The sequence below is a fragment of the Pseudomonas brassicacearum genome, from assembly GCF_000585995.1.
Classification (GTDB): domain Bacteria; phylum Pseudomonadota; class Gammaproteobacteria; order Pseudomonadales; family Pseudomonadaceae; genus Aquipseudomonas; species Aquipseudomonas brassicacearum_A.
In genome coordinates, this window is record NZ_CP007410.1 from 6,322,533 (window position 1) to 6,553,218 (window position 230,686).

Here is a 230,686-nt window from a genome sequence, read left to right on the forward strand (position 1 = left end):
CGGTGCTCGGGGTCATGGCCCAGCGCCTGGTGCGCACGCTCTGCCCGCACTGCAAGGCGCCCCTGACCCTGGACGAAGACGACTGGCAAACCCTGACCCGGCCCTGGCAGGCGCCGCTGCCAGGCAATGCCCAACAGGCCGTCGGCTGCCTGGAGTGCCGCGACACCGGCTATCGCGGCCGGGCCGGGGTCTACGAAATCATGCAGCTGACCGACAGCGTCAAGGCATTGATCCATCCCGACACTGACCTGCTGGCGGTGCGCCGCCAGGCGTTCAAGGAAGGCATGCGCAGCCTGCGGCTTTCGGGGGCACAAAAGGTGGCGGCGGGCTTGACCACCGTTGAGGAAGTCCTGCGCGTGACACCGCAAAGCGAACAGAAGTAGCAGTCTGGAGGCCGGAAAACTCCCACAAATAAACCGGAAAGGTCCATAGGGAAGATAACGACCGCTTGCCCTACACTCAGGGCTCGCCAATCATTTCAATCGAACAGGGAACAGTCATGCAGATCGGTAGCGTACTTTTACTTTTTGTCGGCCTCGTGGTCGCCATCCTGTTCATGGGTTTCAAGGTCGTGCCCCAGGGCTACCAATGGACCGTCGAGCGGTTCGGTCGCTACACCAACACGCTCAAGCCGGGCCTGAACATCATCATCCCGGTGATGGATCGTATCGGTCGCAAGATCAACGTCATGGAAAGCGTGCTGGACATCCCGCCCCAGGAAGTCATCACCGCCGACAATGCCACGGTGCAGATCGACGCCGTGTGCTTCTTCCAAGTGGTCAATACGGCCCAGGCGGCCTACGAGGTCAACAACCTCGAACACGCCATCCGCAACCTGCTGCAAACCAACATCCGCACCGTACTGGGATCCATGGAGCTGGACGCGATGCTGAGCCAACGCGACGGTATCAATGAAAAGCTGCTGCGCACGGTCGATGAAGCCACAGCACCGTGGGGCATCAAGATCACCCGGATCGAGATCAAGGACATCAGCCCGCCGGCCGACCTGATGGCCGCCATGTCGGGGCAGATGAAAGCCGAACGCATCAAGCGCGCCCAGATCCTGGAAGCCGAGGGCCTGCGAGCGTCGGCGATTCTCACCGCCGAAGGCAAGAAGCAGGCGCAAATCCTTGAGGCCGAGGGCAGCCGCCAGGCCGCATTCCTTGAGTCCGAAGCCCGTGAGCGCCAGGCAGAAGCCGAGGCCCTGGCCACCAAGGTGGTGTCCCAGGCGATTGCCGACGGTAACGTCCAGGCCGTGAACTACTTCGTTGCGCAAAAATACATCGATGCCTTGGGCCGCCTGGCCTCGGCCAACAACAGCAAGGTGATCCTCATGCCGCTGGAAGCCAGCCAGGTCATCGGTGCCGTCGGCGGCATCGGGGAGATCGTCAAGGCCACTTTCGACAGCAAGAAAGCCTGAGGCGCCTGTATGTGGATGTTCCTGCAACACATGTCCTACTGGGACTGGCTGGCGTTGGGCGTCATCCTGCTGATCCTGGAGGTGTTCGGCGCCGGCGGCTACTTGCTGTGGATCGGCATGGCCGCTGCTGCGGTGGGCGTCTTGACCTTCATCCTGCCGCAGATGTCGTGGGAGATGCAGTTCCTGTTGTTCGGTCTGTTTGCCATCGCGACAGCGCTGTACTGGTGGCGACGCCAGCGCAGCGCCGTTCGCGAAAGCGATCAGCCGCACCTGAACCTGCGCGGGCAGGAGCTGATCGGCAAGGTGTTCCAGGTTCATGAAGCAATTATCGATGGACGTGGCAAGATCAAGGTTGCCGACGGTGTGTGGTTGGCCAAAGGGCCCGAGTCGGCGGTTGGCACACGGGTCAGGGTGGTGGCGCAGGAAGGTGCGGTGCTGCAGGTGGAACGGGCTGACTGATCAGTCATGGAACTGAATCGAGGCGCAGGCTATCCAACGTTATAGTTAACCCAGTGGAGTCACCTATCATGCGTCTCAAACTTGCTGTCGCTACCCTAGCCTTGCTGTCTCTTCCTGTTGGCTCGGCAATGGCCGACACGTTTTGGCGTAACGTCATCTCATCCGGTGCGACCACCGGTTCCACCTACCTGACCTTCAAGGATCATAAGCTGATCGTCGCCGCCCAGGACGACGCCGGCAGCTTCGTCGCCAGTGATGGCGGTATCCGTGGCCCTTACCTGGAAGCAGCGATGCAGAAAGTGCGCGCCGACAACCCAGGCCTGCAGGCCACCGACATGGAGCTGGCCAACGCGATCCTGGCGAAAAACGCCGTCGCCCAGGACTGATTCCAGGCTACGAAAAATGCCGCTCGATTGAGCGGCATTTTTTTGCCCGGTGAAAATCCCAAGGCTATCCCCACCCCTGTGGGAGCGAGCTTGCTCGCGATAGCGGAGTGTCAGCCTACATCAATGCTGCTGATCTAACGCTATCGCGAGCAAGCTCGCTCCCACAGGTGCAGTCGTCCTTATTCGCCGATGGCAGCCTTGTAACCCGCAGCGTCCAGCAACTTGTCCAGTTCAGACTTGTCGCTTGGCTTGAGCTTGAAGATCCAGGCGCCGTACGGATCGGAGTTCAGCGACTCAGGCGAACCGCTCAGCTCTTCATTGACCGCAATCACTTCACCCGCAATCGGGGAGTAGATGTCGGAAGCAGCTTTGACCGACTCCACCACACCGGCTTGGTCACCTGCGGCAAAACTCTTACCGACCTCAGTCAGTTCGACAAATACCACATCACCCAAAGCTTCCTGCGCGTGGTCACTGATGCCCACGGTGACGGTACCGTCGGCTTCCAGACGCGCCCACTCATGGCTTTCGGCAAAACGCAGTTCGGCAGGGATATCACTCATATTCTGTGTCCTCAAGAGAAAGTGTCAGCGGCCAGCGGCCTGCCGCAAAAGGTTAGATCAGGGTTTTGCCATGGCGGACGAAGGTCGGTTTGACCACCCGTACCGGGTACCACTTACCACGAATTTCTACCTCGGCACGGTCGGCGGTCGCCATCGGAACACGTGCCAAGGCAATCGACTTGCTAAGCGTAGGAGAAAAACTACCACTGGTGATCTCCCCTTCGCCAACATTGGCGATGCGAACCACCTGATGGGCGCGCAAAACGCCGCGCTCCTCCAACACCAGGCCCACCAGTTTTTGCTGCACGCCACCCGCAAGCTCGGCTTCCAGCGCACTGCGACCGATGAACTGGCGGCTCGCCGGGTCCCAGGCGATGCTCCAGGCCATGTTGGAGGCCAGCGGGGAAACATCCTGGTGGATGTCCTGACCATAGAGGTTCATGCCGGCCTCCAGGCGCAAGGTATCGCGGGCGCCGAGGCCGATGGGAGAAATGCCGGCCCCCACCAGGTCGTTGAAAAAGCTCGGGGCTTCGTGGGCGGGCAGGACAATTTCCAGCCCGTCTTCACCGGTGTAACCGGTACGGGCGATGAACCAGTCACCGTCGGCACGGCCTTCGAAGGGTTTAAGCTGCTGGATCAACTGGCCGCGCGCTTGCGTGACCAGCTCGGCGATCTTGTGCCGGGCCTGGGGGCCCTGGATTGCCAGCATCGCCAGTTCGGGACGTTCGCGCAGTTGCACATCGTACTCACCCAACTGCGCCTGCATCCAGGCCAGGTCCTGATCGCGGGTCGAGGCATTGAAGACCAGGCGATAACCGTCTTCGACCCGGTAGATGATCATGTCGTCGACGATGCCGCCGCGCTCGTTAAGCATGGTGCTGTACAAGGCACGTCCTGTGTCCTGCAAGCGATCGACGTCATTGGCCAGCAAACGCTGTAGCCAGGCCTTGGCCTGGGGACCGGCGACATCGATCACGGTCATGTGGGATACATCAAACACCCCGCAGTCACGACGCACCTGATGGTGCTCCTCGACCTGCGAACCATAATGCAAAGGCATATCCCAACCGCCAAAATCGACCATCTTCGCGCCAAGGGCGAGATGAAGGTCATACAGAGGCGTACGCTGTCCCATGGGTTTCTCCTTCCGGGCTTGGCGAAGGTGCGGACGGGCACTGCACAGCGTAAACACCTTGGAAAAAGGAGTTTTCAGCCGCTCTCAGCTACCCGGTCCGACAGACGGACCGCACCGAATGCCGCGCATTGTAGCCGCATGATGTAGGACTGACACCTAGCTGTTTCGATGGGCCGAACGCCGTATCAATCCGATGACCGGCAATAGGCCCACCAGCACCAGGGTCAGCGCCGGTAATGCGGCCCGTGCCCACTCCCCTTCGCTGGTCATTTCGAAGATTCGCACCGCCAGCGTGTCCCAGCCGAACGGGCGCATCAGCAAGGTCGCGGGCATTTCCTTGAGCACATCGACGAACACCAGCAACGCCGCACTCAAGGTGCCGGGCAGCAGCAACGGCAGATACACTTTGAAAAACAGTCGTGGCCCACTGACGCCAAGACTGCGTGCTGCTTCGGGTAACGACGGGCGGATTCGCGCCAGACTGCTTTCCAACGGACCGTACGCCACGGCCAGAAAGCGCACCAGATACGCCAGCAACAGCGCCGACAGGCTACCCAGCAGCAACGGCTTGCCGGCACTGCCGAGTGCGGTTGACAGCGGGATGACCAGCTCGCGGTCCAGATAGCTGAACGCGAGCATGATCGACACCGCCAACACCGAACCGGGCAAGGCATAGCCAAGATTCGCCAGGCCGACACCGGCGCGAATGGTACGGGTGGGTGCCAGTCGTCGGGCGAACGCCAGCAGTAAAGCAACGCAAACGGTGACCAGCGCCGCCAGGCCGCCCAAATAGAGGGTGTGGACGATCAGCCCGGCATAACGCTCGTCCAGATCAAAACGCCCGCGCTGCCAGAACCACACCAGCAACTGCAGCATCGGAATGACAAACGCGCAGGCGAACACCAAAAAGCACCAGCCGCTGGCCGCCATCGCCTTGAAGCCGCGCAACCGGTACAAAGCCTTGACTCGAGGTCGCTCGTTGCCGGTCCGCTGGGCGCCTCGGGCGCGGCGTTCGCCGTAGAGCACCAGCATTACCGCCAGCAAGAGCAGGCTGGCCAGTTGGGCGGCACTGGAGAGGCTGAAGAAGCCATACCAGGTCTTGTAGATCGCCGTGGTGAACGTGTCGAAGTTGAACACCGACACCGCGCCGAAATCCGCCAGGGTTTCCATCAGCGCCAGCGCTACGCCCGCACCGACGGCTGGCCGGGCCATCGGCAGCGCCACTCGCCAGAATGCCTGCCACGGCGATTGCCCGAGCACCCGGGCCGCCTCCATCAAGCCTTTGCCCTGGGCCAGGAAAGCACTTCGCGCCAGCAGATAAACGTAAGGGTAAAAGACCAGGACCAGGACCAGGATCACCCCGCCGGTGGAACGGACCCGAGGCAGGCGCAGGCCGCTGCCGAACCATTCACGCATCAACGTTTGCACCGGCCCGGCAAAATCCAGCAGGCCAACGAAAACAAACGCCAATACGTAAGCGGGAATCGCAAACGGCAGCATCAACGCCCAGTCGAGCCAACGCCGACCGGGGAACTCACAAAGACTGGTGAGCCAGGCCAGGCTGACCCCCAACAACGTCACCCCCACCCCCACACCCAGGATCAGCGTCAGGGTGTTACCCAGCAGACGCGGCATCTGGGTGTCCCACAGATGGGACCAGATCTGCTGGTCGATGCTCTGCCAGGACAACAGCATGACACTCAAGGGCAACAAGACCAGCGCGGCGACGGCGAAGACCAGGGGGTACCAGCGGCGTTGGACGGGGTGGGTCAAGAGGAGCTCTCGTTCAAGTGATGGTGCCCACGCTACATGTGACAGGTGTCATTGCTGACAGATAACAGCCCCTGTGGCGAGGGAGCTTGCTCCCGCTGGGCTACGAAGTAGCCCTGATTTTGGATCATGGCCCTTCAGGTAAATCCTGCAGATGTTCTGGGAGGGCTTCGCCCTCCAGCGGGAGCAAGCTCCCTCGCCACAAAAGCCTTGGCCAACGCTTAGTTCCAGCCAGCCCGATCCATCAAGCGAATCGCTTCAGCCTGGCGTTTACCCGCCACTTCCACCGGCAAGGTGTCGGCCTTGAACTTGCCCCAGGCCGCCACTTCCTTGGAGGGTTCCACTTTCGGATTGGCCGGGAACTCCTGGTTCACGTCGGCGAAAATACTCTGGGCTTCAGGCGTGGTCATCCACTCCACCAGTTTCTTCGCAGCCTCTGGATGCGGCGCGTGCTTGGTCAGGCCGATGCCCGAGAGATTGATGTGCACGCCACGGTCGGCCTGGTTCGGCCAGAACAGCTTGACCCTCAGGTCCGGCTTCTGCTGGTGCAGGCGGCCGTAGTAGTAAGTGTTGACGATGCCGACGTCACACTGCCCGGCGTTGATCGCCTCAAGCAACGCGGTGTCGTCGGAGAACACATCGGTGGACAGGTTCCTGACCCAGCCCTTGACGATTTCCTCGGTTTTTTCCGCGCCGTGGGTCTCGATCAAGGTAGCGGTCAGGGACTGGTTATAGACCTTCTTGGAAGTACGCAGGCACAGGCGGCCTTCCCATTCATTGCCCGCCAGGGCTTCGTAGGTGGTCAGTTCGCCAGGTTTGACCCGATCGGTGGAGTAGGCAATGGTCCGCGCCCGCAGGCTCAAGCCCGTCCAGGCGTGGGAAGCGGCACGGTATTGAGGCGGGATGTTGGCATCGATCACCGGGGAAGTGAACGGCTGGAGAATGCCCATCTGCTCGGCCTGCCAGAGGTTGCCGGCGTCGACGGTGAGCAGCAGGTCAGCGGTGGCGTTTTCGCCTTCGGCCTTGATCCGCTGCATCAGCGGCGCCTCCTTGTCGGTGATGAACTTCACCGACACGCCGGTTTTCTTGGTATAGGCATCGAAGACCGGTTTGATCAACTCATCGATACGTGAGGAGTAGACCACCACCTCATCGGCGGCCTGGGCGGCGGTAGCGCCGATCAGGGTCAAGGCGAGGGCGGACAGCAAGCGCTTGGAAGCCAACATGGGAGCGGTCTCTCGATGTTTGAACGAGCGCAAATGATAAGGACTCACATTTGGCATCACAATCGAACAGTTGCCAGACACATTTCCAAATGTTGCACAAAAAGAAATCAGGCCTTGGCCAACGCCGGCAAATCCCCAATCAACCCCAGCGCCTCGCGCACGAACAGCGCCTTGGCCTCGGGTAGGCTGTCCACCAGTTTCAGCCCGGTATTACGCAACCAACGCACCGGCAATGGATCGGCTTGGAACAACCGTTCGAAACCTTCCATCGCCGCCATCAACGCCAGGTTATGGGGCATGCGTCGCCGCTCATAACGGCTCAACACCTTCACGTCCGCCAGGCGCTCGCCGCGCCCGGCCGCCTGCAACAGCACTTCGGCCAGCACGGCGGCGTCGAGGAAACCCAGGTTGACTCCCTGCCCGGCCAACGGATGAATGGTATGGGCTGCATCGCCGATCAGCGCCAGCCCTTCGGCCACGTAGCGCTTGGCGTGACGTTGGCGCAGCGGTACGCACAGGCGTGGATCGACGCTGAGCACCGTGCCGAGCTGGCCTTCGAATGCTCGTTCCAGTTCGCTGCAGAACTCACTGTCATCGAGCGCCATCAAGCGCTGCGCCTCGCCCGGCGTGGTGGACCAGACGATCGAACACCAGTCGTGCTGGCCGTCGCGTTCCAGCGGCAGGAACGCCAGCGGACCGTTATCGGTGAAGCGCTGCCATGCCGTCATTCGGTGCGGGCGGGCGCTGCGCACGCTGGTGACGATGGCGTGATGCAGGTAATCCCATTCTCGCGTGGCGACGCCCGTCAGGCGGCGCACGGCGGAATTCGCGCCGTCGGCGGCGATGACCAGGGGCGCTCGCAACGTGCGGCCATCGGCCAGGGTCAGCAGCCAGTCATCGCCAGAGCGGCGCATCTGTTCCAGTCGAGCGTTGGCCAACAAACCGAGGTCGCAGTCATGCAGTCGGTCCAGCAAGGCGTCCTGCACGACGCGATTCTCAACGATGTGCCCGAGCACCTCGGCATGCAGGCTGGCGGCCGAGAAATGGATCTGCCCGGTGCCGCTGCCGTCCCAGACGTGCATGTCAGCATAGGGACTGGCGCGCCGGGCGGTAATACCGTCCCAGACACCCAGGCGATCGAGGATCCGCTGGCTGGCCGTCGACAAGGCACTGACCCGCGGCTCGAACGCGGCCTGGGGATCGAAGGGTTTGACGCTCATCGGGCTGCCGTCGAGCAACAGCACTTGCAGGCCACTGCCCTGCAACGCCAGCGCCAGGGCGCTGCCGACCATTCCGGCGCCGACAATCAGCAGATCTGCACGCAATTCCATGCTTTAAGCCTGTTTTGCTGGCGACATGAGCCGCCCATGAAAAGATTGACCCGCCCCAGACCGCACCCGGACCTTACACATCGGGACGCGTCCCCAGGCCCATGGCCTGGCGGGCGAACCAGCGCTTGGCCGGCGGCAACAGGTCGAGGCCCAGCAGGCCGAGGTTGCGGCCCAGGGACACCAGCGGCAGGTTGCTGCTGAACAGGCGCGTGACCTGGTCGGAAAACCCCACGGTCAGGGCCTGATCCATTCGCTGACGCTCGCGATAGGCTTGCAGCACGGCAAAATCGCCAGGCTCACCCTCACTGTCGAGCAAGGCATCGGCCAGGGCCTGGGCGTCGCGCAGGGACAGGTTGAACCCCTGCCCGGCAATCGGATGCAGGCTGTGGGCGGCGTTGCCCAGGATCGCCAGGTGCGGGCGTACCTGTTCTTCGGCCTCTATCAGCGCCAACGGATACAGATGCCGCGCCCCCACCTGTTTCAGGGTACCCAGGCGATAACCGAACACGCCCTGCAACTCATTGAGGAAACTGCGCTCGTCGAGGGCCGCCAGCCGTTGCGCGTCCATGCCCTGTCGGGTCCAGACCAGCGCGCAGCGATTCTCCGGCAGTGGCAACAAGGCCATCGGGCCGTCATCGGTAAAGCGCTCGAAGGCCACGCCATTGTGGGCTTCGCTGGGCGTGACGTTGGCGATCAACGCGCTCTGGTCATAAGGTCGATTGCGCACACCGATGCCTAGTTGCTCGCGCAGGCCGGAGCGGCCCCCATCAGCCAGTACGGCAAGGTCGCATTCCAGGAGGGTTTCATCGTCGAGGGTCAGGCGATAACCGTCGACCAGTGGTTCCATTCGGGTGACTTGCGCCGGGCAGCGCCAACTGACCACTTCTTTGTCCAGGCCTTGCCACAGGCACTGGCCGAGCCAGGCGTTTTCCACCACGTAGCCCAGGGCCGGAACCCCCTCTTCCATGGCCGACAAGCGTGCCGTGGAAAACCGCCCGCGATCAGACACGTGAATCTGCTTGATCGGTTCGGCGCGACGGGAAATTTCCTGCCAGACACCCAAGCGTTGATAAATCTGCCGGGCACCGTAGGACAACGCCGAGGATCGGGCATCGTAGCTTGGCTGCCAGGCGTCGCCGGGAGCGAAGGGCTCGATCAGCATGATCTTCCAGCCCCGGGCCTTGGCGCCAGCTTGCAAGGCCAGCGCCAGGCTGGCGCCGACCAGGCCGCCGCCGATGATCGCCAGGTTGACCCGGCTCATGCCGCTTGAGTCCGTGCGGCGGCCATCAGGGCCTCGATGTCGGCGACCGTTTTCGGCACGCCGTGGCTCAAGATTTCACAACCGGTTTTGGTCACTACCACGTCATCCTCGATGCGCACGCCAATGCCGCGCCATTTTTTCGCGACGCTGCGGTCGTTCGGGCTGATGTAGATGCCCGGCTCCACCGTCAGCGTCATGCCGACCTCCAGGACCCGCCACTCGCCGCCGACCCGGTATTCGCCCACGTCATGCACATCCATGCCCAGCCAGTGGCCGGCGCGGTGCATGTAAAAGGCCCGGTAGGCTTCGCTGGCGATCAGCGCGTCTACCTCGCCTTGCAGCAAGCCCAGGCGCACCAGGCCTTCGGTAATGACCCGGACCGTCGCTTCATGGGCCTGGTTCCAGTGTTTGTCCGGCGCAATCTCGGCAAAAGCGGCTTCCTGGGCCGCCAGCACCACTTCGTAGATCGCTTTCTGTTCCGGCGAATACTTACCGCTGACCGGCCAGGTACGGGTGATGTCACTGGCGTAGCAGTCGATTTCACAACCGGCGTCGATCAACACCAGGTCGCCGTCCTTGAGCAGCGCGTCGTTCTGCTGGTAGTGCAGGATGCAGCTGTTGCGCCCCGCCGCGACGATTGAGCCATAGGCCGGCATTTTCGCTCCGCCCTTGCGGAACTCATAATCCAGCTCGGCTTCCAGGCTGAACTCATGCAGCCCCGGACGCGCAGCCTGCATCGCTCGGATATGGGCCTGGGCGGATATCCGTGCCGCTTCGCGCATCACTTTCACCTCTGCCGCCGATTTATACAGGCGCATATCGTGCAGCAAGTGATCCAGGGCAACGAATTCGTTCGGCGGCTGGGCGCCAAGGTGGGCCTTGGAGCGAATCACGTTGATCCACTCCATCAAGTGCCGATCGAATTCCGGGTTGCTGCCCATGGCCGAATACACCCGGTCACGGCCCTCGATCAGGCCCGGCAGGATGTCGTCGATGTCGGTGATGGGGAATGCGTCGTCGGCGCCGTAGTCACGAATCGCCCCTTCCTGGCCGGCCCGCAGGCCGTCCCACAGTTCGCGCTCGGCGTTGCGCTCGCGACAGAACAGGATGTATTCGCCGTGGGCCCGGCCGGGCATCAGCACCAGCACCGCTTGCGGCTCGGGGAAGCCGCTGAGGTATTGGAAGTCGCTGTCCTGGCGGTACACATGCTCGACGTCGCGGTTGCGGATCGCAACGGCGGCGGCGGGCAGGATTGCGATGCTGTTGGGTTCCATCTGCGCCATCAAGGCCTTGCGGCGACGGCTGTATTCCGATTTCGGGATATGAATCATAGGCAGACGGTGTTCCCTTTCAAGCGATCAGTGCAAAGACGGCTTGGTGGCCGCTGCATCGGTTTTCTTGGTCTCGGTGAACAGCAGCAATGGTGCGACCCGCAGGTACTCCATCACTTCCATATAGTCGCTTTCGCCGTCATCGGATTCTTCCAGGGCATCCTGGACCTGAGAGATCGCAGCCAAGTCTTGCAACACTTCCTTGGCCTCGTCGCTCAACGCATATTCACGGCGGGTCAGGCCAAAGCCGGCGAGGAAGCCCTGGCACCACTGGCCCAGCGCGGCGGCGCGGTCGGCCAACGGTGCATCATCGGTGGGCAACAGCAGAACGACGGTCATGTCGTCGCTGGTCAACTCGCCCTTGACCATTTCCTGCAGCCCGATCAGGGCATTGCGAACATTGTCCGCCGGCTCGCCTTCAAGCAGCTCGGCGGCGTCGGCCAACCAGCCGTCGGCCTCGAAACCGGCACCGGCGCAACTGCGGCCGAGCAACAGGCCATGCAGTTCAGCAGGCGAGACAGGATGGCCACTGGTGCTCAGCAGGGTGGCGAAAGCTTGATACGGAGAATTCTGAATGGGCATGGGCAGCTAGGCGCCAGACGGCGCTATGTCTAGAATGGAGGCCTTGTATCCTACATCGACAGACTCGCCAAGACCATTAAAGGCTGTGCGACCCCCGATCCCCCATCAGACACAATCTTCAGTGGACACAATGGAAGACAACGACCTGCAAGCGCTGATGGCCAGACTCGAATTGCTAATTGACCGGGTCGAGCAACTTAAGAGCCAAAACGGACTCCTATTAGCTCAGGAAAAAACCTGGCGCGAGGAACGCGCGCACCTCATTGAAAAAAACGAAATCGCCCGGCGTAAGGTCGAATCGATGATTTCGCGCCTCAAGGCCCTGGAGCAAGACTCATGAGTTCAAGCAATAGCGTTACCGTGCAGATCCTCGATAAAGAATATTCGATCATCTGCCCCCAGGAAGAGCGGAGCAACCTGGTGAGCGCCGCCCGCTACCTGGACGGCAAGATGCGCGAGATCCGCAGCAGCGGCAAAGTCATCGGCGCCGACCGCATCGCCGTGATGGCTGCCTTGAACATTACCCACGATCTGCTGCATCGCCAGGATACGCCTGACCTGCAGGTCAGCGGCTCGACCCGTGAACAGGTGCGCGACCTGCTCGATCGGGTGGATCTGGTGCTGGCCACCGATCCAGACGTCAGCAAGGGCTGATTCGCGAAGCTGCCTGGGGTATACTCGCCTCACTCCCTGGGGTGCTTGCCAGTTGGTGATGTCCCTGAGCCGATACGCACAACCATGGGGGTTGCACGTTGGGGCCGGTGTGCATGTCCGCTTGACGGAAAGCCTTAACGCCCCCTGCAACTTCCACCTTGAACTTTCGGGTTCAAGGGCTAAGCCGACAGCGGTTCATCCGGGGAGCCTGATTTCAAACAATGCCAGTCCAGGTGGACTGGCATTGTTGTTTGTGGCGCCGGCATTTCTGAGCGCCCGGTTTTGCGGTTACGCTGTGCTGCCATCGCCACTGCGTGAAACCTCGACATGACCGAACCTGCGCTGCTGCCTCGCCCGCAACTTCGACGCCTGCTGCGCCAGGCCCGTCGCGCCCTGACACCCGCCCAGCAACGGCAAGCCGCCCACGGGCTCTACAAGCAATTGGCCCAGCACCCGCTGTTTCGCCGCGCCCGACACATCGCCCTGTACCTGCCCAACGATGGCGAGATCGACCCACGCCTGTTGCTGCGCGCCGCCCAGCGCCGAGGCAAGGCCACTTATCTGCCGGTGCTCAGCCCGTGGCCGCAGACCAAGATGGTTTTTCAACGCATCCACCCAGGCGAAAAAATGCAGCCCAACCGCTTTCGTATTCCTGAACCGCGCCAGAACATCGCCCGGCAACGCAAGGTCTGGACACTGGACCTGGTGTTGTTGCCGTTGGTCGGGTTCGATGATGCCGGAGGCCGGCTGGGCATGGGGGGTGGCTTCTATGACCGCAGCCTGGCGTACCTGGGACGACGCAAGCAATGGCGCAAGCCAACGCTGCTGGGTCTGGCCCATGAATGTCAGAAAGTCGAACGATTGGCGCAGGCCAGCTGGGATGTACCGCTACAGGGAACGGTCAGCGACAGGCATTGGTATTTGGCGCAATAGACAGACGCCGCGAAAATCAGCGGCGTCAGGAGGACAGGCTCAGCGTTTGATCGATGGCGCAGGTTGAGTGATGTCCACCGGCGCGTCGGTCTTGTTGGACCATAAACTCTGGGCATAACCGGTGGTCACGACCCCCAGGCCGAACAGAATGACTAAGATCCACAACAAATCCGGTTTGCGTTTCATCGATTGCCCCCCTCAAGGCAGATCACACACGATGACAGCAGCGGTTTTCTTATTGGCCGTGCAGCAGCGTCAAGCTTGGAAGGCCGGCATTTTGCGGCAACCTGACCCGACACGCAAACTCTGGCGTCAACCGACTGTCGGTTTGTCATAAAATCGCTGAACTATTTTTATCCATACTGCCCAGGAGTAGAAATCATGGCCTATTGGCTGATGAAATCCGAGCCCGACGAATTGTCCATCCAAGGCTTGGAAAAACTCGGCCAGGCGCGCTGGGACGGGGTACGCAATTACCAGGCGCGCAATTTCCTGCGAGCCATGGCGGTGGGCGACGCGTTCTTTTTCTACCATTCCAGTTGCCCGGAGCCAGGCATTGCCGGAATCGGCAAAATCATCAAGACCGCCTACCCCGATCCAACGGCGCTGGCGCCTGAAAGCCATTACTTCGATCCCAAGGCCAGCCCGGATAAAAACCCCTGGACTGCAATCGACGTGGCCCATGCCGAAACCTTCCCCCGGGTACTGAAGCTCGACTATCTCAAGCAACAGACCGCCCTGGCCGAAATGCCGCTGGTGCAAAAAGGCTCGCGACTGTCGGTGATGCCAGTGACGGCCGAGCAGTGGGCGACGGTGATGGCCTTGCGCTGATCATCCATGTGTTGATGAATATCAAGCCGGGGCGGTCGCCGAACCAGCAGACTGTGATGCTACAGCCGCAGGATGCCGGACATGTCGACAAACCTTCGTACCTCTCGCTTTTTTGCCCTTGCCTTGATGGCTGTTTTGCTCGCCGCCGGCGGGTTCGGCTATTGGAAGTCGCGGCATGATCGCCTGCCAGAAGGCCTGAGCATGGGCAACGGTCGCCTGGAGGCCACCGAAGTCCAGATCGCCAGCAAAACGCCCGGACGCCTGGCCGAGGTTCATGTCGATGAAGGCGACAACGTCCTCAAGGGTCAATTGCTGGCGCGCATGGACACCCGCACCCTGGAGGCCCAGCGCAACCAGGCTGAAGCCGAGGTCGTGCGCGCCCGGGAAAACCTTGCCGCCACCGAGGCCAATGTACAGTTGCGCCAGAGCGAACAACTGCTCGCGCACCAAGAGCTCAAACGGACTCAGGAGCTGTTCAAGCGCGGTTACGCCAGCGCCCAGGTCATCGACCAACAGCAAGCCCGCGTCGACACCGCCAACGCTGCGGTCAATGCGGCCCGGGCCCAAGTGTCTGCGGCGACCGCCGCCATCGGCGCGACCCAGGCCCAAGTCGCGCAACTGACCAGCGAAATAGACGACAGCAGCTTGCGCGCGCCCATCGACGGCGTGATCCAACTGCGCCTGGCCGAGCCGGGCGAAGTGCTGGGCGCTGGCGGACGGGTACTGCTGATGATCGATCCGAACGACCAGTACATGAACCTCTACCTACCAGCGTCCGTAGCCGGGAAACTGGCGATAGGCGACGAAGCACGAGTGCTGCTTGACGCCCTGCCCGAGCGACCGTTGCCGGCAAGCGTCAGCTTCGTCGCGGCCAAATCCCAATTCACCCCCAAGGAAGTCGAAACCCGTGATGAACGCCAGAAGCTGGTGTTCCGCGTCAAAGTGCGCCTGACCTCTCCCGGGGAAGTCCCCCAGGCCAAACCCGGCATGCCCGGCGCCGGTTACGTGCGCACCGGCCCCATCGACTGGCCGGCCAACTTGCAATGAGCGCCACCCTCAGCGCACCGGCACTGCGGGCTTCGGGCCTCGAGCATCGCTACGGCCAGCATGTTGCCCTGAGCGATATCGCCTTCAGTCTGCCGGCGGGCACTCGTTGCGGCCTGATCGGCCCGGACGGGGCAGGCAAATCAAGCCTGCTGGGGCTGATTGCCGGAGTGAAGAAGCTTCAACACGGCCAACTGGACGTACTCGGCGCCTCGATCGAGGACCGAAACCATCGCAACACCCTCTATCGACGTATCGCCTTTATGCCTCAAGGGCTGGGAGGCAACCTTTATCCTGACTTGTCGATACGCGAGAACATCCGGTTTTTTGGCACGCTGTTCGGGTTATCGCGCTCAGAATGTGAACAACGCATGGGCCAGCTGCTGCTGGCGACCGATCTGCAGCGTTTTGCCGACCGTCCGGCGGGCAAACTCTCCGGCGGCATGAAACAAAAGCTCGGCCTGTGTTGCGCCTTGATTCACGAACCAGACCTGCTGATCCTCGACGAACCCACCACCGGTGTGGACCCGTTGTCCCGGCGACGCTTCTGGGAATTGATAGCCGACGTACGCCGACAACGGCCGCAACTGACCCTGCTGGTCGCCACGGCTTATATGGAAGAGGCCGAACAATTCGAGCATTGCCTGATGCTCGATAACGGTCGCTTGATCGCCCAGGGGTTGAGCGTCGAACTGGCCGCTGCCACGCCCGATGGCAAGCTCGACTCGGCGTTCACCCATTTCCAGGGTGACAACGGCCACAACGCCGAGCCACTGACGATCCCGCCCAGGTCCCACGACACCACCGACATCGCCATTGAAGCCCACGACCTGACCCTGCGCTTCGGTGACTTCACCGCCGTCGACAAGGTCAGCTTTGCGATTGGTCGCGGTGAGATCTTTGGCTTCCTGGGCTCCAACGGTTGCGGCAAGACCACCACAATGAAAGTGCTGACCGGGCTGATGCCCGCCAGCGAAGGCAGCGCCCGACTGCTGGGCAATCCAGTCAACGCCAAGGACCTCGCCACCCGCAAACGCGTGGGGTTCATGTCCCAGAGCTTTTCGCTGTATGGCGAATTGAGCGTGCGCCAGAACCTGGCCCTGCACGCGAGACTGTTCGACCTGCCCAAGGCCGAAAGCAGCAGCCGTATCGAAGAACTGATCCAGCGCTTCAACCTCCAGGGCCTCGCCGACCAACCTTGCGGCGCCCTCCCTCTGGGCCTGCGCCAGCGTTTGTCCCTGGCAGTGGCGGTGCTGCATCGCCCGGAAGTGCTGATTCTCGACGAACCGACGTCCGGGGTTGATCCGGCAGCGCGGGATGACTTCTGGCGGTTGCTGATCGAGTTGTCTCGCGAACAAGGCGTGACGATTTTTCTCTCCACGCACTTCATGAACGAAGCCCAACGCTGCGACCGCATTTCGCTGATGCACGCCGGCAAGGTCCTGGCCTGCGACACCCCTGCGGCCTTGCAGGCGCAGTTCAACGGCCAGACCCTGGAAGCGGCGTTCGTCACCTGCCTGGAACAGGCCCAGGGTGAGGCGCAGCAAGACACCGCCCCGGTGACCCTCGACAATGCCAAGACCCCGCAGGACCGCCAGGGCCTCAGCCTCGGCCGCCTGTTGGCCGTTGCCAGCCGGGAAGGCAAGGAACTGTTGCGTGACAAAGTGCGCATGGCGTTCGCCCTACTCGGCGCCCTGTTCATGATGGTGATCTTTGGCTACGGCATTTCCCTGGACGTGGAAAAACTCGCGTTCGCCGTGTTCGACCAGGATCAGAGCCCGCAAAGTCGCGCCTACCTGGAAGCGTTTCGCAGCTCGCGCTATTTCGAGGAGCAGCCGGGCATTCAAGACGCGAAAGCGCTGCATCGGCGCCTGCAACGCTCGGAAATCAAGCTGGCCCTGGAAATACCACCCGGTTTCGGTCGCGACCTGTACGCCGGCCGACAACCCACCGTCGGTGCCTGGCTGGACGGCGGCATGCCGTTTCGCGCCGAGACCAGTCGCAACTACGTGCAGGCGGTGCATCAGGCCAATCTCGAACAACTGGTCGAACAGGGCAGCCCGGCGCGTAACCCGCAAACCGCGGCCAAGCTGGAAACGCGGTTTCGCTACAACCAGGACGTGGTCAGCGTGAACGCCATCGGCCCAGGGGTAATGGCGCTGATCCTCGCATTCATTCCGGCCATGTTGACGGCCCTGGGCATCGTGCGGGAAAAGGAACTGGGCTCGATCACCAATTTCTACGCCACGCCACTGACCCGCCTGGAGTTCCTGCTGGGCAAACAAGCGCCCTACCTGGCCGTCAGCCTGATCAACCTGGCCCTGCTGACAGCGATGAATCGCTGGCTGTTCGGCGTGCCGTTCAAGGGCAGCGGCCTGACGCTGGCATTGGGCGGCCTGCTCTACGTGCTGGCGACCACCAGCATGGGCTTGCTGATCTCGGCGTTCACCCGCACCCAGATCGCGGCGATCCTCGGCACCATGATCATCACCAGCCTGCCGACTATCCAGTTCTCGGGGCTGATCGTGCCGCGTTCGTCCCTGGAGGGCGCCGCTTCGGTGATGGGCCAGTTATTTCCCGCCGGTTACTTCCTGGACATCGCCGTCGGCACCTTCACCAAGGCCCTGGATCTGCGCCAGTTATGGCCGCAATGCCTGGCGTTGTTCGGGTTTTTCCTGGGGTTCACCGGGCTCAGCCTGGTCATGCTGAAGAAACAGGAGGCCTGATGCACACGCTTTCACATATCTGGCGCCTGGGGCTCAAGGAGTTGACCAGCCTGCGGTACGACTCTGTCCTGCTGCTGTTTTTGGCTTACGCCTTCACCGTGGCGATCTATATGCCGGCTGCCGGCTCGGTGATTGGCGTTCACAACGCCAGCGTGGCAGTGGTGGATGAAGACCAGAGCCATCTCTCGCGCCAGCTGGCTCAGGTGCTGCAACCACCGGAATTTCAAACCCCGGTCGCGCTGCCCTATGCCGAACTGGACAAGGTCATGGACAGTGGGCGCTACACCTTTGTCATCAACGTGCCCGCCAACTTCCAGGCCGACCTGCTTGCCGGACGCCAACCGGCGTTGCAGCTCAACGTCGATGCCACGGCGATGAGCCAGGCATTCATGGGCGCCGGCTACATCGGGCGGATTTTCCAACAGGAACTGGCGACCTACAGCGGCCAGGCGCAAGCGAGCGAACAAACGCCCGTGAAACTGACCACCCGCGCGCTGTTCAACACCAACCTTGAGGGCGGGTGGTTTCTGGCGGTGATCCAGATCGTCAACAACATTACGATCCTGGCCATCATCCTGACGGGGACTGCACTGCTGCGCGAGCGCGAGCACGGCACCCTCGATCACTTGTTGGTGCTACCACTGACGGCGCTGGAAATCATGCTGGCAAAAATCTGGAGCAACATGCTGGTGGTCGTGCTGTGCACCTGGGCCTCGCTGGAAATCATCGTCAAGTTCGCACTGGGCGTGCCGCTGGCCGGCTCCATGTTGCTGTTTCTGCTGGTGACCGCGCTCTACCTGTTCGCCAGTACCGCCCTGGGTATCTTTCTCGCCACCCTGGCCCGTTCGACACCACAGTTCGGCTTGCTGTCGATCCCGGTCATCATCCCGATGCTGCTGTTGTCGGGTGGCAGCACGCCGCTGGACAGCATGCCGCAATGGCTGCAATGGGTAATGCAAGGCTCGCCATCGACCCATTTCGTCAGTCTCAGCGCGGCGATCCTGTTCCGTGACGCAGGCGTTGAGGTGGTCTGGCCGGACATGCTGGCGCTGGTGGCCATCGGGCTTTTGTTCTTTGCCATCGCCCTGGGACGGTTTCGTAAAAGCCTGGCATCTTGACGAAAAAAAAGCAGCCTTAGGCAGCGCCTCCGAAATCGTGGCGCTGCCTAAGGCTGCGATGTTGGCGGTTTATTGAATGATCAGGTTGTTGAACAACAGATCATCCACCATCGGCTTGCCGGTTTCGTCGTTCATCACTTGCTGGGTCTGCTTCAGCGCTTCCTGACGCAGCTTTTCCTTGGCCTCCAGATTATTCATGGCCTCGGTGGTCTGTTGGGCGAACAGCGCCACCAACTGGTTACGAATCAGCGGCTCGTTGGCCTTCACCGCCGCAGCGGCGGCATCGCCGGTCACGCGCAGGGCCACGTCGGCCTTGTAGACCTTCAGCTTCGCTGTGCCGTCCAAGCCATAATTGCCCACGAACGGCGGGCTGAGGGTGATGTAACTGACCTTCGGCGCCTCGCCTTCCTTCGCTTCCTTGGCCTCTTCAGCCATCGCCGCCACAGGCAACGACAGAGCCAGCATCAACATGATCCGCGCTTTCACAATTGACTCCTCATCCGGTTTGCGGCCCAGCATACCGCCCCGCCGTTCAAGCACAAGCTTATGGCCGGCTATCAGGACAGGGCATGCTCGTTGACCCATTGACTCTCACACCTACACTTATCGGCCATCACTCCCAAAGGAATAGCCCTGATGAAAGCCGTGCTGTGCAAAGAATTCGGCCCCGCCGAATCGCTGGTGCTGGAAGACGTCGCCAGCCCCGTCGCGAAGAAGAACGAAGTGCTGCTGGACGTGCACGCCGCCGGGGTGAATTTCCCTGACACGCTGATCATCGAGGGCAAATATCAATTCAAGCCACCGTTCCCGTTTTCCCCCGGTGGCGAAGCGGCGGGCGTGATCAGCGAGGTGGGTGAGAAAGTCAGCCACTTGAAGGTCGGCGACCGGGTCATGGCATTGACCGGCTGGGGCAGCTTTGCCGAACAGGTGGCGGTGCCGGGCTACAACGTGTTGCCGATCCCGGCGTCCATGGACTTCAACACCGCTGCCGCCTTCAGCATGACCTACGGCACTTCGATGCATGCCCTCAAGCAACGGGCCAACCTGCAACCTGGCGAAACCCTGCTGGTGCTCGGCGCATCCGGTGGGGTCGGCCTGGCGGCGGTGGAGATTGGCAAGGCCATGGGCGCCCGGGTGATCGCCGCCGCCAGCAGCGCGGAAAAACTCGCCGTGGCCAAGGCAGCCGGCGCCGATGAATTGATCAACTACAGCGAAACCAGCCTCAAGGATGAAATCAAGCGCCTCACCGACGGCCAGGGCGCCGATGTGATCTACGACCCGGTGGGTGGCGACCTGTTCGACCAGGCCATCCGCGCCATCGCCTGGAACGGCCGATTGCTGGTGGTCGGCTTCGCCAGCGGGCGCATCCCTGAACTGCCGGTGAACCTGGCCCTGCTCAAGGGCGCCGCCGTGGTGGGCGTATTCTGGGGCTCCTTCGCCCAGCGCCAGCCCCAGGACAACGCCGCCAACTTTCAGCAATTGTTCGGCTGGTTCGCCGAGGGCAAGCTCAAGCCGCTGGTGTCGCAGGTGTACCCGCTGAGCAACGCGGCACAAGCCATCAATGATCTTGGCCAACGCAAGGCGGTCGGAAAAGTGGTGGTTCAGGTTCGCTGATTGCTTACCCAAACTGTCTTATACCGGGCCGTAACCCTACGGCCCGGTTTCGCCATCCCCACACCGCCCTTCATTTATATCTGAGCGACGTGTTCATAAAAGAACACGTTATCTCCAACATTCCTGCTTTTTGTTGATGCGAACCGATGCTATTTTCGGTAACGAAACTGTAACATTCGCATCCGCAGTCAAAACAAGAAATTTGGAGCTCTTGAATGTTTGCTTTCTTTCGCCCTGCCGCCCATCAGGCTCCATTGCCTGAAGAAAAAATAGACAGCACTTATCGACGCCTTCGCTGGCAGATCTTCGCCGGGATTTTCATTGGGTATGCAGGTTACTACCTGCTGCGCAAGAACTTCACCCTGGCATTTCCGGATCTGATTGCCCAAGGCTATACAAAAGGCCAACTGGGGGTGGCGATGTCGGCGATCGCGATCGCCTACGGCCTTTCCAAGTTTCTGATGGGCATCGTGTCCGACCGCTCCAACCCTCGTTACTTCCTGCCCTTTGGCCTGATCGTGTCCGCCGGTGTCATGTTCGTTTTCGGTTTCGCACCGTGGGCAACCTCCAGCGTGACCATGATGTTCATCCTGTTGTTCATCAACGGCTGGGCCCAAGGCATGGGTTGGCCACCAAGCGGGCGCACCATGGTGCACTGGTGGTCGCAGAAAGAACGCGGCGGTGTAGTTTCGGTATGGAACACCGCCCACAACGTCGGCGGCGGCCTGATCGGTCCACTGGCAATACTTGGCATGGGCTGGTTCAACGACTGGCACAGCAAGTTCTACGTACCGGCAGCGGTGGCGCTGCTGGTCGCTGTATTTGCCTTCATTGTCATGCGCGACACGCCGCAATCGACAGGCTTGCCGCCCATCGAGAAGTACAAGAACGATTACCCGGAAGGCTACGATGCCAGCCACGAAGAAGAATTCAGCGCCAAGGATATCTTCGTCAAATACGTGCTGCGCAACAAAATGCTCTGGTTCATCGCCCTGGCCAACGTCTTCGTCTACTTGTTGCGCTACGGCATCCTGGATTGGGCGCCGACCTACCTTAAAGAGGTCAAGCACTTCAATTTCGACAAGACGTCCTGGGCTTACTTTCTGTACGAGTGGGCCGGCATTCCCGGCACGCTGCTGTGCGGGTGGATGTCGGACAAGATTTTCCGGGGCAACCGTGGCCTGACGGGCATGGTATTCATGGCATTAGTGACCGTTGCGACGATCATTTACTGGCTTAATCCGCCGGGCAATCCGATGGTCGACATGATCTCGCTGTTTGCGATCGGCTTTCTGATCTACGGCCCGGTCATGCTGGTGGGTCTGCAGGCGCTGGAACTGGTGCCCAAGAAAGCGGCGGGCACGGCTGCCGGCTTTACCGGTCTGTTTGGTTATCTGGGTGGTTCGGTCGCGGCCAGCGCCATGATGGGCTACACGGTGGACTATTTCGGCTGGGATGGCGGTTTCATCCTGCTGGTCGTCGCCTGCCTGCTGGCCATGGCGTTCCTTGCGCCGACCCTATGGCACAAGCAAATCGCCAGTCAGAGCCGCGAAGCGGTCGCCTGATCCAGCGCTGATTGGCAGCGCTTGAGCCGCGCCTCCAGATTCCGGTCTGGCATGGCGTGGCTGCGCAGGGCGTGGACGGTCTGCTCGACATAATCGCGAGTGGTGCCGTAACGTCCACAGGCGCTTTCGAACACCTGGCTCAGCACATGGTCCGGCAAATTCCCGGCATAGCTGGGCAGGTGCCGTTCCAGCACAAAACCCAAGGCTTGCACCTGGCTGCCATCCTCGAGACGGCAACTGAGCCAGTGTGGGCGATAGGACGGGAACGGCATCTCGCGTTGCCACAAGGCGAATAGCGAGTCCTCGAGATTCTCTTGCGGCAAACGATAAGCGAAACCGCTGCAGGAGCCGCCGCGATCCAGCCCGAATACCAATCCCGGCAACTCCGGGGTACCACGGTGTTCGTGGGACCACAAATACAACCCACGATGATAACCATGGACCCGGCCACGCATCCGCTCCACCGCCGTGCATTCCGGCCGCCAGATCAAGGAGCCGTAGGCGAACAGCCAGACCGGACCGCCCAGGTGAAGACTCATGGTCGATTGCATCGAGGCGAGCAATTGCTCACGGGTCAGCTGTGGCCCCAAGTCAAGACGTGGAGGGTACGGCGCACAGGTAATGGCGGATTCGATAACGGTCATGGCCGGTAGCGTAGGGCTCCTCGCAATTCATGAAGCTGGATGGTGCGCCGTCATGACACTGACGCTTGCAGAACCCAGGCAAATTGGATGCCATGAAGGGTGGGGGCGCTGGCATATACCTTAACGGCATCTGGCCCAGGAGCTAAATATCGAATAGGCATATGTGCAGATCTATACATTTGTGGCGAGGGGATTTATCCCCGCTGGGGCGCGAAGCAGCCCAAAAATCCGAGCACTCGGTGTGTCAGATCAATTGATTTCTGATTTCGAGGGCCGCTTCGCAGCCCAACGGGGATAAATCCCCTCGCCACAAAAGCACCCTTAGCCTGGGCTAAATGAGTGCTACTCAAGCCCGAGGCGCATAGGCAAACACATCGGCGCGCATCTGGTGGGCGTCCATTCCGGCTTCGACCAGTGCATCGAGCGTGGCGTAGATCATGGCCGGCGAACCGCTGGCGTAGACATGCACACCGGAGAGATCGTCGATGTCCTGGCACACCGCTTCGTGGAGCATCCCGCAGCGCCCTTCCCAGCCACACACGTCACTGACGACTTTGTGCAGGAACAGATTCGGCAGCTTTTTCCATTCGTCCCAATGCTCGATCTCATAGAAATCTTCGGGACGGCGCACGCCCCAATACAGATGCACCGGATGCTTGAACCCCGCTGCGCGGCAATGTTCGATCAGGCTGTGCATCTGCGCCATGCCGGTACCTGCGGCGATCAGCACCAATGGGCCGTCCGGTAGCTCGGACAGGTGGGTGTCGCCGAAGGGCATTTCGACGCGCACGTTGGGGTTGCGCCGCAGTTGCTCCAGCAGCGCCTGCGCACTGTTTTCGCGCACTAATACGTGCAATTGCAGGTCGCGCCCCGAATGCGGCGCCGAGGCCAGGGAGAACGCCGATTTTTCGCCGCTCTCCCGTTCGATCATCAGGTACTGCCCTGCGTGATAACGCGGCGGCTTGCCCGCCGGCGCACGCAGACGCACTCGCCAGACATCGCCACCCACGTCGGCGCACTCGATGACCTGGCAGGCCAGGTTGCGTACCGGCAACTCGCCCGGTGACAGCACGCCATCCCACAACACCACGCAATCCTCCAGAGGTTCGGCGATGCAGGTGAAAATCTCACCGTGATCACGCACTTCGCCAGCCTGCTCGACGCGGCCCTCCACTAACAACGCGCCACACACATGGCAGTTGCCGTTGCGGCAGCTTTGCGGGCATTCATAGCCCAGGCGCCGCGCACCATCGAGAATCCGCTCAGCGGGCCGGATGTCCAGCACCGCCCCGGAAGGCTGCAAGGTTACACGCATCAATCTATTCCTAACTGATTCCAGATGGCATCGATCCGTTGGGTAACGGCTTCATCCTTGACGATAACCCGGCCCCACTCACGGGTGGTTTCACCGGGCCATTTATGCGTGGCGTCGAGCCCCATCTTCGACCCCAGCCCGGACACTGGCGAGGCGAAGTCGAGGTAGTCGATCGGCGTATTCTCGATCATCACCGTATCGCGCTTGGGATCCATGCGCGTGGTGATGGCCCAGATCACGTCGTTCCAGTCCCGTGCGTTGATATCGTCATCAGTGACGATAACGAACTTGGTATACATGAACTGTCGCAAAAACGACCAGACACCGAGCATGACCCGCTTGGCGTGCCCCGGATACGACTTCTTCATGGTCACCACGGCCATTCGATACGAACAGCCTTCCGGCGGCAGGTAGAAGTCGGTGATTTCCGGAAACTGCTTCTGCAGGATCGGCACGAACACTTCGTTCAGCGCCACCCCGAGAATGGCCGGCTCGTCCGGTGGACGGCCGGTGTAGGTGCTGTGGTAGATCGGCTTGATCCGATGGGTGATGCGCTCGACGGTGAACACCGGGAAGCTGTCGACTTCGTTGTAGTAACCGGTGTGGTCGCCATACGGCCCTTCATCGGCCATTTCACCGGGATGGATCACACCCTCAAGGATGATCTCGGCGGTGGCCGGCACTTGCAGGTCATTGCCACGGCATTTCACCAGCTCGGTACGGTTGCCACGCAACAGGCCGGCGAAGGCATATTCGGAGAGGCTGTCAGGCACAGGCGTGACGGCGCCGAGGATGGTCGCAGGGTCCGCGCCCAGGGCAACCGATACCGGGAACGGTTGGCCGGGGTGTTTTTCACACCACTCGCGGTAGTCCAGCGCGCCGCCTCGGTGGCTTAGCCAGCGCATGATCACCTTGTTGCGGCCAATTACTTGCTGTCGATAGATGCCGAGGTTCTGGCGATCCTTGTTCGGGCCTTTGGTGACGGTCAGGCCCCAGGTAATCAGCGGCCCTACGTCGCCCGGCCAGCAGGTCTGCACCGGTAGCATCGCCAGGTCGACATCGTCACCCTCGATCACCACTTCCTGGCAAATGGCGTCCTTGACGACTTTCGGCGCCATGGAAATGATCTTGCGGAAAATCGGCAGCTTGGACCACGCATCCTTCAGACCTTTCGGCGGCTCGGGCTCTTTGAGAAACGCCAGTAGCTTGCCGATCTCGCGCAGTTCGCTAACCGCTTCGGCGCCCATGCCCAGGGCCACGCGTTCTGGCGTGCCAAACAGGTTGCCCAGCACCGGAATATCGTAGCCCGTAGGATTCTCGAACAATAACGCCGGGCCTTTGGCCCGAAGCGTGCGGTCGCAGATTTCCGTCATCTCCAGCACCGGAGAGATGGGAATCTGGATGCGTTTCAACTCGCCGCGCTGCTCCAGTTGCTGCACGAAATCCCGAAGATCCTTGAATTTCATTGAGATGCCACCCCGAAAATAGGCGTACATCCTACCTGCTCTAACGCCCAAACAGCAGCCCGCGCGTGTGCGGCAATGATCAATTGTCGGCTGTACCCAACAGCACCGGAGCAAACAGTGGGCTTAGCCGGGTGCTGCCGAGGTCAGACAGATGATCCTCGTCCTTGTACTGCGAATGACCATTGACCTCAATGCTGCAGATCTGGCCCGCACACATCAGCGGGGTCGGGTCGATGACATGCACGCCAGGGTCGGCGGCGCTCATCGAGTCGAACAAGTCACTCAGGAAACGCTGGCGGGCCAGGTGTTCCTGGAGCGGGCGACCCAGTCCCTCGGCCGACCGACCGACTCGGGCCAGGCTCGTCAATCGGCTGATAGCCCCCTTGCGCTGCAGCGGCACCTCCTTGAGCAACCAGACTTGCGCCCCCGCTGCCCTAATTGCCGCCACCCGCGCCTTGAGCGCTGCGGCCATACGCGCCTCGGCCTCGGCGGTATTGTCGCGGGGGTTGAGCAACACCTTCTTATCACCGTCCTCACGACCGTAGACGTAAAGGCTCCAGTTGGACGCCAGCACCACGCGCCTGATCTGCAGGCGGCGAACCTGTTCCATGGTCCGTTCGTTAAAGTCCCGGCACCGCTGGCGCGGTTCGTCGCTCAGGATCGGCGGACAGGCGCTCATGCTGTAAAGCCATACCGGGCGACCCTCGCGGGCGGCACCTTCTTCAATCGCCGGCAACAATGCGGCGGCATGACTGTCGCCCCAAAACAGTTGAGTCGCCGGCACCTCTTTGTTCCTGCCAATCAGGCACGCCTTGTCCAGATTCTTGTCCGAGGTCACCAACATGCATTTCATCTGCCCGGCCCGCCACTCGCGCGCCTGAGCATATTCCAGGGCCTTGCCCGTTAGACGCTGGGGAAAACCATCGGCCGAGCGCACCACTGAACCCGTCACCGCCAGGGCAACCATCGCCAGCAAACCGGCGGCCAGCACCGGCTTGCGTGCGGCCAGCACACGCTTTTCCCGAAACGGCAGCTCGACGAAACGCCAGCTCAACCAGGCCAGGCCCAGCGCCAGCAGAATCCAGCCCGCCGCCTCCCAGGCCTGGATACCGTCGATCGAAATGGCATTGGCATAGACGTAGACCGGCCAATGCCACAGATAAAAGGAATAGGACAGCAGGCCAATCCAGACCAGTGCCCTGGCACTCAGCACCTGAGCGACCCAGGTCGAACCCTGGGCACCGGACCAGATCAGCGCGGTGGCGCCAAGGACAGGCAGCAAGGCAGCCCAACCCGGAAAAACCGTGGCCTCGTCAAAGGTGAAAACCGCCACCAGGACAGCGGTCAAGCCGACCACGCCTGCAAACTGATAGAACCATGGCCTCACGACGTATTTCGACGCCGGCAACACCGCGAGCATTGCACCGCACAACAACTCCCACGCCCGTGTCGGCAGCGAAAAGAAAACGAAGTCAGGCTTGCGGTCGATATAGGCGACATTCAGTCCGAAAGAAACCAGCAGCACGGCAAACAGCATCCAGCGCCAATGGCGAACATGGCGCATCAACAACACCATCAGCAGTGGAAAGAAGATGTAGTACTGCTCCTCCACCGCCAAGGACCAGGTATGGAGCAAGGGCTTGAGGTCCGACGCGGGCGCGAAGTAGCCGTCTTCACGCATGAACAAGATGTTTGAAATGAACAGCGCCTGATAACGAACCGTCCTGCCCAACTCCGAGAAGTCCTTGGCTGTGAGCAGCAACCAGCCCAGGGCCAACGTCACCACCAACACCACGCTCAAGGCCGGAATAATGCGCCGCGCACGTCGCGCCCAGAAATCGACGAAGCTGAAACGCTGCGCACTGATCTCGCGAAACAGGATGCTGGTTATCAAAAAACCGGAAATGACGAAAAAAACGTCAACACCGACAAAGCCACCACTGAACGTGCTGAAACCGAAGTGAAACAGCACCACAGGAATAACGGCCAGAGCCCTCAAGCCGTCGATGTCACGGCGGTTGCCGAATGTGTGCATAACGATCCTTGTCGTTTTACGAGATGATGCAAGCACGGACATTACCGGCTTGGGAAAGTTGTCTATTTTGATACAAACGCCACGAAAAAAAAGAGCGCCCCTGTTCGGGGCGCCCTTTCTTGAAGCGTGCTTCGTATTACTTGCGTTTCATCGACAGGAAGAACTCATCGTTGGTCTTGGTCTGCTTCAGCTTGTCGACCAGGAACTCGATGGCAGCGACTTCGTCCATCGGATGCAGCAGCTTGCGCAGGATCCACATGCGCTGCAGCTCGTCGTCGGCGGTCAGCAACTCTTCGCGGCGGGTGCCGGAACGGTTGATGTTGATGGCCGGGAAGACGCGCTTTTCGGCGATCTTGCGATCCAGAGGCAGTTCCATGTTGCCGGTGCCCTTGAATTCCTCGTAGATCACTTCATCCATCTTCGAGCCGGTTTCAACCAGCGCGGTGGCGATGATGGTCAGCGAACCGCCTTCTTCGATGTTGCGCGCGGCGCCGAAGAAACGCTTGGGCTTTTCCAGGGCGTGGGCATCGACACCACCGGTCAGCACCTTGCCGGAGCTCGGGATCACGGTGTTGTAGGCACGGGCCAGACGGGTGATGGAATCCAGCAGGATCACCACGTCTTTCTTGTGTTCGACCAGGCGCTTGGCCTTCTCGATCACCATTTCGGCAACCTGCACGTGGCGGGTCGGCGGTTCGTCGAACGTCGAGGCGACCACTTCGCCGCGCACGGTGCGCTGCATCTCGGTCACTTCTTCCGGACGCTCGTCGATCAGCAGCACGATCAGATGAACTTCAGGGTTGTTACGGGCGATGTTGGCCGCGATGTTCTGCAGCATGATCGTCTTGCCCGCCTTCGGCGGCGCCACGATCAGACCGCGCTGGCCTTTGCCGATGGGTGCGCACAGGTCGATGACACGACCGGTGAGGTCTTCGGTGGAACCGTTGCCGGCTTCCATCTTCATGCGCACGGTCGGGAACAGCGGGGTCAGGTTCTCGAAGAGAATCTTGTTTTTCGCGTTTTCCGGACGGTCGAAGTTGATGGTGTCGACCTTGAGCAGCGCGAAGTAACGCTCGCCTTCCTTCGGAGGGCGGATCTTGCCAACGATGGTGTCACCGGTGCGCAAGTTGAAGCGACGGATCTGGCTCGGCGAAACGTAGATATCGTCTGGGCCGGCGAGATAGGAAGCGTCTGCAGAGCGGAGAAAGCCGAAGCCGTCCTGGAGAATCTCCAGCACGCCATCACCGGAGATTTCCTCGCCGCTTTTCGCGTGCTTCTTGAGCAGGGAGAAAATCACGTCCTGCTTGCGCGAACGGGCCATATTTTCTATGCCCATCTGTTCGGCCAATTCGAGCAGTTCGGTAATCGGCTTTTGCTTGAGTTCAGTCAGATTCATATAGGAATGACGTAATCATTTATGGAGGGGGGAAATTAAGCTTTTGGCTTAATGAGGCCGCGCCGCGGAGAAGGCGACAGGATCGCGTACTTATTCGAAAGGAGAGCGTCGGCGACGGCTTGCAGGGGGCAATGGAGAAACCAGTGCGGGGCCGAATGTAACACCTGAGTTTGCAAGCGTCTAGCCCCGAATAACGAAAAAGCCCCGCGATTTGCGGGGCTTTTTCAGTGGCATTCGGCGCTTAGATGTTGGCGTCGAGGAAAGCTGCCAGTTGCGACTTCGACAGCGCACCTACCTTGGTGGCTTCGACGTTGCCGTTCTTGAACAGCATCAGGGTCGGAATACCACGCACGCCGTGCTTGGCCGGAGTCTCCTGGTTTTCGTCGATGTTCAGCTTGGCAACGGTCAGCTTGCCCTTGTAGGTCTCGGCAATCTCGTCCAGGACCGGCGCGATCATTTTGCACGGACCGCACCACTCAGCCCAATAGTCGACCAGTACCGCGCCTTCGGCCTTGAGTACGTCAGCCTCGAAGCTAGCGTCGCTAACGTGTTTGATCAGATCGCTGCTCATGGAAATCTCCGGGGTTGTCAGCAAAAAAACGTGGCCCATCATAGCGGCCCTTCCCGGGTTCAGGAAGCCGCAGTTGATTGAGTCTCGCTATGACGAAAGACGTATTTGGGTATAGCTCAACTCACGAAGCGGCGGGAGCGACGAAGGAAATCCCGGTACGCAACGCCGCGTTACGTACATGTTCCTGCATGGCTTTTTGCGCGGCACCCGAAGCGCGGCGAGCCAAGGCGCGCAGGATCTTGCGATGTTCCTGCCACGTTTCCATCGCCCGTTCCGCCCTGATGAACGGTAGTTTCTGGCTTTCCAGAAAGATGTCGGCGCTGGCGGTGAGAATACTCAGCATCGCCTGATTGCCGCTGGCCAGCAGGATTCGCCGATGAAATTCGAAATCCAGGCGCGCCGCGGCGTCGAAATCCCCGAGCTTCAACTCCCGACGCATGGCCTCGACGTTGTCTTGCAGCGTGTCGAGCTCATCGGCGCTCAGCGTCACCGCCGCCAACCCGGCAGCGAAACCTTCCAGGGCATAACGCAACTGAAAAATATCCACTGGCGAGACCTGGGCCGCGAACGGCCAGCCCGGCGCCGAGTCGTTGCGCAAAACCTCCGTCACCGCTTGTACGAACACCCCTTTGCCCGGCTGCACGCTGATCATGCCCAAGGCGCTCAACGATGAAAGCGCCTCGCGCAACGACGCCCGGCTCACCCCCAGTTGCAGCGCCAGGTCCCGTTGCGACGGCAACGCATCCCCGGGACCGAAACCCTCATCGGCGATCAGTTTGCGGATGGCTTGCAGGGCCACTTCAGGAACGGCGCGAGCGATGGAATTCATGATTTTTTCAGACGAACCGGGCCAGTGAGCGGCTAGTTGTAAAGCTATTCGCCGCGCCCGGCAAGTCGTGCCCCAGCAGGGTTCGGCGGCCCTTGCCGGCGCCCGATAACGGTGCGAAATACAGTTCAACTGTTCAGACCAGTAAGACCACACGCCGCCAGTAAAACCGTGGCTTTGGCAGATGAAAACCCGCCTTGGCATGGCCTGTGCTCTGTCCGAACGCAGAAATCACATCACCGACTGCGGAGATTCGCCATGATTCAGCGTTGCAGCGCCCTGCTCACTGCCCTGTTTGCCAGCCTGATGCTCTGTCAGCTACCCGCCCACGCCGATGGCCTGGAAGACGTGGTCAAGCGTGGCACGCTCAAGGTCGCAGTGCCCCAGGACTTCCCTCCGTTCGGCTCGGTGGGCCCAGACATGAAGCCCCGCGGCCTGGACATCGACACCGCAAAACTGCTGGCCGACCAGCTCAAGGTCAAGCTTGAACTGACGCCGGTCAACAGCACCAACCGCATCCCATTCCTGACCACCGGCAAGGTCGACCTGGTCATCTCCAGCCTGGGCAAGAACCCGGAGCGTGAAAAAGTCATCGACTTCTCCAGTGCCTACGCGCCGTTCTACCTGGCGGTGTTCGGCCCGCCCGACGCGGCCATCAATAGCCTGGATGACCTCAAGGGCAAGACCATCAGCGTCACCCGCGGCGCCATCGAAGACATCGAGCTGACCAAGGTCGCGCCCGAAGGCGTCACCATCAAGCGCTTCGAAGACAACAACTCGACCATTGCCGCCTACCTGGCCGGCCAGGTGGACCTGATCGCCAGCGGCAACGTGGTGATGGTCGCCATCAGCGAGCGCAACCCCAAGCGTGTCCCGGCCCTGAAAGTGAAACTCAAGGATTCGCCGGTGTACGTGGGCGTGAACAAGAACGAGCCAGCCTTGCTGGATAAGGTCAACCAGATCCTGGCGACCGCCAAGACCGATGGCAGCCTGGAGAAAAACTCCCAGACCTGGCTCAAGCAGCCACTGCCAGCCGACCTCTGATCGTAGCGTGAGAGGCTGAGCATGGCTTACCAGTTCGATTTTCTGCCGGTGGTACAAAACACCGAGCTACTGCTGCGCGGCGCCTTGTTCACCTTGGAACTCACCGCCATCGGCGCGTTGCTCGGGGTCAGCCTGGGCATCGTCGGGGCCGTGGTGCGGGCGTGGAATATTCGTCCGTTCGCGGCGATCTTCGGCGTGTACGTGGAGCTGATCCGCAACACACCGTTCCTGGTGCAGCTGTTTTTCATCTTCTTCGGTTTGCCGTCCCTGGGCCTGCAGATTTCCGAATGGCAGGCGGCGGTGCTGGCGATGGTGATCAACCTCGGCGCCTATTCCACCGAGATCATTCGCGCGGGCATCCAGGCCATCCCAAGAGGGCAACTGGAAGCCGCCGCGGCCCTGGCGATGAGCCGCTTCGAAGCCTTCCGCCACGTGGTGCTGCTGCCGGCGCTAGGCAAGGTCTGGCCGGCCCTGAGCAGCCAGATCATCATCGTGATGCTCGGTTCGGCGGTCTGTTCGCAGATCGCCACCGAAGAGTTGAGCTTCGCCGCCAACTTCATTCAGTCGCGCAACTTCCGCGCCTTTGAAACCTACGCGCTGACCACGCTGATCTACTTGTGCATGGCGCTGTTGATCCGTCAGTTCTTGAACTGGGTGGGTCGCCGTTACATTGCCAGGAGCCGCCCATGAGCGATTTCACTTTCTGGGACGTGGTGCGCAACCTGCTCACGGGCCTGCAATGGACCCTGGCATTGTCGCTGGTGGCGTTTATCGGCGGCGGCCTGATCGGTTTGCTGGTGATGGTGTTGCGCATCTCCAAAAACGCCCTGCCGCGCAACGTCGCCCGCACCTACATCGAGTTGTTCCAGGGCACGCCACTGTTGATGCAGTTGTTCCTGGTGTTCTTCGGCGTGGCCCTGGCCGGGGTGGAGATTTCGCCGTGGATGGCCGCGGCGATTGCCCTGACGCTGTTTACCAGCGCTTACCTGGCGGAGATCTGGCGCGGTTGCGTCGAGGCAATCTCCAATGGCCAGTGGGAAGCCTCCGCGAGCCTGGCCCTCAACCCATTGGAGCAGTTGCGCTACGTCATCCTGCCCCAGGCCTTGCGCATCGCCGTGGCGCCGACCGTGGGCTTTTCCGTGCAGGTGGTCAAAGGCACCGCGGTGACATCGATCATTGGCTTCACCGAACTGACCAAGACCGGCGGCATGCTCGCCAACGCCACGTTCGAGCCGTTCATGGTGTATGGCCTGGTGGCCCTCGGTTATTTCCTGCTCTGCTACCCCTTGTCCCTCAGTGCGCGCTACCTGGAAAGGAGACTGCATGCCTCTGCTTAGAATTTCCGCCCTGCATAAATACTACGGCGATCACCATGTGCTCAAAGGCATCGACCTGACCGTCGAGGAAGGTCAGGTGGTGGCGATCATCGGCCGCAGCGGCTCGGGCAAATCCACGTTGCTGCGCACCCTCAACGGCCTGGAGTCGATCAACGACGGCGTGATCGAAGTGGATGGCGAATACCTCGACGCCGCCCGCGCCGACCTGCGCAGCCTGCGGCAGAAAGTCGGGATGGTGTTCCAGCAGTTCAACCTGTTCCCGCACCTGACGGTCGGCGAGAACGTGATGCTCGCGCCGCAGGTTGTACAGAAAGTAACCAAGGCCAAGGCGACCGAACTGGCGCGGCAGATGCTGGAACGGGTCGGCCTCGGCGAGAAATTCGATGCGTTTCCCGACCGTTTGTCCGGTGGCCAGCAGCAACGGGTCGCTATTGCCCGGGCCCTGGCGATGTCGCCGAAAGTGCTGCTGTGCGACGAAATCACCTCGGCCCTGGACCCGGAGCTGGTCAATGAAGTGCTCAGCGTGGTGCGGCAACTGGCCAAGGAAGGCATGACCCTGATCATGGTCACCCACGAAATGCGCTTCGCCCGGGAAGTCGGGGATAAATTGGTGTTCATGCACCAGGGCAAGGTGCATGAAGTGGGGGATCCCAAGGTGTTGTTCGCCGATCCACAGACGGTGGAGCTGGCGAATTTTATCGGGACCGTCGAGCCAGCCTGATTTTCTCAGCCAAGGAACACTCTGTGGCGAGGGGATTTATCCCCGTTGGGCTGCGAAGCGGCCCCCAAACCAGGCAACTCGGCGTGCCAGGATGATTGAGTTCACAGCTTTAGGGCTGCTGCGCAGCCCAGCGGGGATAAATCCCCTCGCCACAAGAGCACCCTGCAAGCTGCTCTGGCTCAAGGGTTTGGTTCAGGTGCGTTGGCGTAAGCGGTTGATCGTGGCAGGATGGCGAGGTTATCGACCGAGACTTTTTGACCATGCCGCCATCCCAAGCCAAGAATCTGTCCCTGATCGCTGCCATAGACCTGGGCTCCAACAGCTTCCACATGGTCGTCGCCAAGGCCCAGAACGGGGAAATCCGCATTCTTGAGCGGCTCGGCGAGAAGGTCCAACTGGCCGCCGGGATCGACGAAGAGCGCAAGCTCAGCGAGGAATCCATCCAGCGCGGGCTCGATTGCCTCAAGCGCTTTGCCCAACTGATCAACGGCATGCCCCTGGGCGCGGTGCGGATCGTAGGTACCAATGCCCTGCGCGAGGCGCGCAACCGGGGTGAATTCATCCGCCGCGCCGAAGAGATCCTCGGCCATCCGGTGGAAGTCATCTCTGGCCGTGAAGAAGCCCGCCTGATCTACCTCGGCGTCTCCCACACCCTGGCCGATACGCCGGGCAAGCGCCTGGTGGCGGACATCGGCGGCGGCAGTACCGAGTTCATCATTGGCCAGCGTTTCGAGCCGCTGCTGCGCGAAAGCCTGCAGATGGGCTGCGTCAGCTATACCCAGCGCTATTTCCGCGACGGCAAGATTACCCCGGCCCGCTATGCCCAGGCCTATACGGCGGCGCGCCTGGAAATCATGAGCATCGAACACGCCCTGCATCGCCTGACCTGGGATGAAGCCATCGGCTCCTCGGGCACCATTCGCGCCATTGGCCTGGCACTCAAGGCCGGCGGGCATGGCACCGGCGAGGTCAATGCCGAGGGTTTGGCCTGGCTCAAGCGTCGGGTGTTCAAGCTCGGCGATGCCGACAAGATCGATTTCGAAGGCATCAAGCCCGACCGCCGGGCAATTTTCCCGGCGGGGCTGGCGATTCTGGAAGCCATTTTCGACGCCCTCGAATTGCAGCGCATGGACCACTGTGAGGGCGCCCTGCGCGAAGGCGTGCTGTATGACCTACTGGGGCGTCATCATCACGAAGACGTCCGGGAACGCACCCTGGGCTCGCTCATGGAGCGTTATCACGTCGATCAGGAACAAGCCGCTCGGGTCGAGCGCAAGGCGCTGCATGCCTTCGACCAGGTGGCCGATGACTGGGACCTGAACGACGGCGTCTGGCGCGAACTGCTGGGCTGGGCCGCCAAGGTGCATGAGGTGGGCCTGGACATCGCCCACTATCACTACCACAAGCACGGCGCCTACCTGATCGAGCACTCGGACCTGGCGGGTTTCTCCCGGGAAGACCAACAGATGCTCGCGCTTCTGGTGCGCGGACACCGTCGCAACATTCCCAAGGATAAATTTGCCGAATTCGGCGATGACGGCATCAAGCTGATTCGCCTGTGCGTGCTGCTGCGCTTTGCGATTCTGTTCCACCACATCCGCGGCACCCAGGAAATGCCCCAGGTGGTCCTGCGCGCCGATGGCGATCATCTGGATGTGTTGTTTCCTGAAAATTGGCTGGAAGAGAACCAACTGACCCAGGCCGACTTCGCCCAGGAAGCCGACTGGCTGACCCGGGTCGGGATTGTGTTGAACATCCACTGAGCCCTGCCACAACACAATCTCTGTGGCGAGGGAGCTTGCTCCCGGTGGAGGGCGAAGCCCTCCCAAGAGTGGCTGCGATGATCTGACTGACAGATCACGACCTCAGATTTGGGGACTGCTTCGCAGCCCAGCGGGAGCAAGCTCCCTCGCCACAAAAGCCAAGCCTGCCTCCCCCGCCGATTTTTTAACGAACCGCCAACACCGGACTGCTCAAGCGCTCCAGCAACGTCGCCTGGGCACTGCGCGGGTTCTGGTTGCCGGTCGGCGTGTTGCGGATGTAACGGCCATCCGACTGCAGGCTCCAGCTGTGGGTGTTGTCGGTGAGGTAGCTTTCCAGCTCCTTCTTGACCCGCAGGATCAACTTCTTGCCTTCCACCGGGAAGCAAGTCTCGACCCGCTTGTCGAGGTTGCGCTCCATCCAGTCGGCACTGGACAGGAACATCTGCTCCTCGCCACCATTGAGGAAGTAGAACACCCGGGTATGTTCCAGGAAGCGTCCGATGATCGAGCGTACGTGGATGTTATGGGACACCCCCGGAATGCCCGGCCGCAGGCAGCACATGCCACGTACCACCAGGTCGATGCGCACGCCCGACTGGCTGGCCTTGTACAACGCGCGGATGATTTTCGGATCGGTCAGCGAGTTGAATTTGGCGATGATGTGCGCCGGCTTGCCTTCCAGGGCGAACTGGGTTTCCCGGGCGATCATGTCGAGCATGCCCTTTTTCAGGGTAAATGGCGCATGCAGCAGTTTTTTCATGCGCAGGGTCTTGCCCATGCCGATCAATTGGCTGAACAGCTTGCCGACGTCTTCGCACAAGGCATCGTCAGAGGTCAGCAGGCTGTAGTCGGTGTAGAGACGGGCGTTGGCGGCGTGATAGTTGCCGGTGCCCAAGTGGGCATAACGCACGATTTCACCGGCTTCGCGCCGCAGGATGAGCATCATCTTGGCGTGGGTCTTGAAGCCGACCACGCCGTAGATCACCACCGCACCGGCCGCTTGCAGACGGCTGGCCAGTTGCAGGTTGGATTCCTCATCGAAGCGCGCGCGCAATTCGATCACCGCCGTGACCTCCTTGCCGTTTCGCGCCGCGTCCACCAGGGCGTCGACGATTTCCGAGTTGGCGCCGCTGCGATACAGGGTCTGTCGCACCGCCAATACGTGAGGATCCTTGGCGGCCTGGCGCAGCAGGTCGACCACAGGGGTGAACGACTCGAACGGGTGCAACAGCAGGATGTCCTGCTTGCTGATCACGCTGAAAATGTTCTCGCTGTTCTGCAGCAGTTTCGGGATCTGCGGCGTGAACGGCAAATATTGCAGCTCAGGGTGACTGTCCAGGCCGGTGATGCTGAACAGCCGGGTCAGGTTGACCGGACCGTTGACCTGATACAGCTCGGTCTCATGCAGGTTGAATTGCTTGAGCAGGTAATCGGACAGGTGTTTGGGGCAAGTGTCGGCCACTTCCAGGCGCACCGCATCGCCGTAGCGGCGCGAGAACAGCTCGCCGCGCAGGGCGCGGGCCAGGTCTTCGACATCTTCGGTGTCTACCGACAGGTCGGCGTTGCGGGTCAGGCGGAACTGGTAGCAGCCCTTGACCTTCATGCCCTGGAACAGGTCATCGGCGTGGGCATGGATCATCGACGACAGGAACACATAGTTGTCGCCAGCGCCGCCCACATCTTCCGGTACGCGGATGACGCGTGGCAGCAGGCGCGGTGCCGGGATGATCGCCAGGCCGGAATCGCGACCAAAGGCGTCGATGCCTTCCAGTTCGACGATGAAGTTCAGGCTCTTGTTGACCAGCAGCGGGAACGGGTGTGTCGGGTCGAGGCCGATCGGCGTAATGATCGGCGCGATCTCATCGCGGAAATAGCGACGCACCCAGGTCTTGATCTTGGTGTTCCAGTTGCGGCGACGGATGAAGCGGACCTGATGTTTTTCCAGCTCCGGCAACAGGATGTCATTGAGGATCGCGTACTGGCGGTCAACGTGGCCGTGGACCAGTTCACTGATGCGCGCCAGGGCCTGATGCGGTTGCAGCCCGTCGGCACCGGCCTGTTCCCGGGCGAAGGTGATCTGTTTCTTCAACCCGGCGACGCGGATTTCGAAGAACTCATCCAGGTTGCTGGAAAAGATCAGCAGGAACTTCAACCGCTCGAGTAACGGATAGGACTCGTCCAGCGCCTGCTCCAGCACGCGGATGTTGAACTGCAGTTGCGACAGCTCCCGATGGATGTACAGGCTGCTGTCATCCAGGTTGGGAACGGCAATCACCGGGGCCGGGGCAGGCTCGATGACAGCCGGGGGAGCGGGCTCCAGCTCCGGCGGTGTCTCAGCGACTTGCTCGACCACGGGTTGAGCATCTTTTACAGCAACTTCAGAGAGTCCTTCGGTATTCATCGCAAGTTCCTGGGAGGCTATTTCTGCTCTCGTAACAATTGGGCAGCGCGCACGGCAAAGTAAGTCAGGATGCCATCAGCTCCTGCACGTTTAAAAGCGGTCAAGGACTCGAGGATCACTGCTTCGCTCAACCAACCGTTCTGGATTGCGGCCATGTGCATGGCGTACTCGCCGCTGACCTGATAAACAAAGGTCGGCACTTTGAACTCATCCTTGACCCGGCAAAGAATGTCGAGGTAAGGCATGCCCGGCTTGACCATGACCATATCTGCCCCTTCTGACAAGTCAGCCGCGACTTCGTGCAAGGCTTCGTGGCTGTTGGCCGGGTCCATCTGATAAGAGGCCTTGTTGGCCTTGCCCAGGTTCAGGGCCGAGCCGACCGCGTCGCGGAACGGGCCGTAATAGGCACTGGCGTACTTGGCCGAGTAGGCCATGATCCGCACGTTGACGTGGCCGGCCACTTCCAGGGCTTCGCGGATCGCCTGGATGCGGCCGTCCATCATGTCCGACGGTGCCACCACCTGGGCGCCGGCCTCGGCGTGGGAAAGGGCCTGCCTCACCAGTGCATCGACGGTAATGTCGTTCTGCACATAGCCTTCTTCATCAAGAATGCCGTCCTGGCCATGGGTGGTGAACGGGTCCAGCGCCACGTCAGTGATCACCCCCAGCTCCGGGAAGCGCGCGCGCAGGGCGCGGGTGGCACGCTGGGCGATGCCCTCCGGGTTCCAGGCCTCGGCAGCGTCCAGGGACTTGAGGGTCGATGGGGTCACCGGGAACAGCGCCAGCGCCGGAATGCCCAGCTCGACCCACTGGGCAGCTTCTTCGAGCAACAGATCGATGGTCAGGCGCTCCACGCCAGGCATCGACGCCACCGCTTCGCGACGGTTCTCACCGTCCAGCACAAACACCGGCAAGATCAGGTCGTTGGTGGTCAGTACGTTTTCACGTACCAGCCGACGCGAGAACTCATCACGGCGATTGCGACGCAGGCGGGTAGAAGGGAACAGACGATTGGCGGGGGTAAAGCTCACGGCAGACTCCTGAGCCCGTGCTGACGGGCGAGCGTGACAGTTATAAGCGGCCATTATGACCAAAGCATTACAGTTGTGCGCACCTGTGACCTGTCGTCGCAGTTATTGTCATTGTAGGAATTGTTCACGTCGAGACACATTTCGATACTTTCCTGAATGTGCTCGAAGGGTTAGGCTGCGCGTTCATTTCGCCAGCACCCAGACAATGCTCCAACAATTTCTGCATGACTTCGGCTACTTGGCCCTGTTTATCGGCACGTTCTTCGAAGGCGAAACCATCCTCGTGCTCGCAGGCTTCCTGGCGTTCCGCGGCTATATGGATATCAATCTCGTGGTGGTCGTGGCGTTCTGCGGCAGCTATGCGGGCGATCAGCTGTGGTATTTCCTGGGCCGCAAGCATGGGCGCAAGCTGCTGGCGCGCAAGCCACGCTGGCAATTGATGGGGGATCGCGCGCTGGAGCATATCCGCAAGCATCCGGACATCTGGGTCCTGAGCTTTCGCTTCGTCTATGGCCTGCGTACGGTGATGCCGGTGGCTATCGGCCTGTCAGGCTACCCGCCGGGCCGTTACCTGTTGCTCAACGGCATCGGTGCGGCAATCTGGGCCACGGCACTGGCCGCCGCTGCCTACCACTTCGGCGCAGTGCTCGAAGGCATGCTGGGCAGCATCAAGAAATACGAGCTGTGGGTGCTCGGCGCCCTGTTGTTGCTGGGCCTGTGCCTGTGGCTGCGTCGGCGCTTCAAGACCGCGCGGCAGGCCAGGAAGGTCCTCGAAGCCGAGCGCCTGGCACAAGCCAAGGCCGGCGAACCTACGACGCCAACCGAGTAAACCGGTTGCGGCAGCAATACAGGCCAATACCACTGAGCAAGCTGTAGCTGAGCAACCCGACCCAAGCCACTGGGCCGGTCGGCCACAAGCCGACCAGCGGCGCCAGCCACACCAGCGGCAGGTTCGAGGCCAGCCGCAACAGCTCCAGCCTCAGCGCCCACGGGCGATTCTCCAGGGCCACGCCCAGCACGAACAACCCCCATGCCACCGCTCCCCAACCGAGCACCAGGGCGGCGACCGGCAGGCTGTTCTCCAGGTTCATCAAGTAACTGCCCAGCGCAATGTAGACGCAGAACTGCAGCGCCACATACCCCTGCTGGCGCCCGTCCAGCGGCACCTCGAACTTGCGGAACTGGCTCAGCTGCGGCTTGTTCAGCGGGTACCTGGCGGCAACGTCCGCCGGCCGCCAACCGGTGGGCATGAACCAGATCCGCAACTTGTCCCACCCGCGCTCGGCTCGACGGGCATCCGCCCATAGTTGTGCATAGAACTGCAGGTTGGCCCACAACGGATTCCAGCTGGCCAGCGGCGTGGTTACACCAAAAATCACCGGATCGTTGTCGTCTTCTTCCTGGAAGGTGCCAAACAGACGGTCCCAAATAATGAACACCCCGCCGTAGTTGCGATCCATGTAGAGAGGGTTCTGTGCATGGTGGGCACGATGATTGGACGGCGTAACGAAGCACCACTCCAGCCAGCCGAGCTTGGGAATGTGTTGGGTGTGGACCCAAAACTGGTACAGCAGATTCAACGCCGCAACGCTGACGAACACCACCAGCGGCACGCCCAGCACGGCCAGCGGCAGGTAGAAGATCCAGCTCAACACAAATCCGGTGCTGGTCTGGCGCAACGCGGTGGACAGGTTGTAGTCCTCGCTCTGGTGATGCACCGAATGGGCCGCCCAGAGGATATTGCGTTCATGGCCCATGCGGTGCAGCCAGTAATAGCAAAAGTCGTAGAACACAAAGGCAAACACCCAGACCCAGGCCCGGTCGTCAGGCAGTTGAGTGACGGCCAGATGCTTCAATGCAAAGGCGTAGGTCACCAGCCCCACGCCCTTGGTCAGCAAACCGGTGGTGGTCGACAGCACACCGGTGCTCAAGCTGTTGATCGCGTCCGCCACACGGTAGTGACTCACACCACGCCAGCGATCAGCCAGCAACTCGACGGCGATCAACACGAAGAAGAACGGTACGGCATACAGAATGAAATTCATGACGCGACCCGAGCTTGTAGGTAACCGGCAGATTAGGTGTAGCCGCTGGAGAACCCTATGGCAACGAGTGACAAATTAGTGGACATTTAACGCCATGAATCTGGAGAAAAAACCATGAGCAAAAAAATTGCAGTGATCCTTTCCGGCTGTGGCGTGTACGACGGCGCCGAGATCCACGAAAGCGTGATCACCTTGCTGCGTCTCGATCAGCGCGGCGCACAGGTGCAATGTTTCGCCCCCAACATCGCCCAACTGCATGTGATCAATCACCTGACCGGAGAAGAAATGCCCGAGAGCCGCAATGTGCTGGTGGAGTCGGCGCGGATCGCTCGGGGCAACGTGAAAGACTTGCGCGAAGCCAGGGCCGAGGATTTCGACGCCTTGATCGTACCCGGTGGTTTTGGCTCGGCGAAAAACCTCTCCAACTTTGCCGTCGAAGGCCCGGGTTGCACCGTGCAGCCAGAGGTCCTGGCGCTGACCGAAGCCTTTGCCGAGGCCGGTAAACCGGTGGGGCTGATCTGCATTTCCCCGGCCCTGGCGGCCAAGATCTACGGCCCTGGCGTGGTCTGCACCATCGGCAACGACGTCGACACCGCCGCCGCCGTGGTCAAGATGGGCGGCACACACGAAGACTGCACCGTCACCGATATCGTCGAAGACACCGCGCGCAAACTGGTCAGCACCCCGGCCTACATGCTGGCGCAGAACATCAGCGAAGCGGCCTCGGGCATCAATAAGCTGGTGGACCGGGTGCTGGAATTGACGCACGAGAACGACGCCTGACACCGCCGCCATCCTTGTGGGAGCGGGCTTGCTCGCGAAGGCGGTGTGTCAGCCGATAGAGATGCCAGCTGATCCGACGCTATCGCGAGCAAGCTCGCTCCCACAGGGGGGTTACACAGAACTCAAGCCATTCGGGCCAAGCGCGTCAATATCCGATCCAAGGCATTGGCAAACCCCTGCTTGTCCCGCTCGCTGTACGCCGCCGGGCCACCGCCCATGTGGCCCTGTTCACGCAAATCGGTGAACAGGTTGCGCACCGCCAGCCGATCCCCCATGTTTTGGGCATCGAATTCCTTGCCCCGAGGGTCCAGGGCGGCGACACCCTTCTTCACCAACCGGTCCGCCAAGGGCACATCGCTGCAGATCACCAGCTCGCCCGGCACGGCGTGTTCCACCAGGTAATCGTCCGCCGCATCGGGGCCGCTGGGTACCACGATCAATTTCACACAGGCCAGGCCCGGCTTGATCTGCGGCTGGCCAGCCACCAGCACCACTTCGAACTGGCGCTTCAAGGCAAACTTGACCACCAGTTCCTTCGCGGCCTTGGGACAGGCATCGGCGTCGATCCATACGCGCATTGGGGTTGTTCCTCTTTTTAAATGCATCGCGAGCAAGCTCGCTCCCACATAGGGCAGCCTACATCTTGTGGGAGCGAGCTTGCTCGCGATCATGGGCGCAGCGAATGCCGCTGTTCAGGAAACCTGGACCCGACGCTTCTCCGCCACCCAACTGCGCCCATACAGCACCACGATCGCCAGGATCGCCACCACCTGGGCCGTCAGCGAATAGGCATCGGCATGGATGCCCAACCAGTCGAAGTCAAAGAACGCCACCGGATGGGTGCCGAAGATCCCGGCTTCCTGCAACGCCTTCACGCCATGGCCGGCGAACACCACTGACAGCGCACACAGCAACGCGGCGTTGATGCTGAAAAACAGCGCCAGCGGCAGTTTCGCCGAGCCGCGCAGGATCACCCAGGCCAGGCCGACCAGCAGCACCAGCGCTGTCGCGCCACCCGCCAACACCGCGTTGTGCCCGGCGGGGCCGGCCTGCAACCACAGGGTTTCGTAGAACAGGATCACTTCGAACAGCTCGCGATAGACCGAGAAGAACGCCAGGATCGCGAAACCAAAACGGCCACCGCCGCCCACCAGGCTGCTCTTGATGTAGTCCTGCCAGGCCGCCGCATGGCGCCGGTCATGCATCCACACCCCCAGCCACAGCACCATCACACTGGCGAACAACGCCGTCGCGCCTTCGAGCAATTCGCGCTGGGCGCCACTGACGTCGATCACATACGCGGCCAGCCCCCAGGTCGCCAGGCCGGCCAACAGCGCCAGGCCCCAACCCACGTTGACGCTGCGCACCGCCGACTGCTGGCCGGTGTTGCGCAGGAACGCCAGGATCGCCGCCAGCACCAGGATCGCCTCCAGCCCTTCACGCAGCAGAATCAGCAACCCGGAGACGTAGCTCAGCGACCAGTTCAAACCGTCGCCGCCCAACAGGCCGGCGGATTCCTTCAATTTAGCTTTGGCGGCGTCCAGACGCTGCGCGGCCTGCTCGACCGGCAAACCGTCCTGCAGCGATTGACGGTAGGCCATCAAGGCCTTTTCAGTGTCTTTGCGCACGTTGGCATCGACATTGTCCAGCGAGCTTTCCACCAGCTCGAACCCTTCCAGATAAGCCGCTACCGACAAGTCATAGGCTTGGTCGTGGTCACCGGCGCGATACGCCGCGATGCTTTTATCCAGGGTGGCGGCGGTGTAGTCGAGCAACTGCGCCGGGCCGCGCTGTACTTGCGGCGGCTGGGCACGCTGGGCGCGGAAGGTGGCCGCTGCTTCGGGACCTTGCGCGGCGAGCACTTCGGCCGGCGTCTGACGCGCGAGGTCGGCAAGGTTGTAGGTTCGTTCACTTTTGGCGGCAGCCGGGTCGGCACTGAAGCTGGCGATGTAGGTTGCCAGGTCCCAACGCTGACGGTCGTCGAGCTGATCGGCGAAGGCCGGCATGTCGGTGCCCTCGACGCCCATGCCGAGGGTGTTGTAGATCGCGTAGAGACTCAGGCGGTCCAGGCGCTGGCCGTCGCGCAGATTGGAAGGCGCAGGTTCGAGGCCGACACCGGCGGGGCCGTCGCCGGCACCGCTGTCACCGTGGCACACCGAACAGTGTTGGGCGTACAACGGCGCACCGCGTGTAGGGTCCGGGGTGATGATTGGCGCCTGGCTCACTTCGTAAGCCACCGCCAACCTGGCCCCCAGTTGCCGGGCCAGGCGCGCGACTTCGCCGCCGTCCTGGCGCTGGGTGATGGCGCCGCGCAATGCGGCGATGCCTTGGGTCAGTTCCGCCTTTTCCGGCTTGGCCGGCAGGGCGGCGATCAACCCTTCCAACACTTGGATGAACTCCAACTGCTCCCGGTATTCCGACGCCTCGACAACCTTGCCCGCTTCGACCGTCACTGGGTAATCCGCCCCAATGTAATCCAGCAAATGCAGTGCTTGTGGGGCGCCTTCAACGGTGTCGGCCAGCAGATGAGTGCTGCACAGCGCAAGCAACGGCAGTGCCAGCCAGGCCAGGATACGAAACGGGGCAGTCATGAATGACTCTCAGTTGGTAATAAGAAGTAACACATTGTTCACTTCCAATGACTTTGGCTCAAGGGGCGATGTGCTCTGGAAGCAGATTTTCATCGGATTTTCATGGTTTGGAGGTGATGTCACAAAAACAGCAGATAGACATTGAAAAGCCATTACATAGCCAACGGCCATGTTTATAATCCTGCCGCCCTCTTATTGTCAGATGGCATAAAAGCTCCTCTTTTTATGAGGAACTGACAGCGTTCCGACGCCTGTCCGTGGGATCGCCCCAGCCCGACCCGCACACCCCGGCTGATACCTCAGGGAAGATGTAGTCATGGCCTCCCGTGCCGCTTTTTCGCTCGCCCTCGGTGCGATCACCTTGTTGTCCGGCTGTTCGGCCTTTCGCAACTACGACAGTGAATTGGCCCAGACCAACCAGCAGCTGGCTTCCGGCAACGTCGATGCGGCGTTGACCCTGCTGGAAAAGAACAACAGCAGCCAGGACAAAGACCTGCTGTATTTCTTCGAAAAAGGCGAATTGCTGCGCGCCAAGGGTGATCTGTCCGGCAGCCAGTCTGCCTGGACCAGCGCCGACCAGCAGGTCGGCCAGTGGGAAGACGCCGTCAAGCTCGACACGGCCAAGTACCTGGCGCAGTTCGGCAGTTTCCTGGTCAACGATAAAGTCCGGCGCTACGAGGGCTATGACTACGAAAAGGTCATGCTGACCACCCAGATGGCCCTGAATCTGCTGGCAGTGAACGACTTCGACGGTGCGCGGACGCAGATCAAGAAAACCCACGAACGCGAAGCAGTGATCGCCGACCTGCGGGACAAGGAATACCTCAAGCGCGAAGAGGATGCCGAGAAGCAAGGGGTCAAGACCGAGTACAAGGACCTCCAGGGCTATCCGGTGGCCAGCCTCGACGCGCCGGAAGTGGTCAGCCTGAAAAACAGTTACCAGAGTGCGTTCAGCCATTACCTGGCCGGTTTCGTCTACGAAGCCCTGGGAGAAAAGGACCTGGCCGCGCCAGGCTATCGCAAGGCCGCTGAACTGCGCCCGAACACCCCGTTGCTGGAACAGGCGCTGCTCAACCTCGACAAACCAGCCACCAAGAACGACGACAGCGACATCCTGATCGTCGTCCAGAGCGGCCTGGCGCCGTCCCGGGATTCGATTCGCATTCCCCTGCCCTTGCCCATCAGCGGCAACCTGGTCATCACGCCACTGTCGTTCCCGCTGATCAAGCCTGACACCTCCACCGCCACCTTCGCCCAGATCGGCGTCGACGGCCGTCAGCTCGACCTGACCCAGCTCAACAGCACCACCGCCATGTCCCGCCGGGCCCTGCGCGATGACATGCCGGGCATCATCCTGCGCACGACCGTGCGGGCAATCACCCGTGGCGTGGCACAAAAGCAGATCAATGATACCAATCCCCTGGCCGGCCTGGCCGTGGGCATCACCTCGGCCGTGCTCGAAGGCGCCGACACCCGGACCTGGCGCACCTTGCCGGACTACACCCAGGTGGTACGCCTGCGCCTGAAGAAAGGCGAGCACCAAGTCACCTTGCCAAGCGCCGTGGGCGGCTCGGTGGTCAAGGTCACCGTCGACCAGCGTTACCAAGTCATCAGCCTGCGGGCGGTGGGCAACCAGGTGTTCGCCGGCGGCCTGGCTGCCCAGGTGATGCCCAGCGCCAACCCGACCGCCATTGCCCTTAAGCAACCTTAAGAACGGAGTCTTGTTCACATGCGTTTAAAACTGATCGCCGTCGGCGCCCTGGCCTTGCTGGCCGGTTGCGCCACCCCGCCGCCACCGGAGCCGGGCAGTGCCGCCAGCAAGGTCGTGGCAATGGGCAAGACGAAAAACATCGTGGTGGGCGCCATGCGCGTCGCCCGGGAAAACGGCTACCTGACCGTCAACGTGCAGCTGAGCAACACCAGCTTCAACAACAAGACTATGTATTACCGCTTTGCCTGGCTGGGGCCGGAAGGCTTTCCGATCGCCGAGGAAGAAACCTGGAAAACCCTGAGCCTGTACGGCGAACAGACCAGCTTCCTGCCGGCCATCGCGCCGACGCCCAAGGCTGTGGATTTCCGTTTGGAAATCAATACCCCTTGAGCTGCACAACCTGTGGGAGCGAGCTTGCTCGCGATGGCATTGGATCCGCCAGCAATGATGCTGACTGACACACCGCTATCGCGAGCAAGCTCGCTCCCACAGAAAGCGACCGAGTGACAGGTATTACGCGTTATCCCTTTTTCAGTTTTCGAGAGCATCCCCATGTTTGTACGCATTTCCTCCATCGCCCTCGCCGCCCTGCTGGTCAGCGGCTGCGCCAACAACTCCCCGGTCCTGGGCAACAAGAACATCAGCTACGGTGACACCAAGGCCGTGGAAACCGTGACCAACGAGTTCGGCTCCACCGACTTGCAAATGATCGCCGAATCCATGACCCGCTCCCTGGCCCAATCCGGCGTTTTGCAGGGCCGTCCGGTGGTTCAGGTCTATGACGTGAAGAACAAGACCAGCGAGTACATCGACACCCGCGAAATCACCACCAGCATCAAGACCCAACTGATGAAGACCGGTGCCGCGCGCTTTGCCAGCGACAACACCGCCATGGACAGCCAGGTCGACCAGCTCAAGCTGCAGAACCAGAGCGGCCTGTACAAGAAAAGCACCGTGGCCAAGACCGGCAACATGATCGCTGCCAAATACCGCATCGAGGGTTCCATCAGCTCGATCGTCAAGCGCAGCAGCGACTACAAGGACGTCTTCTATAAATTCAGCCTGCAGTTGATCGACGTCGAAAGCGGTCTGGCCGAGTGGATGGACGAAAAAGAAATCCGCAAGACCACGGAGCGTTAAGCCATGCGCACATGGATCGGCATCATGGCCCTGGCCTGCGCGTTCGGCGCGCAGGCGGCCCCAAAAGTCGCGGTCACGGACCTCGCGTATCAGGAGCGGGTGGAAGAGTACATCCACACCGTTTCCGCCCAGAGCAACTTCCAGGCGAATGGCTACAGCGCCAGCGCGTCGTCGAGCTACGACGAAATGGAAGCCACCAGCAGCTATATCGAGCAAGGTGAACTGCGCAAGTTCACCGGTGACATCAAAGGCGAGATCCTGCGCAGCGGGATGTTCCAGCTGGTGCAGGGAACACCGCACACCGCGTCTTCCAAAGGCGACGTCTATGACGTCATCAAGCGCATCAAGGGCGGGCAGTTCAAAGGTGCCGATTACGTGCTGTTCGGCACCGTTTCCGACATCGACTTCACTCGCGACATCAACGAACTGGCCAACACCAACAGCTACTCGGCAGTGCTTGCACTGACGCTGGTGGCGGACTTCAGCCTGATCAACACCAAGACCTTCGAAATCACCTCGGCCTTCACCGCCATGGGTGAAGGCCAGGACACCAAGCTGTTGAACCACCGGGATGTCCACATCAGCCTCAACCGTCCGCGAGTAGTACGCGACGTGTCCAAGGCTCTGGGTGAAGACGTGGCGCGGCAAATGAGCGAACAACTCGGTGGCCCGCGTTACGAACAGCCTGGCGAACCCGTGCAGCGCAATAATCTGCCCCGGGATACCGCGCCGGTGATCCTGCGCTGAGCCACACCGCTGGAGAGATGCTTTTGTGGCGAGGGAGCTTGCTCCCGCTCGGTTGCGCAGCGACCGCAAAATCTTGGGGCTGCTTCGCAGCCCAGCGGGAGCAAGCTCCCTCGCCACAGGGTAGTGTGAAAGTCGGTTACACCGCAGCCTTGCGAATCGTCGCGAGCAAGCCCGCCGCCCCGATGAACAGGCCAGCAAACGTGCGGTTCATCCGCCGTTGCTGCTTCGGTGTGCGCAACAGGCGCAGGACTTTGGACGCCAGCCCGGTGTACCCGGCCATGACGATGAGGTCGACGCAGATCATGGTCACGCCCAGGATCAGGTACTGCTTGAGCAAGGGGGCATGGGGGTCGATGAATTGCGGCAGCACCGCCAGCATGAACACCAGCGCCTTGGGGTTGCTGATGTTGACCAGAAAGCCGCGAAACACCAGAGCCAAAGGGTTGCCGATAGGACGCACAACGGACTCATCACTGATATCGCCGGGGATGGCTCGCCACTGTTTGATACCCAGGTAAACCAGATAGGCCACACCGAACCATTTGATCGCGTAGAACGCGGTAGCTGATGCGGTGAGGATCGCGCCAACACCGGCGGCGACGATCACGATTTGCAACGCCAGGCCCAGCTGCAGGCCCAGGGCATTCCAGTAACCGCGCCAGAAACCATAGCGCAGGCCACTGGACATCGATGCAATGGCACCGGCGCCTGGGGAAAGACTGATCACCCAACAGGCAGCGAAAAACGCCAGCCATGTTTCCAGCAACATTGCACACCTCGGCTCAGATTCGTCGGAAACGACTAAGCTAATGCGCCACCGCACGATTGACCATCGCTTTTTTGCAAACAACAGCCCATCTGCACGGCCGGATTATTCGACGAAACCGCCGACCGGAAACGTCTCGCTGCCACGCCAGCGCCGAACCGAACGCTGGAAAAACAGGCTGTTGGGCACTTGCACCATGGCGCTGCCGGTGCCGAGCTCCTCGGGTTCGATCAGCGTGGTGTACAGCAGGTTGATCGCCACCACGCGGCCCTTGATGCCAGGCTTGTCGGTGGTGTCCACCAGCTCGACCACATCCCCCAGGCGAAACGGCCCGACGGTGTAGATCAAAACGGCGCACAGCAGGTTCGATAACACACTCCAGATGGCGAAAAACGCCACCGCGGCCACCGCGACGAAACCCGACAGCGCGGTCCACAGCACCGTGGCCGAGACGCCCAGGCGCTCGAGCACCACCAGCACAGCGCTGCCCATGATCAGCCAGCGCAGCACGCCTCGCAGGATGATCACCAATTGCGGTGGGAAGGGGTAACGCTCACCCAGGCCTGTAAGGGTCCGTGCCACGACACGCTGCGCGACATAGCCAGCCAGCAGGATCAGCAGGATTTGCACACCGAGCCAGATCGGCTCGATCCACATGACAGGGATAGGCAACGCCAACGCTTCCATCAGGACAACGCCTCCAGCTCCGCTTGCAAGTTTTCCAGCAGCTCCAAGGCTTGCATCCACGCCTCCTCAAGCTCCGCTTCCCGAACCTTCAGCCTGGCCTGTTCGGCCAGCAGATCACGCAGCTCATCCTTGCGCGCCGCTTCGTAAAGACCGCTGTCGCCGAGGCTGGTTTCGATTTTCTGCAGCTTTTCATGGAGCTTGCCCAGTTCGACTTCGAGCTTATCGGCTTCGCGCTTATGGGGCGCCAACTGCTGACGCAGAGCCGCTGCGGCCTGGCGCTGGGCTTTCTTGTCGGTCTTGTCCGGGTTGACGGGCGTGGTGCTGACCGGGGCATTGCGCTGACGGTACTCCACCAGCCAGCGCGCGTAGTCTTCCAGATCGCCGTCGAACTCCTCGACCTTGCCGTCGGCCACCAGAAAGAAATTATCCGTGGTGCTTTTGAGCAAATGCCGATCGTGGGACACCACCAGCACGGCCCCACTGAATTCCTGCAAGGCCATGGTCAGGGCCAGGCGCATTTCCAGGTCGAGGTGGTTGGTCGGTTCGTCGAGCAGCAATAGGTTCGGCCTACCCCAGGCGATCAACGCCAGCGCCAGGCGAGCCTTTTCGCCACCGGAGAAATTCAGCACCGGTTCGTCGATACGCGCGCCGCGGAAATCGAAACCACCGAGGAAGTCGCGCAGGACCTGCTCGCGCTCGGTCGGCGCCAGGCGTTGCAAATGCAACAGCGGGCTGGCCTTGGAATCCAGGGAGTCGAGCTGATGCTGGGCGAAGTAGCCAACCACGGTGTTCTCGCCCCGGGTCAGGCGCCCGGCAAGAGGTTCGAGTTCACCGGAAAGGTTTTTGATCAGGGTCGACTTACCGGCACCGTTGGGCCCCAGCAGACCGATCCGCGCACCCGGGGTCAGTTGCAGCTTGACCTTCTCCAGCACGGTCTTGTCGCCATAGCCCAGGCGCGCGTCGGACAGGTCGATCAGCGGGCTGGAAATCTTGGTCGACTCGCGAAAGACGAAATCAAACGGTGAATCGACGTGGGCCGCGGACAGCTCCTCCATCCGCTCCAGCGCCTTGATCCGGCTCTGGGCCTGGCGGGCCTTGGTGGCCTGGGCCTTGAAGCGGGCGATGTAGCTTTCCATGTGCGCACGCTGTGCCTGCTGCTTCTCGTAGGCCTGCTGTTGCTGGGCCAGGCGTTCGGCACGGGCTCGCTCGAAAGCACTGTAGCCGCCGCGGTACAAGGTGAGCTTGCGTTGATCGACATGGGCTACGTGATCGACCACGGCGTCGAGGAAGTCCCGGTCGTGGGAAATCAGCAACAGCGTGCCGGGGTAGTTCTTGAGCCAATCTTCGAGCCAGATGATGGCGTCGAGATCCAAGTGGTTGGTGGGCTCATCGAGCAACAGCAAGTCCGAGGGGCACATCAAGGCCTGCGCCAGGTTCAGGCGCATCCGCCAGCCGCCGGAGAAATCCCCGACCTGACGGTCCATCTGCTCATTGGTAAAACCCAGGCCTGCCAGCAATTTGCGCGCGCGGGCATCGGCGGTGTAGCCGTCGGCGCTGTCGAGCTCCGAATGCAAACGGGCCTGGGCAGCGCCGTCGTGGGCCGCCTCTGCCGCCGCCAGGTCGCGTTGAACCTGGCGCAGGCGCAGGTCCCCGTCGAGCACGTAGTCCACTGCCAGGCGCTCGAGGGTGTCGACCTCCTGGCGCATGTGGGCGATACGCCAATCGGCCGGCAGCAAGCAGTCGCCCGAGTCCGGGTGCAGCTCACCCCTCAGCAAGGCGAACAGGCTCGATTTGCCGGCACCGTTGGCACCGATGAGGCCGGCTTTGTGGCCGGCGTGCAGGGTCAGCTCGGCGTCTTCTAGCAGACGTTGCGGGCCACGCTGTAAAGTCAGGTTCTGAAGTCGGATCATAATGGCGGCGGAGTCTACCAGCTTCGCTCACAACTGGCGCGAGTAGCACGATGTCCCCTGACCTGTGGAGCTTTTCCCTCGACCTCTATGCCAAGCCTGGCGTAGAGCCGGCCTGCCTGGCGCTACAGAACGCTGGCGCGAATGTGTGCCTGCTGCTTTGCGGACTTTGGCTGGAACGGCGCGGCGTAACCTGCAATGAACAACGGCTGCAACAGCTTCGGCAATTGACCGAGCCTTGGGATGCAGAAGTGGTAAGGCCCTTGCGCTTGCTGCGCAGCCAATGGAAAACCAGTGCCCTGCAAGACACAGCACTCAATAGCCTGCGCGAACAGCTCAAGGGACTGGAGTTGGAAGCCGAACGGCGATTGCTGGAGCGATTGCAGGCAACGACCGAGGATTGGCCTGAGGGACAACAGAACGATTCAGCGCAATGGCTGCAAGGGCTGGCGGCGAGTGCCGACCCAGCGAACCGCGACGCGCTGCATCAGCTGCGCGTCGCGGTGTCCGGCACTTAGGAAGCGCTGGTTGGGTTGCTGGAGCTCGGCGCTACGGCGGCGGATGGGCTGATCGCCGGGGCCGGAGTGCTGGCGGTTGGAGCAGGTGTCGTGGTCGAAGCAGCCGGTGCCGATGTCGCAGGCTTGGCTGCTGGCGCAGTCGAGGCTTTTGCGGTGGCTGGCTTTTTCACGGCGGGTTTCGCCGCTGGCTTGGCGGCAGGTTTTGCAGCGACCGGTTTCGCGGCAGCTGGCTTGGCTGCAGGCTTTGCAGCGGCCGGTTTCGCGGCAGCTGGCTTGGCTGCAGGCTTTGCAGCGGCCGGTTTCGCGGCGGCTGGCTTGGCCGCAGGTTTTGCCGCAGCGGGTTTGGCAGCGGGTTTAGCCGTCGCTTTGGCAGGTGCTTTGGCAACAGCTGGCTTGGCAGCCGGTTTCACAGCAGGCTTGGCCGCAGCAGTTTTTGTTGCCGCAGGCTTGGCAGCGGGTTTCGCAGCGGCAGGTTTGGCAGCAGCTTTTGCAACCGGTTTGGCGGCGGCGGTTTTAGCGGCAGGCTTGGCCGCAGGTTTAGCGACAGCTTTTGCAGCAGGCTTAGCGGCAACAGGCTTAGCGGCGGCCGTCTTTGCAGCGGGTTTGGCGGCAGCTTTCGCAGCTGGTTTTTTTGCCGCTGGTTTTGCAGCGCTGGCAGCGACCGATTTGGCAGCCGGCTTGCTTGCTGCTTTGGCCGGTGCTTTCGCAGCTGGCTTGGCAGCCACTTTAGCGGGTGCTTTTGCCGCGACGGGTTTAGCTGCCGGCTTCTTGGCCGATACAGCAGCAGGCTTGGCAGCACGAAGCGACAGCGCCTTGCCCGCAGCCTCTTGCACGCGACCAACGCCCTGGGCCAGTTTCAGGCTTTCCTGGGCATCACGCTTGAGTTGCAGAATGTAGGTGCGGGTTTCGGACTGACGATCCTTCAAGGCATCGAGCAGGTCTTCGAGTTCTTTCACAACGTCCTTGGCCTTGGCTTGTGCCTTGGCCTTGCCAGCGGTGGCTGCGTCTTGCAACTTGGTGCGCGACTTGTGCAGTTTCTCCTGGGCTTTGCCACGTTGTTTTTCCAGTTTGGCGAGCAGTTTTTCAGCATCAGCCAGGGCTTGGGAGCAGGCATTTTCCAGATGCTCGAGCAAGCTGCCCGAAAGTTGTTGGAGCAGGTGCAACGGAGTGTTTACTGGCTTCTTGGTGGCCGACATGGTTTACCTCCTGACTGACGTGAGTGCGGCTCATACTAGACCTCTGCTGCAACCGCCGCTAGGGCATGTTGACAGTACACAAGACGTTGCGTTGCAAGAGACGAAAAATCTTCTACATCCGTGCCTGGGCAATCCACCGCTACAGATATCGACACTGGCATAATTCCTCGATTCGAGGCCGGAGAGCACACATGTCGCGTCACCTGTTTTTAAGCCTGTGCATGGTTTGCTCCATGACTCAGGCCGTTGAAAAAACCAACGCAAACGAGGCTCGCGATCTGGCGTACAGCTTGGGTGCGAGCCTGGGTGAACGCCTGCGTCAGGACGTACCCGACCTGCAGATCCAGGCCCTGGTGGAAGGTCTGCAACAGGCCTATCTGGGCAAGCCTCTGGCTCTCAAGGATGAACGCATCGAACAGATCCTGGCCGCGCATCAGGCGCAACTGACGGCGCAATCCACGACACCGCAGATCGAAGTCGCACTGAAGACCGAACAGAAATTTCTCGATGAAGAAAAAAACCGCCCCGGGGTCCAACAGCTGGCAGACGGCATCCTGCTGACCGAACTCAAGCCAGGCCACGGCGCGAAAGCCGGCCCCCACGGCAAGGTCCAAGTGTTGTACATCGGCCGGTTGCCGGACGGCACCGTATTCGACTCCAACCGGCAAGCCCAGTGGTTCAGCCTCGACAGCGTGATTGACGGTTGGCGCAGTGCATTGCCGCAGATGCCGGTTGGCGCGAAGTGGCGGCTGGTGATTCCTTCGACCCAGGCCTATGGCGCCGAAGGTGCCGGGGATGTGATCCCGCCATTCACGCCTCTGGTGTTTGAAATCGAGTTGCTGGGCGCGACAACCTGACACTGCCCCAAACGAAAAACGGTGCGCAATGCGCACCGTTTTTTTATTACCGCGAGCCCTTCAGGCCTGGACCGGAGCCTCTTCCTTGTGGGCGTTGTGCAGCACTTCGATCAGGCAGTCTTCCAGTTCGAAGCGCTCGTGCAGCAAGCCGCCCAGCTCTTTGAATTTTTCCGCTACGCACTTGCCTTCATCACAAAGGTCGTTGAACGCCAGCAGTTTTTCGGTGATGACGTCGATGCGCGGATAGATCTGCTCGGCGAGCTCCAGGCCACGCTTGTCGTTGAAGGCCTTGGCCTCGCCCGTCAGTTGTTCGTAGATCTCGAAATGACCGGCAGACACATAGTCGACCAGCACACCGCAGAACTCCTGCAACGGTTTGCGGCTTTCGCTCAGCGCTTCAGGCTTGTCGCCGAGAGCATCATAGGCCCGAACCAGTTCGTGACGCTCCTGCAACCAGCGGTCGATCAGCAGATGCACCCCACCCCAGCGTTCCTGAGCATTCTGACAACTTTCGAGCATGGTGATTTCTTCCCTTGTGAGTCATGCCCCCTCGCAGTCTGCACACGCCTGAATGATCAGGGACAAGCCAGACAAACATGATCGAGCGGCACAATTCCAATAACACGTGCGGGCCAGATTATGCCCGCACGACAACCGCTTCAAGGTACGCAGGAGATAAAGTTCATACAAGTGTTTAATCCAACACCCGGACCAGGTGCGACGTATCGCCGCTGAGCGGTCGTACCAGAGCACTCCAGACAAGGCGCAACAGCAAATAGCTCATCGCGCTGGACACCGCGAGAAAAAACAACAGGCTCCACTCGGGGATGCTCAGGTCGAACAGCGTCCAAGTGATGTTCGCGCAGTCGACCGCACCGTCGAGGACGCGATGCAAGGCACACCACCAGGAATCCGACCTATGCATCTGCACAATACAATCGGGCAACTGCTCGAACGAAACGCTTTGCATCAGGACTTGACGCCACGCGAGGATCATTCCCGCCGACGCAAAAACCAACCCCATCGCCCCATAGAAAATGCTGCCCTTTTCACCCGGACCGTGTACGCAGGCCACGAGGCCATTCACCAGAAACAGCATCAGGCACAACCGCTGCAAAACACATAGGCTGCAAGGCGTCAGGCCGACCGCATATTCCAGATAACTGGCGATGCCCAAAGCCAGGGCAGCGGCAATGGAAGCCATGAGAAACAAGAAGCGTGAGCTGGCCAAAGACATGGCGGTTCCGTAACAAAAGAGACAAGCAGTTACGGTAGAGGAAAGCCCTCGGGCCTTTCAAGGCAGGTCCGTGCAGACACTTCACCAGGGGTGTAGGGAATTCCCGACAAGCACGAGTGGATTCAGCGCAATCCTTTGTAGGACTTTCCCGAGGTCATGACTAAAGCCCCTGTATTCGCGGCGAGGGAGCACGCTCCCTCGCCAAAACGACTCAAACAGAGATCAAGTGGACAGGACCTGAGCCGGGACCGGCAAAGGCGCGGCCAGCAGACGCTCATCCAACAGCCCCAACCCTTCCTGGAACAACTGATTGCTGCGCTCGGCATCCCCCAGCTGCGCCAACAACCGTGCCAGTTCAGCGCAGGCTTCGGGATTGCGCTGAACCCGCAAACTGCTTTCCAGATAGTCCCGCGCCTTGCCCCACAAGCTGCCCTGCAGACATAGGCGCCCGAGTGTCAGCAGCAGGCTTGGATCGGCCGGATGATCCTTGAGCCAGCCTTCGGCCGTTTGCAGCTGGCGAATCGGATCATTGCCCCGAACCAACCCGTACAGGCGCGCCAAGTGACTGTCATAGTGACGCTTGAGCGCAACTCGCAACACTTCTTCGGCCTCGACCTGGGCCCCCAGTTGCCGCAGCTGCTCGGCATAGGCCAGCACCAGCGCCGACTCCTGACGCTGCGCGGAGGTCAGTTGCTGCCAGGCGCGGTTGAGCGATTGCAAACCGACGCTACCGTCCTCTTCGCGATGGGCCGCCAGGGTGAGATTCTCGCCCCACGCCCGGCGCTCAAGCTCAGCCAGTTCACTGGGCGGCAGGACTTTGTCCTTGCGCAGCTCCGGCAACAGCCGAATCACCGCCGACCAGTCACCCCGTTGCTGATGCAGTCGCTGCAACTGGCGCAAGGTCTGGGCGTTATGAGGATGACGTTCATGCATGGCTTGCAGCGTGCTCAACGCACCGTCGGTGTCACCTCGGTCGGTCTGCAATTGCGCATGAGTCAGGGCGATGGCCAATTCCGCCTGGGGCTGACGTTCCAGGGCACGCTCCAGCAAACTGTCGCTCTGCTCGTAGAGCCCCTGCTCATTGGCCGCGCGGGCGGCTCCGAGGTAATAGAGCAACGGTTGGCGCTCGGCTTCGGCGGCACGGTGCAGGTGACGTTGGGCGCTGGCCCAACGACCTTCGGCCAGATCCAGTTGGCCGTGCTCGATTGCCACCTGCACACGGCGACTGCGGTTACGCCGCGACCATGGGTTGACCACGCCACTAGACGTGGTCACCAGCCCGATCAAGGCCCACACGCCCCGCCACAACAGCCAGAGCACCGCCACCAGCGCCAGGGTGACCCACAGGCCGGCTTCGTAACGAAAGTTCTTGTACGCCACCAGCACGTAACCTGAATGCTCGGCGATCGCCACACCCAGCAACGCAGCGGCAGCGATGACCACGAACAGAATCACGTAGAGGCGCTTCATGGCGCAGTCTCCTGCTCGCCAGGCTTGGGCAGCGGCTTGACCGAATCCTCGGCGTTCAGGTTGCGACGTTCGAGGTAAGCCTGGACGCTGCTCAGGGTGCCCGTCAGGTCCGGCGTGACCACCGTCACCGGCTCTTTGGACAGCTCGACTACGCGCTCAAGCATGACTTTGCTTTGCGGATTGTCCTGGTTGAAGTTGCTCTTCAGCACGTCCCGCGCTTCGGTCAGCGCCTGGGTATACACCGGCGCCTGACCGTTGAGGGCAGCCCATTGCGCCTGCTCCAGCGCCAGGCTCAAGGCCAGGCGCACCTGCACCAGGCTCTGCCCGGCCAGGAGTGGACGAACGTTCTCATCCGCGTTGAAATCGATGCGGATGTAGCGCGAGATCTGGTCCCACCACTGTGCCCAGCGGCTGGCGCCATCGCCATCGGCGGTCAGGCCCAGCAGGGATTCACCACGGTCCTTGTATTCGGGCGCCAGCTCGGTGAGTTGCAACACCTGGTCACGCAGGGCCCCAGTTGCAGGAAGAGCCCGGTGCGATCCGGTTGTTCGGTGCTGCGCAACGCCGCAAGCGTCTTGGCCAGTTGCTCGCGAGCGGCGAACGAGCCAGGGTCGTTCTGCTCGCGCAGGATCTCGTCAGCCCCCTGGACCAATGCCTGGGCACTGCTGATGTCTTGCAAGGCGGAAAGACGCAGGCTGGCCAGGCGCAACAGATGCTCGGCTTCAGCCAGGCGCCAGTCCTTGCGGCTGGCACCGAGCACGGTTTCCAGGCGCTGGTTCAGGCGCTGCTGATCGCCTTGCAGTTGGGCAACCTGACGCCGTCGCTCCTCCAGCTCTTCAGCCGGTGGCAACTGCGCCAGACGCTCACTGAGGCGCTGCTCATTGAGCTTGAGGGACTGGGCCTGGTCATTCAGCGCCTGGACCTGGGTAGACTGCTGCTGGTTATTGGCTTGCAGATGACGCACCTGCCACACGCCCCAGCCGCCAACGGCCACACCGGCAGCCCCCAATAACAACGCGACAATGGCCAGTCCGTTGCCGCGACGCGGCGCCATCGGGGCCGGGGTTTCAACCGGCGCATCGATCGCTGGCTGAACTTGATCTTTTGGCAAGGCTGTTTCGTTCACGTATCCATCCTTTGCAATAGAAAACGGCACGGACTGTTCCCGTAACGCCGCCAGCAAAGCCGCGGCGCTGGCGCCACGGCAATCCACAACTGTTCGGGCCCCGGCGGCACGCGCCATCTCGGCAACCCTCGGGCTTGGAACAAACAGCGGTAACCGCGCCAGGGCGGGCCACGCGTCGCCAGCGAGCCGCTGCAGATGCTCGAAGCTCTGCCCACTGCTGACCACCAGTGCGTTCAAGCGTTCCGCTTCAACCTTCGCTGGCAACTCACCTTCGCGGTAGTGCGGCAGGCCGCGCCGGTACAATTCAAGATAATCGACCCTAGCACCTTGCTCGCGCAAACGCTCTGCCAGCAAACCGCGCCCGCCCTCGCCACGCACGATCAGAACCTTGGGATCGGGACGGGTGATAGCCTGGCGTAACACCAGATGCTCCAGCAAGGCTTCGCTGTCGTCGCCGTTATCGGGATAAAACACGGTGAGGCCAGCGTCGGCAAGAATCTGCCCGGTGGCCGCCCCCACGCTGAACCATGGCTGGTCTGGCGGCTGGGGCCAGTATTGACGCAGCAGCTCCATGCACAAACGAGCGGCAGGTTTGCTGACCACAATCACGGCACAGTACTGGTCCAGCCTTTGAAGGATCGCCTGCCCGGCATCGGACACGGCGATCGGCTCGATATCCAGCAACGGCAGGCTGCTGCTGAATACACCCGCTTCGGCCAGGGCAGCCGCCAGCGCCGACGACTCGTCTGCCGGCCGGGTGAGCAGCAGGCGCCAGCCTGTCACGCGTGGCCTGCCTCGCCGTAGACTGCCTTGAGGATGTCATCGGCGCCCTGACTGAGCAGGTCTTCAGCCACTCGCACACCCAACGCCTCGGCATCGTGGCGCGGCGCCCGAGCCTCGGCGCTGATCAGCCGACCACCGTTCGGATCCCCCACCAGGCCACGCAACCAGACCTGTTCGCCTTCCAACACGGCGTAACAGGCGATGGGCACTTGGCAACCGCCATTGAGGTGTTTGTTGAGGGCTCGCTCGGCGAAAACCCGTGTGGCCGTGTCTTCATGGTGCAGCGATGCCAGCAGGGCGTGAATGTCACTGTCGGCGCTGCGGCATTCGATGCCCACCGCCCCCTGCCCACCGGCCGGCAGGCTGTCGTCGACGCTGATGGCCGAGGTGATGCGATCTTCAAAACCCAGGCGGATCAGGCCCGCGGCGGCGAGGATGATCGCGTCGTACTCACCGGCGTCGAGCTTGGCCAGGCGAGTGTTGACGTTACCTCGAAGGAAACGGATTTGCAGATCAGGGCGGCGAGTCAGCAACTGCGCCTGGCGACGCAGGCTGGAGGTGCCCACCACGCTCCCGGCAGGCAGCGCATCAAGGCTGGAGAAGGTGTTGGAGACAAAGGCATCGCGCGGATCTTCCCGCTCGCAGATGCAAAACAGGCCCAGGCCTTCGGGGAAGTCCATGGGCACGTCTTTCATCGAATGCACGGCGATGTCGGCTTCGTTGTCCAGCAGCGCGGTTTCCAGCTCCTTGACGAACAGGCCCTTGCCGCCGATTTTCGACAGCGGCGAGTCCAGCAGCTTGTCGCCGCGGCTGACCATGGGCACCAGCGTCACGTTAAGGCCGGGGTGGGCGGCTTCCAGACGGGCTTTAACGTATTCGGCCTGCCAGAGAGCCAGGGCACTTTTACGGGTGGCGATGCGAATCTCGCGAGGGGACATGGATCAATCCGTACTGAAAAGATACGGCGGATAATAACAGCTCAGCCAAAACCGCTTTGATTTGAATCACGACCCCAAAGCCTCCCTGGCCGTCAATGTCCTGGAAATGGAATGTCTTGCCGCGCGGCCCTAGAGCTGTTGCATCATCTTGCGGACACCGGCCACATGTCGCCGACTGACAATCAACGCATCACCATTGAGGCCTTTGAGAAACAGCTGGAAGTGTCCCAGCGGGGTGCGTTGCAAACGCTCGATTCGTTCACGGGCCACGAGGGCATTGCGGTGGATGCGCACAAACCGTTCGCCGAACTCGTCTTCAAGGGCCTTGAGCGGCTCGTCCAGCAGCACCTCGCCACTCTCATGGCGCAAGGTCACGTATTTATGGTCGGCAATGAAGTAGACCACCTGGTTCAACGGGATCAGCTCGATCCCCTTGCGGGTGCGGGCACTGATGTGGCTGCGTGGGCCGCTGCCACTTTCGGCGGCCGGCCGGGTCAGCGCCGCCAGTTGCACCCGGTTGGGCCGTTCAGCCTTGCGCAAGGCCTCAACCAGCGCCTCGGCGGAGATCGGCTTGATCAGATAGCCCACGGCGCCGGCCTGCAACACCTCCGGCGGGAAGTCGTCCCGCGTGGTGCAAAACACCACCGCGGGCGGAGACTCTCGCTCGCACAGCTTCGCCGCGACCTGCAAGCCATCCAGGCCAGGCATGCGAATGTCGAGCAGCACGATATCCGGCTTGTGGCTTTCAATAAGGGCCAACGCCTCTTCGCCATTGGTGGCGCTCGGCTCCAGGACACTGTAACCCTCGAGTTCGCCAACCATTCGGCTCAGGCGCTCACGGGCCAGTGGTTCGTCATCAACGATCAGGACATTCATATTGCGCTGGATTCCTGCGTGAGTCTCGCACAAGGATAGCGTAGACAGGGGAAGTGACATCCGTCACCGCGATCCACGCTAAGACTCGCTCGAGGGCCAAAAAGTGCCGCGAGGCAGTTGCCTATCTTTACCAACGCTTGCCGATAGATGCTCGAGGCCTGTTGTCGCACGGCGTCGCCATAGGGATTGTTAACACTCGATCTGATCAATATGAGCTCCCCCTTTTTCTATTCGTCCGTTGCGCCATGGATGGAAAAAGCAAAAGTCCTACCGTCCACTGTAGACGGTTGCCACGACGATATTGCTCAATCGGAAAATATCGTTGCGCAAAAAGCCTCATTAAATGCTTAGGTTGTGCGCAAAAAACCTGCCGACCAGTGCCAGCGCCAGCCCCGGCAACCCTGCTATCATCGGCCGCAGCCTTTAACCGCTATTTTTTCTTCAGCCGATCACGAGCGAATTCATGAGCACTGACAAGACCAATCAGTCCTGGGGCGGCCGCTTCAGTGAACCCGTCGACGCCTTCGTCGCCCGCTTCACCGCCTCCGTCAACTTCGACCAGCGCCTGTATCGCCACGACATCATGGGTTCGATCGCCCACGCCACCATGCTGGCCAAGGTCGGCGTGCTGACCGATGCCGAGCGCGACAGCATCATCGATGGCCTGAAGACCATCCAGGGTGAAATCGAGGCCGGCCAGTTCGACTGGCGCGTCGATCTTGAAGACGTGCACATGAACATCGAAGCGCGCCTGACCGATCGCATCGGCGTGACCGGCAAGAAGCTGCACACCGGTCGCAGCCGCAACGACCAGGTGGCCACGGACATCCGCTTGTGGCTGCGCGATGAAATCGACCTGATCCTGGCCGAGATCACCCGCCTGCAAAAAGGCCTGCTGGAACAGGCCGAGCGTGAGGCCGAGAGCATCATGCCGGGCTTCACCCACCTGCAAACCGCCCAACCTGTAACGTTCGGGCATCACATGCTGGCCTGGTTCGAAATGCTCAGCCGCGACTACGAGCGCCTGGTCGATTGCCGCAAACGCACCAACCGCATGCCCCTGGGCAGCGCGGCGCTGGCCGGTACCACCTACCCGATCGATCGCGAATATACCGCGCAACTGCTGGGTTTCGACGCCGTGGGCGGCAACTCGCTGGATAACGTTTCTGACCGCGATTTCGCCATCGAATTCTGCGCCGCCGCGAGCATTGCGATGATGCACCTGTCGCGTTTCTCCGAAGAGCTGGTGTTGTGGACCAGCGCGCAATTCCAATTCATTGACCTGCCCGACCGCTTCTGCACCGGCAGCTCGATCATGCCGCAAAAGAAAAACCCCGACGTGCCGGAACTGGTGCGGGGCAAGAGTGGCCGCGTGTTCGGTGCGCTGATGGGCCTGTTGACCCTGATGAAAGGCCAGCCGCTGGCCTACAACAAGGACAACCAGGAAGACAAGGAGCCGCTGTTCGACGCCGCCGACACCCTGCGCGATTCACTGCGGGCCTTTGCCGACATGATCCCGGCCATCAAGCCCAAGCATGCCGTGATGCGCGAGGCCGCCCTGCGCGGTTTCTCCACCGCCACTGACCTGGCCGACTACCTGGTACGCCGTGGCCTGCCGTTCCGTGACTGCCACGAAATCGTCGGGCACGCCGTGAAGTATGGCGTGGACAGCGGCAAAGACCTGGCGGAGATGAGCCTGGATGAACTGCGCAAATTCAGCGACCAGATCGAGCAGGACGTGTTCGCGGTGTTGACCTTGGAAGGCTCGGTCAATGCCCGTGATCACATCGGCGGTACCGCACCGGCGCAGGTCAAGGCGGCCGTGGTGCGCGGCCAGGCGTTGCTCGCCAGCCGCTAAAAGCCAAAAGCATCGCGAGCAAGCTCGCTCCCACAGTCAATCTCCCGTGAACACACCTGTTGTGAACATTCAGAGATTCAAATGTGGGAGCGAGCTTGCTCGCGATAGCTGACTTTAAATCACCGAAAAACTCACTTCTTGGCAGCAATCATCGCCAAAAATGCCGGCATCGCAGCTTCTCTATCCGCCGCGATCCGTTGCACATGCGGGTTCTGCTCCAAGCGCTCCATCAGCGCCTTGGCCGCTGGCATCTCTGCCAGCAAGTCGAGATCGAACAACTTCCTGCCCACCTGCAAGGCCAGGGATAAGCTGTAGAAGAAATACAGATCGGCCAGGCTCATGCTATCGCCCGCCACATAGGGCGAGAATTTGCCGTGCCTGCCGAGCGAGGCGAACCCCAGCAGCAATTCGGCCTTGGTTTTTTCCTTGATGGCATCGGGCACCGACGCGCCGAAAAACGCCTCGCCGTAGCAGGCTCGCCCCGGCAGCTCGATGTACAACTCGATCTCCCTGCACAAGGCCAATACCTGGGCACGCTCGAACGGGTCACTGGGCAGCAGGGCCTTCCCTGGCTGGGTTTGCTCGATGTATTCGAGGATCACGCTGGTTTCGTTGATAAACCCTTGTTCGGTCTTCAGCACCGGGACCTTGCCGCGCGGGCTGACGGCCAGCGCTTCGGCGGTCTGGCTGGGGTAGAACGGCACTTCTTCGAAAGGCAGGCCCTTCTCCAGCAGCGCCAGCTTGACCATGTTGTAATAATTACTGACAGAGAAACCATAAAGCTTGAGCATTACAAAGCCTCCAGGCCGTGTGGGGTTGGCAGCCTTGCGTTATAGACTGCCAAGGCGCATTCCGCCAGGCGCATCACCGCGCTGAATGCAGGTAAACTGGCGACCTTTCTCCAAGGAGCCTGCCATGAGCGAGCCAACCGACATCGACAACGACGAAGAAGAATTCGTCGAGAACACGCTGATCGAAGCCATCGAAAACCAGATCGAAAGCGACAACCCGCCAGCGGCCAAGGCCACCTTCAACAAGCTGACCCTGGTCGGTTACGAGCGCGAAGAAATCCTCAACCTCATGGCTCATGTACTGGCCTATGAGATCGACGCCATTCTCGAAGAAGACCGCCCGTTCGACACCCAATGGTACGAAACGGCGCTGCGCGCCCTTCCCGAGTTGCCGCCGGAAAAGAAATAAACTCCGTGGCGAGGGAGCTTGCTCCCGCTCGGCTGCGCAGCAGCCGTACAGCTTTTGGGACCGCTTCGCGATCCAGCGGGAGCAAGCTCCCTTGCCGCAACAAATGGCTCGTCTGCTTACCCGAAACAAAAAAAGCATGACGCTGACACTGGACAGCCCGGCCGACTACGCTCACCTTAGTGACGCTGTCGTCCAAATTCCTAGAAAGTCTGGAGTCCTTATGTCGCTTACCCCTGAGCTGGTTGCCGAACTGGAAATCCTTGCACTCTTCAACCTGGACAGTTCCCAGGAAGGCCTGAAAATCCATCAGACCGCTGCCCCCTCTGCCATCGCTGCTGCCAAACGCCTGTACGAAAAAGACCTGATCACCCTGTCCGATGGCGGTTATCTGACCAGCCTGGGCCGAGATGCCGCCGAGCATGTGCAAAGCCTGTTGACCATCCTTAACGTTGTTCAAGAAGCCGCCTGACTCCCCCTGCCGCCCACGGGAATCTCCTTCAGCGAGATTTCCGCAGGCGCACTGGCGCTCCGTGTAAAAAATCTGACGTCAAAAGCCCACTTTCAGCTTAAGAATTCCCAAGGTCGGGCGCTAAACTGCCATTAGCTGTGATCTCCCACGTTCGACGCCGCGAGCCGGTTTGAGCCGACATGACCCGCAATCACGAAATACGCCCCGATCTGGACGAGGGAATCGACCGCAAGGTCCTGAGCCAGTTGCGCGCACGTTTTCTCAAGCTCAACAGCGTCCGGATGGAGCGCGCCCTGGAAGGTCTGTCGACCCGCCAGCAAGGTGTGTTGACGCTGCTGCCGCTGTTTTTCCACGTCAACCATCCACTGCTGCCCGGCTACGTCTCGGGCAGCACGCCGGCCGGGCTGTCGAACTATGAGCCCGACGCCAGCGTCCTGACCGAGGCCCAGCGGCTGACGCGTTCGTTTTCCTACAAGCCGCGCCACGGCAGCAATCCACCGCGCCCGATTCTTGGCCTGTTTTTAATGGGCAGCCTGGGCACGTTGGCCCAGGCCGATCAGAGCGACATGGATGTGTGGGTCTGCCACGGGCCGGACCTGAGCGACGACGAACTGGCCGAGCTGCGCAAGAAATGCCAGCTGCTCGAGGCATGGGCCGCGACCCAGGGCGCCGAAGCCCACTTTTTCCTGATCGACCCAGCGCGTTTCGTGCGAGGCGACCGGGACAATCAGCTCAGTTCCGACGATTGCGGCACGACCCAGCACTACCTGCTGCTGGACGAGTTCTACCGCACCGCGATCTGGCTGGCCGGGCGCACACCGATCTGGTGGCTGGTGCCGGTCTATGAAGAAGACAATTATGAGCAGTACACCCATACGCTGATTTCCAAGCGCTTCATCCGCGCGGATGAAACGCTGGACCTCGGGCATCTGGCCTACATACCCGCGGGAGAATTCATCGGCGCCGGGCTCTGGCAATTGTTCAAAGGCATCGAATCGCCGTACAAGTCCGTGCTCAAGCTGCTGCTGACCGAGGTTTATGCCAGCGAGCACCCGAACGTGCGCTGCCTGAGCCTGCGCTTCAAACAGGCCGTGTTTGCCAATCGCCTGGACCTGGAAGAGCTGGATCCTTACATGGTGGTCTACCGCCGCCTGGAGGAATACCTCAATGCCCGTGGCGAACCCGAACGCCTGGAATTGATCCGACGGGCGCTGTACCTGAAGGTCAATCGCAAGCTCACCGGCCAGGGGCGCAGCAGCGGCTGGCAACGGGTGCTGCTCGAACGACTGGCCCGGGAATGGGGCTGGGACCCACGTCAACTGGCGCTGCTGGACAGCCGCAGCCAATGGAAGGTGCGCCAGGTCAGCAACGAGCGGCGAGCGCTGGTCAACGAGCTCACCCACAGCTACCGTTTCCTGACCCAGTTCGCCCGCACCGAGAAAACCGTCAGCCTGATCAATAGGCGCGACCTCAACGTCCTTGGCAGGCGGCTGTACGCAGCCTTCGAACGCAAGGCCGACAAGGTCGAGTTCATCAACCCTGGCATTGCCCCGGACTTGGCCGAAGACACCCTGACGCTGGTCCAGTCACCCAACAAGAAAGAACCAGGACAGAATCAGTGGGGCCTGTACAACGGCAGCCTCAATGCCCTGGAGTGGGAGAACTTCGCGCCGATCAAACGCAGTCGCGAGTTGCTGGAACTGCTGACCTGGTGTCATCGCAACGGCGTGATCGACAGCAGCACGCGCCTGGCGCTGCACCCTGGGGACAGCGACCTGAGCGAGTTCGAACTGTTCAACCTGCTGGGCAGCCTGCAACAGTCCATCGCCCTGCCCCTGACCACCGTGGATGAAGAGCAATTGCTGCGCGCCAGCGTGCCCAGCGAAGTGCTGATTCTGGTGAACGTCGGCGTCGACCCGCTCAAGCATCACCGCGACCTGAATATCCTGATGACCACCGAGCGCACCGACTCCCTGAGCTACGCTGGGGTGCGGGAGAACCTGGTGTTGACCCTCGACCAGGTCACGCTCAACAGCTGGAACGAAGTGCTGGTCAACCGCTTCGACGGCGAGCACGCCCTGCTCGACTGCCTGCGCGACTACCTCAACGACCTGCCCGTCACGCAGCGCCAGCCGCGTTTGCAGGTACGGTGCTTCTGCCACAACCGCGCACAGTTCATTGCACGACGGGTCGAGGACGTCATCGAAACCGCCCAGACCCTGCTGTTGAGCCGGCTCAATCACCGCTATCTGCTTCAGGTCCAGCAGCACTATCACGTACTGGAGCTGGTGCCCGGCCATGTCAACCATGTGGCCCTGGGCAGCCTCTCGGCACTGATGGACTACCTGGGCGAGGAACTGACGGCCTACAGCCCGCTGCATCTGGACTCGATGGCCCTGGAAGACCACGACCTGGCGCTGGTCCTGCCCATGGGTCAGCCCGAGTGCATTCAGGTGTTCTACCGGGTCAACGAGGACGACGCCGAGCTGTACGTGCTCGATGAGTTCAACGCCTTGTGGCAACAGCGCCTGCCGTATCACGACGAGCACAGCCTGCTGGTGCCACTGCAACGCTTCTTGCAATCGGTGCTGTACCGCCGCGACGCCCTGCTGCCGATGGATGCCGCCCAGCCGTTGACCCTGGAAACCCTGTATTACCAACTCCTGCCCTCAGGCCCCGGGCGAGCACGGCGGATCGAGGCGCGACAGACGCCGCAGACGCCAGAAAACAAGCCGTTCTACGACGTGCAAGCCATCATCGGCAAAGCCGCGCACGGACAGGTGCACGTCACCCTGTACTGTGATCAGCAGGAGTTTTCGGAGTTGGAGCATGGCGACCAGTTGTTCAGTGTGGTCGCCAGGGAGATCGTCGAGCAGCGCCGCGAGGCCAAACGCTACCGTTGCTACATCACCGACCTGGACCTCTCGGGCCTGGTGGGCGATGGTGCCTGCTCAAGTAATTTGTACCTGCGCTACAAGGCCGACCTGGAACGCGCGCTGAACGAGGCGCTGGCCTCGGTCTGAGGCGCTCAGAGGTGGAAATCGCCGCCCGCTTCAGGCTGATATTCCACATCCAGCAACGTCAGCTTCAGCGTCTTGCCGCCCGGGGCCGGCCAGTCGATGTGCTGGCCAACCTTCAGCCCCAGCAATGCGCTGCCCACCGGGGCGAGGATCGAAATCTTGCCTTCATCGGCATTCGCGTCCTGGGGGTAAACCAGGGTCAGGTGATAGTCCTTGCCACTGCTTTCTTCGCGGCAGTGCACGCGTGAGTTCATGGTCACGACATCGGCGGGCACTTCATCGTGGCCCACCAGGTTATCGGCGCGATCCAGTTCGGTTTGCAACGCAATCACGCCCGGCAGCGTTTCATCAAGGCTGTCGATCAGGCGTTCCAGACGCTGTACGTCCAGACGGGTAAGGGTGATGGAAGGTGCGGTCATGATCCTGGCAGACTCCTTTCTTCTGCACAAAAAAAGCAAAACCCCGCCACAAGAAGGCGGGGTTTTCACGGGCCTCGATGAGTTGAGGCGTAGCCGGACACTATCACAGCTCAATAAATAAACAACCCGGGCGGGGTACAGCGGTACCCATGGGTAGCTCACAGACAACCGAATGGGCGACGCCGAACCCTTGTGGCGAGGGAGCTTGCTCCCGCTCGGCTGCGCAGCAGTCGCAAGACTTTGGGGTCGCTTCGCACCCCAGCGGGAGCAAGCTCCTTCGCCACAGAAGCTTCCAAGACCAACGGTTACCTTAGAAACTTGCGCTCAAGCGCCTCGGCACAGATAACCCGGCGGCGCTCATCGTCGGCCGAGCGCCATTCGCGGATGTGTTCCACATGACGGAAACAGCCGAGGCAGACCTTCTGTTCATCCAGTTTGCACACGCTGGTACACGGTGACGGCACGACGGAACTGACGTTGCTGTAGAGCGGCTTGGGCGGCCGCGCCGGGGCGGTCTGGCTCACGCGGTCACAGACCTTCGAAATCAAGTTTTGCATCCGCCTGCTCTTCGACGATGCGCTCGAGCATCTCGCCCAACTGCTCTTCGCTCTTGTCGCACATCCAGCGATCGCTTTCCTCGTCGTAGTCGAAGTGGAACCCGCCGGACACCGCCGCCAGCCATAACTGCCGCAACGGCTCCTGGCGACTGAAGATCAACTGGGTGCCGTTCTCGAACTTGACGGTCAGCACACCGGCGGAGCTTTCCAGGTCGACATCCAGGCCACTGTCGTCAAACACATCCTCCAGCGTATGCTGGGTGGTATCGACCAGATCGTGGAAACGGGCTTCAGTCAAACTCATTGCGGCAACCTCGAAAATGTCTGCTCATGCTCAAGCGCCGCAAAGATACGGACGCTTCCCGGCGATTGCAAAGGATATACCGACCGGCGACAGCCCGCGCCGGGAAATGCCCGGTGGCCTGTCGGACGGGAGCCCCGTTGCATAGGCAAGCCGCCGGGTGGCCGGTATACTCCGGCGCAATTAACGCATTTTCAAGGATTTCGCCATGAAGCGCCTGATCTCTTCCCTTGCTGCGCTCGTCGCGGTTGCCTGCCTTGTGACGGCCTGTGGTCAAAAAGGTCCGCTGTACCTGCCTGACGACAGCAAGTCCCCTGAAGAGCAGGCCAAGTCGTCGCAAGCCAAACCCCACGCGCACGACACCCACACCACTTACTAAGGGAACGCCATGGACGCTTTTAACTACCGTGGCGGGGAGCTGTTCGCGGAAGGGGTTGCCCTGTCCGCCATCGCCGAACGTTTCGGCACGCCGACCTACGTCTATTCCCGCGCCCACATCGAAGCCCAATACCTGGCCTTTGCCGATGCCCTCGCCGGCATGCCGCACCTGGTGTGTTTCGCCGTAAAAGCCAACTCCAACCTGGGTGTGCTCAATGTCCTGGCGCGCCTGGGCGCCGGTTTCGACATCGTCTCCGGCGGTGAGCTCGAACGCGTCCTGGCGGCCGGCGGCAGCGCCGACAAAATCGTGTTCTCCGGTGTCGGCAAGACCCGTGAAGACATGCGCCGCGCGCTGGAAGTCGGCGTGCACTGCTTCAACATCGAATCCACCGATGAGCTCGAACGCCTGCAAATCGTCGCCGCCGAGCTGGGCGTCCGCGCCCCGATCTCCCTGCGCGTGAACCCGGACGTCGACGCCGGCACCCACCCGTACATTTCCACCGGCCTCAAGGAAAACAAGTTCGGCATCGCCATTGCCGACGCCGAAGACGTGTACGTGCGGGCAGCCCAACTGCCGAACCTGGAAGTGCTGGGCGTCGATTGCCACATCGGCTCGCAGCTGACCACCCTCGAACCCTTCATCGACGCCCTCGACCGCCTGCTGGCGCTGGTCGACCGCCTCGGCGACTGCGGCATCTACCTGCGTCACATCGACCTGGGGGGCGGTGTTGGCGTGCGCTATCGCGATGAAGAGCCGCCGCTGGTGGCCGACTACATCAAGGCTGTGCGTGAACGCCTCGAAGGGCGTGACCTGGCGCTGATGTTCGAGCCGGGCCGCTACATCGTGGCCAACGCTGGCGTACTGCTGACCCAGGTCGAATACCTCAAGCACACCGAGCACAAGGATTTCGCCATCGTTGACGCGGCCATGAACGACCTGATCCGCCCGGCGCTGTACCAGGCGTGGATGGACGTGACCGCGGTGCGCCCTCGCGATACAGCCGCCCGCCCCTACGACATCGTCGGACCGATCTGCGAAACCGGCGACTTCCTGGCCAAGGGCCGGGAACTGGCGCTGGAAGAAGGCGATTTGCTGGCCGTGCATTCGGCTGGGGCCTACGGGTTTGTCATGAGTTCCAACTACAACACCCGCGGCCGTTGCGCCGAGGTGCTGGTGGACGGTGATCAGGCATTCGAAGTGCGTCGCCGCGAGACGGTAGCCGAGTTGTATGCCGGCGAAAGCCTGCTGCCGGAGTAAAACCATGCTGCTGCGTTTTACCAAGATGCACGGCCTGGGCAATGACTTCATGGTCCTCGACCTGGTCAGCCAGCACGCGCACATCCTGCCCAAGCACGCCAAGCAATGGGGGGATCGGCACACCGGTATCGGTTTCGACCAATTGCTGATCGTCGAGGCGCCCAACAACCCCGACGTGGATTTCCGCTACCGTATCTTCAATGCCGACGGTTCGGAAGTGGAGCAGTGCGGCAACGGCGCGCGCTGCTTCGCCCGCTTCGTGCTGGACAAACGCCTGACCGCCAAGCGGCAGATCCGTGTCGAGACCAAAAGCGGCATCATCGAACTGGATGTGCGCAGTGATGGCCAGATCGGCGTCAACATGGGCCCCCCGCGCCTGGTACCGGCGGACATTCCGTTCGAAGCGCCGGCCCAGGCCTTGAGCTATCAGGTGGACGTCGACGGCACTACGGTAGAACTGGCGGCGGTGTCCATGGGCAACCCCCATGCCGTGCTGCGAGTGGCCGATATCAACAGCGCCGCGGTGCATGAGCTGGGGCCGAAGATCGAGCACCATCCGCGCTTCCCGGCACGGGTGAACGTCGGTTTCCTGCAAGTCATCGACCGTCACCGCGCGCAATTGCGCGTCTGGGAACGCGGCGCCGGGGAAACCCAAGCCTGCGGCACCGGCGCTTGTGCGGCGGCAGTCGCGGCGATCAGCCAGGGGTGGATGGATTCGCCATTGTTGATCGACCTGCCGGGCGGGCGCCTGTCCATCGAGTGGGCAGGCCCTGGCCAACCGGTGATGATGACCGGTCCGGCGGTACGCGTATACGAAGGACAAGTTCGTCTTTGAGTGAGCCAAACCCATGACCGACCAGCCACAGGTTCCAGCCCCACAGCCCGACGAATCCCCGAGCCTGCTTCCGGAAACCGCAGCCGTGGCCGCGTACCTTGAGGCTCATCCGGACTTCTTCGTCGAGCATGAAGAATTGCTTTCGACCTTGCGCATCCCCCACCGACGCGGCGACACCGTCTCGCTGGTGGAGCATCAGATGAAGATCCTGCGCGAGCGCAACATCGAGATGCGCCATCGTCTTTCGCACCTGATGGATGTCGCCCGTGACAACGACCGGCTTTTCGACAAGACCCGTCGCTTGATCCTGGCCCTGATGGACGCCAGCACCCTCGAAGACCTGGTGATGAGCGTCGAAGACAGCCTGCGCCAGGATTTCCAGGTGCCCTTTGTCAGCCTGATCCTGTTCGGCGACAGCGCCATGCCGGTGGGCCGCTGGGTGACCCACGCCGATGCACAAACCGCCATCGGCGGCCTGCTGACGGAAAACAAAAGCGTCAGTGGCAGCCTGCGCGAGCATGAGCTGGACTTCCTGTTCGGCGAAGAACAGCGCAAGCAAATCGGCTCCACTGCCGTCGTCGCCATCGCCCATCAAGGCGTGCACGGCGTGCTGGCCATCGCCAGCCGCGATCCGCAGCACTACAAGAGCTCGGTGGGCACGCTGTTCCTGAGCTACATTGCCGAAGTTACCGGCCGGGTACTGCCACGGGTTGCCGGTTCGCTGCGCTCGGTACGCTGATGATGGAACGGCAACTGGACGCCTACTGCGAACACCTGCGCAGTGAGCGCCAGGTGTCGCCCCATACGTTGTCGGCTTATCGCCGCGACCTGGAAAAAGTGCTGGGCTGGTGCCAGAAACAGAACATCGGCAGTTGGACAGCCCTGGACATCCAGCGTTTGCGCAGCCTGATCGCGCGCTTGCACCAACAGGGGCAATCCTCCCGCAGCCTGGCGCGCCTGTTGTCGGCTGTGCGCGGCTTGTACCACTACCTCAATCGCGAAGGCCTGTGCGATCACGACCCGGCCACCGGCCTGGCGCCGCCCAAGGGCGAACGCCGGCTGCCGAAAACCCTCGACACCGATCGCGCCCTGCAACTGCTTGAAGGCGCCGTTGAGGATGACTTCCTGGCGCGACGGGACCAGGCGATTCTCGAGCTGTTCTATTCTTCCGGCCTGCGGCTTTCGGAGCTGACAGGGCTGAACCTGGATCAATTGGACCTGGCCGACGGCATGGTCCAAGTGCTCGGCAAAGGCAGCAAGACACGCTTGCTACCCATCGGCCGCAAGGCCCGCGAAGCCCTGGCTCTGTGGCTGCCGCTGCGGGCGCTGACCAACCCCGCCGACGACGCGGTGTTCGTCAGCCAACAGGGCCGACGCCTCGGCCCGCGAGCGATCCAGGTGCGGGTCAAGGCGGCCGGCGAACGTGAGTTGGGACAGAACCTGCACCCGCACATGCTCAGGCATTCCTTCGCCAGCCATTTGCTGGAGTCCTCCCAGGACCTGCGCGCCGTCCAGGAGCTACTCGGCCACTCGGACATCAAGACCACACAGATCTATACCCACCTGGACTTCCAGCACCTGGCGACGGTCTATGACAGTGCCCACCCCAGGGCCAAACGCATCAAGGGCGACGAATCATGACCATCGAGCTCATCACTTTCGACCTCGACGACACCCTGTGGGACACCGCCCCGGTGATCGCCAGCGCCGAAGCCGTATTACGCCAGTGGCTGACCGACAACGCACCGAATCTGGGTGGCTTGCCGGTGGAGCACCTTTGGACGATTCGCGAGCAAGTATTGCGCGAAGAGCCAGGCCTGAAGCATCGCATCAGTGCGTTGCGCCGGCGGGTGCTGTTTCGGGCCTTGCAGGAGGCCGGCTATGACCAGTGGCAAGCGTCCGAGCTGGCGGACCAGGCGTTCGAGACGTTCCTGCACGCCCGTCATCAACTGGAGATTTTCCCCGAGGTGCAGCCCACCCTGGAAATCCTGGCCAATCATTTCGCCCTCGGCGTGGTCACCAATGGCAACGCCGATGTGCGTCGCCTGGGGTTGGCGGATTATTTCAAATTCGCCCTGTGCGCCGAAGACATCGGCATCGCCAAGCCAGACGCGCGGCTGTTCCACGAGGCCTTGCAACGCGGCGGCGCCACGGCGCAGACCGCCGTGCACATTGGCGATCATCCGGGCGATGACATCGCCGGCGCCCAACAGGCCGGCCTGCGCGCGGTGTGGTTCAACCCGGCGGGCAAGGCCTGGGACGCCGATCATGCGCCAGATGCGGAGATTCGCAGCCTGACTGAATTGCCGGGGCTGCTGGCGGGGTGGCATAGCCAGCCCTGAACTCCTGCTCTGTAGCCGCCAAAGCCCCTTTGTGGGAGCGAGCTTGCTCGCGATGACGGCGGCACATCCAGCATTGATGTGACAGGTAAACCGCTATCGCGAGCAAGCTCGCTCCCACAGGGACGGTGCTTAGCCTGAGAACTTTATCCAGCCCATGAAAAAGCCCGCAGCGACGGCGGGCTTTTTCAGCAAGCAAGCAAGAAGCAGAAGCTCAGATAGGGCGGCTGCCGTACTTGTTGTCAGGCTTTTTGGGCGGATCAGCGACCACGTTGGCCTCCACTTCCTGCACCTTTCCACCCCTGGCCAGGAATTCCTCCATGGCCTTGGCGAGCGCATCACGCTCCTTGTTCTTGGCCTCGACGCTCGGCAACTCGTCGACCGATACTGCCGCCTTGGCCTTGCCTTTGGCGGTCGGTGCCGGTACATCGGCCCCCTCATCGTCGGCAACGTCTTCAGCCGCTGCTTCCAGGCCTTCTTCAGCCTCGTCTTCGTCACCTACTTCGAGGTCGTCGTTTTCCAGATCATCGTCGCTCATGTTCTACCTCATGACTTGCGAAAAGCAGATTAGTTATAGCCCAGCTTCGCCATCTGTCGAAGGCTGCCAGAAAAAATTCAACATCCGCCAGCAAACAGCGGTTATGCCCCGTCACCGTACAAGGTGGCGAGGACTTTACGAGCACCACCATGATCACGGTGCTCGCCCAGATAGACACCTTGCCAGGTACCCAGCGCCAACCGTCCTGCCGTGACCGGCAGACTGAGCTGGCAACCCAGCACGCTGGCCTTGAAGTGCGCCGGGAGGTCGTCCAGGCCTTCGTCGTTGTGCTCATAATCGGCGGTTCCTTGTGGGATCAGCCGATTGAAAAATCGTTCGAAGTCTCGACGTACCGCCGGATCGGCGTTCTCGTTGATGGTCAACGAGGCCGAGGTATGCTGCAGCCACAGATGCAACAGACCGACACGACACGCCTGGAGTTCAGGCAGGCCGGCGAGCAACTCGTCCGTTACCAGATGAAACCCCCGAGGCCTTGCCCGCAGGGTTATCAGCGTCTGTTGCCACATACAGATCTCCGCACGTTCGGCGCGCATTCTAGCGCGCTCTGGGAAAAAACAAAGGGCCTAATGCGCCTGCCTCCATGTAAGCCTTTGGCCGGAGAAAAACCGATGTCGCCTACACAACAAAAGGCGTCGGGAAAACGGGCACTCTCTGTGAGCACTGACAAATCCCAGACAAAAAAATGCCCGGCGAACCGGGCATTTTTTATCGCGCGTGTTTACAGGTTGTAACCACGCTCGTTGTGCTGGGCCAGGTCCAGGCCCACGGCTTCTTCTTCCTCGGAGACACGCAGACCCATGACGGCGTCCAGCACCTTGAGGATGATGAAGGTGACGATCGCGGTGTAGACCACCGTGAAAGCCACACCCTTGAATTGAATCCACACTTGCGCACCGATATCGGTCACGGTGCCGAAGCCACCCAGGGCCGGTGCTGCGAACACACCGGTCAGGATCGCGCCGAGGATACCGCCAATGCCATGCACGCCGAAGGCGTCCAGGGAATCGTCATAGCCGAGTTTGCGCTTGAGGGTGGTGGCGCAGAAGAAGCACACCACGCCTGCTGCCAGGCCGATGACCAGGGCGCCCATCGGGCCCACGGTGCCGGCAGCCGGGGTAATCGCGACCAGACCCGCCACTACGCCCGAGGCAATGCCCAGTGCGCTTGGCTTGCCATGGGTGATCCACTCGGCAAACATCCAGCCCAGCGCGGCAGCGGCGGTGGCAATCTGGGTGACCAGCATCGCCATGCCGGCGGTGCCGTTGGCGGCAACGGCGGAACCGGCGTTGAAGCCGAACCAGCCGACCCACAGCATGGCGGCACCCATCAGGGTGTAACCCAGGTTATGCGGTGCCATTGGCGTGGTCGGGAAGCCTTTGCGCTTGCCCAGCACCAGGCACGCCACCAGGCCGGCGATACCGGCGTTGATGTGCACCACGGTGCCGCCAGCAAAGTCCAGCACGCCCCAGTCCCACAGCAGGCCGCCGTTACCGGACCAGACCATGTGTGCAATCGGTGCATACACCAGGGTGAACCACACGCCCATGAAGACCAGCATGGCGGAGAACTTCATCCGCTCGGCAAACGCACCGACAATCAGCGCCGGGGTAATGATGGCGAATGTCATTTGGAAGGTGATGAACACCGCTTCAGGGAACAGCGCCGCCGGACCGGTCAGGCTGGACGGGGTAACGCCCGCCAGGAACGCTTTGCCCAGGCCACCCACGAAGGAATTGAAATTGACGACGCCCTGCTCCATGCCCGTGGTATCGAACGCGATGCTGTAGCCATAAATGACCCACAGGACGCTGATAAGACCGGTAATGGCGAAGCACTGCATCATCACGGAAAGAAGGTTTTTCGACCGAACCATGCCGCCGTAGAACAGCGCCAGGCCGGGAATGGTCATGAACAGTACAAGAATCGTGGCAGTCAGCATCCAGGCGGTGTCGCCGGAGTTCAGGACTGGGGCCGCCGCTTCTTCTGCCATGGCCAGGCCAGGCATTGCGAAGGACAACAGGGCTCCTAGCCCTGCGAATTTACGCAGAGTCATATTGTTTTCTCCTGGGGCGTTGGGTTTGGCGGCTTAGATAGCGTCGGTATCGGTTTCGCCGGTACGGATGCGAATAGCCTGTTCCAGATTGACCACAAAGATCTTTCCGTCACCAATCTTGCCGGTGTTGGCGGCCTTGGTGATTGCCTCGATCACCCGGTCAAGATCCTTGTCGTCAATGGCGACATCGATCTTCACCTTCGGCAGGAAATCGACCACGTATTCCGCGCCGCGATACAGCTCGGTATGACCTTTTTGCCGACCGAAGCCTTTGACCTCAGTAACGGTAATGCCCTGCACGCCGATCTCGGACAACGACTCGCGCACGTCGTCCAACTTGAACGGCTTGATGATGGCAGTGACTAGCTTCATGAAACTTTCTCCCGAATTGGTGGACTTGCCCCAGGAAAACAAACCCGACTCAAGTCTAAGCGCAGTGCCTGGCTTTGTAACGCGTCGTCGGCCCAAGTTGCCCGACCGATGCCAGCTAACCGCTCCTGACGAAACTCCCCGCTCCGCCTGCTGCACTGCATTCGTCACAACGACTGCATCAGTGCATGGGTCATCAGCCTCTAAGCAGAAAGCTTGCCATCTGTGCCCAAACCCCCTGATTTCAATCCTTTCAAGACTCTGCCGGCTTGCGCCACGCCACGAACCGCAGCGTTACGCACAACAACAGTGCGACGACGCCCGACCTTGTGCGCGAAAAGCGTGCATCCCTTGCTTGCGAATTGACTATAGACACTGCGTGATACACTGCCCGTCATTGTTTTCAGGACACCTGCCATGCTTGCGCCCAAAGACCTCCTCGACGCCCTGAGCGGCCATGCTTCCCGCCTCTTGAGCGGCGACACCCCACTGCCCAAAAGCGAAATCGAAAGCCAGTTCAAGGCCCTGCTGCAAAGCGGATTCAGCAAGCTGGACCTGGTGAGTCGGGAAGAATTCGATAGCCAGATGGTCGTGCTGGCCCGAACCCGGGCACGGCTCGAGAGTTTGGAAACCAAGGTCGCGGAGCTGGAAGCGCGACTGGCTCCAGCACAGGAATAAGCCGCCCACCCGGCGACTCAACCACTCGCTGCCCCCAGGGGTTGGCTCGGTGCCGACGCGAGCGGCAGCTCCAGGGTAAAGAGCGCCCCCTTACCCGGCCCCGCGCTCTGCGCCGTCAGATCGCCGCCCATCTCGTGCGCGGCCAAAATGCAGCTGTGCAGGCCGAAACCGTGGCCGTTGGCGCGCGTGGTGAAGCCGTGCTCGAACACCCGCGCAAGATTGTCCGTCGAAATCCCCTCGCCGTTATCCTCGACCTCAATCCGCACACGCTTATCGTCAATGGCTTTCAGGCGCAGGGTAATTCGCGACGGTCGATCCGCGACCGAACCCAACGCCTGCTTGGCGTTGTTGATCAGATTGACCAGGATCTGCAGCACTTTGTGCTTATCCAGCGGCATCGTCGCAATATCGCTGAACTCCTTGACCAGCGTGACCTGGTGGCGCGCCAGGGACACGTCGCAGATGCGCACCACATCCTCGAGCAACTCTCGCAGCGAGCCCGGCTCCAGCACGCTGGAGTTGCCGGCATAGGACTGCTGGGTGGCGACGATTTCCTTGATATGGTCGATGCTCCTGGTCAACTTCGCCAACTCGCTGATCATGCTCTGCTGCTCGGCTGCCAGCGCCTCGGCCAGCTTGTCCAGATAGTCCGGCAGGACGCGGCCTTTCGGGTCGCTGCTGATGAAATCACCGAGGTCATCGGGGTGCTCCTTCATCAGCTGGACGACCTTGGCGACCCCCGGCCTTTTGGATGTGTGCACCTTCTCGTACAGAACCTGGGCTGAGACATTGACGCTATTGAGCACATTGCCCACGTTATGCAGCACGTTGGTGGCAATTTCCGCCATGCCCGCCCGGCGCGCGGTGGTGACCAGCTCGGCCTGCGCCTCTCGCAGCTCGTCGTTGACCTTGGCCAGTTGCTGCGGGCTGGGGATTTTCAGGGCCGCCGGCACCAGCCGGACCAGCAGGATGGCGGTAATCACCGACGCTATCGCCGTGATCACCTTGACCAGCGCCGACAGCCAGTAATAGGGCTGCCAGATGGTCAGGATCTCCATCACATGACTGGTTCCGCAGGCCAGGATAAACACGCCAAAGGCTGCCAGCATCCAGTCAAAAGGCACGTCCTTGCGCTTGTGGATAAAGTAGATAAGGGTAAAGGGAATGGTGACGTAGGAGAGGGTGATCAAGCCATCGGCAATGACATTAGTCCACAGCAGATCAGGGCGCCACATGTAGCAATGCCCGTGGGGCATGAATCGGTTATCGGTTAACAGAGCCAGCAGATCGCTCATGGCCACGTCCTCCCTGCGCCATTGATGCCGCCAAGTGCCGATGGGGCAAATCGCAGTCTAGCAGAGGCCGTCGTGCTCATTTGCGGGCGGTACATGAAGGCCAATCCCTATGCCACAGCAGCAACATTTGATCCCCTGCCTTCACACCCTCATGAAAAGGCGACAAACCGTTAGCCCGACCAATCGATATTATGCATTTATGCTTGAGTGCATAACTGTTTCTTGTACAGTGTCCTCGTCGAACAGGCCTAATCGACTTACGAACAAACGATGACCTCTTCATGACGAGCGAGAGGACGGGAAACACCAAAGCAATCATATCCCCTCACGGAACATGTTCATTCGAAACAGTGTCCAGCCCAGTATCGATGACGAGTCGTTGTTTATACATAGCATGTAAGACCAGATGTAATAGCAGACTATTAATATCATGGATTATCATAAACAAATGGAGCTTTAAATGAGCAACGGAATAACTTTACCGCCTATTATTATCACCCCTGATTACCTCTTACCCAAGCCACCTGTGTTGCCTCCTACCTATACTGGAAAACCGCTACCGTGGAATGGGAAAATTATCGCGCTCACCAGCCTGGACAATTTTTTCAGCCAAAAAAACATCAGGAGTGACCGTTACACAATGACAGTGGTTACCATAGTTTCGGCCCACCGAAGCGTTGAGCAATCTTATCTGGCCTACCATCAGAACACGTCGGCGGCAAAGTGAAGTTTGAACTCCACCATGTTACTTTCCTAAAAAACAATGGTGCCCTTTACGACATTGACAGTATTCGCGTAGTTACGCCAAAACAACATACTGCTCTGCACAAATAAATCCTGGAGAATAAAATTAATTTGAAGAACAAGTTTGAAGAATACACCGAAACCGAATTCCTTGAGATTCTCAATAAAATTTGGGCTGGAGACGTGTCTACAGAGGAAGAGCACGACAAGCTTATTGAGCACTTTTCAAAAATCACGGAGCATCCTCAGGGTAATGGATTGATTTTCTATCCAGAAGCCGGCGTCGAGGATAGTCCGGAAGGCATTTTGAAGGTCGTCAAGGAATGGCGAGCTGCCAACGGCAGAACGGGCTTTAAGCAGTCCTGACAGTAAGAACCCCTCAGCCACCAAATTATAGGGTGGCTGATTTTATTTCCCTGAGTGCGCCCCGCTCTCAGCGAGTAGTAACGTGGCCGATGTGATGCATCGACGATCACTAACAAAAAACGCCACCCCGATAGCCAACAGATTAAAAAGGAGGATGTGACACGCCAAGTGAACAATTATGTTGTGCAAACTATCCGAAACATCCTGCCAAAATTCCCTTCTCAATCTTCGCGCCTTAACCCTTTTCCCACGACTAACCTTCAAGAACCGCAGGATGCGGCTCCCTATTCACTCAAGGAACGATGCATGTCGCTTGCCATTATCCATAGCCGCGCCCAGGTGGGGGTGGAGGCTCCTGCCGTTACTGTTGAAGTCCACCTGGCCAATGGCTTGCCGTCGCTGACGATGGTCGGCTTGCCGGAGGCGGCAGTGAAGGAAAGCAAGGATCGGGTGCGCAGCGCGATCATCAATTCGGGGCTGAATTTCCCGGCCAGGCGCATCACCTTGAACCTGGCGCCGGCGGATCTGCCGAAGGACGGCGGGCGGTTTGACCTGGCCATTGCGTTGGGGATCCTGGCCGCCAGCGTCCAGGTGCCCACCTTGACCCTGGACGATGTGGAGTGCCTCGGCGAGTTGGCGCTATCCGGCGCCGTGCGACCGGTACGCGGGGTATTACCCGCCGCGCTGGCGGCGCGCAAGGCCGGGCGCACGCTGGTGGTGCCCTGGGCAAATGCCGAGGAAGCCTGCCTGGCGTCGGGACTGAAGGTGATTGCCGTGAATCATCTGCTCGAAGCAGTGGCTCATTTGAATGGCCACACCCCGATCGACGCTTTTGTTTCCAATGGGCTGCTTTCGGCCAGCAAGCCCTACCCCGACCTGAGTGAAGTACAGGGCCAGACTGGGGCCAAGCGCGCACTGCTGATCGCCGCTGCGGGGGCGCATAACCTGTTATTCAGCGGACCACCGGGCACCGGCAAGACATTGCTGGCGAGCCGTTTGCCAGGACTGCTGCCGCCGTTGGCGGAAAATGAGGCGCTGGAGGTGGCGGCCATTCAGTCAGTCGCCAGTTGTGTACCGTTGAGCCATTGGCCGCAACGTCCGTTTCGCCAGCCACACCACTCGGCTTCCGGCCCGGCACTGGTGGGTGGTGGATCAAAACCGCAACCCGGGGAAATCACCCTCGCCCACCATGGCGTGCTGTTTCTGGATGAACTGCCGGAGTTTGACCGCAAGGTACTGGAGGTCCTGAGGGAGCCGTTGGAGTCGGGTCACATCGTGGTTTCTCGCGCCCGTGACCGTGTACGCTTTCCGGCACGCTTCCAATTGGTGGCGGCGATGAATCCCTGTCCCTGTGGATATCTTGGCGAGCCCAGCGGCCGTTGCTCGTGTACACCCGACATGGTGCAGCGCTACCGCAATAAACTCTCCGGCCCCCTGCTAGACCGCATCGACCTGCACCTGACCGTCGCCCGGGAGGCCACGGCGTTGAATCCCAGGAGCGAACCCGGTGACAACACGGCCACCGTCGCCGAGCAGGTGGCCGAAGCCCGGGAACGCCAGCAAAAACGCCAGGGCTGTGCCAACGCTTTCCTGGAGCTGCCGGGTTTGCGTCGGTACTGCAAGTTATCCACAACCGATGAAACGTGGCTGGAAACTGCTTGCGAACGGCTCACCTTGTCACTGCGAGCGGCCCACCGCCTGCTCAAGGTTGCCCGTACGCTGGCGGACCTTGAGCGGGCAGATCGAATCAGTCGGGACCACCTGGCCGAAGCGCTGCAGTATCGGCCCGCCACGTCTTGAACTGCGTCATGGCTTGCTCAGGTCAACCAGCGGCGTTTCCCGCACCTCGGTTTTTTGACCGTTCTGGATGGCGTCGATGCGCTTGAGCGCTTTATCCACAGCGCCTTTGTCCGCCAACAGGCTGTAGTGAATCTGGAATTGCTTGTGCTCTTTCGGTCCGATCGTGGGCACCAAGCCCAGTGGCCGCTGATACCGGCGGTTATAGGAAAAACTGGTGCCTGGTTCCAACCCGGTCACGTAGCCCTGGCCTTGCGTATCGGTGTTTTTCCACAGGGAGAACACTGGAAGCGTACCGGTGTTGAAACCTACCGACACACCAAGGCTACCGGCCTTGTTGTGCAGGACCGTGAGCGTATCGCCCTTGGCGTCAGCGTAGGGCACGACGTTATAAACGGTTTCGTCGTAATCCTTGGTCGGGGCCCGGTAAGTTTGCCAATCCGGCAAATCGCCCTTGGCCTTGTCGTTGAACGGCGAGACCTGCTTGACCGGCGCCACGAAACGCGCGCCCTGCTCCAGGAAAGGTGTGCTGAAGTTGCTGTGATAGAGCGCCTGGTATTCCTTCGGATAATCGCCGTTGTTGGTCAACGTGTCGCTGAGGGCGAACGTCACGCTACCCGGCTCGGTAACCAGTTCGGTCTGCACCGAGAAGTCGACCTTCTTGAAGGCCTGTTCCTTCAACTCGCCTTTCAGGGTGATGGCGTATGGAGGCTTTTCATCGATGTGCACGGTGACCTTGTTGGCCGGGATGTTGGCCGCACGACCATGCAGGGTCAGCAGTTCACCGTTGTCCATGCCGGGATGGCCGACCCATTCGTAACCACAGCGGGTCACCAATTCATTGAAACCTTCAAGCCAACCCAACCCACCGCGGCCATTGAGTTCGATGAACGCCGGATTGACCACTTCCTTGACCGGCGAATCCCAGCCCATGCGCACATTCCCGACCGACGCCTGCAGCACATTCATGCCACGGGTCGGGACGACCGAAAGCTTCATGGCGCCGTTGTCGATATCAACGATGCTGACGCCTTCTTGCCGGCCACCGTGCAGGGTGCGCAACGTCACGGAAAAGGGTTTGTCGGTTTTCACGCCGAGCTGCTGACTGGTGATTTGCCACGGCTGAGCCGCTTTATCGGTATCGAGCAGGACATAATCCCAAGCCATGGCATGGGAGGCAGCGCCCAGGGCGCTAAGGGCAACGAGGAGTTTGAGCGAAGTCATGGACATGGCCTTTTATTGGAGTTGTGCGGTTTTTATAGACTTGAAGAAACGTTTCAGCAAGCCTAAAAACAGCAATTTCCGTAAAAAAGGAAGAATCGTAGGCAGGGACTTTGCGAGAGCGGGCTCGTGAAAGCGATGGGTCAGTGGGTGAAGAAGTTGGCCGTGCCGGCGCCTTCGCGAGCAAGCTCGCTCCCACAGGGATTTTGAGTGACCGCCGAATGCGCGAATACCCGGGGGCAAGCACTGTGGGAGCGGGCTTGCTCGCGAAAGCACCGGATCAGTTGCGATGAGGTTGGCAGTAAGATTGCCTTCGCGGGCAAGCCCGCTCCCACAGGGTTATCCGGTGGTTGCGAGCTTGATGTTCACCGCCAAACTGGGTGCAGTGCCTCAGCGGAACCGATCAACCTCTTGGCGCAGGTCCTGGGCCAATTTTTCCAGTTCCTTGGCGGTGACCGCCAAGTTCGAGACCACCTGGCGCTGTTCGCTGTTGGCCATGGCGATGCTTTGCAGGTTGCTGCTGAGCAAGGTCGCGGTGCTGCTTTGCTCTTGGGTCGCGGTGGTGATTGCCGCGAATTGCTGGCCGGCGGAGCGGCTCTGTTCGTCGATACGCTCCAAGGCCGAGGCCACATTGGCGTTGCGCGACAAGCCTTCCTGCATCAACACCTTGCCTTGCTCCATCGTGCTGATGGCGTTACCAGTTTCCTGCTGGATGCTGCTGATCATGCCGGAAATTTCGTCAGTGGCCTGACGGGTACGGGACGCCAGGCTGCGAACTTCGTCAGCCACCACGGCGAAACCGCGACCCTGCTCACCCGCACGCGCGGCTTCGATGGCGGCGTTCAAGGCCAGCAGGTTGGTCTGTTCGGCGATCGAGGTGATGACCCCGACGATGCCACCGATTTCCTGGGAACGCTGGCCCAAGGTGTTGATGACCGTAGCGGTGCTGTTCAACGCGCTGGAAATTTGCTCCAGGGACGACGACGCTTCACCCATCGAGGTACGACCGATCTGAGTTTGCTGTGCGTTTTCCTGGGCCAGGCGCTGGGTGTTGCCCATGTTATCGGCGATATCCAGCGAGGTAGCGCTGAACTCTTCCACCGCGCCAGCCATGCTGGTGATTTCCCCAGACTGCTGCTCCATCCCTTCGTATGCGCCGTTGGACAACCCGGACAGGGCCTGCGCCCGGCTGTTGACCTCTTGCGAGGCTTTGCGGATGTGCTCGACCATGGTCGACAGAGCCTGGCTCATCTGGTTGAAAGCACGGGCTAGTTGGCCGATCTCATCGTGGCTCGACACGTTCAGGCGCACGCTCAGGTCGCCGGCGCCCAACGCTTCGGCCTGACGCACCAGGTCCCCCAACGGCGCCAGCTTGCTGCGCAGCAGCCACATGGCCGCGCCGACCGCCAGCAACATCGCCAACAGGCTGCCAATGGCCAGTTGCGTACCGACGCTCCAGGTCACGGCGCGAATTTCAGTTTTCGGCATGCTTGCCACGACAGCCCACGGCCCATCTGCAAATGGCACGGCAACGCTGTAGAAGTCCTCGGCGGTGTCGCTCCAGAACGCACCCTTACCCGGCTTTTTGACCAAGCCATTGATGGTCGTGACCGCCTGCTCCAGCGCTTGCACGCCCGCCGGCGGCACCAGCCATTTGTTTTGTTCGTCCAGCAAGGCCAGCGAACCGGTCTGGCCGATGCGGAAGCGCTTGAGGTTCTCGAACTGCGCGTTCTGCGCGTCGGTGTAATCGAATCCCACATACAACACGGCAATGATCTTGCCGCTGCTGTCGCGTACGGGCGTGTACTGCGACATGTAGAAACGCCCGAAAAGCAGAGCCCGACCGATGTAGCTCTGCCCGCTGATCACCGGGCCGTAGGCTGGCCCGGCACGGTCGAGCATGGTACCGATGGCCCGGGTACCGTCCTGTTTGCTGACTGAGGTACTGACACGAATGAAATCATCGCCGCTTCGCACGAATACTGTGGCAACCCCGGCGGTCATCGCTTTGAAGTCATCGACTTCCTTGAAGTTGTTGTTCAACACTTCACCACCCAGGCTCAAGCCAGGGGTCTGTACACCCGCCACGGTTACTGGCTGGTCCGGATGCACGCTCAGGCCCGCGCTGAAGCGCTTTTCGAACAAGCCTGCCAATCGTTGAGTGCTCTCGCGCAAGGTGCTGTGGAACGTATTGAGCTGGTCGGCCATCAGGCGTGCTTCGCTGGCCAGGTGTTCTTCACGGGTGGCAAGGTTGGCGGAATCCAGCGAACGCAAAGCAAAGACGGTACTGCCGGAGATCACGACCGCCAGTATCACGGCAAGGGCAAGGCCTAGCTGTGAGGCGATTCGGGCACGGGGTTGAGACATGACGGCTCCTGGCCGAGAGACCGGATCATCCTGATCACGTCGCACGCTCGGCATTTTATTCAAGGATAAGGTGTGTTTAGCCCTTTCTGAACGAGGGTTCCATGTTCACGGATTCGGCAGCAACGCCGAATACTTGAGCGGTTTGGGAGGAATAATGCCAAGTGGCTAGCACGGACACTGCAACGTTTCAGCCGAGACGTTCCACGGCGGGTAATTGCATGGCCTTCACTTCGCCCTGGAGAAAATCGCTGAGCCGACGCAAACGTTCACCGCCGGGCCGGGTCTTCGGCCAGACGAGGTAATAGTGCTCACCGCTGGCTACGGCGGTCGGCCACGGCAAGCTCAAGCGCCCCTGGGCGACATCCTCGGCCACCATCAGCAGGTCACCCATGGAGACGCCGTAACCCCGTGCCGCGGCGATCATGCCCAGCTCCAGCGTATCGAACACCTGCCCGCCCTTGAGCGAGACCTTGTCCGACAACCCCATGCGTTGCAGCCAGTTGCGCCAGTCTCGGCGATCCGGCGTGGGGTGCAGCAATTCAGCGCTGGCCAACCGCGCCACATCCCAGGGTTGATCGTTCAACAGATTGGGCGCGCCCACCGGGATCAGTTCCTCGGGGAATAGCAAACTGGCCTCCCAGTCCGCGGGAAAATGCCCGTTGCCCAGCAGTACAGCGCAATCGAAGGGCTCGGTGTTGAAGTCCACTGCGTCGATGTCCATCCAGGCGCTGGTCAGTTGCACCTCGTTGCCGGGTTGCAGATGCCGGAACCGACTCAGGCGCGCCAGCAGCCAGCGCATGGTCAGGGTCGAGGGCGCTTTCATGCGCAGGATGTCGTCTTCACCATGCAAGGTATGACAGGCCCGCTCCAGGGCCATGAACCCTTCACGCACGCCCGGCAGCAGCAACCGCGCCGCCTCGGTCAGCTGCAGATTGCGACCACTGCGCTGAAACAACCGACAGGCAAAGTGCTCTTCAAGCGTACGAATATGCCGGCTGACCGCACTTTGCGTAATCGACAGCTCTTCAGCGGCCCGGGTGAATGAGCTGTATCGCGCCGCCGCTTCAAAGGCTCGCAACGCATAAAGAGGAGGGAGACGACGAGACATTGGCAAAGCTCCTATAGCCTTTGACGACCCTACCAGAAAGTTCCTTAGTATGAGTTTTAATCATGCCAGCGATCTTTTTTATCCTTTTGTGCAAACCGCCACAAGCGCCGAGAATCATCGCTTTACTGCCTTGTCTGGACATGGAGTGTGATGATCATGCGGCATCCGGTGCGTACCGAACTCTGGGCCATCCTGCGGCTGGCGGGGCCGTTGATTGCCTCGCAGTTGGCACACATGCTGATGGTGCTCACTGACACCGTGATGATGGCGCGCCTGAGCCCCGAAGCCCTGGCCGGCGGTGGGCTCGGGGCGGCCACCTACTCGTTCGTGTCGATTTTCTGCATCGGCGTGATCGCAGCGGTGGGCACGCTGGTGGCGATCCGTCAGGGCGCCGGCGACGTCGAAGGGGCCACTCGACTGACCCAGGCCGGATTGTGGCTGGCGTGGCTGATGGCGTTGATGGCCGGGCTGCTGTTGTGGAACCTCAAGCCTGTGTTGCTGCTGTTTGGCCAGACCGAAACCAACGTGCTGTCCGCCGGCCAGTTCCTGCTGGCATTGCCGTTCGCCCTCCCCGGCTACCTGAGCTTCATGGCCCTGCGCGGCTTCACCAGCGCCATCGGCCGGGCTACGCCAGTCATGGTGATCAGCCTCGGCGGCACGGTGGCCAACTTTCTGCTCAACTACGCGCTCATCACCGGCCTGTTCGGCCTACCGAAACTCGGCTTGATGGGGATTGGCCTGGTCACCGCCATCGTCGCCAACTGTATGGCCCTGGCGCTGGCCTGGCATATCCATCGGCATCCGGCCTACCGTGCCTATCCGCTGCTTGAAGGGTTGTCGCGGCCGAATCGCCAATACCTCAAGGAACTGTGGCGCCTGGGCCTGCCGATTGGCGGCACTTATGCGGTGGAGGTCGGGTTGTTCGCGTTCGCCGCGCTGTGCATAGGCACCATGGGCAGCACTCCACTGGCGGCACACCAGATCGCCCTGCAAATCGTCTCGGTGGCGTTCATGGTCCCAGCGGGGATGTCGTATGCAATCACCATGCGCATCGGCCAGCACTACGGCGCCGGGCAACTGCTGATGGCGCGACTGGCCGGGCGGGTCGGTATTGGTTTTGGCGCGGCAGTGATGCTGGCGTTCGCCATGGTCTTCTGGCTATTGCCGAACCAACTGATCGGCTTGTTCCTGGACCACAACGACCCGGCCTTCCGCCCGGTAATCGACTTGGCCGTGAGCCTGCTGGCCGTGGCCGCGTGGTTCGAACTCTTCGACGGCGCGCAAACCATCGCGATGGGCTGCATTCGCGGGCTCAAGGATGCCAAGACCACCTTCCTGGTCGGCCTGGGCTGCTATTGGCTGATCGGCGCACCGGCAGCATGGTGGATGGCCTTCCACTTAAACTGGGGCCGACCGGCGTCTGGTGGGGCCTGGCCCTGGGGCTGGCCTGCGCGGCGGTGAGCCTGACGGCGGCGTTTGAGTGGAAGATGAAACGGATGATTCGCAGTGAGCCCGGGTTGCGGCGTTTCGAGAGCATCCAAGCCAAGTGAGGCCCCTGTGGGAGCGAGCTTGCTCGCGATAGCGGTGTATCCGTTACAGATAGGTTGGCTGACACGCCGTCATCGCGAGCAAGCTCGCTCCCACAAGGTTTGTGTCAGACCACGACTTCCTGCGTCGATTGGTTGCCATCAAACGTCAGGTATTCAACCAATTCAGGCAGCGGCAACGGTTTGCTGATCAAGAAGCCCTGCACCTGATCGCAACCAAAGCCACGCAGCAGGTCCAACTGCTCCCGGGTCTCCACACCTTCGGCCACCACCTCCAGATTGAGGTTGTGCGCGAGGTTGATCATCGCATGCACCAGTTTGCGGTTTTCTTCGCGCTGCTCCATGCCGCCGACGAAGCTCTTGTCGATCTTGAGCAGGGCGATGGGCAGGCTGTTGAGGTGCACGAACGAGGAGAAGCCGGTGCCGAAGTCGTCCAGGGAGAAACGCACCCCCAGGCGGCCCAAGGCATCCATGGTCTGCTTGACCAGTTCACTGCGGCGCATGACCGCGGTTTCGGTGAGTTCGAACTCCAGCCACTGGGCCTCGACGCCCCGCTCGGTAATCAGCCGGCTCAGGGTCGGCAGCAACTGGCTGTCCTGGAACTGCCGGAAAGACAGGTTGACCGCCATGTGCAAGGGCGCCAGCCCGCGTTCGCGCAGGGCCTGCATGTCGCGCAGTGCTCGGGAAATTACCCAGTAGCCCAGCGGCACGATCAGGCCACTCTGTTCGGCCAGCGGCACGAATTCACTCGGCGGCAGCAGCCCGCGCTCGCCGTGACGCCAGCGCACCAGGGCTTCGAGGCCAACGATGTTGCCGTCCTCAAGGTTCAGCCGGGGTTGATAATGCAGCTCCAACTCGTCGCGACGCAGCGCCCGGCGCAGTTCGCTTTCCAGGTCGGCGAGGCTGCGGGCGTTGCGGTTGATGCGCTCATTGAAGATATGAAAAGTGCAGCCTTGAGTGCTCTTGGCCTGCTGCATGGCGATGTGGGCGTGCCACATCAGCGGATCCGCGCCGGCCTGGGCGCGGGCGTGAGCGATGCCCAGGCTGCAACCGATCAGCAGGCTTTCGCCGTCCACCCAGTAGGGTTCAGCCATGGCTTCGGTGATGCGCTCGGCCATCCACTCGGCCCGCTCCGGCGCACGGCGGGTGTCGATCAGCAAGGCAAATTCGTCGCTGCCCAGCCGCGCCAGTTGGTCGCCGGCCTCGAGTGCCCCCTTGAGCCGCGACACCACTTGCAAAATCAAGCGGTCACCGGCCTGGTGACCCAGGGCATCGTTGGCGTGGCGGAAGTTGTCCAGGTCGAGGTGACCAAGCGCCAGGCCGCGACCTTCGTTTTCAGCCAGGCGCGCCGTCAGCAAAGTCTGGAACCCCTGGCGATTGGCGATGCCGGTCAGCGGGTCCTGTTCGGCGAGGCGCTGCAGAGTGTTTTCCAGCACGCCGCGCTCACGCACATGGCGCAGGCAACGGCGCAGGGTCGCCCTATCGAGTACATCGCGCACCAGCCAGTCACTGACGCCATCGGGTGCAGTCGCGGGTTCATGCTCAAGCAGCAGAACCGTCGGCAAGCGGCAACGGCCCGGCGTCGGTTGCAACGCCGCTATGGTCAGCAATACCGCGTTACGGTTGTCTTCGAACAGGCTGCTGACCGAGTCCCAGTTTGGGGCGCTGATCAGCACGACCGACGGTCCCATGGGCACCAGGCACTCGCGTAATATCACTGACCACTCAGGCGTTTCGGCCAGTAACAGCAAACGCAAGGGTTCGACAGGCGTAGACAAGCTGACTCCCTAGACTCTGCAAGGTGGTAGGCGCTGGGCATTATGACCTGCCGATCAGCAATGACCAATGGAAACGGTTCTCAAACACCTGCTTTCGGTGGTTTTTTCCCCACGCGAAGTCGACGTTAGACGCCAGTCCGCCCGACATCCTGCGTGAAAGTAGCAAAAGCGGCAAATGACAATGATGTGTTGCGTCACAAGTCGGACAGGGCAGCACAATTCTCAGAGCCTGTTAAAATGCCGGCCCATTTCGCAAACGACTCCCTGATCCTGTCATGTCCCGACTCAATCCCCGGCAGCAAGAAGCCGTGAACTATGTCGGCGGCCCTCTTTTGGTGCTCGCCGGTGCAGGCTCCGGCAAGACCAGCGTGATCACCCGCAAGATCGCGCACCTGATCCAGAACTGTGGCATCCGCGCCCAGTACATCGTCGCCATGACCTTTACCAACAAAGCCGCCCGGGAAATGAAGGAGCGGGTCGGCGGTCTGCTGCGCGCCGGTGAAGGTCGCGGCCTGACGGTCTGCACCTTCCACAACCTGGGCCTGAACATCATCCGCAAGGAACACGCGCGGCTGGGCTACAAGCCGGGCTTCTCGATTTTCGACGAGACCGACGTCAAGGCCTTGATGACCGACATCATGCAGAAGGAGTACTCGGGCGACGACGGCGTGGACGAGATCAAGAACATGATCGGCTCGTGGAAAAACGACCTGATCCTGCCCGCCGAAGCCCTGGAAAACGCCCGCAATCCCAAGGAGCAGACCGCCGCCATCGTCTACACCCACTACCAGCGCACCCTCAAGGCGTTCAATGCGGTGGACTTCGACGACCTGATCCTGCTGCCGGTCAAGCTGTTCCAGGACCACGCCGACATTCTCGAAAAATGGCAGAACAAGGTCCGCTACCTGCTGGTGGACGAATACCAGGACACCAACGCCAGCCAGTATCTGCTGGTGAAGCTGCTGATCGGCAAACGCAACCAGTTCACCGTGGTGGGCGACGACGACCAGTCGATCTACGCCTGGCGCGGCGCGCGGCCGGAAAACCTGATGCTGCTCAAGGACGACTATCCGTCGCTCAAGGTGGTGATGCTGGAGCAGAACTACCGCTCCACCAGCCGCATTCTGCGCTGCGCCAACGTGCTGATTTCCAACAACCCCCACGAGTTCGAAAAGCAGCTGTGGAGCGAGATGGGCCACGGCGACGAGATCCGCGTGATCCGTTGCCGCAACGAAGACGCCGAAGCCGAGCGCGTGGCCATGGAAATCCTCAGCCTGCACCTGCGCACCGACCGGCCGTACAGCGACTTTGCGATCCTGTATCGCGGTAACTATCAGGCCAAGCTGATCGAGCTGAAATTGCAGCATCACCAGATCCCCTATCGTCTGTCGGGGGGCAACAGCTTTTTCGGCCGCCAGGAAGTGAAGGACCTGATGGCCTACTTCCGCCTGATCGTGAACCCGGACGACGACAACGCCTTCCTGCGGGTGATCAACGTCCCGCGCCGGGAAATCGGTTCGACGACCTTGGAAAAACTCGGTAACTACGCCACCGAGCGCAAAATCTCGATGTACGCCGCCACGGACGAAATCGGCCTGGGCGAGCACCTGGACAGCCGCTTCACCGATCGCCTGGCGCGCTTCAAGCGTTTCATGGACAAGGTCCGCGAGCAGTGCGCCGGCGAAGATCCGATTTCGGCGTTGCGCAGCATGGTCATGGACATCGACTACGAGAACTGGCTGCGCACCAACAGTTCCAGCGACAAGGCCGCCGATTACCGCATGGGTAACGTCTGGTTCCTGATCGAGGCGTTGAAAAACACCCTGGAAAAGGACGAAGACGGCGACATGACCGTCGAGGACGCCATCGGCAAACTCGTGCTGCGGGACATGCTCGAACGCCAGCAGGAAGAGGAAGACGGCGCCGAAGGCGTGCAGATGATGACGCTTCACGCCTCAAAGGGCCTGGAATTCCCTTACGTGTTCATCATGGGCATGGAAGAAGAAATCCTGCCGCATCGCTCCAGCATCGAGGCCGACACCATCGAAGAAGAGCGGCGCCTGGCCTACGTCGGTATTACCCGGGCACGCCAGACACTGGCCTTCACCTTCGCCGCCAAGCGCAAGCAATACGGCGAAGTGATCGACTGCGCGCCGAGTCGCTTTCTCGATGAGCTGCCGCCGGACGACCTGGCCTGGGAAGGCAACGACGACACACCGACCGAAGTCAAAGTCGTCCGGGGAAACAGCGCCTTGGCTGACATACGCGCGATGTTAAAGCGCTAGAATCGACTACTTTTTTCACCGACTTCAGGCGCTGAAGGCGTCATTAGAGGAGGCTTCATGGAAGCCCTGCACCAGAAAATCCGCGAGCAAGGCATCGTGCTTTCCGACCAGGTTCTGAAAGTCGACGCGTTTCTCAACCACCAGATCGACCCGCAGTTGATGAAGCTGATCGGTGACGAATTCGCCGCGCTGTTCAAGGACTCAGGCATCACCAAGATCGTCACCATCGAGGCTTCGGGCATTGCCCCCGCGATCATGACCGGCCTGATCCTTGGCGTACCGGTGATTTTCGCCCGCAAGCAACAGTCCCTGACCCTGACGGAAAACCTGCTGTCGGCGACCGTGTATTCGTTCACCAAAAAGACCGAAAGCACCGTGGCCATCAGCCCGCGCCACCTGACCAGCAGCGACCGGGTACTGATCATCGATGACTTCCTGGCCAACGGTAAAGCGTCCCAGGCGCTGATCTCCATCATCAAGCAGGCTGGCGCCACGGTGGCAGGCTTGGGGATCGTGATCGAGAAGTCGTTCCAGGGTGGTCGCGCCGAACTGGATGCCCAGGGCTATCGTGTTGAATCGTTGGCCCGGGTGAAGTCCCTGGCCGGTGGGGTCGTGACCTTTATCGATTGACTGACCACCGCCAATCTTCCCTGTGGGAGCGGGCTTGCTCGCGAATGCGGTGTGTCAGTCGATAGATTTCTGGCTGATCCACCGCATTCGCGAGCAAGCCCGCTCCCACAATGGATCTATGTCGGTCGCTAAATAGTCGTGGCCTTGAGACCGGCCAGCAACAAGCGCTGAAACAACTCGTCCTTCAGCCCCTCAGGGCTGGTCAGCTGCATCCGCTCCAGATGCCCGGCGAACTCCCATGGCTCCGGGGCGTCGAGGGCGGCTTTGCCCAGTTCCAGGATCTCGGTGAGCTTGAACTTGCTCTTGAGCCAGTTCAGCGCCCGCAACAGGTCTCGCTCTACGTCGTCAAAATCGCAGCCCAGCGGGTACTCCGGAAACAGGTTCGGGTGCCGCGCCTGGATCGCCTGCAAACGCTCCGAGGTGTTGTCGGCGAACCGCGGATCGAGACGAAAATCCTTCGGCAACTTACCGGCTTTTTGCGCCTGCTCGATCAGCCCCGGCTGGAAGCGTGAATCGCTGATGTTGAGCAACGCCTCGATCACCGCGGCATCGTTCTTGCCCCGCAGGTCGGCGATGCCGTACTCGGTTACCACGATGTCCCGCAGGTGCCGGGGAATCGTGCAATGGCCGTACTGCCAGACGATGTTCGAGCTGATCTCGCCGCCCGCCTCACGCCAGCTGCGCAAGAGCAGGATCGAACGCCCGCCTTCCAGCGCATGGCCCTGGGCAACGAAGTTGTACTGCCCGCCTACGCCGCTGAGTACCCGCCCATCTTCCAACTGATCAGCCACCCCGGCCCCCATCAGGGTCATGGTGAAGACCGTGTTGATGAAACGGGCATCGAGTCGCTGCAACCGTTTGAGTTGTTCCTGGCCGTACAGTTCGTTGATGTAACTGATGCGGGTCATGTTGAATTCGAGGCGCCGGTTCTGCGGCAGTTCGCGCAGACGCTCGTAAAAACTGCACGGGCCGAGGAAAAAGCCGCCATGTACGCAGATGCCGTCGGGTTGCGCCGCCTCGTCGAGGGTTCCGGCGTTGGCCTGCTCCTGGGTCGGAACATCGGGGTAGACCTTGCGTCGGATGATCCCCGCGTCCGCCAGTACCAACAGGCCGTTGACGAACATCTCACTGCAACCGTACAGCCCCTTGGCAAACGGTTCGACCCCGCCTTCGCGCTCGATCAATTGTGCCCACTGACTGAGATTCAGGTCGGCCAGCAAGGCCTGGTAGCCGGCGTTATCGGCCTGGCGCGCCAGCAGCGCCGCCGTCAACGCGTCGCCCATGGCGCCGATGCCGATCTGCAGCGTCCCACCGTCGCGCACCAGGGTACTGGCGTGCAGGCCGATCAGATGATCCTGGAACCCCACCGGCATGTTCGGTGTGGAAAACAACGTGTGGTTGTCCTTCTCATCGATCAACAGGTCGAAACCGTCGATGCCGATCTCCGCGTCCCCCGGCATATAAGGCAAATCGCTGTGAACCTGGCCCACCATCAGGATGGTCTCCCCGGCCGCGCGACGCTTGGCGATCATCGGCAACAGGTCGAGGGTAATGTCCGGGTTGCAGCTCAGGCTCAGGCGATCCGGATGCTCGGGGTCACTGGCCACCAGTTGCGCCACCAGGTTCAAGCCGGCCGCGTTGATGTCCCGGGCAGCGTGGCTGTAGTTGCTGCTGACATAGCTCTGCTGGGCCGATGTACTGTGCAGCAGGCTGCCGGGCTGCATGAAGAATTGCTCGACCCGGATGTTGGTCGGCAGGCTGTCCTGATGCAGGTCGGCAAGGTAATCCAGTTCGGGGTAGTCACCGAAGACGCGCTCGACGAAGGGCTCGAGAAAGCGCTTCTGCAACCCATCGCCCAGCTTCGGCCGGCCCAGGCTCAAGGCCGTATAAATGGTCAGTTGGCGTTCAGGCAATTGTGCGATACGCCGGTACAGCGCGTTGGCAAACAAGTTGGGTTTGCCCAATCCCAGGGGCATGCCGAGGTGAATATGCGCGGGCAGGCGCTCGAGTACGTCGTCCACCGCCTGTTCGATTGAACACAACTGCACCATCCGACCCTCCAGGAATTCCATGAATGTGGGTTGGACCGAGCTTGCCGGGTCTTGGTTGCGATGAACAGCCTTGAAAAACCCCAGGCGCAAAAAAGCCGCTCGTAAGCGGCTGTTTTGTGGAAGAGGCTGGCGTATTACAGGCCAGACATTTCCTTGATGGCGCCCTTGAGGTCGTCATCCGAGCAATCAGCGCAGGTGCCTTTAGGCGGCATGGCGTTGATGCCTGTAATGGCCTTGGCCAGGATGCCGTCAAGGCCGCCCTGGTGGTCGGCGCGTTCTTTCCAGGCAGCCTTGTCACCGATTTTCGGTGCGCCCAGCAGGCCGGTGCCGTGGCAAGCATTGCAATGTTTGGCAATGACATCTTTCGGCGTCTTGGCCGCACCGCCGCCAGCCGAGGCCACGACTTCCATGCCCTTGCATTCCTTCCCCTGAACGCAAACCTGGCCGACGGGTTCTAGGCGCTTGGCGATTTCGTCGTTGGGCGCCGCTTGAGCGCTCGCAGCCCATAGGGCCAATACGGTTGCTGGTGCAGCCAGCATTTTCATAATTAGGTTCACGCGTACACCCTCAATGGTGGCTAGTCACGCCTGCGGCCACGGTTTGCAGGCGGGCGCAAGTATAGCGGTAAGCCCGTCACACTGAAACAACCCCAAAGTCGCAAGGGTCTTGTTTGCAATGACGGCTCATTCCTTGGGCGCCTTTGCCGCACGGCTCGGCGCCTCTTTTTCTAGAAATTGGCCGGTGTAGCTGCGCTGATCAGTCGCGCCGGCACATCGAACGGATTACGGAAACGGTGTGGCTTGGTGCTCTCGAAATAGTAGCTGTCGCCCGCCTCGAGCACGAAAGTTTCGACGCCGACCACCAGTTCCAGCCGCCCCTCCACCAGAATCCCAGTTTCCTCGCCCTCATGGGTGAGCATCTCTTCACCGGTGTCGGCGCCAGGCGGATAGATTTCGTTCAGGAAGGCGATCGCCCGGCTCGGGTGTGCCCTGCCCACCAGTTTCATGGTCACGGCGCCGTCGGAGATGTCGATCAGTTCGTTGGCTTTGTAGACGATCTGAGTCGGTTTCTCCTGAAGGATTTCCTCGGAGAAAAACTCGACCATGGACATGGGAATCCCGCCAAGGACCTTACGCAGCGAGCTGATCGAGGGGCTGACGCTGTTCTTCTCGATCATCGAAATAGTGCTGTTGGTGACGCCCGCGCGCTTGGCGAGTTCACGCTGGGAAAGGCCTTTGAGTTTACGGATGGATTGCAGTCGTTCACCGACGTCCAATGCTGGAGCCTCCAGGGAATCAGGTTGTGTGGAAAGTGAGCGTTATCATGGCGACAGCGTTCAGTATTTACAACACTTTGGCCCGAATCCTGTGCGGTGAAGCGACTTTCGGTAGCTTGCGCGTTGCCTCAACGCCCGGAATAGAGCCGTGGCACCCGGCGCAGGTTGCAGAAAATCTGGTAAGGAATCGTGTCGGCAGCCTTCGCGACATCGCTGGCGAGGATGTTCTTGCCCCATAACTCCACGGTCGAACCGAGCCCGGCCTGGGGAATAGGGGTCAAGTCGACACACAGCATGTCCATCGACACCCGCCCGACCAGTTGACTGCGCTGCCCGTCCACCAGCACCGGCGTACCGCTGGGGGCTTGGCGCGGGTAGCCGTCGGCATAACCCATGGCAACCACCCCGACCCGGGTCGGTTGCGTGGTCACAAAGCGGGCACCGTAGCCCACCGGCTCGCCGGCGGGCAATTCACGCACGCAGATGATCTTCGATTCCAGGGTCATCACCGGTTGCAGGCGCGAGGCGACGGTGTTGGGTTCGTCGAACGGGGTTGCACCGTAGAGCATGATGCCCGGTCGCACCCAGTCGCTTGGCATCTGCGGCCAGCCCAGCACGGCCGGGGAGTTGCGCAGGCTGATCTCTGCCGCCAGCCCCTGGCGGGCCGCCTCGAACACGGCCAGTTGCTCGGTGCTGCAAGGGTCGTGCAGTTCATCGGCGCGGGCGAAGTGGCTCATCAGCACAATCTTCGCCACTTTGCCGCTGGCCAGCAGTCGACGATAGGCGGCCTGATAGTCCGCCGGGTGCAACCCGACTCGGTGCATCCCCGAATCGAGCTTGAGCCAGACCGTGATCGGCTTGCTCAGCGGCGCGTTTTCAATCGCTTCGAGCTGCCACAACGAATGCACCACGCACCAGAAATCATGCTCGACGATCAACGGCAGCTCATCGGCCTCGAAGAAACCTTCCAGCAGCAGGACCGGCCCACGAATCCCGCCGGCCCGCAGTTCCAGGGCCTCTTCGATACAGGCCACGGCGAATCCATCGGCCGCGTCCTGCAAAGCCTCGGCGCAGCGCACCGCACCGTGTCCATAAGCATCGGCCTTAATCACCGCAAGGGCCTTGGCCCCTGTGACATCGCGGGCCAATTGGTAGTTGTGACGCAAGGCTTGAAGGTCGATCAGAGCACGGGCAGGACGCATGGCGGCAGGCTTCTAGACGGTCATGGGATAAAAAACCGGCGCTGGCTGATGGTCTTGACCACCAACAGCGCCGGGAGAGGGATCTTTTTGCCGGGTATTAAGGCAGCGCGGCCACAACGGACAGCTCTACCAGAATCTCCGGTTCGCATAGCTTGGCTTCCACTGTGGCACGGGCCGGGGCAACGCCTTTGGGCAGCCATTGGTCCCAGACCGAATTCATGCCTTCGAAATGGGCCTCGATGTCCTTCAGGTAAATCGTCACCGACAGCAGACGGTGCTTGTCAGTCCCAGCCAGGTCCAGCAAACGCTCGATATTGGCCAGGCTTTCGCGGGTCTGCTGCTCGATACCGGCGCTCATGTCGTCGCCGACCTGCCCCGCCAGGTAAACGGTGCCGTTGTGCACGACAACCTGGCTCATGCGGTCATTGGTGAGCTGGCGCTGGATTGACATGTTTTGCAGACTCCTGGGGTTTACTGCCATAACGGGAAATATCGAGGCCTTCGGCGCTGATCTGCGGCTTTTTCTTCGCCATCAGGTCCGCCAACAAGCGACCGGAACCACAGGCCATGGTCCATCCGAGGGTGCCGTGGCCGGTGTTCAGGAACAGGTTCTTGAAAGGTGTGGCACCCACGATTGGCGTGCCGTCCGGGGTGGTCGGGCGCAAGCCGGTCCAAAAACTGGCCTCGGCCAGATCGCCGCCCTGAGGATAAAGGTCGTTGACGATCATCTCCAGGGTTTCGCGTCGCCGCGGATTGAGGGACAGGTCAAAACCGGCGATTTCCGCCATGCCGCCCACGCGAATACGGTTGTCGAACCGGGTGATCGCAACCTTGTAGGTTTCGTCGAGAATGGTCGAGGTCGGCGCCATCGCCGGGTTGGTGATCGGCACAGTCAGGGAATAGCCCTTGAGTGGATAGACCGGTGCGCGGATTCCAAGGGGCTTGAGCAACTGCGGCGAATAGCTGCCCAGGGCCAGGACGTAACGGTCGGCGGTTTCCAGCTTGCCGTCGATCCAGACGCCGTTGATGCGGTCACCGGCGAAGTCCAGGCGTTGGATATCCTGGTTAAAGCGGAACTGCACACCGAGCTTCACGGCCATTTCCGCCAGGCGCGTGGTAAACATCTGACAGTCACCGGTCTGGTCGTTAGGCAGGCGCAAGGCACCGGCCAGAATGTCGGTGACATTGGCCAAGGCCGGTTCGACCCGGGCAATGCCCGCGCGGTCGAGCACTTCGAACGGCACACCGGACTCTTTCAGCACCGCGATGTCCTTTGCGGCGCCGTCGAGCTGTGCCTGGGTGCGGAACAGTTGGGTCGTCCCCAGGCTGCGGCCTTCGTAGGCGATGCCGGTTTCAGCGCGCAGCTCGTCGAGGCAGTCGCGGCTGTACTCGGACAAGCGCACCATGCGCTCCTTGTTGATGGCATAGCGGCTGGCGGTGCAGTTGCGCAGCATCTGCGCCATCCACAGGTACTGGTCGATGTCGGCGGTGGCCTTGATTGCCAGCGGTGCGTGGCGCTGCAGCAGCCACTTGATGGCCTTGAGCGGCACACCCGGCGCGGCCCACGGCGAGGCATAACCCGGCGACACCTGGCCAGCGTTGGCGAAGCTGGTTTCCATGGCAGGCGCCGGTTGACGGTCGACCACGACGACTTCAAACCCGGCCCGGGCCAGGTAATAAGCACTGACGGTACCGATGACGCCGCTACCCAAGACCAGAACGCGCATGTTGATGCCCTCATCGCGGATAACCGCTGACGTTTGTTATACAAAGCTTTGATGGGCGCAGTGTAAAAAAGATTAGCCAGTGCTTTTCACTATATAACTGCCTATATTTGGCGAGAATTCTCGGCAAAAACCCTTTTCACGGAGGCGCATCACCTGTGCGTACCAATACCCAGACCAAACGCGAGCTGGATAAGATCGACCGCAATATCCTGCGCATCCTCCAGGCGGACGGGCGGATTTCCTTTACCGAGCTAGGGGAAAAGGTCGGCCTCTCTACAACGCCCTGCACAGAGCGGGTACGGCGCCTGGAGCGTGAAGGGATCATCATGGGCTACAACGCCCGGCTCAACCCGCAACACTTGAAGGGCAGCCTGCTGGTGTTCGTCGAGATCAGCCTCGACTACAAGTCCGGCGACACTTTCGAAGAATTCCGACGCGCAGTGCTGAAATTGCCCCACGTCCTGGAATGTCACTTGGTCTCGGGGGATTTTGACTACTTGGTGAAAGCGCGGATTTCCGAGATGGCTTCGTACCGCAAGCTGCTGGGCGACATCCTGCTCAAGCTGCCCCATGTGCGCGAATCCAAGAGCTACATCGTGATGGAAGAAGTGAAGGAGAGCTTGAACCTGCCGATTCCCGATTGAGCCCGGCATCGATCGTTTCCCCCTTTGCGTGGGAACGGTCCCTAAACCAGGACCTGGCGATTGGCAGCCATGTATTCATGGATTTGCTGCTCGACCCGCGGATGGATCAGCTCTACCGGCCGCCGTCCGTTGGGGCACGGCAGCGTCGCAGTGGTGCCGAATAGCCGGCAGATCAGCGGCCGCTCGTCATACACCGTGCAGCCGTTCGGCCCCAGGTGCACGCAATCGAGCGCCTCCATGGCCGCGTCCTGTTCGGCGCGACTTTTTCGCGGCAAGCGGGCCATTTCTTCGGGCGAAGTGGTCACCGGACCACAGCAGTCATGGCAACCCGGTACGCACTCGAACGAGGGAATCTGTTGGCGCAGCGTACGAATTTTTTGACTGTTGCAGCTCATCGAGGCGGTTACCGAGGTGGGACAGTTCACGATTCTGCCCTAAAAGCCTTAGCCCAGACAGCGCCAGCCGACCGGTGTTGCCCGCCCATGAGGCCACGGCTTATGCTCCGTAAAATTTCTCAAACACAATAATCAGGATTACGCACATGAACGCCCGTGTTCAGCAACCTGTCCCGAACCACGCGCACGCCGCCTCTTATTACGCTGCCAGCAGCCTGCCGCAACCGGACCATCCGGCGCTGCAAGGTGATCTGGTAGCGGATGTCTGCGTGGTCGGCGGCGGGTTTTCCGGGCTGAACACGGCGATTGAACTGGCCGAGCGCGGCATGAGCGTGGTGCTGCTCGAAGCGCACAAGATCGGCTGGGGCGCCAGCGGGCGTAACGGCGGCCAGTTGATTCGCGGCGTCGGCCATGGCCTCGATCAGTTCACCCCGGTCATCGGTGTCGACGGCGTACGCCAGATGAAACTCATGGGGCTGGAAGCCGTGGAAATCGTCCGACAACGCGTCGAGCGCTTTCAGATCCCCTGCGACCTCACCTGGGGTTACTGCGACCTCGCCAACAAGCCCGGCGACCTGGAAGGCTTCGCGCAAGAGGCCGAAGAGCTGCGCAGCCTGGGTTATCGCCATCAGACCCGGCTGCTGCAAGCCCATGAAATGCACAGCGTCGTGGGTTCGGATCGCTACGTTGGCGGCCTGGTCGACATGGGTTCGGGCCATCTGCATCCACTGAACCTGGCCCTGGGGGAAGCCGCCGCCGCGCAGCAACTGGGCGTCAGGCTGTTCGAGCAATCGGCGGTCACACGCATCGATCACGGCCCCGAAGTGAAAGTGCATACCCAACAGGGTTCCGTCCGCGCCAAGACCCTGGTGCTGGGCTGCAACGCCTACCTCAATGGGCTCAATGCGCAACTCAGCGGCAAAGTGCTACCCGCCGGCAGCTACATCATCGCCACCGAACCCTTGAGCCAGGCCCAGGCACAGGCCTTGTTGCCGCAAAACATGGCCGTCTGTGATCAACGGGTGGCGCTGGACTATTACCGGCTTTCGGCGGATCGACGCTTGCTGTTCGGCGGGGCCTGTCACTATTCGGGCCGCGACCCGCAGGACATCGGCGCCTACATGCGTCCGAAGATGCTCAAGGTTTTCCCTCAACTGGCGGATGTGAAGATCGATTATCAATGGGGCGGGATGATCGGCATCGGTGCCAACCGCTTGCCGCAGATTGGTCGGCTCAAAGACCAACCCAATGTGTATTACGCCCAGGCCTACTCCGGCCATGGCGTGAATGCCACGCATTTGGCGGGCAAGCTGTTGGCCGAGGCCATCAGCGGACAGCAAAGCGGTGGGTTCGATCTGTTCGATCGGGTGCCACACATGACCTTCCCTGGCGGCAGGCATCTGCGTTCGCCGCTGTTGGCGCTGGGGATGTTGTGGCATAGGTTCAAAGAGTTGGTTTAATCCCCTGTGGCGAGGGAGCTTGCTCCCGCTGGGCTGCGCAGCGGCCCTTCTTTTTTTGCGGTTGCTGCGCAACCGAGCGGGAGCAAGCTCCCTCGCCACAGAGCTTCCTGTTGCTTCACAGCCGCCAGAACGGCTTGAGCCCCTCCTCCCGCGCCAGCTCCGGGCTCAGCCCGATGTCACGTAACTGTTCGGGTGTCAGCTCCAGCAAGGCTTTGCGTGTATGCAGGCGGTGCCAGAACAGACCCCAGCGACCCAGGCAGGATGGCGCGTTGCGCACCATCGCATCGCGCAGCGCCTTCTCCCGCCCTGCCGCCAGTTCCTGACTGTGTAACGTCAGCCGCACATCGCTCAAGCCGTTCATTTTGATCGCTCCTGTTTACTTGGGTAGCCAGAGGTTTCATGATGCGCGGACGGCCTAAAACGATACAGATTCAACCGGTATATTTTATGAACATACAGATTTAGCTTTTTCGCGACTGAATCGTCTTTTTCTGGCCAAACTGTATTGGTTACCGTTTTCCATCTCCTTGGGAGCACACAATGACCCTGTACGTGAACCTTGCCGAATTGCTCGGTACCCGCATCGAACAGGGCTTCTACCGCCCCGGCGACCGGCTGCCATCTGTGCGCGCCTTGAGCACGGAACATGGGGTCAGCCTGAGTACGGTGCAGCAGGCCTATCGCGTACTGGAGGACAGCGGGCTGGCGATGCCGAAACCCAAATCCGGCTATTTCGTGCCGGCCAGCCGCGAACTGCCAGACCTGCCAGCGGTAGGCCGGCCGGCCCAGCGGCCGGTGGATATTTCCCAATGGGATCAAGTGCTGGAACTGATACGCGCCGTGCCGCGTGCGGATGTAGTGCAACTGGGGCGCGGCATGCCGGACATTCATTCGCCAACCATGAAACCGCTGCTGCGCAGCCTGGCGCAGATCAGCCGCCGGCAAGACATGCCCGGCCTGTATTACGACAACATCTACGGCAACCTCGCGCTGCGGGAGCAGATCGCCCGCCTATCACTGGACTCCGGCTGCCAACTGGACCCCGGCGACCTGATCGTCACCACAGGCTGTCACGAAGCGTTGTCCGTCAGCATCCGCGCCACCTGCGAACAAGGCGACATCGTCGCGGTGGATTCACCCAGCTTTCACGGGGCCATGCAAACCCTCAAGGGCCTGGGCATGAAGGCCCTGGAAATCCCCACCGATCCGCTGACCGGCATCAGCCTGGACGCATTGGAACTGGCGCTGGAACAATGGCCAATCAAAGCCATACAGTTGACCCCCAGTTGCAATAATCCGCTGGGCTACATCATGCCCGAGGCCAACAAGCGCGCCCTGCTGACCCTGGCGCAGCGCTTCGACGTGGCGATTATCGAAGACGATGTGTATGGGGAATTGGCCTACACCTACCCGCGACCACGCACCATCAAGTCTTTCGACGAAGACGGCCGCGTCCTACTCTGCAGTTCTTTCTCCAAGACCCTGGCACCGGGCCTGCGAATTGGCTGGGTCGCACCGGGCCGATACCTGGAGCGGGTACTGCACATGAAATACATCAGCACGGGCTCCACCGCGCCACAACCGCAGATCGCCATCGCCGAATTCCTGAAAGGCGGGCATTTCGAACCTCATTTACGGCGGATGCGCACACAATACCAGCGCAATCGCGATGTGATGATCGACTGGGTCAGCCGCTATTTTCCGCCGGGTACCCGCGCCAGCCGCCCGCGAGGCAGCTTCATGCTGTGGGTCGAATTGCCGGACGGCTTCGACACGCTGAAGCTCAATCGAGTCCTCCTCGACCAAGGCGTGCAGGTGGCCGTCGGCAGCATTTTTTCGGCTTCAGGCAAGTACCGCAATTGCCTGCGCATGAACTACGCTGCCAAGCCAACGGCACAGATCGAAGAGGCTGTTCGCAAAGTCGGTGCCGCCGCCATCGCACTGTTGAACGAAACCCGATGCGACACCGTCTGAACTGTACGCAGAGAAGCAGCACCCAATAGCCGATCAACGCAAACAAGCGGAACGATCCTACGTGAGATCCAGACCGATCCTGCATGTGCTTCTGTTTGTCGCCGCGCTACTGAGCGGCTGCGCCAGCTTTGATGTCACCCGCGAGCCCTCCCAGGCGTTACCGGCCTCCGAATCCTCATTCGGCCGCTCGGTCCAGGCCCAGGCCGCGCCCCATGAAGGACAGTCGGGTTTTCGTCTGCTCTCAGACAGCACCGATGCCTTTACTGCCCGGGCGGAGCTGATTCGCAACGCCCAAAGCAGCCTGGACTTGCAGTACTACATTGTTCACGACGGCATCAGCACGCGGATGCTGGTGGATGAACTGCTCAAGGCCGCCGACCGGGGCGTGCGCGTGCGGATTCTGCTGGACGACACCACCAGCGATGGCCAGGACCAGATCATCGCCACCCTCGCCGCTCATCCGCGAATCCAGATTCGCCTGTTCAACCCGCTGCACCTGGGACGCGCCACCGGCGTGACGCGTGGTCTCGGGCGCCTGCTCAATCTGTCGCAGCAACATCGCCGGATGCACAACAAGCTATGGCTGGCGGACAACAGCATGGCCATCGTCGGCGGTCGCAATCTGGGGGACGAATATTTCGACGCCGAACCCAACCTGAACTTCACCGACATCGATCTGCTCAGTGTCGGGCCGGTGGCCGAACAACTGGGGCACGGCTTCGACCAGTACTGGAACAGCGCCCTGAGCAAACCCATCGAGCAATTCCTGTCCCACCGCCCAACCCCCAAGGACTTGGCCAACAGCCGCTTGCGCCTGCAAGAGTCCATGGAGCAGACGCACAAAGAGAATCACGCGCTCTATCAGCAGTTGACCCGCTACAAGACCCAACCGCGCCTGGATACCTGGCGCAAGGAGTTGGTCTGGGCCTGGAACCAGGCCCTGTGGGACGCGCCCAGCAAGGTACTGGCCAAGGATGAACCAGATCCACAATTGTTGCTGACCACACAACTGGCCCCGGAACTGACGGGCGTCAGCAACGAGCTGATCATGATTTCGGCCTATTTCGTGCCCGGCCAGACCGGCCTGGTGTACCTGACCAGTCGCGCCGATGCCGGGGTCTCGGTGAGCCTTCTGACCAACGCCCTGGAAGCCACCGACGTGCCGGCGGTGCACGGCGGTTACGCACCCTATCGCAAAGCACTGCTGGAACACGGCGTACGACTGTTTGAGCTTCGCCGGCAACCGGGCGACAAAGGCAGCAGCCCTCATCTGTTCTACAGCAAGTCATACGGCGAATCGGACTCGAGCCTGCACAGCAAGGCGATCATTTTTGATCGGCGGAAATCCTTCATCGGCTCGTTCAATTTCGACCCGCGCTCAGTGCTGTGGAACACCGAAGTCGGCGTACTGGTGGACAGCCCGGAACTTGCCGGCCAAGTGCGTGAATTGGCCTTGCAAGGCATGGCGCCGGCCTTGAGTTATCAGGCCCGCCTGGAAGATGGAAGGCTGGTGTGGACGACCGAAGACAACGGCAAATTGCATGACCTGGACCGCGAGCCGGGCAGCTGGTGGCGCCGGTTCAATGCCTGGTTCAGCACGACCATCGGACTGGAACAGATGCTTTAGAGGCAGCCCGCTTTTGGTGGCGAGGGAGCTTGCTCCCGCTGGACTGCGCAGCAGTCCCGGCTTTTGCGGTTGCTGCGCAACCGAGCGGGAGCAAGCTCCCTCGCCACGGGATTTGGGTATGTTCAGGCTGTTTGGGGCGCCCCAAAAGCCCCTTGGCGCAACAACAGGATCACCAGCCCGAACGCCCCCGCCGCCATGAACAACGGCAGCGCATGCCCACTGACCCACTGACTGCCCGCCCCCGCCGCCAACGGGCCAATCAGGCAGCCGATCCCCCACAGCTGCGCCACATGGGCATTGGCCCGCACCAGCGCATCGTCGCGGTAACGCTCGCCGATCAGGATCAGCGACAAGGTAAACAAACCGCCTGCGCTGGCGCCAAACAGCACCCACAGCGGCCAGATCAGCACCGTATCGATCAGCAATGGCACCGCCAGGCTCGATAACGTCAGCGCCACTGCACAGCCAGTGAACAACGACCGGCGAGACAGGCGATCAGCCAGGGCGCCGATGGGCAACTGCAGCAAGGCATCACCGACCACCACCGTACTGACCATCGCCAATGCGATGTCGGCGCTGAAGCCTTGGCGCAGGCAATAAATCGGCAACAGTGTCAGGATCATCGCCTCGAATGCCGCGAACAACGACACGGCCCAGGCAATGGCCGGCAAGCCTCGGCAAAACGTCCATAAATCGCCGAAAGTAACGCTGCTGGCCTCACTGGCCGGCGCCCCGCCACGCCCCAGCAACAGCAATGGCGAGACCAGCAGCAAACCGACACCCACCCAGAAACCGTAATCATGACCGGTCCCCAGCGCGCCGAGCAGCAGCGGACCCGACAGCTGGCTCAGGGCATAGCTGCTGCCATACAGCGCTACCAGTCGCCCACGCCAGCGTTCGATGACCAGTTGATTGATCCAGCTTTCACCGAGGATGAAAACCAGGGTCAGGACCACGCCAATCACCAGCCGCAGCACCAGCCAGATCGGATAACTGGGCAACAACGCCAGCAACCCGATGGACACCGCGCCGCCCCACAGGCACAGGCGCATCAACGCCGCCGTGCCGAACCGCGCCGCCAGCCGGCTCGACACCTTCGCCCCGACCAACACCCCAACCGCCGGCATGGCGGCCATCACCCCAATGGCAAACGAGCCATAGCCCCAACTCTCCAGACGCAGCGATACCAGCGGCATGCTCACGCCCAGGGCCAGACCGACACTCAGGACAGACGCCAACACGGCGAAATAGGTCGCCCAACGCATTTCCACGCTCCTGTGGAGGGTTATCTTTCAGTCCTGCGCAAAGCAAATGTGGGAGCGGGCTTGCTCGCGAAGGCGGTTTCACATTCAACAGCTAAGTTGACTGACACTCCGCTTTCGCGAGCAAGCCCGCTCCCACAATGACCTGCGTGACATGTAGCCCCGGACAGGATCCGGGGCCGCCACTGTCAGAGCTTGATCCAGGTCGACTTCAGCTCGGTGTACTTGTCGAACGCATGCAGCGACTTGTCGCGACCGTTGCCCGATTGCTTGAAACCACCGAACGGCGCGGTCATGTCGCCGCCATCATACTGGTTGACCCAAACGCTGCCGGCACGCAGGGCCTTGGCGGTCAGGTGAGCCTTGGAGATGTCCTTGGTCCATACCGCCGCGGCCAGGCCGTACGGCGTGTCGTTGGCAATCTGGATGGCTTCTTCAGCGGTGTCGAAGGCGATGACGGACAACACCGGGCCGAAAATCTCTTCCTGGGCGATTTTCATCGCGTTGCTCACACCGTCGAAAATCGTCGGCTCGACGTAGGTGCCACCGGTTTCCTCGAGAATCCGCTTGCCACCGGCCACCAGTTTGGCGCCGTCATTGTGACCGGCCTCGATGTAGGACAGCACGGTGTTCATCTGCTGGGTATCGACCAGGGCGCCGACGTTGGTCGCCGGGTCCAGCGGATTACCCGGTTTCCAGCCCTTGAGGGCTTCAATCACCAGGGGCAGGAACGTGTCCTTGATGGAGCGCTCGACCAACAGCCGCGAGCCGGCGGTGCAGACTTCGCCCTGGTTGAACGCGATGGCGCTGGCGGCGGATTCAGCGGCGGCTTGCAAGTCCGGGGCATCGGCGAACACGATGTTCGGGCTCTTGCCGCCGGCCTCCAGCCAGATGCGCTTCATGTTGGATTCGCCGGAGTAAATCATCAGTTGCTTGGCGATCTTGGTGGAGCCGGTGAACACCAGCGTATCGACGTCCATGTGCAGGGCCAGGGCCTTGCCGACGGTATGACCGTAGCCAGGCAGCACGTTCAGCACGCCTTTCGGAATGCCAGCCTCGATCGCCAGGGCAGCGATACGGATGGCAGTCAGCGGGGATTTTTCCGACGGCTTGAGCACCACCGAGTTACCGGTGGACAGCGCCGGGCCAAGCTTCCAGCAGGCCATCATCAACGGGAAGTTCCACGGCACGACAGCGCCCACGACGCCCACCGGCTCGCGTGTCACCAGGCCCAATTGGTCGTGCGGGGTCGCGGCCACTTCATCGTAGATCTTGTCGATGGCTTCACCGCTCCAGCTCAATGCTTGCGCAGCACCGGGAACGTCGATGTTCAGGGAGTCGCTGATCGGTTTGCCCATGTCCAGGGTTTCGAGGAGGGCCAATTCTTCGGCGTTCTGCTTGAGCAGGCCGGCGAAACGGATCATGGTGGCCTTGCGTTTGCTCGGCGCCAGGCGCGACCAGACGCCGGAATTGAACGTCGCACGGGCGTTTTCGACAGCACGCTGGGCGTCCGCGACGTCGCAGCTGGCGATCTTGCCCAGCAGGCGGCCATCGACCGGGCTGAGGCAATCAAAGGTTTCGCCGGACACCGCATCGGTGTATTCACCGTTGATGAAGGCGCGGCCTTCGATCTTCAGGTCGCGGGCGCGTTGTTCCCAGTCGGCACGAGTCAGGGTGGTCATGCGTGTGTCCTCCTCTTATTGAGTACGAACGCCACGCAATGCGCAGCGTTTCAAGAATTCCCGGCCAGCCTGGTTGGGCGCTTTTTTTGGCATGGGGCACCCGCCACCCTAAACCAGCGGCCGGTCATGTTTCAATATATTTGACACAACAGCGGCAAACAGCCTTGCGATGTTCGTTTTAATAAACATAGACTTTGGCTCTTCCAGCCATTCGAACCGTCATTACCGGGGTTTACCGCATGAGCATTCAGGACATCGTCGATTTCAGCCAGGCCAATACCGCCGCCGAACGCTATCGCCCGGACCCGGCCAAGGTGTTCAAGGGCGATCCCGAACAAACGCTGTTCAACCACTACAGCAGCCCTTGCGGGCAAATGAACGCGGGCGTTTGGGAAGGCGCCGTCGGCCAGTGGACGGTCAACTACACCGAGCATGAATACTGCGAAATCGTCCAAGGCGTTTCCGTACTGCGCGACGACGATGGCAATGCCAAGACCCTGCGGGCCGGCGACCGCTTTGTAATCCCTGCGGGCTTCCAGGGCACGTGGGAAGTGCTGGAGCCGTGCCGCAAGATTTATGTGGTGTTCGAGCAGAAAGCCTGAGACTTTGCTGCCCCTCAGGCCTGCTCACATGAGTGCCTGGTCGGTCAAACAACAAAAAAGGCCCGTATCTCGCGATACGGGCCTTTTTCGTAAGAAGGAAAAATCAATTACTTGATTTTGCCTTCCTTGTAGATCACGTGCTTGCGAACAACCGGATCAAATTTCTTGATCTCGATTTTGTCCGGGGTAGTACGCTTGTTCTTGTCGGTAGTGTAGAAGTGACCAGTACCGGCGCTCGAGATCAAACGAATCAATTCACGCATGATTAGCTCCCTTAAACCTTGCCATCGCGACGAAGTTCGGCCAGCACGACACTGATGCCACGCTTGTCGATGATACGCATGCCCTTGGCAGATACGCGCAGACGCACAAAACGTTTCTCTTCTTCAACCCAGAAGCGGTGATGCTGCAGGTTCGGCAGGAAACGACGACGGGTTTTGTTGTTTGCGTGGGAAATGTTATTCCCAGTCACCGGACCCTTACCGGTAACTTGACAGACTCTCGACATGCCTCAGCCCTCTAAAACCACATGCCCAACCCGGCATGGGTTGGCCGCTTAATCTCTCAGTCATTTGGCGCCAGGCGCCGCGTTTCTTTAAGGGTCTTACCGGCTACACCTACAGTGAAGGAACCGGGCCCCTAGAAAAGAGCGCTGCTTTATACCAGAAAGACCACAGTGCAACAACAGCCGATGTGATTTGTCTTCGTTGGAAACCCTCGATCAACCGCCCCGGACGGCTGCCGCAAAGGCTGGCGCGGCCGGCGACCACTCGTCGCTACCTTCAGGTTTTTTCAACTGAAGGTGAGTTTGAGTCGTCCACGCGACGACGCAGAGTGCCGGAAAATGCAAAAAGGGGATAGTCATTTGCCAGCGAGCCCACTAGGGTAGGCCTTTTCCAGACTGCACTCGCAGATGGGCCTTCGACTTGCACAGGAAACCGACCATGCGCCTCGCTGCCCTACCATTGTTGCTCGCCCCTCTGCTGATCACCCCGCAGGCCTTGGCCGCCGCCCTGAGCGTCTGCACCGAAGCCAGCCCGGAAGGGTTCGATGTCGTCCAATACAACTCATTGACCACCACCAACGCCTCCGCCGATGTGCTGATGAACCGCCTGGTGGATTTCGACACCGCCAGCGGCAAAGTGGTCCCCAGCCTGGCCGACCACTGGGAAGTCTCGACCGATGGCCTGACCTATGTGTTCAAGCTGCACCCACAGGTCAAGCTCCACCACACCGAATACTTCACGCCGCGCCGCGACCTGACCGCCGAGGATGTGAAATTCAGCTTCGAGCGCATGCTCGACCCGGCGAACCCTTGGCACAAGGTGGCGCAAAGCGGCTTCCCCCACGCCCAGTCCATGCAGTTGCCGGCGCTGATCAAGAAAATCGATGCACTGGACCCGTTGACCGTGCGCTTCACCCTCGATCACGCCGACTCGACCTTCCTGGCGACGTTGAGCATGGGGTTTGCCTCCATTTATTCGGCCGAATACGCCGATCAGTTGATGAAGGCCGGCACGCCGGAAAAACTCAACAGCCAGCCGATCGGCACCGGCCCGTTCGTCTTCAACCGTTTTCAGAAAGACGCTTCGATTCGCTACAAGGCCAACGGTGATTATTTCCGTGGCAAGCCCCAAGTAGATCCCCTGATCTTCGCCATCACACCGGACGCCAACGTTCGCCTGCAGAAACTGCGCCGCAACGAATGCCAGATCGCCCTGTCGCCCAAGCCGCTGGACGTACAAGCCGCCAAGCAAGAGCCTACGCTGAATGTGGCTAACACCGACGCCTTCATGACCGCGTTCGTGGCGATCAACAGCCAGCATCCGCCGCTGGACAAACCCGAGGTGCGCCAGGCCATCAACCTCGCCTTCGACAAGGCCAGCTACCTCAAGACGGTCTTCGAAGGCACAGCCGAAGCGGCCAACGGCCCCTATCCACCGAACACCTGGAGCTACGCCAGGAGCTTGCCCGGCTACGCCCATGACCCGGCCAAGGCCCGTGACTTGCTGGCCAAGGCTGGTTTGAAAAAAGGCTTCCAGACCACTATCTGGACCCGCCCTTCCGGCAGCCTGCTGAACCCAAACCCCAGCCTTGGCGCGCAATTACTGCAGTCCGACCTGGCGGAAATCGGCATTCAGGCGGAAATCCGGGTGATCGAATGGGGCGAACTGATCCGTCGCGCCAAGGCCGGCGAACATGACTTGCTGTTCATGGGCTGGGCCGGCGACAACGGCGATCCAGACAACTTCCTCACGCCGCAGTTTTCCTGCGCGGCGGTCAAGGCGGGCACCAACTTCGCCCGCTACTGCAACCCGGACCTGGACAAACTGATCAGCGCCGGCAAGACCACCAGCGAACAAGGCGTGCGCACCAAGCTCTACGAACAGGCCCAGGCGCAGATCCAGCAACAGGCCCTCTGGTTGCCGTTGGCGCACCCGACTGCCTTCGCCCTGACCCGCAAGGAAGTGCAGGGTTACGCGGTGAGCCCGTTTGGGCGGCAGGATTATTCGAAGGTCAGCCTCAAGTAGCCCTCTGTATGCATTAAAACCTGTGGGAGCGGGCTTGCTCGCGAAAGCGGTGGGTCAGCCAGCATTGATGTCGCCTGACACGACCTCTTCGCGAGCAAGCCCGCTCCCACAGGGATTGCACTTGCCGGATCGCGCCTACATCCACCCATACTCAGCCATCGACAGCGGCTGCCCGTCGCCCACGATGAAATGGTCGAGCACCCGCACATCGATCAACTCCAGCGCCTCTTGCAGTCGATCAGTGAGCAACCGGTCGGCCTGGCTGGGCTCGGTATTGCCGGAGGGGTGGTTGTGGCACAGGATCAGCGCAGCGGCGTTGTGGGCCAGGGCACGCTTGACCACCTGCCGCGGGTAGACACTGGCGCTGTCGATAGAGCCGCGAAACAGCGCCTCGTACGCCAATACCCGGTGACGTGAATCCAGGAACAGGCAACCGAATACCTCATGCGGTTCGTGGCGCAACATGGCCTTGAGGTAGTCGCGCACCGCCAACGGGCTCTCCAGCACCGAGTCTCGGCGCAGGTCTTCGGCCAAATGCCGTCGGCCCATTTCCAGCACCGCCTGCAACTGCGCAAACTTCGCCGGGCCCAGGCCCAGTTGCGCACTGAAGGTAGGCAGGTCGGCTTCCAGCAAAACCCGCAGGCTGCCGAATTGATGCAGCAGGTGTCGCGCCAGGTCCACCGCGCTTTTGCCGGATACGCCCGTGCGCAGGAAAATCGCCAGCAACTCGGCGTCAGACAGGCTTGCAGGGCCCTGGTCCAGCAGTTTCTCCCGCGGGCGTTCCGCCGCAGGCCAATCGCGAATGCTCATAGCACCTCCGTGTGAATTGGGCGCCGCTGTTCCGTAGCGGTCGCTGTGATATCGTAGCCCATCTTTTTTGCAGGCGATTTGCACCCTGGCAGCTGCTGCCATGGGGTTCGCCTTGCACTGACCACTGAAATCGAAAGGCAGGCCTATGCAGCGGCTGTATCGGAAACGCATCGTTCTGGGCGTCGGCGGCGGCATTGCCGCCTACAAGAGCGCCGAGCTGGTTCGCCGACTCATCGACCAGGGCGCGGAAGTACGGGTCGTCATGACCCGCGGCGGCAGTGAGTTCATCACCCCGCTGACCATGCAGGCACTGTCCGGGCACCCGGTTCACCTGGATTTGCTCGACCCCGCGGCCGAAGCCGCCATGGGCCATATCGAACTGGCCAAGTGGGCCGACCTGGTATTGATCGCCCCGGCCACGGCCGACCTGATCGCCCGTCTGGCCCAGGGCATTGCCGATGATTTGCTGACCACGCTGGTGCTCGCCACCGACGCGGTGGTCGCCGTCGCCCCGGCCATGAACCAGGCCATGTGGCGCGACCCGGCCACCCAGGCCAACCTGCAACTGCTCGAAAGCCGCGACCTGAAAGTCTTCGGCCCGGCCTCCGGCAGCCAGGCCTGCGGCGATGTCGGCATGGGGCGCATGCTTGAAGCCACTGACCTTGCCCAGTGCGCCGCCGACTGCTTCCAGCGCCAGGCCCTGACCGGCAAACACGTGCTGATCACCGCCGGGCCGACCCAGGAAAACATCGACCCGGTGCGCTACATCACCAACCACAGCTCCGGGAAAATGGGTTTCGCCCTGGCCGAAGCGGCGGTGGAGGCTGGCGCCCGGGTGACGCTGATCACCGGCCCCGTGCACCTGCCGACCCCGGACCGGGTCACCCGCATCGACGTGGTCAGCGCCCGGGACATGCTCGCGGCCTGCGAAGCCGCCATCCCGTGCGACCTGTTCATCGCCTCGGCGGCGGTAGCGGATTACCGCCCTGAAGTCGTCGCCCCACAAAAATTGAAGAAAGACCCTACGAGCGGCGACGGCCTGCTACTACAAATGGTGCGCAACCCGGATATCCTTGCCACCATCGCCACTCGCCCGGACCGGCCTTTCAGCGTCGGCTTCGCCGCCGAGACCGAACACCTGCTCGACTACGCCGCGCGCAAACTCAAGGACAAGAATCTGGACTTGATCGTCGCCAACGACGTTGCCAACCCGAGCATCGGCTTCAACAGCGAAGAAAACGCCTGCAGCGTGATCGACCGCCAGTTGCACGCCACACTTTTCGCCCAGACCAGCAAGAGCAAGATTGCCCGCCAACTGGTCACTTTTATCGCCGAACGTCTGAACCAGGTTTAATTTTCATGCACGCCTTACAAGCCAAGATTCTCGATCCACGCATCGGCAATGAATTCCCGCTGCCGCAATACGCCACACCGGGCTCCGCCGGCCTCGACCTGCGGGCAATGCTCAAGCAGGACACGATCCTGGAGCCGGGCCAGACCTTGCTGATCCCTACCGGACTGTCGGTGTACATCGGTGACCCGGGCCTGGCCGCGCTGATCCTGCCGCGCTCTGGGCTGGGCCATAAGCACGGCATCGTGCTGGGCAACCTGGTCGGCCTGATCGACTCCGATTACCAGGGCGAACTGATGGTTTCGTGCTGGAACCGTGGTCAAACGGCGTTCAACATCGCCGTGGGCGAGCGCATCGCCCAGCTGGTGCTGGTGCCGGTGGTCCAGGCTCACTTCGAACTGGTGGAAGAATTCGACGAAAGCCAGCGCGGCGCCGGTGGTTTCGGGCATTCGGGCAGCCACTGATCCGGCTGTTTCAAGCCGGGCGTTATGCCCGGCTCGTTTGTTAAGCTTCTGTTTCAGGACGAAAAATGCGCAAGGGCTCTGAGCAAGGTTTTCCCATCCGGAATCAACGTATTAGACCGCTGTGTTCAAGGTAACGCTGTCTCATGGCACTTTCCCACCGCGAACTCTCTGTCAAAAACGCCGTCATACGCTTCAGTTTGAGCCTGCCGACGCTAACCGTCGGCCTGTCCAGTCACTTTCCTGATAGAGCGCCCCGCCCATGAACACCCCAGCTGCAATCGCCCCGATCTTCCCTGACAGCATCTTCCGCGCCTACGACATCCGTGGCGTGGTACCGGAAACCCTCACCGCCGAAACCGCCTATTGGATCGGCCGCGCGATTGGCTCCCAGAGCCTGGCCCAGGGCGAACCGAACGTGTCCGTCGGCCGCGATGGCCGCTTGTCGGGCCCGGAATTGGTCGAGCAGTTGATCAAAGGCGTTGCCGACAGCGGCTGCCACGTCAGCGACGTGGGCCTGGTGCCGACACCGGCGCTGTACTACGCCGCCAACGTGCTGGCTGGTAAATCCGGCGTGATGCTCACCGGCAGCCACAACCCGTCGAACTACAACGGCTTCAAGATCGTCATCGCCGGCGACACCCTCGCCAACGAGCAGATCCAGGCCCTGCACACCCGCCTCAAGACCAACGACCTGAGCAGCGGCCAGGGCAGCGTGACCAAGGTCGACATCCTCGAGCGCTACAACGACGAAATCGTCAAAGACGTGAAGCTCGCCCGTCGCCTTAAAGTGGTGGTCGACTGCGGTAACGGCGCCGCCGGCGTGATCGCCCCACAACTGATCGAAGCCCTGAACTGCGAAGTCATTCCACTGTTCTGCGATGTGGACGGCAACTTCCCCAACCATCACCCGGACCCGGGCAAGCTGGAAAACCTCGAAGACCTGATCGCCAAGGTCAAGGAAACCAACGCCGACCTGGGCCTGGCCTTCGACGGTGACGGCGACCGTGTGGGCGTGGTGACCAATACCGGCAGCGTGGTATTCCCGGACCGCCTGCTGATGCTGTTCGCGCGTGACGTGGTAGCGCGCAATCCGAACGCCGAAATCATCTTCGACGTTAAGTGCACCCGTCGCCTGGTGCCGTTGATCAAGGAATACGGCGGTCGTCCGCTGATGTGGAAAACCGGTCATTCGCTGATCAAGAAAAAAATGAAACAAAGCGGCGCCCTGCTGGCCGGCGAGATGAGCGGCCACATCTTCTTCAAGGAGCGTTGGTTCGGTTTCGACGACGGCATCTACAGCGCCGCACGCCTGCTGGAAATCCTCAGCAAGGAGAAATCCAGCGCTGAAGAGCTGTTCGCGACCTTCCCGAACGATATTTCTACGCCAGAAATCAATATCCATGTGACCGAAGAGAGCAAATTCAGCATCATTGATGCACTGCACGACGCCCAATGGGGCGAAGGAGCCGAACTGACCACCATCGACGGTGTGCGGGTCGACTACCCACAAGGCTGGGGCCTGGTTCGCGCGTCCAACACCACGCCGGTGCTGGTCCTGCGTTTCGAGGCTGACAACGAAGCCGAGCTGCAGCGCATCAAGGACGTGTTCCACACCCAACTCAAGCGTGTTGCACCCGATCTCCAACTACCGTTTTGATGTTTAAATCACCGGAGCCCTGAATGACCCTCGAACGCGAAGCCGCCGCCAATACCGCCAAGGTCCTGTCCGAAGCGTTGCCTTATATCCGACGCTACGTCGGCAAGACCCTGGTGATCAAATACGGCGGCAACGCGATGGAAAGCGAGGAGCTGAAAACCGGCTTCGCCCGCGACATCGTGCTGATGAAGGCCGTGGGCATCAACCCGGTGGTGGTGCATGGCGGTGGCCCGCAAATCGGTGACCTGCTCAAGCGCCTGTCGATCGAAAGCCATTTCATCGACGGCATGCGCGTCACCGATGCGCAGACCATGGATGTGGTGGAGATGGTCCTCGGCGGCCAGGTCAACAAGGACATCGTCAACCTGATCAACCGCCATGGCGGCAGCGCCATCGGCCTGACGGGCAAGGACGCCGAGCTGATCCGGGCGAAGAAACTCACCGTCACCCGCCAGACGCCGGAGATGACCCAACCGGAAATCATCGACATCGGCCACGTGGGCGAAGTGGTTGGCATCAACACCGACCTGCTGAACCTGCTGGTCAAGGGCGACTTCATCCCGGTGATCGCGCCTATCGGCGTGGGCGCCAACGGCGAGTCGTACAACATCAACGCTGACCTGGTGGCCGGCAAAGTGGCCGAAGCACTGAAAGCTGAAAAGCTGATGCTGCTGACCAACATCGCCGGCCTGATGGACAAGACCGGCAAGGTCCTGACCGGGCTGTCGACGCAACAGGTCGACGACCTGATCGCCGACGGCACCATCTACGGCGGCATGCTGCCGAAGATTCGCTGCGCGCTGGAAGCGGTACAGGGCGGCGTCGGCAGCTCGCTGATCATCGACGGCCGGGTACCGAACGCGATTCTGCTGGAGATCTTCACCGATACGGGTGTGGGTACGTTGATCAGTAATCGCAAGCGTCCTTAAGCGATACCGGTAAAAAAAGACCCCGCTCAACCTGGTTGAGCGGGGTCTTTTTTTGGCACTGATTACCAGTGAAGGCAGACTTATGTGGGAGCGGGCTTGCTCGCGAAAGCGGTGGGTCAGACAAACATAATGTCGGATGTGCCGCCGCATTCGCGAGCAAGCCCGCTCCCACAGGGGTTTAGCGCAAGCCTTTTAGACACCAAACTGCGCCCGATAAGCCTCAACCGCCGGCAAATGCTGCTTGAGCTGCGGATCGTCGGCCAAAAACTCCAGCACCTGGTTCAGCGACACGATGCTGATCACCGGAATGCCGAAGTCGCGCTCCACTTCCTGGATTGCCGACAACTCACCGTTGCCGCGCTCCTGGCGGTTCAGGGCGATCAGCACGCCGGCTGCCTTGGCGCCTTCCTGGGAAGCGATGATCTGCATCACTTCGCGGATAGCGGTGCCGGCGGTGATCACGTCGTCGATGATCAGCACATCGCCGGTCAGCGGGGCGCCCACCAGGCTGCCGCCTTCGCCATGGGCCTTGGCTTCCTTGCGGTTGAAGCACCAAGGCAGATCGCGGCCATGATGTTCGGCCAAGGCGACGGCGGTGGTGGCGGCCAGCGGGATGCCTTTGTAGGCCGGGCCGAACAATACGTCGAACGAGATGCCGCTCTCGACGATGGCCGCCGCATAGAAACGGCCCAGCTGCGCCAGGGCGGCACCGCTGTTGAACAGGCCGGCATTGAAGAAGTACGGACTGGTGCGACCGGACTTGAGGGTGAACTCACCGAAGCGCAAAACGCCGCGATCGATGGCAAAACGAATGAAATCGCGCTGATACGCCTGCATGAAAAAAGCCCCAAATACCACGGATTTAGCTAAATAGGTACACGCCGTGTATCATACACGCACGTGATTTTTGGGGCCATTTATGCGGATCATCAGTGTGAACGTCAATGGTATTCAGGCTGCAGTGGAGCGAGGTTTGCTCAGTTGGCTGCAAGCACAGAATGCCGACGTCATCTGCCTGCAGGACACCCGCGCCTCCGCCTTTGAACTGGACGATGCAGCCTTCCAACTGGATGGTTACTTCCTTTATGCCTGCGATGCCGAAGTCCCCGCCCAGGGTGGCGTGGCTTTGTACTCGCGGCTGCAACCGAAGGCTGTCATCAACGGTCTCGGTTTCGAGACGGCGGACCGCTACGGGCGCTACCTGCAAGCCGATTTTGACAAGGTCAGCATCGCGACCTTACTGCTCCCTTCGGGGCAGAACGGCGATGAAGATTTGAATCAGAAATTCAAGCTAATGGACGACTTCGCCCGTTATCTGGATAAACAGCGACGCAAACGTCGCGAGTACATTTATTGTGGCTCGCTGTACGTGGCGCAACAGAAGCTGGATATCAAGAACTGGCGCGACAGCCAACAATCCCCGGGTTTCCTGGCGCCGGAACGGGCCTGGATGGACGAGATCATTGGCAACATGGGTTATGTCGATGCCCTGCGCGAAGTCAGCCGTGAAGGCGATCAGTACAGTTGGTGGCCAGACAATGAACAGGCCGAGATGCTCAACCTCGGCTGGCGCTTCGACTACCAATTGCTGACCCCCGGCCTGCGCCGCTTCGTACGCAGCGCCCGCCTGCCGCGCCAGCCACGGTTCTCGCAGCATGCGCCGTTGATCGTGGATTACGACTGGACGCTGACGATCTGAGTGTCGTTTGCGCAGCCACAAAAAAACCGACAGAAATGTCGGTTTTTTTGTGGCCACTGAAAATCAACTGTGGGAGCGAGCTTGCTCGCGATGGCGGTGGATCAGCCAACATCAATATTGAATGAACAGCCGCAATCGCGAGCAAGCTCGCTCCCACAGGTAAAAGGCGCTAGCTGATCGTTATTTGACCAACCGCCAGGTAAACGGATACCGATACGGCTGCCCTTCATTGGCCTTCACCCCACCAATGATGGTCAGCACCAGCGCACCAATGGCCACCAGCCCGAACAGGAAGAAGCCAATCACCACGACCATCAGCAGCAAGCTGATCGCCGAGGCAATCGCCACGGTGATCTGGAAGTTCAGCGCTTCCTTGCCCTGGGCATCGATGAACGGGTCGGATTCACGCTTGAGCTGCCAGAGCACCAGCGGCCCGATCAGCGTACCGAACGGAATCCAGATCCCCAGCAAGGCGGACAGGTGACAGAACATCGCCCATTGACGCGCCTCCTTGCTGGGCTGGGGCAGTAGGACTTGCTCATCACTCATGACATTCTCCTTGTCTGAAGCGCGAAACAATCAGTCAGCCAATGCGGCCTTTTGCAGTTCGAAAATCTCGTTCATGCCTTTCTTCGCCAACTCCAGCATAGCGTTCAATTCTTCCGGCTGGAACGGCGCGCCTTCAGCAGTGCCCTGGACTTCAATGAAGCCGCCAGCGCTGGTCATGACCACGTTCAGGTCGGTCTCGGCGGCGGAGTCTTCCAGGTAGTCCAGGTCCAGCACCGGCTCGCCCTGGTACATGCCCACGGACACCGCGGCAATCATCTGCTTGAGCGGATCGCCGCCCTTGAGGCCGCCACGCTTCTTGATCACTTTCAAGGCATCGACCAGCGCGACCATCGCGCCAGTAATTGACGCGGTACGCGTACCGCCATCGGCCTGGATCACGTCGCAGTCGACATACAGCGTCACATCGCCCAGCTTGGTCATGTCCAGCGCGGCGCGCAGCGAACGGCCAATCAGGCGCTGGATTTCCAGGGTCCGGCCGCCCTGCTTGCCACGACTGGCTTCGCGCTGGTTCCGCTCACCGGTGGCGCGCGGCAGCATGCCGTATTCGGCCGTCAACCAGCCTTGGCCCTGGCCCTTGAGGAAGCGTGGCACACCGTTTTCGACGCTGACCGTGCAGATGACTTTGGTATCACCGAATTCGACCAGTACAGATCCCTCGGCGTGTTTGGTGTAGTTGCGGGTAATGCGGATCGAGCGAAGCTGATCGGCAGCGCGACCACTTGGACGTTTCATAGGGAACACCTGTACAGAGGACGGAAAACTGCCGAGCATTATAGAGCCGTGAATCGTCATAGGGCAGTTAAACGTAGCGCTGTTCTAAAAAGCCGGCGCGAGCGAAGTCCCTCAAAGCCCCGGCCGACAGGTTGCAGCGCTTTGTCACATGCGCGGTTTGGGGCCTGCGCCGCACTGCGCTACAATCCTGCGCCTTTGCTGCCCTTGGGCTTTTATTCACAGATATCAGGCTCCACGACCGCCGGTTGTGGCCGCTTCATTGCGAGGAACCTCCATGGTGCACAGCATGACCGCCTTCGCCCGCGTTGAAAAAGCCGGGGCCCAAGGCACGCTGAGCTGGGAACTGCGCTCGGTCAACAGCCGTTACCTGGAGCCACACCTGCGCCTGCCCGAGTCCTTCCGCGACCTGGAAGGCGGCGTGCGCGAAGCGCTGCGCCAGGGCCTGTCCCGGGGCAAACTGGAATGCACCCTGCGCTTCACCGAAGAAAGCGCCGGCAAGACACTCCAGGTGGACCGCGAGCGCGCCGCGCAACTGGTGGCCGCCGCCGAAACCGTCGCCAGCCTGATCAAAAACCCCGCCGCCCTGAATCCACTGGAAGTCCTGGCCTGGCCGGGTGTGCTGGTGGGCGATGCCAGCGACCCGCAAGCGCTGAACGCCGAGGCAATGGCGTTGTTCAACGAAGGGCTCAAGGAACTCAAGGCCGGCCGCGAGCGTGAAGGCGCGGAGTTGGCCCGACTGATCAACGAGCGCCTGACGTCCATTGAAGAAGACGTCAGCACCCTGCGCGAGCTGGTCCCGCAGATGCTCGCCACCCAGCGCCAGAAAGTGCTCGATCGCTTCACTGACATGAAGGCCGAACTGGACCCGCAGCGCCTGGAACAGGAAATGGTCATGCTCGCGCAAAAGAGCGACGTGGCCGAAGAACTGGATCGCCTGAGCACCCACATCATCGAAGTTCGCCGGGTGCTCAAGTCCGGCGGTGCGGCCGGTCGCCGCCTGGACTTCCTGATGCAGGAGCTCAACCGCGAAGCCAATACACTGGGCTCCAAAGCCTTCGACCCGCGCAGCACCCAGGCTGCGGTCAACCTCAAGGTGTTGATCGAGCAAATGCGCGAACAAGTGCAAAACATTGAGTAAGGCTAACGACATGACCCACAGCACCGGCACCCTCTACATCATTTCCGCGCCCTCGGGCGCCGGCAAGACCAGCCTAGTCAAGGCACTGATCGACGCCGAACCGCAGATCCGCGTCTCGGTCTCGCACACCACCCGCGCCATGCGTCCGGGTGAAGTGAACGGTGTGAACTATCACTTCGTCGACCGCGAAGAGTTCGTGAAAATGGCCGAACACGGCGACTTCCTGGAGCGCGCCGAAGTCTTCGGCAACCTTTATGGCACCTCGCAAAGCTACCTGCAGCAGACCCTGGACGAAGGCCATGACCTGATCCTGGAAATCGACTGGCAAGGTGCCGAGCAGGTGCGCAAGCTGATGCCCCAGGCCCGCTCGATCTTTATCCTGCCACCGAGCCAACAGGCCTTGCGCCAGCGCCTGACCAACCGTGGCCAGGACAGCGACGACATCATCGAAGGCCGGATGCGCGAAGCGGTCAGCGAAATGAGCCACTACGTCGACTACGATTACCTGATCATCAACGACGATTTCGCCCACGCACTGGACGACTTGAAGGCGATTTTCCGCGCCAGCCAGCTGCAGCAGAAACGCCAGCAGCAACGTTTCGGTAAATTATTGGCCGAATTGTTGGGCTGAATGGCCCTTCCCAAAACCGCTGCGACGGCTTTACATTGGTACTCGCAGCGCGCCGAGGGGTTTGGTTAAAAAATCAGCGCTTCCCTAAACGCTGGTGTTTTTTTAAACTGTTGAGTCCGCTCGCCCAACCGGGCAGCGCGCATATTGCATTCGCTCCGAGGAATACCATGGCCCGCGTAACCGTTGAAGACTGCCTAGAACACGTGGAAAACCGCTTTGAGCTGGTCATGCTCTCTACCAAGCGTGCCCGTCAACTGGCCACCGGTGGCAAAGAGCCGTTGGTCCAGTGGGAAAACGACAAGCCTACCGTAGTAGCGCTGCGTGAAATCGCCGAAGGCCTGATGAGCTACGAGTTCATCGCCAACGCTGAAATCGTTGAAGACGAACCGCTGTTCGCAGCGTTCGAGGACGAGTCCAACGAGGCGGTCTAAGCCTATGCCTGGTCGACGTAGCACGGCGCGGGGTCACAGCAAACGGCAGGAGTCATCATCATGCCGAGCATAGACGCCCTCGCCGATCGCTTATCGGCCTACCTCGGCAAGGACCAGGTCAACCTGGTCCGCCGAGCCTATTTCTACGCCGAACAAGCCCACGACGGCCAACGCCGCCGCAGCGGCGAGGCGTACGTCACGCACCCGCTTGCGGTGGCGAACATTCTTGCCGACATGCACATGGACCATCAGAGCCTGATGGCGGCAATGCTGCATGACGTGATCGAAGACACCGGCATTGCCAAGGAAGCGCTGCAAGCGCAGTTCGGCGAAACCGTGGCCGAACTGGTCGACGGGGTCAGCAAACTGACCCAGATGAACTTCGAGACCAAGGCCGAGGCCCAGGCCGAAAACTTCCAGAAAATGGCCATGGCCATGGCCCGCGACATCCGCGTGATCCTGGTCAAGCTCGCCGACCGCTTGCACAACATGCGCACCCTGGAAGTGCTCTCCGGCGAAAAACGCCGACGGATCGCCAAGGAAACCCTGGAGATCTACGCGCCCATCGCCAATCGCCTGGGCATGCACGCGATTCGCATCGAGTTCGAAGACCTTGGCTTCAAGGCCATGCACCCGATGCGTTCGGCGCGGATCAACCAGGCCGTCAAGCGCGCCCGGGGCAATCGCAAGGAAATCGTCAACAAGATCGAAGAATCCCTGAGCCACTGCCTGGCCATCGACGGCATCGAAGGCGAAGTCAGCGGCCGGCAGAAACACCTCTACGGCATCTACAAGAAAATGCGCGGCAAACGTCGGGCCTTCAACGAGATCATGGACGTCTACGCGTTCCGGATCATCGTCGACAAGGTCGATACTTGCTACCGCGTATTGGGTGCTGTGCATAATTTGTACAAACCGTTGCCGGGGCGCTTCAAGGATTACATCGCGATTCCCAAGGCCAACGGTTATCAATCGCTGCACACCACGTTGTTCGGCATGCACGGTGTACCGATCGAAATCCAGATCCGCACCCGTGAAATGGAAGAGATGGCCAACAACGGCATCGCAGCCCACTGGCTCTACAAATCCAGCGGCGACGAACAACCCAAGAACACCCACGCCCGGGCCCGACAGTGGGTCAAGGGTGTGCTGGAAATGCAGCAGCGGGCCGGCAACTCCCTGGAATTCATCGAAAGCGTCAAGATCGACCTGTTTCCGGACGAGGTCTATGTCTTCACGCCCAAGGGCCGGATCATGGAGCTGCCCAAAGGCTCCACGGCCGTGGACTTTGCCTACGCGGTGCACACCGACGTCGGCAACAGCTGCATCGCCTGTCGGATCAACCGTCGCCTGGCGCCGTTGTCCGAACCGCTGCAAAGCGGCTCCACGGTGGAAATCGTCAGCGCGCCCGGCGCCCGACCGAACCCGGCGTGGCTCAACTTCGTGGTCACCGGCAAGGCCCGTACCCATATCCGCCACGCCTTGAAACTGCAACGCCGCTCCGAATCCATCAGCCTGGGCGAGCGCCTGCTGAACAAAGTGCTGAACGGTTTCGACAGCTCCCTGGACAAGATCCCGGTCGAGCGCGTGCAGCTCATGCTCCACGAATACCGCCTCGAACTGATCGAAGACCTGCTCGAAGACATCGGCCTGGGCAATCGCATGGCCTACGTCGTCGCCCGCCGCCTGCTCGGCGAAGGCGAGCAATTGCCAAGCCCCGAAGGCCCGCTGGCGATTCGCGGCACCGAAGGCCTGGTGCTCAGCTATGCCAAGTGCTGCACACCGATCCCGGGCGACCCGATTGTCGGCCATCTGTCCGCCGGCAAAGGGATGGTGGTGCACCTGGACAACTGCCGCAACATCAGCGAAATCCGCCACAACCCGGAAAAATGCATCCAGCTCTCCTGGGCCAAGGATGTTACCGGCGAATTCAACGTCGAGCTGCGGGTCGAGCTGGAGCACCAGCGTGGCCTGATCGCGCTGCTGGCCAGCAGCGTCAACGCCGCCGACGGCAATATCGAAAAAATCAGCATGGACGAACGCGATGGCCGCATCAGCGTCGTCCAACTGGTGGTCAGCGTGCACGACCGCGTGCACCTGGCCCGCGTGATCAAGAAACTGCGCGCCCTGACCGGCGTCATCCGCATCACCCGGATGCGCGCATAACGGCGCAATCAGGCCCACCCATTACAAGGAGTCATTCATGACCAAAACCGTTATCACCAGCGACAAAGCCCCTGCCGCCATCGGTACTTATTCCCAGGCCATCAAGGCGGGCAACACCGTGTACATGTCGGGCCAGATCCCGCTGGACCCGAAAACCATGGAGCTGGTGGAAGGCTTCGAAGCCCAGACCGTGCAGGTGTTCGAAAACCTCAAGGCCGTGGCCGAGGCTGCCGGTGGTTCGTTCAAGGACATCGTCAAGCTCAACATCTTCCTCACCGACCTGAGCCACTTCGCCAAGGTCAACGAGGTCATGGGCAAGTACTTCGACCAGCCTTACCCTGCCCGCGCCGCCATTGGCGTGGCGGCCCTGCCAAAGGGCGCGCAGGTTGAGATGGACGCCATCCTGGTCATCGAGTAATAAGCCCGGCGCAGCCCTCCCCCGCTGCGCCGTTTTCGTTCTGAAAGGATTCCACCATGCGCAACGCGCTTGCTCTCTCGCTGGTCGCCCTGCTTCTGGGCGGCTGCGCCAGCGACCCTGCCGACCGTGACATCAGCGGCACCTGGATCAACCAGGCAGCCATCGACGCTGCCGCCAAAGGTGGCCCGCTTCGCGAGGCTTTGCAGGGTTATGGCCCGAACCTGGAATGGGACGTCAACACCCGGGCCGGTCAGGCGCGCTATACCAACGGCTTTGAAAATGTCGAAGGCAAGTTGCTGGGCGAAGAAGACGGCACGTGGAAAGTCGATTTCTACGGCAGCTCCGCCAGCGAACTCAAGCGCGACGGCAACCAGTTGAGCCAGGCCGCCACCGAAAACGAACCGCAACAGGTGTTCGACCGCGCGTCAGTCCAGGTACCAGAAGGCGCGCCAATCGGCGCCAGTTTCGAGCGAGCACTGTATGCCGCCTACCTGGGTGGCACCTGGAGCATCGTCAACGGCCCCGGCCAAGGCGCCAGCGTGCAATTCCAGCCCGACGGCCAGGTCAGCGGCCTACCGGGCGCCGATCGTTACGCCTTATGCCTGGCGGGCGACTGCGCCTCCATGAGCGGCGGCAACGACAACATCTGGCTGCAACAGAACGGCCAGGGCAACACCTGGATCTTTGCCCGCGACGGCAAGAAGCTGGAAATTTTCCAGACCGTCAATGCGGCATTGGCCGATGAAATGCCTTCGTTCACGCCGGGTACTCGGCAGTGGCTGCTGGAAAAGCAGTAGAAGCCCAGACGCGGTTCCCCTGTGGGAGCGGGCTTGCTCGCGAAGGCGGCATGACAGTCAACGAAGATGTTGGATGTCAGGCCCCCTTCGCGAGCAAACCCGCTCCCACCGTTTGTTATGGGGTGCCTGAAAAAGTCAGCAGCGCCCCTCCAGAATCGCCGCATACCCCTCACGAAAACTCGGATACTGCGGCGTCCAGCCCAACGCCTTTGCCCGGGCATTGCTGCAGCGTTTGCTGCCGGCGCGACGTACGCTGGCGTTTTCGGCCCATTGGGTGACGCCCATGTAGTCGCGCAGCCAGCCCACCACGTCGGCCAGCGCGGCGGGGGCATCGTCGACGCCGATGTAGCAGTCTTGCAGGGTTTTGCCCTGGCGATCGGCTTCCAGCAGGAACGCCAGCAGGCCCGCCGCATCGTCGGCATGGATGCGGTTGGCGTACAGGGGCGGGTCTTCCACCACGCTATAGCCCTGGCGCACCTGGCTCAACAGCCATTCACGACCCGGGCCGTAGATGCCGGTCAAGCGCACGCGGCTGGCCGGAATGCCACTGTCCAGCGCCACTTGCTCGGCTTCGAGCATCAGCCGTCCGGAATAACCGCCGGCCTCGGTGGGCGACGTTTCATCGACCCACTCACCCTTCTGTTGCCCATAGACACTGCTGCTGGACACAAAAAGCAAACGTTTTGGCTGCTGCCCATGCTGCTTCAACCAGCCCAACACATGCTGCAACCCTTCTATGTAAGCCGCGCGATAACCCGCTTCGTCATGCTGGGTGGCGGCCGCGCTGTACACCAGATAATCCAGGGGGCCGGTGGGCCAATCGGCCGGACATTGCTCGCTGAACAGATCGCCCGTCACCCCGACAACCCCGGCCGGCAGGTGCGAAACCGTGCGTCGCAAGCCATAGACTTGCCAATGTTCGGCCAATAACTGGCTGGCCAGGCGGCTGCCGATATCACCGCAGCCGGCGATTAAAACAGAAGGCGCGGACATCAAAATCTCCTCTGGTAAAGGCGCAGACTAGCCCTCGGAAGGGACAAGCGGCTAGCAATGCAGGAAAAAAAGTTACTGTATTACTTTTGTTAACAAGAATTACTTGCAATAATGCTCGCCACTTTTGTTCTCGGCCCACGAGGCCTGGAAGAACATCAACCTTCTTTTCCTCTCAGGTCCGGCCAGCATGAAACGCTCTCTATCCTCCGCTTCGCCAACCAACCGACCTCGCGTCTGGAGCGCCGTGGCAGCCTTGCTGCTCAGCCTGCTGCTGGCGCCTGCCGCCGCGTTCGCCGATGCACAGACACCCGCCACGACACCGGCCACCGCCCCTGCCACAACGGCCCCGGCGCCTGCCGACGCTGGCGCTCCCGTTGCCACGCCGGTGGCCACCGACCCGGCCCAGGCCGTCGAAGCCAGCGCCGCAGACGCGCCGCCAGTGCTCGAAGCCGACAACTCCCTGGGCATGGCCCACGACCTGTCGCCCTGGGGCATGTACCAGAACGCCGACATCATCGTGAAAATCGTGATGATCGGCCTGGCCATCGCTTCGATCATCACCTGGACCATCTGGATCGCCAAAGGCTTCGAGCTGCTGGGCGCCAAACGTCGCTTGCGGGGTGAAATCGCCGCCCTGAAAAAGGCCACCACCCTCAAGGAGGCCAGCGCCAGCGCCGCGAAAGAAGGCACCCTCGCCAACCTACTGGTGCACGACGCGCTCGAAGAGATGCGCCTGTCGGCCAACAGCCGTGAGAAAGAAGGCATCAAGGAACGCGTGAGCTTCCGCCTCGAACGCCTGGTCGCCGCCTGTGGTCGCAACATGAGCAGCGGCACCGGCGTACTTGCCACCATTGGTTCCACCGCGCCGTTCGTCGGCCTGTTCGGCACCGTATGGGGCATCATGAACAGCTTCATCGGCATCGCCAAGACCCAGACCACCAACCTCGCCGTCGTGGCACCCGGCATCGCCGAAGCCCTGCTGGCGACCGCACTCGGCCTGGTCGCAGCGATCCCGGCCGTGGTCATCTACAACGTCTTCGCCCGCTCCATCGCCGGCTACAAGGCCCAGGTCTCCGACGCCTCGGCGGAAGTCCTGCTGTTGGTCAGCCGCGACCTCGACCACCTTCCGCCCGAGCGCGGCTCGCAACCGCACATGGTGAAAGTGGGGTAATCGGCCATGGGCCTGCATTTGAAAGAAGGCGCAGACGACGATCTGGCCGAGAACCACGAAATCAACGTCACGCCATTCATCGACGTGATGCTGGTGCTGCTGATCATCTTCATGGTGGCCGCCCCGCTCGCCACCGTGGACATCAAGGTCGATCTCCCGGCCTCGACGGCCAAGCCATCGCCACGGCCAGAGAAACCGGTGTTCCTGAGCGTCAAGGCCGACCAGCGCCTGTTCCTCGGCGAAGACGAGGTCAAGACCGAAAGCCTCGGCGCGACCCTCGACGCCAAGACCCAGGGCAAGAAGGACACGACGATCTTCTTCCAGGCCGATAAAGGCGTGGACTACGGCGACTTGATGAACGTGATGGACGCCCTGCGCGCCGCCGGTTACTTGAAGGTCGGCCTGGTCGGACTCGAGACGGCGCCCAAGAAATGATCACGACGCGCCAAAAGCTGACGCGTTACAGCGGTAGCCTGGCCGTAGTGCTGGGCGTGCATGCGCTCGCCATCGCGCTGGCACTGAACTGGACGTCACGCCCGCCCATCGAATTGCCCCCCCAGGCCATGATGGTCGAGCTGGCGCCGGTTCCGGCCCCACCACCGCCTGCACCGCCGAAAGTCGTCACACCGCCGCAGCCTCCTGAACCGGTCGAAGAACTGCCGTTGCCTAAGCTCGCCGAAGCGGCGAAGCCGGAGATCTCCATACCCAAACCGGTCAAGCCCAAGCCGAAGCCTCAACCGCCCAAGCCCAAGCCCGTGGAGAAAAAACCGGAGCCGCCGAAGGAAACACCGTCGGAGCAAAAGCCCAGCGATACCCCGCCCACCCCGGCACCGACCGAGAAATCCGCGCAACCGGCCCCAGGCCCTTCGCCAGCTCAATCGGCGGCCAAGGCCAATTGGCAGGGCACACTGCTGGCGCACCTGGGCAAGTACAAAAAGTACCCGACCCGGGCCCAGCAGATGAACAAGGAAGGCATGAATCGCCTGCGCTTCGTGGTGGATGCCGAAGGTAACGTGCTGTCATACGAACTGGTGGGCAGCTCCGGCACGGAGTCGCTGGACCGGGCCACCCTGGAAATGATCCGCAAAGCCCAACCGCTGCCCAAGCCACCGGCCGAACTGCTGACCAACGGCACCATCGAACTGACGGCACCGTTTGTGTATTCCATCGAGAAGCGCCGGCGCTGACCGAACCTAGCAACTCGGTAGCAGGTGAATCCTGTGGCGAGGGAGCTTGCTCCCGCTGGACTGCGCAGCAGGCCCTGGCCCGATCAACACGATCTGCCTGATGCAGCGCATTCGCTGGTTTTGGGGCCGCTTCGCGGCCCAGCGGGAGCAAGCTCCCTCGCCACAATGAGTACACCCGACAGAACGGCATCGAAAGATGCCTTTTTCATATCCGGCAACGACCCAACAGACATTGGACAGTGTCACACCGCGCCTCCACTCTGATAACGTGCGTCTATCGATTGCAGCCGGTATGCTTGGCTCGCAACTTCATGGACGCTTGCTATGACCCTCACAGAATTACGCTACATCGTCACCCTCGCCCAAGAGCAGCATTTCGGCCATGCGGCCGAGCGTTGCCATGTCAGCCAGCCGACGCTGTCGGTGGGTGTGAAAAAGCTTGAAGACGAGCTCGGTGTGCTGATTTTCGAGCGCAGCAAAAGCGCCGTGCGCCTGACGCCGGTCGGCGAAGGCATCGTGGCCCAGGCGCAAAAAGTCCTGGAACAGGCCCAAGGCATCCGTGAGCTGGCCCAGGCTGGCAAGAACCAGCTGACCGCCCCACTGAAGGTCGGTGCGATCTACACCGTCGGCCCGTACCTGTTCCCGCACCTGATTCCGCAACTGCACCGGGTTGCCCCGCAGATGCCGTTGTACATCGAAGAAAACTTTACCCACGTGCTGCGCGACAAACTGCGCAACGGCGAGTTGGACGCGATCATCATCGCCCTGCCGTTCAACGAAGCCGACGTCCTGACCCTGCCGCTCTACGACGAGCCGTTCTACGTCTTGATGCCGGCCCAGCATTCCTGGACCCAGAAAAAAACCATCGACGCCGCCCTGCTCAACGACAAGAGCCTGCTGCTGCTCGGCGAAGGCCATTGCTTCCGCGACCAGGTGCTCGAAGCCTGTCCGACCCTGACCAAGGGTAGCGAAGGCGCCAAGCACACCACGGTGGAATCCAGCTCCCTGGAGACCATCCGTCACATGGTTGCCTCTGGCCTGGGTATTTCGATCCTGCCGCTGTCGGCGGTGGACAGCCATCACTACGCCCCCGGCGTGATCGAAGTCCGTCCGCTGACGCCGCCCGCGCCGTTCCGCACCGTAGCCATCGCCTGGCGCGCCAGCTTCCCGCGGCCCAAGGCCATCGAGATCCTCGCTGACTCGATCCGCCTGTGTTCCGTGGCCAAGCCGCCCACTGCCAAGTAAGCCGCAGCCATGACTGAGCTGTCGAAAGTGCCGGTCACGGCACTCAAGGGTGTCGGTGAAGCCATGGCCGAGAAACTGGCCAAGGTCGGCCTGGAGAATCTCCAGGACGTGCTGTTCCACCTGCCGCTGCGCTACCAGGACCGCACCCGCGTGGTGCCCATCGGCCAGTTACGGCCCGGGCAGGACGCGGTGATCGAAGGCACCGTCAGCGGCGCCGACGTGGTCATGGGTCGCCGCCGCAGCCTGGTGGTGCGGCTGCAAGACGGCACTGGCGGGCTCAGCCTGCGCTTCTATCACTTCAGCAATGCACAAAAGGAAGGCCTCAAGCGTGGCACTCGCGTGCGCTGCTACGGAGAGGCGCGGCCCGGGGCGTCGGGGCTGGAGATCTATCATCCGGAATACCGCAGCATCACCGGTGACGAGCCGCCGCCCGTGGATGAAACCCTGACCCCGGTCTATCCCCTCACCGAAGGCCTGACCCAACAACGCCTGCGCCAGCTCTGCCAGCAAACCCTGACCCTGCTCGGCCCCAGCAGCCTGCCCGACTGGCTGCCCACGGAGCTGGCCCGGGACTACCACCTGGCGCCCCTGGCCGACGCGATCCGCTACCTGCACCATCCACCAGCCGATGCCGATGTCGATGAACTTGCCCTCGGCCATCACTGGGCCCAGCACCGCCTGGCATTCGAAGAACTGCTGACCCATCAATTGTCTCAGCAACGTCTGCGCGAAAGCCTGCGCTCCCTGCGTGCCCCAGCCATGTCCAAGGCCCGGGACTTGCCCGCTCGCTACCTGGCCAACCTGGGCTTCACGCCAACCGGCGCCCAACAAAGGGTCGGTAACGAAATTGCCTACGACCTGAGCCAGCCTGAACCGATGCTGCGGTTGATCCAGGGCGATGTCGGCGCCGGCAAGACCGTGGTCGCCGCCCTCGCCGCGCTCCAGGCCCTGGAAGCGGGGTATCAAGTGGCACTGATGGCGCCCACCGAGATCCTCGCTGAACAGCACTTCATCACCTTCCAGCGCTGGCTTGAACCGCTGGGCATCGAAGTCGCCTGGCTGGCCGGCAAGCTCAAGGGAAAGAACCGTGCAACTGCCCTGGCGCAGATCGCCGAAGGCGCACCGATGGTGGTCGGTACCCACGCGTTGTTCCAGGACGAAGTGCAATTCAAGAACCTGGCGCTGGTAATCATCGACGAACAACACCGCTTCGGCGTGCAACAGCGCCTGGCCCTGCGGCAGAAAGGCGTGGGCGGACGGATGTGTCCGCATCAGTTGATCATGACCGCCACGCCGATCCCGCGGACCCTGGCTATGAGCGCCTACGCCGACCTCGACACCTCGATCCTCGACGAACTGCCCCCCGGCCGTACCCCGGTCAACACCGTGCTGGTCACCGACACCCGCCGGGTCGAAGTGATCGAGCGCGTGCGCAGCGCCTGTGCCGAAGGGCGGCAGGCCTATTGGGTGTGCACGCTGATCGAAGAGTCGGAAGAGCTGACCTGCCAAGCCGCCGAAACCACCTATGAAGACCTCACCGCCGCCCTCGGCGAGTTGAAGGTCGGGCTGATCCATGGCCGCATGAAACCGGCCGAAAAAGCCGCCGTCATGGCCGAATTCAAGGTCGGGGCCCTGCAATTGCTGGTCGCCACCACCGTGATCGAGGTGGGCGTCGATGTGCCCAACGCCAGCTTGATGATCATCGAGAACCCTGAGCGGCTGGGCCTGGCGCAGTTGCACCAGCTACGCGGACGTGTCGGCCGGGGCAGCGCCGCCAGCCATTGCGTGTTGCTGTACCACCCGCCGCTGTCCCAGATCGGCCGCCAACGGTTGGGCATCATGCGCGAAACCAACGACGGCTTTGTCATCGCCGAAAAAGACCTTGAACTGCGCGGCCCCGGTGAAATGCTCGGCACGCGCCAGACCGGTCTGCTTCAATTCAAGGTAGCCGACCTGATGCGCGACGCCGATCTGCTCCCCGCCGTACGCGACGCCGCCCAGGCTTTGCTGGAACGCTGGCCCGACCACGTCAGCCCGCTGCTGGATCGCTGGCTGCGTCATGGGCAGCAATATGGCCAAGTGTGAGCACGCTCTCAGTTTCCGGACGCACCTGCCCGGCAAGCTGGTTATACTGCTGAACTTGTAGGAAAACGGATACAGACCATGACTGAAGCTGCCCTCGTCCCAGAATCCCCGCACGCTCCGTCTGTTATTCGGCTGCTGCTCGAAAAACTGGGCATCGCCTTTGACGAAGTGCTCGAGCGACCAGGCCTGAACCCTGCTCGCAAAGTGCAAGCTGTCCTGCTGCACGACGCCGTTGGCGCGCTCATGGTGCTGTTTCCACAAAGCCAGCTGCTGGACCTCAACCGCCTGGCGGAACTCACTGGACGAAAACTCACGGCGGTGCCGACCGACCGCCTGGAGCGCATGCTCGGCAAGCACAGCCTGAGCCTGCTGCCCGGCCTGCCGGCGCTGACCAGCTCCCCCTGCCTGTACGAAGAAAGCCTGCTGCGCGAGCCGAAGCTGCTGATCAACTCGGGCGAGCCGGGGCTGCTGCTGGAAGTCACCAGCGAAGCCTTCAAGACCATGCTCACCAAGGCCAGCGCCGCGACATTCGGCGAAGCCGTGAGCAACATCACTCCCAACCTGGACCGCCCGCACGACGACCGCGCGGAAATCACCCAGGCCGTCCAGGCGTTTACCGCCCGGCGCATCCAGCAACGGCTGGAAGAAACCATCGAGATTCCGCCCCTGGCCGAAACCGCCCAGAAAATCATCAAGCTGCGGGTCGACCCGGACGCGACCATCGATGACATCACCGGCGTCGTCGAAACCGACCCGGCCCTGGCCGCACAAGTGGTGAGCTGGGCCGCCTCGCCGTACTACGCCTCACCGGGCAAGATTCGTTCGGTGGAAGACGCCATCGTACGGGTGCTGGGCTTCGACCTGGTGATCAACCTGGCGCTCGGCCTGGCCCTGGGCAAGACCCTGAGCCTGCCCAAGGACCACCCGCAACACACCACGCCGTACTGGCACCAGTCGATCTACACCGCCGCCGTCATCGAGGGCCTGACCCGCGCCATGCCGCGCGCCCAGCGCCCCGAAGGCGGCCTGACCTACCTGTCCGGCCTGCTGCATAACTTTGGCTATTTGCTGCTGGCCCACGTGTTCCCGCCGCACTTCTCGCTGATCTGCCGGCACCTGGAGGTCAACCCGCACCTGTGCCACAGCTACGTGGAACAGCACCTGCTGGGCATCAGTCGCGAGCAGATCGGCTCATGGCTGATGCGCTACTGGGACATGCCCGACGAACTGGCCACCGCCCTGCGCTTCCAGCACGACCCGCATTACGACGGCGAATACGCGGCTTACCCGAACCTGGTGTGCCTGGCCGTACGCCTGCTGCGCTCGCGGGGCATCGGCACCGGCCCGGATGAAGAAATCCCTGACGCACTGCTGGAGCGCGTAGGGCTGTCTCGGGACAAGGTCAATGACGTGGTCAGTAAAGTGCTTGAAGCCGAAGCGCTGCTGCGCGAACTGGCTTCGCAGTTCAGCCACGGTTGAACCCCCGAGGGAGCTTGCTTCCGCTAGGCTGCGCAGCAGCCCCAGATGGGCCTACACAATTTTCCAGGCGGATCGCGCTGATCGTTCCCACGCTCCGCCTGGAGGATTGACTACATGTTCCTTGCGGCTTAAGCCAGATAACGAATCACCCAACCACCACCGATATAAGCCCAAGGGTCACCGTCCACCCACGCTAACCCACACACAACGATCCGCCCATCCGCCATTACCGCCATATCCTGAACAACCTCATACTTCCCGCCTTCGTCAAAAACGGTAAAACCGTTGCCATTGAACGTCGAATCCAAAGAGCCATCGGAATGAAAACGTGCCGTCAGCGCGCTAACCCCTTCCTCTACAAACCCCCTGCCGGTAGTACCGGCTACGAGGATCGAACCCTCCGCCTGCAACGCAATACGTTTCCATCCCAGCCCTTGAGGCACCAACTTGGAGAACAATGGCTGCCCGCGATTGAAATTGAAGTCGAAGAATCCGCCACGAGTTAGAACGAACATCAGCCCATGTAGAACACCATCGCGTAAAGCCTTGCCGATCGTGACAATACTGCCGTCAGTCTCTCTGACCTCAATAGCCTCCACGTAGATTAGGTTAGAGTGGCGAACGGGCACCATCCCACCATTAAAACTGGTATCGAGACGCCCCGATGCATCGAAACGCATGACGTAAGCGACTCTGGAATAAGGATTTTCCAGCGCAAACTCACCACCGACCAACACGTTGCCATCCGCCTGAACGGTGACAACCTCGGCAATATTCCATTCATAGGAAATACCTGGGGGCTCGACAATCGCAAAACCAACCCCGTTGAATGTGTAGTCGGTCGAACCATCCGAGTTAAGGCGAAGTACGATCTCTTTTGGCTCACCGGAATCATTTCTCATGTAACCGAGCAAGAGAATCTTGCCGTCTTGCTGGACCGCAGAAGCTCCTTTACGACCCGAACTGCGTGGTGCTCCAGTGGAAGACCTCTCGTCAACGCGAGCAAAAGCCCCCCCGCCTGTCTCAGCATGTCTAGGGGCTATACCGCCCGGAAACAAACGCACACCTTTTTCACCGAAAGACTCAACCAGTCGCCCCTCCCTGTCATGCCGAACGAGACACCGCCCCCCTTCACTGCCCTTCTCATACTGCCCAAGCAGCAGCCATCCACCATCACTAAGACCGATCAACTCCCTTACATCATTGATATAGCCCCCCTCGAGAGAAACCTCGACCAGACCCGCCCCGTTTCCACCAAATCCAATATCAAGCGAGCCGTTCTCATTCAGTCTCGCCAGTGCGATAGGGGCTTCCACACCCAATAATTGAATAGCAACAAGCAGCTTATTTTCAGGCAACGCCAGAACCGCTACCGTATCGAATCCAGAGATTTCGGGTATCGGAAACCTCAATACGCCCCCATCGGCAAAGGTGGGGTCGAGAGTGCCTGCTTGCAGGGTTCCTGTTGGTTGAGTCATGATTTTTTTGCTCCATCAAGGGGATGAAATTCACATGGACATCAACCTTCATGGAGCCTCCGAACACGTGTCTTTGCACCTGTCAGGAATGACAGTTCGAGCGACTTTTTGGAGATAAGGCACTGGCTTGTTAAGCCACCTCGCGACTCAAACCTGGAATCCCCGACTCGCTGCTTGATCGCGTGGGTTGGGCCTGGGAGAAAGCCAAGGACGCGATCCGCCTGGAGGATTACGTAAACCCATTTGGGGCCGCTTCGCGACCCAGCGGGAGCAAGCTCCCTCGCCACGGGGTTCTCGGCTAGGTTTTCTTGGCTTTCTTCGGCTTCAAGTACTTGGTCAGCCCCTGGAACCAGATCACCAGCGCCGGGTTGCCCTTGATCTGGATCGACTGGTCCTGGATCCCCGTCATGAATGCCAGTTGCTTGTTCCTGGCCTGCATCGTAGCGAAGCCATAGGCCGCGTCCTTGAAGGCGATGGAGAATGCCGGCGTCGGGTAGGTGCCGGACTGGCTGGTGATGCGCTGGTTTTTCACCGTGAAATGCCGGGCGACTTTGCCGTCCAGGGTTTGCAGCTGGAACACCAACTCTTTATCGCCCAACTGTTGCTGGAACGCCGGATTGTTCCGGCTGGCCTTGCCCATCAACAGCCCCAGCATCCACAGCAGAAAACGAAATTTCATGGGCACCGCCTCGTGAGAAAAAGATGAATGGCGGGCAGTTTAGCGATTCTTCGGCGGAACGCCATCATCGGATCGCTTTAGCGGGAGATGAATGTTTTTTCCTGCATGATGACTGCTAAGTCACGTTTTAGCGGCGGGTGATTGTGGCTTTCGTTGGCCTTCAGGGTCCTCGGACATTTCCTTCAAAACGTCGGGCTGTTCATGAACTAGGCAGGGCTCTGGTGCGCCGCTAACCTTTGTTCGTCATCGCAAAAAACGGTGACACGGACGTGCAAGTCCGGTACATATCGGCGCGCAACTGCTATGGCGGCTGTGCGTGGGAGACTCTCAAGGTCTGCCGGGGTCCGATATGCCCGGTCTTGCACACCTACGCACGGCTGCCACCTTAATTCGGTGCAACGAACGGTGGCAGTTTTCTTTAAATACATATCGGGATACATCTATGTTCAAGGTCACTCCTAATCCGCCGCAAAACGGCCACAAATCCCGCGTCCAAGCGCAGGAAGAAAAAAAGCTCGAAGACGCCGCCACCCGCGCCCTCGACTACTACCTCAACCCCCAACCCTCCCCGCCCGAACCCGACAAAAACCAGCTCTTCATCGTCTCGCCCCACATCGACACCGAAACCCTGCTGGCCAACGCCTCCGAAGACCTGCTCTCCATCAGCACCATCGCCGCCGACCTGGCTGACGACGTCGACGACTCACGCCGCTGCGTCGCCCTGGCGATCAGCCGCATGGCCGATGGGGTTCAGTTGTTGGTCGAGCGGGCGTTGGATGATCTGGAAAACAAGGGAATGGCGGCGCCTGACGCCAAGGGGTAGCGCTGGCATTGATGCAAGCTGAGCCGACGCCATCGCGAGCAAGCTCGCTCCCACAATTGGATTGGGGTACAACCGCAAGAGATAGGCCGGCTACTAGGCCGCCTTCGCGGGCAAGCCCGCTCCCACAGGGGATTGGAGGTGTTGCAGATATCACCGGCAACACAAAACAACTGTGGGAGCGAGCTTGCTCGCGATGGCGGCGGGTCAGTCAACATGGATGCCAACTGAACGGACGCTATCGCGAGCAAGCTCGCTCCCACAATTGGATCGGGTACAACCGCAAGAGATAGGTCGGCTACCAGGCCGCCTTCGCGAGCAAGCTCGCTCCCACAGGTTTTGGCTGCTGACCAATGATCAGCAGCCCTCACTCAATCAAACATTCGGGCAAGGAACCGGTGCCCAGTCGCCCAGGTCCGGGTTTTTGCACATGCTGTTGACCTGAGTGGTACCGGCGCTAGCCACCTGCTTGCTTTCATCCTGCTTGGCCTTGGCGGTCTGCAGGGTTTTCTCAGTGGTCACCGCTTCTTTCGGCACGGTCGGCAGCTCTTTCTTCTTCGCCGCGACTACCTTGGTCTTGCTCTTTGTCTTGGTTGGCGCCACAACCGGTGCAGTGTCAGCAGTGGCCACAGTCACCACATCAGTACGCTGCACACCCACCTGCTGCAGGTCTTTCTCATAGGCCTGGGTGTAGTTGTTCAGGTCTTCCGAGGCCTTGCCGTTGACCGCAACGATCAGGTCGTTCGACTCTTTCAGGCCGGAAACGATTTCCGCCAGGCGCTTGCGGCCTTCGGTGTCGTTGACGGTCTTGGCCTTGCGGTCAGCCACCAGCTTGCTGAACGCATTCTGGTAGCACTGCTGCGAAGTCTTCGCGTAAGCGGTGCTGCGGTCGATGTCGGAGACGCTTTTGTTGACGTCGGCAGCGTAGGAAGCGATGCGCTGGTTGTCATCGGCGATCTGCTTCTGGCGCTCGGTGTAGTAACCGGCGGCACCACCGGCCAGGGCACCGCCCGCGGCACCGATGGCGGCGTTGCGACCACGGTCTTCCTTGTCGGCGGTCAGGGCGCCCAGCAAGGCACCGCCGACCGCGCCAACGGCCGCGCCGGTGACAACCGACTTGGTCATGTTGCCTTCGGTGGAGCGCAGGTGCTGCACCGGCTCGTAGCAGTTAGGGTAGTACTCGACCTTGGTGCTCGAGGCGACTTTGGAAGTCGGCGACGTGGCGCAGCCGGTCAGCACGGTGCTGAAGCCAACAGCGACCATCAGCAAGTGACGCTTGGAACCCGAAGCAAAAGGTTTACGGGAGAAAAGCATAGTTGTGTTCTCGTTTAAGTTTTGACCAGCTCAGCGCAGCCCCATTGCCGCCTGAGTCCCTTCCAAGCTCGCTGACAACGAACACTCAAGACCGCTGAGCGCTCGATGCGAGCAATTCCTTCAATATCGCCGCCGGGTCGGCTCGTTTTTGCTGACGATAATCCCCGACATGACGAACGAATAACGTTGCGCGCGCCACCAGGCTCTTGCCCAGTACGGGCTTGCGCTCCAACTCTTCCTTGACGCGTTGAAACTGCGCCTGGATCACGGCATCGGTGTAGCGTGTGCCGGTGGCCAGGTTGTCGATATAAATCGCCACCGCACCATCGAGTGCGCTGCGGCCGTTGTCGATGGCCGTGGCAAACAGCTGGGCGCTGGCCTCGTCCTTGGCGTCCAGGGCCACCTGCCGACTGTTCTGCAGATTGGTCAGGCGAATGTTGTAGTTGTTGACGGTCTCGGCCACCAGGGCCGACGACTGAATCAGGTTGCCCGCCGCTTCCTCGCGCTGCTGGGCGATGAGCGAGACGTTGCGCTTGAGCTCTTCGTTGACCAGCCCCAGTTCGGCTTGCAGGCGCGGGTCGGCGCTGGCGGCGATGATGCTGTCCAGGCGCTTGGTCGGGTCGTCGGCGTCGTCGATGGCATCGGTCAGGGACGCGAGGCGACCTTCTTTCTGCCATTGGGCGAACAGCTCCTTGTAGCGCGAACGCGGCGCCGACAACGCCCCGACGGCCACGCGGAAGCCGGTGGTTTCGTTGCTTTGTTCGGTGCCGTCGGCGGCGAACAACGGGTACTCGCGGCGCATGCCGGTGAACAGCGTGCCCTCGCCTTCCAGGTAGTTACCGCCCTTGACCACGAAGCCGCCGTAGGCGCCCTGGCGGCGACCGGCGTGCACCAACTGGAAGGATTCCTGGACCATCTCGGCGGCGTTGCCGACCACGTCGAACAAGCCAATGGGGTTCGGTAATTTGGTGCCGATAGGCATCAACCGCGCCGCCTGCCCGGTGCCACCGGCGACCTGGTTGAACACCGCCCAATCGGCCAACGGCCCATCACTTTCACTGCCTTCCAGGCGCCGGGGGAACAGGCGCCCTTCCAGGTCCTGACGGCTGACGGCCTGCCCGCCACGGGCGGCGAATTCCCACTCGACTTCCGTCGGCAAGCGCACGAAACCCAGCCCGCCATCTTCGGCAGAAGTGCCGCGACCGCTCACTGGCAGCAAGTCCTTGTGGTATTTCATCAGCCAGGCGCTGTACACCGCCGAGAATCGCTCAGCCTCGAACTTCGACAGTTTCACCTTGGGCAAGCGCCCGGCCATGCCTTGGGGCAAATCGGCTTGCAAGGCTTCGCAGGCCGGCGCCGGTTCGCCGCTGGCCAAGGATTGCGCCTGGGCCATGATCTGGGCGTACTGACGTGCGGTGACCTCGTATTTGCCGATGAAGTACAGCATCGGCTTGAGCGGCGTCTTGGCATCGGTCTTGGGCATCAACGGCGTGATGGTGGTGTTCCAGTCCTTGGGCAGGTCCTTGAGGGTGAACTGGCCGTTGATAAAGTCTCGCCGGTAACCGGAAATGAACGACTGCTGGTACCCGGCCTCGCCTTCACTGAACGGGTAACCGAGGCTGATCTCACGGTCGTCCAGGGTGCCCTGGGCGAGAATGTAGACGTAACGGAACACCATCTGCCCTTCGCACGGCAGCGGCAGGCTGACGTCATCGGGCAACGGCTTGGGGTTATCCAGCTTGTCAGTGCCTTCATCGGCCCAGGCCAAACTGGCCAGGCTCAACGCCACGGCGGCGCCCAATAACTTATACATCGCGAATTCCTTCACACGCCTGGATGCGCGCCACCCGCCAGCCGCCACACGCCGCCGCTACGGCACTGACGCCGAGCACAGCCAGCAGGGCCAAGGTGTAGTGACGCACCAGCAGATGGCTGGCGTACTCGCCCGGCATCTGCGCAAATAAATGGTTCAGCCCCGACTGCGCCAGGCCATACAGCCCGGCACTCAGCAGGGCGGCAAAGGTGGCACTGTAGAGCGCCTGCAACACCACAAACAACAACAGCGCCGCCGTGGAAACCCCCAGCAGGCGCAACACCGACAGCTCCCGGCGCTTGCGTTCGACCGCCGCCAGGGCACCGGCAAAAATCGCCGCGAACGCCCCGGCCAAGGCCAGCCCGGCGATGATCCAGAACACGATCGACAGGTTGCGGCTCAACGATTGCACTTGTGCGATGGTCTGGGCCTGGGTCGACACCAACAAATTCTGGCCAGCGAAATACTGCCGCAGCGGTTCGACGTCACTGAGACGGCGCGCGTACAGGCGAAACGCCGGATACACCCGCTGCCCGCTCACGCCCACCGCATCACCCGGCCAGCCGAACGCGGGCACGGCACGGCCGTCGCGGTAATCCTCCGCCGCCTCCAGCAAGGCCAGCGGTGCGAACAATCCGTCCCGGGCAAAGGCTTCCAGCGGCAGCACGTGCGACACCTGAACCTGCGTGCGCTGCGCCTCGCTGCGACCGGCCACTTGCCGACCGAAACTGGCCTGCAACCAATCGCCCGCCTTGGCGCCGAGCTTTTCAGCGGCGGTCTGGCTGAGCACCACTTGATCCAGGCCTTGGGGCACGGGCAAGCGGTCGAGCAAGGGATCGTTGGCCGCCGTGGGGATCATTTCCACGGTGACGACCGCCGCGTCGCCGCTCAAATCGGCGGTCGCGGCAATTTGTCGGGTGCGCGGCAAGGCGAAGGCCACGTCGCTACGCTGGGCCAATTGCTCGATGAACTCGGCACTGAAGCGGCCACCGCCCAAGGGAATGATTTCCCGGGTGGCCGGGTCGTTCTGCAAGCGTTCAGTGAGGCTGCTGACCAGGCCGAACTTCAGGCCGAACAGCACCAGCAACGGCGCCACCACCGCCACCAGCGCCAACACCGAGCAGGCCGACAGCCAGGCATCGTTGCGGTAATCCTGCCAGGCCAGGGAAGCCACCAGCGCGCTGCGCATCAGCAAGCCTCCCCGAGGGTGGCGGTGACGCCGCCGTCGTCGTCGCGACGGCAACTGATGCGCCGTACCTGCAAACCGCTGTCGCGGGCCAGCGTTTCGTCGTGGGTGGCGACTACACAACACACACCGTGTTCGCGGGCCTGGGTCACCAGCAACTGCATGACGCGCTCGGCGTTCAGTGGGTCGAGGGCAGCGGTCGGCTCATCCGCCAGCAGCAGGCGCGGGCCATGGGCCAGGGCGCGGGCGCAACTGACTCGCTGGCGCTGGCCGACGGACAAGTCCGCCGGCTTCTTGTCCAGTTGATCGGCAATATCCAACTGCCCAGCCAGGCGCGTCACGCTGCCGTCATCCTTCAAACCCAACAGTTTTCGCGACAACTCGATGTTGCCGCGCACGTCCAGGAAGCCCAACAGGCCGCCGGTTTGCAGAACATAACCCAGGTGACGACTGCGCAGCTCGGCCAAGGTGCCTTGTTGCGACCCACGCCACAATTTGGCGATGTCCAGCGGCGCGTTGGCAGGGCTGAAGTCGAACCGCCCGGCCTGATCCGGCGCCAGCACCAGCGCGAGCAAGTCGAGCAAAGTGCTTTTGCCGCAGCCGCTGGGTCCAACCACCGCCAGTTGCTCACCGGCACGCAGTTGCAGCCGTGGAATCACCAGGCTGTAGCGCTGGCTGCCGGCGCCCCGGCTTTTGTGCACTGCGCTCATGTCCAGCATCACGGCAGCGTCGACAACGGAACGCGGTACAAGGCATCACCCGGCTCGGCATCGCCGAAACGCACCCAGTTCGCCAAGTCGTTGTGGAAGGTTTCGTAGAGGCGGATTTTCGAATCCAGCTCGTCGATGAAGTCTTCCTGCTCGGCCACGCTCAACGACAGCCACAAATCCTGGGTCATGTTCAGCGACTTGCTGCGGTACGGCAGCCCTTCCAGGTACTCGCCGAGAATCCCGCCGTCGGCCAGGTTGCCACCTTTGCGCAACGCCGATGGGTCGCGGCTCATGTAGGCGCTGGCGCTGGCGATTTCCTGGAAGAAATCCTTGGGCGAGCTCTGGGTCTTGCGGGCCGCGTCGACGATCAGCTTCAGCGATTGTTGCAGGTCGTTGAGTTGCAGCTTGGTCAGCATCACGCACACCTGAAACGCCGGCAGCGCCGGGTTGGTCAGGTCGCGGTCGGCGGTCCAGGCGCTGACCAGTTGCGGCGCCTGGCTGGCGGATTTACGCCCCAGGAAGTCCATGTGCATTGCATAGCCGACCGCCGCCGATTTATCCGCCAGGCTCGGCGCGGCGCTCAACAGCGGCACGGCTTGCGGTTTGTTGCTGCGCACCTGGTGCACCAGGTCGGCGAACACCGAACCGATCTCGTCGACACGCTCGCCGAACTTGCGCACGTCGGCGCCCGGCACCGGAATGTACAGGTCACCGATTTGCGGGTTGGCGTCGGCAGTGAGGATGCGGTACTGGCTCTGGGCGCCAGCGTGGGTTTTCTTGCCGGCATCGCTGAGCAGGTGCAGGGCATAGATCTTGATCTGTTTGCCCAGCGCGGCCTGGCGCACTTCGGCTTCGTTCATTTGCGTGGCGGCAAACGGGTCGTTCTTGCGCAGGGCGCCGGCATCGGTGACCAACAGGATCAAGCGTCCGCCGTAACCGGACCAGTCCATGCCTTCGACGGCTTCCATGACCCCGGCGAACGCATCTTCGTTGAACGAATGGCTCGACACCGTGGACGCCTTGACCTGCCGCGCCAGGTCCATGAAGCGTTGCGGATCGCGGCCCTGTTCGAGGGTGATCAGGGTCTTGGCGACGTATTCCAGGCCCGGGGTTTTCTTGATGCTGCTGCGGAAACCCACCATGCCGAAGCTGACGCTGTCCAACTCGCCACGCTCGGCAATGCGGGTCTGCAACTGGTGAACCACGTCGCGGACCTGATCGATGTAGGGCTGCATGGACACGGTGGTGTCCACCACCAGCACCACGGCAGTACGGAACGCGTCGGCGTTGGCGGTGGTAATCGGCGTGTTGGTCGCGGCGCGCGGGGTGTTGCCAGGGTCGATGGACGCCACGTTCAGCAACTGTACCGGCTGGCCGTTTTCATCGATGCTCTCGCGGGAATCGAAGATCGGCAGCAGGTAGAACTGGTTCTGCGGCACGGCGCTGGCGGCCGGTTCCAGGGCCAGCACTTGCTGGTCGCTGGTCGGGTTCTGCTGGGCCTTGAGCAGCACGTTCTTGGCCGCTGAAGGGTTAGCCAAGAGCTTTTCCACTTCGCCCGGCTGGCGCAGGAACATCACCGGCGCACGGCCGGAACGCTCGGTGAACTTGAGCACCAGGCTTTGCTTCCAGTCGCTGACCTGGGCGGCAGGCAGCCAGCCGTCGCTGCGCCCGTCGGTGGCCGCGCCGACCCGGACCCACGGGCTGCCGTCGACGTCTTTGCGCTGATACACATACAGCACGGAAAACGCCGGCAGTGCCTTGCCAGGCTTGACGCCCGGTTCATCGGCGAGCGTGGCCCCCGGCTTGCTGAGCACCCGCTGGAACAGGGTTTTCTTGCCGGCCATCAACAGCGGACGCTGGCCGCCGTCGGCCTCGGTCGCCACGGGAGGCTGGGCCGCAGGGGTGACGGGAGGCTTGACCGCCGGCACGTCCGGGGCCTTCGGCGGCTTCACTTCCGGTGGCTTGACCGAGGTGGTCGTGACCACCGGCGTCTTCACTTCTTTGCCATCGTCACCGGCCAACCACCAATAACCCGCGCCACCCAGCGCCAGCGCCACGGCCACCGCGACAGCGGCCAGGGCGAACACCGGTCCCTTGCGTTGCTCCGACACCGAGGATTGAACCGTCGGTTTTATCGGCGGCGGAACGGGCTTTGACTGCGGCTTCGACTGCGATTGTGGTTGTGAATAAGCCGGGCCGCTGGGAATGTCGATGGACATCGGCGTCAAACCCGCCAAGTCATCCACCGGAGGCGGCGTGGTCGGCAGTTGCAACGACAACGGCCGGATCAGCGTCGCTTCAGATTCTTGAGGCAGGTTATCCAGCGCCCGCAGCAGCGCCGCTGCGTCCGGGAAACGCTCCGCCGGGTCCTTGGCCAACAGCTTGCGCAACACGTCCTGATATCGGCCATGGTGCACCGGCAATTCCGGCAACGGTTCGGTCAGGTGCGCCAGGGCCGTGGACAGTGCGTCGTTGCCGGTATACGGCAGTTTGCCGACGAGGATTTCGTAGAGCACCACGCCCAGGGCGTACAGGTCGGCGCGGCCATCGATGTCCTGCCCACGGGCCTGTTCCGGGCTCATGTAGCTGGGGGTGCCGACGGCAAAACCGGCCTGGGTGAACTGGGTGCGGTCGTCCAGGGACTTGGCGATGCCGAAGTCCGAGAGCACCGCCGTGCCATCGGCGCGGAACAGAATGTTGGCCGGCTTGACGTCACGGTGCACCAGGCCCAGCCCGTGGGCATAACCCAGGGCCGAGGCGATCTGGCGGATGTAGGTCAGGCCCTGCTCCGGCGTCAGGCCCGCGGCGATGCGTTCCTTGAGCGTGCCGTTGGGCAGGTACTCCATCGCCATGTAATACAGCTCACCGACATTGCCGATGTCATGGATGGTGACGGTGTGCGGGTGCGACAGGCGCGCCAGGGTCTTGCCTTCGCGCAGGAAGCGCTCGCAGAACGTCGGGTCGGCGGCCAGCGCGGCGGCCATGACCTTCAACGCCACCTTGCGCTCCAGGGAACGCTGGGTCGCCAGGTAGACGCTGGCCATCGCGCCTTCACCGATCGGCCCTTCAATGTCGTAGCCCGGGATGACAATGTTCAGGGTCAAGCTCATGACGGCACCTTCACGACAACCACGGTAATGTTGTCTGGCGCGCCGCGCATCAGGCCCAGGGACACCAGGCTGCTGGCGATTTCGCCGGGCTCGTCGTGGCTCAGCACTTCGCGGATTTCCTCGTCCTCAACGGTCTTGGTCAGCCCGTCGCTGCACAACAGGTAGCTGTCGCCGGGCACCAACAACAGCTCGACCAGGGCCAGGTTCAACTGCGCTTCGACGCCGATGGCCCGGGTGACGATGTTGGCCCGAGGATGCACCCGCGCTTCGGCTTCGCTGAGCAAGCCGCTGTCCTGCAGATCCTGGACGTAGCTGTGATCCCGGGAGACGCCTTCGAGCACGCCGTCGCGCAGGCGATACAGGCGGCTGTCACCGGCCCACAGGCACATGCCGCGCAGGTCACGGGTGGCCAACACCACCACGGTGCTGCCCATCATGGTCACGCCACGGTTGGCGGTTTCTTCACGCACGGCGGCGTTGACCCGCAGCAGGTCGCTTTGCAGCGCGGCGACGTATTCGTCCAGCGAGCGACCCACGGCGATGCTGCGCAGGCTGTCGACGATCAGGCTGCTGACGTAGTCGCCCGCCGCGTGCCCACCCATGCCATCGGCCACGACCCACAGGCCGTTTTCCGGCAGGTCCAGGCAGGCGTCTTCGTTGACCTGGCGGACCATGCCGACGTGGCTCTTGCTTGCAGACTTGAATGCTTTTCCGGCACTTGGACGCATCTACACAACACCCTCTTGGCCGAGCAAAAATTGAGCAAAATCGGCAGCGGCCGGCAGCCCCTGACAACGCATCAAACCGGGCGCGATGCGCTCCGAACCCTGGCCCCACCACAGGCTCGCGCCTTCACAGGCCGACTCGGCCAGGGCACTCATGCGTCGTTGCGGGTCAGTGGCATCGAAGCGATGCAGGCTGGCAAAGCGGCTGCTGGGGGTGCGCGGCAGGTACATCGGGCTACCGAGGGTTTCCAGCTGTTCGTTGAACGCCTCGAAACTGGCCTCCACGCTCAACGTGCTCAGCAACAGGTTCTCGACCCGCTCAAACCACTCGTCCGCACCGCCCACCACGGACGCCGGGTCCGCGTCGGGCTCCAGCAGCACCGCGACGGTCAGCGGAAAATAACGGCCGACCCGGTCGATACTCGGCATCACCACCCCGACCGCGGCGTCCGGCCCGCACACGCCGGGCGCGACCATGAAGCGCCACAGCGGGCTGACCAGATAGGCATCGAGCCAACGCTCGCCGAGGCTGGTCTGGCTGGCGAGCAAACCCGCCGCCAGCCACGAATCCCAGGGGCTGATAAAGCTCTGGGGCAAGCCACGGCTGACGAAATCGCCGCGGCTGGCCAACTTTCCATAGAAGCCCGGTGTACTCATAGCCGCTCCGGCAGGCTGAAGCCGCTGAGCACTCGGCTCTTGAACGGGTTGAAGGCGCTGTTGGCCCGCAGTTCGTAAGAAGCGCTGGCGCCATCGACTCGCAGCCGCAGGTTGAAGCGATCCGGCGAGTTGCCGGCGGTCAGGTCCGATTGCTCCAGCAGCCGGAACCAGGCCCATGGCCCATCCAGGGTGATGCCGGAGCGACCGTTGGCGGACGGCGGCATGATCGAGATCCGCACCACGCCGATGCTGCCCGGGTTCGGCCATTGCATGGCGGTCGGACGGCTCGGGCCGTGGTCGTAGCTCAACTGCTGGCCGTCAAGGTCGAGCAGGAACTGGGTGATGGTCGAATCCATCGCCACCGGTTTGAGCTCGAAGCGCACCATCGGCTGAGTGCCGCCGGAACGGAAGAACGCATCGCGGATGGTCGCCGCCCGCTGGAAGGTTTGCAGCACACCCGGGGCAATGCCGAGCTTCTGCGCCGCGCCCGGCTGCCAGCGCCAGGTCGGTGTGGAGGTGTCGACGTAGGGTTGCAGGTATTTGCGGAAGTAGTTGTCCATCACCCCGCCAACCCCGAAGAACTGACCGAAGTCATCGAGGGTCGCGTCCCGCGCACTGCCCGGCGACATCGGATAACGCCCGGCCAGGGACTGGCGGTAGATGTTCACCACTTCGCTGGTCCAGGCGGCGTTCAGTTGATTGCGCACCCCGCCCATCATGCTGTTGGTGGTGGAGTTGACCACCGACTTGACCAGGCCCTGCACCAACGGCGGCTGGCGCTCAGCGTTGAGGCTGACCCGGGTGGCGGCGGCGCTGGCCTGGTTCTTGGCTTCGCCGAGCAAGGCGTCGCCGCTGGCACCGACCATGGCGCTGACCTGCACGTACAAGGCGTTCATGTCGGCCAAGAGGCCATCGATGGCTGCCGGTTCGCCTTCGTTTTTATTGACGATGCTGTTGAGCTCGGCGAAGTGCGCGGTGATCGGATCATCGCTGGCCTGCGGTGCGTCTTGCGTCGCCTGCTCCTGGCCGAGCAAGCTGCCCAGGCGCTCCTTGAGCTTGTCCACACTGCCTCCCGCCGGCGCGCCTTGGGCGGCCAGCAGGCGTTCGTCCTGTTGCAGGTCGGTTTCCTTGGCCACCGCCACCAGCAGTTTTTTCAACGGCGAGGTCGGCCCGGAAATCACCCGCAGCACATCGGCGGCCTGGGCCACGCTGGTGATCGGCACGAAGTCGATATCGGCCAGCAAGGCGTCCCATTGGCGCAGGTAGTCCTGGAAGTACAGGCGACGGACGTCGGCGGCCAGGCTGGCGACGTTCTGCTGATCGGCCTGTTCATGGCCCAGCACCCATTGCTCTTCAGCCAGGGTGCCGGTCTGGCTCAGGCTGGTGAGCAAGAAGCCTTGGCGGTAGCCCTTGACGGTGAAGAACCCGCTCAGGGGTTCGCCCAACGGCTTGCCGCTCTTGCGACTGAACACCAGCGCGGCGTCACGCCCGGCCGCTTCATTGATGCGGAAGTCCGGTACGCCCTCGGGCAGTTTCTGCCGCTTGATGCGGTCATAGACGCGCTGGGCCACGGGCAATTGCTGCAATTGCCGGCGCAGGTCTTCGATCAGGCGCGGGTCCAGGCGCGCGGTTGGCGGACGGCGCTCGAACAACGCCTGCAAATGCTCGCTCAACGCCAGGCGTTGCTCGGCCGGCAGGTCACGGGGCAGGCTGCGATCCCAATCCAGGGCGATCCAGGCCTTGATGAAGTCGGCATCGTAGTGCTCGGTGTCGGCGAGCATCAGGTAGGCCTTCAAACCTTCGTAGAGGAAATCCGAATTGCCGCCGCCGTGCAGTTGTTCTTCGACCCGCGTCAGCAGGCGAGGCGCGAACACCGCGATCAGCAACTTGCGATAGACGCTGCCGGACTCGGCTTCGAGCATGTCGCCCTGGTACAGGCCCAGGCCTTCGGCCCAGTCGGGAGCGTCGTCGGCCAGGTGCTTCACGGCGTTGAGCAACGGCAATACCGCGAGCACATCCCGTTGTGCCGGGCTGAGGTTCTGCACGGTCTGGCCCAGTGGCGCGACCTTTTGGTCGACCTGGGTGATGTACGCCTGGTTGGCGCGGTAGCTGACCCACCACAACGTCCCGACCACCAGCACCACGGCCACGGTGGAGGCCAGTACCCCGCGGGCGATCCACTTGCGCCGACGCTCGACTTTCGGGTCGACGCCCACCAACCCGCGCTCGGCGAAGGCCACGGCGGTGAAGAGTTTTTCGATGAAGTAACTGCGCCCGGTGCCGGTCTGGCGCGCCAGGTGCTGACGGTCCAGGTTCATGCTCTGGGCCATGGAACCGATCAGGCGATCGATCGGGCTGCCTTCCTGGGTGCCGCTGGTGAAATACACACCGCGCAGCAACACCCGCTCTTCGAAGGCGTTGGGTTTGAACACGCCCTCGAGGAAGCTTTGCAGGCAATCTTTCAAGGCGCCGAACTGCTGCGGGAAGCCATAGATCAGATCGCGCCGCGCCGGGTCGCGCTCTTGCTGCAAGCGTTCCACCAGGCGGTCGTTGAGGCGTTGCTCAAGGCCGGTGAATTCGCTTTGCAGGTGCGCCAGCGGGCTGTCGTTGCTCTTGCCATCATCCAGGGCGAAGGTCATGCCCCAGACCTGGGCGCGCTCTTCCTTGCTCAGTGTATCGAAATACTCCATGAACCCGGGCACCAGGTCGAGCTTGGTGAGCATCAGGTAGATCGGGAAGCGCACGCCCAATTGGGTGTACAGCTCCTGGATCCGCAGCCGTATCGCGGCGGCATGGGCGGCGCGCTCGGCGTCGCTGCCCAGCAGCAGGTCGGACAGGCTGATGGCGATGAACGCACCGTCAATCGGACGACGGGCCCGCTGTTTTTTCAACAGCCCAAGGAAGCCCAGCCACGCGGCCTTGTCGACGGTGGCGTCGCTGTCCTGGGTGGTGTAGCGGCCGGCGGTGTCGAGCAGGACGGCCTGGTCGGTGAACCACCAATCGCAATTGCGCGTACCGCCCACGCCGCGTACCGCCCCGGCGCCCAGTTGCGCGGCCAGGGGGAAATGCAGCCCGGAGTTGACCAGCGCGGTGGTCTTGCCCGAACCCGGCGGGCCGATGATCACGTACCACGGCAGTTCGTAGAGGTTGCGCCGTTCGTCACCGCCCAGTTTGGCTTTCTTGAGCAGGGCCAGGGCTTCGTCCATGCGCTGGCGCAAGGTTTCGAGTTCTTCGGCGGTGGCGATGCTGGTCGGGTCGGGTGGCGTTTGCGCGGCCAGGCTGCGCATGACTTCGGCGGCCTGACGGCGGGCCTGGATGATGCGAAACACCCGGTAGGCGATCCACACCGCAAACACCAGGATGATCAACGCCCAGCGCCGGCCTTCGGGCACCAGCCACTCCAGCAGCGGGCCCACGAACCAGATGATCAGGCTCAGGGCGATCAGCCCCAGCAATGGGATGACCCAGCGGGTCATAAAACTGAAAAACGCCTTCACTCGACCCCCTCCGCCAATACTGTGATTTCAACCCGACGATTGCGCGCACGTCCCTCGGTCGTGGCGTTGGACGCCAGCGGCTCGGTGTCGCTGCGGCCTTCGGCACTGAAGCGCTCGGGCTGACCGGTCTTGGCCGAGAGAATCTCCAGCACTGACCTGGCCCGTGCCTCGGACAACGCCCAGTTGGACGGGAACCTGAGGGTGGCGATCGGGCGATTGTCGCTGTGGCCGGTCACCAGGACCTGGCCCTTGACCTTGCGCACGGCATCGGCGATGCGCAGCATCAACGGCTGGAAATCGTCCTTGATGCTGGCGCTGCCAGAGGCGAACAGCTCATCGCCACGAATGGTCACCACCGAGCGGTCCACGGCGTCTTCCACGGCAATCCGACCGGCCCTGATTTCATCGGCCAGGAAACCGGCCAGGCGTGGGCGCTCGATCACTTTCGGCTGTACCACGGGACGGTCGATGGCCTGCACCGGGATTTCACCCAGGAAATGAATGTTCTTGAACACCGGCTCGGCATCGGCGGCCAGTTTCATGCGCAGGCCGAACAGCAGCGCCAGCAACAAGGCGGCGCCGATGGCCACGGCGATCCACGGCGGCATGAATTGCGCCAGGCGATCACGGGCCACGGTGACACCGCGCCAATGGGGCGACAGCTCACGCTCGTAGTCGCCACGGGCGCTGCGGATCACCGCGCTGGTGCGCTCGCGCAACGCTTCCAATTGGCTGCGCCCGTCGTTCATCACCCGGTAGCGTCCCTCGAAGCCGAGGCACATGCACAGGTACAAAAGCTCCAGCAGGTACAGGCGTTCCCGCGGACTTTGCAGGCAGTGTTCCAGCAGCTGGAAGACTTTCTCGCCGCCCCAGGCTTCGTTGTGCACGGTGATCAACAGGCTCTGCTTGCCCCAGTCGCTGGTGCCGCCCCACGGGGTGCTCAATACCGCTTCATCCAACGCGGTGCACAAGGCGTAGCGGGCCAGCAGCACCTCATTGCGCACCACGCCGGCGGCCTCGGCGCGCTCTTCGAACTGGCGCAGGTAGGCCAGCAGTTGTGCGCGCAAACTGGCGGGGGCCGGGTGGGCGATGGTGCTGCGCAGGCGCGTCAGCAAGGCCAGCAGCGGACCGGCCGCACTCTCCAACGGGTTGAGGCCTTGGGCCTTACCGGTCAGGACCGGTGCAGCCGGCATCGACAGTGGTGCCGGCGCAGGTGTCGGTTGTGGACGGCCAGCGTCCGGACGGAAAGGATCTGCGCCACGGCCACCGGGCGTCGGCATGAACTGGGTACGATCATCGTTGCTCATCGCGGTTTATCCTCGGATCGCCCAGAAAGCCAGGTTCAACCCTGGGAACTGGCCGGCGATGTGGAATGCAAAGCCGCCGGAATTGCCCAGTTGCTGCCAGTGCTCACTGCCCCGGTCGAGTTCGTAATAGGTGGAACCGGCGTGGTACGGCAGCTGCCGTGGCGCCACCGGCAACGGCAACAGGCCGATGCCTGGCAGTTGCAGGTTGACCAGGTCGCGGATGTGCTCCACCGAACCGACCTTGCTCTGCTGGCCGAAGCGACTGCGCAGGGTTTCGGCCGGTACATCGGCGCGCACCACCAGGATGAAACTGGCGCTGTCGAGCAGGGTCTTGTCGGCCAGCATCGCCACGTGGACGCCGTAGGCTTTCTCGACAATCGGAATCGGCGTGGCGCGGCTGTCGATCAGCATCGACAAGGCTTCGCGCAGGGCTTGCATCACCGGTGCGTAACTCAACGCCAGGTCATCGTGCTGGTATTGCGGATATTCCTGCGGTCGCCGCCCGGAAGCGGTGAAGGTGGAGAACTCCCCGGCCAGGCTCACCAGCTCGCTGTAGAACCGTTCGGGGTGCAAGGGGCTCAACTGGCTCAGGTGCTGGATCAGCGGCTGGGCGCGGTTGACCAGTTGCAGCAGCATGAAATCGGCGATCTCCGAAGCGCCACCCGCCCCGGAAGCCACCACCCGCCCGGCAAGGGCTTCGCCGCGCTGATGGAGCAAGCCCAGCAGTTCGCTGCGAAACGCCGCCAACGGCTTGGAAGCGATGACATCCAGCAATGGCGGGATGTAGGCGTCGTCGAGCACCAGCGCACGGTCGGCACGTTTTTCCTTGATGCGCACCACACCGACGGCGGCGTAATCGCCGATGCCATCCTGTGCGGTCAGCAAGCGCAGCGCCCGGGAACCCAGGGCGACCGGCGCACGGTTTTCGAACGGCGCGTTGTCGTCACGCACTTCGCTGACCTGGCTGATGTAGCGCGCCGCACCCAGGTCTTCACCTTCATCCACGGTGTCACGAGCGCCGGCGCGCTTGAGCGGCAAGGCCAGGTACACCAGGCCATCGCGCAGGTTGTCGTCGACGTTCAGCGGCGTGGGCGCCAGGTCATCCTGGGGAATGTTGAAGGGCGTACCGTCCGGCAACAGACCACGCGCCGAGATGATCGCCAGTTTGCCCTGGGCCAGCAGGCCCTGGTCGATCAGCAATTCGGAAAAACCCCAGGCGCCGGCCGACAACGGGCGGCTGCGAGCGTCGATGAGGTTTTCCAGGTAACGGTCATGCTGCTGGAAGTGCTGCGTTCCAATGAACATGCCTTCCGACCAGACCACGCGATTGTTCCAGGACATGGGGGCTCCGATTGCTTATTGGGCAGGGCTGGATGGGGGAACGACGACGGCGCTGCGCACGGCGCGCACATCGAGGCTGATCTGGTATTCGGTGTATTCGCGGGCCGGGACATTGATCACCGTGCGCCACAGCGACTGGTCCAGCTCGCGATAGCCCACCAATAGGCCGATGTGCCGCGTGGCCGGGTCGAGGTCGCGTTGCAGGCTCAACTGCTGGCCGGGCTGGATCAGCACTTCGTCCTGGTCGATCAGGTCGGCGCCCAGCGTCGCCTGGGCCCGTTCGGCCAGGGCGAAATAATCGGAGCGGCTAAAGGTGGCGGCATTTTTCAGCTCGAAAATGCGCACCCGGACCGGGGCTGGCTGGCCGGTGGCGCCGGGGTTGAGCCCGGAGATGGCATGAAAGTGCAGCTCGACGGCGGCGGTGTCGGCCTCAGCTTCTTCGGGCTGGGGACTGGCCGCATCCTTGGCGCACGCCGTCAGCAGAAGCGCGGTGGCGACTGCGAGTAAAAACCTGGGAATCATCCTGCGTCCTCAATGACGTTTGAGCTATCCGTTGTTGGCTTATCGGTATTGTTATAAGACGGCGACGCTCAACGGCGTCGCTGTCGTGTGCTGTGTTCTTCGTAGGCGCGACTGAATTCACGACCGAACAGGTCTTGGAAATCCTCCTGGGCCTCCCGGGAAATATTGCTGTAGAGCTCGGTAAATTGTTGCCAGTACTGGGCCTGTCGCGAGCCACTGAAAATACCCGACAGCCCGCCGGGCTTGGCCATGCGCTCTTCCAGTTGCGCCGGTTCGAAGCGCGCCAGCAAATGCTTGATCGCCGCTTCCACACCGGCCATCACCGCCAGTTGGTGGGCCCGCAGATCATCAAAGCTGTCACGCACCGCCGCGTCGGGCGCCATGAACGCCTGATTGCCGTGGCGCAACAGCAACAGCAGGGCTTCATCGACGTTGGGCGCGAATTTCAGCGGGTTGTTTTCCACCGGCTGGATCATCGTCTGCTGAATGCGGAACTCACCCTTGAGGCTGCTGCGGGCACGCAAGACATCGATCAGGCCTTCGACCATCAGCCGATAACTGCGTCCGATGCTCTCCATCTGCGCTTCGGTCTGGGCCTTGTCCAGACGCAACTGATCCAGCCCGGCACCGCGCAGGAAAGCCTGCAGCAGATCGGGTTGTGAAGTGTCGACTGGCGTGACCGGAGGCTCGACGCGGGTGACCGGCGCTTCACGTAAAGGCGCAGGCTCGGTCGGTACGCTGACTTCAGCGACCGGCACTTGAGGGACAGGCGTCGGTACCGGCTCAATCACCGGCAGCGCTACAGGCGGTGGAACAGGCAGCGGCGCGACGGGGGCAATCGCCACGGGCGCAGGCTTGTCGCTGAACAGGTCCCAATCGTCCGGAATCAACGGGGCCGACGTTATCGCCACGGGCTCGACCACGGGCGGCGGGCTCGGACGGGGGATCGGCGTGGGCGGACGGAAATCATGCTGTTCGGCCGGGACATGGTCAGGCTGGGTGGCCGGCGGGACGCTGGTCGGGCTGAGAAAATCGAACAGGTCCGGCAGGGTGTCCATGGACGACACGCCCTGGAAGTGCGCCGGTGGGGCCACTTGCATCAACGGTGGCGTATTCACTGCGGCGCTCTGCTGCCCCATCAAGGCTTCAAAGCTGCTGGGCGATTCGGCGAACGGATTGCTGTCGGTGACCGGCAGGTTGAAATCGACGCGCGCCTGGATTTCATAATCGCCGATGCGGATCACTTCGCCATCTTGCAGCGGCTCACTGTTGCCCTTGCGCAAACGAATACCGGCCTTGACCAATTCCACACCATTAGTGCTGTTATCGGTTAAGTAATAGCGCCCGTCTTTGTATTGGATAACACAATGTTTGCCGGAAACCAGACGCTCAGGGTCCGGCAATACCCAGTCATTATCGGAATTGCGGCCAATTGCCATCACCCCCTGGTCCATGGACTTTTCAGAACACTGGCCTGGGGTAATCTTGTGATAACTAGTGATAGTCAAACACAGCGGCATCTCGCCTCCTTGCTGAATACTTCTTGTCGCGTCGTTGCACGCAGGCGGTTATGGGGGCTACGCCTAGGTGACTCGCCAACAAACCTCTGCAAACAACCTCGAAACGGCTTTTTGCCAGCATGAATGCTGATCTTAACCGGCCTGCGTGACAAAAAACCTGCATCGGTGCCTGCTTCGACCTACCGGTCGCGCGGGTTGTTAAGCGCCTCACAACTGTCACACAGGCGAAATAGCTTACCTTGACAAGCGATAAGTACTACACCAAAAATGCACAACTTCTTGAATATAGATGATGGCACTTTAAAATCACACCGCGATTAAAGCGCCATTACCGTCAAGGGACATGCAAAGTTTCATCCGAAACTTGCGTGTGAACTGCCCGACTTCTTCAGCGGGTGATAGGGAGATCGATCCAAGTGGATGTGCCTTTGTTGCTCGCCGCCGTTTCCGCGACTTCGCCCTGCGGTGAAGATCTGGAATATGACGCGGATTTCTTGCGCCTGGAACGCGATTCTCGAGGCCAGCCCGAGCGCAGCATGGGCGATTCGATTTTGCCTGCCGAACCGCCTGAGTGGCGCAGCATCCAGCAACAGAGCCTGGACTTGTTGCAACGCAGCAAAGACCTGCGCATCACCCATTTCCTGTTGCAAAGCTCCCTGGCCCTCGAAGGCATACCGGGCCTGGCCCGTGTACTGACGCTGATCAGCGAATTGCTCAAGCAATACTGGGCCGAGCTGCATCCGCGCCTGGACGCCGATGACGACAACGACCCCACCGTACGCATCAATGCCCTCGCCGGCCTGACGTCCGACGTCACCATTCGCCTGCTGCGCGAAAGCATCCTGGCCCGTTCGCGAACCTTCGGTGCCGTCAGCCTGCGCGCCGCCGCCAACGCCAGCGGCCTGCAAAGTTTTCCCGATGAAAGTCTTGGTGCCGAACAACTCGCCGGGGCCTTGCTCGACAGCGATCCCGAGCAGTTGGAGATCACCCGCGCCGCCCTGTTGGAAGCCCGCAGCGCCGCCGAGTCCATCGAACAACAAGTCAGCGATCAAGTCGGTTCCGCCCAGGGCGTGGACCTTGGCCCGTTGAAGCAACCGCTCAAGATGGCTTTGCAGATTCTCGGCCAATTCGCCCCGCAGAGCGGCGACAGCGAACTGCCCGACGCCAGCGGCGACGACAACGCCGCGCCAACTGAATATGCCAGCGCGCCAAGCGCACCGCGCAACACCGTCACCAGTACCGTCAGCGGCGAAATCAACAACCGCGACGACGTGCTGCGCAGCCTGGACCGAATTCTTGCCTACTACACCCGTCATGAGCCCTCCAGCCCGCTGCCGGTGCTGTTGAATCGGGCCAAGAATCTGGTGCATGCCGACTTTGCGGCCATCGTGCGCAACCTGATTCCCGACGGCATAAGTCAATTTGAAAACCTGCGCGGCCCAGACAGCGAATAAAAAGCGAGCGGATCACGCAGTCACGTCACCGGCACCCCCGATGACGCCAACACCGTCGCTCAAGCGACCAGGAGCAGCAACGTGGCGAAGCAAAGTTCTCAGAAGTTCATCGCGCGCAACCGCGCGCCTCGAGTGCAGATCGAGTACGACGTCGAGCTCTACGGCGCCGAGAAAAAGGTCCAGTTGCCCTTCGTCATGGGGGTAATGGCCGACCTCGCCGGTAAGCCCGCCGAGCCTCTGGCCCCAGTGGCCGATCGCAAGTTCCTCGAGATCGACGTCGACAATTTCGACTCGCGCCTCAAGGCCATGCAGCCTCGCGTGGCGTTCCATGTGCCCAACGAACTGACCGGCGAAGGCAACCTGAGCCTGGACCTGACCTTCGAAAGCATGGACGACTTCAGCCCGGCAGCCGTGGCCCGCAAGGTCGACTCGCTGAACAAATTGCTCGAAGCGCGCACCCAGCTGGCCAACCTGCTGACCTACATGGACGGCAAGACCGGCGCCGAAGAAATCATCATGAAAGCGATCAAGGACCCTGCCCTGTTGCAGGCCCTGGCCAGTGCGCCAAAGCCCGCCGATGCAGAGCCTAAGGCTTAATCAGGACCCCGATCATGACCGAATCAGTACGTGAAAATCAGTCCCAGCCCCTGGGCACTGCCGAAGTACCCAGCGAGTTCGCCTCGCTGCTGATGCAAGAATTCAAACCCAAGACCGAGCGCGCTCGCGAAGCCGTCGAGACGGCCGTGCGTACGCTGGCCGAGCAGGCCCTGGCGCAGACTGACCTGGTGTCCAACGACGCCATCAAGTCGATCGAATCGATCATCGCCGCCATTGACGCCAAGCTCACCGCCCAGGTCAACCAGGTCATCCACCACCCCGACTTCCAGCAACTGGAAAGCGCCTGGCGTGGCCTGCACTACCTGGTCAACAACACCGAGAGCGACGAGCAGCTCAAGATCCGCGTGCTCAACATCTCCAAGACCGACCTGCACAAGACCCTGAAGAAATTCAAGGGCACCGCGTGGGACCAAAGCCCGATCTTCAAGAAGATGTACGAAGAAGAATACGGCCAGTTCGGCGGCGAACCTTACGGTTGCCTGGTGGGCGACTACTACTTCGACCAGTCGCCACCGGATGTCGAGTTGCTGGGCGAGCTGTCGAAAGTCTGCGCGGCCATGCACTCCCCGTTCATCGCAGCGGCATCGCCGACCGTGATGGGCATGGGCTCGTGGCAGGAACTGTCGAACCCGCGCGACCTGACCAAAATCTTCACCACCCCGGAATATGCCGGCTGGCGTTCGCTGCGTGAATCGGAAGACTCGCGCTACATCGGCCTGACCATGCCGCGCTTCCTGGCGCGCCTGCCGTACGGCGCCAAGACCGACCCGGTGGAAGCCTTCGCCTTCGAAGAGAACACCGACGGCGCCGACAGCTCCAAGTACACCTGGGCCAACGCCGCCTACGCGATGGCCGTGAACATCAACCGTTCGTTCAAACACTTCGGCTGGTGCTCGCGCATCCGTGGCGTTGAATCGGGCGGCGAAGTGGAAAACCTGCCGGCCCACACGTTCCCGACCGACGACGGTGGCGTGGACATGAAGTGCCCGACCGAAATCGCCATTTCGGACCGCCGTGAAGCGGAACTGGCGAAGAACGGTTTCATGCCGCTGCTGCACAAGAAAAACACCGACTTCGCCGCCTTCATCGGCGCCCAGTCGTTGCAGAAACCGGCCGAATACGACGACCCGGACGCCACCGCCAACGCCAACCTGGCCGCGCGCCTGCCGTACCTGTTCGCCACCTGCCGTTTCGCCCATTACCTGAAGTGCATCGTGCGCGACAAGATCGGCTCCTTCAAAGAACGGGACGAGATGCAGCGCTGGTTGCAGGACTGGATCCTCAACTACGTCGACGGTGACCCGGCGCACTCCACCGAGACCACCAAGGCCCAGCACCCATTGGCAGCGGCCGAAGTGATCGTCGAAGAAGTCGAAGGCAACCCGGGGTACTACAGCTCCAAGTTCTACCTGCGTCCGCACTACCAGCTCGAAGGGCTGACCGTGTCGCTGCGACTGGTATCGAAACTGCCGTCGGCCAAGGGCGCATAAACAACAGTTGAAATGGGCTTTCCTGTGGAGGCCCTTTGTGGCGAGGGAGCTTGCTCCCGCTGGGTCGCGTAGCGACCCCTTCTTGTGGGCGCTGCGCACCCAAGCGGGAGCAAGCTCCCTCGCCACAGGGTGGTCCACAGGAGATCTTCATTGAGTTCACAGATTTCGCAAGGTCAGCGTCAACCAAACAATGTGGTTAGAAACCACACAGGGAGAAAACATGGCTGTTGATATTTTCATCAAGATTGGCGACATCAAGGGCGAGTCCATGGACAAGGCCCACAAGGACGAGATCGACGTCCTGAACTGGAGCTGGGGCATGTCCCAGTCCGGCAACATGCACGTGGGCAGCGGCGGTGGTGCCGGCAAGGTCAACGTCCAGGACCTGTCGCTGACCAAGTTCGTCGACAAGGCTTCGCCGAACCTGATGATGCACTGCGCCAGCGGCAAGCACATCGACAAGGTCAAGCTGACCGTGCGCAAGGCCGGCGGTGAAAGCCAGGTCGAGTACATGATCATCAACCTGGAAGAAGTGCTGGTCACTTCCCTGAGCACCGGTGGCTCGGGTGGCGATGATCGCCTGACTGAAAACGTCACCCTGAACTTCGCCAAGGTGCTGGTGGACTACCAGCCACAGAAAGCCGACGGCACCAAGGAAGGCGGTCCGGTCAAGTTCGGCTGGAACATCCGTCAGAACGTCAAGGTGTAATCGAACACACCCCCGGTGCCACGCGCCGGGGGTGTTTGGTGCTTGCTCGAATCCAATCTTTTCCCTTTCGGTGTCTGAGTCATGGCCAAGCCTTCGTTTGTCAATTTGTGGAACAGCTATCCGCCCTACCCGTCCGCCAATCCGGCTTGCGACGGTCCCTATATCAACCAGTGCGCTATTCGTATGAGCATCGCCTTGTGCGGGGAAAAGACCTTTCCGGTCAACTCATCGACTTATACGCTGGATCCCAAATGCGCCCATGGACACGCCCGCGGCGCGGAGTCATTGGCCAACTGGCTATGGAAGAAGAACCGCCTCGGCCCGCCGAAGGTCTACACCACCAGCGTGGCAGACCGCACAACACTGATGGGCAAGACCGGAATCATCTTCTTCAAAGACTGCTACCAGCAAAGTAGCGACACTGCCGGCCGCCCTACCGGGGACCATATCGACCTGTGGAATCGCGGTTTGACCAAAAGCGGCGACCTGTTCTCGCGTTCAAAAGCCATTTGGTTCTGGGAGCTTGTGTGATGCGCAGTCCCTTGTTCTTTTCAGCGCTGACAGCAAGCCTCGTCAGCCTGAGTGCATGCGCCGGACAGGACACAGCCGCCACGGCGGCGCCGACCCAGGCGATGTTCGTCGGGCAGCCGGTGAGCCTGACCAACGATCAAGGTCGCTGCACGCTTGTCAAACCTGACCAGAGCCGGCTGCCGCTCGATATGGAATGGCCTTGCCAGTTCAGCTTGGGTCCGGACAAGCAATTGCGAGTGGAGATCTTCAACCAGGTTCCGATCTTCGCCGTTGAACGCAGCGAACACATGCCCGCGCCCAGCCGCGACTGCCTGACCAAACTCCAGGCGGTGCGCCAGATAAAGGGAGCAATGGAAGTCGCGGACGTCAGTCAGTTCGCCGCCTGCGGGCCTGGCCACTGGGACCAGAAAATGTACGTGGCACCATTCACGTGGTAACCGAAATCGCCGCCCGCGATCGCCTGCAACCGTCCCTGCTGGACCGGTTGACTGACGACGATCCGACCAATCCCAAGGAAAGCGCCGACAAACGCGTGCTGTCCCTGACCCAATTGAAAGCCTCGGTGCTGCGTGACCTGGCGTGGCTGCTCAACACCACGTCGTTGCTTGGCGCCGATGCCACGTTGCACACCCCGGCGGGCACGTCGGTGGTGAATTTCGGCCTGCCCGCATTGGCCGGCAACAGCGCGTCGAACGTCGATGTCTCGGCCCTGGAAACACTGATCCACCAGGCCATCGCCACGTTCGAACCGCGGATCCTGCGCCACACCCTGCGCGTGCGCGCCCGGGCGACAGCCGAGATGAACCACAACGCCTTGAGTTTCGAAATCGAAGGCGATCTGTGGGCCCAGCCCGTGCCGCTGCGCCTGATGCTGCAAACCGACCTGGACCTGGAGTCCGGGCATGTGCGCGTGGTCAATGCCGACCAGCGGAGACGCTCATGAACCCGCGCCTGCTGGAGCTGTACAACCAGGAACTGCACCATGTGCGCGAAAGCGCGGCGGAGTTCGCCAAGGAATACCCCAAGATCGCCAGTCGGCTGTCGTTGTCCGGCATGGACTGCGCCGACCCCTACGTCGAGCGTTTGCTGGAAGGGTTCGCCTACCTGACGGCGCGAGTGCAGCTCAAGCTCGATGCCGAATACCCGACCTTCACCCACAACCTGCTGGAAATCGCCTACCCCCATTACCTGGCGCCCACGCCGTCGATGACCGTGGTGCAAATGCAGGCCGATCCCGACGAGGGCTCGTTGAGCAGCGGTTTCCCGCTGCCCCGGGACACGATCCTGCGGGCCGCCCTCGGGCGGGAAAGCCAGACCTGTTGCGAGTACCGCACCGCCCACGAGGTGACGTTGTGGCCGTTGCAGGTCAGCCAGGCCGAGTACTTTGGCAACCCCTCCGCCGTGCTCGGACGCCTGGCCGCCAGTGAGCCCAAGGCCAAGGCCGGCCTGCGCCTGACCCTGCGCACCGGTGCCGAACTGCCGTTCAGCAGCCTGGCCCTGGACAATCTGCCGCTGTACCTCAGCGGTGCCGACGAGCAGCCCTTCCGCCTCTACGAACAACTGCTGAGCAACGCTTGCGCGGTGTTCGCCCGCCAACCCGGCGGCAATTGGGTGGAACGCCTGCCACAAGACGCACTGCGCTCGCGCGGCTTCGATGATGCCGACGCCGCGCTGCCGGTGGTGCCGCGGGCCTTCCAGGGCTATCGCCTGTTGCAGGAATACTTCGCCCTGCCCCACCGTTTCCTGTTTGTCGACTTCACTCAACTGAGCCGGGCGGTCAAGCGCTGCGCTGGCCAGGAGCTGGAGCTGATCGTGCTGTTCGACCGTCACGACCCGAGCCTGGAAGGCAGTGTCGGTGCCGCGCAATTCCTGCCGTTCTGCACCCCGGCCATCAACCTGTTTCCCAAGCGCCTGGATCGTATTCATTTGTCGGAACGGGTCAACGAACACCATGTGATCGCCGACCGCACCCGGCCGATGGATTTCGAAGTGCATTCGCTGACCGGCCTCACCGGCCATGGCACCGGGCCCGAGCAACCCTTCCTGCCGTTCTATGCCGTGCGCGATCCCTCCCGCTACGGGCGCGACCTGGCCTACTACACCGTACGGCGTGAGCCGCGGGTATTGTCCAGCGACCAGCGCCGTAACGGCCCGCGCTCGACCTACATCGGCAGCGAAACCTTCGTCAGCCTGGTGGACAGCCAGCAGGCGCCCTATCGCCATGACCTGCGCCAACTGGGCGTGACGGCGTTGTGCACCAACCGCGACCTGCCGCTGTTCATGAGCGTGGGCAACGGCAAGACCGACTTCACCCTGGCCGACAGTGCCCCGGTTGGCGCGGTGCGCTGCGTGGCCGGGCCGAGTCGGCCACGGGCCAGCCATGCCCACGACGCCAAGGCCTGGCGCCTGATCAGCCAGCTCTCGCTGAATTACTTGTCCCTCAGCGAGCAAGGCCAGGGCGCCGCCGCCCTGCGTGAACTGCTGCGCCTGTATGGCGACAGCAACGACGCGGCGCTGCAATTGCAGATCGAAGGCCTGCGGGAAGTCAGCAGCAAAGCCTGCACCCGGCGCTTGCCGATGCCCGGCCCGATCGTGTTTGGCCGGGGCCTGGAAATCACCCTGGAATTCGATGAAAACGCGTTTCGCGGCACCGGCGTGTTCCTGCTCGGTGCGGTGTTCGAGCGCTTCCTGGCACGCTACGTGTCAATCAACAGTTTTACCGAGACGGTGATCCGTACCACCGAACGCGGCGAGATCATGCGATGGAAAGCCAAGCCCGGACGTCGTCCGACCCTGTGAGTACCCTGGACGCGATGCACCAGGAGCCCTGGGAATACGACTTCTTCCAGGCGCTGCGGCGCATCGAGTGCGAATCCCCCGGGCTGCCGCGCCTGGGCCATTCCCTGCGCCTGGCCGATGACCCGCTGCGCCTCGGACAACAGGCCGATTGCACCTTCGCTCCGGCGACCCTGGCCTCGGTGCAACCGGGCATCGACGGTGCACCGGCACGCCTGGAGCAGTTCTTCTTCGGCCTCGGCGGCCCCAACGGCCCGATGCCGCTGCACATCACCGAATACGTACGTGAACGCCAGCGCAACAACGGCGACAGCACCAGCAAACGCTTTCTCGATGTGTTTCACCACCGCTTGCTCAGCCTGTTTTATCGGGCCTGGGCCGAAGCGCGGCCGACGATCAGCCATGACCGCCCGGACGATGACTACTGGTCGGCGCGCCTGGCCGCCCTCAGCGGCCGGGGCATGCCGAGCCTGCTCAAACAGGGGCTGATCCCCGACACGGCGAAACTGCACTACAGCGGCCACCTGGCAGCACAAACCCGCTACCCGGACGGTTTGAAGGCGATTCTCGGCGAGTACTTCGGCCTGCCGGTGGAGATCGAAGAATACGTCGGCCAATGGCTGGAACTGCCGGAACGCAGCCGCGTCGGTGTCAACGCCCGGCTGGGCGTGGACTTCTGCCTGGGCCGCTATGTGTGGGATCGCCAGCACAAATTCCGCATTCGCCTGGGGCCGCTCAAGCTCGTCGACTACATGGGCATGTTGCCCGGCAGCCAACCGTTCAATGAGCTGGTGGCCTGGGTCGCCGAATACCTGGGTCATGAACTGGACTGGGACCTGAACCTGGTCCTGGAGCAGCCCGAAGTCCCGGCGCTACAACTCAACGGTCGTTTCCGCCTGGGGTTCAATACCTGGCTGGGGCGCCCAGAAACCGATGCCAACGATCTAATACTGGCCCGGCATTACGCCGAACAGGCCAACACCTCACAGACCTCAAGGAGCCATGAGCATGGGTGAAATCAGTCGCGCCGCGTTGTTCGGCAAACTCAACAGCGTGGCCTACAAAGCCATCGAAGCCGCCACCGTGTTCTGCAAGCTGCGGGGTAACCCCTATGTGGAACTGGCCCACTGGTTTCATCAGTTGCTGCAACTGCAGGACTCGGACCTGCACCGCATCATCCGCCAGTTCAACATTGAGCCGGCGCGCCTGGCCCGCGACCTGACTGAAGCCCTGGACCGCCTGCCACGGGGTTCGACGTCGATCACTGACCTGTCTTCCCACGTCGAAGAAGCGGTGGAACGCGGCTGGGTCTACGGCAGCCTGATGTTCGGCGAAAGCCAGGTGCGCACCGGTTACCTGGTACTGGGCATTCTCAAGACCCCGAGCCTGCGCCACGCCTTGCTGGGCCTGTCGTCGGAGTTCGACAAGGTCAAGGTCGAAGCCCTGAGCGAGCGCTTTGACGAATACGTCGGCGATTCGCCGGAAAACGCCCTGACCGCCAGCGACGGTTTCAATGCCGGCGCCGTGCCGGGCGAAGCCAGCGGCGCCATGGCCCCCAGCGCCATGGGCAAGCAGGAAGCCCTCAAGCGCTTTACCGTCGACCTCACCGAGCAGGCCCGCAGTGGCAAGCTCGACCCGATCGTCGGCCGTGACGAAGAGATCCGCCAACTGGTGGACATCCTCATGCGCCGCCGGCAGAACAACCCGATCCTCACCGGTGAAGCCGGCGTGGGCAAGACCGCCGTGGTCGAAGGCTTTGCCCTGCGCATCGTCGCCGGCGACGTGCCGCCGGCCCTCAAGGACGTGGAACTGCGCAGCCTCGACGTGGGCCTGTTGCAGGCCGGCGCGAGCATGAAGGGCGAATTCGAACAGCGCCTGCGCCAGGTCATCGAAGACGTCCAGGCCTCGCCCAAGCCGATCATCCTGTTCATCGACGAAGCCCACACCCTGGTGGGTGCCGGTGGCGCCGCCGGCACGGGTGACGCGGCCAACCTGCTCAAACCGGCCCTGGCCCGCGGCACCTTGCGCACCGTGGCCGCCACGACCTGGGCCGAGTACAAGAAGCACATCGAAAAAGACCCGGCCCTGACCCGTCGTTTCCAAGTGGTGCAAGTGGCCGAGCCGTCGGAAGACAAGGCGCTGCTGATGATGCGCGGCGTGGCCTCGACCATGGAAAAACACCACCAGGTGCAGATCCTCGACGAAGCCCTGGAAGCCTCGGTCAAGCTGTCCCACCGCTACATCCCCGCGCGCCAGTTGCCGGACAAATCCGTGAGCCTGCTGGACACCGCCTGCGCCCGCGTCGCCATCAGCCTGCACGCCGTGCCGGCCGAAGTGGACGACAGCCGTCGGCGCATCGAAGCGCTGGAAACCGAGCTGCAAATCATCGCCCGTGAGCATGCCATCGGCATCGCCATCGGCACTCGCCAGACCCAGAGCGAGACCCTGCTGAGCGCCGAGCGCGAGCGTTTGGCCGAGCTGGAAGGCCGTTGGGCCGAAGAGAAAACCCTGGTGGACGAACTGCTCGCCACCCGCGCCACCTTGCGCGAGCGCGTCGGCGTGGTAGACAGCGAAGACGCCAGCGAAGCGTGCGACAACGAAAGCCACGCCCTGCGCGAGAAACTGGTGGACCTGCAACAGCGCCTGACGGCCCTGCAAGGCGAAACCCCGCTGATCCTGCCGACCGTGGATTACCAGGCCGTGGCCTCGGTGGTCGCCGACTGGACCGGTATCCCGGTGGGCCGCATGGCCCGCAACGAACTGGAAACCGTGCTCAACCTCGACCAGCACCTGAAAAAACGCATCATCGGCCAGGACCATGCCCTGCAAATGATCGCCAAGCGGATCCAGACCTCCCGCGCCGGCCTCGACAACCCGAGCAAGCCGATTGGTGTGTTCATGCTCGCCGGCACCTCCGGCGTGGGCAAGACCGAAACTGCCCTGGCCCTGGCCGAAGCCATGTACGGCGGCGAGCAGAACGTCATCACCATCAACATGAGCGAGTTCCAGGAAGCCCACACCGTGTCCACCCTCAAGGGTGCGCCACCGGGTTACATCGGCTATGGCGAAGGCGGCGTGTTGACCGAAGCCGTGCGGCGCAAACCGTACAGCGTGGTGCTGCTGGACGAGGTGGAAAAAGCCCACCCGGACGTGCATGAAATCTTCTTCCAAGTGTTCGACAAGGGCGTGATGGAGGACGGCGAAGGCCGGGTAATCGACTTCAAGAACACCTTGATCCTGCTGACCACCAACGCTGGCACCGAGCTGATTGCCCAGGTCTGCAAAGACCCGCAGAACGTGCCGGAGCCGGAAGAAATCGCCAAGGCCCTGCGCCAGCCGCTGCTGGAAATTTTCCCACCGGCCCTGCTGGGTCGCCTGGTGACGATTCCGTACTATCCGCTCAGCGACGAGATGCTCAAGGCCATCACCCGCCTGCAACTCAACCGCATCAAGAAACGCGTGGAGAGCACCCACAAAGTGGCGTTCGACTACGACGACGCGGTGATCGACCTGATCGTCTCGCGCTGCACCGAAACCGAAAGTGGCGGGCGCATGATCGACACCATCCTGACCAACAGCCTGCTGCCGGACATGAGCCGCGAGTTCCTGACCCGCATGCTCGAAGGCAAGGCACTGGCGGGCGTGCGGATCAGCGCCGTGGATAACGAATTGCAGTACGATTTCAGCGACGCGGCCTGATCTGACAGGAACCGGATCAAATGTGGGAGCGGGCTTGCTCGCGAAGGCAATCTGTCAGTGACATTGATGTTGGCTGACACACCGCTTTCGCGAGCAAGCCCGCTCCCACAGTGGATCCGGTTTCTTCAGGGAATCAGCGGCGCAGCCATTACAACGATGAGATAACTGATGTTATTCAACCAAGCCTCACGCCTGGCCAAGATCACCAGCCCCCTGGGCCCCGAGGTGCTGTTGCTCAAAGACATGGGTGGCGGCGAAGAGCTGGGGCGGCTGTTCAACTATGAGCTGCAGCTGCATTCGCTGGACAACGCCATCGACCTCAACCAACTGCTCGGCAAACCCATGTGCGTGAGCGTGCAATTGGACGGCGGTGGCGAGCGCTACTTCCATGGCATCGTGGCCCGCTGCAGCCAGAACGTCGACCAGGGCCAGTTCGCCAGTTACCAGGCCACGTTGCGCCCATGGTTCTGGCTGCTGACCCGCACTTCCGACTGCCGGATTTTCCAGAACCTGACCATCCCGCAGATCATCAAGCAGGTGTTCCGCGACCTGGGCTTTTCCGATTTCGAAGACGCCTTGAGCCGCTCCTACCGCGAGTGGGAGTACTGCGTGCAGTATCGCGAAACCAGCTTCGATTTCGTCAGCCGGCTGATGGAACAGGAAGGCATCTACTACTTCTTCCGTCACGAGCAGGGTCGTCATGTGCTGGTGCTGGCCGACGCCTACGGCGCCCACACCACGGCGCCCGGCTACGACTCGGTGCCCTACTACCCGAAGAATGAGCAGCAGCGCGAACGTGATCACATTCACGACTGGCACCTGGCCCAGGAAGTCCAGCCGGGTTCGCTGGAGCTTAACGACTACGACTTCCAGCGCCCCAGCGCACGCATCGATGTGCGCTCGGCCATGCCTCGCCCACACGCCGCTGGCGACTATCCGTTGTATGACTACCCTGGCACCTACGTGCAGAGCCAAGACGGCGAACACTACGCCCGCACCCGCATCGAAGCCTTGCAGACCCAGCACGAGCAGGTCGAGCTGGCCGGCAACGCCCGGGGCCTCGGTTCGGGGCATCTGTTCAGCCTCACCGGCTTCAGCCGCCAGGACCAGAATCGCGAATACCTGATCGTCGGGGCGCGCTATTACATTTCCCAGGAAAGCGGCGAAACCAGCGGCGGCGCGCCGTCGGCCCAGTTCGAAAGCAGCCTGACCTGCATCGACGCCCAGCAAAGCTATCGCCCGTTGCCCATCACCCACCGCCCCATCGTCAAAGGCCCGCAGACTGCGCTGGTGGTCGGCCCGAAAGGCGAGGAAATCTGGACCGATCAGTTCGGCCGGGTGAAGGTGCATTTCTATTGGGACCGTCACGACCAGTCCAACGAAAACAGCTCGTGCTGGATTCGCGTGTCCCAGGCTTGGGCCGGGAAAAACTGGGGCTCGATGCAGATCCCGCGCATTGGCCAGGAAGTGATCGTGAGCTTCCTCGAAGGCGACCCGGACCGGCCGATCGTCACCGGTCGCGTCTACAACGCCGAGCAGACCGTGCCCTACGACTTGCCCGCCAACGCGACCCAGAGCGGCATGAAGAGCCGTTCGAGCAAGGGCGGCACGCCGGCGAATTTCAACGAAATCCGCATGGAAGACAAAAAGGGTGCCGAGCAGCTGTACATCCACGCCGAGCGCAACCAGGACATCGTGGTCGAGGTGGATGAGAGCCATTCGGTGGGCCACGACCGTAACAAGAGCATTGGCCACAACGAGACGGTGACCATCGGCAACAACCGCCTGCGCATCGTCAAGCAGGAGGACATCCTGTCGGTGGGCCAGCGCAAGACCGACAGCATCAGCCAGAGCTACGTCATTGAAGTGGGCGAGAACCTGCGCCTGGTGTGCGGCGAAAGCATCCTGGAGCTCAACGCCAGCGGCCAGATCAACCTGAGCGGCGTGCAAATCAGCTTCTATGCCAGCGGCGACGCCGAGTTCAACACGGGCGGCGTGCTGCACTTGAACAACGGCGGCGGCCCCGGTGCCACGCCGGACGGCCAAGGCGTCAAGGGCAGCATCGACGCCAACATCAACGCCGCGTTCCCGACGCCCAAGGGCTAACCTCGAGATTTATGCGCCATGACTTACCGCCTCAATGAATTCCAGTTCCAGCTGCCAGAAAGCGAATTGCTCGACGCGACGATCAACATCCTCAAGTTCCCCGAACTGGGCACTTCGCTGATCGTCAGCCGCAGCTTGCTGGCCGAGGGCGAAACCCTGCAAAGCAACCTCGACGACCAGCTCAAGCGCCTGGAAAAACAGGTCCAGGACTTGCGCTGCCAACCGGGCGCTACCGTGCACGTGGGCGCCCACCAGGAAGTCGAAGCCATCGAGCTGCGCAGCCAGTTCAACAAGGGTAACGAAAAGGTCTTCCAGTTCCAGTTGGCCCTGGTGTTGCCAGGCACCCGCAAGATGCTCGCCCTGAGCTACGTGAAAGCGGAAAAACTCGGTGACGCCGAGGCTGCGCATTGGGCGACGATCAAGGGCTCGCTGTCGTTCGACGCTCCGGCTTGATGAGTAACCTACATGTCTGACGCGCTCTGGGCGGCCCGCCTGGGCGATGCACTCAACCACACCTCGATGATGGCCGACATCCTTGGCGGCGTGCTGGAGGTGGCGGCGAATATCGCGATCACCGCCGTGGCCACCGCTGCCGTCGTAGCCGCCACTGGCATCACTGTCGTCACCGGCGGCTTGGGCTGCGTCGTGCTTGGCCTGGTGGTCGGCACCATTGTCGGCCTGGCCATGAGCAAGACCGGAGCCGACAAAGGTTTAAGTAATTTATGCGAGGGCATCGGCAACGCCCTCTTTCCGCCCACGGTGCAGGCCAACATCCTCACCGGCTCCACCAACACCCTCACCAACAACATCCCCGCGGCCCGCGCCGCCGGGGCGATTGAATCCCATGTCGCCCCGGCCGGCACCGAGCTTGAGGCGCCCGAGCCGGAAGCCGAGCCCAGCTACCTGGACATGGCCGAAAATTTCTTCTCGCAGATGTGGCGCCCCACCGTCGCCACGCCTGCCCCCGGCGCCGTGCCCAAGCCGCTGGACATGATCGTCTGCATGAAACACCCGCCGATGCCGCCGCAGTTCCTGGCCGAAGGCTCGGACAAGGTCACCATCAACGGCCAGCCCGCCGTGCGCAGCGGCGACCGTAGCACCTGCGATGCGACGGTGGTATCGGCCGGACTGATCTCCCCAAACGTGACCATCGGCGGCGGTTCGGTGGTGGTGCGCGAGATCCGCAGCGGCAAGACCCCGGGCGTGGGCCTGGCGGTCACCGCGCTGCTGATGCTCAAGGGCGGCAAGGGCAAATTCCTCAGTAACCTGCCGTGCATGCTGGTCGGTGGCGCGGCGTCGATGGCGGTCAGCAGCGCGATGGGGGCCGCCGCCAACGCAGTCATGGGCTCGTCCAATCCTGTGCATGCCGCTACCGGCGCCAAGGTGCTGGGGGATGTCGAGGAGATGGACTTCGTGCTGCCCGGCATCTTGCCGATCGATTGGCAGCGCTTCTACAACAGCCGCGATGAACGCCGCGATGGGTTATTCGGCGCCGGTTGGAGTGTGCCCTATGAGGTGTGTGTCGAAATCCTGCCCCATCCCGAGGGCGGCGAAACACTGGTCTACACCGACGAACAGGGCCGACGCATCGACATGGGCTCGATTCCCTTGGGCGGCGCCGTGTTCAGCGCCGGTGAAGGTCTCAGTGTGCGGCGCCATGCCAATGGTGAGCTGCTGATCGAAAGCGCGGACGGCCTGTACCGGCTGTTTGCACCAACACCCGGCCATGCATCGCGGCTGCGCCTGAGCCAACTCGGTGACCGCAACGACAACCGCATCTACCTCGACTACGACGAAGCCGCACGCCTGGTCCAGCTGCGGGACACCTTCGACCTGACCCGCATCGAACTGGCGTATGACGAACGTTGGCCACAACGAATCAGCCGCATCGAACGCCTCTACGCCGATCAACGCCGGGAAGTGCTGATGCACTATGGCTACGACGTCCAGGGCGATCTGGCGCAGGTGCGTCAGTCCAACGGCCAGGTGAAACGTCGCTATGCCTACGACGCCGGGCGGCGAATGGTGGAGCACCAACTGCCCACCGGACTGCGCTGTTTCTATGAATGGGCCTTGATCGAGGATCAGGAATGGCGCGTGGTCCGCCACTGGACTGACGCGGGCGACACCTACACCTTCGACTACGACTTGGCCGCCGGAACCACACGCATCACCGACGGCTTGAATCGCATCAGCAGCCGACGCTGGGATGCGCGCTATCAGATCACTGAAGCCACCGACGCACTGGGGCGCACCTGGAGCTTCCAGTGGAACGACGAAAGCCAGCTGCTGGGCGCCACCGCCCCCAACGGCGGACAGCATCAATTCAGCTATGACGAAGCGGGCAACCTCTGCCAGACCCTCGACCCGCTCGGGCGCAGCGAGTCGACACTGTGGCTCGAACACTGGTCCCTGCCCCTGGCTGAAACCGATGCCGCGGGCAATACCTGGCAATACCGCTATGACGCGCGTGGTAATCGCATCCGCGAAACCGACCCGCTGGGCAACGTCACCCGCTATCGCCATGACGCCCACGGCCAGGTGATTGAAGTCATCGACGCCACCGGCAAAAGCAAAACGATGCGCTGGACGCCCCTGGGTCAACTCAGCGAACACACCGACTGCTCCGGCTACACCACGCGGTTGAGTTACTGCGAACGCGGCCTGCTGCTCAGCAGCACCGATGCCCTGGGTGAACGCACCAGTTTCACTTATGACGATCAAGGCCGGCTGCTGAGCAAACAGCTGCCCGATGGCCGCGCCGAGCATTACCAGCGCGACGCCAGCGGCCAGTTGATCGGCTATAACGATCCGGCCGGGCACACCACCCATTTCCAGCACACCCTGGACGGTCAACTGCGTGTACGCACCGACGCCCACGGTCGCCGGGTGGAACTGAGCTATGACCAGTACGGACGTCTGCTGGCCCTGACCAACGAAAATGGCGAATGCTACCGATTTGCCTGGGACGCCGGCGACCGCTTGATCGCCCAGCACAGCCTGGACGGCAGCCTGAAACGCTATGCCTACGACCCGCTGGACAACGTCACCCGCGTGGAAGCGCTCGCGGTGCCCGGCAGCACCGACCTGGACCTCTCGCCGCAAGCACCGATCGTCCATGAACTGGAACGCGATGCGATGGGTCGGCTTGTGGCCAAGGTCACGCAAGACGGCCGCACCGAGTACCGTTATGACGCGCTCGACCAAGTCAATGCCATTACCTTCACCCACCAGAGCGGCGAAGAACAAAGCGTAGGCTTCAGCTATGACGCCCTGGGACAACTGATTGCCGAGCAGAGCTGGGCCGGGAGCCTTGAACATCGCTATGACGAACTGGGCAACCTGACCCAGACCCAGCTCCCCGACGGCCGCTGGCTGAACCGCCTGCATTACGGCAGCGGCCACCTGCACCAGATCAACCTTGACGGCCAGGTCATCAGCGACTTTGAGCGTGATCGCCTGCACCGCGAAGTGCTGCGTACCCAGGGACGCCTCAGCACCCGCAGCGAATATGACCGCAGCGGTCGCCTGCGTGCCCGCCAGCGTCGGCAACAAGGCCAGTCCACTTTGCTGCCGCCGGCCGCCCAATCGCTGTTTGGTTACGACACCAGCGATCAACTGGTGGAACGCTTCGACAGCCAGCCCGATGCCTCTCATCGTCAATTGCTGCATTACGACGCCACCGGCCGCATCCTCGCCAGCCAGGACAGCCTCCAGGGCCAGCGCGAAGGCTTCGCCTATGATCCGGCCGCCAACCTGCTCGACGGACTGGGCACGGGCCAAGTCGCCCATAACCGCCTGCTGACCTATCAGGACAAACGCTACCGCTATGACGGCTTCGGCCGCATGGTGGAGAAACGCAGCACCCGGTACGGCGTCCAGCGTTTTAGCTACGACGCCGAGCAACGCCTGGCGGAAGTTCGCAACGACAACGGCTCGGTCGTGAAAATGACCTACGACCCGCTGGGCCGGCGCATCGAGAAAGCTGAATACGACCGCCACGGGACATTGCTCAACCGCACCCGCTTTACCTGGGATGCACTGCAACTGCTGCAGGAGCACCGCGACAGCCAGACCAGCCTCTACATCTACGCCGACGATGGCTACGACCCACTGGCGAGAGTCGATGGCCTGGGTGAGCACCAGAAGGTCCGCTACTACCACAACGACGCCAACGGCCTACCCGAACAGCTTTCGGAAACCGACGGCCACACGCTCTGGCGGGCTCGGTATCAGGTGTGGGGCAGCACGGCCGAAGAGTTGCGTGAGCCGTACTACGTCGAAGAACAGAACCTGCGTTTCCAGGGCCAATACCTGGACCGCGAAACCGGGCTGCACTACAACACCCTGCGCTTCTACGACCCGGACATCGGCCGCTTCACCACACCGGACCCCATCGGCCTGGCCGGGGGCCTGAACCTCTACCAATACGCACCGAACCCGGTGAGCTGGATCGACCCTTTGGGGCTGATGAAATGCTCGAGCCCGCCCAAGGGTCGCAAGGTCAACCGGACGGTTTATCGTTTTGAAGAGCCCGGACGGATCAGCACGACCTGGACGGCGCACAAATGGAACGTGGCCTCCAGGCACCGTTACACCGCCCCCGGGCTGGGTGGCGTCTATGGCGCCAACTCACGCAAGACCGCCATGGGCGAAGTCAATCACTGGGGCGTGGACCTTTCCACACGGGTGCTGGTCAGCAAGAAAGTGCAGCTCAACAACGTCCTGGACCTGACCCGGGCCGATGTGCGCAAGCAATTGGGGGTTTCCCTCAAGAGCATTACCGGCGACAAATACACCCAGACCCATCAAATCGGCGCCTGGGCCAAGGCTAATGGTTATGATGGGATCCTGGCGCCGTCGGCGCGAAACCCGACCGGCAGCAACTTGATTTCCTTTGCAGGTTTTTAAAATGGGACTGGAAGACGAATACGTCGGCGATGCCGACTGGCAGCAGTTCGTACGGTTGTACGAAGAGGACTACCTCGACGACAACGCCCGCGCGCTGGCCGAGGCCATGGATGGCAACCTCGACATGGCCGTCGTGCTCTACGGAAAAAGAGGGCTCAAGGAAGGGTTCTGGTGGCTGGAACAGTCCGTGCCCGCCCTGGGTAACAAACGCCCGGCCGATTGCCTCAAGACCCCGAACCTGATCAAGCGCCTGAGAATGGCCTTGATGAGCATGCCGTAACCCACAGAAGAACGCGTGCTAACTAACGCCGAGCCCCCCTGTGGTGAGGGAGCTTGCTCCCGCTGGGCTGCGCAGCAGCCCCAAAAAGGCCGACAAATTCCTACAGAAAAACCGCCGCGCCACCCAGCGGGAGCCCGCCTGCTCGCCACGAATCCCGGGCATCACGAAGCCTTGTTTATTCTTCCTCCGCCAAGCGTCCGCCCAGCTACGCATCCTTGCGCCATTGCCTACAACTACGCCAGAATCCGCCCGCTTGTGCGCCTTGTCCCCGGGTTCTATCGTTTCCCTGCCACTGCCCATCAGTGGTCGGGTTTAGTAGCCCGGTTAGTCATCTACGGTTGCATGAGTGTCATTCAGTCAGGCTTTCGCCTGCACTTAATGGTGGCTGTGCGCAAGGCGCCTTCGGGCGCGCCGGGTTTGGTGACTTCACCGGTCTACTAACTTGCGCACAGCTGCCTCCTTTCGTTTAGTAGCGAGACGGTTGCGGCCCTACTAACAGGAAGTCCCAAATGTTCAAAGTTACTCCAAACCCTCCGGAAACGGAGCAAGCTTCCCCGCAAACGAAATCCAAATCCAGAACCAAAAAGCTCGACGAAGCTGCCGAGCGTGCTCTGGATTTCTACCTGTCGCCAAAGAAAAAATCTGAAGACGCGACCAAACCAGGCCAGCTATTCACCGTCGTAAAAGACATCGACAACGAAAGCCTACTGGCCAACCTCAGCGAAACCCTGGCTTCAGCCGATGCGATGGTCGGCGACCTGGCCTTCGAGTTGGAGGGCTCACGCCGCCACATCGCCCTCGGCGTCCAGCAACTGATCGAGCTAAGTTCATTACTGGCAAACCGAGCACTGGATAACGTCGACCCACGCTAGCCGCTACACCACCAACCCCGTGGCGAGGGAGCTTGCTCCCGCTGGGCTGCGCAGCAGCCCCAAAAAGGCCGGCGCATTCAACCAGGCAGACCGCATCAACCGGTCTACGACGGCTGCGCCGCCGAGCGGGAGCAAACTCCCTCGCCACGGACCTCGTACACCTTGAGGTCGAGTATCTATGCACTGCCGCCTTCGCGAGCAAGCTCGCTCCCACAGGGGATTATTGTCAGTGCATAGCGCTGTCACCTCACCCCGTTTTACACGTCAACCAAGCACTCCAGAACAGGCTGCTGAAGAACCGCGTGGCATCGCCGAACCCCGCCTCATGCAACAACTGTTGAACCGCCGCTTCTGAGTGTGGCGGATCAGCGCCTTGCAGGATTTTCCCAAGCTTGGCCTTCACCTCATCCGCGCTCGCGCCATGCTGCCGCCAGCGTTGCCCCCAGGCGGCGAGCAATAACGGCTGGCTGCCATAGGCGTATTGATTGCCCGCCACGATCAGCGGCGCACTGGGTTTGAGATGGGCCCCAATGGCTCGAAAAATCTGCCGCTTGGCCTCATCGCCTTCGAGGTGATGGAAGACACCAATCAAAGTGGCAGCGTCGTATGACGCATCTGCCGCCAAGTCTTCGACAGTCCCAAGGTGCAGGCTCGTTCTTTCGAGCAAATGGTGGGCTTCTAATTGCTGCTTTGCGGCCTCGAGCATCGGCTCGGAGGGGTCAACCGCCGTGAAACGCCAACCGGGCTCCAGCGAGGCCATCGCAATGATCTCCTGCGCCGTACCGCCAGCGCCCACCACCAGGATGTTCGCCGAGCGGGCGGGACCGAGGCTTGCCGCCAACATGCATGCCGCCAGGTCTTGGCAGGCGTCGTACCCGGCCAGGGCGATACGGCTCTGGCGTCCGTACTCATTGGCTCGGGCGGTATCGAATTTTTCAGCTGAAGTGCTAGAGGATGATTTCAAGGCGGTTCTCCGTGTCCTTGAATCAAGCTACGCCAGCCGTTTCGATAAGAAAAATTCATTAATTTTATGTGCTGCATTCCCATCAGGAATGCGGAACTCAAACGCCAAGCCTCACCACCAGAACGAAACGCCACCCAACGCATCACGCAACTGCAGCGCGCTGATGCCGCGTTGCCGCGGATCAAAAGCCAATGCCGTTCGCAGCGCGGGCCAACAGCGCCTGGGCAAATTTCGTGGCGCCTTGAGTGGGCGCGCCAACCGGGCATCGCGCGCCTGGGTAGCAGGCAAACGATCGAACGGATGCTTGCCGCTCGCCAGTTCATACAACACGCACGCCACGCCATAGACATCGGCAGCCGCTGACAATGGCACGCCTTCGAGCAACTCCGGGGCAGCGTAGCCAGGGGTCCAGGCGTTGAGGTGCTTGCGGTCGAGGTTTGGCAGGTTCTTCAATGGGCCTTCCAGCGCCAGGCCCAAACCAAAATCGAACAGACGCACACCGTCTTCGCTGAGCATGACATTGCTCGGCTTCATGTCGCCGTGCAGCACGCCCCGGCCATGGACATACGCCAGGGCATCGAGCACCGGCACGGCGATAGCCTTCAGTTCATGCCAAGGCAAGCCGAGGGGCCGCTCGCAGAGCAGTTTGTCCAGGGTCAGACCGCGCATCAGCTCCATGGTGATGAAGGCCCGCCGGTGGGCAGCGTCCACTTCGAAGGAGTACGGGCGCAGCACATTTGGATGATGCAATCGCCGCATCAGGGCGAACTCACTGTAGAGCAGCGTGCTGGCGTCGGGTGACTCGTCGAATGCCTCGCTGAGCATTTTCAAGGCAAGGTACGGATCGGGATCGCCGTATTGTTCGTGCAGCAGATCGCGCGCGCGGTACACCACCCCCATGCCGCCGGCGCCGAGCAAGCGTTCGAGGCGGTAGCGGCCGGTGAGTAGTTCCGGGATTTCGCTGATGCAGTGCGGGTTCTGTGCCGATGCTTGTAAAGCGTAGCGAAAATGAAATAAAAGGCCTCTTAGGCCTCCTTCCTACCGTACTGTCCTCCGTACTTCCACCTAACTACGTAGTCTTGCGCCTTTGCCTACAACTACGCCAGAATCCGCCCGCTTGTGCGCCTTGTCCCCGGGCTCTATTGTTTTCCTGCCACTGCCCATCAGTGGTCGGGTTTAGTAGCCCTGGTTGGAAATACATAATGGTTGCATGAGTCTCATCAGTCAGGCATTGCCTGCACTCGATGGTGGCTGTGCGCATGGCGTCCTCGGGCGCGCCGGGCTTTTATGTATTTTCCGCCGGTCTACTAACTTGCGCACAGCTGCCACCCCTTCGTTTAGTAGCGAGATGGTTGCGGCCTACTAGAAGGAAAAATACATATGTTCAAAATAACTCCGAATCCGCCAGAGGCGGACCAAGCTCGCCCACGCACCAAATCAAAAACCAAAAAGCTCGACGAAGCTGCCGAGCGTGCCTTAGATTTCTATCTACTGCCGAAACAGGCCAAGCCAGAAAACGCGGCTAAACCAGGCCAGCTATTCACCGTCGTAAAAGACATCGACAACGAAAGCCTCCTGGCCAACCTCAGCGAAACTCTGGCTTCAGCCGATGCGATGGTCAACGACCTGGCCTTCGAACTGGAAGGCTCCCGACGCCACGTTGCCCTCGGTATTCAGCAACTGATCGAATTGAGCTCATTGCTGGCAAACCGGGTGCTAGATAACGTTGATCCGCGATAACGGCTAACCCAACCAATATCAAACCCGACGCCTTGCGTCGGGTTTGATTTATAGGGGTTGGAAAGGGGAGCTACTTTTTCAACAGAATCGGCCAAAAGCGGTCATTTGGGAAAGGTAAGAAAAATAACGAACGTGGTAGTGAGACCATACTTAGACAGCGATCATTCTACGGTATCGCTGTTCAAGAGCTTGCTTACCACCCTCCATAATTTCACAGACCTCACGTCTCACCGCCAACTCTTGCAATCCGCCAGCCGCTGCAACCTCAATGCATCCTTTATCTTGAAGAGCTACGACATACTCAGAGTCACCGTTAACGACTATATTTGGATTATGGGTGACGACTATGACTTGCCTTCTAGATTTGTTTTCCTGCAGTTTGGAAACAATCAATGATGAAATTAGCCCGTTATCTAGATCGTCTTCTGGCTGATCCAAAATCAGAGGCTCATTTCCATATGACAAAAGGAATGAGAGTACGGTTGCTGCTTTCTGACCAGCAGAACCCTGGGAAATATCTTTAAGTCTTTTTCCGTCATTAAATTTAACAACGAGCCGATCATCAGGAAACCACAGGTTAAGTCGATCAAAATTTTCCTGTTGCAACTGGGCCATAAAATCTAGGAACCGCTTTCCAATTGGCGCTCCCATAATCTGTCCAGAACTGTAATTAAACACCTGTGTTTTGAAATTATGAACACACGCAAAGATTTGAGTCAAATCATTAGGAATTGCGGGCACTTTATTATGCTCTGCCATGAGCGCTGACCATAACAAATGTAAAAAGCCCGTCTCTTTTTCTTTATCTAATATATCACTACTAAAAGCCGTATCAGAACGGCCTATCACAGTACGGAAGGAATCTTCCATATCTTCCATATTACAAAGTGGCTCTATGGAAAGACTTATAGAGTCATTGCTTGACAAATGCTGACGCACGAACTCTCTACGCCTAACGGTGAGCGACTTTCTAAGTTCAATAAGATCAGCGTAAATAAGATTGATTTCGACAGTTGCTTGATATTCTTGTGACTCGAACCCCTTTATTTCGCCTAACTTTTTCTCAATACTAGCTTTCGTTTCAACGAGCTGCTGATATTGACCTGGATTATCTACTCCATTTTGGGTTAGGTTTTCCACAAGAGAAGCATACTGCTGAATAGCGATATCTTGCTGTTTACCAAAATCGCTACTCGACTGCCAGCTGTCGAACTCGCAGATACGATCGTTCATTCCGGAAATCAAGTCTGAAACTTTGTTCTTAAACTCCGAGTAAACTTGCGCCATAACGCCGATTCGTTCAAGCAACTCCAAATCAATATGATTAGTGGCGACAAATGCCGAACTGTCAAACGCTAAGCCTTCAGCTTCGCGTATTTCCTTTGAAAGCTTATCTCCTAGACTCGCGAAATGCCCCTTAAAATCCTTAATAGCTTTATTTTTCGTTATCGCACTATTGAAACAAGACAACACTTCTGCATGCCCAGAAGATTCAATAATTCCAATCTTCTGAATTACATCTGCCAGTTGACCTTCAAGAACGTTTTTATTGGCCATCTGGCCTTGAAGCACTCTTCTCTGACCACACAAAGACAGAAACTTGTTCTCTTTTTCAGCCCACGCCATTTTCCAGCCAAATAAATCTACCACATCGGTTTCGTCGATAATTCTTATTAATGCACTTGGATTTTTGGCAATATCATATATCTGCTTTTGACTGAAAATTTTTACAGGAAACCTACTGCGGGCATCGCCATGTTCAGCTTTCCATTCTTGCCCATCCCATTTGAAGATGAGCACATTGGGAGCGTCTGACGCCCATTTTAAAAAGTAAAAAGCCCCTTCTTTTTGGATTATACAGCTGATAGTAGTTTCATTAAGTAGGACACCCTCGGCATCACGGCTAGCTGATTTCTGTGCAAAACGCGTAAAAGTATCCTTAACCTCATTACGGCCTACTATATCTAATAAATCCTTGTCTCGCCCTAATCCCAGTCGAATAAATTCAAGAATAGAAGACTTACCACTTCCACGTCCTCCAATAATAGAATTCAACCAAGGGTTAAATTTAATTTCTAGCGGCTTACCTCTACCACAATATTTAGCTTTATCTATGGAGATAGAATAAATCACATTACTTGAAATAGCATTGGGATTGTCGACAACGGCGTTAGATCGTTTAATGGAAGACGCACCGTCAATCAGCGCCAACCTTAATCCGTCAATAGTCGGGCTAGACATTTTCACCCAAGTAAAAGCTCTACCGACTTCTTCGGGTCGATGCGCGTCAGACCCAATGACTTCTGCCAATCCCAATCCTAGAGACTTGTAACGCCTTAAACATTCAGCATGCTCCGGCCCACGACCACCTTCTGGAAAAATCACCTCGATTGCAGAAGATCTATTGCAAATTTGGCTTATGGTATGGGTAGACTGCAGTTGGCACATTCCAGCCTTCATATCGACATGGGCTGGAATCGCAACACCACCTGACTTAATAATTTCCTCTACAATATTTTCTGCGCTTTCACCTGCGACAGCATCACTATTCCCATACTCTCCTCTAAACTTGGCAGCTCCGACGATAGCCTGTACGATGTCAGAAGTCTTGGAAGGATCGAAAACAGCAAGGATATGAATATTGCCGTTTGCGGTAATCTCAACACCCGGAAATATATAAATGCTCTTCCCTTCACTCCTCAGAACTGAAGCTTCTTCTTGAAGACGCTCAATCCATGAACCGGTGTTGTGATCCGTTACCGCTATACACTCTATTCCTTTTTCTACAAACGAGATTAACCATTCTCTTGGCGTTACCGTATTCCGCAGGTTAGGCTCATGGCGTCCATAGTCCATTGAGGCAGGGGTATGCGTGTGAAAATCAAATGTCCACCATCTTGCTCCTACCTGAACCATGAACCGTCTTCCTTATGCTCATCAAATGACGGCTGTCTCCTAGGTTCCGGTAGCAGCCTTGAGAATTGTGAGCTTACTCGCAATGGCGAAAACGTACTATCAGTCTAACGGATGCTCTGTAGGGGTTGAAATGACGAGACAATCACTTGCGGGGCCGGGGACAGAAGGCATGCACACCCCGCACGCAGTGGTTGTCTCATTCCAATACTGAACCTGCCTAACAATCCCGCACGCTAATGCCAGCTGAATTAGCCCTATACATCAACTTTACTGGGCATATTCAACCAAAAGCGGCCTTTTTCGAGCGTATGCTTTTTGGCCGATTTTATCTGTCGTGGCGGGCGTCAACCGACATAGCTGACATTCTAGACAGAAGCCAAATGGCTGATTGCTATCGATCAGCGGAGCAACCGTTACCAGTCTTGGCCCGCCGCGCTATAGGGACTCGATAGTTCGAAGGATAGCCCTCAAGGTTAGGAGTTTTTAGGCGGAACACGGACGGTACAGGTTTTCGAATAAAACGGAGGAAACTCTCCGGCAAGCTTGTTTTTCAGGTAGTAGCCGTACGTGATTTCATAGGTCCCCGGATCGAGATTCACCGTTGATGTCACGCTGTTGGGACCGCTCCTTAGCGGGGTCTGTGCTCGATCAATCTGGGTTTGGGAGTATTTACCCTCGACCCTGTTGATAGACATCATCAGTGGGGACGCCGTGGTCAGAAGTGAGGAGTTCTGCAACTCAAACCCTACCGTGATAGGAACGCCGCTTCTGAGGGTGTCAGGCGGGCAGTAGCTGTTTTTAACCCCCTGTATGCTTTCTGTTGTGTACCCCTTGGCGGTTGTGGGGGGCGAAAACTCTTCTTGGGCCGCGGTTTGAGCTAGCGATTGTCGCAGACGCTCTGTTTGCGCTCGAGTTTCCAGTGCATGGCTCCTGATTTCCTCAACGAGGCCCTCACCTGTACCGGCCGTTTCACCTGGCTCTCGGTTGTACCGAGCTAACGCTCTATCCAAATTGTCGTCTACAGGTCTCGATACAGCTGACTTGGCCGCTTGCTGACCTGTGTCTAGGTTTGGTGTGGTAGTAACGCTAGTCCCATTCAGGTTTTGTGCAGACTTATTAGGGCTTTCCTTGGGGCGAGATTGCTTTTCGAGCGTTGCCTGTAATTTTGAAAGGTCGCTCTTGACAGCTTTCAGCTGTCCCGATTGATCTTGTTTCGCTGCTGTCGCGTTCAGAGCCGATATCGCGGAGGTTAGATTCTCAAGGTCATGCTTGGTGATTCCCTGCCCATCAACGATATTGACATTGATCGGCTGAGCCTTTGTGGCCTCGGTGTCAACGACTACCTTTGCTGGGCCAGAAAATGAACCATAGAGATTGGCGGCGGCAAAACCAATAATCCCTGCAATTGTTGCCCATATTTGGGTATGAATGTTTTGGCGACTAAAAAATTTATCAGAAGGCATACTGCTTTATAGCCAGTTATCGACAGCATTAGTCGTATGGCGTGGTGCAAAGATTATTTTTTGCACTGCGCACGGTGGGATTTGGATTGTAGATTATGTCCTTAGTGACTGCATACGCCGTTTTTTCTTAGCCACTTAATGTGCGCCTGTGCTCATCATCATTTGCCGCGAGAAGCTAGGTGTCAGTCTTCATCGATTAATTTTTTCGTCGATAGTACAGCGGGAGAACTACCAGATCCTAAGGGATCGAGTGCATTCCAGCGGCTCATGTCTGCAATGTTCATACGTAGCTACAGCCGCTTGATCGAGCTCTTGATCCAAGACATGTAGAACTCAATGGTTTGGTCTATCTGCTGCGGTGTGAAATTGGGCATGGAACCGGGTCCATGTCCCAAGTCGTTCCGCACATCGCTGTAAAACCGTCGCATTGATAGCCGTTCCCAGCTCTCGATGAATGCGCCATTCACCTTGTTCTCAGGATGATTCAGGAAGTCAGACACGCCTTTCTCATTGCCGGTAGTCCATTTTTTGAGATCGCAAATGATCTTGGATTTGCTTTCCAGTGCCCTAGCGGCATAGAACGACGGATCTCGGCCACCGATGATCGTTGCCTCGGCCATGTCAATGCTGACGTTCTTCCATGGAACGTCCTTTACCAAGAGCCAGAATGGCTGCTGACTTGTTCTTGAAGCTGCGCGTCCTGAGTAGTCTGCAAGTACCCATTGTGATAGTGCAGTGGCATACCGGCTTGCTTTAGGCGCTCGTTCAGCTTACGCACATTGGTTGCGAATATGCTGTTCAAGCCCTCATTGATGGCTCGAACGCGGCTGGACCGCGAGCCAGGAAGTGTCATGGGCCCCCGGCTTTCTATCTTGCATTTCGGCCCCGGCCAACTGTCGCGGAAGCTCGGCATTAGCTTGAGCTACTTACTCATCTCGCGTGCGGAAGGCCAATTCGACGAAGCTTGGGCAACGCTGACGAACATGATCCTGAGCGTCCAATGCAGAGGCTCATGTTCTGACACCCGTTCTCGCGCCAAGCTACACATTACTTACATCACTATTCTGCGAATATTCTTCAGAAATTCGATAGTCGTAGATTTGCTCGATAGCGCCGAATTTGTTGAGGCCGGGAACAGATCTAAATGCTAAAAAAGTCATAAAAAAACCCGCCCCATACATAATGCACAGGCCGGGCTTGGGTGTTACTTGAGCAGTTACTGAACGGCGACGCCGCCGCCAAGCTTGCTCATGACGAACGCCGTGAATTGCTCAACGGTCATTTTCTGGCCGTTGAAATCAACTTGATTGTTGGCGTAGTGAAGCTTGGTCACCACGTCGCTGCCTTCAAGTTTCGCCAGTTCCGTGCCGACTGCCATGGCACCGAACATATCGCTGGTAGCGGTGGCCTGATCGGCGATCAGTTTAGCGTCAGTTTGACCTTCCATTTGCGCCTGCACGGTCATCAGGTCGACCAGCATCGGCTTGGACACTTTCAGGTTGAACTCCAGCAGCGCGAGCAGCTGACGGCCCAGTTCATCGGGTGGCAGGTCCATGGATTGCGGCTTGGCGAAATCGACGACCAGGCTCGTACGGCTTTCGCCGTTGGTGGTCGTGAACGACAAGTTTTCCAGTGCCACTTGTGGGCCGCCAGCCAGGAGTTTTTCCAGATCAGCTTTGACCTGGGCTTCCTCAGCTTCGGTCAGGTTCAATTCCGGAGTCGGCTCACCCGCTTCAGCGGCTTCGGCAGCCGCTTTTTCGTAGGGTTGAAGCTTGGTCTGGTAAACCTGCATCAGCGACATGGTGGCCGGGATATCGAGGTTCTTCAGGCTGACTGCCATTTGTGCCGAGCCGATGGTCTTATCGTTGTACGACAATTCACCGATTTTGTAATCAGCACGCCCCGATGCACTGGTGCCAGTCTCGGTGCTGTTGTTCTTCATCTCGAAGTTCTTCATGCCCACCACCGACTTCGGCTCACCAAAGGTGGCCTTGGTGCTGCTCAGCAACAGGGTGTTGTCACCCATGTAGTAACCGTAAGGGCTTTTGCTCAGGTTGCTGGCCAGCGTCAGGCCGTTCACTTCAACCTGTACCGGAGTCTGGTCTTCGGCGACGGTGGTCAGCTTGAAGCTGTCCATGTAACCATCGGCCTTGATCTTCTGTGCCTGGGCGCTGGCGGCCACGTCGATTTTCAGGCCGGAAAAGATGAGCTGGGTCTGTTCATCCAGCTTGGTGTCCAGGGGCAGCAGCTCGAACGTACCGTTGGTGGATTGGTCGTAACCCAAGTTGACCACGCCTTTGAGCGGCGATTGGTCCTTGGCGGCGACAAACCATTTTTCGGTCAGGGGGGTTCTTTCAAGCGCGGTGTGGCTGGTGGCCATGACCGGCAGCCATTTGAGTGTCATCAGGCGCGAAAATGGCAGTGGACCGTGTTCGATGTTGTCGACGAACAGCAGCTCAACCGGCTCTGCGCCAAATATCTCGCCCTCGCCCTTGAGGCGATAGTGGGCGGTGCTGCTGAAAGTCCCACGGTCGAGGGAAACCAGTTCGATCGAAGCGGTGCTATTGGACCCGGTCAAGGCCGTTTGCATCTGCTTGTTACTATCGACGATAGCGGTGTTCAGTACGCCTTCGAGCTTCGTGCCGGTATACCAGGCGCCGCCTGCGCTGATTGCACCGATAACCACAACGATGCCAAGAAGTACGCTTGCTGATTTATTCATGAGTGACCCGATCGATGTCCATGGTTGAAGTAAGCCGTCGTCTTCCCTGACCCGCAAAGGGGGTGGCTCGACGCCGTAAAGTGGAGGGAGATTACCATCAGGCACCCCTGCGGGCCCAATGTTTAAAGGGGGAAAAGAATATTCTTGCGAGGTGGTCTACGAATATTGGACTTCAATCTCGTCGAGTTGATGGTCGAATGTCTTGAGCCGTGCCGTCCAGGTGTACACCAGCACTTCAAAATCGCGATTGATCACAGGCGCGCCTGATGACTCTGCGCGCGAATCGCAGAAGTCCAGTTGATAACGCTCCCGGGCCATGGCGTTAGCGACGTCACAGAGCTCACGGGCGTTGTTGAGCCAATGCCAGCCATCCTGGGTGACCTGCTTGTCCAAAGCGGCGCATTGGGTCTTGAGCGCCTCGAGGCTCTTTTCCAGCGGGGTACCGGTGAGTTCCCCCATGACTTCCTGGAACGTACGGCCAGGCTGCCAATAGCTGCCCCAGAAGTAACGATCGAATACCGTTTCGACCCGCCGGAGCGCAACCTTGGTATCCCAGATCAGGACCAGCGTCTTGCCCTGCTCAAGGTGTTTTTTCTTGATGCGCTGCCCCTGAAGCGATGCCCAGGCCACGATTGCAATGGATATCACACCGATCAACGCCGCCGCGCTATCCAGGAAGAGCAACGCCTTGTCGATCTGGTGAGTGAGCATGACGCCATAGAAATAAGTGGCCGAAAGCAGCATCAACGCCGCAATAGCGCACCAGAAGCCGGGAGCATAAGGGTTTTTCATTATTGGAATCCCCATGACCAGTGACGTCGCGGGCTCCATTTTCGCCAGTGCCCCGACTCTCTCAGCATAGCAACGACCTCGGGGTTTGCCGGGCGTCGACAGCAATCAGAGGGGGCAATCCGATTACCGGCCCAAAACGACAAAACCCCTGTCTGCGTCAGCAGACAGGGGTCTTGGGAATTCAATCTTGACGATGACCTACTCTCACATGGGGAAACCCCACACTACCATCGGCGATGCATCGTTTCACTGCTGAGTTCGGGATGGGATCAGGTGGTTCCAATGCTCTATGGTCGTCAAGAAATTCTGTGACCAGCCCGTTCAACAGCAACGAGCCAGTGAAAATCGATAACTTCTACTTAAAACAAAACCCCTACCTGCGTCAGCAGATAGGGGTTTCGGAATTTAATCTTGACGATGACCTACTCTCACATGGGGAAACCCCACACTACCATCGGCGATGCATCGTTTCACTGCTGAGTTCGGGATGGGATCAGGTGGTTCCAATGCTCTATGGTCGTCAAGAAATTCGGTAGCCAGCGCGTGCCTTGCGGGCACGTTCCAGCGAATGGGTATGCGATAGTTTGTGTGTTGCTTTGTGAGCAGCGTCGAACTTTCGGTTCGTGTCGTCTTCACACACCGCAATCTGATGCTCCGTATTAAAGAGCCGACTCAAATTGCTTGGGTGTTATATGGTCAAGCCTCACGGGCAATTAGTACAGGTTAGCTCAACGCCTCACAGCGCTTACACACCCTGCCTATCAACGTCGTAGTCTTCGACGGCCCTTCAGGGGACTCAAGGTCCCAGTGAGATCTCATCTTGAGGCAAGTTTCCCGCTTAGATGCTTTCAGCGGTTATCTTTCCCGAACATAGCTACCCGGCAATGCCACTGGCGTGACAACCGGAACACCAGAGGTTCGTCCACTCCGGTCCTCTCGTACTAGGAGCAGCCCCTCTCAAATCTCAAACGTCCACGGCAGATAGGGACCGAACTGTCTCACGACGTTCTAAACCCAGCTCGCGTACCACTTTAAATGGCGAACAGCCATACCCTTGGGACCGGCTTCAGCCCCAGGATGTGATGAGCCGACATCGAGGTGCCAAACACCGCCGTCGATATGAACTCTTGGGCGGTATCAGCCTGTTATCCCCGGAGTACCTTTTATCCGTTGAGCGATGGCCCTTCCATACAGAACCACCGGATCACTAAGACCTACTTTCGTACCTGCTCGACGTGTCTGTCTCGCAGTCAAGCGCGCTTTTGCCTTTATACTCTACGACCGATTTCCGACCGGTCTGAGCGCACCTTCGTACTCCTCCGTTACTCTTTAGGAGGAGACCGCCCCAGTCAAACTACCCACCATACACTGTCCTCGATCCGGATAACGGACCTGAGTTAGAACCTCAAAGTTGCCAGGGTGGTATTTCAAGGTTGGCTCCACGCGAACTGGCGTCCACGCTTCAAAGCCTCCCACCTATCCTACACAAGCAAATTCAAAGTCCAGTGCAAAGCTATAGTAAAGGTTCACGGGGTCTTTCCGTCTAGCCGCGGATACACTGCATCTTCACAGCGATTTCAATTTCACTGAGTCTCGGGTGGAGACAGCGCCGCCATCGTTACGCCATTCGTGCAGGTCGGAACTTACCCGACAAGGAATTTCGCTACCTTAGGACCGTTATAGTTACGGCCGCCGTTTACCGGGGCTTCGATCAAGAGCTTCGCGTTAGCTAACCCCATCAATTAACCTTCCGGCACCGGGCAGGCGTCACACCCTATACGTCCACTTTCGTGTTTGCAGAGTGCTGTGTTTTTAATAAACAGTCGCAGCGGCCTGGTATCTTCGACCGGCATGGGCTTACGCAGTAAATGCTTCACCCTCACCGGCGCACCTTCTCCCGAAGTTACGGTGCCATTTTGCCTAGTTCCTTCACCCGAGTTCTCTCAAGCGCCTTGGTATTCTCTACCCAACCACCTGTGTCGGTTTGGGGTACGGTTCCTGGTTACCTGAAGCTTAGAAGCTTTTCTTGGAAGCATGGCATCAACCACTTCGTCACCCAAAGGGTAACTCGTCATCAGCTCTCGGCCTTAGAATCCCGGATTTACCTAAGATTCCAGCCTACCACCTTAAACTTGGACAACCAACGCCAAGCTGGCCTAGCCTTCTCCGTCCCTCCATCGCAATAACCAGAAGTACAGGAATATTAACCTGTTTTCCATCGACTACGCTTTTCAGCCTCGCCTTAGGGACCGACTAACCCTGCGTCGATTAACGTTGCGCAGGAAACCTTGGTCTTTCGGCGTGGGTGTTTTTCACACCCATTGTCGTTACTCATGTCAGCATTCGCACTTCTGATACCTCCAGCAAGCTTCTCAACTCACCTTCACAGGCTTACAGAACGCTCCTCTACCGCATCACCTAAGTGATACCCGTAGCTTCGGTGTATGGTTTGAGCCCCGTTACATCTTCCGCGCAGGCCGACTCGACTAGTGAGCTATTACGCTTTCTTTAAAGGGTGGCTGCTTCTAAGCCAACCTCCTAGCTGTCTAAGCCTTCCCACATCGTTTCCCACTTAACCATAACTTTGGGACCTTAGCTGACGGTCTGGGTTGTTTCCCTTTTCACGACGGACGTTAGCACCCGCCGTGTGTCTCCCATGCTCGGCACTTGTAGGTATTCGGAGTTTGCATCGGTTTGGTAAGTCGGGATGACCCCCTAGCCGAAACAGTGCTCTACCCCCTACAGTGATACATGAGGCGCTACCTAAATAGCTTTCGAGGAGAACCAGCTATCTCCGAGCTTGATTAGCCTTTCACTCCGATCCACAGGTCATCCGCTAACTTTTCAACGGTAGTCGGTTCGGTCCTCCAGTTAGTGTTACCCAACCTTCAACCTGCCCATGGATAGATCGCCCGGTTTCGGGTCTATTCCCAGCGACTAGACGCCCTATTAAGACTCGCTTTCGCTACGCCTCCCCTATTCGGTTAAGCTCGCCACTGAAAATAAGTCGCTGACCCATTATACAAAAGGTACGCAGTCACCCAACAAAGTGGGCTCCCACTGCTTGTACGCATACGGTTTCAGGATCTATTTCACTCCCCTCTCCGGGGTTCTTTTCGCCTTTCCCTCACGGTACTAGTTCACTATCGGTCAGTCAGTAGTATTTAGCCTTGGAGGATGGTCCCCCCATATTCAGACAAAGTTTCTCGTGCTCCGTCCTACTCGATTTCACTTCTAAGATCCTTTCGCGTACAGGGCTATCACCCACTATGGCCGCACTTTCCAGAGCGTTCCGCTAAAATCAAAGAAGCTTAAGGGCTAGTCCCCGTTCGCTCGCCACTACTAAGGGAATCTCGGTTGATTTCTTTTCCTCAGGGTACTTAGATGTTTCAGTTCCCCTGGTTCGCCTCTTGCACCTATGTATTCAGTACAAGATAACCATCTTATGATGGCTGGGTTCCCCCATTCAGACATCTCCGGATCAAAGTCTGTTTGCCGACTCCCCGAAGCTTTTCGCAGGCTACCACGTCTTTCATCGCCTCTGACTGCCAAGGCATCCACCGTATGCGCTTCTTCACTTGACCATATAACCCCAAGCAATCTGGTTATACTGTGAAGACGACATTCGCCGAAAATTCGTACGCTTGCTCACTTAAGAGCAACTCACAAATTTTACCTTAGCCTGATCCGTTACCAGTGAAAGTAACGTCCAGTCTATCTTTCTATCACATACCCAAATTTTTAAAGAACGATCTAATCAAAAGACTAGAAATCAACATTCACCATCACCTTGATGGAATGCTCATTTCTAAGCTTTCAGAAGCAGTTTATGGTGGAGCCAAGCGGGATCGAACCGCTGACCTCCTGCGTGCAAGGCAGGCGCTCTCCCAGCTGAGCTATGGCCCCATAACAAAATTGGTGGGTCTGGGCAGATTCGAACTGCCGACCTCACCCTTATCAGGGGTGCGCTCTAACCAACTGAGCTACAGACCCAATTTCGAGCTTGTAACTGTTAGCTATGAGCTATCAGCTTGGAGCTTAAAGCTGCTTCTATCGTCTTCTTCAATGAATCAAGCAATTCGTGTGGGAGCTCATGGAGCAGCTGCGGTCGTCGATTAAGGAGGTGATCCAGCCGCAGGTTCCCCTACGGCTACCTTGTTACGACTTCACCCCAGTCATGAATCACACCGTGGTAACCGTCCTCCCGAAGGTTAGACTAGCTACTTCTGGTGCAACCCACTCCCATGGTGTGACGGGCGGTGTGTACAAGGCCCGGGAACGTATTCACCGCGACATTCTGATTCGCGATTACTAGCGATTCCGACTTCACGCAGTCGAGTTGCAGACTGCGATCCGGACTACGATCGGTTTTGTGGGATTAGCTCCACCTCGCGGCTTGGCAACCCTCTGTACCGACCATTGTAGCACGTGTGTAGCCCAGGCCGTAAGGGCCATGATGACTTGACGTCATCCCCACCTTCCTCCGGTTTGTCACCGGCAGTCTCCTTAGAGTGCCCACCATAACGTGCTGGTAACTAAGGACAAGGGTTGCGCTCGTTACGGGACTTAACCCAACATCTCACGACACGAGCTGACGACAGCCATGCAGCACCTGTCTCAATGTTCCCGAAGGCACCAATCCATCTCTGGAAAGTTCATTGGATGTCAAGGCCTGGTAAGGTTCTTCGCGTTGCTTCGAATTAAACCACATGCTCCACCGCTTGTGCGGGCCCCCGTCAATTCATTTGAGTTTTAACCTTGCGGCCGTACTCCCCAGGCGGTCAACTTAATGCGTTAGCTGCGCCACTAAGAGCTCAAGGCTCCCAACGGCTAGTTGACATCGTTTACGGCGTGGACTACCAGGGTATCTAATCCTGTTTGCTCCCCACGCTTTCGCACCTCAGTGTCAGTATCAGTCCAGGTGGTCGCCTTCGCCACTGGTGTTCCTTCCTATATCTACGCATTTCACCGCTACACAGGAAATTCCACCACCCTCTACCATACTCTAGCTTGTCAGTTTTGAATGCAGTTCCCAGGTTGAGCCCGGGGATTTCACATCCAACTTAACAAACCACCTACGCGCGCTTTACGCCCAGTAATTCCGATTAACGCTTGCACCCTCTGTATTACCGCGGCTGCTGGCACAGAGTTAGCCGGTGCTTATTCTGTCGGTAACGTCAAGACAGTTACGTATTAAGCAACTGCCCTTCCTCCCAACTTAAAGTGCTTTACAATCCGAAGACCTTCTTCACACACGCGGCATGGCTGGATCAGGCTTTCGCCCATTGTCCAATATTCCCCACTGCTGCCTCCCGTAGGAGTCTGGACCGTGTCTCAGTTCCAGTGTGACTGATCATCCTCTCAGACCAGTTACGGATCGTCGCCTTGGTGAGCCATTACCCCACCAACTAGCTAATCCGACCTAGGCTCATCTGATAGCGCAAGGCCCGAAGGTCCCCTGCTTTCTCCCGTAGGACGTATGCGGTATTAGCGTCCGTTTCCGAGCGTTATCCCCCACTACCAGGCAGATTCCTAGGCATTACTCACCCGTCCGCCGCTCTCAAGAGAAGCAAGCTTCTCTCTACCGCTCGACTTGCATGTGTTAGGCCTGCCGCCAGCGTTCAATCTGAGCCATGATCAAACTCTTCAGTTCAAACATCTTTGGGTTTTGAGAAAACCCTAAACTTGGCTCAGCAATCGTTGGTTACATCTTTGATTTCTCGCGGAGTAACTTGTGATGCTGATAATCTGTTGACTAGCAGTCTGACTCCACAAGCACCCACACGAATTGCTTGATTCAGTTGTTAAAGAGCGGTGGGTTGAGCCTTTCGTCTCAACCGAGGCGCGCATTCTACAGCGCCCCGTGTATCTGTCAAGCGGTTATTTTCAGAAGTTTTCAAAGTTTCCTTTGCAACTTCAACCACTTGCGCTTCCGATCTCTCGTTAGCGGGAGGCGAATTCTACAGCGTTACTCGCTGCTGTCAACACCTCTTTTTCTCCGCTTTCGACCGAGAAGATCGAACCGTCGACAGGGCCAAACAACACCGCCCCATTGACTCCTTCCAGGCTTCGATGAACTGAAGCAGGCCGCTGTCGAAAACCGTATAACTCATTGAATCTCAAGGAGTTTTCCGTTTCGACTGCGCCGGAAGTGGGGCGAATTATAGACGTCCAGGATTTGCCGTCAACCCTTAATTTCGCTTTTCTATCAATAAGTTGCGCAACATTGGAAAACCGCGTTTTCTAAAAGCCCCTTTCTATATATAGAGGAGAGACTTAAAGAACCCCTGCTTCCCTGAGCACCGTCACCGCAGCCACATCTAACCCCAACACACGCTGCAGCACCTCCAGGGGTGCTCCCCCAATAAAGGAGGCGCACTGCGATACTCCACCGGCGTCTCGGACAGCCGAATAGGGTTGGCCACCTGGGGCACTTTACCTGCCAGCGCATGGGGCAACTCCATCGCCAGCCCACGAGCCTGCACCTGAGGGTCAGCAAACACCTGGGCCAGGTCGTTGATCGGCCCACAAGGCACCCCGGCCTGCTCCAACTGAGCCACCCACTCGGCAGTGGTCTTGAACACCGTCGCCTGGCGAATCAATGGAATCAAGGCCGCACGGTTCGCCACCCGCAACTTGTTTGTAGCGAAACGCGGATCATCAGCCCACTGCGGCTGGCCAGCTACCTCGGCGAATTTTCGAAACTGACCGTCGTTCCCCACAGTAAGGATGAAGTCACCGTCAGCCGTAGGAAAATCCTGATAGGGCACGATGTTCGGATGAGCATTGCCCAGTCGCTTCGGTGCATTGCCCGTGGTCAGGTAGTTCATCGCCTGATTGGCCAGGCAAGCGACTTGAACATCCAGCAAGGCCATATCGATATGCTGCCCACCACCCGCATGCTCGCGGTGCGCCAGTGCCGCCAGAATGGCAACCGTCGAATAAACACCCGTAAGGATATCCGTCAGCGCAACCCCGACCTTCACGGGCCCCGCCCCTTCATCACCTTCAGGCCGACCCGTAAGGCTCATCAAGCCCCCCAGCCCCTGAATCATGAAGTCATACCCGGCACGCTTGGCGTAAGGACCGGTCTGACCGAACCCGGTAATCGAGCAATAGATCAATTGCGGGTTGGCCGCCTTTAGCGATTCGTAGTCCAGACCATAGGCCGCCAACCCTCCCACCTTGAAGTTCTCGATCAGGATGTCGGACTTCGCCGCCAACTCCCGAACCAACCTCTGCCCCTCAGGACGTGTGAAATCGATGGTGACCGATTGCTTGTTGCGATTGGCCGATAAGTAATACGCCGCCTCGGTCGTATTCTCGCCATACGCATCCTTCAAGAAGGGCGGGCCCCAGGCGCGTGTATCGTCACCATTGCCAGGACGCTCGACCTTGATCACCTCAGCCCCTAGGTCAGCCAGGATCTGTCCAGCCCAAGGCCCAGCCAACACCCTCGATAAATCCAATACCCGCAGGTGCGAAAGCGCGCCCATACCGTCCTCCTATTAATAGAACGCCTGGATACCGGTTTGCGCACGCCCAAGAATGAGCGCATGAACGTCGTGCGTGCCCTCGTAGGTGTTCACCACTTCCAGGTTCACGAGATGACGAGCGATGCCGAACTCATCGGAGATACCGTTGCCGCCCAGCATGTCCCGGGCCATACGTGCGATATCCAAGGATTTGCCGCAGGAGTTGCGCTTCATGATCGAAGTAATTTCAACTGCGGCCGTGCCCTCATCTTTCATACGTCCCAGACGCAGGCATCCTTGCAAGGCGAGGGTGATTTCAGTCTGCATGTCGGCCAGTTTCTTCTGGATCAACTGAGTGGCAGCCAGAGGACGACCGAACTGCTGCCGGTCCAGCGTGTATTGGCGAGCGGTGTGCCAGCAGAACTCGGCGGCCCCCAGGGCGCCCCAGGAGATGCCGTAGCGCGCCGAGTTCAGGCAAGTAAACGGCCCCTTCAGGCCACGCACATCCGGGAAGATGTTTTCTTCCGGAACGAACACGTTGTCCATGACGATCTCGCCCGTGATCGAAGCACGCAGGCCGACCTTGCCATGAATGGCCGGCGCACTCAGGCCTTTCCAGCCCTTCTCGAGTACGAAGCCGCGGATATCACCCGCGTCGTCCTTGCCCCAGACGACAAATACATCGGCAATCGGACTGTTAGTGATCCACATCTTGCTGCCCGTCAGGCTGTAGCCGCCTTCCACCTTGCGCGCACGAGTAATCATCGCGCCTGGGTCGGAACCATGGTTCGGCTCGGTCAGACCAAAGCAGCCGATCCATTCACCGGAGGCCAGCTTCGGCAGGTATTTCTGTTTTTGCGCCTCGGTACCAAATTCATTGATCGGCACCATGACGAGCGAGGATTGCACGCTCATCATCGAGCGATAGCCGGAATCGACACGCTCCACTTCGCGGGCGATCAAGCCATAGCTGACATAGTTCAGCCCACTGCCGCCGTATTGTTCGGGGATGGTTGCTCCCAGCAGCCCCACCTCACCCATCTCACGGAAGATCGCCGGATCGGTTTTCTCATGACGGAACGCTTCCAGCACCCGCGGCGCGAGCTTCTGCTGGGCGAACTGCTCAGCAGTGTCGCGAATCATGCGTTCTTCTTCGGTGAGCTGCTGGTCCAGCAACAATGGATCGATCCAGTTGAAGCTCGCTTTACCGGCCATGAAAGAGTCCTCGCCAATTAAATGAAAATCGTGGATTGATCCTAGGCGCGGTTTCCTACAAGGGCAAACGAGGATTCGGCATAGTCTTGTGCTAATTTCTCACTCCGTAAACGTCATAAACCCCGTTTATGCCCATCTTCAGTGAGGCTTGCGTATATGCGCCGTAAAATCCCCAGCACCGCCGCCCTGATCAGTTTTGAGGCCGCTGCACGCCACGAGAGCTTTACCAAGGCCGCGCAAGAGCTGTCTCTGACACAAGGGGCTATTTGCCGACAGATTGCCAGCCTGGAGGATTTCCTCAGCGTGGAGCTGTTCCGACGCTCGCGACGCGGAGTCAAACTGACCGAAGCGGGTCTTTCCTACAGCCGGCGGATTGCCACCCAACTCGACGCCGTGGAGCGCGATACGCTTTCGGTGATGGGACACACCGGCGCGAATGTGATCGAACTGGCGGTGGTTCCGACGTTTGGCACTCAATGGCTGTTACCACGCCTCAAGGATTTCCAGCAGCAGCATCCGGAGGTCACCGTAAACCTGACCAACCGCACGCGCCCCTTTCTTTTTGCGGATACGGAGTTTGACGCTGCCATCTATTTCGGTGATGCGGACTGGTCCGGTACCGAATCCCACAAGCTGATGGGCGAAAACCCAATGCCGGTGTGCAGCCCCGCCTTACTCGGCAACCAGAACAGCCTGACAGCGCAAGCCATCGCCGAACTGCCCTTGCTGCAACAAACCACGCGCCCGTATGCCTGGCGCCAATGGTTCAGCTCGCAGAACCTGAACATTGCACGCGACCTGACAGGCCCGCGTTATGAACTATTCTCCATGCTTGCCCAAGCGGCCATGCACGACATGGGGGTTGCGTTGATCCCGCCCTTTTTGATTCAGCGCGAGCTGGCAGAGAAACGACTGGTCGTTGCCAACCGCAACGCACTGTCGAGTATCAAGGCCTACTACCTGATGATTCCCGAGCGAAAAGTGGAATCCGCCTCTCTTCGGGCTTTTCGTGACTGGCTTGTGAGACAAGCAATGGATTATCACCTTGATTAATAAGGAAAAATCTATAACCAACTTAGGTAGTCAACTAAGCAAAGTCGCTACAGATATAACTATATGTCGCATTCAGTCATTCTGTTATGAAGTCAGTACAGTAGTCTCTAAAGCGTTTAAATACATGGCTTTGAGCCACATCGCGCAGCGCATCACGGCTTATTCATCTGGCCGATGGGAAAAATTGTCAATTTAAGCCTGAACCCTTGAAAAGCACGGCCCACATGGGATGCCGATCAATAATTGCGACATTCGGTCACAGGGTGACTTGTAGTTAATTTTCCGTCACCCGTCATAATCCCTTGAAGGGCTGAATTTTCGCCTGCAAAATGCCGCGCCCCGCCTGGTTTGGCGGGATCGTGCTGATCGGCCGCCCCAACCGCACCATCCGAAGTGCCTGGGTTTACTCAATAAGATCACGCAGGAGATTTGACGTGCACATTGGTGTTCCCCTCGAAACCCAAACGGGTGAAACACGGGTTGCTGCTACCCCGGAAACCATCAAGAAACTGATCGGCCAAGGCCATAAAGTCACTGTTCAAAGCGGCGCCGGCATCAAGGCCAGCGTTATCGACAGTGCTTATGAAGCGGCGGGCGCAACCATTGGCAGCGCCAGTGAAGCGTTCGGCGCCGAACTGATCCTCAAGGTGGTCGCCCCCAGCGACAGCGAACTGACGTTGATCAAGAGCGGCACCGTGCTGGTAGGCATGCTCAACCCGTTCAACAACGAAACTATCGCCAAGCTGGCCGAATGTGGGATTACCGCTTTCGCCCTTGAGGCCGCGCCACGTACCTCCCGCGCCCAGAGCCTGGATGTGCTGTCGTCTCAAGCGAACATCGCCGGCTATAAAGCTGTGTTGCTCGCCGCTCACTACTATCCACGCTTCATGCCGATGCTGATGACCGCCGCGGGCACCGTGAAAGCGGCGCGCGTGCTGATTCTCGGTGCCGGCGTGGCCGGGCTGCAGGCGATTGCCACGGCCAAGCGCCTGGGCGCGGTGATCGAGGCTTCGGACGTGCGTCCGGCGGTGAAGGAGCAAATCGAATCCCTCGGCGCCAAGTTCGTCGATGTGCCTTATGAAACCGATGAAGAGCGTGAATGCGCCGTCGGCGTCGGCGGTTACGCCCGGCCCATGCCCGCCAGCTGGATGCAGCGTCAGGCCCAGGCTGTGCACGAACGCGCCAAACAGGCTGACATCGTCATCACCACGGCGTTGATTCCGGGCCGCAAGGCACCGACGTTGCTGAGCGCCGAAACCGTCGCGCAGATGAAACCCGGTTCGGTGGTCATCGACCTCGCGGCAGCCCAGGGCGGTAACTGCCCGCTGACCGTGGCTGATCAGGTCGTGGTCGAGAATGGCGTGACCATTTGCGGCCCGACCAACCTGGCCGGTGAAGTCGCGGCTGATGCTTCGGCGCTGTACGCCCGTAACCTGCTGGACTTCCTGAAGCTGGTCTTCACCAAGGAAGGTCAGTTCGACGTGAACCTGGAAGACGACATCGTCGCCGCGTGCCTGATGTGCCGCGACGGCCAAGTCATCCGTAAAAACGCCTAAGCAGGGATTCAGACAATGGAAGAGCTCATCTCCCCCGGTATCTACAACCTGATCATCTTCGTGCTGGCGATTTATGTCGGTTACCACGTGGTCTGGAACGTGACACCTGCACTGCACACGCCGTTGATGGCAGTGACCAACGCTATTTCGGCGATCGTGATCGTCGGCGCCATGCTCGCCGCCGCGCTGACCGTGACGCCGCTGGGCAAGACCATGGGTACCCTCGCCGTAGCCCTGGCCGCCGTAAACGTGTTCGGTGGCTTCCTGGTGACGCGCCGCATGCTTGAAATGTTCAAGAAAAAAGCCCCGAAAGCCGTAAAAGAAGAGGCGCCCAAGTAATGAGCATGAATCTGGTAACGACGCTCTACCTGATCGCGTCGATCTGCTTCATCCAGGCTCTCAAAGGCCTGTCGCACCCCACCACGTCACGCCGTGGCAACCTGTTCGGCATGCTCGGCATGGCGTTGGCGGTGCTCACTACCGTGGGCCTCATCTATAAGCTGGGCGCTGAGCTGGCGACAGCTGGCATCGGCTACGTCATCGTCGGCCTGCTGGTTGGCGGTACCGCCGGTTCGATCATGGCCAAGCGTGTCGAGATGACCAAGATGCCTGAGCTGGTGGCGTTCATGCACAGCATGATCGGCCTCGCAGCGGTATTCATTGCCATCGCCGCCGTCGTCGAGCCGCAGTCCCTGGGTATCGTCAAGCAGTTGGGTGATTCGATCCCGGCGGGTAACCGCCTGGAGCTGTTCCTCGGCGCAGCCATCGGTGCCATCACCTTCTCCGGTTCGGTGATCGCGTTCGGCAAGCTCTCGGGCAAGTACAAGTTCCGCCTGTTCCAAGGCGCACCGGTACAGTTTGGCGGCCAGCACAAGCTCAACCTGATCCTGGGCCTTGCCACGCTGGGCCTGGGCCTGATGTTCATGTTCACCGGCAACCTCGGCGCGTTCGCCTTGATGCTGGCCCTGGCCTTTGTGCTGGGCGTGCTGATCATCATCCCAATCGGCGGCGCGGACATGCCGGTGGTGGTGTCGATGCTCAACAGTTATTCCGGTTGGGCCGCAGCGGGTATCGGCTTCTCGCTGAACAACTCGATGCTGATTATTGCCGGTTCGCTGGTAGGTTCGAGCGGTGCGATCCTGTCGTACATCATGTGCAAGGCGATGAACCGTTCGTTCTTCAACGTGTTGCTCGGCGGTTTCGGCAACACAGCAGATGCTGCTGGCCCGGCAGGCTCCAAAGAAGCCCGTCCGGTGAAGTCCGGCTCGGCAGACGATGCAACCTTCCTGCTGACCAACGCCGACACGGTGATCATCGTGCCGGGCTATGGCCTTGCGGTGGCCCGCGCGCAACACGCACTGAAAGAGCTGACCGAGAAATTGACCCATCGCGGCGTGACCGTTAAATACGCGATCCACCCGGTAGCAGGTCGCATGCCCGGACACATGAACGTGCTGCTGGCCGAAGCTGAAGTGCCTTACGACCAGGTGTTCGAGATGGAAGACATCAACTCCGAGTTCGGTCAGGCCGATGTGGTGCTGGTGCTCGGCGCCAACGACGTGGTGAACCCGGCGGCGAAGAACGATCCGAAATCGCCGATTGCCGGCATGCCGATCCTCGAGGCCTTCAAGGCCAAGACCATCATCGTCAACAAGCGCTCGATGGCCAGCGGCTATGCCGGTCTGGACAACGAGCTGTTCTATCTCGACAAGACCATGATGGTGTTCGGTGACGCCAAGAAGGTCATCGAAGACATGGTCAAAGCAGTGGAGTAATTCCACCTGCTTCACCACTAACGCCCCGACTTGTCGGGGCGTTTTGATTTGTATCAAGGGCCAACGTTACCGATCCGGTAATAATGTTTTGCCTGAAACGCCCGTAATAGACGCCCAAAATGCGACTTTTGTAGCGGGTCGGGCACAGCGCGAATTCACTAGACTGCGCATCCTGCATCCAGCCCGAGATAACCTCCCATGTACCGTGACCGCATCCGCTTGCCTTCGTTGTTGGATAAAGTGATGAGCGCTGCCGAAGCAGCCTTGTTGATTCAGGACGGCATGACCGTCGGCATGAGCGGCTTTACCCGCGCCGGTGAAGCGAAAGCGGTCCCCCACGCCCTGGCCGAGCGCGCCAAGGTCACTCCGCTGAAAATCAGCCTGATGACCGGCGCAAGTCTGGGTAACGATCTGGACAAGGAGCTCACCGAAGCCGGCGTGCTGGCACGACGCATGCCCTTCCAGGTCGACAGCACGCTGCGCAAGGCGATCAACGCAGGCGAGGTGATGTTCATTGACCAGCATCTCTCGGAAACCGTCGAGCAAATGCGCAACGCCCAACTCAAGCTGCCCGACATTGCGGTGATCGAAGCGGTGGCCATCACCGAACAGGGGCATATCGTGCCGACCACTTCGGTCGGCAATTCGGCTAGCTTTGCCATCTTCGCCAAACAGGTGATCGTTGAAATCAACCTGGCGCACAACCCGAACCTGGAAGGGTTGCACGACATCTATATCCCCACCTATCGACCGACCCGTACACCGATCCCCCTGGTGAAAGTCGACGACCGCATCGGCAGTTCCGCGATCCCGATCCCAGCGGAAAAAATAGCCGCTATCGTCATCACCAACCAAGCCGACTCGCCTTCGACCGTTTTGCCTCCGGACAGCGATACACAGGCTATCGCCGATCATTTAATCGATTTTTTCAAGCAGGAAGTCGCGGCCGGGCGCATGACCAACAAGCTCGGGCCATTGCAGGCCGGCATCGGCAATATCGCCAACGCCGTGATGTGCGGGCTGATCGACTCTCCGTTCGAAGACCTGACCATGTACTCCGAGGTGCTACAGGACTCCACATTCGATCTGATCGACGCCGGCAAACTGAGCTTTGCTTCGGGCAGCTCCATCACGTTGTCAGGTCGACGCAATGCCGATGTCTTTGGACATCTGGAAAAGTACAAAGACAAACTGGTCCTGCGCCCGCAGGAGATCTCCAACCACCCTGAAGTGGTGCGTCGCCTGGGCATCATTGCCATCAACACGGCGCTGGAGTTCGACCTGTATGGCAACGTCAACTCCACCCATGTCTGTGGTACGCGGATGATGAATGGCATCGGTGGCTCGGGGGATTTCGCCCGGAATGCGCACTTGGCGATTTTCGTCACCAAGTCGATCGCCAAAGGCGGCGCGATTTCCAGCGTCGTGCCGATGGTCAGCCATGTGGATCATACCGAGCACGATGTCGACATTCTGGTGACCGAGATCGGCCTAGCCGACCTGCGAGGTCTGGCACCGCGGGAGCGGGCGCGGGTCGTCATCGATAACTGCGTACACCCATCCTATCGCCAGGCCTTGAATGAATATTTTGAAGCGGCTTGCCTCTTGGGTGGACATACCCCGCACATCCTGCGCGATGCACTGAGTTGGCACCTGAACCTGGAAGAAACCGGACGCATGTTGGCGGTTTGATACAGCGGGATCACCGCTACGGCAAAACAGTTTTGATCGGACGCTGCCATTCGAATCCTAATCGACAAAAACTGTACTGCTGTACCGGTGTTTTCTTACAGTCTTTTCCCACGAAACAGAGCCAAAGACCTAAAAACGCACTATTACAGTGCAGACAAGTACAGTTGCATCAAAATCGACCAGTACACCGCCTTTTAACAGTTAACTGGTCTCTCACAATACAGGTGAACTGTATCTACAGAGACTGGCCAAACGAGAGGAATATGGGCACCAGTAAACCACTACCTAATCCCGCCATAAGCGGAAGGATGTTCACCATGGAACGTACACTCAGTTCCGAGCTGTTTTTCGAAGACAAAGCTGAAAAAAACCAGGCTTCCCTGCCTCTTCGCGTTATTGCTAACCTGATGTTGTGGCAGCGCCGCATCGCCAGCCGTCACCAACTGGCTCGTCTGGATTCGCGCCTGCTGGCTGATGCCGGTATCAGCGAAGCACAACGCTACGAAGAGCTGAGCAAGCCGTTCTGGCGCTAACTCAGCGTCGCTGGCCCTGACCCACCGGGTCCACCGCCAGCACCGAATTGAACAAACAAAACCCGTCGTGGGTAACCACGACGGGTTTTGTCGTTTCCGGGCCTGGCTTTTATACCAGCAGCTAGAAAATAACAGTTTAAACAATGTAGAAAATTGACCAGTACAGTTTCCTCTCAGCGCCTCTATAAATGGCGTCCGGGCATTCCGAGGCTGTCAGCAGACGCGTTCTGACCTAATATCGAACCGAACGTGGCGAAGCGAGTCGAGCATGCGTCTCCTCTTCCTGCTACACGCACCAGCCTCCCTTCTCTATTAAGGAGTTTCATCATGATCCGTCTTCGTCTGCTCAGCGCTGCCGCCTTGCTGGCAGTAGCCGCTCAATCCAATGCCAGCAGCTTTATCGTCACCACCGACTCCATAGTGGGTGCACTCAAGGCCACGTCCGATGCCACCTCCGATGCAACCTCGTCGCTGCGGGACAATAAAATCGTCCAGGCCGCCCGTGATGACGCCGCCAGCTTCGTGGCCAGCGAAGGCGCCATCCGTGGTGTGAAACTGGAAAGCGCCCTGGATTACATCCGCCAGCAAGCGCCGCAGCTCAACGCCACCGACGCGCAACTGGCCCAGGCCATTCTGGTTATCTGATCCAACATGAAACATCGGCCCGCCAATGGTGTTCCGATGTTTCAGCGCTGGCTCTGGGCCGGGAGTTTGCGCTAGCCTTCGGACTCGCCATCAAACGTCGAGTCCCATGCGTTTTTACTCAAATCTGTTCATCGCATCTTTCTTTAGCGTTTTTTGCTGGTCCGTTCCGGCCTATGCCTTCGATGTGTCCACCCAGCAAGTGGTGGTCAGCGGCTATGCCACGAGCATGGTGACCTCCGCACCCTTCGACCATAAACTGATCGTCGCCGCTCACGATGACGCTGCGGCATTTATCGCCAGTGACGGGCAGTTGCGAGGGGCACAACTGGAGTCGGCCCTGGATTACCTACGCCGGACCCAACCAAAACTTCACGTCAGCGACCTTGAACTGGCACAAGCAATTCTCGTCCAATAGTTATCTTTATTCTCCGGAGTCGTTCCATGCGTAGCCCGCTGATTGCTGCCACCCTAGGCCTGCTGTTGTTGGCCGATGTGGCCCAGGCACATACCCTGGTAGCCACCAGTAACATCATCGTCCGTGCCTCCCAGCGCACGATCGATTTCACATCCGACACCACCACGTCCATCCGTGATTCGAAAATCGTTCGTGAAGCCCATGACGATGCGGCCAGTTTTGTCGCCAGCAATGGTGAAATTCGTGGCGCTCATCTCGAGGCCGCTTTCGACACCTTGCGCACTCGCGTGCCGGAAGCGCGCGACGCCAGTGACCAGGTACTCGCCGAAGCCATCCTCGCATTGTGAGGCGGCTCGCCGCCTGGCTGACGGCCTGGGCGTTGCTGCTCATGGGCAGCAACGCCCAGGCCGGCCTGCAACTACACCTCAACGGCGACGGCTTGAGCCCGGCGCAACAGCAGGCCAGCCAGGCACTACTCGATGAAGCCCTGCGGGCCCTGCCGCCGCGCTTCATCGAGCGGCTGGACCGGCGCATCGATGTCGGCTGGACCGACCAGATGCCCGCCAACGCCTACGGCCAAGCCTCGCTGGTGTCGCAGCTGGACCTCAATCGCAATCTGCTCGACAGCCTCACCGACGGCAGCGCCGCCACGCAAAAGACCCGTCGTCCCCACGGCACGGTGCGGCGGGAAATGCTCGCCACGGTCCTGCATGAACTGACCCACATTTATGACCGCTCGCGCCTATGGCCGGACGCCGAACGCGCACTGATCCAGCGTTGTACCCGACGCAACAGCAGCGCCGGCCTGATCGGCCTTCCGGATGAATGCCGAGGTCAGAACGACCGCCGCTTTACTCTCAGCGATGATCCACGTTTGCTGGACCTCGCCGGCTGGCCACAATACGTCGGCCGTCGCGGTGAACGGGAACAGCACAACCGCCAGGTCGCCCGCAGCCCGGACATCTACGAGACGAGCAGCCCCAAGGAGTTTGTCGCGGTCAACATGGAGTACTTTCTCCTGGACCCCAGCTACGCCTGCCGGCGGCCCGCACTGTATCGCTATTATCAGGAACACTTCGGCTGGGCACCTGCCGCCAAGGATACCTGCGCCAAGTCATTCGCCTTTCTCAACGCGGGTAACGACTTCGCCAAGACGCCCCTGGGCAAGGTCGATCCGGAACGCGTCTATGCCGTCGATTATCTGCTGGCCGAAGCCAACCAGAATTGGGTCAGCCGCTGGGGCCATAGCATGCTGCGGCTGGTGATCTGCGCGCCAGGTCGCCCGCGAGGCCCGGATTGTCGATTGGATCTGGATCAACACCTGGTGCTGTCGTATCGCGCCTTCGTGGGCGATGTGCAGTTGTCGAGCTGGGACGGGCTGGTGGGAAAATACCCGTCGCGCCTGTTCGTACTGCCGTTGGCCCAGGTGATTGATGAGTACACCAAGACCGAACTGCGCAGCCTGGCGTCAGTGCCGCTGAACTTGTCGCGGACCGAAATCGAGGAAACCGTCGAGCACGCGGCCGAAATGCACTGGAGCTACGACGGCAACTACTACTTCCTGTCCAACAACTGCGCGGTGGAAAGCTTGAAGCTGCTGCGCAGCGGCAGCAATAACCAGCAGCTCAAGGGCCTGGACAGCATCATGCCCAACGGCTTGCTGGAAGTGCTCAAGGGGCGGGGCCTGGCCGATACCAGCGTACTCGATGATCCCAAGGAAGCCTTGCGACTGGGCTACCGCTTCGACTCATTCCGCGATCGGTATCAGGCCATGTTCAACGTGCTGAAGAAGTACCTGCCGATCAAGCAACAAACGGTGGAAGACTGGCTGGCCCTGGACGCCGCCGAACGCCGCGTCTGGTTCGAACAAGCCGACCTGCGCACTAGCGCAGCGTTGCTGCTGCTGGAGCAGGCCAGTTATCGCCGGCAGTTGCTGCTGGCTCAAGATGAAGTCAAGCAGCGCTACCTCGGTGCCCGTGAATTGCAGAATGGCGGCATGGAAAGAGCCAACGCGACGCTGCAGCAGATTCTCGCCAACAGCGGTTTCCTGAGCCGTCCCGCGGAATTGCTGGGCAGTAGCGGTTACGGGCTGCCGCAACCTAGCGAGTGGCAACGACTGGAGTCGGAAAGCAGCTTGCGTCAGAAACAGCTTCAAACGCTGACGGGTGACCTGGATAAGGAAGTCCGGGCCTTGCTGGAGCCGAGCCGCGCGGCTGAAATTGCCGCAAGTGAAGCCAACGTCAAAGAGATCGGCGAGCACCTGCGCAAACTGCACAAAGCGGGTGGAGGGCTGGAGTTGCCTTGAGGCACTGCGCCACAAAACCAGGCCGCAGGCATCAACCGCCAAGCGATTCATGCGCAATAAAAAAGGCACCCGACTCCATCGACGTGCCTTTTTTGTTACCGCTTTCCTCCTCTCTGAGGAGCTCGCAGCAATTACGGATTAACACTGTCCTTCAAAAACTTACCCGCCTTGAACGCAACCGTGTTGCTAGCCTTGATTTTCACAGGCTCGCCGGTTTGTGGGTTTTTGCCGGTGCGGGCGCCGCGGTGGCGCTGCAGGAAGGTGCCGAAGCCTACCAGGGTGACGCTGTCCTTGCGGTGCAGGGCGCCGGTGATTTCTTCGAGAACGGCGTTGAGCACGCGGTTGGCTTGTTCTTTGGTGAGGTCCGCTTTTTCCGCGATGGCGGCAGCGAGGTCTGGTTTACGCATGAATGAAGCCCCTTTGACGGTTTTTTTGTTGTTATGTCCGTGCTGTTCTCTTCGGAACAGCCCCTAAGGCGCCGCAGGCTCTACTCTGCGGCAGACGGGAGTGAGGATGGCACGGGGCCGCAGGCGGCGCCAGTGTCCCAACGACCTTTGTGGGACCAAAAGTAGGGTTTTTGCGACAGAACGACCAGTATTTACGCCAGCAGGGGAGGAAGTTCTTTGTTCAGCGCCAGTTTTTCCATCACCGCTGCCCCTGTCAGGGCATAACCCAGCAGGTTGCCTTGGGCGTCTCGGCACAGGGCCTTGATGTCGGCGCCCTGCCCTTCGACGCTCCACTGGCCTTCGCGACCCCGCGGCGGTGGCGAGACCACCAGCGGGCACACAGGAGTTTTTACGGTGATCGGCATGGCGCCGTAGCTCACGGCGGTCGGGTTGCCGGCCAGGGTTTGGGCCAGGGCGCGGGCGCAGCTCATCAGCGGCATGACGTACAGCAGGTTCAAGCCATCGACCTCGGCGCAATCGCCCAGGGCGTAGATGTTGGCGTGGGAGGTTTTCAGGTGGCGGTCGACCACCACGCCGCGATTGACCACCAGGCCAGCGGCGGCGGCCAGGTCGATGCGGGGGCGTAGGCCGATGGCCGAGACCACCAGGTCGCAGGCAATCACTTGGCCGTCGGACAGGTGGGCTTCCAACCCGTCGGCGACCCGTTGCAGGCGGTTGAGCACCGGCCCCAGGTGGAAGCGCGCGCCGAGGCTTTCCAGCCCGGCCTGCACCGCAGCGGCGGCGGCCGGGTGCAGCAGGGTCGGCATGACTTGCTCGCACGGCGCCACCAGTTGCACTTCGTAGCCGCCGAGGATGAGGTCGTTGGCGAATTCGCAGCCAATCAGGCCGGCGCCGAGCAGCAGCACCCGGCGCTTACCGGCAGCGGCGGCGCGAAAGCGTGCGTAGTCTTCCAGGTCGTTGATGGGGAAGATCAGCTCCGAGGCATCGCCCTGCACCGGTACGCGCACGGTTTCAGCGCCCCAAGCCAGGATCAGGTCGCGGTAGTTCACCGCTTCTTCGCCAATCCACAGCCGTTTGTGGCCCGGGTCGATACCACTGATGCGGGTATGGGTGCGCACTTCGGCCTTCAGTTGCTCGGCCATGGTCCCCGGCTCGGCCATGCTCAGGCCGTCGGCGTCCTTGTTTTTGCCAAAACCGGTGGAGAGCATCGGCTTGGAGTACGAGCGGCCGTCATCGGCGGTGATCAGCAGCAACGGGGTTTCGCTGTCGAGCTTGCGAAACTCCCGGGCCAGGTTGTAACCGGCAAGGCCAGTACCGACGATGATGACAGTTACGCTCATGCTGCTCTCCATGGGGTGCTTTCCATGCGTGTGGGAAACGATCAGTTGATTTCGATCATTTCGAAATCCATTTTGCCGACGCCGCAGTCCGGGCACAGCCAGTCTGCCGGGACGTCTTCCCAGCGAGTGCCGGGGGCGATGCCATCATCCGGCCAACCATCGGCTTCGTTGTAGATCAGGCCGCAGACGATACATTGCCACTTCTTCATTCAGGTACTTCCTCAGGTGTCAGGCGTTTGCCGGTATGGGGTCGCTCAAGGCTCTTTTCCGGCTCAGGGCGTTTTGTACTGATCGGTCGCCGCAGATGCAAGCATGATCGGCAGCGCGGCAGGCCGGCGCCGTCAAAATCGGCGACCGTCATGATAAGCTCGCGACCTCATTTGTTGCCTATCAAGACCCTCGTGCCGCAGACAAATTCGATATTTCCTACACTCCAATGGCTGCCCCGGCCCCTGCTGTCGCCACGCCCCGATGCCTGTGTGCTCGACTGGCTGTTTGACGAAGGCTCACTGACCCGACGCTTGACGCGCCTGTCGGACGACCACTTCAGCGTGACGCCGTTGTTCGAGGGCTGGCGGCCGTTGCGCGCCGACGAATGTACCGCGCTGGATCTGGCCGAAGGCAGCGAGGGCTGGGTGCGCGAGGTGTACTTGCGCGGCCACGGCCAGCCTTGGGTGTTTGCTCGCAGTGTGGCGGCGCGCAGCGCGTTGCAGGGCGATGGGTTGCAGATGGATGAGCTGGGCAGCCGTTCCCTGGGAGAGCTGCTGTTTTGCGACCAAGCGTTCCAGCGCCGGGCCATCGAGGTGTGCCATTACCCCGCGCCTTGGTTGCCGGACGAGGTTCGCGCCGCGCAACTATGGGGTCGCCGCTCGCGTTTCGATCGCGGTGCATTGAGCGTGCTGGTGGCGGAAATCTTCCTGCCGCGCTTGTGGACCGTCGCCCGCGCCTATTCGGAGAATTGCTGATGTACACGCAACTGCTCAAGTCCTTGAACCGCCTGAACCCGCGGGCCTGGGACTTCCTGCAACTGACCCGCATGGACAAGCCCATCGGTATTTACCTGCTGCTGTGGCCGACCCTGTGGGCCTTGTGGGTTGCCGGCGAAGGCTCACCGTCTCTGGCCAACATCGTGATTTTTGTCCTCGGCGTGGTGCTGACCCGCGCCGGCGGTTGTGTAATCAACGATTGGGCCGACCGCAAGGTGGACGGCCACGTCAAACGTACCGAACAACGCCCGCTGGTGAGCGGCAAGATCAGTTCGAAAGAGGCGCTGGTGTTCTTTGCGGTGCTGATGGGCGTGAGTTTCCTGCTGGTACTGTGCACCAATGCCCCAACCATTTTGCTGTCCCTTGGCGGGCTGGCGCTGGCGTTCAGTTACCCGTTCATGAAGCGCTATACCTACTACCCGCAAGTGGTGCTGGGCGCGGCGTTTTCCTGGGGTATGCCGATGGCGTTCACCGCCGAAACCGGCCATCTGCCAGCGGCCGCATGGCTGTTGTATATCGCCAATTTGCTGTGGACGGTGGGCTACGACACCTATTACGCGATGACCGACCGGGACGATGACTTGAGGATCGGCGTGAAGTCCACGGCGATTCTGTTTGGCGATGCCGACCGGGTGATCATCCTGACACTGCAAGGCCTGGCCCTGGCTTGCCTGCTGCTGGCCGGGTCGAAGTTCCAACTGGGCGGCTGGTTCCACCTGGGGCTGGTGGCCGCTGCCGCGTGCTTTGCCTGGGAGTTCTGGTACACCCGCAGCAAGGACCGGATGCGTTGCTTCCAGGCGTTTTTGCACAACCATTGGGCCGGATTGGCGATTTTCGTCGGGATTGTGCTGGATTACGCGTTGCGTTGAGGCCGCTGACCCAGCACTGAGCTGGGATCAAGAAGAACCCTGTGGCGAGGGAGCTTGCTCCCGCTCGGTTGCGCAGCGACCGCAAGATCTTGGGGCCGCTGCGCAGCCCAGCGGGAGCAAGCTCCCTCGCCACAAGAGCACCCGCTCGGCGCCGTGCCCGTCAGTCGGGCTTGGCGACCTTCCAGGCGCCGTCCATTTTGCCGTCACCGGTCATGTCCCCGGCCTTTTTGTCCATGACAAAAGTGTACAGCGGCTTGCCGTTATAGGCCCACTGCTTCTTGCCGTCGTCACGGGTGATCACGGTCCATTCGCCCATGGACTTGTCGCTCTCTTTAGCCATGAGCGGCGGCCAGTTGGTCGCGCATTGGCCGTTGCACATCGACTTGGCGCCCGCGTCTTTGGCAAACGTGTAAAGCGTCATGCCTTGGTGATCGGTCAACATGCCGTCTTTTTCCATCGCCGGCTCAGCCGCAAATGCCCATGCCGGTAGCGCCAGTGCAGCCGTTACCGCCAGTGCCCGGATGGATTGGGTAAGGTAAGTCATGGAAACCTTCTTGTGTGGTTGTCAGGATTCGGACTAAAAAGCGTAGCCCAGGATCCCCTTCGCTGCCGACTCACGAAATAACTGTCACACGACTGCAATAATTCCGTTATCTAATGCGGCGCAAGACAGTTAAATGACAAGAGGATTACCCCATGGTTGGCAGGAGCATTCTGATCGTCGATGACGAGGCGCCCATTCGCGAGATGATTGCCGTTGCGTTGGAGATGGCCGGCTATGACTGCATGGAAGCAGAAAACTCTCAACAGGCCCATGCCATCATCGTCGACCGCAAGCCCGACCTGATTCTGCTGGACTGGATGCTGCCCGGCACGTCAGGCATCGAATTGGCGCGACGCCTCAAGCGCGATGAGCTGACCGGTGATATTCCGATCATCATGCTCACCGCCAAAGGTGAAGAGGACAACAAGATCCAGGGCCTGGAAGTGGGCGCCGACGATTACATCACCAAGCCGTTCTCCCCACGCGAGCTGGTGGCACGCCTGAAGGCCGTGCTGCGTCGCGCCGGGCCAACCGATGGCGAAGCGCCGATTGAAGTCGGCGGCCTGCTGCTGGACCCCATCAGCCACCGCGTGACCATCGACGGCAAACCCGCCGAGATGGGCCCGACCGAATACCGCCTGCTGCAATTTTTCATGACCCACCAAGAGCGCGCCTACACCCGCGGCCAGCTGCTGGACCAGGTCTGGGGCGGCAACGTCTATGTGGAAGAGCGCACCGTGGACGTGCACATCCGGCGCCTGCGCAAGGCCCTCGGCGATGCCTATGAGAATCTGGTACAAACCGTGCGCGGCACCGGTTATCGTTTTTCTACCAAGGCCTGATCCGAGCCCTTACCGCCCGACAAGCTGACAAGGACGCGCGTCACGTGAATCAAAACTGGCATGGCACCCTGATTCGCCACATGTTGTTGCTGGTGACCGGCTGTCTGGTGATCGGCTTGATCAGCGGCTACTACGGCTGGAGCCTGGCCGCGGGCCTGGCGCTTTACCTGGCCTGGACCCTCAAGCAATTGCTGCGCCTGCATGAATGGCTACGCCTGCACCAACCCGACGAAGCCCCGCCCGACGGCTATGGCCTGTGGGGTGAAGTGTTCGACAGCATTTACCACCTGCAGCGGCGCGACCAGCGCGTGCGCGGTCGGCTGCAAGCGGTGATCGACCGGGTCCAGGAGTCCACTGCGGCGCTGAAAGACGCCGTGATCATGCTCGACAGCGATGGCAACCTGGAATGGTGGAACCGCGCCGCCGAGACCCTGCTGGGCCTCAAGACGCCCCAGGACAGCGGCCAGCCGGTGACCAACCTGGTGCGTCATCCGCGCTTCAAGGAATATTTCGAGCAGGACAATTACGCCGAGCCCCTGGAGATTCCTTCGCCCACCAATGATCGGCTGCGCATCCAGCTGTACATCACCCGCTATGGCAATAACGAGCACTTGATGTTGGTGCGGGACGTCACGCGCATCCATCAGCTGGAGCAGATGCGCAAGGACTTCATCGCCAACGTTTCCCACGAACTGCGCACGCCGTTGACGGTGATCTGCGGTTACCTGGAAACCCTGCTCGACAACGTCGAGGAAGTGAACCCGCGCTGGAGCCGGGCCTTGCAGCAGATGCACCAGCAAAGCGGGCGCATGCAGACCCTGCTCAATGACTTGCTGCTGCTGGCGAAGCTGGAAGCCACCGATTATCCGTCGGACAACCAACCGGTGCCCATCGACGATCTGCTGCAAACCATCGCTGAAGATGCGCAGGAACTGTCCGGCGCCAAACAGCAGAGCATCACGCTGGAAGCCGATCCGGCCGTGCAACTCAAAGGCAGCGAAGCGGAACTGCGCAGTGCGTTTTCCAACCTGGTGTTCAACGCGGTCAAGTACACCCCCGAGCAGGGCCGGATCCGTGTGCGCTGGTGGGGCGATGAGCAAGGCGCGCACCTGAGCGTGCAGGATTCCGGCATCGGCATCGACAGCAAACACCTGCCACGCCTGACCGAACGCTTCTATCGCGTCGACTCCAGCCGCAACTCCAACACCGGCGGCACCGGGTTGGGCCTGGCGATCGTGAAACACGTTTTGTTACGTCATCGCGGACGCATGGAAATCAGCAGCGTGCCAGGCCACGGCAGCACGTTTACCTGCCATTTCGCCCCGGCGCAGGTGGTTCGCGCCCGTCTGGCCAGCCGTGCCGATTGATGCCAACCGGCACTCACCACTAGGCAACCGTCGAGTCAGCCGCTACATTGGCTGACTTGTGCCTGCCTTTTCAGGTACTCATTTCTAACCTTTACGAACATACGGAACCCGCAAAACTCCATCATGGACCCTTCCCCTGGCTTGTCCCTCGCAACACTCTTCGCCGAATTCGGCATGATTCTTTTTGCTCTGATCCTGGTTTTGCTCAACGGTTTTTTCGTTGCGGCCGAATTTGCCATGGTCAAGCTACGCTCGACCCGGGTCGAGGCCATCGCCGAACAGAACGGCTGGCGCGGGCATATCCTGCGTACCGTCCACAGCCAGCTCGACGCTTATCTGTCGGCCTGCCAGCTGGGTATCACCCTCGCCTCCCTGGGCTTGGGTTGGGTCGGTGAGCCGGCGTTCGCCCATGTCCTCGAACCGCTGCTGGGCGCGGTCGGCGTCGAGTCGCCGGAAGTGATCAAGGGCGTGTCGTTCTTCACGGCGTTTTTCATCATTTCATACCTGCACATCGTGGTCGGTGAGCTGGCGCCCAAATCCTGGGCGATCCGCAAGCCCGAACTGCTGTCGCTGTGGACCGCCGTGCCGTTGTACATGTTCTATTGGGCCATGTACCCGGCGATCTACCTGCTCAACGCCAGCGCCAACGCCATCCTGCGCATCGCCGGCCAAGGCGAGCCCGGCCCGCATCACGAGCATCACTACAGCCGTGAAGAACTCAAGCTGATCCTGCACTCCAGCCGTGGCCAGGACCCCAGCGACCAAGGCATGCGCGTATTGGCCTCGGCCGTGGAGATGGGCGAGCTGGAAGTGGTGGACTGGGCCAACTCCCGGGAAGACCTGGTGACGCTGGAGTTCAACGCGCCGCTCAAGGAAATCCTGGCGATGTTCCGTCGCCACAAGTTCAGCCGTTATCCGGTGTATGACAGCGAGCGCCAGGAGTTCGTCGGCCTGCTGCACATCAAGGACCTGCTGCTGGAACTGGCGGCCCTGGATCACATTCCCGAGTCGTTCAACCTGGCCGAACTGACCCGGCCGCTGGAGCGCGTATCTCGGCACATGCCGCTGTCGCAGTTGCTGGAGCAGTTCCGCAAGGGCGGCTCGCACTTCGCCTTGGTCGAGGAAGCCGATGGCAACATCATCGGCTACCTGACCATGGAAGACGTGCTGGAAGTGCTGGTGGGCGACATCCAGGACGAACATCGCAAGGCCGAGCGCGGCATCCTGGCCTACCAGCCGGGCAAGCTGCTGGTGCGCGGCGACACGCCACTGTTCAAGGTCGAGCGCCTGCTGGGGATAGACCTGGACCATATCGAAGCCGAAACCCTCGCCGGGCTGGTCTATGAAACCCTCAAGCGGGTACCGGAAGAGGAAGAAGTGCTGGAAGTCGAAGGCCTGCGGATCATCATCAAGAAGATGAAAGGGCCGAAGATCATTCTGGCGAAGGTGTTGATGCTCGATTGAGTATCGACCGGCCCCCAAGCCTGTTTAGGGCGGGGGACACGATCCCTGTGGCGAGGGAGCTTGCTCCCGCTCGGCTGCGAAGCAGTCGTCGCTTTTGGGGCCGCTTCGCGGCCCAGCGGGAGCAAGCTCCCTCGCCACAGGGGATCGGCGTGACCAGGACTATTGCTTGCCCAACGCAAAGTTGGGCAAGTCACCCACCGGTTGATTGAACTGGTAGGGAATCGACACCAGTCCCAACCCGGTATTGCGCTGCACCACGAAATGCAGGTGCGGGCCGGAGCTGTTGCCGGTGTTGCCGGACAGCGCCAATGGCGTACCCACCACGACTCGCTGCCCTTCCTGCACGCTCACCGAGCCCTTCTGCAAGTGCAGGTAGACGCCCATGGTCCCGTCATCGTGCAGCACCCGCACGAAGTTGCCTGAGGGGTCGTCCCCTCGGCCGGTCTGCTCATTTTCGGTCTTGATGACCACGCCGCCCCGCGCCGCAATAATGGGGGTGCCTTCAGGCATGGCAATGTCCATGGCGTAGCGGTTTTTCGGGCCATAGTGACTGTACTGGCCGTTGGCACCTTGGCTCAGCCGAAACGGCCCGCCACGCCACGGCAATGGGTAGCGATAGGCCTGTGCCGCGCCGGCAGGGTCGCCCAGGGAATATTCGAACCTTGGGGTATACGTCAGCGGCCTGCCAGGCTGCGTGGCCGTGAGCAGCGCCAGGCGCAGGTTGCTGCGCGCCGGCAGCACCCGACGAATCGGCCGGCTCGGCGCGCCGCTCACGTTCCTGAGCCCGGCGAAACTCAACTCGATTTCCACTGGCGCGTACAGGTCGTTGCGCACATAGACGGCGTCCGCACCTTTCTGCTTCTTGATGTCGAGAAACACCTGGCGCTCCAGGCGCTCGACCATGCGGTCGCGAAACACGAACACCTGGGCGCCTCGGCTGGGACGGTCGCTATAGGACACCACGCCATTGGCATCGGTGGATTTGTAGATCGTCATGGCCACGGCCGAGGTGGAGGCCAGGACAAGACCACAGGCAAACAGCAAGGGCTCGAGCATGGGCAAAGGTTCTGTCGAATGATGAAGGCCTGCACAGCAGCCTAGCAGCTGGAATGGACCCGCGTAGTCGACGGATGTTTCAAAATTGGATCAGCGATCGGTGTTGGATCTTATGGCCCCATCGCGAGCAAGCTCGCTCCCACACTCGATCCAGTGAACTGAAGATCCCCTGTGGGAGCGAGCTTGCTCGCGATGGCGGACTGACAGGCGCCGCCGAATCAGGCGCCAGGTACGAAGTGTTTCTGCGCCGTGCCGCGGGCGATCAGGCGGGAGATGTAGTCGAGTTTCTGCGGGTCTTTGTCGACGAAGCGGAAAGTCAGCTGCAGCCATTCGCTGTCTGGCGTCTGCTCATGGGCGACGATGGCGTGCAGGTAACCATTGAGGCGAGCGGTTTCAGCATTGTCGCCCTGCTCCATGTCCAGCACCGCGCTTTCGAGCACTTGCGGCAGGGTGTCGGTGCGTTTGACCACCAGCAACGCTTCCTTGAGGCTCAGGGCCTTGATCACGCATTGCTGGGTGCCGCTGGACAGGCGCAACTGGCCCTGGCCACGATTGGCGGTCGGCGCGGCGGCGGCCGGGGCTTTGACGGGCGGGCTGTTGAGCAGACCGCGGGCCGGCGCAGCGGCGGCGGGAGCGGCAGCTGCAACCACGGCGGGTTTGGCAAAAGGGTTCACCGCAGGCGCCGACGCCACTGCGGCAACCGGAGCCGCCTTACCGCCGGTCAGGGCGCTAAGGGAGTCATTACCGAATGCCGAATTCATTTTGGTCGGGGCGCTGTTCATCAGGGTGTCGAGCTTACCGACCTTGTGCAGCGCCTGCTTGACCTTGCCCAGCAGTTGCTCGTTGGTGAACGGCTTGCTGACATAGCCGGAAACGCCGGCCTGAATCGCCTGGACGACGTTTTCCTTGTCGCCCCGGCTGGTGACCATCACGAACGGCATGCCCTTGAGGTTGTCCTGCTGACGGCACCAGGTCAGCAGTTCCAGACCGGACATTTCCGGCATTTCCCAATCGCACAGCACCAGGTCGAACGCCTCACGGGCCAGCATGGACTGGGCTTTCTTGCCGTTCACGGCGTCTTCGATGCGGATGCCCGGGAAGTAGTTGCGCAGGCACTTCTTCACCAGGTCACGAATGAACGAAGCATCGTCCACGACCAACACACTGACCTTACTCATCCAGATACACCTCTAAAAAATCCCGGCAAGCATACCGCTTTTACTGATGGCACATCGCCAAAAAAAACCTTCAGTCACGCCGGGACTCTTCGTTCGCGGGGTGCTGCTTTCGATTAAAAAGGCCACAAAAAAAAAGCCCGGCCAGAAGGCCGGGCGCTTTTCTCGGGCAATCTTACTTATCGTCAGTTTCGCCCGGAACATTAGCAGTTTCGGACAGCGTGCCCTCAACTTCTTCCTTCATTCGCTTGAGCCCCAAGTGCCGCACATCGGTACCTCGCACCAGATAGATCACAAGTTCCGAGATGTTGCGTGCATGATCGCCGATACGCTCCAGGGAACGCAGCACCCAGATGATACTCAGCACCCGGGAGATGGAGCGCGGGTCTTCCATCATGTAGGTCGCCAGCTCGCGCAGGGCAGTCTTGTATTCGCGGTCGATGATCTTGTCGTACTGGGCCACCGAGAGCGCCAAGTCGGCGTCGAAGCGCGCGAAGGCGTCCAGGGCATCGCGGACCATGTTGCGCACCTGGTCGCCAATGTGGCGAACCTCGACGTAACCGCGCGGCGCTTCACCTTCTTCGCATAACTGGATGGCACGACGGGCGATCTTGGTGGCTTCGTCGCCGATCCGCTCCAGGTCGATCACCGACTTGGAGATGCTGATGATCAAGCGCAGGTCGGACGCGGCCGGCTGACGACGGGCCAGGATGCGCAGGCATTCCTCGTCGATGTTGCGCTCCATCTGGTTGATCTGGTCGTCGATCTCGCGCACTTGCTGGGCCAGGCCCGAATCGGCCTCGATCAGTGCGGTCACCGCGTCGTTGACCTGCTTTTCCACCAGCCCGCCCATGGCCAGCAGGTGGCTGCGCACCTCCTCCAGCTCGGCGTTGAACTGGGCGGAAATGTGGTGAGTAAGGCCTTCCTTCGAAATCATGGTTTTGCTCCGCAAAAGCTGTGAGCTGCAAGCTACAAGCTGCAAGCTGATGTATGTCGTTACCCGGATCCCATTGACTTGCCGCTTGCAGCTTAAAGCTTGCGGCTCTACGGCTAGCCGTAGCGACCAGTGATGTAGTCTTCGGTCTGCTTCTTGGCCGGATTGGTGAACAGGGTGTCGGTGTCGCCGAATTCCACCAGTTTGCCCATGTACATGAACGCGGTGTAGTCCGAAACCCGGGCCGCCTGTTGCATGTTGTGGGTCACGATGACGATGGTGAACTTGGACTTGAGCTCGTAGATCAGCTCTTCGACTTTCAGCGTCGAGATCGGGTCCAGGGCCGAGCAAGGCTCATCGAGCAGCAACACTTCCGGCTCCACGGCGATGGTGCGGGCGATCACCAGACGTTGCTGCTGACCACCGGACAAGCCCAGTGCCGACTCATGCAGGCGATCCTTGACCTCATCCCACAACGCCGCGCCCTTGAGCGCCCACTCCACCGCTTCGTCGAGGATGCGCTTCTTGTTGATGCCCTGGATGCGCAGGCCGTAGACCACGTTCTCGTAAATGGTTTTCGGGAACGGGTTGGGCTTCTGGAACACCATGCCTACCCGGCGGCGCAACTCGGCCACGTCCTCGCCCTTGCGGTAGATGTTGTGGCCGTAGAGGTTGATTTCACCCTCGACGCGGCAGCCGTCCACCAGATCGTTCATGCGGTTGAAGGTGCGCAGCAAGGTCGACTTGCCGCAGCCCGACGGACCGATGAACGCGGTGACACGCTGTTTCGGGATGTTCAGGCTGACGTCATACAGCGCCTGCTTCTGGCCGTAGAACAGGCTCAGGCCGGGCACTTCGATGGCGACGGTTTCCTGGGCCAGGTCCAGGCTTTGCTTGTCGCGGCCCAGGGCCGACATGTTGATGCCGCGTGCTTGTACTTCGTGTTGCATGGGAGGCTCCCTGTGCTAACAAATTCGGTTCGGAACGCCTGTGTGGCGGCCCCATAAAATTCCAGTGAACGCCGATCAGTGTGGGAGCGAGCTTGCTCGCGAAGGGGCCATCAAGGCCGCCAAAAGCTTCGCGAGCAAGCTCGCTCCCACAGGATCCGCATGGACCATTAACTATCCAGTGCCTTGTACTTCTCGCGCAGGTGGTTACGGATCCACACCGCCGACAAGTTGAGCGTAGCGATCACCAGCACCAGCAGCAGCGCCGTGGCGTACACCAGCGGCCGTGCCGCTTCGACGTTCGGGCTCTGGAAGCCCACGTCATAGATGTGGAAGCCCAAGTGCATGATTTTCTGGTCCAGGTGCAAGTATGGGTAGTTGCCGTCCAGCGGCAGCGACGGGGCCAGTTTCACCACGCCCACCAGCATCAGTGGCGCCACTTCACCGGCGGCGCGGGCCACGGCGAGGATCATGCCGGTCATCATTGCCGGGCTCGCCATGGGCAATACGATTTTCCACAGCGTCTCGGCTTTGGTCGCGCCGAGGGCCAGGGAGCCTTCGCGCACGGTCCGCGGGATCCGCGCCAGGCCTTCTTCAGTGGCCACGATCACCACCGGTACCGCCAGCAGCGCCAGGGTCAGGGACGCCCAAAGCAGGCCCGGGGTACCGAAGGTCGGTGCCGGCAAGGCTTCGGGGAAGAATAGACGGTCGACCGAACCACCCAGCACATAGACAAAGAAGCCCAGGCCGAACACGCCGTAAACGATGGCCGGAACACCCGCCAGGTTGTTCACCGCAATGCGGATCAGGCGGGTCATCGGCCCTTGGCGAGCGTATTCACGCAGGTACACCGCCGCCAGCACGCCGAACGGGGTCACGATCATCGCCATGATCAGGGTCATCATCACCGTGCCGAAGATCGCCGGGAAGATCCCGCCTTCGGTGTTGGCTTCACGAGGGTCGTCGCTGAGGAACTCCCAGACCTTGCTGAAGTAGAAACCAAGCTTGGTTAAGGTGCCCATGCCGTTCGGCTGGTAGGCGTGCACCACCTTGCCGATACCGATTTCCACTTCCTTGCCGTTGGCATCCCGGGCGGTCAGGCTGTCACGGTTGAACTGCGTGTGCAGGTCGGACAGGCGCGCCTCGATGTCCTTGTAACGGGCATTGAGTTCGGCGCGTTCGCTTTCCAAGTCGGCCTGGGCCGCCGCGTCGAGCTTGCCGTCCAGCTCCAGTTTGCGACCGTGCAGGCGGATGCGCTCCAAGCCGGCGTTAATGGCGCCGATGTCGACTTTTTCCAGGGTCTTGAGCTGGGCGGCCAGCTGGTTGACGCGCTCTACGCGGGCCTGCAGTTGCGGCCAGGCGGCCTCGCCTTCGGCGATGACCTTGCCGTCTTCCTTGACGTTGACCAGATAGCCGTAGAAGTTGCCCCACTCACGACGCTCGATGGCCATCAGCTCCGGCGGCGTGGTCTGGTTGGTCAGCCAATCGCCGACGATCCAGGTGAAGTCGGTGCCGTTCAGGTCTCGGTTACCGACCTTGACCAGCTCGCGGGTCATGAACTCGGGGCCTTCGTCCGGCACCGGCAGGCCGGCGCTTTTCAGGCGCTCGCGAGGCACTTCTTCTTTCTGCACCACTTCGCCCACCACCAGGTGCGCAGGCATGCCCGGCACGTTGTAGCTGGCGTGGATCAGGTCCGCCGGCCAGAAGTGGCCCAGGCCGCGCACGGCAATCACTGCCAGCAGGCCAATGGTCATGATGACCGCGATGGACACCGCGCCACCGCTGATCCAGACGCCGGGGGCGCCGCTCTTGAACCATCCTTTCAGGGAGTTCTGTTTCACAGACTTCTACCTTTCTTAAAGCGACGAATATTTCTTGCGCAGACGCTGACGGATCAGCTCGGCGAGGGTGTTCATGACAAAGGTGAACAACAGCAGCACCAGCGCCGAGAGGAACAGCACGCGGTAATGGCTGCCGCCGACTTCCGATTCAGGCATTTCCACCGCCACGTTGGCCGCCAGGGTGCGCAAGCCTTCGAACAGGTTCATCTCCATGACCGGCGTGTTACCGGTGGCCATCAACACGATCATGGTTTCACCCACTGCACGGCCCATGCCGATCATCAGCGCCGAGAAGATGCCGGGGCTGGCGGTGAGAATCACCACGCGGGTCATGGTCTGCCACGGCGTAGCACCGAGGGCCAGCGAACCCAGGGTCAGGCCGCGCGGCACGCTGAACACGGCGTCTTCGGCGATAGAGTAGATGTTCGGGATGACCGCAAAGCCCATCGCCAGGCCGACCACCAGGGCGTTGCGCTGGTCGTAGGTGATGCCCAGGTCATGGGAGATCCACATGCGCATGTCGCCGCCGAAGAACCAGGCCTCCATGTACGGGCTCATGTACAGCGACAGCCAGCCGACGAACAGGATCACCGGGATCAGCATCGCGCTTTCCCAGCCCTCCGGCACCTTCAGGCGGATGGATTCAGGCAAGCGGCTGAACACGAAACCCGCCACCAGGATGCCAATCGGCAGCAACATCAGCAGGCTGAAAATGCCCGGCAGATGTCCTTCGACGTACGGTGCCAGGAACAGGCCGGCGAAGAAGCCGAGAATCACCGTCGGCATCGCTTCCATCAGCTCGATCACCGGCTTGACCTTGCGGCGCATGCCCGGCGCCATGAAGTAGGCGGTGTAGATCGCCGCGGCAACCGCCAGGGGCGCCGCCAGCAGCATCGCGTAGAACGCGGCTTTGAGGGTGCCGAACGTCAGCGGCGAAAGACTCAGCTTAGGTTCGAAGTCGGTGTTGGCGGCGGTCGATTGCCAGACGTATTTAGGTTCGTCGTAGTTTTCGTACCAAACCTTGCTCCACAACGCGCTCCAGGACACTTCCGGGTGCGGGTTGTCCAGCGTCAGCGGTTGCAGCTTGCCGCCCTGTTCCACGATCAGGCGGTTGGCCCGAGGCGACATGCCGAACAGGCCTTGGCCATCGACCACCTGGTCCACCAACAGGGTGCGATGAGCGGTGCTGTGAAACACGCCGAGCTTACCGGCCGCGTCGAGGGCGACGAAGCCTTTGCGACGTTCTTCGGCGCTGATCTCGACGATGGGCGCACTGCCCATCTGGAAGGTACGAATCTGTTTGAAGCGCAGTTCGCCGTCCGGATCACGGGCCATGAACCACTGGGCCAGGCCACCCTTGGAGTCGCCGACGATCAGCGAAATCCCGCCCACCAACTGCGTCGCCGCGGTGACTTGGGCTTCGCCGTTTTCCAGCAACTTGTAGCGACCGTTGAGGCTCTTGTCCCGCAGGCTGAACACGTCGGCCTGGGCACGACCGTTGATCACATACAGCCATTGCTGGCGCGGGTCGACGAAGATGTTTTTCACCGGTTCAGTCATTTGCGGCAGATCGATACGCGTCTGCTCGCTGGTGACTTCACCGGTCATCATGTTTTCTTCGCTGCTGAGGGACAGCACTTGCAGCTGGGCACCGCTGGAGCCGGCTAGCAGCAGGGTCGAATCGGTGGCGTTGAGGCTGACATGCTCCAGGGCCGCGCCCTGCTCGTTCAACGCGATGGGCGTGTCACCGTAAGGGTATTCGATGGCCGGCGAGATGGTTTTCTTGCCGTCCGGGTAGGTGACGTTATAGGTGTGACGCAATACCAGGGCCTGGCCGTTGGACAGACCGATTGCCACCAGCGGGTGGCCGGGCTGATCTTCGCCAATGGAAGTCACGCTGGTCCCGGCGGGAATCGGCAGGTCGACACGGCGCAGTTCGGCGCCACTGTTGATGTCAAAAAACAGCGCCTGGCCCTTGTCGGAAATCCGCATGGCCACCTGGTTCTGCTCTTCGATGGAGATCATCAGGGGTTTGCCGGCGTCTTGCATCCAGGCCGGGGTGATCGAGTCCTTGGCGCTCAGGTCCGCACCCTGGAACAGGGGCAGCACCACGTAGGCCAGGAAAAAGAAGATCAATGTGATGGCGGCCAGGACGGCGAGGCCGCCGATCAAGACGTACCAGCGGGTCAGGCGATCCTTGAGCGCGCGAATACGGCGCTTGCGTTGAAGCTCAGGCGTATTGAAATCAATGCGCTTGGGAGGGGAAGTCGTAGTCATTGTGGAATTGGCCAGATCATTCATGCGCACACCCTAGCGATCCTGTATGACAGAAAGATGACAATGAAGTGACGCAACAAATCCGCCGCCAGCTAGAAGCGGCAGCGGACGGAAAATTCGTGTCTGTGGGAGCGGGCTTGCTCGCGAAGGGGCCAACACATTCGACATGGATGCCGACTGATCCACCGCATTCGCGAGCAAGCCCGCTCCCACAGAGAGCCCGGGCGTTGGCCCGGGCCCGGGCTCAGGTTTTACTTCTTGGCGACACTGCCGCCTTCCGACAGCCCCAGGTCAGCCAGTGCCTTGGCGGCAACCTTGGCTGGCAGCGGGATGTAACCGTCCTTGACCACGACTTCCTGACCTTGCTTGGACAGGATCAGCTTGACGAACTCGGCTTCCAGCGGGGCCAGAGGCTTGTTCGGCGCCTTGTTGACGTAAACGTAGAGGAAGCGCGACAGCGGGTACTTACCGTTCAGGGCGTTTTCTTCGGTGTCTTCGATGAACTCAGTGCTGCCTTTCTTGGCCAGGGCCACGGTCTTCACACTGGCGGTCTTGTAGCCGATGCCCGAGTAACCGACGCCGTTCAGCGAGGAGCTGATCGACTGCACAACCGAAGCCGAGCCTGGCTGCTCGTTGACGTTTGGCTTGTAGTCGCCTTTGCACAGGGCTTCTTCCTTGAAGTAGCCATAGGTGCCAGATACCGAGTTGCGACCGAACAGCTGAACCGGCTTGTTGGCCAGGTCGCCGGTCACGCCCAGGTCACCCCAGGTTTTCACGTCGGCTTTAGCGCCACACAGACGAGTGGACGAGAAGATCGCATCGACCTGTTCCATGGTCAGGTGCTGGATCGGGTTGTCCTTGTGCACGAATACCGCCAGGGCGTCCACGGCTACCGGGATAGCGGTTGGCTTGTAGCCGTACTTCTGCTCGAAAGCTTGCAGCTCGTTGTCCTTCATCTTGCGGCTCATCGGGCCCAGGTTGGAGGTGCCTTCGGTGAGCGCGGGCGGCGCGGTGGACGAACCAGCGGCCTGAATCTGGATGTTTACGTTCGGGTATTCTTTCTTGTAGTTCTCAGCCCACAAGGTCATCAGGTTGGCCAGGGTATCGGAGCCGACGCTGGACAGGTTGCCCGACACACCAGTGGTCTTGGTGTAGCCCGGGATCGCAGGGTCAACAGCGGCAACCGCGTTGGCAGTCGCAACGCCAGCGGCGACAAAGGTCATTGCCGCCATCAAACGCTTCAGTTTCATGCCTTACTCCTAGCAGATAGGGTGTGTTAAGTCGGCCAAGTATTGGTAAGCCGTGTGAACACTCTATGGCTGAAATATGACAATTGGATGAAAGGCCAGCATTGGGTTTACAACATGATTGGCACCAATAAAGGAGTCAGGCAGAGGACCCGTTCATTTACAGAGACGAATGAACCCGTGGCGAGGGAGCTTGCTCCCGCTTGAGCGCGCAGCGCTCACAAAAAAGGGCTGCTGCGCAGCCCAGCGGGAGCAAGCTCCCTCGCCACAATGAATCGCCACCGCCTTAAGCTTAGCGCCCCTTCTTCCAGAGATAGCCACCCACTGCAATCCCGATACCGCAGATCACCGCCACGTAATAGGCCGGCCCCAGTGGGCTTTCCTTGAGCAGCAGGGTGACGATCATAGGAGTCAGGCCGCCGAAGATCGCATACGCCAGGTTGTAGGAGAACGACAGACCACTGAAGCGCACCACGGCCGGGAAGGCCTTGACCATGACATAAGGCACTGCGCCAATGGTGCCCACCAACAGCCCGCTCAGGGCGTAGAGCGGAAACAGCCACTCGGGGTGGTCGAACAGGCTGTGGTAGAAGGTCCAGGAGGTGATCAACAGCAACGTGCTACCGAAGACAAATACCCGCCCGGCGCCGAAACGGTCGGCCAGCACACCGGAGCCGATGCAACCAAAGCTCAGGAACACGATCGCCAGGCTGTTGGCCTGCAACGCGGTGGTCGGACTGAAGTGGTAAACGGTCTGCAGCACCGTCGGGGTCATCAGGATGATCACGATGATGCCGGCCGACAGCAGCCAGGTCAGCAGCATCGAAATCGCGATGGCGCCGCGATGATCACGCAACACAGCCCGCAAGGGTATTTCCTCGGCCAGGGCCTTGCGCAGTTGCAGCTCGGCGAATACCGGGGTTTCGTGGAGCCAGCGGCGCAGGTACACCGAAAACAGACCGAACACACCGCCCAGCAGGAACGGAATCCGCCAGGCGTAATCCGCCACTTCCACCGGCGTATAAATGCTGTTGATGGCTGTGGCCACCAGCGACCCCAGGAGAATCCCCACCGTCAGGCCGCAGGTCAGCGTGCCGCAGGCATAGCCGATGTGACGCGTCGGAACGTGTTCGGAAACGAATACCCAGGCGCCCGGCACTTCGCCGCCAATGGCCGCGCCCTGGATCACCCGCATCAGCAACAGCAGGATCGGCGCCCACATGCCGATCTGGGCATAAGTGGGCAGCAGGCCCATGATCAGGGTTGGCACAGCCATCATGAAAATGCTCAGGGTGAACATTTTCTTGCGCCCCAGCAGGTCGCCGAAGTGGGCCATGATGATCCCGCCCAGCGGCCGGGCCAGGTAACCTGCGGCAAAAATACCGAAGGTCTGCATCAAGCGCAGCCACTCGGGCATTTCGGCCGGGAAGAATAATTTGCCGACCACGGTGGCAAAGAACACGAAAATGATGAAATCGTAGAACTCCAGCGCACCGCCCAAGGCAGAAAGCGACAGGGTCTTGTAATCGTTGCGGGTCAGTGGGCGTGCGGGCTGTGCGGGCATCGCTGTGCTCGAAGGCGCAGGGGTCATGGCGAGGGCTTCTCTTATTAGTCGGTTCTGCAACCCTGACAACACGGGTTGGGGCCTGGGCAGGTTCGGCACGATAACAAATTGTTCGAAAAAGCACATAGAGGTGCGTAATTGACGGTCGAAATCAGAACCCAGTGGTCGTCTCGACGTCTATCGCCCGATATACTCGCAACGTTGCAACACTCTGTAAGGGGTTGCTGTGCGAAAACGTCGTTGGTGGCGTAGCAATAGAACCAGCCGGTTTCGCAGAGTATCCCTTTGGCACGCCTTTACGAAAAACGTGACGAACGCAGTCAGTTCGGGCTGAATCGTTTTTTTCAAAGACGGCTATTCACCTGAATAACAAGACAGCGTTACGGGTCAGAGGCCCCCCCGGCATGATAGAGCTCGAACAAGAAGATCCAATCCCGCAAGGCGACCTGGCCCTGCAAATCACCGCGCTCCCTCGCGAGACCAATGGCTTCGGCGATATTTTCGGCGGCTGGCTGGTGTCCCAGATGGACCTGGCCGGCACCGCCATGGCCAGCAAAGTGGCCGGCGGACGCGTGGCCACTGTGGCGATCGATCGCATGGCGTTCCTGGTGCCGGTGGCGGTGGGTGCGCAGCTTTCCTTTTATACCCAGGCGCTGGAAATCGGCCGCAGCTCGATCCAGATGATGGTCGAGGTCTGGAGCGACGATCCGCTGTCCAGTGAATGGCGCAAGGTGACCGAGGCGGTATTTGTCTTCGTTGCCATCGACGGCAGTGGTCGTACCCGCTCGGTTCCGCCGCGCGCCCGTTAAACACGGCGGCCGTTTTGCGGTCCATTGCAGTTCCTGTTCCTGAGCGAGATTTGCAACATGCCAACGCCCCATGTCGAAGCCGTTAGACTGGATGAACTGAACGGCTGGCGGATCCGCCACGGTCAGGCCGAGTTACTGGTGACCCAGCAAGGCGCGCACATCCTCAGCTATCAAGTGGACGGCCAGCCGCCGCTGATCTGGCTCAACGACCAGGCCACGTTCAAGGCCGGCAAGAGCATCCGCGCTGGCGTGCCGGTGTGCTGGCCGTGGTTCGGCAACCTGACGCGCAACCCCGACAGCGTGCAGGCCATGCGTGTGACCAACGATCCGGCCACGGCCCACGGCTTGGTGCGGGCGATGGACTGGGAGTTGAAGGGCATCGAAGCCGAAGGCGAAAGCCTCAAGGTGGAGTTCGTGCTGCCCTACCCCGAAAACGGCCTCTCGGGCTGGCCTCATCAGGTGGACCTGACGCTGACCATCGTGATGGACGAGCAACTGCACATTCACCTCACCAGCCATAACCGTGGCAGCGAAACCGTCAGCCTCAGCCAGGCGCTGCACAGTTACTTCGCCGTGAGCGATGTGCGCAACGTGCGGGTCGAAGGGGTGGATGGCTTGAACTACATCGAGACCCTGGACGACTGGAAAACTGTCACCCAGGCCGGCGATCTGCACTTTGCCGGCGAGACTGACCGCATCTATCTCGATACCCCGCCGACGCTGAGCATCATCGACCCACAGTGGGAACGCCGGATCGAACTGACCAGCAGCGGTTCGCGCTCGGCAGTGATCTGGAACCCCTGGACCGAACGCGCCAAGGCCTTCAGCGACATGGCCGACGACGGCTGGCAGCGCATGCTGTGCATCGAGACGGCGAATGTGATGGACGATGTGGTGACGCTGTTGCCCGAGGCCAGCCATACCCTGGGCGTGAGCATCTGCAGCAAGCCGCTCTGAGCCGACACAAAAAACCTGTGGGAGCGGGCTTGCTCGCGAATGCGGTGGGTCAGTCAACCTAAGCGCCAACTGACCCACCGCATTCGCGAGCAAGCCCGCTCCCACATTGGGTTTGGGGTCGAGCCAACCAGCCGGTTACAAATCCGCCTCCTGCACCACCCTCACCTTCTCCGCCTCCAGTGCATACGCCGCGCTGGCCAGGTCGTTGTCGACCTTTTCGATCTTCAGCGTGCCGGTCACCCACAATGGCGTATAGATGTCGTCCAGTTTCAGGCCCTTGGGGTAGCGCACCAGCACCAGTTGATTCGGCGGCGGTGGCGGGACGTGGATGCAGGCGCCGGGGTAAGGCACGAGGAAAAACAGCGTGCTGCGGCCCTTGGCGTCGGTTTCCAGCGGCACGGGGTAACCGCCGATACGAATGTGTTTGTCGTTCATCGACGCCACGGTCTTGGTGGAGTACATCACCGCCGGCAGGCCTTTGCTTTGTTTCAGGCCACCTTTTTCGGTGAAGGTGCCGCTGGCTTCGGGAGAGTCGTGGTCGATCTCGGGCATGGCCTCGAGGGCTTTCTGGTCCGACTTGGGCATCAATTCGAGCCAGTCGGTTTCCGGCAGTTCGGCGGCATGGGCCAGGCCACTGCCCAGCAGAAGAAGGGTCAACACTAGACGGCGCATGAAAGGGCTCGGCAATGAGTGGGAAGTGCAACGCCGGGCATTTTAGCCCTCTCTGCGCGCCCGCAGAGAGGGCTTTGACGCATTTGGATCAGTTTCTTTTGATCAGGCCGTAGATCACCAGCAACACCACCGCGCCCACCAGGGCACCAATGAAGCCAGCGCCTTGGCCAGCCTGGTAGATGCCCAAGGCCTGGCCGCCGTAAGTGGCCGCCAACGAACCGCCAATACCGAGCAGAATGGTCATGATCCAGCCCATGCTGTCATCGCCCGGTTTCAGGAAGCGCGCCAGCAGGCCGACAATCAAGCCGATAAAGATGGTTCCAATGATTCCCATGGCATTTCCCTCTGGTTGAATAGCTAGAGCCAGATCCGTTCAGATTTGGCACCTAGCTAATGAGAGAAGTTGGCCGACGAATGGTTCCAACGACGACCCAGACTATTGCTCGGCGATCAGCGTCTCGACCTTGATGATCTGCTGGGCCAGGGTGGCCCGGTCAGCACAACGCAGGTTGGCGTGACCGACCTTGCGCCCGGCCTTGAACGCCTTGCCATAGTGATGCAAATGGCAATCGGCAATGGCCAGGACTTTTTCGCTGTCCGGGACCTTGCCAATGAAGTTGAGCATCGCGCTTTCACCGACCTTGGCGGTCGACCCCAGCGGCAGCCCAGCCACCGCCCGCAGGTGGTTTTCGAACTGGCTGCACTCGGCGCCTTCAGTGGTCCAGTGCCCGGAGTTGTGCACCCGCGGCGCGATTTCGTTGGCCTTGAGACCACCGTCCACTTCAAAGAACTCGAACGCCATTACGCCGACGTAGTCGAGCTGCTTGAGCACCCGGCTGGAATAGTCCTCGGCCAGGGCCTGCAACGGATGGTCGGTGCTGGCGACGGACAGTTTGAGGATGCCGTCCTTGTGGGTGTTGTGCACCAGCGGGTAGAAACGGATTTCACCGTCGCGGGCCCGCACGGCGATCAGCGAGACTTCCCCGGTGAACGGCACGAAGCCTTCCAGCAGGCAGGCCACGCTGCCCAACTCGGCAAACGTGCCAACCACGTCTTCTGGTTTGCGCAGGACTTTCTGGCCCTTGCCGTCGTAACCCAGGGTGCGGGTCTTGAGTACCGCCGGCAGGCCGATGGCGGCCACGGCGGCGTCCAGGTCGGCCTGGGACTGAATGTCGGCGAAGGCCGGGGTGGGGATGCCCAGGTCCTTGAACATGTTCTTTTCGAACCAGCGGTCACGGGCGATGCGCAAGGCTTCGGCGCTCGGGTAGACCGGGACGAACTGGGACAGGAACGCCACGGTTTCAGCCGGAACGCTTTCGAATTCGAAGGTCACCAGGTCGACTTCGTCGGCCAATTGGCGCAGGTGATCCTGGTCGCCATAGTCGGCCCGCAAGTGTTCACCCAGCGCGCTAGCGCAGGCGTCCGGTGCCGGGTCCAGGAAAGCGAAGTTCATCCCCAGCGGCGTACCCGCCAGGGCCAACATGCGACCCAACTGGCCGCCACCGATTACACCGATCTTCATTCGTCAACAACCTCAGGCAATGCGTGGGTCTGGATTGTCCAGGACGCTGTCTGTCTGCTCAGCGCGGAATTTTTTCAACACGGTATGAAACTGTGGATGCTTGGCGCCCAGGATGCTCGCTGAGAGCAGGGCCGCGTTGATCGCGCCGGCCTTGCCGATGGCCAGGGTCGCCACCGGTATGCCGGCCGGCATCTGCACGATCGACAGCAGCGAATCGACGCCCGAGAGCATCGACGACTGCACCGGCACGCCCAGCACCGGCAGGTGGGTCTTGGCCGCACACATGCCTGGCAAGTGGGCCGCGCCACCGGCACCGGCGATAATCACCTCGATGCCACGAGACTCGGCTTCTTCAGCGTACTGGAACAGCAGGTCCGGGGTACGGTGGGCGGAAACCACTTTCACCTCGTAAGGGATGCCGAGCTTTTCCAGCATATCGGCGGTGTGGCTAAGGGTGGACCAATCGGACTTGGAGCCCATGATCACGCCAACCAGTGCACTCATCGTCGTGCCTCTTCTCTCTGGGCGCCCGCAGGCGCGTCAAAAAACAACAAGCCACGCAGGAAACCGGCGTGGCTTGTTGTACGAATTATGGCCGGGCGAACCGACCGAAGGCCGGGCAGTATACCGAAAACGGTGCGTTAAACGCACTTTCGCCGACCATCTGTCATTTGGGGTGAAGTGGCGGTTTTATTGACCCGCAGGTCAGCGAGGGAACAGCCTAAATCCCTGTGGGAGCGGGCTTGCTCGCGAATGCGGAGTGTCAGTCATGTAGGTGGCGACTGACACTCCACATTCGCGAGCAAGCCCGCTCCCACAAGGGGTTCTGCATTGTTTTCAGGATCCGGTGGCGCCCTGCGCCGCACCGCCTTCGAGCTTGCGCCACAACAACCGCACATTGGCCTTGCGCACCAGGGCGCAGCGGTACAGGCGGATTTCCAGGGGGACGTGCCATTGCGGGCCGCCGCAGATCACCAGTTCGCCCCGGGCCAATTCAGCGCGTACGCTCAGGTGCGGCACCCAGGCGATGCCCAGGCCTTCCAGGGCCATGCTTTTCAGGCTGTCGGCCATGGCGGTCTCGTAGACCGTGGTGAAACGCAACGCCCGCTGGCGCAACAACTGGTTGACCGAGCGACCGAGAAACGCGCCGGCGCTGTAGGCCAGCAGCGGTACGCTGGCCTCGCCTTCCGGGTCGAACAGCGGCTTGCCCTCAGCATCGGCCGCGCACACCGGGAGCATTTCGGTCTGGCCCAGGTGCAGTGACGGAAAGATCTCCGGGTCCATCTGCATCGCCGAGTCCGGATCGTAGAAGGCCAGCATCAGGTCGCAGCCGCCTTCGCGCAATGCATGGACCGCATCGCCGACGTTGGTCGCCACCAGCCGCGTGGCGATGTTCATCCCTTCGTTGCGCAACTGCGCAATCCAGCGCGGAAAGAAGCCCAGCGCCAGGGAATGGGCCGCCGCCACCTGGATGACTTCGCCCTGCCCGCCCTCCAGATGATGCAAATGACGCAGCACTTCGCCCAGTTGCTCGACCACCGTGCGCGCCGTTACCAAAAACAGCTGCCCCGCCGCCGTCAGTTCGATCGGTGTACGGGAGCGGTTGACCAGGGTCAGCCCGAGCGCCGCCTCGAGGCTGCGGATTCGCCGACTGAAAGCCGGCTGCGTCACGAAGCGCCGTTCGGCCGCCTGGGAGAAACTGCGCGTCGCGGCCAGGGCACTGAAGTCCTCGAGCCATTTGCTTTCAAGATTCATCACGTCCTCCCGTTACACGCACCAAAACAGGTCACACGTTCGCCGCACCGCCAACGTCACACCGGCATTATGCCGAATATGCATAGGCCAGTGTTTAACAGCATTGGCCCTAATTTTTTCGAAAGCCTAGGATTCACAGCGTTCCGGCTCAGACCGGGTCCTTATCGAGATGATTTCCATCATGTCCTCCGCTGCATCATTCCGCACAGAAAAAGACCTGCTTGGCGTACTCGAAGTACCGGCGCAAGCGTATTACGGCATCCAGACCCTGCGAGCGGTGAACAACTTCCGTCTCTCCGGCGTTCCGATCTCGCATTACCCTAAGTTGGTGGTCGGTCTGGCGATGGTCAAACAGGCCGCCGCCGACGCCAACCGCGAGCTGGGCCAGCTCAGCGAAGCCAAGCACGCCGCCATCAGCGAAGCCTGTGCACGATTGATCCGCGGCGATTTCCACGAAGAGTTCGTGGTGGACATGATCCAGGGCGGCGCCGGCACGTCGACCAACATGAACGCCAACGAAGTCATCGCCAACATCGCGTTGGAGGCCATGGGCCACAACAAAGGTGAATACCAGTACCTGCACCCGAACAACGACGTGAACATGGCGCAGTCCACCAACGACGCCTACCCGACCGCGATCCGCCTGGGTCTGCTGCTGGGTCACGACGCGTTGCTGGCCAGCCTCGACAGCCTGATCCAGGCGTTCGCCGCCAAGGGTGAAGAATTCAGCCACGTCCTGAAAATGGGCCGCACCCAGCTGCAGGACGCTGTGCCGATGACACTCGGCCAGGAATTCCGCGCCTTCGCCACCACCCTGAGCGAAGACTTGGCGCGCCTGAAAACCCTGGCGCCTGAACTGCTTACCGAAGTGAACCTGGGTGGCACCGCCATCGGCACCGGCATCAACGCCGACCCGCGCTACCAGGCCCTGGCCGTACAGCGTCTGGCAACCATCAGCGGCCAGCCGCTGGTTCCGGCCGCCGACCTGATCGAAGCCACCTCCGACATGGGCGCCTTCGTGCTGTTCTCCGGCATGCTCAAGCGCACCGCGGTCAAGCTGTCGAAGATCTGCAACGACCTGCGCCTGCTGTCCAGCGGCCCGCGCACCGGCATCAACGAAATCAATCTGCCGGCTCGCCAGCCAGGCAGCTCGATCATGCCCGGCAAGGTCAACCCGGTCATCCCGGAAGCGGTCAACCAGGTTGCGTTCCAGATCATCGGCAACGACCTGGCCCTGACCATCGCGGCCGAAGGCGGCCAACTGCAGTTGAACGTGATGGAACCGCTGATCGCCTTCAAGATCTTCGACTCGATCCGCTTGCTGCAACGGGCCATGGACATGCTGCGCGAGCACTGCATCGTGGGCATCACCGCCAACGAAGCGCGCTGCCGCGAGCTGGTCGAACACTCGATCGGCCTGGTCACCGCCCTGAACCCGTACATCGGTTATGAAAACGCCACCCGCATCGCCCGTGTCGCCCTGGAAAGCGGTCGTGGCGTGCTGGAACTGGTGCGCGAAGAAGGCTTGCTCGACGACGCCATGCTCGACGACATCCTGCGCCCGGAAAACATGATTGCTCCGCGTCTGGTCCCGCTGAAAGCGTGATCGACGCGACCATTGCTCACCAGGTCGAGGGACTAGACACCTCTCACCTTTTGAGGGCTTGGGGTTCTTCCCCAAGCCCTTTTTTTAATTGATAGCCACAAAGGATGACCGAACCTGTAGGAGGGAACCTGCTCGCGATAAACGACGGTGCGCTGCCCGTTGTATACCGTGTCGTCAGCCATCGCGAGCCAGTTCGCCCCCACAGAAACCTGACCGGACGGCCAGGTGCTTCAAAGGGTCCGTTTCGTCGGACGCACCACAATCGTGCAGACGAGTGCCGCACTGATGGGTATAGTGCCGCCCCTCTTCGCGTGAGCGGTCGTCAGTAGCGAGACCCTAAACATGCGAAAACCGAACTAATAACAAACCCGCGAAAATGGACCGGGACGAAATATCGCCTTACCTGTCGAACCGCCCAAGGGCCGATGTAACGCGATGTTTCCAAATGGCCAGCATTTGCTTAAACAAAAAATAGCGAGGAATACTCATGCTTGAAGTCATCAACGACTTCCTTTCAGGGAAAGTGCTGATCGTGCTCATTGTCGGGCTCGGTGGCTACTTCACGATCCGCTCGCGTTTCGTCCAGTTCCGTCATTTCTTCCATATGTTCACGGTGTTTCGTGACAGCCTAAAAAGCAGCACTGACCAGCTCAGCTCGTTCCAGGCCTTGATGCTCAGCCTGGCCGGCCGTGTTGGCGCGGGCAATATCGCGGGTGTCGGCATCGCCGTGACCCTCGGTGGGCCTGGTGCGGTGTTCTGGATGTGGGTGACCGCGCTGGTCGGCATGTCCAGCAGCTTCTTCGAGTGCTCCCTCGGCCAGCTCTACAAGCGCTGCGACTCCGAAGGCCAGTACCGTGGCGGCCCGTCCTATTACATCCAGCACGGCCTGCAGAAACGCTGGTTGGGCATGATCATGGCGTTCCTGCTGCTGGTCACCTTCGGCTTCGCCTTCAACGGCCTGCAAGCCCACGCGGTTACCCATTCCCTGAACAACGCCTTCGGCTTCGACACCACCTACACCGGCCTGGGCCTGGCGGTGCTGCTGGGCCTGGTGTTCATCGGTGGGATCAAGCGCATCGCCAAGGTGGCCGACCTGCTGGTACCGGTCAAGACCCTGGCGTACATCGCTGTGACGCTCTATGTGATCGTCCTGCAGTTCGAACATGTACCGGGCATGCTGGCGACCATCGTCAAGAGCGCATTCGGTCTGGACCAGGCCTTCGGCGGCCTGATCGGCAGCGCCATCGTCATGGGCGTCAAGCGTGGCGTATTCGCCAACGAAGCCGGCCTGGGCAGTGCGCCTAACGTGGCCGCCGTAGCGTCGGTCGAGCACCCGGTAGCCCAGGGTGTGGTTCAGGCGTTCAGCGTATTCCTGGACACCTTCGTGATCTGCACCTGCACCGCGCTGTTGATCCTGCTGTCGGGCTTCTACACCCCAGGCTTCGAAGGCGACGGCATTGCCCTGACCCAGAACTCCCTGGCGGCGGTAGTCGGTGACTGGGGCCGGATCTTCATCTCCGTGGCGCTGTCGTTGTTCGTGTTCACCTCGATCCTCTACAACTACTATCTGGGCGAGAACAACCTGCGCTTCATGATCGGCGACAACCGCAAGGTGCTGATGGGTTACCGCGCGCTGGTGCTGGTCCTGATTTTCTGGGGCGCCATCGAAAACCTTGGCACCGTGTTCGCCTTCGCCGACATCACCATGACGCTGCTGGCGTTCGTGAACCTGATCGCGCTGTTCCTGCTGTTCAAGGTCGGCATGCGCATCCTGCGCGACTACGATGACCAGCGTTCGGCCGGCATCAAGGTTCCGGTCTTCGACTCCAGCAAGTTCCCGGACCTGGATCTGGACCGCAAGGCCTGGCCTGCCAACCCGTCGGCACCGGTTGCCCAGCCTGACGCGAACACCGCTGGTGTGACCGCAGCGCAACGCTGATCGGTAACAAGCTGTCTGGAAAAAACCGGGCGCATCCCCTGCGTCCGGCGTGACACAACCTAAGGTCGGCGTCATGCTCGGCCTTATGTTGTGGCAGCGAAGCAAAGCTGCCGTTTTCGTCCTCGGAGAACAACCATGAACCCCTCGACCTACCCTGCCGCCCAGCACGTCATGGTGCTCTACACCGGCGGTACCATCGGCATGCAGGCCAGCGCCCACGGCCTGGCTCCAGCATCCGGTTTCGAAGCGCGAATGCGCGACTACCTGCACAGCCAACCGGAACTCGTCATCCCGTCATGGCGTTTCCGGGAAATGTCGCCGCTGATCGACAGCGCCAACATGACCCCGGCCTATTGGCAGCAACTGCGCGAAGCAGTAGTCGATGCCGTGGATGTGCAGGGCTGCGACAGCGTGTTGATCCTGCACGGCACCGACACGCTGGCCTACAGCGCGGCGGCGATGAGCTTTCAATTGCTCGGCCTGCATGCGCGGGTGTGTTTCACCGGGTCCATGCTGCCCGCCGGCGTGACCGACAGCGACGCCTGGGAAAACCTCAGCGGCGCGCTGGTTGCCCTCGGCCAGGGCCTGGCGCCGGGGGTGCATCTGTATTTCCACGGTGAGCTGCTGGAACCAACCCGTTGCGCCAAAGTGCGCAGTTTCGGTCGCCACCCGTTCAAGCGCCTGGAGCGCCAGGGCGGCGGCGTCAAAGCCGCTTCGCTGCCGGCGCGGTTGAATTACAACCAGCCCAAGCAAGTGGCGAATGTCGCCGCGTTACCGCTGTTCCCCGGCATCAGCGCCGAGATCCTGGATGGCCTGCTCGGTAGCGGTATCCGGGGCCTGGTGCTGGAGTGCTATGGCAGCGGCACCGGGCCGAGCGACAACCCAGCCTTCCTCGCCAGCCTCGAGCGGGCGCGGGACAGCGGCGTGGTGGTGGTGGCGGTCACCCAATGCCATGAAGGCGGCGTGGAACTGGACGTGTACGAGGCCGGCAGTCGCTTGCGTGGCGTCGGCGTGCTGTCCGGCGGCGGCATGACCCGCGAGGCGGCGTTCGGCAAGCTGCAGGCGTTGATTGGCGCAGGGTTGCCCGTGGAAGAGGTTCGGCGGTTGGTTGAGCTGGATCTATGCGGTGAGCTTATCTGACACCCGGTAAACCCTGTGGGAGCGAGCTTGCTCGCGATAGCGGGCTGATAGTCAACATCAGCGTCGACTGACACACCGCCATCGCGAGCAAGCTCGCTCCCACATTGGGTGTTGTGTTGAGCTTCCGATTTTCATCCGGCATACAACTTGCTCCATCTCCAGCCTCCCCAGGCTGGAACCGCACATGCTTCATTCCCACCTCACCACCCTCAACGCCGTCTCCCTGGTGCTCAATGCCTTCAAAAACGAAGGCCTGCCCAGTGACGCACTGCTGGCCGGCAGCGGCATCAGCGCGGCGGATCTGAACCGGGCCGACACGCGCATCA

At 60.8% G+C, this 230,686-nt stretch carries 202 protein-coding genes, 2 tRNA genes, 4 rRNA genes, 1 other RNA gene and 6 pseudogenes (2 of these 215 only partly in view); 106 read left to right on the top strand and 109 right to left on the bottom strand.

The window, feature by feature from the left end:
• From CD58_RS27280 to CD58_RS27295, 4 genes are all read left to right on the top strand, one after another.
• Positions 1-383 carry the 3' end of a GspE/PulE family protein gene (locus CD58_RS27280; RefSeq protein ID WP_025216037.1) on the top strand. Its footprint begins 1,402 nt before the window's first position, so the window shows 383 of its 1,785 coding nt (coding positions 1,403-1,785); the start codon falls outside the window, past its left edge; the stop codon is at positions 381-383.
• A gap of 116 nt (positions 384-499) precedes the next feature.
• Positions 500-1,420, top strand: coding sequence for an SPFH domain-containing protein (locus tag CD58_RS27285; RefSeq protein WP_025216038.1), 921 nt, complete (start codon positions 500-502; stop codon positions 1,418-1,420).
• A gap of 9 nt (positions 1,421-1,429) precedes the next feature.
• Positions 1,430-1,879 carry an NfeD family protein gene (locus tag CD58_RS27290; RefSeq protein WP_025216039.1) on the top strand — a complete coding sequence of 150 codons (450 nt, stop codon included), beginning with the start codon at positions 1,430-1,432 and terminating at the stop codon, positions 1,877-1,879.
• Between the two features lie 65 nt (positions 1,880-1,944).
• Positions 1,945-2,265: a DUF2388 domain-containing protein gene (locus CD58_RS27295; RefSeq protein WP_170846005.1), complete on the top strand. Its 321-nt coding sequence runs from the start codon at positions 1,945-1,947 to the stop codon at positions 2,263-2,265.
• A 179-nt stretch (positions 2,266-2,444) separates the two neighbouring features.
• Here the strand turns inward: CD58_RS27295 and gcvH are convergent, their stop codons facing one another.
• The 8 genes from gcvH to CD58_RS27335 all read right to left on the bottom strand — a co-directional run bounded on the left by gcvH (position 2,445) and on the right by CD58_RS27335 (position 11,464).
• Positions 2,445-2,828 (bottom strand): glycine cleavage system protein GcvH, encoded by a 384-nt coding sequence (gcvH, locus tag CD58_RS27300; RefSeq protein ID WP_025216040.1) that lies wholly within the window; start codon positions 2,826-2,828, stop codon positions 2,445-2,447.
• Between the two features lie 52 nt (positions 2,829-2,880).
• Positions 2,881-3,963, bottom strand: a complete 1,083-nt coding sequence (gene gcvT, locus CD58_RS27305) for a glycine cleavage system aminomethyltransferase GcvT (protein ID WP_025216041.1) — start codon at positions 3,961-3,963, stop codon at positions 2,881-2,883.
• A 156-nt stretch (positions 3,964-4,119) separates the two neighbouring features.
• Positions 4,120-5,736 carry an ABC transporter permease gene (locus CD58_RS27310; RefSeq protein ID WP_025216042.1) on the bottom strand — a complete coding sequence of 539 codons (1,617 nt, stop codon included), beginning with the start codon at positions 5,734-5,736 and terminating at the stop codon, positions 4,120-4,122.
• Between the two features lie 218 nt (positions 5,737-5,954).
• On the bottom strand, positions 5,955-6,959 hold the full coding sequence (locus tag CD58_RS27315) for an extracellular solute-binding protein (protein ID WP_025216043.1): 1,005 nt from the start codon (positions 6,957-6,959) through the stop codon (positions 5,955-5,957).
• Positions 6,960-7,066: 107 nt separating this feature from the next.
• Positions 7,067-8,284, bottom strand: a complete 1,218-nt coding sequence (locus CD58_RS27320; RefSeq protein WP_200868936.1) for a 2-octaprenyl-3-methyl-6-methoxy-1,4-benzoquinol hydroxylase — start codon at positions 8,282-8,284, stop codon at positions 7,067-7,069.
• A 79-nt stretch (positions 8,285-8,363) separates the two neighbouring features.
• Entirely contained in the window at positions 8,364-9,551 is a 1,188-nt protein-coding gene (gene ubiH, locus CD58_RS27325; protein WP_025216045.1) for a 2-octaprenyl-6-methoxyphenyl hydroxylase, read from the bottom strand.
• A complete protein-coding gene (pepP, locus tag CD58_RS27330) occupies positions 9,548-10,882 on the bottom strand; it encodes a Xaa-Pro aminopeptidase (protein ID WP_025216046.1) in 1,335 nt (444 codons plus the stop codon). The genes ubiH and pepP overlap by 4 nt, the downstream gene beginning before the upstream one ends.
• Positions 10,883-10,909: 27 nt before the next feature.
• A complete protein-coding gene (locus tag CD58_RS27335; RefSeq protein WP_025216047.1) occupies positions 10,910-11,464 on the bottom strand; it encodes a YecA family protein in 555 nt (184 codons plus the stop codon).
• Positions 11,465-11,594: 130 nt separating this feature from the next.
• Between CD58_RS27335 and CD58_RS27340 the strand changes: the two genes are divergently transcribed.
• The 4 genes from CD58_RS27340 to CD58_RS27350 all read left to right on the top strand — a co-directional run bounded on the left by CD58_RS27340 (position 11,595) and on the right by CD58_RS27350 (position 13,051).
• Positions 11,595-11,804: a TIGR02449 family protein gene (locus tag CD58_RS27340; protein ID WP_025216048.1), complete on the top strand. Its 210-nt coding sequence runs from the start codon at positions 11,595-11,597 to the stop codon at positions 11,802-11,804.
• Positions 11,801-12,118 carry a cell division protein ZapA gene (locus tag CD58_RS27345; RefSeq protein ID WP_003177364.1) on the top strand — a complete coding sequence of 106 codons (318 nt, stop codon included), beginning with the start codon at positions 11,801-11,803 and terminating at the stop codon, positions 12,116-12,118. Before CD58_RS27340 ends, CD58_RS27345 begins: the two co-directional genes overlap by 4 nt.
• Before the next feature lie 30 nt (positions 12,119-12,148).
• Positions 12,149-12,328: non-coding RNA, 6S RNA (gene ssrS, locus CD58_RS29665), on the top strand.
• Between the two features lie 117 nt (positions 12,329-12,445).
• A complete protein-coding gene (locus tag CD58_RS27350) occupies positions 12,446-13,051 on the top strand; it encodes a 5-formyltetrahydrofolate cyclo-ligase (protein WP_025216049.1) in 606 nt (201 codons plus the stop codon).
• Between the two features lie 39 nt (positions 13,052-13,090).
• Here the strand turns inward: CD58_RS27350 and CD58_RS31315 are convergent, their stop codons facing one another.
• Positions 13,091-13,237 (bottom strand): hypothetical protein, encoded by a 147-nt coding sequence (locus tag CD58_RS31315; protein WP_200868897.1) that lies wholly within the window; start codon positions 13,235-13,237, stop codon positions 13,091-13,093.
• 195 nt (positions 13,238-13,432) lie between these two features.
• Here CD58_RS31315 and CD58_RS27355 point away from each other — a divergent pair, with 195 nt between their 5' ends.
• The 4 genes from CD58_RS27355 (at position 13,433) to CD58_RS27370 (ending at position 18,770) form a co-directional block, all read left to right on the top strand.
• Positions 13,433-13,882: an EVE domain-containing protein gene (locus tag CD58_RS27355; protein ID WP_025216050.1), complete on the top strand. Its 450-nt coding sequence runs from the start codon at positions 13,433-13,435 to the stop codon at positions 13,880-13,882.
• Between the two features lie 81 nt (positions 13,883-13,963).
• Positions 13,964-14,929 (top strand): HlyD family secretion protein, encoded by a 966-nt coding sequence (locus tag CD58_RS27360; RefSeq protein WP_025216051.1) that lies wholly within the window; start codon positions 13,964-13,966, stop codon positions 14,927-14,929.
• Positions 14,926-17,652: a ribosome-associated ATPase/putative transporter RbbA gene (gene rbbA / locus CD58_RS27365; protein ID WP_025216052.1), complete on the top strand. Its 2,727-nt coding sequence runs from the start codon at positions 14,926-14,928 to the stop codon at positions 17,650-17,652. The genes CD58_RS27360 and rbbA overlap by 4 nt, the downstream gene beginning before the upstream one ends.
• Positions 17,652-18,770, top strand: a complete 1,119-nt coding sequence (locus CD58_RS27370; protein WP_025216053.1) for an ABC transporter permease — start codon at positions 17,652-17,654, stop codon at positions 18,768-18,770. The genes rbbA and CD58_RS27370 overlap by 1 nt, the downstream gene beginning before the upstream one ends.
• Before the next feature lie 69 nt (positions 18,771-18,839).
• On the opposite strand, the gene CD58_RS27375 is transcribed toward CD58_RS27370, so the two are convergent.
• Complete coding sequence (locus CD58_RS27375) at positions 18,840-19,256, bottom strand: flagellar basal body-associated protein FliL (protein ID WP_025216054.1); 417 nt, start codon at positions 19,254-19,256, stop codon at positions 18,840-18,842.
• A gap of 150 nt (positions 19,257-19,406) precedes the next feature.
• Between CD58_RS27375 and CD58_RS27380 the strand changes: the two genes are divergently transcribed.
• Together CD58_RS27380 and glpT are read left to right on the top strand one after the other, a co-directional pair.
• Positions 19,407-20,384 carry an NADPH:quinone oxidoreductase family protein gene (locus CD58_RS27380; RefSeq protein ID WP_025216055.1) on the top strand — a complete coding sequence of 326 codons (978 nt, stop codon included), beginning with the start codon at positions 19,407-19,409 and terminating at the stop codon, positions 20,382-20,384.
• Between the two features lie 215 nt (positions 20,385-20,599).
• Positions 20,600-21,949 (top strand): glycerol-3-phosphate transporter, encoded by a 1,350-nt coding sequence (gene glpT, locus CD58_RS27385; protein ID WP_025216056.1) that lies wholly within the window; start codon positions 20,600-20,602, stop codon positions 21,947-21,949.
• Here glpT and CD58_RS27390 read toward each other — a convergent pair.
• The 7 genes from CD58_RS27390 to CD58_RS27420 all read right to left on the bottom strand — a co-directional run bounded on the left by CD58_RS27390 (position 21,925) and on the right by CD58_RS27420 (position 30,205).
• Complete coding sequence (locus CD58_RS27390) at positions 21,925-22,593, bottom strand: gamma-glutamylcyclotransferase (RefSeq protein WP_025216057.1); 669 nt, start codon at positions 22,591-22,593, stop codon at positions 21,925-21,927. The genes glpT and CD58_RS27390 overlap by 25 nt on opposite strands.
• 346 nt (positions 22,594-22,939) lie before the next feature.
• On the bottom strand, positions 22,940-23,908 hold the full coding sequence (locus tag CD58_RS27395; protein ID WP_025216058.1) for a CDP-6-deoxy-delta-3,4-glucoseen reductase: 969 nt from the start codon (positions 23,906-23,908) through the stop codon (positions 22,940-22,942).
• On the bottom strand, positions 23,908-25,374 hold the full coding sequence (gene ubiD, locus CD58_RS27400) for a 4-hydroxy-3-polyprenylbenzoate decarboxylase (protein ID WP_025216059.1): 1,467 nt from the start codon (positions 25,372-25,374) through the stop codon (positions 23,908-23,910). The genes CD58_RS27395 and ubiD overlap by 1 nt, the downstream gene beginning before the upstream one ends.
• 79 nt (positions 25,375-25,453) lie before the next feature.
• A complete protein-coding gene (locus tag CD58_RS27405; RefSeq protein WP_025216060.1) occupies positions 25,454-27,409 on the bottom strand; it encodes an acyltransferase family protein in 1,956 nt (651 codons plus the stop codon).
• Positions 27,410-27,545: 136 nt separating this feature from the next.
• Positions 27,546-28,805, bottom strand: coding sequence for a transcription termination factor Rho (gene rho / locus CD58_RS27410; protein WP_025216061.1), 1,260 nt, complete (start codon positions 28,803-28,805; stop codon positions 27,546-27,548).
• Positions 28,806-29,046: 241 nt separating this feature from the next.
• On the bottom strand, positions 29,047-29,376 hold the full coding sequence (trxA, locus tag CD58_RS27415) for a thioredoxin TrxA (RefSeq protein ID WP_003206727.1): 330 nt from the start codon (positions 29,374-29,376) through the stop codon (positions 29,047-29,049).
• A gap of 121 nt (positions 29,377-29,497) precedes the next feature.
• A complete protein-coding gene (locus tag CD58_RS27420; RefSeq protein ID WP_025216062.1) occupies positions 29,498-30,205 on the bottom strand; it encodes a FadR/GntR family transcriptional regulator in 708 nt (235 codons plus the stop codon).
• Positions 30,206-30,460: 255 nt separating this feature from the next.
• Between CD58_RS27420 and CD58_RS27425 the strand changes: the two genes are divergently transcribed.
• From CD58_RS27425 to ppx, 5 genes are all read left to right on the top strand, one after another.
• Positions 30,461-31,246 (top strand): transporter substrate-binding domain-containing protein, encoded by a 786-nt coding sequence (locus tag CD58_RS27425; protein ID WP_025216063.1) that lies wholly within the window; start codon positions 30,461-30,463, stop codon positions 31,244-31,246.
• A 21-nt stretch (positions 31,247-31,267) separates the two neighbouring features.
• Positions 31,268-31,936 carry an amino acid ABC transporter permease gene (locus CD58_RS27430; protein ID WP_025216064.1) on the top strand — a complete coding sequence of 223 codons (669 nt, stop codon included), beginning with the start codon at positions 31,268-31,270 and terminating at the stop codon, positions 31,934-31,936.
• Complete coding sequence (locus tag CD58_RS27435) at positions 31,933-32,583, top strand: amino acid ABC transporter permease (RefSeq protein ID WP_025216065.1); 651 nt, start codon at positions 31,933-31,935, stop codon at positions 32,581-32,583. The genes CD58_RS27430 and CD58_RS27435 overlap by 4 nt, the downstream gene beginning before the upstream one ends.
• Entirely contained in the window at positions 32,570-33,304 is a 735-nt protein-coding gene (locus CD58_RS27440; protein ID WP_025216066.1) for an amino acid ABC transporter ATP-binding protein, read from the top strand. Before CD58_RS27435 ends, CD58_RS27440 begins: the two co-directional genes overlap by 14 nt.
• Positions 33,305-33,564: 260 nt before the next feature.
• Positions 33,565-35,067, top strand: coding sequence for an exopolyphosphatase (gene ppx, locus CD58_RS27445; protein ID WP_025216067.1), 1,503 nt, complete (start codon positions 33,565-33,567; stop codon positions 35,065-35,067).
• A 184-nt stretch (positions 35,068-35,251) separates the two neighbouring features.
• Here ppx and ppk1 read toward each other — a convergent pair whose 3' ends face one another.
• Both ppk1 and hemB read right to left on the bottom strand, forming a co-directional pair.
• The gene (ppk1, locus tag CD58_RS27450; protein WP_025216068.1) at positions 35,252-37,468 is read right to left on the bottom strand and encodes a polyphosphate kinase 1; all 2,217 of its coding nucleotides are present in this window, start codon (positions 37,466-37,468) and stop codon (positions 35,252-35,254) included.
• Between the two features lie 17 nt (positions 37,469-37,485).
• Complete coding sequence (hemB, locus tag CD58_RS27455) at positions 37,486-38,499, bottom strand: porphobilinogen synthase (protein ID WP_025216069.1); 1,014 nt, start codon at positions 38,497-38,499, stop codon at positions 37,486-37,488.
• A 205-nt stretch (positions 38,500-38,704) separates the two neighbouring features.
• Between hemB and CD58_RS27460 the strand changes: the two genes are divergently transcribed.
• Positions 38,705-39,328 (top strand): DedA family protein, encoded by a 624-nt coding sequence (locus CD58_RS27460; RefSeq protein WP_025216070.1) that lies wholly within the window; start codon positions 38,705-38,707, stop codon positions 39,326-39,328.
• Here the strand turns inward: CD58_RS27460 and CD58_RS27465 are convergent.
• A complete protein-coding gene (locus CD58_RS27465; RefSeq protein ID WP_025216071.1) occupies positions 39,309-40,544 on the bottom strand; it encodes a sterol desaturase family protein in 1,236 nt (411 codons plus the stop codon). The two genes, CD58_RS27460 and CD58_RS27465, sit on opposite strands and share 20 nt — an antisense overlap.
• A gap of 114 nt (positions 40,545-40,658) precedes the next feature.
• On the opposite strand from CD58_RS27465, the gene elbB reads away from it, so the two are divergent.
• On the top strand, positions 40,659-41,327 hold the full coding sequence (gene elbB, locus CD58_RS27470; protein WP_025216072.1) for an isoprenoid biosynthesis glyoxalase ElbB: 669 nt from the start codon (positions 40,659-40,661) through the stop codon (positions 41,325-41,327).
• 122 nt (positions 41,328-41,449) lie between these two features.
• Here elbB and CD58_RS27475 read toward each other — a convergent pair whose 3' ends face one another.
• Together CD58_RS27475 and CD58_RS27480 are read right to left on the bottom strand one after the other, a co-directional pair.
• Positions 41,450-41,905 (bottom strand): YaiI/YqxD family protein, encoded by a 456-nt coding sequence (locus CD58_RS27475; RefSeq protein ID WP_025216073.1) that lies wholly within the window; start codon positions 41,903-41,905, stop codon positions 41,450-41,452.
• Between the two features lie 114 nt (positions 41,906-42,019).
• Positions 42,020-43,918: an FTR1 family protein gene (locus tag CD58_RS27480; protein ID WP_025216074.1), complete on the bottom strand. Its 1,899-nt coding sequence runs from the start codon at positions 43,916-43,918 to the stop codon at positions 42,020-42,022.
• A 316-nt stretch (positions 43,919-44,234) separates the two neighbouring features.
• Between CD58_RS27480 and CD58_RS27485 the strand changes: the two genes are divergently transcribed.
• The 4 genes from CD58_RS27485 (at position 44,235) to CD58_RS27500 (ending at position 47,516) form a co-directional block, all read left to right on the top strand.
• On the top strand, positions 44,235-45,629 hold the full coding sequence (locus CD58_RS27485; RefSeq protein ID WP_025216075.1) for a COG3014 family protein: 1,395 nt from the start codon (positions 44,235-44,237) through the stop codon (positions 45,627-45,629).
• Positions 45,630-45,647: 18 nt separating this feature from the next.
• Entirely contained in the window at positions 45,648-46,019 is a 372-nt protein-coding gene (locus CD58_RS27490; RefSeq protein ID WP_025216076.1) for a YcfL family protein, read from the top strand.
• Between the two features lie 162 nt (positions 46,020-46,181).
• A complete protein-coding gene (lpoB, locus tag CD58_RS27495; protein WP_025216077.1) occupies positions 46,182-46,769 on the top strand; it encodes a penicillin-binding protein activator LpoB in 588 nt (195 codons plus the stop codon).
• Positions 46,770-46,772: 3 nt separating this feature from the next.
• Positions 46,773-47,516: a hypothetical protein gene (locus CD58_RS27500; protein WP_025216078.1), complete on the top strand. Its 744-nt coding sequence runs from the start codon at positions 46,773-46,775 to the stop codon at positions 47,514-47,516.
• Between the two features lie 136 nt (positions 47,517-47,652).
• Here CD58_RS27500 and rhtB read toward each other — a convergent pair whose 3' ends face one another.
• The 3 genes from rhtB to CD58_RS27515 form a co-directional block, all read right to left on the bottom strand.
• Positions 47,653-48,285, bottom strand: a complete 633-nt coding sequence (gene rhtB / locus CD58_RS27505) for a homoserine/homoserine lactone efflux protein (RefSeq protein ID WP_025216079.1) — start codon at positions 48,283-48,285, stop codon at positions 47,653-47,655.
• Between the two features lie 102 nt (positions 48,286-48,387).
• On the bottom strand, positions 48,388-48,969 hold the full coding sequence (locus tag CD58_RS27510) for a mechanosensitive ion channel family protein (RefSeq protein WP_025216080.1): 582 nt from the start codon (positions 48,967-48,969) through the stop codon (positions 48,388-48,390).
• On the bottom strand, positions 48,969-50,879 hold the full coding sequence (locus tag CD58_RS27515) for an ATP-binding cassette domain-containing protein (protein WP_025216081.1): 1,911 nt from the start codon (positions 50,877-50,879) through the stop codon (positions 48,969-48,971). Before CD58_RS27515 ends, CD58_RS27510 begins: the two co-directional genes overlap by 1 nt.
• 50 nt (positions 50,880-50,929) lie before the next feature.
• Between CD58_RS27515 and CD58_RS27520 the strand changes: the two genes are divergently transcribed.
• The gene (locus CD58_RS27520; RefSeq protein ID WP_025216082.1) at positions 50,930-51,394 is read left to right on the top strand and encodes a TIGR02444 family protein; all 465 of its coding nucleotides are present in this window, start codon (positions 50,930-50,932) and stop codon (positions 51,392-51,394) included.
• On the opposite strand, the gene CD58_RS27525 is transcribed toward CD58_RS27520, so the two are convergent.
• Positions 51,391-52,590, bottom strand: a complete 1,200-nt coding sequence (locus tag CD58_RS27525) for an AlgP family protein (protein WP_025216083.1) — start codon at positions 52,588-52,590, stop codon at positions 51,391-51,393. The genes CD58_RS27520 and CD58_RS27525 overlap by 4 nt on opposite strands.
• A 191-nt stretch (positions 52,591-52,781) precedes the next feature.
• On the opposite strand from CD58_RS27525, the gene CD58_RS27530 reads away from it, so the two are divergent.
• Complete coding sequence (locus tag CD58_RS27530; RefSeq protein ID WP_025216084.1) at positions 52,782-53,447, top strand: FKBP-type peptidyl-prolyl cis-trans isomerase; 666 nt, start codon at positions 52,782-52,784, stop codon at positions 53,445-53,447.
• 60 nt (positions 53,448-53,507) lie between these two features.
• Here the strand turns inward: CD58_RS27530 and CD58_RS27535 are convergent, their stop codons facing one another.
• From CD58_RS27535 to CD58_RS27565, 7 genes and pseudogenes are all read right to left on the bottom strand, one after another.
• Positions 53,508-53,966: an Rsd/AlgQ family anti-sigma factor gene (locus CD58_RS27535; protein ID WP_025216085.1), complete on the bottom strand. Its 459-nt coding sequence runs from the start codon at positions 53,964-53,966 to the stop codon at positions 53,508-53,510.
• Between the two features lie 175 nt (positions 53,967-54,141).
• Positions 54,142-54,684, bottom strand: coding sequence for a disulfide bond formation protein B (locus tag CD58_RS27540; RefSeq protein ID WP_025216086.1), 543 nt, complete (start codon positions 54,682-54,684; stop codon positions 54,142-54,144).
• Between the two features lie 222 nt (positions 54,685-54,906).
• Positions 54,907-56,154 carry a heme biosynthesis protein HemY gene (locus tag CD58_RS27545; protein WP_025216087.1) on the bottom strand — a complete coding sequence of 416 codons (1,248 nt, stop codon included), beginning with the start codon at positions 56,152-56,154 and terminating at the stop codon, positions 54,907-54,909.
• Positions 56,151-57,280, bottom strand: a pseudogene (locus CD58_RS27550) (uroporphyrinogen-III C-methyltransferase). Before CD58_RS27550 ends, CD58_RS27545 begins: the two are co-directional and overlap by 4 nt.
• A 24-nt stretch (positions 57,281-57,304) precedes the next feature.
• A pseudogene (locus CD58_RS27555) lies at positions 57,305-58,063 on the bottom strand (uroporphyrinogen-III synthase); the annotation flags it as partial.
• Positions 58,060-59,001 (bottom strand): hydroxymethylbilane synthase, encoded by a 942-nt coding sequence (hemC, locus tag CD58_RS27560; protein ID WP_025216088.1) that lies wholly within the window; start codon positions 58,999-59,001, stop codon positions 58,060-58,062. The pseudogene CD58_RS27555 and the gene hemC, both read right to left, overlap by 4 nt.
• A 129-nt stretch (positions 59,002-59,130) precedes the next feature.
• Positions 59,131-59,877, bottom strand: a complete 747-nt coding sequence (locus tag CD58_RS27565) for a LytR/AlgR family response regulator transcription factor (protein WP_025216089.1) — start codon at positions 59,875-59,877, stop codon at positions 59,131-59,133.
• 463 nt (positions 59,878-60,340) lie between these two features.
• Here CD58_RS27565 and argH point away from each other — a divergent pair, with 463 nt between their 5' ends.
• On the top strand, positions 60,341-61,735 hold the full coding sequence (gene argH, locus CD58_RS27570) for an argininosuccinate lyase (protein ID WP_025216090.1): 1,395 nt from the start codon (positions 60,341-60,343) through the stop codon (positions 61,733-61,735).
• Positions 61,736-61,866: 131 nt separating this feature from the next.
• Here argH and CD58_RS27575 read toward each other — a convergent pair whose 3' ends face one another.
• Complete coding sequence (locus CD58_RS27575; protein WP_025216091.1) at positions 61,867-62,526, bottom strand: glutathione S-transferase family protein; 660 nt, start codon at positions 62,524-62,526, stop codon at positions 61,867-61,869.
• Between the two features lie 124 nt (positions 62,527-62,650).
• Here CD58_RS27575 and CD58_RS27580 point away from each other — a divergent pair, with 124 nt between their 5' ends.
• The 3 genes from CD58_RS27580 (at position 62,651) to CD58_RS27590 (ending at position 66,427) form a co-directional block, all read left to right on the top strand.
• Positions 62,651-62,935 (top strand): hypothetical protein, encoded by a 285-nt coding sequence (locus CD58_RS27580; RefSeq protein WP_025216092.1) that lies wholly within the window; start codon positions 62,651-62,653, stop codon positions 62,933-62,935.
• Between the two features lie 220 nt (positions 62,936-63,155).
• On the top strand, positions 63,156-63,404 hold the full coding sequence (locus CD58_RS27585) for a TIGR02647 family protein (protein WP_025216093.1): 249 nt from the start codon (positions 63,156-63,158) through the stop codon (positions 63,402-63,404).
• Positions 63,405-63,583: 179 nt separating this feature from the next.
• On the top strand, positions 63,584-66,427 hold the full coding sequence (locus CD58_RS27590) for a class I adenylate cyclase (RefSeq protein ID WP_025216094.1): 2,844 nt from the start codon (positions 63,584-63,586) through the stop codon (positions 66,425-66,427).
• 5 nt (positions 66,428-66,432) lie between these two features.
• On the opposite strand, the gene rnk is transcribed toward CD58_RS27590, so the two are convergent.
• The 3 genes from rnk to cyaY all read right to left on the bottom strand — a co-directional run bounded on the left by rnk (position 66,433) and on the right by cyaY (position 67,704).
• Complete coding sequence (gene rnk, locus CD58_RS27595; protein WP_025216095.1) at positions 66,433-66,843, bottom strand: nucleoside diphosphate kinase regulator; 411 nt, start codon at positions 66,841-66,843, stop codon at positions 66,433-66,435.
• 305 nt (positions 66,844-67,148) lie between these two features.
• Positions 67,149-67,367 (bottom strand): DUF1289 domain-containing protein, encoded by a 219-nt coding sequence (locus CD58_RS27600; RefSeq protein WP_025216096.1) that lies wholly within the window; start codon positions 67,365-67,367, stop codon positions 67,149-67,151.
• A gap of 4 nt (positions 67,368-67,371) precedes the next feature.
• Positions 67,372-67,704, bottom strand: coding sequence for an iron donor protein CyaY (cyaY, locus tag CD58_RS27605; protein WP_025216097.1), 333 nt, complete (start codon positions 67,702-67,704; stop codon positions 67,372-67,374).
• Between the two features lie 205 nt (positions 67,705-67,909).
• On the opposite strand from cyaY, the gene lptM reads away from it, so the two are divergent.
• From lptM to CD58_RS27635, 6 genes are read left to right on the top strand one after another with little or no spacing between them, the layout of a single operon-like run.
• Positions 67,910-68,080, top strand: coding sequence for an LPS translocon maturation chaperone LptM (gene lptM, locus CD58_RS29675; protein ID WP_038436735.1), 171 nt, complete (start codon positions 67,910-67,912; stop codon positions 68,078-68,080).
• Between the two features lie 9 nt (positions 68,081-68,089).
• Positions 68,090-69,337 carry a diaminopimelate decarboxylase gene (gene lysA, locus CD58_RS27615; RefSeq protein ID WP_025216098.1) on the top strand — a complete coding sequence of 416 codons (1,248 nt, stop codon included), beginning with the start codon at positions 68,090-68,092 and terminating at the stop codon, positions 69,335-69,337.
• Positions 69,338-69,341: 4 nt separating this feature from the next.
• A complete protein-coding gene (gene dapF, locus CD58_RS27620) occupies positions 69,342-70,172 on the top strand; it encodes a diaminopimelate epimerase (RefSeq protein ID WP_025216099.1) in 831 nt (276 codons plus the stop codon).
• A 13-nt stretch (positions 70,173-70,185) separates the two neighbouring features.
• Positions 70,186-70,911: a DUF484 family protein gene (locus CD58_RS27625; RefSeq protein WP_025216100.1), complete on the top strand. Its 726-nt coding sequence runs from the start codon at positions 70,186-70,188 to the stop codon at positions 70,909-70,911.
• A 2-nt stretch (positions 70,912-70,913) separates the two neighbouring features.
• Positions 70,914-71,813 carry a tyrosine recombinase XerC gene (gene xerC, locus CD58_RS27630; RefSeq protein WP_025216101.1) on the top strand — a complete coding sequence of 300 codons (900 nt, stop codon included), beginning with the start codon at positions 70,914-70,916 and terminating at the stop codon, positions 71,811-71,813.
• Positions 71,810-72,514, top strand: a complete 705-nt coding sequence (locus CD58_RS27635; RefSeq protein WP_025216102.1) for an HAD family hydrolase — start codon at positions 71,810-71,812, stop codon at positions 72,512-72,514. Before xerC ends, CD58_RS27635 begins: the two co-directional genes overlap by 4 nt.
• A 211-nt stretch (positions 72,515-72,725) precedes the next feature.
• Here the strand turns inward: CD58_RS27635 and sutA are convergent, their stop codons facing one another.
• From sutA to glnK, 4 genes are all read right to left on the bottom strand, one after another.
• Positions 72,726-73,049 (bottom strand): transcriptional regulator SutA, encoded by a 324-nt coding sequence (gene sutA, locus CD58_RS27640; RefSeq protein WP_025216103.1) that lies wholly within the window; start codon positions 73,047-73,049, stop codon positions 72,726-72,728.
• A 101-nt stretch (positions 73,050-73,150) separates the two neighbouring features.
• The gene (locus CD58_RS27645; RefSeq protein WP_025216104.1) at positions 73,151-73,576 is read right to left on the bottom strand and encodes a secondary thiamine-phosphate synthase enzyme YjbQ; all 426 of its coding nucleotides are present in this window, start codon (positions 73,574-73,576) and stop codon (positions 73,151-73,153) included.
• A gap of 212 nt (positions 73,577-73,788) precedes the next feature.
• Positions 73,789-75,123, bottom strand: coding sequence for an ammonium transporter (locus CD58_RS27650; RefSeq protein WP_025216105.1), 1,335 nt, complete (start codon positions 75,121-75,123; stop codon positions 73,789-73,791).
• Between the two features lie 33 nt (positions 75,124-75,156).
• Positions 75,157-75,495, bottom strand: a complete 339-nt coding sequence (gene glnK, locus CD58_RS27655) for a P-II family nitrogen regulator (RefSeq protein ID WP_002555808.1) — start codon at positions 75,493-75,495, stop codon at positions 75,157-75,159.
• Between the two features lie 414 nt (positions 75,496-75,909).
• Between glnK and CD58_RS27660 the strand changes: the two genes are divergently transcribed.
• Entirely contained in the window at positions 75,910-76,170 is a 261-nt protein-coding gene (locus tag CD58_RS27660) for an accessory factor UbiK family protein (RefSeq protein ID WP_025216106.1), read from the top strand.
• A 17-nt stretch (positions 76,171-76,187) separates the two neighbouring features.
• Here the strand turns inward: CD58_RS27660 and CD58_RS27665 are convergent, their stop codons facing one another.
• Positions 76,188-77,465: a sensor histidine kinase gene (locus tag CD58_RS27665; RefSeq protein WP_025216107.1), complete on the bottom strand. Its 1,278-nt coding sequence runs from the start codon at positions 77,463-77,465 to the stop codon at positions 76,188-76,190.
• A 460-nt stretch (positions 77,466-77,925) separates the two neighbouring features.
• Between CD58_RS27665 and CD58_RS31065 the strand changes: the two genes are divergently transcribed.
• From CD58_RS31065 to CD58_RS27675, 4 genes are all read left to right on the top strand, one after another.
• The gene (locus CD58_RS31065) at positions 77,926-78,192 is read left to right on the top strand and encodes a hypothetical protein (RefSeq protein ID WP_144238640.1); all 267 of its coding nucleotides are present in this window, start codon (positions 77,926-77,928) and stop codon (positions 78,190-78,192) included.
• A complete protein-coding gene (locus tag CD58_RS32040) occupies positions 78,189-78,299 on the top strand; it encodes a hypothetical protein (protein WP_419178815.1) in 111 nt (36 codons plus the stop codon). The genes CD58_RS31065 and CD58_RS32040 overlap by 4 nt, the downstream gene beginning before the upstream one ends.
• 21 nt (positions 78,300-78,320) lie before the next feature.
• On the top strand, positions 78,321-78,575 hold the full coding sequence (locus CD58_RS27670; protein ID WP_327205562.1) for a bacteriocin immunity protein: 255 nt from the start codon (positions 78,321-78,323) through the stop codon (positions 78,573-78,575).
• A gap of 306 nt (positions 78,576-78,881) precedes the next feature.
• Positions 78,882-80,375 (top strand): YifB family Mg chelatase-like AAA ATPase, encoded by a 1,494-nt coding sequence (locus CD58_RS27675; RefSeq protein WP_025216109.1) that lies wholly within the window; start codon positions 78,882-78,884, stop codon positions 80,373-80,375.
• A 6-nt stretch (positions 80,376-80,381) separates the two neighbouring features.
• On the opposite strand, the gene CD58_RS27680 is transcribed toward CD58_RS27675, so the two are convergent.
• The 3 genes from CD58_RS27680 to CD58_RS27690 form a co-directional block, all read right to left on the bottom strand.
• Positions 80,382-81,596 (bottom strand): aldose 1-epimerase family protein, encoded by a 1,215-nt coding sequence (locus CD58_RS27680; protein WP_025216110.1) that lies wholly within the window; start codon positions 81,594-81,596, stop codon positions 80,382-80,384.
• Between the two features lie 387 nt (positions 81,597-81,983).
• On the bottom strand, positions 81,984-83,960 hold the full coding sequence (locus tag CD58_RS27685; RefSeq protein WP_025216111.1) for a methyl-accepting chemotaxis protein: 1,977 nt from the start codon (positions 83,958-83,960) through the stop codon (positions 81,984-81,986).
• Positions 83,961-84,147: 187 nt separating this feature from the next.
• Positions 84,148-85,068, bottom strand: a complete 921-nt coding sequence (locus CD58_RS27690) for a LysR substrate-binding domain-containing protein (protein ID WP_025216112.1) — start codon at positions 85,066-85,068, stop codon at positions 84,148-84,150.
• A gap of 150 nt (positions 85,069-85,218) precedes the next feature.
• On the opposite strand from CD58_RS27690, the pseudogene CD58_RS27695 reads away from it, so the two are divergent.
• Positions 85,219-86,618: pseudogene (locus tag CD58_RS27695) on the top strand (NorM family multidrug efflux MATE transporter).
• A 104-nt stretch (positions 86,619-86,722) separates the two neighbouring features.
• Here CD58_RS27695 and CD58_RS27700 read toward each other — a convergent pair.
• Positions 86,723-88,393, bottom strand: a complete 1,671-nt coding sequence (locus CD58_RS27700; RefSeq protein ID WP_025216113.1) for a putative bifunctional diguanylate cyclase/phosphodiesterase — start codon at positions 88,391-88,393, stop codon at positions 86,723-86,725.
• A 275-nt stretch (positions 88,394-88,668) separates the two neighbouring features.
• On the opposite strand from CD58_RS27700, the gene rep reads away from it, so the two are divergent.
• Entirely contained in the window at positions 88,669-90,678 is a 2,010-nt protein-coding gene (gene rep, locus CD58_RS27705) for a DNA helicase Rep (RefSeq protein ID WP_025216114.1), read from the top strand.
• A 57-nt stretch (positions 90,679-90,735) separates the two neighbouring features.
• Entirely contained in the window at positions 90,736-91,308 is a 573-nt protein-coding gene (locus tag CD58_RS27710; protein WP_025216115.1) for a xanthine phosphoribosyltransferase, read from the top strand.
• A gap of 128 nt (positions 91,309-91,436) precedes the next feature.
• On the opposite strand, the gene CD58_RS27715 is transcribed toward CD58_RS27710, so the two are convergent.
• From CD58_RS27715 to dadA, 6 genes are all read right to left on the bottom strand, one after another.
• Positions 91,437-93,359, bottom strand: coding sequence for an acetyl-CoA hydrolase/transferase C-terminal domain-containing protein (locus CD58_RS27715; protein WP_025216116.1), 1,923 nt, complete (start codon positions 93,357-93,359; stop codon positions 91,437-91,439).
• Positions 93,360-93,493: 134 nt separating this feature from the next.
• Positions 93,494-93,904 carry a c-type cytochrome gene (locus CD58_RS27720; protein WP_038436736.1) on the bottom strand — a complete coding sequence of 137 codons (411 nt, stop codon included), beginning with the start codon at positions 93,902-93,904 and terminating at the stop codon, positions 93,494-93,496.
• A gap of 182 nt (positions 93,905-94,086) precedes the next feature.
• Positions 94,087-94,635 (bottom strand): cupin domain-containing protein, encoded by a 549-nt coding sequence (locus CD58_RS27725; RefSeq protein ID WP_003206841.1) that lies wholly within the window; start codon positions 94,633-94,635, stop codon positions 94,087-94,089.
• A gap of 128 nt (positions 94,636-94,763) precedes the next feature.
• Positions 94,764-95,837 (bottom strand): alanine racemase, encoded by a 1,074-nt coding sequence (gene alr, locus CD58_RS27730; protein ID WP_025216118.1) that lies wholly within the window; start codon positions 95,835-95,837, stop codon positions 94,764-94,766.
• A 97-nt stretch (positions 95,838-95,934) separates the two neighbouring features.
• Positions 95,935-96,288 carry a RidA family protein gene (locus CD58_RS27735; protein WP_025216119.1) on the bottom strand — a complete coding sequence of 118 codons (354 nt, stop codon included), beginning with the start codon at positions 96,286-96,288 and terminating at the stop codon, positions 95,935-95,937.
• Entirely contained in the window at positions 96,260-97,564 is a 1,305-nt protein-coding gene (dadA, locus tag CD58_RS27740; RefSeq protein ID WP_025216120.1) for a D-amino acid dehydrogenase, read from the bottom strand. Before dadA ends, CD58_RS27735 begins: the two co-directional genes overlap by 29 nt.
• 155 nt (positions 97,565-97,719) lie before the next feature.
• Between dadA and CD58_RS27745 the strand changes: the two genes are divergently transcribed.
• Positions 97,720-98,208, top strand: a complete 489-nt coding sequence (locus CD58_RS27745; protein ID WP_003206849.1) for an Lrp/AsnC ligand binding domain-containing protein — start codon at positions 97,720-97,722, stop codon at positions 98,206-98,208.
• Positions 98,209-98,249: 41 nt separating this feature from the next.
• Here the strand turns inward: CD58_RS27745 and CD58_RS27750 are convergent, their stop codons facing one another.
• Positions 98,250-98,603 carry a YkgJ family cysteine cluster protein gene (locus CD58_RS27750; RefSeq protein ID WP_025216121.1) on the bottom strand — a complete coding sequence of 118 codons (354 nt, stop codon included), beginning with the start codon at positions 98,601-98,603 and terminating at the stop codon, positions 98,250-98,252.
• 146 nt (positions 98,604-98,749) lie between these two features.
• Here CD58_RS27750 and CD58_RS27755 point away from each other — a divergent pair, with 146 nt between their 5' ends.
• Entirely contained in the window at positions 98,750-100,063 is a 1,314-nt protein-coding gene (locus CD58_RS27755) for an NAD(P)/FAD-dependent oxidoreductase (protein ID WP_025216122.1), read from the top strand.
• A gap of 115 nt (positions 100,064-100,178) precedes the next feature.
• Here the strand turns inward: CD58_RS27755 and CD58_RS27760 are convergent, their stop codons facing one another.
• Positions 100,179-100,424 (bottom strand): DUF1127 domain-containing protein, encoded by a 246-nt coding sequence (locus tag CD58_RS27760; RefSeq protein ID WP_025216123.1) that lies wholly within the window; start codon positions 100,422-100,424, stop codon positions 100,179-100,181.
• Between the two features lie 179 nt (positions 100,425-100,603).
• On the opposite strand from CD58_RS27760, the gene CD58_RS27765 reads away from it, so the two are divergent.
• Complete coding sequence (locus CD58_RS27765; RefSeq protein ID WP_025216124.1) at positions 100,604-102,037, top strand: PLP-dependent aminotransferase family protein; 1,434 nt, start codon at positions 100,604-100,606, stop codon at positions 102,035-102,037.
• 61 nt (positions 102,038-102,098) lie between these two features.
• Complete coding sequence (locus CD58_RS27770; RefSeq protein WP_025216125.1) at positions 102,099-103,664, top strand: phospholipase D family protein; 1,566 nt, start codon at positions 102,099-102,101, stop codon at positions 103,662-103,664.
• 122 nt (positions 103,665-103,786) lie between these two features.
• Here CD58_RS27770 and CD58_RS27775 read toward each other — a convergent pair whose 3' ends face one another.
• Complete coding sequence (locus CD58_RS27775) at positions 103,787-104,929, bottom strand: MFS transporter (protein WP_025216126.1); 1,143 nt, start codon at positions 104,927-104,929, stop codon at positions 103,787-103,789.
• A gap of 185 nt (positions 104,930-105,114) precedes the next feature.
• Positions 105,115-106,608 carry an aldehyde dehydrogenase gene (locus CD58_RS27780; RefSeq protein WP_025216127.1) on the bottom strand — a complete coding sequence of 498 codons (1,494 nt, stop codon included), beginning with the start codon at positions 106,606-106,608 and terminating at the stop codon, positions 105,115-105,117.
• Positions 106,609-106,847: 239 nt separating this feature from the next.
• Here CD58_RS27780 and CD58_RS27785 point away from each other — a divergent pair, with 239 nt between their 5' ends.
• Complete coding sequence (locus tag CD58_RS27785; protein ID WP_025216128.1) at positions 106,848-107,210, top strand: cupin domain-containing protein; 363 nt, start codon at positions 106,848-106,850, stop codon at positions 107,208-107,210.
• A 107-nt stretch (positions 107,211-107,317) separates the two neighbouring features.
• On the opposite strand, the gene rpmG is transcribed toward CD58_RS27785, so the two are convergent.
• Both rpmG and rpmB read right to left on the bottom strand, forming a co-directional pair.
• Positions 107,318-107,473 (bottom strand): 50S ribosomal protein L33, encoded by a 156-nt coding sequence (rpmG, locus tag CD58_RS27790; protein ID WP_007894709.1) that lies wholly within the window; start codon positions 107,471-107,473, stop codon positions 107,318-107,320.
• Positions 107,474-107,484: 11 nt separating this feature from the next.
• Positions 107,485-107,718, bottom strand: a complete 234-nt coding sequence (gene rpmB / locus CD58_RS27795) for a 50S ribosomal protein L28 (RefSeq protein ID WP_003177273.1) — start codon at positions 107,716-107,718, stop codon at positions 107,485-107,487.
• A gap of 436 nt (positions 107,719-108,154) precedes the next feature.
• Between rpmB and CD58_RS27800 the strand changes: the two genes are divergently transcribed.
• Positions 108,155-109,741 (top strand): ABC transporter substrate-binding protein, encoded by a 1,587-nt coding sequence (locus CD58_RS27800; protein WP_025216129.1) that lies wholly within the window; start codon positions 108,155-108,157, stop codon positions 109,739-109,741.
• 135 nt (positions 109,742-109,876) lie between these two features.
• Here CD58_RS27800 and radC read toward each other — a convergent pair whose 3' ends face one another.
• Positions 109,877-110,551, bottom strand: coding sequence for a RadC family protein (gene radC / locus CD58_RS27805; RefSeq protein ID WP_025216130.1), 675 nt, complete (start codon positions 110,549-110,551; stop codon positions 109,877-109,879).
• Positions 110,552-110,696: 145 nt separating this feature from the next.
• On the opposite strand from radC, the gene coaBC reads away from it, so the two are divergent.
• The 4 genes and pseudogenes from coaBC to argB all read left to right on the top strand — a co-directional run bounded on the left by coaBC (position 110,697) and on the right by argB (position 114,952).
• A complete protein-coding gene (gene coaBC, locus CD58_RS27810) occupies positions 110,697-111,905 on the top strand; it encodes a bifunctional phosphopantothenoylcysteine decarboxylase/phosphopantothenate--cysteine ligase CoaBC (RefSeq protein ID WP_025216131.1) in 1,209 nt (402 codons plus the stop codon).
• Between the two features lie 5 nt (positions 111,906-111,910).
• A complete protein-coding gene (dut, locus tag CD58_RS27815; protein WP_003206867.1) occupies positions 111,911-112,366 on the top strand; it encodes a dUTP diphosphatase in 456 nt (151 codons plus the stop codon).
• 253 nt (positions 112,367-112,619) lie between these two features.
• Positions 112,620-114,023: pseudogene (locus CD58_RS27820) on the top strand (phosphomannomutase/phosphoglucomutase); the annotation flags it as partial.
• Between the two features lie 23 nt (positions 114,024-114,046).
• Positions 114,047-114,952: an acetylglutamate kinase gene (gene argB / locus CD58_RS27825; protein ID WP_025216133.1), complete on the top strand. Its 906-nt coding sequence runs from the start codon at positions 114,047-114,049 to the stop codon at positions 114,950-114,952.
• 192 nt (positions 114,953-115,144) lie between these two features.
• Here argB and pyrE read toward each other — a convergent pair whose 3' ends face one another.
• A complete protein-coding gene (gene pyrE / locus CD58_RS27830; protein WP_025216134.1) occupies positions 115,145-115,789 on the bottom strand; it encodes an orotate phosphoribosyltransferase in 645 nt (214 codons plus the stop codon).
• Between the two features lie 82 nt (positions 115,790-115,871).
• Here pyrE and CD58_RS27835 point away from each other — a divergent pair, with 82 nt between their 5' ends.
• A complete protein-coding gene (locus CD58_RS27835) occupies positions 115,872-116,651 on the top strand; it encodes an exodeoxyribonuclease III (RefSeq protein ID WP_013694557.1) in 780 nt (259 codons plus the stop codon).
• A 180-nt stretch (positions 116,652-116,831) separates the two neighbouring features.
• Here CD58_RS27835 and CD58_RS27840 read toward each other — a convergent pair whose 3' ends face one another.
• Both CD58_RS27840 and rph read right to left on the bottom strand, forming a co-directional pair.
• Positions 116,832-117,200, bottom strand: coding sequence for a DUF4870 domain-containing protein (locus CD58_RS27840; protein ID WP_025216135.1), 369 nt, complete (start codon positions 117,198-117,200; stop codon positions 116,832-116,834).
• A gap of 30 nt (positions 117,201-117,230) precedes the next feature.
• Positions 117,231-117,953 carry a ribonuclease PH gene (rph, locus tag CD58_RS27845; RefSeq protein ID WP_025216136.1) on the bottom strand — a complete coding sequence of 241 codons (723 nt, stop codon included), beginning with the start codon at positions 117,951-117,953 and terminating at the stop codon, positions 117,231-117,233.
• 274 nt (positions 117,954-118,227) lie between these two features.
• Here rph and CD58_RS27850 point away from each other — a divergent pair, with 274 nt between their 5' ends.
• The 6 genes from CD58_RS27850 to CD58_RS27875 all read left to right on the top strand — a co-directional run bounded on the left by CD58_RS27850 (position 118,228) and on the right by CD58_RS27875 (position 123,534).
• On the top strand, positions 118,228-119,091 hold the full coding sequence (locus CD58_RS27850; RefSeq protein ID WP_025216137.1) for a YicC/YloC family endoribonuclease: 864 nt from the start codon (positions 118,228-118,230) through the stop codon (positions 119,089-119,091).
• A 10-nt stretch (positions 119,092-119,101) separates the two neighbouring features.
• Positions 119,102-119,722, top strand: coding sequence for a guanylate kinase (gene gmk, locus CD58_RS27855; protein ID WP_003206877.1), 621 nt, complete (start codon positions 119,102-119,104; stop codon positions 119,720-119,722).
• 167 nt (positions 119,723-119,889) lie between these two features.
• On the top strand, positions 119,890-120,153 hold the full coding sequence (gene rpoZ, locus CD58_RS27860; protein ID WP_003177259.1) for a DNA-directed RNA polymerase subunit omega: 264 nt from the start codon (positions 119,890-119,892) through the stop codon (positions 120,151-120,153).
• Positions 120,154-120,213: 60 nt separating this feature from the next.
• Positions 120,214-122,319, top strand: a complete 2,106-nt coding sequence (gene spoT / locus CD58_RS27865) for a bifunctional GTP diphosphokinase/guanosine-3',5'-bis pyrophosphate 3'-pyrophosphohydrolase (protein ID WP_025216138.1) — start codon at positions 120,214-120,216, stop codon at positions 122,317-122,319.
• Positions 122,320-122,356: 37 nt separating this feature from the next.
• Positions 122,357-122,737 carry a RidA family protein gene (locus CD58_RS27870; RefSeq protein WP_003206880.1) on the top strand — a complete coding sequence of 127 codons (381 nt, stop codon included), beginning with the start codon at positions 122,357-122,359 and terminating at the stop codon, positions 122,735-122,737.
• 56 nt (positions 122,738-122,793) lie between these two features.
• Positions 122,794-123,534 (top strand): hypothetical protein, encoded by a 741-nt coding sequence (locus CD58_RS27875; RefSeq protein ID WP_025216139.1) that lies wholly within the window; start codon positions 122,794-122,796, stop codon positions 123,532-123,534.
• Positions 123,535-123,669: 135 nt separating this feature from the next.
• Here the strand turns inward: CD58_RS27875 and CD58_RS27880 are convergent, their stop codons facing one another.
• The gene (locus CD58_RS27880; protein WP_025216140.1) at positions 123,670-124,527 is read right to left on the bottom strand and encodes an SDR family oxidoreductase; all 858 of its coding nucleotides are present in this window, start codon (positions 124,525-124,527) and stop codon (positions 123,670-123,672) included.
• A 187-nt stretch (positions 124,528-124,714) separates the two neighbouring features.
• Between CD58_RS27880 and exbB the strand changes: the two genes are divergently transcribed.
• The 6 genes from exbB (at position 124,715) to CD58_RS27910 (ending at position 131,694) form a co-directional block, all read left to right on the top strand.
• A complete protein-coding gene (gene exbB, locus CD58_RS27885) occupies positions 124,715-125,698 on the top strand; it encodes a tonB-system energizer ExbB (protein ID WP_025216141.1) in 984 nt (327 codons plus the stop codon).
• A gap of 6 nt (positions 125,699-125,704) precedes the next feature.
• A complete protein-coding gene (exbD, locus tag CD58_RS27890; RefSeq protein WP_025216142.1) occupies positions 125,705-126,133 on the top strand; it encodes a TonB system transport protein ExbD in 429 nt (142 codons plus the stop codon).
• Positions 126,130-126,885, top strand: coding sequence for an energy transducer TonB family protein (locus CD58_RS27895; RefSeq protein ID WP_025216143.1), 756 nt, complete (start codon positions 126,130-126,132; stop codon positions 126,883-126,885). The genes exbD and CD58_RS27895 overlap by 4 nt, the downstream gene beginning before the upstream one ends.
• A gap of 324 nt (positions 126,886-127,209) precedes the next feature.
• Positions 127,210-128,130: a hydrogen peroxide-inducible genes activator gene (locus tag CD58_RS27900; protein WP_025216144.1), complete on the top strand. Its 921-nt coding sequence runs from the start codon at positions 127,210-127,212 to the stop codon at positions 128,128-128,130.
• A 9-nt stretch (positions 128,131-128,139) separates the two neighbouring features.
• Positions 128,140-130,215 (top strand): ATP-dependent DNA helicase RecG, encoded by a 2,076-nt coding sequence (gene recG, locus CD58_RS27905; protein ID WP_025216145.1) that lies wholly within the window; start codon positions 128,140-128,142, stop codon positions 130,213-130,215.
• Positions 130,216-130,293: 78 nt separating this feature from the next.
• A complete protein-coding gene (locus CD58_RS27910) occupies positions 130,294-131,694 on the top strand; it encodes an aminoacyl-tRNA deacylase and HDOD domain-containing protein (RefSeq protein ID WP_025216146.1) in 1,401 nt (466 codons plus the stop codon).
• A gap of 128 nt (positions 131,695-131,822) precedes the next feature.
• Here the strand turns inward: CD58_RS27910 and CD58_RS27915 are convergent, their stop codons facing one another.
• The gene (locus CD58_RS27915; protein ID WP_025216147.1) at positions 131,823-133,172 is read right to left on the bottom strand and encodes a hypothetical protein; all 1,350 of its coding nucleotides are present in this window, start codon (positions 133,170-133,172) and stop codon (positions 131,823-131,825) included.
• Positions 133,173-133,470: 298 nt separating this feature from the next.
• Positions 133,471-133,851, bottom strand: coding sequence for a helicase (locus CD58_RS27920; RefSeq protein ID WP_025216148.1), 381 nt, complete (start codon positions 133,849-133,851; stop codon positions 133,471-133,473).
• A 442-nt stretch (positions 133,852-134,293) separates the two neighbouring features.
• On the opposite strand from CD58_RS27920, the gene CD58_RS27925 reads away from it, so the two are divergent.
• Complete coding sequence (locus CD58_RS27925; RefSeq protein ID WP_025216149.1) at positions 134,294-134,674, top strand: DUF6124 family protein; 381 nt, start codon at positions 134,294-134,296, stop codon at positions 134,672-134,674.
• Between the two features lie 372 nt (positions 134,675-135,046).
• On the opposite strand, the gene tagQ is transcribed toward CD58_RS27925, so the two are convergent.
• The 12 genes from tagQ to tagH form a co-directional block, all read right to left on the bottom strand.
• Positions 135,047-135,985, bottom strand: coding sequence for a type VI secretion system-associated lipoprotein TagQ (gene tagQ / locus CD58_RS27930; protein WP_025216150.1), 939 nt, complete (start codon positions 135,983-135,985; stop codon positions 135,047-135,049).
• Between the two features lie 85 nt (positions 135,986-136,070).
• On the bottom strand, positions 136,071-137,798 hold the full coding sequence (locus CD58_RS27935) for an SUMF1/EgtB/PvdO family nonheme iron enzyme (RefSeq protein ID WP_025216151.1): 1,728 nt from the start codon (positions 137,796-137,798) through the stop codon (positions 136,071-136,073).
• Positions 137,791-138,987 (bottom strand): ABC transporter permease, encoded by a 1,197-nt coding sequence (locus CD58_RS27940; RefSeq protein WP_025216152.1) that lies wholly within the window; start codon positions 138,985-138,987, stop codon positions 137,791-137,793. Before CD58_RS27940 ends, CD58_RS27935 begins: the two co-directional genes overlap by 8 nt.
• Positions 138,987-139,703: an ABC transporter ATP-binding protein gene (locus tag CD58_RS27945; protein WP_025216153.1), complete on the bottom strand. Its 717-nt coding sequence runs from the start codon at positions 139,701-139,703 to the stop codon at positions 138,987-138,989. Before CD58_RS27945 ends, CD58_RS27940 begins: the two co-directional genes overlap by 1 nt.
• Positions 139,703-142,804 (bottom strand): serine/threonine-protein kinase, encoded by a 3,102-nt coding sequence (locus CD58_RS27950; protein WP_025216154.1) that lies wholly within the window; start codon positions 142,802-142,804, stop codon positions 139,703-139,705. Before CD58_RS27950 ends, CD58_RS27945 begins: the two co-directional genes overlap by 1 nt.
• Positions 142,801-143,532 (bottom strand): PP2C family protein-serine/threonine phosphatase, encoded by a 732-nt coding sequence (locus CD58_RS27955; RefSeq protein ID WP_038436737.1) that lies wholly within the window; start codon positions 143,530-143,532, stop codon positions 142,801-142,803. Before CD58_RS27955 ends, CD58_RS27950 begins: the two co-directional genes overlap by 4 nt.
• Positions 143,533-144,186, bottom strand: coding sequence for a type VI secretion system-associated protein TagF (tagF, locus tag CD58_RS27960; RefSeq protein ID WP_025216156.1), 654 nt, complete (start codon positions 144,184-144,186; stop codon positions 143,533-143,535). It lies immediately after the preceding gene.
• The gene (gene tssM, locus CD58_RS27965) at positions 144,183-147,683 is read right to left on the bottom strand and encodes a type VI secretion system membrane subunit TssM (protein WP_025216157.1); all 3,501 of its coding nucleotides are present in this window, start codon (positions 147,681-147,683) and stop codon (positions 144,183-144,185) included. Before tssM ends, tagF begins: the two co-directional genes overlap by 4 nt.
• Positions 147,680-148,990: a DotU family type VI secretion system protein gene (locus tag CD58_RS27970; RefSeq protein WP_025216158.1), complete on the bottom strand. Its 1,311-nt coding sequence runs from the start codon at positions 148,988-148,990 to the stop codon at positions 147,680-147,682. Before CD58_RS27970 ends, tssM begins: the two co-directional genes overlap by 4 nt.
• A gap of 6 nt (positions 148,991-148,996) precedes the next feature.
• Complete coding sequence (gene tssK / locus CD58_RS27975) at positions 148,997-150,331, bottom strand: type VI secretion system baseplate subunit TssK (RefSeq protein WP_025216159.1); 1,335 nt, start codon at positions 150,329-150,331, stop codon at positions 148,997-148,999.
• A gap of 15 nt (positions 150,332-150,346) precedes the next feature.
• Positions 150,347-150,853 (bottom strand): type VI secretion system lipoprotein TssJ, encoded by a 507-nt coding sequence (tssJ, locus tag CD58_RS27980; protein ID WP_025216160.1) that lies wholly within the window; start codon positions 150,851-150,853, stop codon positions 150,347-150,349.
• A 68-nt stretch (positions 150,854-150,921) separates the two neighbouring features.
• Positions 150,922-152,373 (bottom strand): type VI secretion system-associated FHA domain protein TagH, encoded by a 1,452-nt coding sequence (gene tagH, locus CD58_RS27985; RefSeq protein ID WP_025216161.1) that lies wholly within the window; start codon positions 152,371-152,373, stop codon positions 150,922-150,924.
• Between the two features lie 416 nt (positions 152,374-152,789).
• On the opposite strand from tagH, the gene tssA reads away from it, so the two are divergent.
• The 15 genes from tssA (at position 152,790) to CD58_RS28060 (ending at position 171,839) form a co-directional block, all read left to right on the top strand.
• Complete coding sequence (gene tssA / locus CD58_RS27990) at positions 152,790-153,827, top strand: type VI secretion system protein TssA (protein WP_025216162.1); 1,038 nt, start codon at positions 152,790-152,792, stop codon at positions 153,825-153,827.
• An 81-nt stretch (positions 153,828-153,908) separates the two neighbouring features.
• Positions 153,909-154,424, top strand: a complete 516-nt coding sequence (gene tssB / locus CD58_RS27995; RefSeq protein ID WP_025216163.1) for a type VI secretion system contractile sheath small subunit — start codon at positions 153,909-153,911, stop codon at positions 154,422-154,424.
• A gap of 14 nt (positions 154,425-154,438) precedes the next feature.
• The gene (gene tssC, locus CD58_RS28000) at positions 154,439-155,935 is read left to right on the top strand and encodes a type VI secretion system contractile sheath large subunit (protein ID WP_025216164.1); all 1,497 of its coding nucleotides are present in this window, start codon (positions 154,439-154,441) and stop codon (positions 155,933-155,935) included.
• Positions 155,936-156,155: 220 nt separating this feature from the next.
• Positions 156,156-156,644, top strand: coding sequence for an Hcp family type VI secretion system effector (locus CD58_RS28005; protein WP_025216165.1), 489 nt, complete (start codon positions 156,156-156,158; stop codon positions 156,642-156,644).
• Positions 156,645-156,725: 81 nt separating this feature from the next.
• The gene (locus tag CD58_RS28010) at positions 156,726-157,175 is read left to right on the top strand and encodes a type VI secretion system amidase effector protein Tae4 (protein ID WP_025216166.1); all 450 of its coding nucleotides are present in this window, start codon (positions 156,726-156,728) and stop codon (positions 157,173-157,175) included.
• Positions 157,175-157,612 carry a hypothetical protein gene (locus CD58_RS28015; RefSeq protein ID WP_025216167.1) on the top strand — a complete coding sequence of 146 codons (438 nt, stop codon included), beginning with the start codon at positions 157,175-157,177 and terminating at the stop codon, positions 157,610-157,612. Before CD58_RS28010 ends, CD58_RS28015 begins: the two co-directional genes overlap by 1 nt.
• On the top strand, positions 157,606-158,118 hold the full coding sequence (gene tssE, locus CD58_RS28020) for a type VI secretion system baseplate subunit TssE (protein WP_025216168.1): 513 nt from the start codon (positions 157,606-157,608) through the stop codon (positions 158,116-158,118). Before CD58_RS28015 ends, tssE begins: the two co-directional genes overlap by 7 nt.
• Positions 158,115-159,974: a type VI secretion system baseplate subunit TssF gene (tssF, locus tag CD58_RS28025; protein WP_025216169.1), complete on the top strand. Its 1,860-nt coding sequence runs from the start codon at positions 158,115-158,117 to the stop codon at positions 159,972-159,974. Before tssE ends, tssF begins: the two co-directional genes overlap by 4 nt.
• On the top strand, positions 159,938-160,987 hold the full coding sequence (gene tssG, locus CD58_RS28030; protein WP_025216170.1) for a type VI secretion system baseplate subunit TssG: 1,050 nt from the start codon (positions 159,938-159,940) through the stop codon (positions 160,985-160,987). The genes tssF and tssG overlap by 37 nt, the downstream gene beginning before the upstream one ends.
• Complete coding sequence (tssH, locus tag CD58_RS28035) at positions 160,980-163,670, top strand: type VI secretion system ATPase TssH (RefSeq protein WP_025216171.1); 2,691 nt, start codon at positions 160,980-160,982, stop codon at positions 163,668-163,670. The genes tssG and tssH overlap by 8 nt, the downstream gene beginning before the upstream one ends.
• Before the next feature lie 168 nt (positions 163,671-163,838).
• Positions 163,839-165,776 (top strand): type VI secretion system tip protein TssI/VgrG, encoded by a 1,938-nt coding sequence (gene tssI, locus CD58_RS28040; RefSeq protein WP_025216172.1) that lies wholly within the window; start codon positions 163,839-163,841, stop codon positions 165,774-165,776.
• An 18-nt stretch (positions 165,777-165,794) separates the two neighbouring features.
• Positions 165,795-166,229, top strand: a complete 435-nt coding sequence (locus CD58_RS28045; protein ID WP_025216173.1) for a DcrB-related protein — start codon at positions 165,795-165,797, stop codon at positions 166,227-166,229.
• 12 nt (positions 166,230-166,241) lie between these two features.
• Positions 166,242-170,687: an RHS repeat-associated core domain-containing protein gene (locus tag CD58_RS28050; RefSeq protein ID WP_025216174.1), complete on the top strand. Its 4,446-nt coding sequence runs from the start codon at positions 166,242-166,244 to the stop codon at positions 170,685-170,687.
• A 1-nt stretch (position 170,688) separates the two neighbouring features.
• Positions 170,689-170,967 carry a hypothetical protein gene (locus CD58_RS28055; protein ID WP_025216175.1) on the top strand — a complete coding sequence of 93 codons (279 nt, stop codon included), beginning with the start codon at positions 170,689-170,691 and terminating at the stop codon, positions 170,965-170,967.
• A 509-nt stretch (positions 170,968-171,476) separates the two neighbouring features.
• Complete coding sequence (locus CD58_RS28060) at positions 171,477-171,839, top strand: DUF6124 family protein (RefSeq protein WP_025216176.1); 363 nt, start codon at positions 171,477-171,479, stop codon at positions 171,837-171,839.
• Positions 171,840-172,086: 247 nt separating this feature from the next.
• Here CD58_RS28060 and CD58_RS28065 read toward each other — a convergent pair whose 3' ends face one another.
• Both CD58_RS28065 and CD58_RS28070 read right to left on the bottom strand, forming a co-directional pair.
• Entirely contained in the window at positions 172,087-172,803 is a 717-nt protein-coding gene (locus CD58_RS28065; protein WP_025216177.1) for a class I SAM-dependent methyltransferase, read from the bottom strand.
• A 111-nt stretch (positions 172,804-172,914) separates the two neighbouring features.
• Positions 172,915-173,757, bottom strand: a pseudogene (locus tag CD58_RS28070) (serine/threonine-protein kinase); the annotation flags it as partial.
• Between the two features lie 426 nt (positions 173,758-174,183).
• Between CD58_RS28070 and CD58_RS28075 the strand changes: the two are divergent.
• Positions 174,184-174,543 (top strand): DUF6124 family protein, encoded by a 360-nt coding sequence (locus tag CD58_RS28075; protein WP_025216179.1) that lies wholly within the window; start codon positions 174,184-174,186, stop codon positions 174,541-174,543.
• 150 nt (positions 174,544-174,693) lie between these two features.
• Here the strand turns inward: CD58_RS28075 and CD58_RS29690 are convergent, their stop codons facing one another.
• The 13 genes and pseudogenes from CD58_RS29690 to CD58_RS28140 all read right to left on the bottom strand — a co-directional run bounded on the left by CD58_RS29690 (position 174,694) and on the right by CD58_RS28140 (position 191,126).
• Positions 174,694-177,459, bottom strand: a complete 2,766-nt coding sequence (locus tag CD58_RS29690) for a TrlF family AAA-like ATPase (protein WP_080712625.1) — start codon at positions 177,457-177,459, stop codon at positions 174,694-174,696.
• 473 nt (positions 177,460-177,932) lie between these two features.
• Positions 177,933-178,922: a hypothetical protein gene (locus CD58_RS28085; protein WP_025216181.1), complete on the bottom strand. Its 990-nt coding sequence runs from the start codon at positions 178,920-178,922 to the stop codon at positions 177,933-177,935.
• 290 nt (positions 178,923-179,212) lie between these two features.
• A complete protein-coding gene (locus CD58_RS28815; protein ID WP_025216182.1) occupies positions 179,213-179,542 on the bottom strand; it encodes a hypothetical protein in 330 nt (109 codons plus the stop codon).
• A gap of 596 nt (positions 179,543-180,138) precedes the next feature.
• Positions 180,139-181,644, bottom strand: a complete 1,506-nt coding sequence (locus CD58_RS28095; RefSeq protein ID WP_025216184.1) for a YdgA family protein — start codon at positions 181,642-181,644, stop codon at positions 180,139-180,141.
• Between the two features lie 156 nt (positions 181,645-181,800).
• Complete coding sequence (locus CD58_RS28100; protein WP_025216185.1) at positions 181,801-182,436, bottom strand: hypothetical protein; 636 nt, start codon at positions 182,434-182,436, stop codon at positions 181,801-181,803.
• Positions 182,437-182,621: 185 nt separating this feature from the next.
• A 5S ribosomal RNA gene (gene rrf, locus CD58_RS28105) occupies positions 182,622-182,737 on the bottom strand.
• Between the two features lie 108 nt (positions 182,738-182,845).
• Positions 182,846-182,961: ribosomal RNA gene (rrf, locus tag CD58_RS28110) — 5S ribosomal RNA — on the bottom strand.
• 167 nt (positions 182,962-183,128) lie between these two features.
• Positions 183,129-186,020, bottom strand: a 23S ribosomal RNA gene (locus CD58_RS28115).
• 246 nt (positions 186,021-186,266) lie between these two features.
• Positions 186,267-186,342, bottom strand: a tRNA-Ala gene (locus CD58_RS28120).
• Positions 186,343-186,352: 10 nt separating this feature from the next.
• Positions 186,353-186,429, bottom strand: a tRNA-Ile gene (locus CD58_RS28125).
• Positions 186,430-186,552: 123 nt separating this feature from the next.
• Positions 186,553-188,089: ribosomal RNA gene (locus CD58_RS28130) — 16S ribosomal RNA — on the bottom strand.
• The 16S, 23S and 5S rRNA genes sit together here with 2 tRNA genes alongside, the layout of an rRNA operon.
• A 623-nt stretch (positions 188,090-188,712) precedes the next feature.
• A pseudogene (locus tag CD58_RS28135) lies at positions 188,713-189,932 on the bottom strand (CaiB/BaiF CoA transferase family protein).
• Positions 189,933-189,944: 12 nt separating this feature from the next.
• A complete protein-coding gene (locus tag CD58_RS28140) occupies positions 189,945-191,126 on the bottom strand; it encodes an acyl-CoA dehydrogenase (protein WP_025216186.1) in 1,182 nt (393 codons plus the stop codon).
• A 156-nt stretch (positions 191,127-191,282) separates the two neighbouring features.
• On the opposite strand from CD58_RS28140, the gene CD58_RS28145 reads away from it, so the two are divergent.
• The 10 genes from CD58_RS28145 to CD58_RS28190 all read left to right on the top strand — a co-directional run bounded on the left by CD58_RS28145 (position 191,283) and on the right by CD58_RS28190 (position 201,100).
• Complete coding sequence (locus CD58_RS28145; protein WP_025216187.1) at positions 191,283-192,179, top strand: LysR family transcriptional regulator; 897 nt, start codon at positions 191,283-191,285, stop codon at positions 192,177-192,179.
• Positions 192,180-192,613: 434 nt separating this feature from the next.
• A complete protein-coding gene (locus CD58_RS28150) occupies positions 192,614-193,735 on the top strand; it encodes a Re/Si-specific NAD(P)(+) transhydrogenase subunit alpha (RefSeq protein ID WP_025216188.1) in 1,122 nt (373 codons plus the stop codon).
• A gap of 15 nt (positions 193,736-193,750) precedes the next feature.
• The gene (locus CD58_RS28155; RefSeq protein WP_003187010.1) at positions 193,751-194,074 is read left to right on the top strand and encodes an NAD(P) transhydrogenase subunit alpha; all 324 of its coding nucleotides are present in this window, start codon (positions 193,751-193,753) and stop codon (positions 194,072-194,074) included.
• On the top strand, positions 194,074-195,510 hold the full coding sequence (locus CD58_RS28160) for an NAD(P)(+) transhydrogenase (Re/Si-specific) subunit beta (RefSeq protein ID WP_025216189.1): 1,437 nt from the start codon (positions 194,074-194,076) through the stop codon (positions 195,508-195,510). Before CD58_RS28155 ends, CD58_RS28160 begins: the two co-directional genes overlap by 1 nt.
• Before the next feature lie 198 nt (positions 195,511-195,708).
• On the top strand, positions 195,709-197,202 hold the full coding sequence (locus tag CD58_RS28165; protein ID WP_025216190.1) for an acetyl-CoA hydrolase/transferase family protein: 1,494 nt from the start codon (positions 195,709-195,711) through the stop codon (positions 197,200-197,202).
• A gap of 317 nt (positions 197,203-197,519) precedes the next feature.
• Entirely contained in the window at positions 197,520-197,735 is a 216-nt protein-coding gene (locus CD58_RS28170; protein ID WP_003187014.1) for a DUF1127 domain-containing protein, read from the top strand.
• 327 nt (positions 197,736-198,062) lie between these two features.
• Positions 198,063-198,380: a DUF2388 domain-containing protein gene (locus CD58_RS28175; protein WP_025216191.1), complete on the top strand. Its 318-nt coding sequence runs from the start codon at positions 198,063-198,065 to the stop codon at positions 198,378-198,380.
• Positions 198,381-198,486: 106 nt separating this feature from the next.
• Positions 198,487-198,795: a DUF2388 domain-containing protein gene (locus CD58_RS28180; RefSeq protein ID WP_025216192.1), complete on the top strand. Its 309-nt coding sequence runs from the start codon at positions 198,487-198,489 to the stop codon at positions 198,793-198,795.
• Between the two features lie 26 nt (positions 198,796-198,821).
• A complete protein-coding gene (locus CD58_RS28185) occupies positions 198,822-199,142 on the top strand; it encodes a DUF2388 domain-containing protein (protein ID WP_025216193.1) in 321 nt (106 codons plus the stop codon).
• Entirely contained in the window at positions 199,139-201,100 is a 1,962-nt protein-coding gene (locus tag CD58_RS28190; protein ID WP_025216194.1) for a DUF4105 domain-containing protein, read from the top strand. Before CD58_RS28185 ends, CD58_RS28190 begins: the two co-directional genes overlap by 4 nt.
• A 131-nt stretch (positions 201,101-201,231) precedes the next feature.
• Here the strand turns inward: CD58_RS28190 and CD58_RS28195 are convergent, their stop codons facing one another.
• The 3 genes from CD58_RS28195 to CD58_RS28205 form a co-directional block, all read right to left on the bottom strand.
• Positions 201,232-201,507, bottom strand: a complete 276-nt coding sequence (locus CD58_RS28195) for an HU family DNA-binding protein (RefSeq protein ID WP_025216195.1) — start codon at positions 201,505-201,507, stop codon at positions 201,232-201,234.
• 191 nt (positions 201,508-201,698) lie between these two features.
• Positions 201,699-202,847, bottom strand: a complete 1,149-nt coding sequence (locus tag CD58_RS28200) for an NAD(P)/FAD-dependent oxidoreductase (RefSeq protein ID WP_025216196.1) — start codon at positions 202,845-202,847, stop codon at positions 201,699-201,701.
• A 41-nt stretch (positions 202,848-202,888) separates the two neighbouring features.
• On the bottom strand, positions 202,889-203,056 hold the full coding sequence (locus CD58_RS28205; protein ID WP_003177199.1) for a rubredoxin: 168 nt from the start codon (positions 203,054-203,056) through the stop codon (positions 202,889-202,891).
• Positions 203,057-203,248: 192 nt separating this feature from the next.
• Here CD58_RS28205 and CD58_RS28210 point away from each other — a divergent pair, with 192 nt between their 5' ends.
• On the top strand, positions 203,249-203,812 hold the full coding sequence (locus CD58_RS28210; RefSeq protein WP_025216197.1) for a chorismate--pyruvate lyase family protein: 564 nt from the start codon (positions 203,249-203,251) through the stop codon (positions 203,810-203,812).
• Complete coding sequence (ubiA, locus tag CD58_RS28215; RefSeq protein WP_025216198.1) at positions 203,812-204,702, top strand: 4-hydroxybenzoate octaprenyltransferase; 891 nt, start codon at positions 203,812-203,814, stop codon at positions 204,700-204,702. The genes CD58_RS28210 and ubiA overlap by 1 nt, the downstream gene beginning before the upstream one ends.
• 160 nt (positions 204,703-204,862) lie before the next feature.
• Here the strand turns inward: ubiA and CD58_RS28220 are convergent, their stop codons facing one another.
• Complete coding sequence (locus tag CD58_RS28220; protein WP_025216199.1) at positions 204,863-205,246, bottom strand: hypothetical protein; 384 nt, start codon at positions 205,244-205,246, stop codon at positions 204,863-204,865.
• A 152-nt stretch (positions 205,247-205,398) separates the two neighbouring features.
• Between CD58_RS28220 and phoB the strand changes: the two genes are divergently transcribed.
• The 3 genes from phoB to CD58_RS28235 all read left to right on the top strand — a co-directional run bounded on the left by phoB (position 205,399) and on the right by CD58_RS28235 (position 208,919).
• On the top strand, positions 205,399-206,088 hold the full coding sequence (gene phoB / locus CD58_RS28225; protein WP_003177195.1) for a phosphate regulon transcriptional regulator PhoB: 690 nt from the start codon (positions 205,399-205,401) through the stop codon (positions 206,086-206,088).
• A gap of 80 nt (positions 206,089-206,168) precedes the next feature.
• Positions 206,169-207,455, top strand: a complete 1,287-nt coding sequence (phoR, locus tag CD58_RS28230; protein ID WP_235195337.1) for a phosphate regulon sensor histidine kinase PhoR — start codon at positions 206,169-206,171, stop codon at positions 207,453-207,455.
• Positions 207,456-207,578: 123 nt separating this feature from the next.
• Positions 207,579-208,919 (top strand): hemolysin family protein, encoded by a 1,341-nt coding sequence (locus tag CD58_RS28235; RefSeq protein WP_025216201.1) that lies wholly within the window; start codon positions 207,579-207,581, stop codon positions 208,917-208,919.
• A 159-nt stretch (positions 208,920-209,078) separates the two neighbouring features.
• On the opposite strand, the gene CD58_RS28240 is transcribed toward CD58_RS28235, so the two are convergent.
• The 8 genes from CD58_RS28240 to CD58_RS28275 form a co-directional block, all read right to left on the bottom strand.
• A complete protein-coding gene (locus tag CD58_RS28240; RefSeq protein WP_025216202.1) occupies positions 209,079-209,975 on the bottom strand; it encodes a peptidoglycan DD-metalloendopeptidase family protein in 897 nt (298 codons plus the stop codon).
• Positions 209,976-210,193: 218 nt separating this feature from the next.
• A complete protein-coding gene (locus tag CD58_RS28245) occupies positions 210,194-211,153 on the bottom strand; it encodes a response regulator (RefSeq protein WP_025216203.1) in 960 nt (319 codons plus the stop codon).
• Between the two features lie 172 nt (positions 211,154-211,325).
• Complete coding sequence (gene phoU / locus CD58_RS28250) at positions 211,326-212,087, bottom strand: phosphate signaling complex protein PhoU (RefSeq protein ID WP_025216204.1); 762 nt, start codon at positions 212,085-212,087, stop codon at positions 211,326-211,328.
• 113 nt (positions 212,088-212,200) lie between these two features.
• Positions 212,201-213,034 (bottom strand): phosphate ABC transporter ATP-binding protein PstB, encoded by an 834-nt coding sequence (pstB, locus tag CD58_RS28255; protein ID WP_025216205.1) that lies wholly within the window; start codon positions 213,032-213,034, stop codon positions 212,201-212,203.
• 167 nt (positions 213,035-213,201) lie between these two features.
• Positions 213,202-214,872, bottom strand: a complete 1,671-nt coding sequence (gene pstA / locus CD58_RS28260; protein ID WP_025216206.1) for a phosphate ABC transporter permease PstA — start codon at positions 214,870-214,872, stop codon at positions 213,202-213,204.
• Positions 214,873-214,887: 15 nt separating this feature from the next.
• Positions 214,888-216,921, bottom strand: a complete 2,034-nt coding sequence (locus tag CD58_RS28265; RefSeq protein ID WP_200868938.1) for an ABC transporter permease subunit — start codon at positions 216,919-216,921, stop codon at positions 214,888-214,890.
• Between the two features lie 479 nt (positions 216,922-217,400).
• Positions 217,401-218,399 (bottom strand): phosphate ABC transporter substrate-binding protein PstS, encoded by a 999-nt coding sequence (locus CD58_RS28270; protein ID WP_025216208.1) that lies wholly within the window; start codon positions 218,397-218,399, stop codon positions 217,401-217,403.
• A gap of 289 nt (positions 218,400-218,688) precedes the next feature.
• Positions 218,689-219,987: an MFS transporter gene (locus CD58_RS28275; RefSeq protein WP_025216209.1), complete on the bottom strand. Its 1,299-nt coding sequence runs from the start codon at positions 219,985-219,987 to the stop codon at positions 218,689-218,691.
• Between the two features lie 377 nt (positions 219,988-220,364).
• Here CD58_RS28275 and CD58_RS28280 point away from each other — a divergent pair, with 377 nt between their 5' ends.
• Together CD58_RS28280 and CD58_RS28285 are read left to right on the top strand one after the other, a co-directional pair.
• Positions 220,365-220,769 carry an acyl-CoA thioesterase gene (locus CD58_RS28280; protein WP_003177184.1) on the top strand — a complete coding sequence of 135 codons (405 nt, stop codon included), beginning with the start codon at positions 220,365-220,367 and terminating at the stop codon, positions 220,767-220,769.
• Positions 220,770-220,826: 57 nt separating this feature from the next.
• Positions 220,827-221,726, top strand: a complete 900-nt coding sequence (locus CD58_RS28285) for a D-hexose-6-phosphate mutarotase (RefSeq protein WP_025216210.1) — start codon at positions 220,827-220,829, stop codon at positions 221,724-221,726.
• A 135-nt stretch (positions 221,727-221,861) separates the two neighbouring features.
• On the opposite strand, the gene CD58_RS28290 is transcribed toward CD58_RS28285, so the two are convergent.
• From CD58_RS28290 to CD58_RS28310, 5 genes are all read right to left on the bottom strand, one after another.
• Complete coding sequence (locus CD58_RS28290; RefSeq protein ID WP_025216211.1) at positions 221,862-222,398, bottom strand: DUF3299 domain-containing protein; 537 nt, start codon at positions 222,396-222,398, stop codon at positions 221,862-221,864.
• Positions 222,399-222,486: 88 nt separating this feature from the next.
• Positions 222,487-222,732 carry a GlsB/YeaQ/YmgE family stress response membrane protein gene (locus CD58_RS28295; protein WP_003196372.1) on the bottom strand — a complete coding sequence of 82 codons (246 nt, stop codon included), beginning with the start codon at positions 222,730-222,732 and terminating at the stop codon, positions 222,487-222,489.
• Between the two features lie 102 nt (positions 222,733-222,834).
• Positions 222,835-223,920 carry a 5-(carboxyamino)imidazole ribonucleotide synthase gene (locus CD58_RS28300; RefSeq protein WP_025216212.1) on the bottom strand — a complete coding sequence of 362 codons (1,086 nt, stop codon included), beginning with the start codon at positions 223,918-223,920 and terminating at the stop codon, positions 222,835-222,837.
• Positions 223,921-223,932: 12 nt separating this feature from the next.
• A complete protein-coding gene (gene purE / locus CD58_RS28305; RefSeq protein ID WP_003187060.1) occupies positions 223,933-224,424 on the bottom strand; it encodes a 5-(carboxyamino)imidazole ribonucleotide mutase in 492 nt (163 codons plus the stop codon).
• Positions 224,425-224,757: 333 nt separating this feature from the next.
• Positions 224,758-225,675 (bottom strand): LysR substrate-binding domain-containing protein, encoded by a 918-nt coding sequence (locus CD58_RS28310; RefSeq protein ID WP_025216213.1) that lies wholly within the window; start codon positions 225,673-225,675, stop codon positions 224,758-224,760.
• Positions 225,676-225,856: 181 nt separating this feature from the next.
• Here CD58_RS28310 and aspA point away from each other — a divergent pair, with 181 nt between their 5' ends.
• The 4 genes from aspA to CD58_RS28330 form a co-directional block, all read left to right on the top strand.
• Entirely contained in the window at positions 225,857-227,281 is a 1,425-nt protein-coding gene (aspA, locus tag CD58_RS28315; protein ID WP_025216214.1) for an aspartate ammonia-lyase, read from the top strand.
• Positions 227,282-227,768: 487 nt separating this feature from the next.
• Complete coding sequence (locus CD58_RS28320; RefSeq protein ID WP_025216215.1) at positions 227,769-229,220, top strand: alanine/glycine:cation symporter family protein; 1,452 nt, start codon at positions 227,769-227,771, stop codon at positions 229,218-229,220.
• Positions 229,221-229,355: 135 nt separating this feature from the next.
• Positions 229,356-230,360, top strand: a complete 1,005-nt coding sequence (locus CD58_RS28325; RefSeq protein WP_025216216.1) for an asparaginase — start codon at positions 229,356-229,358, stop codon at positions 230,358-230,360.
• A gap of 184 nt (positions 230,361-230,544) precedes the next feature.
• A protein-coding gene (locus CD58_RS28330) for an AraC family transcriptional regulator (RefSeq protein WP_025216217.1) crosses the window boundary here: on the top strand, positions 230,545-230,686 show its 5' end (the start). Its footprint extends 851 nt past the window's final position; only the first 142 of its 993 coding nucleotides appear in the window; its start codon is at positions 230,545-230,547; the stop codon falls past the right edge of the window.

Coding starts and splice junctions, on each gene's coding strand:
- CD58_RS27635 (WP_025216102.1), top strand. CDS start 71,810: ATGACCATCGAGCTCATCACTTTCGACCTCGACGACACCCTGTGGGAC.
- CD58_RS27775 (WP_025216126.1), bottom strand. CDS start 104,929: ATGCGTTGGGCGACCTATTTCGCCGTGTTGGCGTCTGTCCTGAGTGTC.
- CD58_RS27290 (WP_025216039.1), top strand. CDS start 1,430: ATGTGGATGTTCCTGCAACACATGTCCTACTGGGACTGGCTGGCGTTG.
- CD58_RS27370 (WP_025216053.1), top strand. CDS start 17,652: ATGCACACGCTTTCACATATCTGGCGCCTGGGGCTCAAGGAGTTGACC.
- CD58_RS27475 (WP_025216073.1), bottom strand. CDS start 41,905: ATGCGCGTATGGATCGACGCCGATGCCTGTCCCAAGGCCGCGAAGGAA.
- CD58_RS28275 (WP_025216209.1), bottom strand. CDS start 219,987: ATGACCCCTGCGCCTTCGAGCACAGCGATGCCCGCACAGCCCGCACGC.
- CD58_RS28160 (WP_025216189.1), top strand. CDS start 194,074: ATGAGCATGAATCTGGTAACGACGCTCTACCTGATCGCGTCGATCTGC.
- sutA (WP_025216103.1), bottom strand. CDS start 73,049: ATGAGCGACGATGATCTGGAAAACGACGACCTCGAAGTAGGTGACGAA.
- tssH (WP_025216171.1), top strand. CDS start 160,980: ATGGGTGAAATCAGTCGCGCCGCGTTGTTCGGCAAACTCAACAGCGTG.
- tagH (WP_025216161.1), bottom strand. CDS start 152,373: ATGCCGCTGTGTTTGACTATCACTAGTTATCACAAGATTACCCCAGGC.
- CD58_RS27880 (WP_025216140.1), bottom strand. CDS start 124,527: ATGTCCGCGCCTTCTGTTTTAATCGCCGGCTGCGGTGATATCGGCAGC.
- trxA (WP_003206727.1), bottom strand. CDS start 29,376: ATGAGCAGCGATCTGATCAAACACGTTAGCGACGCTAGCTTCGAGGCT.
- tssK (WP_025216159.1), bottom strand. CDS start 150,331: ATGTCCTGGAACAATCGCGTGGTCTGGTCGGAAGGCATGTTCATTGGA.
- CD58_RS29690 (WP_080712625.1), bottom strand. CDS start 177,459: ATGGTTCAGGTAGGAGCAAGATGGTGGACATTTGATTTTCACACGCAT.
- CD58_RS28325 (WP_025216216.1), top strand. CDS start 229,356: ATGAACCCCTCGACCTACCCTGCCGCCCAGCACGTCATGGTGCTCTAC.
- CD58_RS27685 (WP_025216111.1), bottom strand. CDS start 83,960: ATGTCTCAACCCCGTGCCCGAATCGCCTCACAGCTAGGCCTTGCCCTT.
- phoR (WP_235195337.1), top strand. CDS start 206,169: ATGTTGTTGCTGGTGACCGGCTGTCTGGTGATCGGCTTGATCAGCGGC.
- CD58_RS27390 (WP_025216057.1), bottom strand. CDS start 22,593: ATGACCGTTATCGAATCCGCCATTACCTGTGCGCCGTACCCTCCACGT.
- CD58_RS28815 (WP_025216182.1), bottom strand. CDS start 179,542: ATGGCCGAGGCAACGATCATCGGTGGCCGAGATCCGTCGTTCTATGCC.
- CD58_RS28085 (WP_025216181.1), bottom strand. CDS start 178,922: ATGCCTTCTGATAAATTTTTTAGTCGCCAAAACATTCATACCCAAATA.
- tagQ (WP_025216150.1), bottom strand. CDS start 135,985: ATGCTTTTCTCCCGTAAACCTTTTGCTTCGGGTTCCAAGCGTCACTTG.
- CD58_RS28265 (WP_200868938.1), bottom strand. CDS start 216,921: ATGCAAGACGCCGGCAAACCCCTGATGATCTCCATCGAAGAGCAGAAC.
- CD58_RS27350 (WP_025216049.1), top strand. CDS start 12,446: ATGACCGAACCTGCGCTGCTGCCTCGCCCGCAACTTCGACGCCTGCTG.
- CD58_RS27920 (WP_025216148.1), bottom strand. CDS start 133,851: ATGAAATTTCGTTTTCTGCTGTGGATGCTGGGGCTGTTGATGGGCAAG.
- CD58_RS27720 (WP_038436736.1), bottom strand. CDS start 93,904: ATGAAAATGCTGGCTGCACCAGCAACCGTATTGGCCCTATGGGCTGCG.
- cyaY (WP_025216097.1), bottom strand. CDS start 67,704: ATGAGTTTGACTGAAGCCCGTTTCCACGATCTGGTCGATACCACCCAG.
- elbB (WP_025216072.1), top strand. CDS start 40,659: ATGAGCAAAAAAATTGCAGTGATCCTTTCCGGCTGTGGCGTGTACGAC.
- CD58_RS28310 (WP_025216213.1), bottom strand. CDS start 225,675: ATGAATCTTGAAAGCAAATGGCTCGAGGACTTCAGTGCCCTGGCCGCG.
- CD58_RS27935 (WP_025216151.1), bottom strand. CDS start 137,798: ATGTATAAGTTATTGGGCGCCGCCGTGGCGTTGAGCCTGGCCAGTTTG.
- CD58_RS27915 (WP_025216147.1), bottom strand. CDS start 133,172: ATGACTCAACCAACAGGAACCCTGCAAGCAGGCACTCTCGACCCCACC.
- CD58_RS28045 (WP_025216173.1), top strand. CDS start 165,795: ATGACTTACCGCCTCAATGAATTCCAGTTCCAGCTGCCAGAAAGCGAA.
- gcvT (WP_025216041.1), bottom strand. CDS start 3,963: ATGGGACAGCGTACGCCTCTGTATGACCTTCATCTCGCCCTTGGCGCG.
- CD58_RS28300 (WP_025216212.1), bottom strand. CDS start 223,920: ATGAAGATCGGTGTAATCGGTGGCGGCCAGTTGGGTCGCATGTTGGCC.
- gmk (WP_003206877.1), top strand. CDS start 119,102: ATGACCCACAGCACCGGCACCCTCTACATCATTTCCGCGCCCTCGGGC.
- rhtB (WP_025216079.1), bottom strand. CDS start 48,285: ATGTTGCTGGAAACATGGCTGGCGTTTTTCGCTGCCTGTTGGGTGATC.
- tssI (WP_025216172.1), top strand. CDS start 163,839: ATGTTATTCAACCAAGCCTCACGCCTGGCCAAGATCACCAGCCCCCTG.
- CD58_RS27650 (WP_025216105.1), bottom strand. CDS start 75,123: ATGACTCTGCGTAAATTCGCAGGGCTAGGAGCCCTGTTGTCCTTCGCA.
- CD58_RS27665 (WP_025216107.1), bottom strand. CDS start 77,465: ATGAGCGATCTGCTGGCTCTGTTAACCGATAACCGATTCATGCCCCAC.
- CD58_RS27525 (WP_025216083.1), bottom strand. CDS start 52,590: ATGTCGGCCACCAAGAAGCCAGTAAACACTCCGTTGCACCTGCTCCAA.
- CD58_RS28100 (WP_025216185.1), bottom strand. CDS start 182,436: ATGAAAAACCCTTATGCTCCCGGCTTCTGGTGCGCTATTGCGGCGTTG.
- CD58_RS28220 (WP_025216199.1), bottom strand. CDS start 205,246: ATGACTTACCTTACCCAATCCATCCGGGCACTGGCGGTAACGGCTGCA.
- lpoB (WP_025216077.1), top strand. CDS start 46,182: ATGTTTGTACGCATTTCCTCCATCGCCCTCGCCGCCCTGCTGGTCAGC.
- ubiD (WP_025216059.1), bottom strand. CDS start 25,374: ATGAAATTCAAGGATCTTCGGGATTTCGTGCAGCAACTGGAGCAGCGC.
- CD58_RS28280 (WP_003177184.1), top strand. CDS start 220,365: ATGATAGAGCTCGAACAAGAAGATCCAATCCCGCAAGGCGACCTGGCC.
- CD58_RS27440 (WP_025216066.1), top strand. CDS start 32,570: ATGCCTCTGCTTAGAATTTCCGCCCTGCATAAATACTACGGCGATCAC.
- tssF (WP_025216169.1), top strand. CDS start 158,115: ATGAACCCGCGCCTGCTGGAGCTGTACAACCAGGAACTGCACCATGTG.
- phoU (WP_025216204.1), bottom strand. CDS start 212,087: ATGATTTCGAAGGAAGGCCTTACTCACCACATTTCCGCCCAGTTCAAC.
- rpoZ (WP_003177259.1), top strand. CDS start 119,890: ATGGCCCGCGTAACCGTTGAAGACTGCCTAGAACACGTGGAAAACCGC.
- CD58_RS28270 (WP_025216208.1), bottom strand. CDS start 218,399: ATGAAACTGAAGCGTTTGATGGCGGCAATGACCTTTGTCGCCGCTGGC.
- CD58_RS27910 (WP_025216146.1), top strand. CDS start 130,294: ATGACTGAAGCTGCCCTCGTCCCAGAATCCCCGCACGCTCCGTCTGTT.
- CD58_RS27575 (WP_025216091.1), bottom strand. CDS start 62,526: ATGCTCAAGCTTTATGGTTTCTCTGTCAGTAATTATTACAACATGGTC.
- CD58_RS27500 (WP_025216078.1), top strand. CDS start 46,773: ATGCGCACATGGATCGGCATCATGGCCCTGGCCTGCGCGTTCGGCGCG.
- CD58_RS27950 (WP_025216154.1), bottom strand. CDS start 142,804: ATGAGCTTGACCCTGAACATTGTCATCCCGGGCTACGACATTGAAGGG.
- CD58_RS27565 (WP_025216089.1), bottom strand. CDS start 59,877: ATGAATGTCCTGATCGTTGATGACGAACCACTGGCCCGTGAGCGCCTG.
- ubiH (WP_025216045.1), bottom strand. CDS start 9,551: ATGAGCCGGGTCAACCTGGCGATCATCGGCGGCGGCCTGGTCGGCGCC.
- CD58_RS27735 (WP_025216119.1), bottom strand. CDS start 96,288: ATGTCAATCCAGCGCCAGCTCACCAATGACCGCATGAGCCAGGTTGTC.
- recG (WP_025216145.1), top strand. CDS start 128,140: ATGACTGAGCTGTCGAAAGTGCCGGTCACGGCACTCAAGGGTGTCGGT.
- CD58_RS28290 (WP_025216211.1), bottom strand. CDS start 222,398: ATGCGCCGTCTAGTGTTGACCCTTCTTCTGCTGGGCAGTGGCCTGGCC.
- purE (WP_003187060.1), bottom strand. CDS start 224,424: ATGAGTGCACTGGTTGGCGTGATCATGGGCTCCAAGTCCGATTGGTCC.
- glpT (WP_025216056.1), top strand. CDS start 20,600: ATGTTTGCTTTCTTTCGCCCTGCCGCCCATCAGGCTCCATTGCCTGAA.
- spoT (WP_025216138.1), top strand. CDS start 120,214: ATGCCGAGCATAGACGCCCTCGCCGATCGCTTATCGGCCTACCTCGGC.
- CD58_RS27580 (WP_025216092.1), top strand. CDS start 62,651: ATGAGCGAGCCAACCGACATCGACAACGACGAAGAAGAATTCGTCGAG.
- CD58_RS27510 (WP_025216080.1), bottom strand. CDS start 48,969: ATGGAAGCGTTGGCGTTGCCTATCCCTGTCATGTGGATCGAGCCGATC.
- CD58_RS27785 (WP_025216128.1), top strand. CDS start 106,848: ATGAGCATTCAGGACATCGTCGATTTCAGCCAGGCCAATACCGCCGCC.
- CD58_RS27405 (WP_025216060.1), bottom strand. CDS start 27,409: ATGCACACATTCGGCAACCGCCGTGACATCGACGGCTTGAGGGCTCTG.
- CD58_RS28095 (WP_025216184.1), bottom strand. CDS start 181,644: ATGAATAAATCAGCAAGCGTACTTCTTGGCATCGTTGTGGTTATCGGT.
- CD58_RS27940 (WP_025216152.1), bottom strand. CDS start 138,987: ATGCGCAGCGCGCTGGTGGCTTCCCTGGCCTGGCAGGATTACCGCAAC.
- tagF (WP_025216156.1), bottom strand. CDS start 144,186: ATGAGTACACCGGGCTTCTATGGAAAGTTGGCCAGCCGCGGCGATTTC.
- pstB (WP_025216205.1), bottom strand. CDS start 213,034: ATGCAACACGAAGTACAAGCACGCGGCATCAACATGTCGGCCCTGGGC.
- CD58_RS27530 (WP_025216084.1), top strand. CDS start 52,782: ATGTCGCGTCACCTGTTTTTAAGCCTGTGCATGGTTTGCTCCATGACT.
- CD58_RS28170 (WP_003187014.1), top strand. CDS start 197,520: ATGGAACGTACACTCAGTTCCGAGCTGTTTTTCGAAGACAAAGCTGAA.
- CD58_RS28200 (WP_025216196.1), bottom strand. CDS start 202,847: ATGAGCGTAACTGTCATCATCGTCGGTACTGGCCTTGCCGGTTACAAC.
- CD58_RS27540 (WP_025216086.1), bottom strand. CDS start 54,684: ATGTCTTTGGCCAGCTCACGCTTCTTGTTTCTCATGGCTTCCATTGCC.
- ppk1 (WP_025216068.1), bottom strand. CDS start 37,468: ATGAATACCGAAGGACTCTCTGAAGTTGCTGTAAAAGATGCTCAACCC.
- dadA (WP_025216120.1), bottom strand. CDS start 97,564: ATGCGCGTTCTGGTCTTGGGTAGCGGCGTCATCGGTACCGTCAGTGCT.
- rep (WP_025216114.1), top strand. CDS start 88,669: ATGTCCCGACTCAATCCCCGGCAGCAAGAAGCCGTGAACTATGTCGGC.
- CD58_RS27360 (WP_025216051.1), top strand. CDS start 13,964: ATGTCGACAAACCTTCGTACCTCTCGCTTTTTTGCCCTTGCCTTGATG.
- CD58_RS27765 (WP_025216124.1), top strand. CDS start 100,604: ATGACCCTGTACGTGAACCTTGCCGAATTGCTCGGTACCCGCATCGAA.
- CD58_RS27340 (WP_025216048.1), top strand. CDS start 11,595: ATGGAAGACAACGACCTGCAAGCGCTGATGGCCAGACTCGAATTGCTA.
- CD58_RS27645 (WP_025216104.1), bottom strand. CDS start 73,576: ATGTGGCAACAGACGCTGATAACCCTGCGGGCAAGGCCTCGGGGGTTT.
- hemC (WP_025216088.1), bottom strand. CDS start 59,001: ATGTCCCCTCGCGAGATTCGCATCGCCACCCGTAAAAGTGCCCTGGCT.
- rnk (WP_025216095.1), bottom strand. CDS start 66,843: ATGACCGCACCTTCCATCACCCTTACCCGTCTGGACGTACAGCGTCTG.
- CD58_RS27430 (WP_025216064.1), top strand. CDS start 31,268: ATGGCTTACCAGTTCGATTTTCTGCCGGTGGTACAAAACACCGAGCTA.
- lptM (WP_038436735.1), top strand. CDS start 67,910: ATGAAGCGCCTGATCTCTTCCCTTGCTGCGCTCGTCGCGGTTGCCTGC.
- CD58_RS27895 (WP_025216143.1), top strand. CDS start 126,130: ATGATCACGACGCGCCAAAAGCTGACGCGTTACAGCGGTAGCCTGGCC.
- phoB (WP_003177195.1), top strand. CDS start 205,399: ATGGTTGGCAGGAGCATTCTGATCGTCGATGACGAGGCGCCCATTCGC.
- CD58_RS27535 (WP_025216085.1), bottom strand. CDS start 53,966: ATGCTCGAAAGTTGTCAGAATGCTCAGGAACGCTGGGGTGGGGTGCAT.
- CD58_RS31315 (WP_200868897.1), bottom strand. CDS start 13,237: ATGAAACGCAAACCGGATTTGTTGTGGATCTTAGTCATTCTGTTCGGC.
- CD58_RS27460 (WP_025216070.1), top strand. CDS start 38,705: ATGCTCCAACAATTTCTGCATGACTTCGGCTACTTGGCCCTGTTTATC.
- CD58_RS27800 (WP_025216129.1), top strand. CDS start 108,155: ATGCGCCTCGCTGCCCTACCATTGTTGCTCGCCCCTCTGCTGATCACC.
- CD58_RS27625 (WP_025216100.1), top strand. CDS start 70,186: ATGACCGACCAGCCACAGGTTCCAGCCCCACAGCCCGACGAATCCCCG.
- CD58_RS27435 (WP_025216065.1), top strand. CDS start 31,933: ATGAGCGATTTCACTTTCTGGGACGTGGTGCGCAACCTGCTCACGGGC.
- CD58_RS27840 (WP_025216135.1), bottom strand. CDS start 117,200: ATGAGTGATGAGCAAGTCCTACTGCCCCAGCCCAGCAAGGAGGCGCGT.
- CD58_RS27760 (WP_025216123.1), bottom strand. CDS start 100,424: ATGAACGGCTTGAGCGATGTGCGGCTGACGTTACACAGTCAGGAACTG.
- coaBC (WP_025216131.1), top strand. CDS start 110,697: ATGCAGCGGCTGTATCGGAAACGCATCGTTCTGGGCGTCGGCGGCGGC.
- CD58_RS27945 (WP_025216153.1), bottom strand. CDS start 139,703: ATGCTGGACATGAGCGCAGTGCACAAAAGCCGGGGCGCCGGCAGCCAG.
- CD58_RS27465 (WP_025216071.1), bottom strand. CDS start 40,544: ATGAATTTCATTCTGTATGCCGTACCGTTCTTCTTCGTGTTGATCGCC.
- CD58_RS27875 (WP_025216139.1), top strand. CDS start 122,794: ATGCGCAACGCGCTTGCTCTCTCGCTGGTCGCCCTGCTTCTGGGCGGC.
- CD58_RS27485 (WP_025216075.1), top strand. CDS start 44,235: ATGGCCTCCCGTGCCGCTTTTTCGCTCGCCCTCGGTGCGATCACCTTG.
- CD58_RS28060 (WP_025216176.1), top strand. CDS start 171,477: ATGTTCAAAGTTACTCCAAACCCTCCGGAAACGGAGCAAGCTTCCCCG.
- CD58_RS27755 (WP_025216122.1), top strand. CDS start 98,750: ATGAACGCCCGTGTTCAGCAACCTGTCCCGAACCACGCGCACGCCGCC.
- CD58_RS27690 (WP_025216112.1), bottom strand. CDS start 85,068: ATGTCTCGTCGTCTCCCTCCTCTTTATGCGTTGCGAGCCTTTGAAGCG.
- lysA (WP_025216098.1), top strand. CDS start 68,090: ATGGACGCTTTTAACTACCGTGGCGGGGAGCTGTTCGCGGAAGGGGTT.
- CD58_RS27835 (WP_013694557.1), top strand. CDS start 115,872: ATGCGGATCATCAGTGTGAACGTCAATGGTATTCAGGCTGCAGTGGAG.
- CD58_RS27900 (WP_025216144.1), top strand. CDS start 127,210: ATGACCCTCACAGAATTACGCTACATCGTCACCCTCGCCCAAGAGCAG.
- pepP (WP_025216046.1), bottom strand. CDS start 10,882: ATGATTCATATCCCGAAATCGGAATACAGCCGTCGCCGCAAGGCCTTG.
- CD58_RS27750 (WP_025216121.1), bottom strand. CDS start 98,603: ATGAGCTGCAACAGTCAAAAAATTCGTACGCTGCGCCAACAGATTCCC.
- CD58_RS27515 (WP_025216081.1), bottom strand. CDS start 50,879: ATGATCCGACTTCAGAACCTGACTTTACAGCGTGGCCCGCAACGTCTG.
- rpmB (WP_003177273.1), bottom strand. CDS start 107,718: ATGTCGAGAGTCTGTCAAGTTACCGGTAAGGGTCCGGTGACTGGGAAT.
- CD58_RS28140 (WP_025216186.1), bottom strand. CDS start 191,126: ATGGCCGGTAAAGCGAGCTTCAACTGGATCGATCCATTGTTGCTGGAC.
- CD58_RS27315 (WP_025216043.1), bottom strand. CDS start 6,959: ATGTTGGCTTCCAAGCGCTTGCTGTCCGCCCTCGCCTTGACCCTGATC.
- CD58_RS27285 (WP_025216038.1), top strand. CDS start 500: ATGCAGATCGGTAGCGTACTTTTACTTTTTGTCGGCCTCGTGGTCGCC.
- gcvH (WP_025216040.1), bottom strand. CDS start 2,828: ATGAGTGATATCCCTGCCGAACTGCGTTTTGCCGAAAGCCATGAGTGG.
- argB (WP_025216133.1), top strand. CDS start 114,047: ATGACCCTCGAACGCGAAGCCGCCGCCAATACCGCCAAGGTCCTGTCC.
- CD58_RS28165 (WP_025216190.1), top strand. CDS start 195,709: ATGTACCGTGACCGCATCCGCTTGCCTTCGTTGTTGGATAAAGTGATG.
- rho (WP_025216061.1), bottom strand. CDS start 28,805: ATGAATCTGACTGAACTCAAGCAAAAGCCGATTACCGAACTGCTCGAA.
- rbbA (WP_025216052.1), top strand. CDS start 14,926: ATGAGCGCCACCCTCAGCGCACCGGCACTGCGGGCTTCGGGCCTCGAG.
- CD58_RS31065 (WP_144238640.1), top strand. CDS start 77,926: ATGAGCAACGGAATAACTTTACCGCCTATTATTATCACCCCTGATTAC.
- CD58_RS28240 (WP_025216202.1), bottom strand. CDS start 209,975: ATGCTCGAGCCCTTGCTGTTTGCCTGTGGTCTTGTCCTGGCCTCCACC.
- ubiA (WP_025216198.1), top strand. CDS start 203,812: ATGTACACGCAACTGCTCAAGTCCTTGAACCGCCTGAACCCGCGGGCC.
- CD58_RS27715 (WP_025216116.1), bottom strand. CDS start 93,359: ATGGTGCAGTTGTGTTCAATCGAACAGGCGGTGGACGACGTACTCGAG.
- dut (WP_003206867.1), top strand. CDS start 111,911: ATGCACGCCTTACAAGCCAAGATTCTCGATCCACGCATCGGCAATGAA.
- argH (WP_025216090.1), top strand. CDS start 60,341: ATGAGCACTGACAAGACCAATCAGTCCTGGGGCGGCCGCTTCAGTGAA.
- exbD (WP_025216142.1), top strand. CDS start 125,705: ATGGGCCTGCATTTGAAAGAAGGCGCAGACGACGATCTGGCCGAGAAC.
- glnK (WP_002555808.1), bottom strand. CDS start 75,495: ATGAAGCTAGTCACTGCCATCATCAAGCCGTTCAAGTTGGACGACGTG.
- CD58_RS27380 (WP_025216055.1), top strand. CDS start 19,407: ATGAAAGCCGTGCTGTGCAAAGAATTCGGCCCCGCCGAATCGCTGGTG.
- rpmG (WP_007894709.1), bottom strand. CDS start 107,473: ATGCGTGAATTGATTCGTTTGATCTCGAGCGCCGGTACTGGTCACTTC.
- tssJ (WP_025216160.1), bottom strand. CDS start 150,853: ATGATTCCCAGGTTTTTACTCGCAGTCGCCACCGCGCTTCTGCTGACG.
- CD58_RS27345 (WP_003177364.1), top strand. CDS start 11,801: ATGAGTTCAAGCAATAGCGTTACCGTGCAGATCCTCGATAAAGAATAT.
- CD58_RS28185 (WP_025216193.1), top strand. CDS start 198,822: ATGCGTAGCCCGCTGATTGCTGCCACCCTAGGCCTGCTGTTGTTGGCC.
- CD58_RS28320 (WP_025216215.1), top strand. CDS start 227,769: ATGCTTGAAGTCATCAACGACTTCCTTTCAGGGAAAGTGCTGATCGTG.
- CD58_RS28155 (WP_003187010.1), top strand. CDS start 193,751: ATGGAAGAGCTCATCTCCCCCGGTATCTACAACCTGATCATCTTCGTG.
- CD58_RS28005 (WP_025216165.1), top strand. CDS start 156,156: ATGGCTGTTGATATTTTCATCAAGATTGGCGACATCAAGGGCGAGTCC.
- CD58_RS28055 (WP_025216175.1), top strand. CDS start 170,689: ATGGGACTGGAAGACGAATACGTCGGCGATGCCGACTGGCAGCAGTTC.
- pyrE (WP_025216134.1), bottom strand. CDS start 115,789: ATGCAGGCGTATCAGCGCGATTTCATTCGTTTTGCCATCGATCGCGGC.
- CD58_RS28235 (WP_025216201.1), top strand. CDS start 207,579: ATGGACCCTTCCCCTGGCTTGTCCCTCGCAACACTCTTCGCCGAATTC.
- CD58_RS27660 (WP_025216106.1), top strand. CDS start 75,910: ATGCTTGCGCCCAAAGACCTCCTCGACGCCCTGAGCGGCCATGCTTCC.
- CD58_RS28245 (WP_025216203.1), bottom strand. CDS start 211,153: ATGAGTAAGGTCAGTGTGTTGGTCGTGGACGATGCTTCGTTCATTCGT.
- CD58_RS28015 (WP_025216167.1), top strand. CDS start 157,175: ATGCGCAGTCCCTTGTTCTTTTCAGCGCTGACAGCAAGCCTCGTCAGC.
- radC (WP_025216130.1), bottom strand. CDS start 110,551: ATGAGCATTCGCGATTGGCCTGCGGCGGAACGCCCGCGGGAGAAACTG.
- CD58_RS28175 (WP_025216191.1), top strand. CDS start 198,063: ATGATCCGTCTTCGTCTGCTCAGCGCTGCCGCCTTGCTGGCAGTAGCC.
- ppx (WP_025216067.1), top strand. CDS start 33,565: ATGCCGCCATCCCAAGCCAAGAATCTGTCCCTGATCGCTGCCATAGAC.
- CD58_RS28050 (WP_025216174.1), top strand. CDS start 166,242: ATGTCTGACGCGCTCTGGGCGGCCCGCCTGGGCGATGCACTCAACCAC.
- CD58_RS27355 (WP_025216050.1), top strand. CDS start 13,433: ATGGCCTATTGGCTGATGAAATCCGAGCCCGACGAATTGTCCATCCAA.
- exbB (WP_025216141.1), top strand. CDS start 124,715: ATGAAACGCTCTCTATCCTCCGCTTCGCCAACCAACCGACCTCGCGTC.
- CD58_RS27545 (WP_025216087.1), bottom strand. CDS start 56,154: ATGAAGCGCCTCTACGTGATTCTGTTCGTGGTCATCGCTGCCGCTGCG.
- CD58_RS27675 (WP_025216109.1), top strand. CDS start 78,882: ATGTCGCTTGCCATTATCCATAGCCGCGCCCAGGTGGGGGTGGAGGCT.
- tssG (WP_025216170.1), top strand. CDS start 159,938: ATGGAAAGCCAAGCCCGGACGTCGTCCGACCCTGTGAGTACCCTGGAC.
- CD58_RS27850 (WP_025216137.1), top strand. CDS start 118,228: ATGGTGCACAGCATGACCGCCTTCGCCCGCGTTGAAAAAGCCGGGGCC.
- CD58_RS28180 (WP_025216192.1), top strand. CDS start 198,487: ATGCGTTTTTACTCAAATCTGTTCATCGCATCTTTCTTTAGCGTTTTT.
- CD58_RS27585 (WP_025216093.1), top strand. CDS start 63,156: ATGTCGCTTACCCCTGAGCTGGTTGCCGAACTGGAAATCCTTGCACTC.
- CD58_RS28195 (WP_025216195.1), bottom strand. CDS start 201,507: ATGCGTAAACCAGACCTCGCTGCCGCCATCGCGGAAAAAGCGGACCTC.
- CD58_RS27420 (WP_025216062.1), bottom strand. CDS start 30,205: ATGAATTCCATCGCTCGCGCCGTTCCTGAAGTGGCCCTGCAAGCCATC.
- CD58_RS27680 (WP_025216110.1), bottom strand. CDS start 81,596: ATGACTTCGCTCAAACTCCTCGTTGCCCTTAGCGCCCTGGGCGCTGCC.
- CD58_RS27425 (WP_025216063.1), top strand. CDS start 30,461: ATGATTCAGCGTTGCAGCGCCCTGCTCACTGCCCTGTTTGCCAGCCTG.
- CD58_RS28010 (WP_025216166.1), top strand. CDS start 156,726: ATGGCCAAGCCTTCGTTTGTCAATTTGTGGAACAGCTATCCGCCCTAC.
- CD58_RS27490 (WP_025216076.1), top strand. CDS start 45,648: ATGCGTTTAAAACTGATCGCCGTCGGCGCCCTGGCCTTGCTGGCCGGT.
- rph (WP_025216136.1), bottom strand. CDS start 117,953: ATGAAACGTCCAAGTGGTCGCGCTGCCGATCAGCTTCGCTCGATCCGC.
- CD58_RS27520 (WP_025216082.1), top strand. CDS start 50,930: ATGTCCCCTGACCTGTGGAGCTTTTCCCTCGACCTCTATGCCAAGCCT.
- CD58_RS27870 (WP_003206880.1), top strand. CDS start 122,357: ATGACCAAAACCGTTATCACCAGCGACAAAGCCCCTGCCGCCATCGGT.
- CD58_RS27710 (WP_025216115.1), top strand. CDS start 90,736: ATGGAAGCCCTGCACCAGAAAATCCGCGAGCAAGGCATCGTGCTTTCC.
- CD58_RS28075 (WP_025216179.1), top strand. CDS start 174,184: ATGTTCAAAATAACTCCGAATCCGCCAGAGGCGGACCAAGCTCGCCCA.
- CD58_RS28145 (WP_025216187.1), top strand. CDS start 191,283: ATGCGCCGTAAAATCCCCAGCACCGCCGCCCTGATCAGTTTTGAGGCC.
- CD58_RS27395 (WP_025216058.1), bottom strand. CDS start 23,908: ATGCGTGTAACCTTGCAGCCTTCCGGGGCGGTGCTGGACATCCGGCCC.
- CD58_RS28205 (WP_003177199.1), bottom strand. CDS start 203,056: ATGAAGAAGTGGCAATGTATCGTCTGCGGCCTGATCTACAACGAAGCC.
- alr (WP_025216118.1), bottom strand. CDS start 95,837: ATGCGTCCTGCCCGTGCTCTGATCGACCTTCAAGCCTTGCGTCACAAC.
- tssC (WP_025216164.1), top strand. CDS start 154,439: ATGACCGAATCAGTACGTGAAAATCAGTCCCAGCCCCTGGGCACTGCC.
- CD58_RS27925 (WP_025216149.1), top strand. CDS start 134,294: ATGTTCAAGGTCACTCCTAATCCGCCGCAAAACGGCCACAAATCCCGC.
- dapF (WP_025216099.1), top strand. CDS start 69,342: ATGCTGCTGCGTTTTACCAAGATGCACGGCCTGGGCAATGACTTCATG.
- CD58_RS27970 (WP_025216158.1), bottom strand. CDS start 148,990: ATGAGCAACGATGATCGTACCCAGTTCATGCCGACGCCCGGTGGCCGT.
- aspA (WP_025216214.1), top strand. CDS start 225,857: ATGTCCTCCGCTGCATCATTCCGCACAGAAAAAGACCTGCTTGGCGTA.
- CD58_RS27480 (WP_025216074.1), bottom strand. CDS start 43,918: ATGACTGCCCCGTTTCGTATCCTGGCCTGGCTGGCACTGCCGTTGCTT.
- CD58_RS28285 (WP_025216210.1), top strand. CDS start 220,827: ATGCCAACGCCCCATGTCGAAGCCGTTAGACTGGATGAACTGAACGGC.
- CD58_RS27955 (WP_038436737.1), bottom strand. CDS start 143,532: ATGCGTCCAAGTGCCGGAAAAGCATTCAAGTCTGCAAGCAAGAGCCAC.
- CD58_RS27780 (WP_025216127.1), bottom strand. CDS start 106,608: ATGACCACCCTGACTCGTGCCGACTGGGAACAACGCGCCCGCGACCTG.
- CD58_RS28295 (WP_003196372.1), bottom strand. CDS start 222,732: ATGGGAATCATTGGAACCATCTTTATCGGCTTGATTGTCGGCCTGCTG.
- CD58_RS27590 (WP_025216094.1), top strand. CDS start 63,584: ATGACCCGCAATCACGAAATACGCCCCGATCTGGACGAGGGAATCGAC.
- xerC (WP_025216101.1), top strand. CDS start 70,914: ATGGAACGGCAACTGGACGCCTACTGCGAACACCTGCGCAGTGAGCGC.
- CD58_RS27335 (WP_025216047.1), bottom strand. CDS start 11,464: ATGCCCATTCAGAATTCTCCGTATCAAGCTTTCGCCACCCTGCTGAGC.